Consider the following 230,686-nt stretch of genomic DNA (forward strand, 5'->3'; position numbering starts at 1 on the left):
AACCCATGCGTCACCGCCGATTTCAGTGGCAGCGTCGACAGCTTCTTGAGGCGTATCGCAGGCAATGCCCTGAGATACTGGCAGGCCATACTCAGCGAAAAGCTGCTTGCCCTGATATTCATGCAAATTCATAGTTAATGTCCCGTCTATTGATGGAGGATAACCACGTACGGAAATGAACCCGCTGGCACACCGCCCTTGGCATACCAATCGCGAATTCGTTCTGGCGGGCAAGGGATCGCCTGAACCCGCCGGTTACGCACACAGAAAGCTGCCTTTATGATGGCAGCGGGGCGCCGACATTGGCGCCCCGATTCCGGTGTTGCGTTACTTCTTCTTGCGACGGTTGGCGACGTGAATCGCACCGCCAGCAACAGCCAGGGCCGCCTCGTGCACTGACTCTGACAGAGTCGGATGCGCAAAGCAGGTCAGGGCCAGATCTTCTGCACTGGAACCGAATTCCATGGCAATGACGCCCTGGGCAACGATTTCAGACGCCTGAGGACCAACAACGTGAAAGCCCAGGATACGATCCGTCTTCGCGTCTGCGATAATCTTGACCATACCGGCGGCCGCATTCGCCGCCATGGCTCGGCCGTTGGCGGCAAACGGGAAGCTGCCTACGTTGTATTCTTCACCTTCGGCCTTCAGTTGCTCTTCGGTCTTGCCGACCCAAGCCACTTCCGGGAAGGTGTAGATCACGTTAGGGATGCAATCGTAGTTCACCTGCGGCTTATGACCGGCAATGCGTTCGGCAACCATCACGCCCTCTTCAGACGCTTTGTGTGCCAGCATCGGACCACGAACGATGTCACCTACCGCCCAGACACCCGGCGCTTCGGTTTTGCAGTTGTCGTCCACAAAAATGAAGCCGCGCTCGTCCATGGTCACGCCGGAATCCTCGGCCAGGGCGCCGTCGGTGTACGGGCGACGGCCAACGGCCACGATCAGCTTGTCGAACTTCGCTTCCTGCTTGCCTTTGGAATCTTCGTAGCTGACGTTCACCAGCTTGCGCTTGACCTCAGCACCGGTCATGCGGGCACCGGTGATGATGTTAAGCCCCTGCTTCTTGAACTGCTTGAGCGCATCCTTGGCGACCTGCTGGTCAACCGCCGGGAGGAAGCTGTCCTGAGCTTCAAGGACAGTCACCTCTGAACCCAGGCGGGCCCAAACGCTGCCAAGCTCAAGACCAATCACACCGGCACCAATAACGCCAAGGCGCTTGGGTACTTCGGTGAACTCCAGCGCGCCCTCGGAATCGACGATATACTCGCCATCAAACGGCGCAGGCGGAATCTCGATCGGCTTGGAACCCGTCGCCAGAATGACGTTGTCGGCTTCGTAGGTCTTGGTCTTGCCGTCTTTATCGGTAACTTCCACCTTACGACCAGCCAGAAGCTTGCCGTGACCGTGAATGGAGGTCACACCATTAGCCTTGAACAGGCCGGCAATACCGCCAGTCAGCTGCTGCACGATGCCGGACTTGCGTTCCATCATCTTCGCCACATCGATATCAACACCCTTGGTCATGATACCCATGGACTCATAATCGTGGCTGGCTTCCTCAAATTTGTGAGTCACCTCAAGCAGTGCTTTGGACGGAATACAGCCCACGTTCAGGCAGGTGCCGCCCAGAACCTGGCTTTTACCGTCTTTGCTTGTCCAGGACTCCACACAAGCCGTTTTCAGGCCAAGCTGGGCCGCCTTGATAGCTGCAACGTAACCGCCGGGGCCGGCACCAATGACAATAACATCGAACTTATCGGACATAATCTTTCCTGTTATCGAATTCGTTGAGTGTCAGCTTACACGTCCAGCAGGATACGGGCCGGGTCTTCCAGCATTTCCTTGATCGCAACCAGGAACTGCACCGCTTCCTTACCGTCGATCATACGGTGATCGTATGACAGCGCCAGGTACATCATCGGCAGGATCTCAACCTTGCCGTTCACCGCCATCGGGCGCTCCTGGATCTTGTGCATGCCCAGAATAGCGGTCTGCGGCGGGTTCAGGATCGGCGTGGAGATCAGTGAACCGAAGATACCGCCGTTGGTGATGGTGAAGGTGCCGCCAGTCATGTCTTCGATGGCCAGCTTGCCTTCCTTCGCCTTGGTACCGTACTCGACAATCTTCTTCTCGATATCAGCCAGGCCCATGGCGTCGGAATCGCGAAGTACCGGAACCACCAGACCACGATCCGTGGATACGGCAACACCGATATCCTGATAACCGTGGTACACCATGTCATTGCCGTCGATCGAGGCATTGACCGCCGGGAAGCGTTTGAGGGCTTCGGTGGCCGCCTTGGTGAAGAACGACATGAAGCCCAGCTTGATGCCGTGGCGCTTCACAAAGCTGTCCTGGTACTGCTTACGCAGCTCCATGATGGGCGCCATGTTCACTTCGTTGAACGTGGTCAGCATGGCCGCTGTCTGCTGGGCATCCACCAGACGCTTGGCAATACTGGCGCGCAGGCGAGTCATCGGAACACGCTTCTCCGGGCGCTCACCCTGGGCAACATTTACCTCAGGCATGGCTGCCGGCTTGGCAGCGGCACCACCGGAGGACTTGCTGCTGTCCACAAAGTTCTGCACGTCTTCTTTCGTCACACGGCCGTCTTTGCCAGTGCCCTTGACGGAGGCCGGGTCAACGTTATTTTCTTCGGCCAGCTTACGGGCAGCCGGGCTCAGGATGGCGTCGCCGGAAGTTGCAGCCGGGGCTTCTTCTTTCGGCGCCTCAGCCTTGGCTTCAGGCTTGCTCTCTGCCGGCTTGGATTCACCCGCAGCGCCTTCCTTGAATTTGCCGATCACCTCACCGCTTTCGCAGGTGTCGCCTTCGCCCTTGAGAATTTCTTCGATCACACCATCAGCAGGCGCAACCACTTCGAGCACAACCTTGTCGGTCTCGATATCGACAATCAGCTCGTCACGGGAGCATGCCTCACCGGGCTGCTTGTGCCAGGTCGCGACGGTGCCTTCGGCGACCGACTCAGGGAAAACGGGGGCTTTAATCTCTGTTGACATTACGGATCCTTAGTTCGGTAGCTCGTCAGATTTCAAACGCGTCGTTAACCAGTTTCTTTTGCTCTTCGATGTGAACAGACATGTGTCCACAGGCAGGAGCAGCAGAAGCCTCACGACCGGCATACTGAAGGTATAACTTGGGGTTCAGGCGCTGCAGCGCGTTACGCATATGATGCTGACTGCAGTACCAGGCACCCTGGTTCATCGGCTCTTCCTGACACCACACCACATGCTTGAGCTTGGGATACTGGGCCAGGAGCTCGTCCAGATCATCACCGGGGAACGGGTACAGCTGCTCAATCCGGACAATGGCGACGTCGTCTCGCTCATCCGCCTTTTTCTTCTCCAGAAGGTCATAATAGACCTTGCCGCTGCACATAATCAGTCGGGACACCTTCTTGGGATCAGAAGGCTCTTTCTCGGGTAGAACGGTCTGGAAGGTACCGGAGGTCAGATCATCGAGGCCGGAAATGGCTTCTTTATGACGCAACAGGCTCTTGGGGGTGATAGCCACAAGCGGCTTACGCAGCGGGCGCTTGACCTGCCGACGAAGCATATGGAATACCTGGGATGGCGTGGTGGGCACGCAAACCTGGATGTTGTGCTCCGCACACAGCTGCAGGAAGCGCTCCAGACGCGCCGAACTGTGCTCCGGTCCCTGGCCTTCATAACCATGGGGCAGCAGCAGCGTCAGGCCACACAGACGGCCCCACTTGTGCTCACCACTGGTCAGGAACTGATCAATGACCACCTGGGCGCCGTTGGCAAAATCACCGAACTGGGCTTCCCAGACAATCAGTGCGTCCGGCGTGGTGGTGGAATAGCCATATTCGAATGCCATAACCGCTTCTTCGGAAAGCAGCGAGTCATAGATATCGAACTTGGGCTGTTCGTCTTTCAGGTTCTGCAGGGAAATATGGGTAGACCCGTCTTTCTGGTTATGCAGAACAGCGTGGCGGTGGGAGAAAGTGCCCCGCCCCACGTCCTGACCGGTTAGGCGGATCGGGTGACCTTCATTCAGCAAGGTGGCATAAGCCATCATCTCACCGTAGCCCCAGTTCAGTGAGAGTGCGCCGGCCGTCATCTTCTCGCGATCATTGACGATCTTGGAAACCTGACGCTGAATGCTGAAGCCTTCAGGCACCTCGGTAATCTTCTTGCCCAGTTTCTGGATGGTCTTCAGAGCCACACTGGTCTTGCACTTGGCGGTCCACTCATGACCAAGGTACGGAGCCCAATCCACGTACAGTTCTTTGTTGGGCTCTTTCACCAGCGATTTGACCACGTGATCGCCCTTATCGAGCGCATCGCGGTAGTCGGTTTCCATCTGCTTGGCTTCTTCTTCAGTAATCACGCCAGCTTCAACCAGATGGTCTGCGTACAGATTGCGAGTGGTCTTGAGCTTACGGATCTTTTCATACATGAGCGGCTGGGTAGCAGCCGGCTCATCGGCTTCGTTGTGACCGCGGCGGCGGTAGCACACCAGATCAATAACCACATCCCGCTTGAATTCGTTGCGGTAATCCATGGCCATCTGGGTAACAAACATCACCGCTTCAGGATCGTCTGCGTTTACGTGCAGAATCGGCGCCTGAACCATTTTGGCGACGTCTGTGCAGTATTCAGTCGAGCGCGCATCTTCCTGCCGGCTGGTGGTAAAACCCACCTGGTTGTTGATCACAATGTGAATGGTACCACCCACACCGAAGCCCCGGGTCTGGGACATCTGGAAGGTTTCCATCACAACACCCTGACCCGCAAACGCTGCGTCACCGTGCATGACGATCGGCACAACCTTGCTGCCGTCGGTATCGCCACGGCGATCCTGACGGGCGCGTACAGAGCCCACCACTACCGGAGATACAATTTCCAGGTGCGACGGGTTAAACGCCATGGCCAGATGCACTTCGCCACCGGGTGTCATCACGTTGGAAGAGAAACCCTGGTGATATTTCACGTCACCGGAGCCTGAATCCGCGAGCTTCTTGCCCTCAAATTCATCAAACAGTTCTTTCGGGTTTTTGCCGAGAGTATTAACCAGCACGTTGAGGCGGCCACGGTGGGCCATCCCCAGAACAATTTCCTTGGCGCCGTATGAGCCTGCACGCTGGATCAGTTCATCCAGGCATGGAATCAGGCTTTCGCCACCTTCCAGACCAAAGCGTTTTACGCCCGGATAGCGGGAGCCAAGGTACTTTTCCAGGCCCTCGGCAGCTGTCAGACGCTCCAGGATATGCTTGCGGGTCTGAGCTTCGTACTCAGGGCGCGAGCGCACCGGCTCCATACGCTGCTGAAACCAACGCTTGATGCGAGTATCTACCACGTGCATGTACTCAGCACCGATGCTCTCGCAATAAGTCTGGCGCAGGCCCTGCACGATGTCGCCGAGCTTCATCGTTTCGGAACCGAAGTTCAGTGAACCGGTCTGGAATTCCAGATCAAGATCCGACTCGCCCAACTCGTGGAAAGACGGCTCGAGATCTTCAACAGACTCACGCTGCCAGACACCCAGAGGGTCAAGCTTGGATTCCTGGTGTCCGCGGAAACGGAACGCATTGATCAGCTGAAGAACACGAATCTGCTTTTTATCGGCATCTGAGGTGGCACTGGCGGGTACGCCACTGCTGGCCAGGAAACGCTGATTGCGGGAGATATGCTCAAACTGTTCGCGGATGGTTGAGTGGACAATGTCGCGGCCATGATAGCCATCAACACTGGGAAGCTTGTCGAAGTAGCTTCGCCACTCTTCAGGAACGGCGTTGGGGTCTGTCAGGTAGGTTTCAAAAAGCTGTTCAACATAGGCCAGATTGCCACCTTGCAGGTGGGAAGTCTGCCATAACTGCTCCATGATGCTTTCGTGCATTTTGAATAGCTCACCTTGGGCTGGTGCGGGGGAGCCGGTATGGTCGGCCAGGGGTAATTCACAGTCAATACGGGTTATTACGGCATGACTTTGGCCACCACACCCAGCAAGGATGTTTTCCGTCCCCAGTGATTTTTTATACTCGGCAACGCTGCCCGGCATCCTGGATAAGTCAACCGAAGCAGCGGGCCTAAGTTTGCACTCCATTAAGACCTTTGACTATAAGCCTTTGGTTGAAGGCCCCGCGTAATGCGAGGCCTTCGGGGTACTAAACTGGTGCCGAAACACCAGTATAGCTGGTGCTACAGAATTTGCGCTCAGGTAGCGCGCTGCAGCAACAGGTTCCGAATGTGGCCAATTGCCTTCGTGGGGTTCAGGCCTTTCGGACAAACACTGACACAGTTCATGATACCCCGACAGCGGAAGACGCTGAACGGGTCATCCAGATTGGCCAAACGCTCCGCCTGTGCGGTATCACGACTATCCGCGAGGAAGCGGTAGGCCTGCAGCAGGCCAGCCGGGCCGATGAACTTGTCCGGATTCCACCAGAACGATGGGCAGGACGTGGAACAGCAGGCACAGAGAATACACTCGTACAGGCCGTCCAGCTTCTCACGATCTTCCGGAGACTGCAGGCGTTCAATGGCGGGTGCCGGGGTGTCATTCACCAGGTACGGCATCACCTTTTCATATTGCTTGTAGAACAGGCTCATGTCGACCACCAGGTCCCGGATCACCGGCAAACCAGGCAGCGGGCGCAGAACCAGCTTGTTATTCTTGACCACATCCGACACCGGAGTGATACAAGCCAGGCCGTTCTTGCCATTCATGTTCATACCATCAGAGCCACAGACACCTTCCCGACAGGAACGGCGATAGCTCATGGAAGGATCCCTCTCCTTCACCAGGTTCAGAACATCAAGGACCATCAGGTCTTTACCTTCCGGAATCTCAACCTCTACATCCTGCATGTAAGGGGCATTATCGGTTTCCGGATTGTAGCGATACAGGCTTACCAACATTTTCAGGATACCCCCTTAGTAGGTCCGGACTTTCGGCTGGAAAGTCGGAACCGTTTTCGGTGCAAAGTTCACGTCACGCTTGCCAACACGCTTGTCCAGCGGGAAGTACATGGAGTGCTTGAGCCAGTTCTCGTCGTCACGCTCAGTGAAGTCGTTACGGGCGTGGGCACCGCGACTTTCCTTACGCTCGATCGCAGACTTGGCGGTGGCGTATGCAACTTCGTACAGGTTATCCAGCTCGAGCGCTTCAATACGCGCGGTGTTGAACGCCTTGCTGGTATCGGCCAACTTGGTTTTGCGTACACGCTCGCCGATTTCTTCCAACAGCTTGATACCCTTCTCCATGCTGTCGCCATCGCGGAACACGCCGAAGTAGAGCTGCATGCAGTTCTGCAGATCCTTACGGACCTTAGCCACATCTTCGCCTTCAGAAGCACTATCCAGACGCTCCAGACGGGCCATGGCGCGTTTGATGTCTTCTTCGCTGGCACCATCAACCTCGAAACCGCCGCGCAGCTGCTCTTCAATGTGCAGGCCAGCCGCACGACCGAAGACCACCAGATCCAGCAGGGAGTTACCACCCAGACGGTTGGCGCCGTGTACCGATACACAGGCAGCCTCACCGCAGGCAAACAGGCCGGGAATCGGTTTATCGTTGCCGTTTTCGTCCTGAGTCAGTGCCTGACCACCCACGTTGGTGGGAACACCACCCATCATGTAGTGACAGGTCGGAACGACCGGGATCGGCTCTTTCACCGGATCAACGTGCGCAAAGGTACGGGACAGTTCGCAAATGCCCGGCAGGCGCAGGTTCAGGGTTTCTTCGCCCAGGTGATCCAGCTTCAGCAATACGTGATCCTTCTCGGGACCACAACCACGGCCTTCCAGGATTTCCAGAACCATGGAACGCGCGACCACGTCACGGCCAGCAAGATCCTTTGCGTTCGGAGCATAACGCTCCATGAAACGCTCACCCTCAGAATTGATCAGGTAACCGCCCTCACCCCGACAACCTTCAGTAACCAGGGTGCCAGCACCGTGGATACCGGTTGGGTGGAACTGCCACATTTCCATATCCTGCACCGGGAAGCCGGCTCGCAGCGCCATGCCAATGCCGTCACCGGTATTGATCATCGCATTGGTGGTGGAGGCATAAATGCGACCAGCACCGCCAGTAGCAAGGACAGTAGCCTTGGATTTGATGTACGCCACTTCACCGGTTTCGATCTCGATGGCTACGACACCAACCACTTCATCCTTGCTGTTCTTGACCAGATCAACCGCATACCACTCATTAAGGAAGGTGGTACCGCCCTTCAGGTTGGCCTGATAAAGAGTGTGCAGCAAGGCGTGACCGGTACGGTCCGCAGCAGCACAGGTACGAGCGGCCTGGGTGGGGTTATCCGGACCCTTGGACTGTCCACCGAACGGACGCTGGTAGATACGGCCCTGCTCGGTACGGGAGAACGGAAGGCCCATGTGCTCCAGCTCGAATACTGCCTGGGGGCCCACAGAACACATGTATTCGATGGCGTCCTGGTCACCGATATAGTCGGAACCCTTGACGGTATCGTACATGTGCCAGCGCCAGTCATCGTTGGGATCGGCACTTGCGATCGCACAGGTAATCCCACCCTGGGCGGATACAGTGTGCGAGCGAGTCGGGAATACTTTCGTAATACACGCAGTTTTGACGCCGGTCTCGGTCAACTGCAGGGCGGCTCGCATACCGGCACCGCCGCCACCGATAACAATCGCGTCGTAAGACATGGTCTTGATGTTAGCCATCGATTAAAGCCCCCAAAGAATCTGAATGCCCCAGATCAGGTACACAAACATGGTCAGACCGCACAGCGCTTGCACAAGGAAACGGGGCGCCATGGATTTGAGATAATCAGTCGTCACAGTCCAGAGACCAACCCATGCATGGGCACCCAGGGAAAGCAGTGCCAACAGGGTAAAAATGCGGAACCAGGTCTGGTCGAACAGCGCGCTCCAGGTTTCATAGTTGATGTCTGTCATCACCATGAAGCCCAGAAGAAACACTGTGTAAATAGCCAGTACGTAGGCAGTGACACGCTGGATCAGCCAATCAAAAACGCCACTGCGGCCGAGGTTAGTTACGCTGCTTACCATACCCAGACTCCTGCCAGAATGATGAGAACAATGGAAACCACAACAGTGATCTTCGCGGCGAGGCGACCGCTCTCAAGCTCTTCTGCAATACCCATATCCATCAGCAGGTGTTTAATGCCCGCAACCAGGTGGTACAACAGAGCAGACAGGATGCCCCAGATAATCAGCTTCGCCAGGAAGCTGTCCAGCAGTTCGCTCACCCGGGCGAAACCATCTTCTCCGGACAGGGAGAGATCCAGGCCGTACAACAGGAAGGCAACACCAACGAAAATGATGATGCCGCTGATGCGATGCAGGATCGACGTGATGGCAGGCAGCGGGAAATGGAACTTGCCGAGATCGAGATTTACTGGTCGTTTGCTATTCACAGCGCTCTCACACTCTCTCTTGGTTCCGCAGGGCCGAAAACCGGCTGCGGATGGTTGGTATGTTGGGATCGGAGGATCGATACGAGACCGATAACCGATTGGTTCAGGAGGGCGGATGGTAACCCGGTAGCTTGCTATGCTGAAGCGTACATTGAGGTTCATCCCCGATTCCGGGCTACGGATTATAAGGAGACACCCCGGTAATTACAAACTTGCAACAACGCCCAAAGCCTTGGCCACAGGCGCCCCACACCCTCTATAAGCATTATTGACAAATTCAATTTCACCCGTTTGGCACCGTTATTCCGGATATCCCTCATTTACACGGGAAATTTAAATTGCCGCTTTTCGAGACTTGTGCATTGACAAAAAAGGCTGACGCCCTATATTTTGCCGCCAGTTTTGCGATAATACGCGCTTTCTGGCGCATCTACATATGCAGAAAAGCTGTTACAGCTAATCAAACAGGAGAGCACCATGACCGACAGGAAAGCCACGCTCTCGGTGGGAGATAAGTCCATTGAGCTACCGGTTTATTCCGGCACCGTCGGCCCTGACGTTATCGACGTACGCGGCCTAGTCCAGGAAGGCGTTTTTACCTACGATCCGGGTTTTGTATCCACTGCAGCCTGCGAATCCGCCATCACCTACATTGATGGCGCCAAAGGTGTATTGCTGCACCGCGGTTACCCGATTGACCAGCTGGCCGAGCAATCTGACTTCCTTGAAGTGTGCTACCTGCTCCTGAACGGCGAGCTGCCCAGCGAAGACGAAAACAAGCGCTTCCACGACACCATCAAAAACCACACCATGCTGCACGACCAGATGCGCAACTTCTTCAACGGCTTCCGCCGTGACGCGCATCCGATGGCTATCATGTGTGGCGTTGTTGGCGCCCTGTCTGCGTTCTACCACGACCAGATGGACGTAACCGACCCCAAACAGCGTGAAGTAACAGCTCATCGCCTGATTGCCAAGATGCCAACCATCGCGGCCTGGTGCTACAAGTATTCCGTTGGCCAACCATTCATGTATCCGCGTAACGATCTCTCTTACGCTGAAAATTTCCTGCACATGATGTTTGGCACACCGTGTGAAGAGTACAAGCCGAACCCGGTTCTTGCCAACGCCATGGACAAGATCTTCATTCTGCACGCCGATCACGAGCAGAATGCCTCTACCTCCACCGTCCGCCTGGCCGGCTCTACCGGTGCTAACCCCTATGCCTGTATCGCTTCCGGTATCGCAGCACTCTGGGGGCCCGCACACGGTGGCGCAAACGAGGCGGTTCTGGACATGCTGGCTGAAATCGGTGACGAGTCCAACATTGAGACGTTCATCGCCAAGGCCAAGGATAAAGATGATCCTTTCCGCCTGATGGGCTTTGGCCACCGGGTGTACAAGAACTTCGACCCACGCGCCAAGGTTATGGCACAAACCGCTCACGAAGTGCTGAGCGAACTGGGCCTGGAGAACGACCCACTGCTGAAGATCGCCCAGCGCCTGGAAAAGATCGCCCTGGAAGACGAGTACTTCGTAAAGCGCCAGCTTTACCCGAACGTCGACTTCTACTCCGGCATCATCCTGAAGGCCATCGGTATTCCAACGTCCATGTTTACCGTTATCTTCGCAATGTCCCGCACCATTGGCTGGTTCTCCCACTGGAACGAGATGGTCAGCGGCAACTACCGCATCGGCCGCCCGCGCCAGCTGTATACCGGCTCGCCAAAGCGCGACTATCCGAAGAAGTAATCCGTTCGGATTGCCCGGAAATGAAAAAAGCCGCTGACCCAGCGGCTTTTTTCGTATCATGGCAATACAAAACTCTCCCAATCCAACGATGACAAGGAGCAGACCATGGCAACCATCGCTTTTATCGGGCTTGGCGTAATGGGCTATCCGATGGCCGGTCACCTGGCCCGAGCCGGCCAAGACGTATCCGTATGGAACCGCAGTGGCGCAAAGGCTCAGCAATGGGCGAAACAGTACCCAGGAAAAGCCTGCAACAGTATTGCAGAAGCGGTCTACAATGCCGATGTGGTACTGACCTGCGTTGGCGCCGACAAAGACCTTGAAGAGGTCTACACGGCCCCTGAGGGGATCATCAGCAATTCGCCGAGCACCGCTATTCTGGTAGACCACACTACGGCCTCTGCCGGCATTGCCGAGACATTGGCTGAAGCCGCGCAGGCCAAGGGTCAGGGTTTCATTGATGCCCCGGTATCCGGCGGCCAGCAAGGGGCTGAAAACGGGCTTTTAACCATTATGTGCGGCGGAAATGATGAAGATTTCCGGAAGGTTCAACCGATACTCCAATGCTATGCCCGGGCACTCAACCTGATGGGCCCGGTGGGTAGCGGCCAGAAAACGAAGATGGTCAATCAAATTGCCATTGCCGGTCTGGTTCAGGGCCTGTCAGAAGCCCTGCACTTTGCCGAACAGGCAGAGCTCGATGTACGCAAAGTGGTTGACGTGATTTCCAAGGGGGCCGCGCAGTCATGGCAGATGGAAAACCGCTCCGGCACCATGATTGACGGCGAATTTGAGCACGGTTTTGCGGTGGACTGGATGCGAAAGGACCTGGCTATCTGCCTGGAAGAAGCCCGCAAAAACGGCTCCAGACTGCCGGTAACGGCGCTGGTGGACCAGTTCTACGGAGATGTGCAGGAGATGGGCGGAAACCGCTGGGATACGTCTTCGCTGATTCAGAGGCTTCGTAAGAAATAATGATTTGCCACGGACACACACGTCCGTGGCAAAAAATCACTTCTTCTTGTCCCTGGGCACCCAGCGGCCGTTTTCGTACCAGGCGGACCAACCGGTGGCTTTGCCATCCTGTTCCGACATCACGTACTGCTCTTTGGACTTCCGGCTATAACGGATCACCGTCGGGTTACCCTCGGGATCCTTCTCCGGGGCGTCCATCAGGTAATCGTATTTCGGATCGATTTCCTTCCGGTGTGGCTTGATTTCCATCACCAGCGGTGGGCGGGTTTCCCGGTTTTTCGGGAACTTGCTGGCAGCCAGGAACAGGCCGGAAGCACCATCACGGAGCACATAAGTGTCATCCACTTTCTGGCACTGAAGCTCCGGCATGGGTACCGGGTCCATTTTGGGCGGGGCCGGCTCGCCGTTCTTGAGTAATTTGCGAGTGTTCTTGCACTCGGTATTGGTGCAACCGAAATACTTGCCAAATCGACCGGTTTTCAGCTGCATTTCCGAGCCACACTTATCGCACTCGAGTGTCGGCCCGTCATAACCCTTGATGCGGAAACTGCCCTCTTCGACTTCATAGCCAGAACAATCCGGATTATTACCGCAAACGTGCAGCTTGCGTTTCTCATCAATCAGGTAGCTGTCCATGGCAGTACCACACTTCGGGCACCGGCGCTTCTTGCGCAGCAAGCGGGTTTCGCCCTCGCCTTCCACATCCTCATCAGCACTGACCACTTCGTCGCCAGAGACCAGATTGATGGTCGTCTTGCAACGCTCCTTGGGCGGCAATGAGTAACCGGAACAGCCAAGGAACACACCGGTGCTGGCCACGCGAATCTGCATATTACGGCCGCAGCTCGGGCAGGATATGTCTGTCTCTGTCGGGGTGTTGGCACGCATGCCGCCATCAGACTTCTCAGCGCTTTCGAGCTGATTGCGGAACTTGGCGTAGAAATCGTTCAGCACTTTCTTCCACTGAACATCACCCTCTGCGATTTCGTCCAGCTCACCTTCAAGACGAGCCGTAAAATCGTAATCCATCAGGTTCGGGAAGGACTCTGCCAGCCGTTCGGTAACAATTTCACCCATTTTCTCGGCATAGAAACGGCGATTCTGAAGCCGAACGTAGCCACGGTCCTGGATGGTAGAGATGATCGAAGCATAGGTGGAAGGCCGGCCAATACCCTGCTTCTCCAGCTCTTTAACCAGGCTGGCTTCGGTATACCTTGGTGAGGGCTTGGTGAAGTGCTGGGTTGGGTCCAGCTTTTTCAGATCCAGCGACTGGTCCACCTTAATATCGGGCAGAGCCACATCTTCATCTTTCTTGGCAGACTGGGGCGCAGCTTTCAGGAAGCCGTCAAACTTGACGATACGACCACGGGTTCGGAGCTCATAATCGCCATTGGCGACCACAATGGACGTACTCAGGAACTCGGCATCCGCCATCTGGCAAGCAATAAACTGACGCCAGATCAGGTCATAAAGCTTCTCAGCGTCTTTTTCCAGGCCGCTTATATCCGTAGGCCTGCGGGATACGTCAGTAGGACGAATCGCTTCGTGGGCCTCCTGAGCGCCTTCCTTGCTGCCATACAAACGGGGGCTGTCCGGCAAATAGCGATCTCCGAACTGCTTCTGGATAAATTCACGGCAGCCCGTTACCGCATCCTGACTCAGGTTGGTGGAGTCAGTACGCATATAGGTGATAAAACCGGCTTCATAAAGGCGCTGGGCCAGCATCATGGTTTTCTTGACACTGAAGCCCATGCGATTGCTCGCCGCCTGCTGGAGCGTGGATGTAATAAACGGCGCCGACGGGCGTGAGCGTGTCGGCTTGTCTTCCCGCTTTGAAACCCTGAAGCCGCCGGATTTCAGGCGATCGACGTGCTCTTTGCTCTGAGCCTCGTTTACCGGGCGATAGGGTTTGTCATTGTAACGCGTAACCTCGAACCGCACTGGGTCTGCGGAACCATCTGCGGTCAGATCCGCATGCAGCTGCCAGAACTCTTCCGGTACGAATTTCCGGATTTCCCGCTCCCGCTCAACAATCAACCGAACGGCAACAGACTGCACCCGGCCGGCAGACAGCCCCCGGGCAATCTTTGCCCACAACAGCGGAGACACCATATAACCCACGACACGATCCAGAAACCGGCGCGCCTGCTGGGCATTTACACGGTTGTTATCGAGGTTTCCAGGGTCTTTGAACGCTTCCTGAATGGCTCGCTTGGTAATTTCATTGAACACCACCCGGCGATACTTTTCGGGTTCGCCACCAATGGTCTCCTGAAGGTGCCAGGCAATGGCCTCCCCTTCTCTATCCAAATCCGTTGCGAGGTAGATGTGGTCGGCGGATTTGGCCAATCGCTTGAGCTCGCTGACAACTTTTTCCTTGCCGGGCAGTATCTCGTAGCGGGCGCTCCAGTCGTCATCAGGGTTTACGCCCATGCGGGCAACCAGCTGCTCCCGTGACTTACGCTTCTTGTGCTCGGCTTTTTCTTCCGGGCTCATCTTGCGGGTGGCGGCGGCCTGCTTTGCCCGTTCTTTCGGGTCTGACTGGCTGCCACTACCACTGACAGGCAGGTCACGAATGTGGCCAACACTGGACTTAACGATAAAATCCGAGCCCAGGTACTTGTTGATGGTCTTCGCTTTCGCTGGTGACTCGACAATAACGAGACTTTTACCCATATCGGAGATCTGTATCCTTGGCGATAATTCGGTTAATAGCTGAACAAACCGTAAACTCGCATAAAAATCAGGCAACTGGAAAACACAGAGCTGCCATTGTGTATAGGCTCACTGTTTTACAGGGTCAACAATTGCAAGACAACCCATTCTTTGATTTCAATCAGCCTTTTTTTCAAATATCAGCAGCAGACACCAGGCCCTGAAACAGGAAGGCCCGGCAAAAGCCGGGCCTCCTGATGAGCGTTACTGATTCGGATCAACCGATCAGAGGCGCTCCCACACAGTGGCAATGCCCTGACCAAGACCGATACACATGGTGGAAACACCAAGCTTACCGCCTTTGGCCTGCATAACATTCAGCAGTGTGGTGGAGATACGGGCACCAGAGCAGCCCAGCGGATGGCCCAGGGCAATCGCGCCGCCGTTCAGGTTGACCTTCTCTTCCATGACGCCCAGCAGTTTCAGATCTTTCAGAACCGGCAGGGATTGGCCAGCGAAGGCTTCGTTCAGTTCCCAGAAGTCGATGTCTTCGACTTTCAGGCCTGCACGCTTCAGCGCCTTTTTGGTAGCCGGAACCGGACCGTAGCCCATGATCGCGGGATCACAGCCGGCAACTGCCATGCTGCGAATCTTGGCGATCGGCTTCAGGCCCAGGGCTTCTGCCCGCTCGGCTGACATCAGCACCATCGCAGCGGCACCGTCGGTCAGCTGGGAGGAAGTACCGGCAGTGACCGTGCCGTTCTTCGGATCAAACGCCGGACGCAGCTGGCCGAGGGACTCAGCCGTGGTTTCCGGACGAATGGTCTCGTCTTCTTCGATCAGCTTCACAAAGCCATTTTCGTCATGACCTTCAACCGGAACGATTTCGTTCTTGAAGCGGCCTTCAACGGTAGCTTCGTGAGCCAGGCGATGGGAACGGGCACCGAACTCATCCTGTTGCTCACGGGTAATGCCGTGCATTTTCGCCAGCATTTCTGCAGTCAGGCCCATCATGTTGGAGGCCTTGGCAGTGTACTTGGACGCAGCCGGGTTGTGGTCAAAGCCAGCGGTCATGGGTACGTGGCCCATGTGCTCGACACCACCCACCATGAACACATCACCGTTGCCAGTCTGGATAGCCTGGGCAGCTGTGTGGATGGCGCTCATGGCGGAACCACACAGACGGTTAACGGTCTGGGCAGCGGACTCGTGAGGGATACGGGTCAGCAACGAAATCTGCCGTGCCACGTTAAAGCCCTGTTCCTTGGTCTGGTTTACACAGCCCCAGATCACATCTTCTACTTCTTTCGGGTCGAGCTTCGGGTTGCGCTCAAACAGTGCTTCAATCAGCGCAGCGGACAGAGTCTCGGCGCGAACGTTGCGGAAACAGCCGTTTTTGGCACGACCCATCGGAGTCCGCACGCAATCGACGACGACAACGTCTCTCGGATTAAGGCTCATAGATCTTTCTCCGTTCGGAAATCTCGTTAGGGTTAGCCAAAGAACTTCTTGCCGGTCTTGGCCATTTCACGCAGCTTCTCGGTCGGCGCGTACAGCGGGCCAAGATCTGCGTACTTGTCTGCCAATTCGACGAACTTGTCGACGCCCATGTCGTCGATGTAGCGCAGAGCACCACCACGGAACGGAGGGAAACCGATACCGTAGATCAGGCCCATGTCTGCATCGGCCGGGTCTTCAACAATGTTGTCTTCCAGGCAGCGAACGGTTTCCAGGCACAGAGGAATCATCATGCGGGCGATGATTTCTTCTTCGTCGAAGTCCTTGCTGCCGTTAACCACAGGCTCGATAAGCTTGTAGGTTTCTTCGTCGACAACTTTCTTCGGCTTGCCCTTCTTGTCTTCTTCGTACTTGTAGAAGCCCTTGTCGTTCTTCTGACCGTAACGGTTGTTCTCGAACATCACGTCAATGCCAGACTTGAAGTCGGCCTTCATGCGATCCGGGAAGCCCTCTGCCATCACCTCGTTGGCGTGCTTGGCAGTGTCCATACCCACAACGTCGAGCAAGTAAGCCGGGCCCATGGGCCAGCCGAACTTTTCCATCACCTTGTCGATCTTCTGGAAATCAGCACCGTCACGCAGCAGCGCGGCAAATCCACCGAAATACGGGAACAGAACACGGTTAACCAGGAAGCCCGGGCAATCGTTGACCACGATCGGGGTCTTGCCCATGGCCTTGGCGTAAGCAACAGTGGTCGCGATGGCGCGGTCACTGGTCTTCTCGCCACGGATAACCTCAACCAGCGGCATCATGTGCACCGGGTTGAAGAAGTGCATGCCACAGAAGTTCTCCGGACGCTTCAGGTTCTTGGCCAGAAGGTTGATGGAGATGGTAGAGGTGTTGGACGTCAGGATGGTGTCCTCGCGAACCGCGTCTTCAGTTTCACGCAGAACCGCATCTTTAACCTTCGGGTTCTCAACAACCGCTTCAACAACCAGATCTACGCTCTTGAAATCACCGTAGTTCAGGGTCGGCGTGATGTTGTTCAGAACGTCGCCCATCTGGCCGGCGTCCATCTTGCCCTTGGCAACACGCTTGGACAGCAGCTTCTTGGCTTCATTCAGGCCCAGCTTGATGCCGTCCTGATTGATGTCCTTCATGACAATCGGGGTGCCTTTCAGTGCAGACTGGAACGCTACACCGCCACCCATGATACCAGCGCCCAATACCGCAGCCAGTTTCACGTCGGAAGCTTCTTTTTCCCAGGCGCTAGCTTTCTTCTTCAGGGCCTGGTCGTTCAGGAACAGACCAACCAGACACGCGGCAACGTTGGTCTTGGCCATCTTGGCGAAGCCTTTGGCTTCCACTTCGATCGCCTTGTCACGAGTCATGCCGGCATGCTTCTGCATGGTCTTGATGGCTTCCACCGGCGCCGGGTAGTTCTTGCCAGCCTTGCCGGCCACGAACGCCTTGGAAATCTCGAACGCCATCATGCTTTCCATGGCGTTCAGCTTGATCTTGCCTTTCTTCTCTTCACGACGGGCCAGGTTATCCAGCTTGCCTTCGTTGCACTGGTTGATAATGGCAACGGCAGCGGCTACCAGCTTGTCGGCTTCAACCACGGCATCAACAGCACCAACCTTCAGAGCGGCATCGGCACGGTTTTCGGTACCACCGGCAATCCACTCAACGGCGTTGTCCACACCCACCAGACGGGACAGACGTACAGTACCGCCAAAGCCCGGGAAGATACCCAGCTTCACTTCCGGCAGACCAACCTTGGCCTTGGGAGCCATGACACGGTAGTCGGTGGCCAGACACATCTCAAAACCACCGCCCAGAGCGATACCGTTGATAGCGGTAACCGTCGGGAACGGCAGATCTTCGATGGCGTTGAAAACTTCGTTCGCCTTCAGGTTGTTAGCAACGAGGTCTTCCTCGGAACCTGCAAACAGCTCAGTGAACTCGGTGATATCCGCACCGACAATAAAGCTGTCCTTGGAGCTGGTGACTACCAGGCCCTTGAGGTTCTTCTGGGATTTGAGTGCTTCAGCTGCGGCGCCCAGCTCTTCGATGGTGAGACGGTTGAACTTGTTAACTGACTCGCCCTGCAAGTCAAAGTCCAACTGAGCGATCCCGCCTTCGATCTCTTTAACCGTGATGGCTTTACCTTCGTAAATCATCAACTGATCTCCAGTCTGTGTTTGGAACTGCTGACAACCGGCTGGCGAAACGCCGAGCCGACTGCCTGTGCAGCGAGATTTCGGTCACTGCCCGATCATTCGATCCAAAAAATTCATACAGTCGTTTGAATCGTGAGGACACACGATGAAAAAAAAAGACGCGTTTGTCAATTTGTTTCTTGATGAAACCTGAAGAAAAAAGGGAGTACAGCCTGTAAGAGCCGGAAACTACTTGATTAGCCGGCAGAGTTACTTTAACTTCGAGATGCGACTTTAGTCCACAATAATAAAACAGTATTACGGAGACTCATCCGATGAAAGACGCTCGCCTGCGCATTCAGTCACTGCTTGCCGCACTGCTACTACTATCCCTGACCGCGTTTGGCGCCCAGGCACAGGACACCGGCGCAGACTTCCTGTCAGATCTGCACGATTTCCGCATCAACAATTATCTGGCCCTGGACTCGTTCTACGCATTCAGCGCCACCGGCGACACGGAAGCCCTCAATCGTATCGTGGGCAGTATCAATGCCTCCAATAATGCGATGAACGCCGTGATCGCCAGCACCAGTGGCGTTCTGTCGCCACAGCAAGTGGAAGGGCTCAACCAGGACTTTGACCAGTTCAAGGATCTCATGCGCGGGAACATCAACGAAGTCCGGGATCGCGGCTACCCTGACCTCCGCCTGATGGCCGATCTCGCAAACAAGGCGTCAAGCATGAACGAGCGTGCTACAGAGCTTTATGGTGTTGCCCAGGAGAACAGCGGTACCCAGGCTGACGCGCGTATTGAGTCTGCTCGCTCCGCAGCCGTGGTGATGGCACAAATGATGGCAAGGTACTCCGCGCGCACCCACTCGTCCGTGTCCCAGACGTTCCAGGGCGCATCAGACGAAGCATCGCTGGACCAGCAGGCTCTGATGTTTGATAGCTTGCTGGCCCGGGTACAATCCGGCTCCGCCAGTGCCGAGCTCAAGGCCGCCATTGATGATGTCAGCTCCAAATGGCAGTTCATCCGCAGCTCCTACATCAACTACAACGAAAACAACGTCAGCTTCGTCATTGACCGCTATTCCAAAGGGATCATTCGCAGCCTGACCACCACCATCGAAATCCTCGAAAGTAACGCCTGATGTGTCTTCGGGCGGACTAACGGTCCGCCCGAAGTTTTCCTTCCTGTTGATGCCCGTCAGAATCCCGCTACACTTTCTCGTATAAACTGTTGATACTGACTATTACCCCAATTCGCAAAGGAGTGACTGAATGTCGACCTACAACAAGATGCTGGTTGCCATTGACCTGACAGAAGAAGCCCCGCAGGTTCTGAACAAAGCAAAAGCGATCTGCGACGCCTATGGTGCCGAGCTTTTTCTCGTCCATGTTGTTGAGCCGGTGGGTTACGCTTACGGTGGTGATATCCCGATGGACCTCACCGAACTTCAGGACCAGTTGGACAAAGCCGCCCGCGAGCAGCTGGCGAAGTACGGTGACCAATACGGCGTACCGAAAAGTCACCAGATCGTCACGGTTGGCCGTCCGGAATCCGAAATCCATCGTCTGGTAAAGGATCAGGGCGTTGATTTGGTGATCGTTGGCAGCCATGGCCGCAAGGGGTTTCAGTTGCTCCTGGGCTCAACTGCCAACGGCGTACTGCACGGCACCCAGTGCGATGTTCTGGCCATCCGGATTCACTAAGCCACCCCGCCCAAACGCCGATTGAGGCACCATGAAAAAGGGAGGCTTACGCCTCCCCTTTCATTCTCGCCTGCAGTTTTCTGAGTTGACTCTCCAGTGACACGCTGACACTCGATGCCATGGAGAAGAAATTCAGCAATGCCTTGAGGTTACTGTCGCCTTTGCAGACCGCATGAATCCGTTGCCAAAGCGCCTGATTGACCAATTGAAGCCTCTGATTCCTCTCTACCAGCCCTTTTAGCTCCCAATCAGCCTGCTCCTGGTTCCGCTGGGCAAACAATTGCTGCAGCAGATAGTAACCGACGCTCCGCATAACGAATTCGTCGCTGTTGGCGAATGGCAGATGATGCAGCGCCATCGGTTTGAGTTCTGACAGCACCGGGCAGCCACTGGTCGCCATCTTCAGCCCAAGTAACGAACGCAGCGCTTCCTCAAGGGTTGTCTGTTTGGCGTACGTGCGCCGTTCGTCGGTAACCTCCACGTTCACCTTCTGGTAGGCATCTTCGGCCTGAAACGCCTCAACCACCGGCAGGATTTCAACCGCCGCCGGGCAGTATTCCACCTCCCCCGCTTTCAGGGGGCAATTTGAGCACTTGCAGTGCTCAAGCCTGACCCAGGAAGGGAATCCCGAGACCGGTGGCACCGCTGGCTCACCGGTAACCTTGAATTCGATGTTTCGTCCATCATGAAATTTAAAATTATAATTGATATTCATTGACTCGCCTGTTCTTCCAGCTCCATCCACCGCTCGATGACCGACTCCAGTCGGGTTTCCGTTTCCGACAACTTTTCCAGAGTGGCTGAGACTTCGTCCGGTGGGCCTGAATAAAAGTCCGGGGCAGAAATGGATTCCTGAAGTTCTGCCACCTCACGCTCCAGTGCCTCAATCTTGCCAGGCAACTGTTCCAACTCCAGTTTAAGCTTGTAACTCAGCTTTGCGGCCTTTGGTTTTGCCGACTGTGACACAGTCTCTGGCACCGGCTGCGTATTTTTGTCCGAACTGTCGGATTTATCACGCTTGTCCTGCTTGTCGAGGCGACTTCCGGAGGTCTCCGAGGGAAACCTGCCGCCCTGTCGACGCCAGTCCGTGTAACCGCCAACGTACTCCCGTGCCGAACCGGAGCCATCCAGAAAGATGGTATCCGTCACCACATTATCGAGAAATTCCCGATCGTGACTAATGACGATGACTGTGCCGTTAAAGTTCCCTAATTGCTCTTCCAGCAATTCAAGGGTTTCGACATCCAGGTCATTGGTAGGTTCATCCAACACCAGTATATTGGCCGGCTTACTGAAAAGCTTGGCCAGCAACAAGCGCGCTCGCTCGCCACCGGAGAACACCCGGACCGGAGAACGGGCACGCTCAGGCGTAAACAGGAATTCCTGGAGATAGCCCAGAACATGCTTGCTCTGGCCGTTGATATCAATGAACTCGCGACCTTCAGCCAGGTTATCAAGGGCGTTACGGGAAAGGTCCAGCTCGCCCCGGAGCTGATCAAAGTACGCCACCTGCAGGTTGGTCCCCAAGCGGATACTACCCTCGGTAGGCTCAAGCTCACCCAGCAGCAACCTGACCAGGGTGGTTTTACCGGTACCATTCTCTCCCACCAGACCAATCTTGTCGCCCCGGATCACCGTCAGGTCCATATCACGCACAACCTGGTGACCGCCCGGGTATGAGAAGCCAGCCTGTCGTGACTCTGCCACCAGCTTGCCGGATTTCGCCGCCTCTTCCACTGAGAAGTGTGCCGTGCCTCCTCGCACCCTACGCTGTCGATGCTCCTCGCGCATGGCCTTCAAAGCCCGCACACGGCCCATGTTCCTGGTGCGGCGGGCCTTGATACCCTGGCGAATCCAGGCCTCTTCCTGTTTCAGGCGCTTATCGAACAATGCGTTCTGGCGCTCTTCATCTTCCAGCGCCTTCTCCTTCAGCTCGAGATACCGGTCATAACTGGCAGCGAAACTGATCAGCTGACCACGGTCAAGTTCGACCACCCGCGTGGCCATGCGCCGTATAAACGCCCGATCATGGCTGACAAACAGCATCGCCCCACGAAACTGGGTCAAGGCCTCCTCCAGCCAGGCAATAGCGGGCACATCTAGGTGGTTTGTTGGCTCGTCCAGCAACAGGATATCCGGCTCTGCCACCAATGCCTTTGCCAGCAAAACCCGGCGTTGCCACCCACCTGAGAGGGTGTTGAGGCGGCGGTCCGGGTCTATGCCATATTGCCCCAGAATGGTGTTCACCTTTTGATCAAGGCGCCAGCCATCCAATGACTCCAGGCGCTCCTGGACCTTCATCAAACTGTCCATGGAGGCCTCGTCAGCACTTTGGGAGAGCCGATGAAACTCCGCCAAGAGTTCGCCGGTTTCCGGAAACGCCGAGGCCACAACATCGTAAGCCGTCCGGGCATCGTCTGCCGGCAGGCTCTGAGGCAATACCGCAAGCACCGAGCCCTCCTCAAGCCGGACAACACCCGCATCCGGAGTGACGTCACCACTGACGATTTTCAGTAGCGTTGACTTGCCCTCGCCGTTACGCCCGAGAAGGCACACTCGCTCCCCGGGATCAATCATCAGGGTTGCCTCATCCAGCAATGGATGCATGCCGAAGGCCAGGGATATTTTTTCCAGTGTTAACAAAGGCACCTTGATCAAGACTCCTGTTGGGAAATGTCTACGGCATCGCCGACCGAAAGGCGCCCGCCACCCTGGTGAACGACGTTCTGGCCGAAAATCACACCATCCCCGGTTTTGCGATAACGGGAGAGCGTTCTGAGGGGCTCGGTACCCGGATCTTTCAGGCCAGTATCCGGGTCCACCGTGGTCATGACGCACCGGGAACAGGGTTTTGCGACCGCAAACCGGGTTTCACCGACGGTAATACTTTGCCAGCCATCTTCAGACCAGGCCTCAGCCCCTGAAATGACAACGTTCGGCCGGAAACGGCGCATATCCACGGCATTGGCCAGCCGGCTATTGAGCTCGTCGAGGGAAGCCTGATTGGTTATCAGCAAGGGGAACCCATCGGCAAATCCAACCCGGCGATTTTCCGGCACCCGCAACGGGTCTACACGACGAAAACTCTCATCGGGCATGTACACAAAACGAAGGGACTGGCCAAGGTAACGACTGATCGCCGCATCGGCCGGCTCAGGGCCGGTCAAGGCGTCCACGGTATCGCGCCAGACCTTGACCGCCATCCTGCCATTGCCGGGCCTCAGGACAAAGTCCCCCTGCCCCGGAACACCGATCTCAACACCCTGAGGCCCTATATGGGTCGAAACGTTTGCCAACAAAGGTAGCTGTCGCTGGGTTATAAACTGCCCCTGATCGCCCACCAGCATCCAACGCCGGTCCCCGGCGGGTCCGAATTCATCCAGTTCGAATGACGACACTTCGATGCCAGCCAGGGACTTGACCGGGTATATAAAGAGGGATTGAACGCGCATGATGACCACCCTTGCAAGTAACAGGTTTGGGATGGAAGTGAGCGAGTATAACCGACGAAACCTTGTCCATGGGGGAGAAATGCGGAACAGGAAACAAAAAACCCGGCCTTGTGGGCCGGGTTTTTCCTGAATCTGGAGCGGGAAACGAGATTCGAACTCGCGACCCCAACCTTGGCAAGGTTGTGCTCTACCAACTGAGCTATTCCCGCTTGCTGTCAGAGGGCGTTGCCTCTCAACGGCTGCGTATTCTACTGATCAGCGTTCGGCCGTCAACAATTTTTGTTAAAAATTTGTGATTGCCCTCAACCGCTCCGTTTTACTGACCAAATCGGCGACCGCCCGCCAGATAGGCCTGCTCTGCCTCCGTGGATGTTCGCCCCAGCGCCTTGTTACGATGGGGGAAGCGGCCGAATTGCAGCACGATATCCCGGTGATCTACGGCCGACTGCAGGAAGCTACCCAAAAATTCGGCGAGTAAGCCGTCGGCACTGGCAACCAACTGCTCATAACATGCCACTGACAAATCCTGGTCCTTCTTGAGCTCAGAATGCTGCATGGGCATATAAAGAAACGCCCGTTGAATGAGCGGCAACTCAAGATCCTGCCCCCTATCCATTGCCTGCCTGCTCAAATTGCGGGCCAGCCGATCACTTTCGAACGCCAGGGCACCGCCACGGAAGATGTTACGGGTAAACTGATCGAGCAGCAGTATTTCAGCCAATGCGCCTCCCGCTTCATTTCGCCAATGCTCCAAACCCTGCTCAGAGGCGAACAGCACCAGCGAAAGAAAGCGCCTTCGAATTTCCTGGTCAAACTTCCGATCGGACCGAAACCAACGGTTTCGGTGATCGGCGTTCGGCAGCCCATGCTCATCCAATTTTCCAAACCAGAAATCCAGAAGCTCTTTCCAATCGAACATTTACCGACTCCCTGTTACATTTAAATCAGCGGGTGTACAGGATCTTATTTGATTACGACCGAAGCATTCCATTTGACCACCCAGGAGCAACCATGACCCAGCCTCACCGAATCATTCTGCTGGCCCACGGCAGCAGTGACCAACGCTGGTGTGAAACCTTTGAACAACTGGCAGCACCAACACTCAAGTCGGTTGAGAACGCCGCCATCGCCTACATGGAGCTGGCCGAACCCTCGCTGGAAACCATCGTGAGCCAGGGCAAAGCCGATGGTACCGAGCACTTTACCGTGGTTCCCCTGTTCCTGGCAGCAGGCCGGCACCTGCGCAAAGATGTACCGGCAATGATCGCAGACCTGGAAAGCCAGCATGGTGTCCAGATCAAACTGGCGCCGCCCATCGGCCAGAACCCTCAGCTGGGCGATGCCATCCGGGATGTTGTGCTCCAGGAGCTGGAGAATAGCGGTTCCTGAAACCATCAGCCGACAGGAGGAGATCACCATGGAGAAAAAAATCCTGATTACCGGTGGTACCGGTTTTATCGGCACCATACTCTGCCGCGAGTTGATCAACAAAGGGTACGGGCTGACCGTTCTCAGTCGACAATCGGCAGATACGGTTCGGGCACTGTGTGGTCGGGTAGAAGCGACATCAGACCTGAAGCTTCTTGAAGGGCATCAAGGGTACCATGCCGTCATCAATCTGGCCGGCGAAGGAATCGCCGACAAGCGTTGGACGGCGTCCCGAAAACAGGCTCTGCGGGACAGTCGTATTGGCGTAACCCGGACTTTGGTTGATGTATGCAGAAGCTGGCAAAGCCCGCCTGAAGTTTTGGTATCTGGTTCTGCTGTGGGCTACTACGGAAATCAGGGGAATCATCTGGTAACAGAGGAGACCCACCCACATCCGGAGTTCACCCATGAATTGTGCCGTGACTGGGAACAGGCAGCACTGTCTATGGAAGAACTGGGCACCAGGGTTTGCCTGTGTCGCACCGGAATTGTGACTGGCAGAGGTGGCGGCTTCCTGCAGAGAATGATCCTGCCTTTCCGGCTTGGCCTTGGCGGTCGCCTCGGCAACGGGCAACAGTACATGCCCTGGGTGCACAGGGATGATGTGGTTTCAGGGCTTATCTGGATGCTTGAGAACCCCCACGCGAAGGGAGCCTACAACATGGTAAGCCCCAATCCGGCCACTAACCGGGAGTTCACCAAAACCCTTGGCAAGGTTGTTCATCGGCCCACGGTATTCCCGGCCCCCGCGCCGGTGCTCAAACTGGCACTGGGTGAGATGGCAGGGCTGTTACTCACCGGGCAGAAAGCAGTTCCGGCGAAATTGCAGCATGAGGGCTTCCGGTTCAAATACGCCGAATTGGAACCAGCATTGGCGGACAGCGTGGCGGGGTAATTTTTTCAAAAAAACCGTTGACAGGGCAAAAGGCCTTACTTAATATACGCGCCACCTCGACGAGGCAAGTTGTTGAAAACGTTGCGTCCCCTTCGTCTAGTGGCCTAGGACTCCGCCCTTTCACGGCGGCAACAGGGGTTCGAACCCCCTAGGGGACGCCAATTTTTTCAATCGGTTAGGCGATTTCTTGCCGGTTAGCCACCCTGCCCTCGATGGTGTCCTTTGTGACCTTTTCCTCCATGGGCTTTCTGGTCTTTCACTACGAAAATCCCAACCCCCACAAAAAAGCCAACCATCAGCAACACGGTTGCAATACCCGCGATAACCACTGCATCCATATACATAGCGTTAACTCCTGCTCTATCTGAAACTTGATTAAGCTCAGGTTACGCCCGGGCGACCAACCCCGTATTGATCTGTGTCAAAGGCAACTATCACCTCTTTCATTTCACAAACTGCGAAACACCGCCCGAATTATTCCGTTATTTCCTGTATTTGCAGCGCATTCGACATAAACTACTGCTATAGTCGATAACAGGATAAGCACCTACTCTGCGCATTTTATGCCTGATATCCAATGTGATAGCGAAGTTCACAACATGCCAGAATTCATGCCCCGATTGAGGCGTATTCGCACAGCCTCTCCGCTTTCTTTCAGGCTCCTGGCATGGATCCTATTGTTCAGTACTGCCTTCACGCTTCTGGCGGCGGGCGTGCAGATCTATTCTGATTACCGTAAAGACCTGTCGCTGATCGAAGAACGGATGGAAGTGATTGAATCCGGCTACGCCTCAAGCCTGGCCCGGAGCCTCTGGGCCCTCGATCAGAAATTGCTGCAAACCCAGATGGAAGGCATCCTGAGCCTGCCGGATATTACCCACCTTCGGCTTCGAATCGAGCCTGACTCCGAACTCGTCATGGGAGAAATTCCCAGGCAGGCCGATACCCTTGTCCATCGTTTCGAACTCATTCAGCGCGATGGAAATGAATTCCTGCTTGGGGAACTTGAGATTACCGCCAACCTGGAACGGGTGTATGGCGAACTCCAGCGAAAAGTCGGTGTAATTCTGGCCACACAGTTCCTGATCGTCTTTTTTGTTTCCGTGCTTATCCTGTGGATATTCCAGCACCTTGTGACCCGCCACCTCACCGCTATGGCCGACTACACCAAGGATCTATCCCTGAAAAACCTGTCCAGGCCCCTGGTGCTGGACCGTCCTGACAGTACAGCCAATGGCAAGGACGAACTGGGCATGGTGACGGACGCCATCAATCAGATGCGGGAAAGGCTGAATGAGGATGTCGCCCGGCGCGAGCGAGACGCAGCCGACATTCTGAAGTTTTCCAAGGCCATTGATCAAAGCCCCTCTTCGGTTCTGATCTGTGATCGGCAATGGCGAATCGAGTACGCCAACCGAAAGTTCAGTCAACTTACCGGCCATACTATAGACGACATCATTGGCAAACATCCGTCGCACCTGATCGAAAACAGTATGGACATTCAGGACGCCCGCCATCTTTGGCAGTCCATCCGGCTGCAGGTACAACGGGTTGGTGTTTGGCAAGGCGAAGTCAACAGCGTCCGGCGCAATGGTGAGCGCTACTGGGAGCAGCTGGTGGTCACCCCTATCCGCGATAATAACGGTGACACCACCGGCTACCTCATCCTCGGTGAAGACATCAGCATCCGTAAGCGCTATGAACAGCAACTGTTGCGCCAGGCCAATTACGACATACTGACCGGCCTACCAAACCGGATGTTGGCCCTGGATCGCCTTAAGCTGGCACTGGCCCAGGCCCGCCGAGATAATTCCCAGGTGGGGGTCATGTTCCTGGACCTCGACAATTTCAAACACATAAACGACACCCTGGGCCACGATGCCGGCGATACCCTGCTGGTGGAGGCCGCCCGTCGTATCTCCAGCTGCCTCAGGGGCACCAGTACCGTTGCCCGCCTGGGTGGGGATGAGTTTCTGGTTATTCTGCCGGGCCTCACGGGAACTGAGGCCTCATGCCAGGTCGCGGAGAGGATTCTGAAAACCTTTGCCCCCGCGTTTATGCTCAATGGCCAGGAAGTCTTTGTGACAACCAGTATCGGGATCGCCATCTTCCCTACCGACTCCGATAACAGTGGCACATTGCTTCAGCATGCAGATGCAGCCATGTATCAAGCCAAGCATAAAGGAAAGAGCTCCTATGCCCAGTTCACGCCGGAAATGACCGAAGTGTCCCATGAGCGGCTTCAGATGGAGTCGCACATGCGCAAGGCGCTGGAGCTGGGAGAATTCGAGCTGTATTACCAGCCGATAGTGGACACCGCTTCCGGCTCATTGATCGGCGCCGAGGCGCTGCTGCGCTGGAACAATCCGGCCATGGGCATGGTCATGCCCGACCGCTTCATTCCGCTGGCTGAAGAAACCGGCCTGATCATCCCGATCGGTGAATGGGTTATCGAGGAGGCCTGCAAAGCCGCTGTCGCCTGGCGAGCCATGACCGGCCTCGAATCCCTTTCGATTGCTGTCAATGTGTCGCCCCGTCAGTTCCGGGACCCCGGCTTTACCGATGCAGTCATGCGCTCCCTCAACGCCAGCGGGCTGCCACCGGAATGCCTTGAGCTGGAGATTACCGAAAGACTCATTCTTGATAACACCATTGAAACCGCCGACATCCTTCGGCAACTGGACAGGACCGGCATCCGGCTGTCAGTTGACGACTTCGGAACCGGCTATTCGGCCCTCAGCTATCTGAAGTCGTACCCGTTCGACACACTCAAGATCGACAAGTCGTTTATTCAGGATGTGTTGAACGAAAGTGGAGACGCCTCACTCGTGCGCGCTATCATCAACATGGCCCACAGTCTAGGACTGAAAGTCATCGCCGAGGGCGTCGAAGAAGAGGGGCAAACCCACTTCCTCAAGAATGAAAACTGCGACTATTCCCAAGGCTACTTCTACAGTCGCCCGATGCCCGAGCAGGATTTCATCCACTGGCTGGAAACCAATCATCGGGCCAATCTCTGAATCATCAAAACGGCACCAAGCATGGACGAAACAATACTTGTCGTGAACTGCGGCAGTTCCTCTATCAAACTCGCGCTGTTCGACAGCAACCACGAGAAACAAACCTCTGCACTGGCTGAACGGTTGAACAACCCCGACTCGATCGCAAAGATTTCCGGCGATAGCGTACCGGTGGCCTTACCCGCAAACGCTTCCCACGACCACGCCCTGCAGGCCCTGGTGAACGCTTTCTACGATCGCAACCTGATGAGCCGAGAGCCTGCCTCCATCGGTCATCGGGTGGTTCATGGTGGCGAGGCCTTTCGGGAGGCAGCACTGATCGACAAAAAGACCATAACGGCCATTGAGGATTGTGCCTCACTGGCGCCACTTCACAATCCGGTCAACCTGATCGGCATCAACGCCATGCAGCGCCTGTTTCCGGATGTACCGCAAGTGGCGGTTTTCGACACCGCTTTCCATCAGAGCCTGCCAAAGCGGGCCTTCCTGTATGCCCTGCCTGAACACTATTACCGGGAATGGGGTATCCGGCGCTATGGGTTTCACGGCACCAGCCATCAATTTATGGCCCATGAGGCATCGCGCCGCCTGGGTAAGACACCGGCGACGACGTCCATCATTTCAGCGCATCTTGGCAACGGCTGCAGCATTACTGCCATCGATAACGGCATCAGCAAAGATACCAGCATGGGGCTGACACCACTGGAGGGGCTGGTGATGGGCACCCGAAGTGGCGACGTCGACCCGGGGCTGTTTGACTACCTGGCCGGGCGCGGTATCAGTGCCAGTGAAGCCCATAGGGTTTTGAACCAGGACAGTGGATTACTCGGGCTGTCTGGACAGACCAATGATATGCGCTCGCTGTGCGAGCTGGCTGACCATGGCCACGAACCTTCACAACTGGCCATCGATGTATTCTGCTTCCGCCTGGCGAAGTACTTCGGGGCCATGATGGTGTCCCTGAGCCATCTGGATGCCCTGGTGTTCACCGGTGGCATTGGAGAGAACAGTGCGAGAGTTAGAGCCCAGACGATCGAACACCTGAAATTACTGGGCATTGCTCTCGATCCGGACCTGAACAACCATCACGGCCAGTACAGTGAAGGCCATATTGGTGACGCGGACTCCCGTTTTCCGGTACTGGTCATCCCAACCAACGAGGAACTGGTGATTGCCAGAGAAGCCAGCCGGCTCGCTAACCTAAACTGACATTCAAGGACGTAACCAGGAACCATTATGGCTAAGAGTCTGTTTATTGCCCCGACTTCCCTTGATTCGGGCCTCACTTCCGTATGCCTGGGCCTGCTGAGGGCCCTGGAACGGGAAGGAGTAAGCGTCGGTTTTTACAAGCCTTTCAGTCAATCGGTGCATCACGGTGAGGCCCGGCACAACGAAGGCAAGGACTCCTCGGTAGAGTTCGTCCGCTCCCGCAGTCACGTGCAGACACCCGACCCTCTGCCCCTCAAGCAAGCCCAACAGTTACTGAACCACGGCAAGGCGGACTTGCTGCTGGAAACCATTGTCGGGGAGTACCAGAAGGTCGCCAAAGACTTCGATGTTGTCATTATCGAGGGACTAGTGCCAGACCGAAGCGAGGCCTACATTGCCCGGCTGAATGTGGAAGTGGCTCGAAACCTGAATTCCGAAGTTATCCTCGTCAGCACCCCGAGAACCTGCACGGCTTCCGAACTGGACGACGAACTGGATTTCTCCGCCCGGATTTTTACCGCCCCGTCGGACCCTGACGTGATCGGCGTTATCCTGAACAAGGTTGGTGCCCCGGAAAAAACTGGCATTGCCCTGGACCAGCACCCCGATCACCAGCATCAGGACATCGATTATCAGACCGCCTGTTCGGTATTCAACACCGGGCGCTTTCGCCTGTTGGGTGAAATCCCCTGGCAACCGCACTTGCTGGCACCCCGTGTTTCCGACGTGGCCCGCGAGCTCGCGGTACCGGTGCTCCATGGCGGCCAGATGCACTCCCGGCGGGTACAGCGCGTTTCTGTGTGCGCCCGTACCATCCGGAACATGACCGACATCCTCAAGCCAGGCACCTTGCTGGTCACCCCCGGCGACCGGGAAGACATCATCGTGACCACAGCCGTCGCAGCACTCAACGGTGTGCCGCTCGCCGGATTGATGCTCACCGGTGGCCTGATGCCCGATGACAGGGTAATTGACCTGTGTCGCAGGGCACTCGAAACAGGGCTGCCGGTGCTCAGTTCTTCAACCAATACCTATGAAACCGCCCACATGCTTGCCAACCTGTCGGCCACCATTCCCATCGATGACCCCGACCGGATTGAACAGGCCATGGAGTCTGTCGCAACACGAATCGATACCGACTGGTTGCAGGAACACCTGAAGGTGCAGCGCCAGGGGCGCCTGTCGCCTCCGGCTTTTCGATATCAGTTGTCTGAGCGCTCCCGGGCCGCCAACAAACGCATCGTGCTGCCTGAAGGTGCGGAACCCAGAACCGTTCAGGCCGCCATCATTTGCCACCAGCGTAAACTTGCCCGCTGTGTTCTGATCGGTGATCCACGAGAAATACAATCGGTTGCCAGCTCCCAGGGCGTTGAACTGCCCGAAGACCTTGAGATACTTGACCCCCAGTCAGTCCGTAATCGCTATATCGCGCCCATGGTGGAACTGCGAAAACACAAAGGGCTAACTGAAGACATGGCGGAAGCCATGCTCGAGGACAACGTGGTACTGGGCACCATGATGGTTGCCATGGATGAAGCCGACGGTCTGGTGTCAGGGGCCATTCACACCACCGCCAATACCGTTCGACCGGCTCTGCAGCTGATCAAAACCCACGATCACGCCAAAGTGGTTTCATCGGTATTCTTCATGCTCCTGCCCCAACAGGTCCTGGTTTACGGTGACTGCGCAATCAACCCGGACCCGAACGCTGAGGAATTGGCAGATATTGCCATCCAGAGCGCCCAGTCCGCCGAAGCCTTCGGCATCGAGCCCGTGGTTGCCATGATCAGCTACAGCACCGGGGAATCCGGCACCGGCGCAGATGTGGATAAAGTCAGGGAAGCCACTCGCATTGCCAGGGAACGCCGCCCTGATCTGTTGATAGACGGCCCACTGCAGTACGACGCCGCAGCCATCGAAAGTGTCGGCAAGGCCAAGGCACCCGACAGCAAGGTGGCCGGCAAGGCAACGGTATTTGTGTTCCCGGATCTCAACACCGGCAATACCACCTACAAGGCGGTTCAGAGAAGTGCCAATGTGGTCAGTGTTGGCCCGATGTTGCAAGGCCTGAGAAAACCCGTAAACGATCTGTCGCGTGGGGCGCTGGTGGAGGATATTGTCTTCACAATTGCCCTGACAGCGGTTCAGGCCCGCCAGGTAGAGAGTGCCGGGTTGGCGTAACGCCAACCCGTTACAGAATGGGCGCGGCCCGGCAGATCAGCGCTTGACGCTCTTCTGTCGGGTTTTGCGCACACGGCGCCCCTTCTTGATGTCGTTGTCTTTCTTCACTTTCTGGCGCGGCGTCAGGCGGTCCACCTTGGTGGCGAAGGGGTTTTCACCAGACCGGAACTCAAACCGGATGGGCGAGCCCACCACCTTCAGCACCTTGCGGAAGGTATTTTCCAGGTACCGTTTATAAGCACCGGGCAACGAATCCACCTGATTGCCATGCACCACCACCACCGGCGGGTTAGAACCACCCTGGTGGGCATAGCGCAGCTTGATACGACGACCATGAACCATGGGGGGCTGATGCTGGGCCACGGCATCCTGCAGGATGGCGGTCAAGCGATTGGTTGGCCATTTGGCCATTGCGGACTCATAACAGGCCTGCACAGACTCGTACATGGTGCCAACACCGGTACCGTGCAAAGCCGAGATATAATACTTGTCGGCGTAGTCCAGGAAGTCCAGGCGGCGCCCCACCTGCTCTTTCACCTTTTCGCGGTCTTCCGGATCCATGCCATCCCATTTGTTAATGGCAATCACCAGGGAGCGGCCCGCATCCAGAACAAAGCCGATCAGGTGCATATCCTGGTCAACGAGCCCTTCCCGGGCATCAATCACCAGAATAACCACATGGGCGTCGTCTATGGCCTGAAGGGTTTTGATGATAGAGAACTTCTCCACCACTTCTTTCACGTTCTTCCGGCGCCGCACACCTGCGGTATCAATGAGCGTGTACTGGTGGCCGTGCCGCTCGTAGGGGATATACACGCTGTCCCGTGTGGTGCCGGGCATATCGTAGACAACGACTCGTTCCTCACCCAGCATCCGGTTGACCAGAGTCGATTTGCCTACGTTCGGGCGACCGACCACTCCAATTCGAATACCCGGGTACCGATCAGCCCGGTCCTGCTCTTCAACGTCCACCGGCTCAGGCAGCAGAACTTCCAGTAGCGAGCGGATCCCCCGGTTATGGGCAGCCGCAATCGGGAAGGTGGACTCAAAACCCAGGGAGTAAAAATCGGCGGAGGCAACATCCGGGTCCTGGCCATCGGTCTTGTTCACCACCAGATGCGCCTGCTTGCCAGAGCGGCGCAGGTGATCTGCAATCATCTCATCACCGGCTGTCAGCCCTGCCCTGCCGTCGACCAGAAACAGGACGATATCGGCTTCCTCAACGGCCTGCATGGACTGCCGGGCCATCTCTGCGTCCAGCCCCACCTCGTCACCGGTCAAACCACCGGTATCGATGACAATGAACTTCTGCCCCTCGTACTGACCCTCTCCGTATTTCCGGTCACGGGTCAAACCCGGAAAATCCGCCACCAGCGCGTCGCGGGAACGGGTCATCTGATTGAAAAGAGTGGACTTACCCACGTTCGGGCGTCCTACCAGGGCAATAACTGGGGTCATAATGTTCTGCTATATAAAAAGGTCAAAAGCCCGGCTCATGCCGGGCTGATCATGTGAACGGTGTTACTTTTTTGGTTTCAGGCTATAGACCGCCATTCGCCCACCGTTGCCGTAAACCAGCAGGTTACCATCTTCAATCACCTGAACCGGTACGCGGATACCGTCACTGTCGAACTTCAGCTGGCCCTGCAAGGCGCCATCCTCCCGGGACAGTGCGTGCAGGTAGCCCTCGTAATCCCCGGTGACCACGTAGTCACCACTGGCCACCGGCCGGGTGACCTGGCGCCAGGACAACCGGTCCTGAACCCAGAGTTCACGGCGGTCGCTGCCCCGATAGGCAATAATGTCGCCGTTCGCCGCCGCCAGGAAGATGCTGCCACCACCGATACTTGGCGAGTAGAAACTTGAAGCACGGCGGCTCCAGATTTCCTGCCCGGAGCGAATATCAACCAGCGCCAGTTTGCCCTGGTACCCGGCCACCATAATGGCCGATTCCAGGACCAACGGCTGGCCACCGATATCCACCAGCCGCTCCAGTTCTGTACGGCCCTGTGGTTGCCCGACCTCGTACTGCCAAACCGGCTGGCCAGCATCCGCGGTGAGCGCTATAACACGGCCGTTGGCGAAAGAAGCAATCACAATATCGCCGCCCACCAAAGGAGCCGCCGCCGTTCGCATGGACAGCACCGGTACCTGGCCGTCGTATTGCCAGAGGCGTTCGCCATTAGCAGCATCGAAACCGATAACGCGGCCATCGGTGGTTTGCGCAACCACCAGAGAGCCATTGGACTGGGGCGCAGCAAGACCTTCGGTCGGTAATGAGGCCCGCCATAACTCATCGCTGGTTTCCCGTGACAAGGCAACCAGTTCGGCATCGCGGGTGATGTAATACAACTGGTTACCGTCGCCACCGAAGCCGGCAAATATTCGGTCTTTCGACCGCCGCTGCCAGAGCGCCTTGCCATTCCCGGGCTCCACCGCCACCAGCAGGCCATCGGCAGAGGCTGCATAGATCACGTCGCCGGCGTACAACGGTGCCAGGTGCAAAAACTGGTCATCATGCCCCTTACCGACTGACATGGTCCAGATACGCTTGAACTCAACACTGGCATCAATTTCAGGAACCGGCACCGGCTGTTCAAAGGTATCCTTGGTGCTGCAGCCCACGAGCAGCACCACCAAGGATGCCAGAGAAAAACGAACGAACCTGTTGCGAGTTACCCGCATCAGGCCCCCTCCCCAACACCAAGGTCAGAGAGCTTAAGTTCCAGAATACCGCTGCGGCCCTGTTGGTTTTGCTCCCGTGCCGTAATGTAGGCATCGCGGGCGCCGTCGGTGTCACCTTGTGCGAGCAGGATGTCCCCACGCAATTCTGAGAACACGCCAGCAAAGGCGTCGGCATTGGCCGCACCATCCAGGGTTGCCAGGGCGTCATCGTACCGCTCAGCAGCAAACTGTGCCCGGGCCAGTCGGTTACGCACAACCAGGCTCAGGGCCGGGTAATCCGCTGCCTTGTCCAGGGCCCAGCTCAGCGAGTCAATGGCGGCCTCGGCGTTACCGTCCACCATCATCTGTTGGCGAGCCAGTACAAGGTTGCCATAGATGGCGTAGGCGCTCTTGCCATAGTCGTTGCGAAGGGACTCGGCAACAAATGCGACGGTTTCGCTGGCATTCTCGTCGGATTCATCGGCAAAGGCATTGAGCAGAGTGGCAAACTGGTTAGCCGCTTCCGCACGCTGCTGAGCCTGGTGGTTCTGCCAGGCCTGCCAGCCGAATACGATGGCCAGCGCAGCACCGATACCAATCAGCAGAGAACTGCCGTTCTTCTTCCACCAGTCCTTGATCGCCTGGATCTGTTCCTCTTCGGTGCGCAACTCAGCCATGTAAACTCCTGTTCATCAATAATGTTGCTGTTCTTGTGAAAATCATTGTGCAAGCCGGTTGGCGAGCGCCTGGGCCAGTTCACTGCGGGCAATGTCCTGCTGCGGCTCATCGTCGCGCAAGGGCTTCAGGCCAACATTGCCACTGGCCAGCTCATTCTCCCCCAGGATGACCGCGTAGCGGGCGCCGCTGCGGTCCGCCTTCTTCATCTGGCTCTTGAAGCTACCACCGCCACAGTGAGTGACAACCACACGACCGGGTAACGCGCTGCGAAGTTCTTCCGCAATCGCCATCGCCGGGGCGATAACCTTGTCGCCCATGGCGGTTACGTATACGTCGGCATGGTTGTTAACGTAATCAGGCACCAATTCCAGGGTTTCGAGCAACAGGATCAGTCGCTCCAGCCCCATAGCAAAGCCCACCGCCTTGGTTGGTTTGCCACCCAACTGCTCTACCAGGCCATCGTAACGGCCACCAGCACACACGGTTCCTTGTGCACCGAGGCTGTCGGTAATCCATTCGAAAACGGTTTTGCCATAGTAATCCAGACCCCGAACGAGGGCCGGGTTTACGCTGTATTTCACGCCGGCGGCGTCCAACAGCCCCTTCAATTGCTCAAAGTGGGCCCGGGATTCGTCATCCAGGTAATCGTCCAGGCTTGGCGCCCCTTCCAGGATTTTCCGGGTTCCGGCATCCTTGCTGTCCAGAATCCGTAACGGATTCGTGGTCAACCGGCGCTTACTGTCGTCATCCAGCTGATCCCGGTACTGGTCCAGATAATCAACCAGAGCCTGGCGGTAGACTTTCCGGGCTTCACTGGTGCCAATGGAGTTAATCTCAAGGCGCGTATGCCCGGCAAGACCAAGGGCCTGCCACAGCCGCGCCGTGAGTATCAGCAACTCGGCGTCTATATCCGGACCATCCATGCCAAAACACTCCACGCCAATCTGGTGGAACTGGCGGTAGCGGCCTTTCTGGGGGCGTTCGTGGCGGAACATCGGGCCGGTATACCAAAGCCGGCGGGTCTGGTTGAACAGCAGGCCATGCTCTTCGGCTGCCCTGACGCAACCGGCTGTGCCTTCCGGGCGAAGGGTCAGGCTGTCGCCATTCCTGTCGTCAAAGGTGTACATTTCTTTTTCGACGATGTCAGTGACTTCACCAATTGAGCGCTTGAACAGTTCGGTCTGTTCAACCACCGGCATGCGGATTTCCTGGTATCCGTATTGCCCAAGTACCTGACGTACCGTTGACTCTACATACTGCCAGACGGGGGTCTGCTCCGGCAGAATATCGTTCATTCCGCGGATTGCCTGAATCTTAGCCAAGTTAAAACCCTGATACTTTAATGAATGATGTCGAATTGGACGGCTCAGTCCGCAGACCGGGCAATCACGGATTCTTCCTGCTGCTGCCGCTCTGCAACTTTTTCCCGGATGATTCGCTCCAGGTCGTCCGTCAACGTCGCATTGTCCAACTTCTGATTTGGCTTTCCGTCCAAATACAGAAGGTTTTTCGGCGTACCGCCCGTCAACCCGAGGTCCGCCACCTTGGCTTCTCCGGGACCGTTCACTATGCAGCCAATAATGGCAACGTCCAGGGAGGTATTGACGTCTTCCAGGCGAGCCTCCAGATCATTCATGGTCTGGATCACATCAAAGTTCTGCCTGGAACAGCTGGGGCAAGCGATGAAGTTGATACCACGGCTGCGCAAACGCAGGCTCTTGAGAATATCGAAGCCAACCTTGATTTCCTGCACGGGGTCTGCGGCCAGTGATACCCGAATGGTGTCGCCAATACCGTCCATCAGCAACATGCCCAGGCCGATAGAGGATTTTACTGTGCCCGAACGAAAGCCACCGGCCTCGGTAATACCCAGGTGCAAAGGCTGTACAATCTGGGAGGCAATCTTCCGGTAGGCATCAACGGTCATAAATACCTCTGACGCCTTCAGGCTAACTTTGAAATCCTGGAAATCGTGTTTATCCAGAATATCGATGTGCCGCATGGCAGACTCTACCAGGGCCTCTGCGGTAGGCTCACCGTATTTACGCTGCAGGCTCTTTTCAAGAGACCCGGCATTCACGCCAATACGGATCGGGATATTGCCGTCCCGAGCGGCGCTGATGACTGCGTTGACGCGATCGTCCCGACCAATGTTACCGGGGTTGATGCGCAAACAGTCAACACCAAGCTCGGCCACTCGCAGGGCAATTTTGTAATCGAAGTGAATATCGGCAACGAGCGGCAGAGATACGCGCTTGCGAATCTGTCCGAACGCTTCAGCGGCCTCCATGGAGGGTACTGAAACACGGACGATATCGGCGCCGGCCTCCTGCAATGCTGCAATCTGGCCAACAGTCGCCTCTACATCACAGGTGTTTGTGTTGGTCATGCTCTGAACCGCAATCGGTGCATCGCCGCCAACCGGCACATTGCCCACCATGATCTGGCGGGATTTACGTCTTTTGATCGGGGATTCGTGTTTCATTTGCTGGAACCAACAGTTATTCGGGCGTTCGGATCAAAGTTCGAGCGTGAACTCCGACCGGTTGTTCACTACGCGAAAATCACCAATATTCAGGGCTTCACCCTGGAATCGAATGGACTCAACGGCGCTCACAGCACCAATAACCACAGTCAACGGTGCATCTCCGGTCACGTCCAGTTGCTCTCCGTTACGTCGCAAGCCGCTGACCAACCGGCTACCGCCGGCGTCTGTCACCTGTACCCAGCAATCTCCTGAAAAGGCAATCTGCAGCCTGGCCTCGGTTGTCGCCGCGGGAGCAAGCAGCTGCTCTTCCTGCAAGGCAGGCTCTGTCGACTGGGTGACAGCGGGCACCCGATCAGCCGGAAGCTCATCCAGCTCCGCACCGATGGGTTCAGGCTCCAGCGGCTCTGCCGGGGGTACACGTTCACTTTCCAGAACCGTCGAGCCTTCTTCAGGTAACGGCTGTTCCGCAGCGCCGAACTCGTCATTCGGCTCGGTCACCGGCTGCACGTCCTGACCATCGGCCGCCGGGCCCTGTTCCGGCGTCACTGTCTCGGCCGGGGTTTCCGCCTCTGGAGCTGCCTCGCCGTCCTCTCCCTGCTCCGCAAGATATCCTGCGATCAGGTAGGCCACCAACGCGACAACCAACAGCGCCAAGAGCACTTTTGCAACCTGACGCTTGCGGCGTTTCTTGCGTTCGATGGAAACCAGGGGGCTTGCCTGGTGTTCCTGTTCCCTTTGCTGGCGAGCCGGCTCCAGCTCCCGATTCAGGTCGGCAATAATCGCGTCTGCGTCCAGCCCCACCTGGCGGGCATAGGCACGCACATACCCTTTTAGGAAAAGCTCACTGTCTATTTTGCTGTAATCGCCGTTTTCTATAGCCTGAATCACAGACGGCCGGAGATGCTGTTCATCAGCAATGGCTGAGACGCTCAATCCGAGACGCTCACGCCCTTGCCGAAGCTGCTCCCCGACAGGCTCCGCCGTCACCTGATCTGGCTCCACGTCACCGGTCATTGGCAATCAACACCCTGTATTGTTGGTATTCCAGAGAATCTGAGTAATCATTTCGGAGCAACATCGCCAGGCTCACTTCCTGATCACGATCATTAAAATGCCGCGCTATCCGAATACCCGTATACAGGCTCTCAGCCGAGTGTGACAAGCGGGTATTGCGCTGAATCATGGTCTGGAGACGGCTGTAATAACGCGAGGCCTCGGTAAAATCTCCTTTCTCAACCAACACCCTGGACAGGGAAAGCAAGGTTCTTGCTTCACCACGGGTCAACTCCACGGCTCGACGATAGGCTCCCTCAGCGGCGTCCAGGTTGCCAAGCCGCTCCTCGGTCATGCCCAGATTATAGAATACCGCTCCGCGTTCCCGGTAACCGGTGTCTCGTGAAGCAACACTGAACTGATCCCGGGCTTCGGAAAACCGTCCGTTACTGTACAGGAAAGCACCGTAGTAAACCCGCGCCCGGGAGTAACTGGAATCCTGACTGATGGCGCGTTTGAAGTTACGCTCGGCCAGTTCCGGCTCGCCCTCAGCGTTATAGACCAAACCCATGGCAGCAAGGGCTTCAGAACTATTCGGGGAGAGTTCCAGGGCACGTTCAAGGTGGTGGCGAGCACGATCAAGATTGCCCTGACCGATGTAGGCCGTGGCCAGCTGTACGTAGTTACTGACCGCTTTGTCGCGGTCCGCTTCCCGGGAAAAGCGACTGTCGGTTGTGGTCACACAACCGGAGAGAACAAGACCGAACAATAGAACAGCCATTGTAAACAGATGCGAGCCTTGTGCTTTTCCTTTCACGAAACACCTTACCTTAGTCGCTTCCGCGTTGTTAAATCAGGGATTTACCTGCTGTACTGCAATGTATCTCTGGCTCCTGCGAGTTCGGTCCTCCACCCGCCCGACCAATTGCCCACAGGCAGCGTCTATGTCATCACCACGGGTGGTACGAATGGTGGTTACGTATCCGCCCTCGTTGAGTACCGTCTGGAATCGCCGCGTTGCGTTCATGCTGGGCCGTTTGAAATCGCTTTCCGGGAACGGGTTGAACGGGATCAGGTTAATCTTGCAAGGCAGGCCTTTCAACAGGGCCACCAGCTCCCGCGCATGTTCCGGTTTATCATTAACGCCTTCAATAACCGTATATTCAATGGTGGCCTTACGTTTATCCGGCAACCGAGCCAGATACCGCCGTGTCGCCGCCAGAAGTTCCGCTATGGGATACTTTTTATTCAATGGAACCAGCGTGTTGCGCAGCTCATCATTGGGTGCGTGGAGCGAGATGGCCAGTGAAACATCGGTAACCTCACCCAACCGGTCCAGGGCAGGCACCACGCCAGACGTGCTCAGGGTCACCCGCCGTTTGGAGATTCCATAGGCCAGATCTTCCATCATCAGGTTCATGGCATCGACGACATTGTCAAAGTTGAGCAGTGGCTCACCCATGCCCATCATCACCACGTTGGTGATCGGGCGATCAGTGGGATCAAAGGGCATGAAGGCTCTTCGGGCAACCCAGACCTGACCGATAATCTCGGCAGCCGTGAGGTTGCGGTTGAAGCCACGCTTGCCGGTGGAACAGAACGTGCAGTCAAGGCTGCAGCCAATCTGCGAAGACACGCACAGGGTGCCCCTCTCGCCATCCGGAATCAGTACGGTTTCAACACTGTTGCCGTTATCCATGCGCATCACCCACTTTCGGGTGCCATCTTTGGAGGTTTCGTCATAAACCACCTCCGGACCACGGACTTCGGCGATCTCCTTGAGCCGTTCACGCAGTACGCGGCTCATATTGGTCATTTGATCGAAGTCATCAACGCCTCGCTGATGGATCCACTGCAGCACCTGCTGCGCCCGGAAGCGCTTTTCGCCCAGGGTCTCAAAGAACGCCTCAAGCTTGGCTTTGGGCATCCCCAGGAGATTGATTTTTTCGGCAGTGCCAGTCATGCAATAACCTCGATCAGATAACCAATTCAGGGGTGGTTTTCACCACCCCTGAACCAACAACATCAACCGCGCGGGCAGATCTCGTTGTCATTGAAAAAATACGCCACTTCACGCTCAGCGGAAGCTGCTGAGTCTGAACCGTGAACGGCATTGGCATCAATGGATGATGCAAAGTCGGCACGGATAGTGCCGGCCGCCGCTTCTTTCGGGTTGGTAGCACCCATCAGATCGCGGTTCTTGAGGATGGCGCCTTCGCCTTCCAGCACCTGCACAACCACCGGGCCAGACGTCATGAAAGCAACCAGATCGTTGAAGAACGGGCGCTCCTTGTGCTCGGCGTAGAAACCTTCTGCCTGCTCCTGGGTCAGGTGCATCATCTTGGCAGCGACGATTTTCAGGTCAGCTTTCTCGAAACGGCTGTAAATTTCGCCGATAACGTTCTTGGCGACCGCGTCGGGCTTGATAATAGAGAGCGTGCGCTCGTTTGCCATGGTATTTCTCCAGTCAGGTTCATGAAAATTCAGAGGTGCGATTATACGCAGTCCGGGTGCAACTGCCTACCGCACGGCACGAAGTCGGGTAACAACATCAATAATTTGCGAACAGGCAAAATCCATTTCCTGCTCGGTGCTGAACCGGCCAAACGAAAACCGAAGGGCACGGTGCGCCAACTCATCACTCAAACCTATGCCCCGCAACACAAACGAGGGCTCTACTGTCGCTGAGGCGCAGGCGGAACCGGACGATACCGCGAGATTTCGTAGCCCGAGCATTAAAGACTCAGCCTCCACACCCTCGAATGACAGATTGACAATGCCAGGCACCCGATGTTCCCGACTGCCGTTAAAGTGCACCCCTTCGAGCCCTTCCAGCCCTGTGAGAAATCGTTCGCGCAGCGATTCAAGCCGGGACAGTTCATCATCAAACCCCGCGCCGGCCAGCTCAAACGCCCGCCCCATGCCAACTATCTGATGGGTTGGCAGGGTACCAGAACGCATCCCCCGCTCATGGCCACCGCCATGCATCTGGGCCTGAATACGCACATCGGGAGAACGGCGCACATAAAGCGCTCCCACGCCCTTCGGGCCATAGACCTTGTGCGCTGACAAAGACAGAAGATCAACGTTCAGCTCGCCCACCACCACCGGGATTTTACCCGCAGCCTGAGCGGCATCAACATGCAGCAGGATGCCTCGCTGGCGAAGCTGCTCGCCGATGGCGGCAATATCGGTCACACACCCCAGCTCATTATTCACCATCATCAGGCTGACCAGCACGGTGTTATCACGCAGGGCGGCTACCACCGCCTGGGGGTCAATCCGGCCGTCAGACTCGGGGTGCAGCCAGGTAACGTCAACACCGTTTTGCTCGAGCCATTTGCAGGTATCCACAACCGCCTTGTGCTCGATCACCGAGGTTACAATGTGAGGCGATTCGTGGCCGGCAACCGCACCCTTGATGGCCAGGTTGTCGGACTCGGTAGCGCCGGAGGTCCAGACAATCTCCCTTGGGTCGGCGTGAATCAGGTCAGCGACCTGGCGTCGAGCGTTTTCAACGGCCGCTTCCGCTTGCCACCCGTATCCATGGGAACGAGAAGCAGGATTACCAAACACTCCGTCAAGGGTCAGGTAGTTCATCATGTCTGAGGCAACAGACGGATCAACGGGCGTCGTGGCCGCGTAGTCCAGGTATACGGGCTTTTTCATAATCACAGGATGCTGTTTATCAGGCAGTGGCCTGGTCGGTCAGGCGTTGGGTATTAATCGCGTCAGAGTCATCATCCGAGTGCTTCCGGTTCTGGCGATCCGCCACCTGACGGATCTCGCGCTTCCGCATCAAATCCCCCAGACTGATTTCACTCAGGAACTGGTGGATCTGATCACTCAAATCAGACCATAAATGGTGGGTAAGACACTTCTCGCCATTCTGGCAATCGCCCTTGTTGCCGCAACGGGTGGTGTCGAGCGATTCACTGACCGCATCCACCACTTCAGCAACAAACACGTCGTCGGCAGGCCGACTCAGGCGGTAGCCACCGCCCGGACCACGCACACTCACCACCAGATGCTGGCGACGCAAACGCGAGAACAACTGTTCCAGATAAGAGAGGGAAATTTCTTGCCGGGCTGAAATATCCGCAAGACTTACCGGCCCCTGGCTTCCGTGCAGAGCCAGATCAAGCATCGCCGTCACAGCGTAGCGGCCTTTGGTGGTCAGCTTCATATTCTCAGCCCCAGTGATGGGATTGAATCTCGATTCGCAGGGCTGAGTATGAATTGACCCACCAAAACAGTCAAGTATTCAACCCCTGCCCTCGTTGTCCGCCTCGTCGCGCACACAGTCAAAGTCTTCTTCATGCAACGGCGGCAGCTCTCCGTTCTGATATTCACTGTTCACCTTACGGAGTGCTTTGCACATGGTTTCAATTCGATCATCCACCGCATGCATGTGGTCGAGGAGCGAACGCATGGCCCGGGCAACCGGGTCTGGCATCTCTTCCGTCACACCATAGGCGTCAAAGCCCATGCGCTCTTCCATCTCCTTGCGCCGCACGTCATCGTCGGAGTGGCGCTTCACAATCACCCGGCCCGGAATACCCACCACTGTAGCGCCGGCGGGGACGGCCTTGGTCACCACGGAATTGGAACCAATCTTCGCACCAGGGCCCACTTCGAACGGCCCAAGAATCTTTGCGCCTGCACCGACAACCACGCCATCACCGATGGTTGGGTGGCGTTTGCCTTTGTTCCAGCTCGTTCCGCCCAGGGTAACGCCCTGATAGAGGGTGACGTCATCGCCGATAACCGTGGTTTCCCCGATCACCACGCCCATGCCGTGGTCGATAAAAAACCGCCGACCGATGGTCGCGCCCGGATGAATCTCAATGCCAGTGAACCAGCGCGCCAACGTGGAGATGGTCCGCGCCAGCCACTTCAGCCCAAGATTCCAGAGCCAATGGGAAAACCGGTGAAACAGCAATGCATGGAGGCCCGGATAATTGGTAAGCACCTCGAAGGTGTTCCGCGCCGCCGGATCCCGGTGAAATACGCTTTTGACATCTTCCCTTAAACGCTCAAACATGGCCTTTTTCCTGCCCCTCATCCGCAGTATTTTTCTGCTTGTCGCTCCCCGGCAGGGTTCCGGCAGCCTTTTGTACGGATGTCAGAATGCCCCTAAGGATATTGATTTCCATCTGGTCAAGACGTGCGCGCTGAAACAGGCGTCGCAGGCGGGTCATCAGTTGCCTGGGGTTGTTACGACGATGGAAATCCACATCCACCAACACCTGTTCCAGATGCCCGAAGAAGCCTTCCACCTCCTGCACTTCTGCCGGCGGCACATCCCAGCCACGGTCGCCCGGTCCAACCATGGCCTCAAGATTGGGACTCGCCTCACCTTCTTCAAGGCTGCGCAGGTAATGCATGCGCAATTCGTAGCAAACCACCTGCACCGCCATGGCCAGATTCAATGAACTGTAGTCCGGATTCGACGGAATATGAATGTGGTAGTGGCAACGCTGAAGCTCATCATTGGACAAACCGTGGTTTTCACGCCCGAACACCAGCGCAACCCGACCCTGCCGGCTATATTCACCCGCCGTCGCCGCCGCCTGGGGTGGAGCAATCACCGGCCAGGGCACCTTCCGGCCGCGGGCACTGGTACCCATCACCAGAACACAATCCGCCAGTGCGTCGTCTAACGTGGCAACCACCTGGGCCCTGTCCAGAACATCTGAGGCACCGGCAGAACGCGCGTAAGAGGCCTCATCCGGGAACGAAGCCGGGTTAACCAGCCATAAGTTGCCCAGCCCCATGTTTTTCATCGCCCTTGCGACCGCACCAATATTGCCGGAATGCGAAGTTTCAACCAGGATGATCCTGACCTGATCATTGAACGTGTCAGAACCTTCCTGTGGCAATGCGGGCTTGTGCATGGTCTTCGGGCCTATGAAATGACTGTCTGTAAATAGTATTGGAGGCGAATGATAGCAGAAACCCGGCCCACCCTGCTCTCCGAAGTTGCCGAAACTCCGTGGTATCCGTGCATTTGCTGAGCCAAAAAACGTACAAGCGCGGGTTGTTTTTGCTATCATAACCGGCCTTCACACACCCGGATAACGAACACTCAGATGCAACCAGCAATTAAAATGGCCCTGCGCGTTGCCCGCCAGGGATCAGATTACCTGAAAGCACATTTCGAGCGACAGGAACCCAACGGCAAGGACGAGGCCGAGCGCTACCTCCAGCTCGAACGGGTTGAGAAATCCATTTATGACAACTTCACCGAGCAACTGGAGAAGGCCTATCGGGATCACACCATCGCACCGATGGGTGAAGCCGATGCCGCCGGCAGCGAACGCAGCTGGCATATCTTCCCGGTACTCGGCCGCGAAAACTTCATTCGCGGTATTCCGGAATTTGCCCTGGCACTGAGCCAGAAGAAAAACAACCGGACTGAGAACCTGCTGCTGGTCAACCCGATCACCGGTGAAGAGTACTCTGCCAGCCGTGGTCATGGCGCCGTCCTGAACAGCCGTCGCGTGCGCACCTCCGAAATCAAGGTGCCAGGTAAGGCCGCACTGGCGACCAATCTTCTGGATCAGGCTCGCAAAGGCGACGACCCTATGATCTGGGGTGAGATGGCTGCGGTTCTGGCTCGCGAAAGCGCCATCTTCCGTACCTCCGGCTGTGTCGTACTGGATATCGCCCGCGTTTCCGCCGGACTTCTGGACGCCGCCGTCATCTTCCGCCCGGAAGCCTCAGACCTGGACCTGGGTGTTACCCTGGCGATGGAATCCGGCGCCCTGACTGGCGACTTTTCCGGCAACCCGTCGGCTGGTAACGCTCGCCAGCTGGTGGTAGCCAACCCCAAGCTGTTCCGGGAAATCCTTAAGGTCCTGCACCCATTCCGTGGTCGCCTGCCCCGCTAAGCTCCCGGGCAATAAAAAACCGCCAATCCCTCTCGGGACTGGCGGTTTTTTTAATGCCTCAAGGAACGGGAGACAATGCCTCCCTCACCGAATCACATCCGGTTAAGCCACTCGGGTGGCTGCTCTTCTTCAGCCTCTTCGCCCGCACCCTCTTTTGACGGCACCATCAGATCTTCACGGGTAACACCCATAACCATCAGCATGTTGGCAGAAACATAGATGGAGGAGTAGGTACCCACAACCACACCGATGATCAGAGCCAGTGCGAAGTTATTGATGGCCTCACCACCAAAGAAATACAACGCCAACAACACCACCAAGGTGGTACCGGAAGTATTGATGGTACGCGTGATGGTCTGGTGAATGGACTCGTTGATGATATCCCAGGGCTCGCCTACCCGCATTTTCCGGAAGTTCTCCCGTATGCGGTCTGCCACAACAATGGTGTCGTTCAGGGAGTAACCGATCACCGCCAGCAATGCCGCCAGCACGGTCAGGTCAAAAGTCCACTGGAACAGGGCAAATACCCCCAGCACAATGATGACATCGTGGGCCAGCGGAATCACCGAGGCGATACCAAACTTGAACTGGAAGCGCATACCCACGTAGATCAGCACCACCGCCAGCGCGATCAGCAGCCCGAGCCCACTGTCTTCTTTCAGCTCATCACCAACCTGCGAGCCCACAAACTCCGAACCCACCAACTCGATCTCGGCACCGGTAGAGGCCAGCATGCCAGCAACTTCACGGGCTAACTGATCGTTCTCGGCTTCCGCCATGCGGATCAGGATGGTGGTATCAGCGCCGAAGTTCTGCACAACGAACTGCTCGTAGCCAGCTTCAGTCAGTTGTTCCCGAATGTCGTCAAGGCTCGGTGCCTCCGCGTATTCCAGCTCAACCGAGGTACCACCGGTAAAATCCATACCGAAGTTCAGACCGCGAACACCCAGTAGAGCCAGGGAGACGACCACAAGCGCGATAGAAATAACGGAAGCTATCTTCCGCAATCCCATGAAATCAAACGGTTGTTTCTGTGCATCAGCCATTAGCCAGCTTCCCCCCGATCGACAATTTCTCGACCCTACGGCCGCCGTATACAACGTTCACAATGGCGCGACTAACCACCAGGGCGCAGAACATGGAGGTCAGGATACCGATGCTCAGCGTGACAGCGAACCCTTTGACCGGGCCCGACCCCATGGCAAACAGGATCACCGCAACCAACAGCGTGGTAATGTTGGCGTCGAAGATAGAAACAAAGGCTCGACCATACCCCGCGTTAATTGCACTTTGTGGAGGCGCCCCGGATTTCAGCTCTTCCTTTATACGCTCAAAAATCAACACATTGGCGTCAACCGCCATACCCACCGTCAGCACAATACCGGCAATACCCGGCAGCGTTAGCGTTGCAGATAGAATGGACATACAGGCCAGCAGCAACATCAGGTTAAGGGTCAAGGTGACATTCGCCACAACACCGAAACCACGGTAGAACACCAGCATGTAGATCAGCACCAGAGCGAAGCCAAAGGCTACGGAGGTAACACCTGCATCGATGTTCTTCTGACCCAGGCTTGGCCCGATGGTTCGCTCCTGCACAAAGTACATGGGCGCTGCCAGGGCACCCGCCCGCAACAGAAGTGCGAGTTCCGCGGCTTCCGGTATTGAATCCAGGCCAGTGATGCGGAAGCTGCTACCCAGTGCCGACTGAACGGTTGCCAGGCTGATCAGCCCTTTTTCCACCACCCGTTTTTCAACTTCCCGTATCTCACCGTCTACTTCCTGAGCTTCGGTTTCGGTACGGAATTCAATAAAGAGCACTGCCATACGGCGGCCCACGTTGTTGCGGGTAGCGCGGTTCATCAGGTCACCACCCACCGAATCCATGGTGATGTTTACCTGTGGCTGGCCATTCTCATCGAAGGCCTGCTGGGCATTGGCCACATTATTACCCGTGGCGATAACATCCCTTTCAAGGCGAGCCGTGCGCTGAGGCGTGTCGCGAAACCCGAATTGTTCGGTTTCTGCAGCGGGCGTATCCTGGCGAGCCTCCATACGGAATTCGAGGTTGGCTGTGGCACCCAGAACCCGCTTGGCCTGAGCCGTATCCTGCACACCCGGCAACTCAACAATAATTCGGTCTGCGCCCTGGCGCTGAACCAGAGGCTCGGCCACACCCAATTCGTTGACACGATTCCGGATGGTTGTCAGGTTCTGCTCCAGTGCGTATTCCTGGATATTCCTCACCTCGCCTTCTGACAGGGTCAGGGCCAACAGGAACTCACCGTCACGGGCGCTTTCGTTGAGCAGAAACTCATTGTACTGCCGACGAATCAGGTCAAAGGCAGCGCTACGGGATTCAGAATCCCGGAAACTGAGGACGATCTCACGGTCGCCTTCCACATCTCCACCCCGGTAGCGAATACGCTCCTCTCGAAGTTCTCTTTTGATCTGCCCGGAAAACGCCTCCAGACGCTGACTCACCGCCGTCTCCATGTCTACTTCCAGCAGGAAGTGAACACCACCGCGCAGGTCAAGGCCGAGCTTCATCGGGCCTGCACCGAGGCTACGCAGCCATCCAGGAGTTGAGGGCGCCATGTTCAGTGCCACCAGGTAATCGTTACCCAAGGCGGCCTGCACTGCCGGCCGAGCCCGCAATTGAGCGTCGGAACTATTCAGGCGGATCAGTGCGTTGCGGTCTTCAAGAGAACTTTCCTTGACTTCGATTCCGCGGCTCTCGAGTGCCCCAAGGGCGCGATCCAGCACACGCTGGTCTACCTCGGTGCTACCGCGGGCGCCGGTAACCTGTATGGCGAAATCATCAGGAAAGAAATTCGGTAACGCGTAAATGAACCCGATGACCAGTGCGAACACAATGACCAGGTTCTTCCAGAGAGGATACTTGTTCAGCATGAGAATCCTTCGAGCCGGCTATGCCGCCGGCCTTGGTGTTTCAGCAAGTCAACACAAAACGGGCGACCAAAGGCCGCCCTGCGCACAACTGGCTCAGATATCTTTCAGTGTGCCCTTGGGCAGCGCCGCGGCCACCGCCACTTTCTGAATCTTGATCTCGACGTTATCAGACACTTCCAGCACGATGAAGTCGTCAGACACCTTGGTGATACGGCCGGCAACACCACCGGAAGTTACCACTTCGTCGCCCTTGTTCAGGCCAGACATCAAAGCTTTGTGCTCTTTAGCGCGCTTGGACTGCGGGCGCCAGATCAGGAAGTAGAAAATCAGGATAAAACCGGCGAAGAAGATGATTTGACCCATCACACTCATGCCTTGGGCACCGGCATCTTGTGCCATGGCAAGCGCAGGCATCAGAGACAACAGACCAACGATGAGCAGTTTGATTGATTTCATTCAGGTTCTCCGTTTATTGACTAATATTGAGGTAAAAATCGTTCAGGATTCGTCCAGTGGCGGCACAGTTTCGCCACGTAAGGCATAGAATTCGTTTATAAAGTCGGACAATGTACCTGCTTCAATGGCCCCGCGCAATCCACTCATCAGGTTCTGGTAGAACCGCAGATTATGGATAGTATTGAGCTGCGCGCCGAGCATTTCACCACACTTGTCCAGGTGATGAAGATACCCTTTTGAGAAATGCTGGCAGGTATAACAGTCGCATCGCTCATCCAACGGGCCGGTATCGTGACGATTCTTCGCGTTGCGAATCTTGACGATACCGGTTGAGGTAAACAGGTAACCGTTTCGGGCGTTTCGGGTAGGCATAACGCAGTCGAACATATCTACACCCCGGCGCACTGCTTCAACAATGTCTTCGGGCCGACCAACGCCCATCAGATACCGGGGTTTGTCTTCCGGCATTCTTGGCGGCAGATGGTTCAGAATGCGAATCATGTCTTCTTTCGGCTCACCCACCGACAACCCACCGATGGCATAGCCATCGAAGCCGATATCGGTCAGCCCCTGCAGGGACAGATCCCGCAACGACTCATACATGCCACCCTGAACAATACCGAACAGCGCCGCAGGATTGCCCTCGTGGGCCGTCTTGCTGCGCTCGGCCCAGCGCAGTGACAGTTCCATGGACTCTTTGGCCTGCTTCTCGGTAGCAGGATACGGTGTACATTCATCAAATATCATGACAATGTCAGAGCCGAGGTCACGCTGCACCTGAATGGCAATTTCCGGCGACAACTCGACCTTTGAACCGTCTACTGGCGAGCGAAAGGTTACGCCCTGCTCGGTAATCTTGCGCATCTCACCCAGGCTGAACACCTGAAAGCCGCCGGAATCCGTCAGTATTGGCCCCTGCCACTGGGTGAAATCGTGCAAATCGCCATGGGCCTTGACCACTTCCGTGCCCGGGCGCAGCATCAAGTGGAAGGTGTTGCCGAGGATAATTTCAGCACCGATTGCCTCGATGTCTCTTGGCAACATACCTTTCACGGTACCGTAAGTGCCAACCGGCATAAACGCGGGCGTTTCAACCGTTCCACGGGGGAAGGTCAGCCGGCCGCGGCGCGCCCTGCCGTCTTCACCCAGCTTCTCGAACGACATAAAACAGGAATTGCTCACAAGGATTCTCCACGGGATTCGGTCTGGTTCACCCCAGCCAGCATGCCACGGCTTGGCTCCTGGGCGGTCAGGAACATGGCGTCACCGTAACTGAAAAAACGGTAACGCTGTTCAACAGCTTCCTGATAGGCAGACATAATATTACGGTAGCCGGCAAAGGCGCTGACCAGCATGATCAGTGTGGATTCCGGCAAATGGAAATTAGTGATCATGGCGTCAACGGTCTGAAAGCGATAGCCAGGGTAGATGAAGATGTCGGTTTCACCCCTGAAGGCATTCAGGCGCCCTGCCCGACTGGCGGATTCGAGCGAACGGACAGATGTGGTGCCAACCGCCACCACCCGGCCACCCCGGGCCCTGGTGCGTTCAACCGCATCCACCGTCTCCTGGGGAACATGAGCCACTTCGCTGTGCATCAGATGGTCTTCGATCTTGTCGACCCGCACCGGCTGGAAGGTTCCCGCGCCTACGTGCAAGGTCACATAGGCAAACTCAACGCCCTGGCTCTGGATCATTTCCAGCAACGCGTCGTCAAAATGCAGGCCGGCGGTCGGGGCAGCTACCGCACCCGCCTCTTTGGCATAGACGGTTTGATAGCGCTCCCGGTCAGACTGGTCGTCATCCCGCTCCATATAGGGCGGCAATGGCATGTGCCCGATACGTTCCAGCACATCAAGGACCGGCTCACTGCCTTCGTACACAAACCGGAACAGTGCGTCGTCCCGGCCCACCATGCGCAAAGCGGAACCGTCTTCCAGGATGACTTTCTGGCCTTCTTTCACAGCCTTTGACGCGCGGGCATGGGCCAGTAATTCAAACTCGCCCAGCAAGCGCTCCACCAGAATCTCAACGCGACCACCGGTTTCTTTCTGGCCAAACAGCCGTGCAGGAATCACTCGGGTATTGTTGAATACCAGAAGATCGCCAGGCTGTAACAGGCCGGGGAGATCGGTAAAGTTCAGGTGTTGGCTTTGGCCGGTGAGGCCATCAAGGGTCAGCAGGCGGGACGCACTGCGCTGCTTGAGCGGGTAACGGGCGATGAGCTCGTCCGGCAGATCAAAATGAAAATCGGAGACGTTCATGGGCCGGCTATTCACGATGCCGCAGGTTGCGGCCAATAAGTGGTAGCGGCGGGCGGACTCGAACCGCCACGGGTTTTACCCCAACGGATTTTGAATCCGTCGTGTCTACCAATTTCACCACGCCGCCATCGGAGAGTGGGAGGATTATACTGAGCCTGAATCTGAAAGCAACCGGGCGGGGAGTAAAAATCTCCTACCGCCTCAGCCAATTACAGACGATCAAACAAAGACAGCCTGGAAATCTGTGCAAAGGACTGTTGCGCTGCCTGTAACACAAAGCTCTGGAAGCTCAGGTTGCTGATGGCCTCGGCATAATCCACGTCTTGCAGTTGGGAGCGTATTTCCTTGGTATATAGCCCGGAATCCTCAAGAAATGACGAGGTAGACTCGATGGCATTCAACCGTCCACCCAGTTCGGTTTGCTTGAGAATGATGGACTCCTGGCCGTTGTCCAGGTTGATCAACGATTCCGCAATAAGCGCATCGTACTCGGCACTGGATTTTGGTGTGGCCTTGTCGATGCTCTCCAGGCCGGCGATCAGTTTTTCGATGGTGCCAAAGATGGATTGTTTGTCGCTGATGCCCAGATTGAATTCATCACCATCGGCAGCATCATTAACGGTCATCCTAATACCAGCGACCACAAACTCCTCACCAGGCACCGCCGGCGAAGGTTGCGTCGTCAGGAGCGTACCTGTACGCGGGTCTTCCACTTCGATATTCAGGGTACCGGTCCCGTCGTCAAACACCCGTACGGTCAGATCATCGGGAACCGCCGGGCTGAACGCGTCTTTCAGATCTTTCGGTGCAATCAGCTCCAATCCGGACACATAACCCTGGGCAGCAACGCCGGTGCCCGTGCCGTCATCCGAACCTGTAACAGAAACCGCCGCCGGCACACTCACAAAAATTCCCTTGCCATGGTCACTGATGGGTACCGTCACGCCATCATCTATTTCGAGTACCCGCTGGCCTTCATCACCCTGATATTTCCAGGCGCCAAAGTCGTCCTTGGCGAATGCCGGGGTACTGCCTTGGAAGCCGCTGAAGATATATTCCCCTGAAGCGTCCCGGGTGTTGGCGATGTTCGCCAGCTGCCCCAGCCTTTCTTTCAGCTCTGCGGAAATGGACTGGCGGTCATTGGCAGACAACGAGCCGTTACCCGCCTGAACCGTCAGCTCCCTCACCCGCTGGATAATATCCACCGCACTGGCCAGGGTGCTCTCTTCCTGTTTGATGCGGTTATCGGCGAGGTTGGCGTTGCGCTCATAGGTCTCTATGCGCTTGACCTCCTGATTGAGCTTCAGGATGCGCGCGGCCGCCACCGGGTCATCAGAGGGTCTGTTAACCTTTTTGCCAGTGGAGATCTGCTCTTGGGTTTTGACCAGGTTGCTGTTCACATCCTGCATCCGGCTGATGCCGCCCGAAAAAATCTGCTGAGATGAAATCCGGATCATTTTCGTTTACCTCGCCTTACCGGAAGCTCTGCAACAAGGTGTTGAACAGATCCTGCGCTACAGACATAACCTGTGCCGATGCGTTATACGCCGCCTGATACTGAATCAGCTTGCCGGCTTCCTCATCCAGATTCACGCCGGAGATTGATTCTCGCTGGTTGTTGGATTGCTCAAGCAACGTTTTGCCGGCTTCTTTATCCAGCTGGCTCTGCCGAGTTTTAACACCAATATCCTCAACCAACCCGGCGTAGCCTTCGGTGAAACTCTGTCGACCACCATTCAACGTGTTTGCGGTACCCAAGGCCGCCAGCAGCTCCGCATTACGGTTGTCGGAGATGCCGTTGCTGTTATAGCCAATGGTGAACACATCGCCGTCCGCCGGCTCACCGGTCATTTCGAACTGGTAACCCTGGTACAGGTCGCCAGCGGTCGGGTCGTTACTGAAAATGGTGTTGATCCGCTGCGGATCATAGGCCAGGTTCGCAGGATTCAACGGGTCACCATTACCATCGAATATGGTGTAGGTAACGTCGGTGCCATCATTGCTGAATCGTATCTCCAATGGCCCGTTCGCCAGCTCGCCCCGGGTTTCAAATCCCGGCAACAGGGCATTGGTGTTCGGGTTGCGAACGTTCAGCATGTTGCCCTGATTGATCTTGGCGGTTCCTAGGTTGGCATCATCCGCGCTAGCCCGGATCGGGCTGGCGAATGCCAGATCTTCTTCCCTCAGAACGTTCAGATTAATATTTTCAGCAGCATTTCGGCTCGGCTGGATCAGGTACTTGTCGCCCGCATTGAACTGCCCGCCTTCCACCCGAATATTAAAACCGGGCATGGAAATCTCGGACTGTACCGGGTCTGGCAGTCGGCCCTGGTTGACGGTTTTGCCAGTAGCGGAATCGATCAGCTCGAAGTTGCGGCCGTCGCCACTGAACTGCAATGTCCAGGTGCCCGCTGGTAAAAGGCTGCTATCGGTAATCTCAACCGCCAGCTGGCCATTTTTGGGATCTGAATTATTAGCGTTTGGCACAACCCGGCTGCGCTGAAGCCCGATGTCGTTAACATCCGTAAAGAAGTTACCGCCCAGATCACCCTCAAGATCCATCCCGATTTCATGCTGATGGTTGATGGACGCTGAAATCGCAACGGCCAACCGCCCCAACTCATCAAACGCGGGTTTCAGGGCCTCCTGGTCAAACCGGCGCAGGCCGCCGAGCTTGCCACCGTTGATCTGCTCATCCACCTGCAAGGTGCGGCCGCTGGTGGTCAGGGTGAATTCCAGGCGGGTGGGGTCTTCTGCACTGGTCCGGGTGGCAAACTCGGAGGCGTTGGCACCGGTTACCAGCGACAAGCCATTGGCAAGCGACACATTCACCTGGCTGCCTTCCGTCTGGGTAACCCGAATGCCCACCAACTCCGACAATTCCTTGAGTTTCTGGTCCCGCTGGTCCATCAGCTCCAGGGGCATCTTGCCCTGGGCCAGGCCCGGAGACTCAGAAATAGCCAGGTTCAGATCGGCGATGCTTTTGAGCAGGGAATTGGCGTCCTTCACGCCCTGCTGCATCTGGGTTTTGACCGATTCCCGTTGCTGGATGAATTCCTCGTTAAGCGCCTGAAAGCGGTTAACCACTTGCTGGGCCTCACTCAGTACCAACTGACGCTGAGGCAGAGAGGCCGGGTCTTCCGCCGCATTCTGCAGGGCCGCAAAGAAATTGTTCAGGGCATTGTTCAACCCGGTACTTTCGCCCCCCAGCAGGTTATCCAGCCGGGTAAGTTCAGAATTCAGGGCGTTCTGCTCCCCGAACAGCGTGCTGTCTTCCCGCAACTGCTGGGTCAGGTACTCATTCGCCAGCCGTCGAATGTTGGTAATGGACACCCCGCTGCCAATAGTGCCGGCACCCGTCCGACGCCCTTCCTGGGTATCGAATTGCACTTCCTGCCGGCTGTAACCCGGAGTGTTTGCGTTGGTTATGTTATTGGCGGTGGTGTTCAGCGCTGTCTGATGACTGAGCACCCCGGTCAAACCGATTCCGATCAACCCTGCCATGATGCTTTACTCCCTCGGCACGTCGCTGTTCATGGACAGCGTCATCAGAGAATCCCTATTCATAATCCGGCGAATCTTGGAACCATACTCCGGATCAGTTGCATAGCCGGCTTCCTGAAGCTTGTCTGCAAAGACTTCAGGCTGGTCGGCTGACGACAGCACATCCCGGTACCGGGGGTTGCTGTGAAGGAAGTCCACGTAATCCCTGAAGCTCGCCTCGTAATCCGGGTAGGCCCGGAAATCGGCTCGCTCCTTCATGGGCACACCGCCACGAAACTCGGTGGTGGTGATGGTCACGGCGTCACCACCCCAACGGGTATCCGCCTTGATACCGAACAGATTGAAACTGGGCTGGTCGCCATCCCCTTTGATCATGTGGCGCCCCCAGCCGGTTTCCAGTGCCGCCTGGGCCACCATCAACCTGGGGTCGATGCCGCTTTCTTTACCGATGCGCTCGGCAAATGGCATCAACTCGGCTACAAAGTGTTCCGGTGAGTCAAAGGTCAATGGTAACTCTGCCGCCGTCACAGTTATCTCGGGCTGTTTCTGCTCCGCCGCCTGAGCCATTTCATCAATGGCCTTTAGCTGCTCCGGCAAGTTGCGGGATATCGCGGGCACACTGCGGTCATAGTCCGCCAGGGTGGCCTTGTGTCCCGCCAGCCGCTCGCCATTACTGGCCACGCCGGGTACATCGCGGCTCAGCTGCCTGACCAGCGCCTCAGCAAGACCTGTTCCACTGCCGCCAGACATGCTCAAACTGACCTGGCTGTCGAACATGTCCCGATAGAACTCGGATTCGTTGCTGTTGAGGTAGTTGCCCTCGGCAAAAGCTTCCCCGGCCTTACGCATGGATTTCAGCATTTCCGCCAGAAAAAGACTTTCGAACTGGCGCGCCACCTGCTCCAGGGCTGCCTGTTTATCCGACCTTGCCTGGCTCTTCAGGGCATTCAGGCCACTGAAGTCGGTGTAGATCTCGGCCTGTTTTACGCGATAGTCCTGCATGGCTACACCTAGATCACGATAAGCTCGGCACGCAGAGCGCCGGCCGTTTTCAGGGCTTCAAGCACCGCCATGACATCCCCGGGCGCTGCCCCCACCTGGTTAACGGCCTGGACAATCTCGTTAAGCGTGGTTGCAGGGCCAAACTGGAACATTCTGGCCGGGTCTTCCGTCACCGCAATCTGGGTGTTTTGCTGCAATGCAGTGTTACCCTGGGCAAACGGATTGGGCTGCACCACTTCCGGGTTTTCCTGAATGGTCACCGTCAGATTGCCGTGGGTGACCGCCGCCGGGCTGACCCGCACATTCTGGCCAACCACAATGGTGCCGGTGCGACTGTTGATCACCACCCTGGCCGCTTCTTCAGCCGGCTCCACTTCAATATTCTCAAGAATCGACAAGAAGCTGACCCGCTGAGACGGGTCCCGGGGCGCCCGCACGGAAATGGCTGTCGCATCGTGGGCATAGGCCATATCCGGCCCCAGCGTATCGTTAATGGCTTCCACTACCCGGCGGGCGGTGGTGAAGTCAGCCCGCATCAGGTTAAAGGTGATGGTGTCGCCCCGGGTAAACGGAGACTCGACTTCCCGCTCGATGGTGGCACCGTTGGGAATCCGGCCAACACTGGGCACGTTCACGGTGATCCGGGAACCGTCCTGCCCCTGGGCACCGAAGCCGCCTACCACAAGGCTGCCCTGGGCCATGGCATAGACCTGGCCATCAGCGCCTTTGAGCGGCGCCATCAACAACGTTCCGCCGCGCAGGCTGTCTGCGTTACCGATGGAAGACACGGTAATGTCCAGCTCCTGGCCGGCTTTGGCAAATGGCGGCAAAGTCGCGCTCACGGTAACCGCCGCCACGTTGGCAAGGTTCGGGTTAACGCCATCCGGCAAGGTGATGCCGAACTGGTTCATCATGTTGCGAAAGGTCTGATTGGTGAACGGCGCTTTATCGCCGGTACCGTCCAGACCCACTACCAGGCCGTAACCGATCAACTGGTTATTGCGAACACCTTTTACCTTGGCCAGATCCTTCAGGCGGTCAGCCATTACCGGCGATGCGCACACCGCCAGCAGCGTAAATACAGCAATCAATCGGCGCATCATAGCGGCCACCACTCACTGTTGAAGAACCGCGCCAGCCAGCCCATCTGGTTAGCCTGGTCGAAGTCACCGGTGCCGCCGTAGGCGAAGCGGGCATCCGCTACCCGGTTGGAGGCCACGGTGTTATCCGGCTTGATATCCTCCGGGCGAACCATACCGGTCAGACGAATGTATTCGTCGCCGTTGGTCAGCGACAGCCACTTTTCGCCACGAACGCGCAGGACTCCGTTGGGCAGAACCTCCGTGACGGTGACGGTTATGCTGCCAGCCAGACTGTTACTCTGGTCCGCCTCGGCAGAGCCGTTGAAATCCCGCTCAAAATTCGCCCTGGCATTCAGGCCGATGTTGGCTTTACCAAAGATGCTCGGCTCCGGAATGTTCAGTTCCTGGTCTTTGGTGATACTGGTTTCGGCGCTCTTGCTGGCACGGGTTGATTCCTGCAGGGTCACAGTCAACACATCACCGATGTTCAGGGCCTTGGTGTCACCGTACAGGTTGTAGTTACGGGCCGGCTGAAAGATAGCGCCAGAATCCGGATCGCGCTGCATCATGGCCTGAGCTCGAATCGGTGCGAACGCTGGATCATCTGGCATCGCCCTCGGGCGGCTCATCGCCGTGCAGCCCTGCAGAACAATCAGCACACCCACCAGTGCCAGGGTGGCGAACCGTTCTTTCTTGAAGGTGTGATGAATGATGTTCATAACTTACCCGATGTTATTGGTAATGAACTGGAGCATCTGATCGGTGGTAGAGACCACCTTCGAGTTCATCTCATAGGCCCGCTGCGTGGTGATCATATTGACCAGCTCTTCCACCACTTCGACGTTGGATGACTCAATGGTTCCCTGCTCGATATTTCCCAGACCGGCCAGGCCTGGCTCGCCCTCTGCCGGGTCGCCACTGGCGTTGGTTTCCTTGAACAGGTTGTTACCAATGGCCTGTAGCCCCTGAGGGTTGATGAAGTCCACCAGGGTGATCTGGCCAAGGTTGATCGGCGCGGCCTGGTCATCGGTCACCACGGTAACAGTGCCATCCTTACCAATGGTGATGTTGGTCGCGTCTTCCGGCACATTGATGTTGGGTTCCAGCGGGTAGCCATCCGGCGTGACCACATCGCCATCGGCATTCAACTGGAACTGGCCATCCCGGGTATAGGCAATCTGGCCATCCGGCAGCTCAATCTGGAAGAAGCCCCGGCCATTCACGGCCAGATCCAGCGGCTGATCGGTAATCTGCAGGTTGCCCTGGCTGAACTGCTTGGCAGTGCCAACCACCCTCACCCCGGTACCCAGTTGCAGGCCGGATGGCAGTTCTGTGTTCTCGGTACTCAGACCACCGGGCTGCCGGTTGATCTGGTACAGGAGATCCTGGAATACTGCCCGGTCACGCTTGAAGCCGGTAGTGTTCACGTTAGCCAGGTTGTTTGAGATGGTGGACATGTTGGTGTCCTGTGCGCTCAACCCGGTTTTGCTGACCCAAAGTGCTGGATGCATTGCTCTACTCCTTACCCGCCGGCGGCAGCGGCGATTCTTTGCCGCTTGTGGCCAGTGGATGATCTGTTCTCAGTGTTATCAAAGGTTCTGCAACAGTCGTGCCGCAGCTTCGGAATTCTCGTTGGCCGTGGACATTACCTTCACCTGCATCTCGTACTGACGGGATAACTGCAGGTTGGCAATCATTTCTTCCACAGCATTCACGTTGGAACTTTCCAGAAAACCAGTGGCGACGCGCATAGCGGCATCCGGCGGCTCCGGGCCATCCAGGGCCTGATCCGGCTTACGGCGGATGAATCCATCCAGCCCCTTCTCAAGGGCATTGGCGGGCGGGTTCACCAGCTTCAGGCGATCCACTTCCACCAACTGATCCGGCGGGCCTCCCACTGGCACAATAGAAATGGTGCCGTCTGCCCCCACCTGCAGGTTGTCAAAGGGCGGCAGCGCCACAGGGCCGCCATTGCCCAGCACCAGCTCACCGCTGGCGAGGCGAACCAGGCCGTTTACATCCACCTGGAGGCTGCCGCTGCGGGTAAACACTTCTTCACCCAGATCGTTCTGTACCGCCAGCCAGCCATCGCCCTCTACGGCAACATCCAGCTTGCGACCGGTGTCCATCAGGGCGCCGGCGGACAAATCGGTACCGGGGCGCTCGGTCATGGCGTAGGCGCGGGTGGGGTGGTGTTCACCAAACACAGGCATACTGCGGGCCTGGGCAAAATCCTTTTTGAAGCCGGTGGTGTTCACGTTTGCCAGGTTATTGGCATGGGCACGCTGGGCCAGCATGTTCTGCTTGGCGCCAGACATTCCAATATAAAGGGCTTTGTCCATGGGCAAACTCCTGCCGGAATTTTGACTGTTTCCAGTCATCCTGCAGGAGTCATGCCATGTTTATGGAAGGGCGTTACCGGAGGTTGATGATGGTCTGGGTGACCGCATCAGAGGTTTCAATGGTCTTGGCGTTAGCCTGGTAATTGCGCTGGGCAATGATCAGGTTCACCAGCTCTGCGGAGAGGTCCACATTGGACTCTTCCACCGAGCTCGCCTTGATGGAACCCAAGGTACCGGTGTCCGGCGCACCGATAATCGGCTGGCCGGATTCAAAGGTTTCCACCCAGGTAGTCTCACCCACCGGCGACAGCCCGTTGGTGTTGTTGAATGAGGCCAATGCTACCTGCCCCAGGGATTTGGATTGCCCGTTGGTATATCGTGCAAAGATCACACCCTGGTCAGACACGTCCAGGCCGGACAAACGGCCGGTGCTGTAGCCGTTCTGGCGCTGGTCATTGACACCAAACGCAGCGCCATATTGGGTGGTGTTCCCAAGATCTACAACAAAGGCGGACGTCGTTGGCGGCTCCGGAATGGGAGTAACCACTTCTTCGCCCGGCAATGGTGGGCCGTCTGCACCATTCGGCTCTCCGTTCGGGTCCTTCGGAACCCAGTCGGTAACCACAATCTCACCGTTCGGGTCACCGTTGATGGACTGCAAGGTGCCGTCTTCGTTGAAGCGCGCAGTGTAAGGAGAAGTATCTGTACCGGCCACCAGCTCACCATCAATCTGAAGGTAGACCGACCATTCACTGACACCCACGCCGTTACCCGGTGAAGGGTTCTTGACGAAGAACTGGGTCAGTTCGTGTGAATTACCCAGGCTGTCAAAAATGGTGGTTGAGGTGGCGTGGTTGTAGGTTCTCTGATCCAGGGGATTGAAGGAATTGGTAATCCGCAAGTCGCCACCGGCGAAGGCATCGGCAATCTCGCTGCTCGCACCAGCCGGAATAATGTCCTGAACCGTGCGATCAGACTGAATGTTCAGATCGCCCTGGAACACCTCAAGAGGCTGGTTTACCCCGGCATCGGTGCTGGCAAAACTGATACCTACATCAGAGCCACGGTTGTCAATAATCCGGATGTCGCTTCCACCATCAACCAGGGAGGCAGACAGGCTAGTGGCGCTCGACGCGTTGATGGAGTCCACCAGCCCCTGCAATGAACTGACCCCGCTGAGCGAGATAGGCACATTCTGGCCATCCAGTTCTATCCGGAATTCGGTATCGCCCGCCGCTAATGCATTTTCCAGATCAGTGATCGAGAATTCCTGGCCCAGGGTGACCGCCGTGGTGGCAGAGGCAGACAGACCACGCTGCTGGTTGATGATGCCCGCCGCATCCCGTGCGGAGGTGCCAGCGGGAATAGTGATGTCTGGCGAGTTGGTGCCATCCGAGTAGGCAACACGGAACACATCATCTACGGTGATATCCCCCATAGACACCGTCTGGAAATCCACCACTCGGCTCTCCAGCACAGATTGGCGGGAATCCAGGTTCAGATCGGATCGCAGATTGGTGGTGCGGCGTGGCGCCAGGTTATCCGTTTCAATCTGCAGATCACCCCGAATACCGGACAGGTTGCCGTCGTTATCTGCAGTAAAACCCTGAACCCGCATGTTCTGGTTATTGGTCACAAAACCGTCTTTATCGATACCAAACTGGCCAGCCCGAGAGTAGCGAATCTCGCCATTGTTATTCAGGATAAAGAAACCATCACCACTGATGGCCATGTCCAGGCCGTTATCGGTAAAGCTGATGTTGCCCTGGCCAAAGGACTGCTTGACGTCCTGAACACGCACACCATCACCGATCGGGTTAGTGCCGCCACTCAGAAAGCCGCTGGCGTACAAATCACCGAACTGTACCTTGCTGCCCTTGAAGCCTACCGTGCTGGCGTTGGCAATGTTGTTGCCGGTGACATCCAGATCGACCGAGGCTGCCCGAAGGCCGCTCAAACCTGTGTTAAATGCCATGACTTATACCTCCTGGTCTGACACCGGATCAGTTAATTTGTTTGACGTCGGACAGGGCAATGGAACCCATACCGGCAAGATTGAGGGTAATGGAACCACCCTTACCCAGGGACACACTGTCCACATTGGCGCTAACCATGGTGCCGAGTTGTTCAGGACCGGACGGATAAGAGCCCTGCGCGACAATCTGGTACGGTCCAGGCGGCAAAGGATTGCCGTTGCCGTCCTCGCCATCCCAGCGGAACGACACCACGCCGGCCTGGCTGCTGCCCATATCAATCTGGCGCACCAGCTCACCGCTCTGGTTCATCACTGACAAGCGCAGCCCACCCGTAGATGCTGGTACCTCGATGGTGCCGGTGATCTCGCCATCATTACCCAGAATACCCACGCTTGATGGGGCAAGAACGGTCTTGCCAACCATTGCAGACGCTTGTAAGGCCTGACTGGAGCGGAACTGTCCGGCCACATCCTCAACGGTACCAGACAGGTTCTGCATTTCCTCCAGGGAGCTGAACTGCGCCAGCTGGGAGATAAAGTCTCCGTTATCCTGGGGTTCCAGCGGGTTCTGGTTTTTAAGCTGGGCAAGCATCAGTTCCATGAAAGCGTCTTTGCCAAGCTCACTGCCACCACGGGCCTTGTCGTCCTGATTGATCCGATACTGGCCCAGTACTTCTGAGGCCGAAGCCGAATTCACTGCACTCATGACTCACTCCTCACTATTTACTGCTGACCCAGCGTCAGGATTCGTTGCATCATGGACTTGGCAGTGTTCATGACGTCCACATTCATCTGGAAACTGCGGGAGGAAGACATCATATCTGCCATTTCCTCAACCACATTCACATTCGGGTAGAACACGTAACCGTCTTCATTGGCAGCGGGATGGTTGGGCTCGTAGCGCATCTGCAACTCTGCATCGCTCTCCAGGATTCCCTCAACCCGTACACCGGCACCGGGGCCGTCGTCCAGGCTGGTGCCGAAGCCCTGCTTTTGATCCGGGTTCAGCATGGCCTGCTGAATAGCGGCGAAGACTGGTTTGCGTGCCCTGTAGGCATTCTCGGTGCTGGAACTGGCAGTCTCGGCGTTCGCAATGTTGGAAGCCGTGGTATTCAGCCGCAGGGATTGTGCGGTCATGCCGGAACCGGCGATGTCAAAAATGTTGCCCAGTGACATGGCAATCTCCTCAAATCGTAAATGACTGCGGCTTACTCACCCTTCAGGGCTTTGGTCAATCCGGAAAACTTGCTGCTCAGAAACTGGAAGCTGGCCTGGTAGTCCATGGCATTACGCATGAAGCGGCTCTGCTCTTCCTGGGCATCCACGGTATTACCATCGACAGACGGCTGGTGCGGATTGCGGTAAAGCAACTCGCCGTCACTGCCGGGGCTGGAGGTGTCCATGTGGCCTTGGTGAGTGGTCGCCATTTGCAGACCACTGACCGACTCCTGGGCTTTCTGCATCATCGCCCTGAAATCGATATCCCGTGCCTTGTAGCCCGGGGTATCGGCATTGGCCAGGTTGTTGGCGAGTACTTCCGCACGCTGCACCCGGGCCTGAAGTGCGTGCTCGTGAATACCCAATGCCTTATCAAATGTAATTGCCATGACTGCCTCCGGAATTCTGCACCGGCACCGCTTGAACGGCGGCTTGCCGGATTTGCGTTCTGGAAGAGTCAAAGCAAAGGTGGTGCCAGTTTTCGAGAGTGCTTGGGCGCCAGGGCTTCTGGCGGGATGCGATCAGATTTTGAGCGGCAACGGAGAAGGGTTCAGAGCAAAGGCGGCAAACCATTTCCCTTGGCGGTTAAACGGATTGCCGCTATCAAAACATCAGCGGGAAGCTCACCAACTTTCCTGGCGCCCGGGCCCACGCCAGACCTTTACAAAATCCCCGGTAGCCGGGCGTGGCACTGAAGGTTTCTCAACCGACACCGTACCGGTATACAGGAAGCCGACGACCGTTTCCCCGGGCTCTAAACCCAACCCTTCAAGCACATCGGGATGGTAGGCCACACCCCCGGTACGCCACATCACGCCAAAACCAGCATCCTGCAGGGCAAGGCCGAGAAAGCTCATGCCCGATGCGGCAGACATAAGCTGTTCGACCTCCGGCACTTTCGGGTGGGATTTGGGCGTTGCGATTCCTACGATCACCATCGGTGCCCGCAGCGGCGCCCGCCGGGCTTTCTCGATTTCCTGCTCACTGGCGCTATCAGGACATGCCTTGGCGAACAGGTCTCCCAGGGCCTGCCGGGCATCCCCTTCCACCACAAGATAGCGCCATGGCCTCAGTAAGGCATGGTCCGGTGCCCTGGCGGCACACTGAAGGGCCACATCAACTATACTCCGCGGCGGTGCCGGGTCTTCTAATCGGGGTTCGGATGCTCTTTCGAGTAAAAATCGGGTTACAGACGTCATACTGGCTCACAGTCAAGATGGCTGTATCTGTTGCCCTAAGGGCAAAGATGCCTCAGCGAATTGTGGGTTATACGTAATACTGTTAACCTTTAGTAGTAACTACACATAGAAAAATAACCACCAACAACGATAACGTGTTCGGCGGCATACAATGAGTGACCAACAAGCTTTTCGCAACTGCAGGGCCCTGTATTCCTGCCACCGGGAAGACTCGGTTCTGACATGATGAGCGCACAGGCCGATTTGCGCAATGTCGCCAGCAGCGCGGGTAAACTCGCTTCCGCGGACATCCACGACCACACCGTGGCCATTCCGCCCATGCCGGATTATAACGGCCGAATCATCGCCTACACCGCAACGGCCGCGATTATTGTCGCCGGAATCCTCCAGGGCGTGTTTCAGCAATGGTTGCTGTGGTTTGTGGCCGGCGCACTTACCTGGCCGCACATCGCCCATTTGCTGACCAGGCGTACGTTTCTTCGCCGCTCACCACGAATCCGGCAGAAGATGCTGTTTCTCGACTGCGTTATTGGTGGCACCTTCATCGGACTTATCGGCCTGATTGCCATTCCCTCGGTGTCCATATTGTTAATGCTGATGTTCAGCTGCCTGATTGTGGGCGGTATCCGCCAGTGGCTGTTCGGCACCGTACTCATGCTCGCCTCACTTGCGGCGTCTGCAGCTACCTTTGGCGTTGCCGACAGCCTGCAATCGCCGCTGCTGACCAGCATCTTGGCCCTGGCCTCTACCGGCGTCTATATCTGCGTAACCGCCTACTACTCCCACCAACAGGCCCGCACACTGTTGTTGGCAAAAACCCAGATCCAGAACCAGCGTGAACAGTCTATCGCGCTCTCCCACAAGCTATCCAAATACCTGTCGCCGCAGGTCTGGCAATCCATCTTTACCGGCGAGCGTGACGTTCGGCTGGAAACCCAGCGCAAAAAACTGGCCGTGTTCTTCTCCGACATCAAGGGCTTCACCGAACTGTCTGAGGAAATGGAACCCGAAGCCCTGACCGAACTGCTCAATCACTACTTCAATGAAATGTCGGAAGTCGCTCTCCGATACGGTGGCACCATCGACAAATTCGTCGGCGATTCCATCATGATCTTCTTTGGCGACCCTACCAGCCGTGGCCAACGGGAAGACGCCTTTGCTTGTGTGTCCATGGCCATCGACATGCGCAAGCATATGAAGATCATGCGCCAGAAATGGCGGAGCCAGGGCATCAAAACCCCGCTTGAGATCCGTATGGGTATCAGCACCGGATACACCACCGTCGGCAACTTCGGTGCCGAAAACCGGATGGACTACACCATCATCGGCAAGGAAGTGAACCTGGCCAGCCGGCTGGAAAGCCTCGCAGAACCTGGCGAGATTCTGGTGTCCTACGAGACCTTCTCTCTGATCAAAGACCGCATCATGTGCCGGGACAAAGGCGAGATCACCGTGAAGGGCTTCGGTAAGCCCGTACCCATTTACGAAGTGGTGGACTTCCGCCGGGATATGGGCCCGAACCGCAGCTTCCTGGAACATGAACACAGCGGCTTTGCCATGTACCTGGACTCCGACAAGATCACCGAAAGGGAACGCAGAGAGGTACTCGCTGCCCTTGAAGACGCAGCCGACCGGCTGCGTCAGGAAGACGACGCCGACTAACTACTGCCGGACCAACCTCGGTCCGGCATCACCCTCTGCACAGGTGCTGCGCCACGGGTTGATATCCAGCCCTCCACGCCGCGTGTAACGGGCACAAACCATCAATGCCGTTGGCTGACACCGGGCCATCAAATCCGTAAACACGGTTTCCACGCAGTGCTCATGGAAATCCTGCTTCTGGCGAAAACTGACCACATAACGCAGCAAACCAGCACGATCTATCTTCGGGCCGGTATAACGAATGAACACGCTGGCCCAGTCAGGCTGGCCGGTGACCGGGCAATTGCTTTTCAGCAAGTGGGAACACAGCTGCTCGCTTACCACTTCTTCGCCTGCGCTGAGTGAATCCGCCGAGTATTCGTAAACCACATCGTCTACCGGCTCGTCATCAATCAGCTCATAGCCCTGCGGCCGACCTTCCGCAGGGGCGGATTCGTCGACACTGAACAGCCGCACAGCCACGGCGGCGCCACAGGCGCTGGACAGGTCGGCGGTAATGGTCTCGGCAACCTGATCCGCCGATGAGAACACCGCCTGGTTCAGGGAATTCAGATAGAGCTTCAGGGATTTACTTTCGATAATCGACGGCGACGCCGCCGGAAAGCGGATCTCCCCCCAGGCAACTGCTGGCACGCCGCCCGGGCGCAACCAGGAGATCTCCCACGCCTGCCAGAGGTCCTCACCAAACCACGGCCAGCGGCCATCCTCCAGCCCGATACGGCGGCGGTTTTCCTCACGGGCAACCGGGAACAACAGAGACGGATCGTACTGATCCGGATAGTCGCTGGCCTTTCCCAGCGGCGCATTGTGCAAAGCCATAGTTTTTCCTGAAACCTGTCAGTGGCGGATACCCTTGCCCCGGGCAAGCATACGCAATGCAATGGTCGCCAAAAGGACAATGAAAACCAGAATCATACCAAGGGAGACAAACGGATTAACGTCCGAAACACCCAGTATGCCGAAGCGGAAACCATTCACCATATACAGTATAGGGTTGGCCATCGACACGCCCTGCCAGAACCCCGGCAACATATCGATGCTGTAGAACACCCCACCAAGGTACGTCAGCGGTGTCAGCACAAACGTGGGCACAATGGAAATATCATCAAACTTGGTCGCCAGCATGGCATTGATGAAGCCACCCAGGGAAAACAACGCCGATGTCAGGAATACCGTCACTACCACCATGGGCAGGCTGTGAATCGATAACCGGGTAAAAGCAAGAGACAGCAAGGTAACCACCAGGCCAATACTCAGCCCCCGGGCCATACCGCCCGCCACGTAACCGGCCAGGATGGTCCAGTTGGGAACCGGCGACACCAGAAGCTCCTCAATACTGCGCTGAAACTTCATGGAAAAAAACGACGACACCACGTTGGCGTAGGAGTTGGTGATCACCGCCATCATGATCAGCCCCGGCACAATGAACTGCATATAGTCGTACCCGCCCATTTCACCAATGCGCGAGCCGATCAGGTTGCCGAAGATAATAAAATACAGCGTCATGGTGACCGCAGGCGGCAACAGAGTCTGGGGCCATATCCGGGTAAACCGGCGAATCTCCCGGAGTACGATGGTGTAAAACGCGGTCCACAGTGCCTGTAACGTCACGCCTTCACCTCCGCCTGCCGGTTGGTCTCACGGGCGTTGTCTTCCACCATGCGCACAAACAACTCCTCCAGCCGGTTGGCTTTGGTGCGCATGCTGATTACCTTGATGCCCTGCTTTTCCAGCTCAACAAAGAGGGCGTTCAGGCCCTGCCCTTTGGCCACCTCGGCCTCCAGTGCCCCGTCGTCGTTGAGTTCGCAATGAAAGCCTTCGAGCTCCGGGGCGGCATCAACGGGCTGCTCGAGATCCAGCACGAATGTTTCCACACTCAGCTGTTTAAGCAGCTCGCGCTTGCTGGTGTGCCGGATAATCTCCCCGTGGTCAATGATCGCAATATTGCGGCAAAGCGCCTCGGCTTCTTCAAGATAATGAGTGGTCAGAATGATCGTGGTGCCCTGGCGGTTCATTTCTTCCAGGAACTGCCACATAGAACGGCGCAGTTCGATATCAACGCCGGCGGTGGGCTCATCGAGAATCAGCAGGCGTGGTTCATGCACCAGCGCACGGGCAATCATCAGCCGCCGCTTCATACCGCCAGACAGCATCCGCGACGGGGTGTCGCGCTTGTCCCACAAGCCCAGTTTCCGGAGGTACTTCTCCGCCGAGATCCTGGCCTGCTTGAGTGGAATGCCGTAGTAACCGGCCTGGGTGGTGACTATGTCGAAGACCTTTTCAAACTGGTTGAAATTGAACTCCTGTGGCACCACTCCAAGGTTCAGCTTCGCGGCGGACAGTTCGGTATCGATGTCATGGCCGAACACCTTCACCCGCCCACCGGATTTGTTCACCAACGAAGACACAATGCCCAGGGTGGTGGATTTTCCAGCACCATTCGGGCCCAGAAGTGCGAAAAAATCGCCTTCCTGTACCCGAAGATCAATCCCCTTAAGCGCCTGAAAGCCACTGCTGTAGCTTTTGACCAGCCCTTCAATTTCCAATGCGTAGGTCATAACCAAACCGTTATCTGAGAGGAACGTGTGCCGAAACCGGCAAATAGGTAGAGAGCTAGGTGATTGTGGCGATCTGACGAAAATCAAGGGGGGTGAGCACAACCAGGCAGACCACCGGCAAACGCAGAAACTGCGACAGGTTTCCCGATATACCTCTGCCGCCCTCCCTATAATGCTGTTACAACAACTTACAAAAAGCCTGACACCCGGCACCGGATGCGCCAGGCCAACGCGAAGGGATTGTACGACACACTATGAGATTCGTTCACCTCACCCGCCTGCTCTTACCTTTTTCCGCTGCATTTGTTCTGGCAGGTTGCCTGGACAGCGGTGGCAGTTCCGGCTCAGACGACACCAGTACCGGGCGTGTGCACTTCCTGGGGGTTAGTGGTCTCGTTTACCAAACCGCCAGCCAGGCCGGTACAACGGACGATCAGGGCCGTTTCCGCTACTATCCCGGCGAAACCCTGTCGTTCAATGTTGGCAATCTGCCCATTGTCTCTGACGTTCCGGCACGGGAATACGTAACCTTTCTCGAATTTCTGCCAGAGACCCGGGACGCCCTCAACACCCCCGGCGTGAATGACGAGGAACTTCGGGATCACACCATCAGCGAACAACAGCAGCTCAACAACATCACCCTGCTGAACATGACGCGGTTTCTGATGGCCCTGAACTGGACAGAGAATGTACCTGAAGGCTCAGGCATTGATATACGCACAAGAGTCGTCGACCAGTTAAACGCCGCCCTGGACAACCCGGACCTGCCCAACGCCCTGAATTTTAACGTCAACCAGGCGGAGTTCACCGCAGAAGACTCACCCGCCAATCAACTACTGGCGCAGATCTGCTTCTACCCGGAGGACGACGAGCTTTGCTCCGCCCCACCCACAGACGACGACATCAACAACGCACCGCCACGGCCGGAAAACGACGACGACATTGATCCAGATACCGACTATCGGGAAGACCTGGAAAACCTGCGTAACCGGATTCTCCAGGCCGTACGGACCCTGGAAGATGCAGACAACGAACGGGCCAGAACCTATCTACGCCGGGAGCTGAATGCCATCACCCGGGAAATCGGGCGCCGCTATTACCTGGCAGACCATAAAGCCAACCATGCCGCCAGCGACACCGAAATCAAGACGGTTGCAATCCGCAAGATCGGTGGGGAGCCAGAACTAGCTCAGTTGGAGGCAATCAGCAAACGGGAGCAGGATGTCGTTGTCCACTCCTGGAGCTGGCAAGACGCAGACGTAGACTACTTTGTGGCCGGGCCCAGTGGCGGAGAATCGGAGCTGCTGATCAACTTCAGACCAGGCAACACCTACCGCTGGGTACGCAAACAATTGCGGGTTGTTATCGATTGATCAGACTGTTCAGCGACCACCGGAATTCGCCACCGGTAACATCGTAAAGGGCTGGGTCCAATCCCTCTGTTCCGTGGGGCAGGCAGTCCCTTACAGTCACCGCTTCAGAGGCCGGACGAGATTGGTTGAATTTCGCCAGATCAATAATCCTGGCGGTTTTCAGGGGCTGGCAATCCGGGCCTTGCATCACCATCACCCGGGGCCATAGACGACGCTCTGGCGAGTGGGAAACCACCACACCCCGCTGGCCGTCGGACAGCTCCACCAGTGAACCGGTCGGGTAGATACCAATGGCCTGAATAAAGGCCTCAACCAGGTCCTCCTGGAATTCGATATTGCGCATGTCGTACAGCAGGGAAACCGCTTTAGCGGGGGTCAAGGGCTGCTGATCATCACGGGGTGCCGTCATCGATTCAAAAAACTCAGCGATGCCAGCCACCTTGGCCAGCAGCGGAATACGGTCGCCACGGATCCCCTGCGGGAAACCGGAACCGTTGTGACGTTCCCGATGCCCCTGCACCACACTCATCACCGCACGTGACAAGCCGGCGTGTTCAAGCAGTTTCACGCCCCGGGTTACGTAGCTACGATACTCCGCGTATTCTTCCGGCCCGAGTTGATGCTCGCGCATCAGCAGGTCTTTCGGCAGCTCGGTCTTGCCCACCTGAGACAGCAAACAACCGGTGCCAAGATGGTTCAGCAGGCCCTCATTCAGACCAAGCTGACGACCACAGACCAATGCCCAAACGGCGGTATTGATAGCATGGCGATAGATGTAATCGTCATACTGACGGGTGCGGCTCAGCCACAACAACGCATCCGGCTGGCGGGCAACACTTGCCACCATTTTACGGGCCACCTCGGCAGCCGGCCGAAGATCCGGCATCTGGCCAGATTGGGCTGTCGCGAATGTCTCCTTAAGCGCTTTCTCGGCATCCGCCAGCAAACGGCGGGAAGCCTTTACTTCTCTCTTGAGCGTGGTGGCGGTCTGGTAGATGACTGGCTCACGAATACTCAACGGAGCCAGTTGCAGCTCCTCCCGGCCGTTGGTACGGCTGGTGGACGCCTTACGGAAGGATTTTCCGGTCTCTTTACTCAGGGCGGCAGAATCCCGGCTCTCAGCCACATCGACCATAACCCACTTGCAGTGGGAAACCAGCGCCCGAATGTCGTTCTGGGAGCGGATATAGAAGCCCTGAATGGGGAACGGGGTCTGATGCCACGGCCGATCCAGGTCAGACACGAACATGCCGACCTCCAGATCATGAACCGCGATTTTCTTCTGCTGGACTCCCACCGCACACCTCAGAAAACTGGATTATTGGATATCAACCAGTTTGCCACTCTGGTTAAAAGACACCATTACAGTTTGGTATCCAAACACCACAGAAAGGAAACAAGGAGTAACGCAAGTTATCAAACCGCAACGAAATGTAGCATCGTGAACGGCATCACAGGCTGAATGCCACACTCGTCAGTCTTCTTTGCACTCACTTTCGTTGAACGATGGCAGGCGGGCGCTGAGCGTGCCCCTGGGAACTTTTCTGGCGTGAACGGTATAAGCAACCGGCGACGGACGCAGATAATCCATGTTTATCTCGTCATCACCCCGCTTAACCACTACAGATTCCGGCCGGCAGCTCACCAGCAGGCCGAAACTCGACCCTATATCGGCGACACCCTTCAGGGTCGCTCCCTGCTCAACCGCTACACACACATCCTTGCCCGTAGCCGGCTGGCCAGTGGCTGCGATTCGGTCTTTCCCAGGCTCACCACAGGCCCTGATCCCCTCGCCACAGGCGCCGCTGTCACTGTGGTTCTGGTCAGTGATACGCCACACCCTTTCGCTGCACTGGGTTTCCAGCCGGATAGGCGTCGCCTTGTTGCTGGCCAGCCACCAGCCGGGGTATTCGGCACTTTGCCAGGACACCCTCACCTGGCGGGTTTCGCCTGCGGAGGTCTCGGCCGGGAACATCGCATAGTGTGTGTAGTAACTGGCGCAGCCGTTCAACACAAGCAATGAACACAACACCGCCACTAACCCGGAACGCCCTGAAAAAGCGAAAGTCATCAGTAAAGCCGTCCTTTCAAAACTCAGACTCGAAGGCTTCCATTATCGGGATTGGGCGGGGACATTCCACGGACTATTCATCATTCTGGTCAAACTGCAGACCAAAACCGTCGTTGGTCTGCCGCACCACCACCATATCGAGTGTAGGTGCCGGCACCGGCAAACCCTGCACCTGCACGGTTACCTTGTCGCCTAACTGCGGCGCAAAAGGCTCGTCGTTGAGTACGATGAATACGCCTCCGTCCGAGATATCCCGGGTTGAAAACACGAATTCACCAAACTGTTCGTGTACCACCTTAACTTTCGCACTCAAAGCGGTGCGGCTGTGCACTCTGCGATCGTTGTCTACCATACCCCGGGAACCCTGCTTTTGGCCTGTTTTTTATAGTGTTATCAAGCATAACACCATTTTTACACAAATATCCCTCCGGCGTTATTGACTCAAACCGTGATAGCAATGAGAATAGTTGTCGTTTTTAACTGCCTGTGAGTTTATCTATCAGGTGAGCCAGACAAAAGGAAGGAAAACACTATGCGAATGAAACTAGCAGCCGCTGTTGCCATCGCCCTGACCGCCACACCGATGGCTGCCACCGCCGATGGCGAAGTAAACATCTATTCCTACCGCCAGGCTTATCTGCTGGAGCCGCTGTTGAATGCCTTTACCGATGAAACCGGCATCAAGACCAACGTTGTCTTCGCCAAGCAGGGTCTGGCAGAACGTCTGGAACGTGAAGGCCGTAACAGCCCGGCCGACGTGGTTATGACGGTCGATATCTCCCGCATCAACGAGCTGGTTGAAAAAAACCTGGTCGCGGAAGTAGACAGCGACACCGTTAACAAGAACATTCCGGAAAACCTGCGTCACCCGGACGGCAAGTGGTTTGCCCTGACCACCCGTGGCCGCCTGATCTTCACCTCCAAAGACCGGGTTGAAGAAGGCGAGATCAGCACCTACGAAGACCTGACCGATGCAAAATGGAAAGGCCGTATCTGCACCCGTAGCGGCAAGCACCCGTACAACGTAGCGCTGGTGTCTTCCATGATCGCCCATCATGGCGAAGAAAAGGCTCAGGAGTGGCTCCAGGGCGTTAAAGACAACCTGGCACGCAAGCCCCAGGGCGGTGATCGTGACCAGATCAGAGCTATTGCCGAAGGCGTGTGCGACCTTGCCCTGGGTAACAGCTATTACTACGGCAACATGCTGATGGACGAAAACCAGCGCCCGACCGCCGAGCAGGTCAACCTGGTGTTCCCGAACGCTAACGATCGTGGCACCCACGTGAACATCAGTGGTATTTCTCTGACCCAGAGTGCGCCCAACAAGGACAACGCCATCAAGCTGATCGAGTTCCTGTCCTCACCGAGCGCACAGCGCATCTACGCCGAGGCCAACTCTGAGTACCCGGCAAACCCGGAAGTCAAGCCAACCGGCATGGTTGCTGAGTGGGGCGAAATGAACCCGGACACCCTGTCGTTGCAGGAAATCGCCAACAACCGCAACGCAGCCGTTCGCCTGATTGATCGCGTCGACTACGACGGCTAACCAATTGGCGCCGACATCAGGCGCCTATCAGAAAGGGTACCAACGGCACGTTGGTACCCTTTTTAGTGTCTGTTTCAGAGACAGAAATGACCCCCGTCATTGCAGTGAGCCCCCTCAGTATCTAAAATCGCAATTCTTCTCATCACCACTTCCATAACGGGACAAGCATGACCGAGGTCGTTTCCAGTGCCAATCCGGGGCTTTCGCAACCACTTCTGGCCAAACGCACCTCGAAACGATGGATGATCAGTGCACTGATCACCACGGCCATTGTCGCTTTACCGGTCTTCTCTGTGCTTTACCTGGCCTTGTTCCCTGATGAGAACATCTGGCCACACCTGATGGAAACCACCCTGCCCCGCTACCTCACAACCACCATCAAACTGATGATTGGCGTGGGCATTCTCACATTGATCATCGGGCTTTCCACCGCCTGGGCGGTCACCATGTGCGAGTTCCCGGGGCGAAAATTCTTCGAGTGGGCCCTGCTGCTGCCCTTTGCGGTGCCGGCCTACGTGATTGCCTACGTTTATACCAGCCTGCTCGACTACGCGGGGCCGGTCCAGAAAGCCCTACGGGAATGGTTTGGCTGGCAAAGCGCCGCAGACTACTGGTTCCCGGAAATTCGCAGCCTGGAAGGGGCGGTCCTGATGATCGGCCTGGTGCTGTACCCTTACGTTTACCTATTGGGCCGCGCTGCCTTCATGGAGCAATCGCCGTCGCTGTTTGCGGTCAGCCGCAGCCTTGGCCATTCGGCCATCAGTACGTTTTTCCGGGTGGTATTGCCCATCGCCCGGCCCGCCATCGCGGTAGGCTTGTCACTGGTACTGATGGAAACCCTGAACGACTTCGGCACCGTCGACTTCTTTGCCGTACAAACCCTCACCCTGGGCCTGTTCGATACCTGGATGAACCTGGGCAACCTGGGCGGTGCGGCCCAGATCGCCACCACCATGCTTATGTTCGTGGTGATCCTGGTGACACTGGAACGCTACTCTCGCCGGCGCCAGCAACAATTTGCCGCCCGCGATAACCGCGACCCCATCCACCGCTTTACCATGTCTTTTCCGCGGCAGATGATTTGCCTGGCCGTATGCGCCGTCCCACTGGTATTCGGGTTCATCATTCCGGGCGCCACCCTTGGCTACTACGCCTGGGAATACTTTGATGAAAGCTGGAACCCAAACTTCATTCGCAACACCTTTAACAGCCTGTTCCTGTCTGGTACCGCAGCGCTGACCACCCTGCTGATTGGTGTTACTCTCGCCTACAGCCGCCGGCTGCACAATACCCGGGGCATGCAGGTGCTGATGCGCCTTTCCAGCCTGGGTTACGCCATGCCCGGCGCGGTGCTTGCGGTTGGGGTCATTATTCCTTTGGCCGGTTTCGACAACTGGTTCGATGGCCTGATGCGGGATTACTTTGGCTTCAGCACCGGCCTGCTGCTGAGCGGCACTGCGTTTGCCCTGGTGTTTGCCTACACGGTTCGCTTTTTGGCGGTTTCCGCTGGCAGTGTGGAAAGCGCCCTGCAAAAAATCACACCCAGCATGGACATGGCCTCGCGCTCGCTGGGTCACACACCCGGTAAAACCCTGGTGAAGGTGCACCTGCCCATGCTCAGGGGCACCTTGGTGACAGCGGCCCTGGTGGTGTTTGTAGACTGCATGAAGGAACTGCCCGCCACCCTGATACTGCGTCCATTCAACTACGAAACCCTGGCCACCTACGTGTACCAGTTTGCTTCCGATGAGCAGCTGTACCACAGTGCACTGCCCTCCCTGATCATCGTGCTGGCGGGCATCATTCCGATCATTCTGATGAGCCGGTCCATCTCCAATTCCAGGACCATGACCTGATTTCGGCTGGCTCAGTTGCGGATTCAGAAACAAGAAGGCCCGGCAATTTGCCGGGCCTTTCTGTTTTCTGCGTTGTGCCTACTGCGATTACTGCCAGATAACCGGCTGCTTCTTCGCGTACCAGCTATCCACTTTCTCCTGGTAAGCGTCTTCAACCACGTTACGCTTGAGCTTCAGCGTCGGGGTCAGGAAGCTGTTCTCGATGGACCACTCATCGCTGACCACAGTAATGAACGCCAGTTGCTCGTGGGGATCAACGGTTTTGTTCACGTCTTTGATCAGCTGAGTGAAGCTCTCTTCAATTTCCTTGCGGAAGCTTTCATCGGCCATCTTCGGGCGAATCTCCTCACCCAGCAGCACCAGGGCATGGGGCTGGGTCTGGTTGGCACCAGACACACACACCATCTCGATGGCGTCATGGGACATCAGACGATTCTCAATCGGCGCAGGGGCAATGTACTTGCCCTTGCTGGTCTTGAAGATCTCCTTGATGCGGCCCGTCAGCTTCAGGCGGCCCATCTCATCGATCTCGCCCTTGTCGCCGGTCTTCAGGAAGCCATCCTCGGTAAAGGTTTCCTTGGTTTTCTCTTCGTCCTTGTAGTAACCCATCATGGTGGCCGGGCTCTTCACCAACACTTCGCCCTGCTCGCTGATTTTCACCTCAACACCCGGCAGCGCCTCGCCCACGTAACCGGTACGGGTACGGCCCGGCTTGTTCATGTGCGAATAGGCAAAGTTCTCAGACATGCCGTAGCCTTCCAGCAGCTCCAGGCCCAGGTTGCGGTACCAGTCCAGCACATCGTTGGACAGCGGCGCGGAGCCGGAGCCAGCCAGCTTGACCTTGTCCAGGCCAAGGCCTTTGAGGACTTTCTTCTTGATCAGCTTGTTGACCAGCGGAATCTTCAGCAACCGCTCGAGCTTCTGCTTGGGCACCTTCTGCAGCACACCGTGCTGGAACTTCACCCACAGGCGCGGCACAGACAGGAACAGCGTCGGCTGCGCCCGCTGCAGATCCTGGACAAAGGTATCCAGGGACTCAGCAAAGTACAGATGGAAGCCGGCATACAGAGAGCCCAACTCTACAAAGGTACGTTCGAACACGTGGGCCAGCGGCAGATAAGACAGCATGCGCTCTTCGGGGCCCACACCCAGAGTCTCAATGCCACCAGCAGCGGCAAACGCCATGTTTTCGAAGCTGAGCATTACACCCTTGGGCCGACCAGTACTGCCAGAGGTGTACACAATGGTTGCCAGCTCTTCCGGCTCACGGTGCACCTGACCTTCCAGCGGCGGGTACTTGGCCACGATGTCGTCCCAGGTCTCGAAATCGTTGGGCGGGCTCAGGGGGTAGGAAATGCAACGCACGGAATCCGGAACGCCCGGCTTCATGCTGTCCCAGTCGTCCAGCTTGCCCACAAACAGAACCTCGCATTCGGCGTGGTTCAGGATGTAGTTGACGGTATCCGCATTCAGGGTCGGGTACAGGGGTACGGAAATATGGCCAGCCAACCAGATCGCCCAGTCGGTCATGATCCATTGCGCGCAGTTCTTCGAAATAAGACCAATACGGCTCTTTTCCGGCAGGTTAAGGGACTTCAGGTAAGACGCCATCCTGCGGGCTTCATCAATTGCCCGGCCCCAGGTGTATTCAACCACCTTGCCGTTGCCAATCGGCTGAGTCATGTAAGGGGAATCAGCTTTCGTGGCTTCCCAGTGGTACAGCATATCGAGGGGAAGTTTGTTTGTTGTGTCCATGGACCTTCCTAGTTTGTCTTTATAGTTGGGGGGTATTGTATTATTAGACTTTCGTAGCCTATTTCAACACACCCCTGCACGTCAAAACGTGACCAAACCAAAATATCTGCATTTCAGACAAATGCGCAATAGCAACTGATAAAGTATCGCCCATCCCTACCCCGAAACCTATATCCCTGTGGTAAACTTGCGCACTTTCATTTTTCCGCCCCGGCAAACGGGGACCTCAGTCACTGACTCGGAGATGGGCATATGGCCAAGAAGACCTTGCGCACCCTGATCGGCGCTTCGCTGCTGGCAGCAGCAAGCCTGGTTCAGGCTGAAGAAACCCGTGTAGTTGCCATCACGCAGATTGTTGAGCACCCGGCACTGGATGCCGCTCATGAAGGCATCAAAGATGAACTGGCCGAACGCGGCTACCGCGTGGGTGAAAACCTACGCCTGATGCACGAAAGCGCCCAGGGCAACTCAGCGATTGCTTCACAGATTGCCCGCAAGTTCGTGGGTGAAAGCCCGGACGTGATTGTTGCCATCGCTACCCCGTCTGCCCAGACAGTAGCAGCCGCAGCCCGCAACATTCCGGTTGTGTTCTCCGCAGTGACAGACCCGGTAGCGGCCAAACTGGTCCAGAGCCTTGAGGCTCCGGGCGCCAATATCACTGGCGTAAGCGACATGCTGCCTATTGAGAAGCATTTGGACATGCTGCAGCGCATCATGCCGGATGCCAAGCGCATCGGCACCGTTTACAACCCCGGTGAAGCGAATGCCGCCGCCCTGATCGATCTGCTCGAAGAGCGCCTGGCGGCCCGCGACATGCAGCTGGTTAAAGGTGCTGCCACCAAGACCTCTGAAGTGCTGGGCGCGGCCCGTTCACTGGTTGGCAAGGTAGATGCCATCTACCTGACCACCGACAACACCGTGATCAGTGCCGCCGAAGCGGTGATTTCCGTTGGCGAACGCTCCAAGATCCCGGTATTCGCGGCAGACACCGCCACTGTTGAGCGTGGTGCGGTTGCCGCTCTTGGGTTCAACTACTACAACCACGGCCGCCAGACCGGCGCCATGGTTGTGCGCATTCTGGAAGGTGCCGGCACCGCCGACATGCCCGTTGAAACCATGGAAGAGCTGGACCTTTACGTAAACCCGGCCGCCGGTGAGCGCATGGGTATTACCCTGTCCGAAGACCTCATCCAGGACGCAAAAGAAGTCGTCAAAAGCGACAAGTAACGCCTGACCAACACGGGCGGACCCCAAAAGGGCCCGCCCGTTTTCTTTCACGGTGATTAACTACCCATGCTCAGTGAAATTGCATTCTACGGTGCTCTTGAAACCGGCCTGATCTACGGCCTGGTTGCCTTTGGTATTTACCTCTCTTTCCGTGTTCTCGACTTCCCCGACCTGACAGTGGACGGCAGCTTCCCCCTGGGTGCCGCCGTAGCCGCCGTTCTGATCCTGGAAGGCTGGAACCCGTGGGTCGCCACCGGCTTCGCCGCGCTGGCAGGCATGGCGGCAGGTGCTGTAACAGCCATCCTGAACGTCAAACTCAACATCCTGAACCTGCTAGCCTCAATCCTGACCATGATTGCGCTGTACTCGGTAAACCTGCGCATCATGGGCCGGCCGAATATCGCGTTGTTGTCAGAAGAAACGGTGCTGACGCCCTGGTATTCCCTGGGCCTGGAGTTCCATCAGGTGCCGGTGATTCTGTTCCTGATCGTCGTGGCGGTATCCCTGGTGCTGTTGTGGCGCTTCATGAAATCGGAAACTGGCCTGGCCATGCGAGCCACCGGCTCCAACGCCCGCATGGCGCGGGCTCAGGGCATCGCCACGGGCGGTATGATCATTCTCGGTGTGGCGCTGTCTAACGGCCTGGTTGGCCTGGCCGGCGCCCTGTTCGCCCAGAGCCAGGGGGCCGCCGATGTCACCATGGGTGTGGGCGTGATTGTTATTGGCCTGGCTTCCCTGATTGGCGGCGAGGCGGTACTCACTCCGTCTACCGTTATGCGTGCCCTGCTGGCCTGCGTGATCGGCGCCATCATCTACCGTTTGGCCATTGCCTTCGCACTGAATGCAGACGTACTTGGCCTGCAGGCGCAGGATCTGAACCTGATTACTGCGGTACTGGTTACCCTGGCAATTGTGCTGCCCGGTGTACGAACCAATCTCACCAACCGCTTCACCCGCAAGAAAGCCTGAGGAGGCACTATGATCAGCGCAACCGATCTACGGCTTACCTTCGGCAAGGGTACGCCACTGGAAAACCCGGCACTGCGGGGCATGAGCCTGACCGTTAACCAGGGTGAGTTTGTGACCGTGATCGGCAGTAACGGTGCCGGCAAGTCCACCTTCCTGAACGCCCTGTCGGGCGAGGTGATGGTGGACAGTGGCCAGATTATCGTCGACAACCAGGACGTTACCCGCCTGCCCACCCACAAACGGGCTTCGCGAGTGGCGCGGGTGTTCCAGGACCCCCTGGCCGGCACCTGTGAAAACCTGTCCATCGAGGAAAACCTGGCACTGGCCATCAAGCGCGGCCAGCGCCGTGGCCTCACCACCGCGGTAAAAGGCAAGTACCTGCCGCAATTCCGGGACAGCCTGGCCACCCTGAAGCTGGGCCTGGAAAACCGCCTCGGCGACAAGATGGGCCTGCTCTCCGGTGGTCAGCGCCAGGCTGTCAGCCTACTGATGGCCAGCCTCACGCCGTCCAGCATCCTGTTGCTGGACGAGCACACCGCCGCCCTGGACCCGAAAACCGCCAACTTTGTTCTGGAACTCACGCAAAAGATCATTGAAGAACAGAAGCTGACCGCCCTGATGGTCACCCACAGCATGAAACAAGCGCTGGAAGTGGGAAGCCGCACAGTCATGCTGCACCAGGGCCAGGTGGTGTTCGACATTGCCGGTAAAGACCGGGAGGGACTGGAAGTGAAAGACCTGCTCGGCCTGTTCGAGAAACAGCGCGGGCTGGAAGTGGACGACGACAGCCTGTTGTTGGGCTGAGCTTACTTCCGCTAGAACCAAAACGGGGCCACGAAGGCCCCGTTTTGGTTTTCAGGCAACGCTCAAGCCATCAATGGCCGTAGATGCGCATTGAGGTATTGGTAATCGCCAGGTCGTCCAGCATAACCGACCCAATCGACGTGCCACCAATCAACACACCACCAATGCTCAGGTCGGCCCGGAAGCTGTCCATCTCAATGGCCAGAACCTCCGTGCCAGCCGCATTGGCACCCTTGAAGATATCCAGATCCACATTGGCGAACAGCCGCAAGGGCTGGGGCGCCTGCAGATCATAATCCGCCCCGGTGAGCCGGAGATCCCGGATACCCATGGCCAGGAACGGAACATCAAAGTCCAGGTCATCGATGGCGAAATCCGTTAACAGCCTCAGGGTATCCGTGGCGGTATCCACCCGGATGGTGCCAGAGCCAATCAGCATGTCCATCTGGAAGTTATCCATAATGGTGGTGCTGCCATCGGTGCCGGTCAGGTCCCAGGCCCCGGTGGTGATGCGCATATCCACAGCCCCGAAGGTCATCGGGAGAATGTTGATGATGGCATCGCCGTCATTGGCAATGTCGATATTGATCCGCACGTTGTCCAGCTTGTCGCTGGGCCCGGCTCCCGTCAGGTTAAAGCCCAGTTCCGGGAACAGGTCGATACGGTTGGCACCACCCACAGAGATATCGTTAATCACCAACGATCCCTCATCCGTGTAGATAAACCGATCAATATTCAGCCGGGTTTCCAGCTCAATAGTGACACCCGCCTGACCGGTGATGTTACCCATCGAGATTTCATCCAACGGCTGGAACGCCATGGCGGCAGGGGCTGCCCCCGCAACACACAGCGCAAGCATGGTAGGTTTCAGGCCTTTCATTATTCTTTTCCTTTTATAGTAGTTATCACTTCCTGTGGGCCACTGCGGTGTTACGACGCCACCCTCATACTCTACCGACACGTCGCATCTCGATACGTGCAGACATCACAAAAACTTGCACATCACAACAATTTTCACTGAACGCTTTTTAACCACAACATCTAGTGATTTCCCCGAAACCGCGCTGAACGCCCACACAGCAGGGATTTTGCGCGTTGCAAGTATTCTTCCATTGATTTTCTTTGCACTCAAAGCTCATTCAATAGTTGCTCTCTTATTCACAGACCACTATATCCTGTTATACTTCACGAACAAGAAGCCCATATATAGGGCAAATAACAACCACACAGCCCGCCGCGCGGGCGCCGGGAAAGCCGGCAAAAGCAACTCCGACAGCAAGATAAAGGCAATCCACCGGCTCTGAACAGGCGGCACCTTCCGCCAGGCAAATACCACATCTAGTGTTTTTGACCAAAAAATGGGCCGGCAGTAAGAACGCAACACCATTAAAAAGGGGCATGGCGCCGGGGACGGCACCATCAAAACGAGACATACTGGAAACCGAGGGTGGCAATGAACGCTAAGGCACAGGCAGTGATCACAACGATTCCCATGCAGGAAGCGTCGCTTGATATCTGGCACAGCAAATACCAGCTGAAGACCAAGACAGGCGAAGCGGTCGACAAAGACATCAACGCAACCTACGAGCGCGTTGCCAAGGCCTTGTCGGAAGTGGAGAACAAGAATGTACGCAACAAGTACATGAAGGAGTTTCTCTGGGCCCTGCAGAACGGTGCCATTCCGGCTGGCCGGATCACCTCCAACGCCGGTGCGGAAGCTCACAAGCCTGCCACCTCCACCATCAACTGCACGGTTTCCGGCAGTATCCAGGATTCGATGAACGACATCCTGGAGAAAAACCACGAAGCGGGCCTTACCCTCAAGGCCGGTTGTGGTATCGGTTATGAGTTCTCAACCCTGCGCCCCCGCGGTGCCTACGTCGCCGGCGCCGGCGCCACAACTTCCGGCCCGCTGTCGTTCATGGATATCTTCGACCGCATGTGCTTCACCGTGTCTTCTGCCGGTGGCCGCCGCGGTGCCCAGATGGCCACCTTCGATGTACACCACCCCGACGTCATCGAGTTTATCCAGGCCAAGCGTGAAGACGGCCGCCTGCGCCAGTTCAACCTGTCTCTGCTGATCACCGAAGACTTCATCGAAGCCGTACGCAACGGCGACGACTGGCACCTCTCCTTCCCTGTCACCAAAAAAGAAGCGGAAGACGAAGGCCTGGACCTGAACAACGCCGAGCAGTTCCTGTACCGCGATTTCCCGGTTCAGGACGGCTACGTGGTAAACGAAGAAGGCAAGGTTGCCTGCCGCATCTACAAGACGGTGAAAGCCCAGTTCATCTGGGACACCATCATGACCAGCACCTACGACTACGCCGAGCCAGGCTTCATCCTGATCGACAAAGTTAACCAGATGAACAACAACTGGTTCTGCGAAGATATCCGCGCCACCAACCCCTGTGGTGAACAGCCCCTGCCCCCATACGGCAGCTGCCTGCTGGGCTCCGTGAACCTGACCAAGTTTGTGGACTACCCGTTCACCGACAAAGCCAGCTTTAACTACGAGAAGTACCGCAAGGTAGTGGGCATCTTCACCCGCATGCTGGATAACGTGGTGGAAATCAACGGCCTGCCACTGGCCGAGCAGCGCCATGAGATCACCTACAAGCGCCGCCACGGCATGGGCATCCTGGGCCTGGGCTCTACCCTCGCCATGCTGCGCATGCCCTACGGCTCTGACGATTCCGTGCAGTTCACCGAAGACGTGGTACGGGAAATGGCCGTGGAAGGCTGGCGCCAGTCTCTGGCCCTGGCTGAAGAGAAAGGCCCGGCGCCCATCATGGAAGACGAGTTTGAAATCACCCCCAAGATGATGAACAAGTGCCCGGACCTGGCCAAAGACGGCTACAAAGTGGGCGACATCCTCAAAGGCAAGCTGCTGCACGCCAAGTACAGCCGCTACATGCAGCAGATTGGCGACGTTGAGCCGGAACTGGTGAAAAAGCTGGCCGAGAAAGGTGGCCGTTTTACCCACCACACATCCATCGCGCCTACTGGCACCATCAGCCTGTCGCTCGCCAACAACGCCAGTAACGGCATTGAGCCGAGCTTCTCGCACCACTACGCCCGGAACATCATCCGTGAAGGCCGTAAAACCAAAGAGAAAGTGGACGTATTCAGCTTCGAGCTGCTGGCCTACCGCCATCTGGTCAATCCCGGCGCTATGCCCTTCTCCGAAGACGAAGACAAAAAGCTGCCCAGTTACTTCACCACCTCCGATGATGTAACCCCCACGCAGCACGTGGATATTCAGGCAGCGGCACAGAAATGGGTAGATTCCTCCATTTCCAAAACAGCCAACGTGCCCACAGACTTCGCGTACCAGGACTTCAAAGGCATTTACCTGTACGCCTACGACAAGGGCCTGAAAGGCTGCACCACCTTCCGCTTCAACCCGGAAGCCTTCCAGGGCGTACTGGTTAAAGAGAAAGACCTTGAAAACACCCTGTACGAGTTCACCCTGGATGATGGCAGCAAAGTGACCCTCAAGGGCAACGAACAGGTAGAGTACGACGGCGAAACCCACACCGCCGCCAACCTGTTTGATGCGCTTAAAGAAGGCACTTACGGTAAATATTGATCCCGGGAACCGACAGACAGGACAACGAACATGACAGTGAAAATCAGCAACAAGATTGTCGGCTACCGAGTCAAGAAAGCCGACACGGAAACCCCTAACGAGCATCAGGCACCGGTAATGGCTGAAACCAAGCCGGTGGAGATGAACGAAAACATCGAACGGCCGGATTTCTTGCTGGGCACCACCTACAAGATCAAACCGCCGGTGGCCGAGCACGCGATGTACATTACCATCAATGACATCCTGCTGAACGAAGACACCGACCACGAAAGCCGGCAGCCGTATGAAGTGTTCATCAACTCCAAATCGATGGAACACTTCCAGTGGGTAATCGCCCTCACCCGCGTAATCTCAGCGGTGTTCCGCAAAGGTGGTGACGTCACCTTCCTGGTGGAAGAGCTGCGCAGCGTGTACGACCCCAACGGCGGGTACTTCAAGAAGGGCGGCGTGTTTATGCCATCACTGGTTGCCGAAATCGGCGCCGTGATCGAGAAGCACCTGAAGGCCATCGGCCTGCTGGAAAGCGACGAGCTGAGTGAAACCACCAAGCGCATCCTCGCCGAGAAACGCGCCGAGTTCGAAGCCAGCCAGAACAAAGCCACCAACGACGACAGTGGCAGCGACTACCCCGCCAACGCCACCATGTGCGGCAAGTGCAACACCAAAGCGGTGATTGTGATGGACGGGTGCGCTACCTGCCTGTCTTGCGGCGACAGCAAGTGCGGCTGAGGTGAGTGACTGCTTAGTGATGAGAAGGCCTGGTTGCGGAAGCTGCCGGGCCTTTTTGTTGGGGGCAATGTTTGTGGCGCGTCGTTATTGGTGAGAATTTGGCTGCGTTGATGTTACTAAGTTGGATCTGGCTTGTTTCTTTTTTGGGTTTGTAGTTACATGATCTTTTAGGTTTTTTTTGCATCGATGGCCCGTAAGGTAGTTTTATCGATGCGTGATAATGAGGCAGTTCAATAATCGCAATAATGAAGGCTGCGATCTAATACGCTGTTATATCCTTGCTCACCATAGACCAGGGGGAACGACTTGAAAGAAGACAATTTTGAGAACAAGCGCTCGTTTTTATTCGACGTCATGAAGAGGTATGACCACTATATCGGGACTACCAACTTTAAGGTCGGCCTGCTGATGTCGTTCATTGCTGCGATCATACTTGGTTTATCGATACGAATAATTCTCACAGAACCCTCCAAGCCTGATTGTAATTATTTGTACCACCTCGCCTCTGCATCTTCTTTACTCACAATATTTTTATCAATATTAACAGCAGTAAACCTGCTCCGGGTGGTTTTCCCAAATACCAAAACAGACAAAAATTTTACCTCCATGATCTTCTTTGATGATGTTCTTGCGACTGATAACGGAGCTGATGGATATGTTAAGAAAATCAAAGAGGCAACCCCTGAGGAAATTATAGAGGATCTATCTAATCAGACCTTTATGGTTGCAGAAGTTGTAAGTGAGAAGTTTAGAGTATTGAAAATCTCAGTGAACATTGCTATTTACGGTGTGATGCCAATGCTTGCTGTTTCGTTGTTATTATTGATATTGAATGGGGCTAGCTGAGTATGGATAGCTTTGAGAATACGTTCGATCAAATGTTCGAGGCTGTTGTAAATCGTCCCAACATAGCTGTTGCCAAGTCAGAGTCTATGGAGGCATTGGACTCGAAGCAAATAAATGAAAACTTCTCTGACCTACCTTCTGGACCGCAAGAAGAATTTCTTGTTCAATCGAAGATTAGACCAATTTTTGGCAAACCCGCAGTAAATAATTCTCCAATTGGAACTCATCCAGATTTTATATCTCTTGAGGGCACAAAGACTACGCAGAAACATTATGCCTGCACGATTTTTGTTGATATTAAGGGTTCAACAAGGCTGTCGCTTCTGTATCCATTGGAGTTTGTCTACCAATTTAAAAATGCGGTAATTCAAACATGCGTTGAAATCATTAGGTCGTTTGATGGACATATACATAGATTGATGGGTGACGCCGTTATGGCATTTTTTGGCGGCAGGTCTACAGAAAAAGAAGATGCTGTTGCAGATGCAATTAACTGTTCAATAACTTTACGGGCAATCCTAGAAGGCAGCATTAAACCTTGGATGGAAAGAAAAGGTTTGGATGCGAAAGATTTCGGCTTTAGGGTGGGCTGCGATTTCGGAGATGATGAAGAAGTCTTATGGGGAAGTTTTGGGTACAGGAATGTAGGTGAGGTTTCGGCGACTGGACTTCCGGTCGACATGGCGTCCAAGCTCCAAGGGTTGGCAGGAAAGAATCAAACAATGCTTGGCCAGGGTTTGTTGGATTTTGTCTACTGGCCAGAAAAATATTCTAAGATAAAAACTCGTAATCGTGGAGGTGAGAAAGAGAGTCTGCCAGTAGTAAGTCCAAACATTACCGATGCTGAGGGTAATCCTCTGAATTACAAAATGAGACAGTTATCTTACGATAGAAGTTTAGAGTTCTCTGCTCTTCCAAGAGGCTTTAGAGAGAATATTTGTAGTGGATCCGTAAAGGCTCATGGGGAAATAGATTACAAATGTTACTCTATAGAGAGTGGAAATAAACAGGAATATATATCTGCCTCGAGGTTTTTAGAGCCATATATTTCTTTATCTTTCGTGGTTCGTTCAAGAACAAACAACAGAATAAAGTTTCCACTTAAAGTAGTATTTAGGAAAACAAACCACGGTCCGAGAACGCCTGAGGATGAAAGGGACGTTGAGCAAGAGGGGGTTGTAAGATATCTACAAAAAGAAAAGGTAAGCAAATATAATCGGTCTTCCCCCCCCATATCCACGGTCGAGATACTGGAGTCGACACTATATCGAGGCCTCCATACGATGAAATGTGAAGTGTATGACCCCGATGGGGTGCTGTTATTTCGTGACTGGATTGGAGTAATGATTAAGTGATTGATATAAAAATCGCAAGCACGCGGAACAATTTTTTACTACGCGACAAATTTTCCGGTGTTACGAGGAAGTTAGCTCTCTTGCGTGGTGTTGAAGCATGAATGATGCAATGAAACCGGCGTTTCGAAGGCTATTTGACGCGAAGGCGCATTGGCATAAAGCGATAAACGACTATTTCGAACCCAATAACTTTCGAATGGCGGTTAATTCCTGCATCCAAGAACTGAGAAATGTCACGTTCGTGCTGCAGGCAAATAAACGGGAAATTCCAGGCTTTGATGCGTGGTACGGCCCTTGGCAGGAAAAAATGCGCGCGAATCCCTCGTTGCGCTGGCTCGTAGATGCGCGTAACTACATAGTAAAAAGGGGGGATCTAGAGCTACTCAGCAAACTGCGAATTGAAGTCATCGGATCGTACCTGGCTGGCGAAGTCGCTATTTTCGAGGAAGATTACAACCCGAACTTAACGAACGCTGAAATCTATTCAAAGACCGTTTCCCTGGGGCTCCCCGTTGAAGTCTTTGAAAACTCTTACGTCAAACTCCAGCGTCGTTGGGTCGACAAGAATTACCCCGACCATGAGTTGGGTGAATTGCTGAGCGAATGCTGGTCGGCAGTTTCCGAACTGCTGTTCGACGCACCGAATTCCGATTTTCCCCCTGGTCGGGAACAACGCAAGCCAAAGTTGCCGCCATGTATGCACGAACATCTCCAAATCCGGGTCATCTTGATGAAGGTAAGCGGGGAAACGCTAGAGCCGGCTGTGATTAGTTCAGAAAGCGTTTCAATGGATAATGATAAGCGCGCTGCGTTGCAGGAAAAATACGGTGACACGCCTCTATTTCGTTCAATGGATGCCAGTGGGAAATTTTCAGAGCGGTCGTTTAAAGGTCAATGTGAGTTCATATTTGAGCAGGCAAAAGCTGTCCTACGAAAGGATGGTTACCACGTTCACCTCGCGATGATCTTTGTCCAAAACAAAATCGCGCAGCTGATCGAAATTAGAAATGAGGATCAAGCGGATAAATACGTAACCATGAGAAACCTCGCTTCCACGATGGAAAGAATTGGAGCGGATGCTTTCATTATGGTATCTGAAGCCTGGAGTGCCCCGTTTGATCCAGATAATCCCTATCGTGGAGCCGCCGACGCGCCATCGCGACAAGAGGGTCTCATGCTTGCCGGTGCAACAATTCAAGGTGAAGCCTATTGTTTCATGACGCCGTTTTTCCGAAAGGATGGCGATATTTCGTTTGGAGATGAAGCCGTGGTTGATGCTCAAAACATGAACGCAATTCAACCAATCTTAGCGATGTGGGAGAAACAGAAGGGTGGCACTAGTGAAGACGAGAGCTAACAATACGCGTCACTCGGATGTCCTTTACGCCGCTCTGCTCTGGAAAGCCACCGGAGCGCTCTGCGTTATAGGTCATCGTAGTCAAATAGAGGTGCAGGCATGAGGGAAGAAGAGAACGAAGAAGAAACCGATCTGCTCAGCGAGGAGGAACAGGCTGAGCGAGAAGCAAAGCTGGCGAAGCTAGAAAAAGAAAAGAAAGAGCTTTTGGCATCGTTGGCCGGAGGCGACTTCTCTACGCTAAAGACAAAAGTCGCCTACATCTTGAATCTGTATCCGCAGGCCCGCAACAGCGACATTACCCTATCAATAAAATACTGGGAAACCTTTCAGCCTGATATCTATAACGAATCGGGCATTCTTCCCAAAGACCTTTTTAAACTGGAAAGGTTGCACTACATAGTGCGGGCGAGAGCGAAAATACAAAATGAATATGGGCTATTCACTTCTGACTCGCCCGTGAAAAAATTCCGCAAAAAGCGTGAAGTGGAAATGCAGGATGAGGTCCTGAAAGACGCTAGCCCTCGAAAGGTTGTCACCGTCTTTGCTGACGAAACCGGTAAGAATCAAAATTATGTCGTTGTCGCCTCAGTCTGGGTTCTTACCGGGCGAGCTGTCTATACAATAAGCAAAAGCATCTTAGACTGGCAACGCTCATCCCTATGGGCCAACAGAGAAATCCACTTCACAAAATTTGGCAGAAGAGACAGTGACACGCTTGCCGAATACCTGAACATAATCCAGGCAAATCGTGAGTTCCTAAGTTTTAAGGCGATCGCCGTAGAACGCAGTCGCACAAAGCGAAAAATTGAAGATGTGGTAGAGAAGCTCCATGAGCATATGCTCATTAACGGCGTCAAACACGAGATCGAACATCATCGCGTTAGCCCTCCTCAGACTATAAACGTCACTTTGGACGAGGAGCAATCTTTAGATGCAATTACACTCGCTGAATTGAAACGCCGGGTTAACTCTCATTTTGAAGACAGGCTTGGTAGTGAGATGGTGGTGGGCACGCTGGAATCAGTTTCTTCTCGAAAAAGCCCTATGGTTCAGCTTGCCGATCTTATCGCAGGCGCGATTAACCGAAAGCTTAACCACACTGGTGATAAAAACCACAAAGACGAGATGGCTGACAGGGTAATTCACGCGCTAGATCTCCAGCTTGGTGAAGAAGAGATAGATGGAATTGATGTCACAACCCTTTTCAAGATCTGACCGCCATAACCAATGCATCGGGGGAAGTCCAACCTGACCCAATGCCACTTTAACATTCCGAGTGCTAGTGCAAATAGACTAACAGAAGAGGATTATTGCGATGGTTGAATGGGTTCATGTTCGCTCAGAGGCAATTAGCAGAGTCGGGTATGATTCTGCGACTCAGCGTATGTATATTGACTTCCATGACAGCACTCCCCAATACACCTTTTGCAGGGTTCCGGAGCGAGTGTTCAGAGATTTCGTCGGTGCGGGCTCTGTCGGCAGCTACTACCATCGATATATCAGGGATCGTTACCAATGCTGAGAGCGTGAGATGGTTTTAATCGGGTAGCCGGGGGTACCTCCCCCCCCCCCCCCAGCCCCCACAACACCCTGCATGCGGCTCCGCACAGGGCATTTCACCGGGAATGGTGAAGCTTGATCCATCCGTCGCGCAGTGATGCCAGTCCCTCGGCTTTCAGGTACTCATTGGACAGTGCCTGCTGAATACCCGGCGTCTTCAAGCTGCGCCAGGGGCCTTTTCCGGTGATGCCACCCTATGTGTCAGTGTAGTTGGCCAGCTGAAAAGCCCCTCTAATTCCCAATCATCGGCGCAGACCACCATACTGGCTGAACCAATATTATAGGCATCAGGGCCAAAGCGATGCCCCAAAACACCACAGCCTTTGCCCTCCCCCGCTGATAGTAATATGACGCAGCCCATAACAATGCACTGACAACCAAAACAATCACGTACAAAAATACTGCGTAAACCCCGACACCCTCCCCAGCAACAATGAACCGACTGAAGATATAAAAGATCCACGGTTGCACGGTCGTAATTAGCAGTAACGCCGCCGGATACAGAGCTTTGCGCAGCATCAATGCATTCATTACCGTACTCCCACCCGATAAAGCTCCTCGGCAAGCTTGCGCCGTCGCTCATTTCCAACTTCAGAGGGATCAGCGTAATAGAAATGTCCTTCTGAATCCGGCATCTGGCTCGCAAGTAACGGCAATTCCATGAAAAGCTCGATTACGCTCATTCCGGCGCAGATTGGGCCTCCATGTTCATCGAGATCGGGTTTTCGAGCATTATGGGCTGGTGTCTCCCACTTATCACGTGCGAGTTGCCCCCATCGAGAACAAACGCCGGCCCCACGAGACTGCACAGGGAAAAATCAGTGCCATTGTTTGAAACAGAGAGATTGCTTGCAAGGAAGCTATCCCACCAAGACGTTCCGGTGCTCACCGCAATGCTCAGTGACCCGGAGGTCATGAAGTTTTCCGTTCGTGGAGTTTGCGACGAAGAAGCTACCCGAAAGTTCGTTGATTGGTGCCTTGAGTGTTACGCCTCTCATGGAATCGGGCCATGGGCTCTGTATGAGAAAGAATCAGGCGAATTTATCGGCTTCTGTGGCGTTGGGCCGGAGTTGGTTGGCGAAGTTGAAGAAATCAATCTGGATTATCGCCTGGCGCGCAGGTTCTGGCATCATGGGTATGCGACAGAGGCTGTCAAAGGTGTTCTCCGGTATGCTTTCCAGCAAAAACACTGTGAGTCGGTCATTGTTATTATCGAGCCGGAGCATACAGCCTCCGTTAGGGTAACGGAGAAGGTTGGGTTCGGAGACTACGCGCTTCAAGAGTTTCATAACCGACTGGTGCGGGTGTATCGAATGACATGCGAAGATTGGGCATTGCACAACAAATTGTTGTAGTGCGCCCATTACCACTGGTTTTGGGAGATAAGGACATCCGTAAACATTGCAGGAGGCATCGTGATAGTCATCTATGGAATCAAAGAACATCTTAATCCGATCAAGGCTCAGCTCTCCGAGGTTATTCACGGATGTATGCAGTCCGTACTCGGTATGCCGGAAGACAAGCGGGCTCATCGTTTTATCCCCATGGAACCCGAGGACTTTTATTACCCCGGGGGCCGGACGCCCGCCTACACGGCCATCGAGATTAATATGATGCAGGGCCGAACGCCCGAGACCCAGAAAGCTCTGATCAAGGAGCTCTTCAGCAAGATTGAGTCCCTGACTGGCATCTCACCCGTGGATGTTGAGATCACGATCAAGGAACAACCGCCCCACTGTTGGGGCTTTCGGGGCATGACTGGAGACGAGGTGCGTGACCTTAAGTACTCGGTCAATGTGTAACAATGTTGTCAACGTGACGTCATTGCTAGTAAGGCTTCACCGCCAGTAGTGGCGCGTGTTGACAGGCGAAAATGGGACTGCGTTGATTTTACTTATCGGAGTTTCGTCAGCCAATTTAACGGAGAGGACTGCATGACAAGGATCAGTTTAATAATCGGTATGACCTTTACCTTCCTGCAAGGTTTTGGTTTAGCTGTATCAGCTGAAGAAAACATCAAAGCTATGCCAATAATTATGGCTATAAAAGAAACCGAGTCCCCAGAGAATAGGATGGCTCGGCTAGGAAGAATTGATAATCTAGTGGAGAAATACAAATTAAACCTAAATGAAAAGTACATTTATACTGGTGAAGGCTTAGCTGGCAGTCTTCATAATCTTGGAGTGGTATATAAAATATCGGACAACGGATCTTCGAGCAATGTCATACAACTAAATTTTCGAAACGGCTTCGGCAGAAAAAAAGTCGTAGCCAATTCTAAGTTGATACCCGAGGCCAGCTTATCCAGAAATGATTACAATCAAAGAATTGCATCTCGTGTAATACTGAAAGACGAGCCAGGGTCTAAGGCCAGAAAATACTATAAAGATTGGTATGATGAATATTTTTCCTTGAGAGCTACTCTAGCTAAAAAGGTCTTGGATACTGGCAGATGTGATACGGTTGTCAGCGCAGATATGTACCTAGTCAATGGAAATTCCTTCACAGCGTTTTGCGGTAATGGTTTTCGTTATAGCCAGAACGAAAACCAAATAAGGAATGATAAACCGTTAGATAGCGAGGTAGTATATTGGACGGCAACAGGGATCACTGTGCCTGATCAAGAACCCCATCCAAATCCAGACTTATACACCCAATAAACTGGGCGCGCATCGACAACTCCACTTAATTAACAAAAAACCGGCGATAGGAAAAGGAATTCATAACAACCGATTGGTAAACCGATTGAACTTCCCCCACTTCAGTGGACACGCATAGCCTATGATGAAGGTTGAACCGTTGATGAAATTTCATACGCTTATCGCAGCTACTTTACTTACCCTGTTCACCTCAGTTGCCGCTGCTGACCAACATAACGCCCTGATTAAAACAGTCGAGAAAGTCGCTGACGACCTGGAGGCCCATGTTGGCTTTGCTGCTTATGACCTGGAGTCGGGCCAGAGGTGGGAATATCGCGCTGATCAGCGTTTTGCGATGTCCAGCACGTTTAAAACCCTGGCTTGTGCCTCCCTGCTCCATCGGGTCGATACGGGACAGGCGAACCTCGGCAGAAAGGTGCATGTTTCAGAATCCGATCTCGTGTCCTACTCGCCCATCACGGAGAAGCACGCTGGTGGTGAGGCGATGACCCTGTCAGATCTTTGCGAGGCCACACTGACAACGAGCGATAATACGGCCGCAAATCTGGTTTTACGAGAATTGGGCGGGCCAGAAGCAGTAACCTCGTTTGCGAGGCATTTGGGAGACGATGTAACGCGTCTCGACCGCTGGGAAACGGAACTGAATGAAGCGTTACCAGGCGATAACCGGGACACCACAACGCCAAATGCAATGGTCAGGAACCTTCAAACCTTGCTATTGGGTGATGCCTTATCCGAACCGTCCAGAGAGCAACTGCGTGATTGGCTCGAGGGCAACCAGGTTGCGGACGGGCTTTTTCGGGCTGCTGTACCAGAGGGCTGGACTGTCGCAGATCGAACCGGGGCGGGAGGTTTCGGGTCGAGGTCTATTACGGCCGTCATCTGGCCACCTGAGCGCCAACCTATCATTGTGGCGCTGTATCTGACTCAGACGGAGGCTTCCTTCGAAGAGCGGAATGCGGCAATTGCTGAGATAGGTGAAGCAATCGTGTTGACGGTCAACGCACGCCAGTAGAGTATCGAGTAACGTCCGTTATACCTCGTTTCTACGCGGCACCGACGTTTATTGGCACAAGAAAGGACCCATTGTGGCTACTCAGGAACCCCTGGTCAGCATCCTCACCCCCACCTTCAACCGTGAGCGCACCATCACGCAAGCGGTAGAGTCTGTGTTGGCCCAGTCATATCCCCACTGGGAGCTGATCATCGTTGATGATGGCTCCCAGGATGGCACCAGCGAGAGTCTGGCCAGTTACCTGGATGATGACCGCATCCACTACCATTTTCAGGAGAACCAGGGCCAGAGCATTGCCCGGAATCTGGCGCTTCAGTACGCCCAGGGAGAGCTAATATGTTTTCTCGATTCTGATGACCTGTGGGTTCCAGAGAAGCTGGAGCGGCAAGTGGCGCTGATGGGGGCTCACCCGGAGGTGGACGTGCTTCACAGTGATGAAATCATGATCGATGAACAGGGCCGCGAGTTGTCCCGCAAGAATATGCGCCGTTACTCCGGGCGGATTGCCCGGCAGATGCTGGTGGACAACAGCGTGAGCATCAACACGGTCATGGCGCGGCGGGAATGTTTCGATACCATGGGCGGGTTTTCCGGCCGTTACGGCGTTGCCGACGATTACGACATCTGGCTGCGTTTTTCGGCCCGGTTTACGTTCCATTATGTACCCGAGTATTGGGGCTATTACCGGGTGATGGCAGATCAAATTTCCAGCGACAAAAAACGCCGATTTGCTGCCAACGAAGCGATCATTCGTGATTTTATCGAGGAGTACGGAAGCACGCTCGAACCCGGTGACATCCGCTGGGGTCTGGCACGCTTCTATTGCCGGAAAGCCCGTCATTTTGCATCAGTAGGAGACTCTGCGACGGCCTGGGGCGCAGTTGCTCAGGCGTTGCGGTATGCTCCCCTGGATTCGGTGGTATGGCGCGCGGTTTATCGGGTGATATTTCCCCGCCGTGGTGCGAGACAAGACTGACATTGGTAGCCTCTGAGACTGGCATTCATCAAAAAAAGGAATGACCATGAAATGCCCACGAATCGCAATCACCTTCTATAGTTAAGTTTGCCACTAGCGCGGAGATTGACCACCACAAAATATCTGATCAAGGATTGATAATGGACAGCGTTATTGACCTTCTCAACGAACGAGCAACAGAACTTCTAGAAGGTGCGCGCGCATTAGACACTGAACTTAGCGACAGTGACAGCGAACCAAGCATTGAAGTAGCGGCCGAACAGTTCCGACACCTCTGTGAAACTCTGACTTTCATCGTATCCCAACTTGAACAAAGGGATTCGCCGCTCCATCGATTGGTTCGCACGATCGACGGTGTGAAACTAAGTCATTCAGTCGAGAAGCTATCAAAATATCTCGCGGATCATCACGCGACACTCATTCGCCTTCAAGTTCCGGAACATCTCGTTTCAGGAACTATTGATGCACTTTCATTCGAAGCCTCCAATGGGGAAAACGCCCTCGACCATCCGCAATCACTCGGAATTGATGATGCACTGGAGCCACTACGACAGCTCCGCAATGTGGTTTGCGAGATCGCGAACTCAGCCGAGGTGGCAACGATAGTTGCGGATCACCGTATTCTCAAACAAGTGGCTGCTGGCTGTATTGGAGCCGCAACCGTCATATTGGATATCACGGCGGCAATCACCGCCGCACCAAGCGACCCAAGCGCTTGGGTCCTATTCAAGGCTGTGAAGTCCATTTGGGGCGGCGGCAATTCCATTTATAAAGCCGTTCGAGAGTTGCGCGGAATGTTGACAACAATCCTGCAGCATTCAAGGACTGAAAGTAATCAAGAGAAGCTCAGGCGTATCAGGCCCAAAAGACTCAAGAAGGGGTGATGAAGTTAACGGTTCCGGCAGGCAGAGGAACCGTATCGATCTATGCGGATTCTGTGATGACGACGGGCTGAATGGCAGCGATTGATCATTGCACAACTCATTGGCTCGGAATAACGGTGGCGCGGTTGTCGCGCCACCGTGAGGATCAACTCGCTGACTTCGTCGCTGAACCGGTCAGGCTCAGGATTGCATCAACCATCAGGAAAACCAGCAGACTAACGCCCATTACAGGAGCAAACAGCCCCAGGGCGACTGCGATACCTGCCATGGTTACGAGCGCCAGTGGCGATGCCTTTCTGAGTTCAGCGAATACCCGCCGTGGGTTTGGCCTGGTATGGGCGGTGCGTGCGGGGCGGCGCAGCCACCACATGCGATAACCCAGTACGATCAGCACACACAAACCCAGCGCACAGGCAGCCACAAGTAATTGGTTTGGTAGTCCAAAAAGAATCCCCATGTGGGCATCAATGCCCCATCGTGTGAGTTTCGCGGCCAGCGGAAAGTTCTCGAATTTCACCTGATCAGTCACGGCCATCGATCGGGGATCAACAGCCACCATATCCACCTGGGTTGGCCAGCTACGATCAATTTCCCTGACGACCCAAGCCCGCTCCGGGGTAGTGCCCGGCCGGATTTCGAGAATGCTGGCGTCAATCCCTGCTCTTCGCGCGCGCTCCAGTACGGCATCGTAAGTGGAGGCGTTATCACCACTGCCCGGCACCGGCCCCGCCACCTCGTGCCCTGCGTGTTCACCGTGGGAGTGGCTCACCTCGCTGGAAACCGCGTCAAGCTGGGTATCCAGTCCTGGTGTGGCCCAATCCAGCTGGGTGCGTAGCTCGGCTATGTTGGCGCCGGCCCATTTCGACCAGGTAAGCCCGGTAACAGAAAAGAACAGGAATGCGACCAATAACACCAGTCCAATCCGGCTGTGCCAGTTGCGTAGGCTGCTGTTCCTGGTGATCTGTCCGTTTTTAACCACTGAACGCCTTCGCCACCACAGCGCCAGTCCGCCCAGTGCCACAAGCCACAGCCAAGACGCAGCCAGCTCACTGTAATACCTGCCGGGTTCTCCGAGGTGTAAGTGTCGGTGGACGTAGTCAATCCAGATGCGAAAAGGCAGCGTGCCGCTCGTTCCATAGACCACCAGTTCGCCATGGATACCCAGGTTGACCGGGTCAACAAACACCGCTTTGTGTTCAAAGGGCTGAAGGCCGTCAACCAGAAACATAACCCGTGTGGTCTGCCCTTCCGCAGGTGCAGGTCGAACGGCAGCCAGGGTGGCGTCGGCGCCTATATGCGCCCGGGCCGCGGTAATCTGATCGGCCAGGGGCTGAGGGTTACCGGTGGTGTTGGTGGTCAATTCAGTTTGATAAAGCCAGTTCTCTATCTGGGGTGTCATCGCAAACAACGCGCCGGAGAGCGCTGCCACAAAAATAAACGGCCCAACAAGAAGGCCCGCGTAGAAATGTAGACGCAAAAGCAAAGCATAACCCCAGCGCGGTGCGCCGGTGGAAGGGGAGTCGTTCATGGTCTTCCTCAATACAGAGTTTTAAGGGAATGTGTAACGTTCAGACCATGATCGGTGGTGCGCGTACCGGCGCGTTCAGGAAACGAGGGATTCCACGGGGAAACGAATTCAGGCGACCCAGGACAGCATGGGGACTGGCAATACTCCCGGTAGATACTGATGTACTCTGCTGAGACAGCGCAGGTAACTTGCTGAGGAGCACGCAGTAGCCACACTCTCCGTGGGCCAGATGCTGTAGCGGGTCGGAATGATCAGTTTCTTCTGACGGCGGCGAACTGTTGTGGTGGCCGTGGTGGCCGGAGTGAGCATTGGGCGCTTCGTGCTGTCCTGACTGCGCTTGAGTAAGCAGGGGACCTAAATAGATCAGCACCATGGACAATAAAGCAATCCATGCAGGCCATCGATTGTGGCGTTGTGCTGTCAAATGTCACCCGTTTACCAATGTGAATGGCTAACTATTCTAGCAAGGCTCAAAGCCGGTTCCAGCAGAACATGCATTTCCACAGTAATGGCGGCGGGTGCTATGGTAAAGGTTCATCAGGCCTACTTCCTTTCAGTGCTTGGTCGCCAGCGGGCAACCGCCAGGTTGTGGGGGCAGGCTCATCCAGCAAGAGGGACCTTAATATGCCGGACGCCAAACAACCATTACCGCCAATTGTTTCGAATGAAGAATGGGAAAAAGCGCTCAACCAACTGTTGATTAAAGAAAAAGAGGCCACTAGAGCGCGGGATGCCTTGAGCGCTGAACGCCGGAGACTGCCGATGGTTAAGGTAAAGAATGATTACCTGTTCCAGGGCGAAGAAGGCAGTGTGTCTTTTCTCGACCTGTTCGGCGGGCGCCGCCAGCTCATTGTTTATCATTTTATGTTCGCACCCGACTGGAAGGCCGGTTGCGACGGATGCTCCTGGCTCGCCGACGCCATGACCCACCCTGCCCATTTGCATGCCCGCGATACGTCGCTTGTGATGGTGTCACGCGCACCTTACGAGAAGCTTGCGCAGTACAAAAAGCGTATGGGCTGGTCGATACCCTGGTACTCGTCTTTCAAAAGTAGCTTCAACTATGATTTTGGCGTAACGACAGCAGACGGAGAAAGGCACGGCGCAAGCGTATTCCTTCGTGACGGGAATGATGTATACCGTACTTACTTTACGGGTGCCCGTGGCGTTGAGTACCTGGGTAGTCTCTGGACGTACCTGGATTTGACGCCTTATGGTCGCCAGGAAACCTGGGAGGATTCGCCGGAAGGTTGGCCACAGACAAAGCCGTATGTGTGGAATCGTCGTCACGATGAATACGACTTGTGAGGATGCACGGCAAACAGGATACCGGTGTCAGGTAATGGCCATAGTGACATTGATCGTTTTTATCCTGGGGGCTCTACCTTCCATTGGAATGGCCGAGACTGAACAGCACTTTTATTTGTGCTCGTCGTTCGTGGAAACCTCTGCAGTTGGTGAACAGACAGCTCTCGGTTGGCCGGTTTACATCAAATTGACAGCGGTTGGATCCAGGAGTTTTGAGGCTTACATGGAAGCCAATGTCGGAACCATTCTCCGCATCATGGTTGGCAGTCGTGAGTTTGCGAGGGCATCCATAAGGGCGCCAATTTCAACGGGAAGTATTCAACGGGCATTCGAATCCCGGGATGAAGCTTTAGCTTGGCAAGTAACATTGGCCGGCAAACTTCCCGAAGCCCCATGCGGTGTACGGAGCTGAAAAAGAGGTGCCATAAGCCTTCATTAAAACGGGTAGCATTACCTGAGATCATCGCTAGTGTCGAAAATCTTCAATACCGATCCCGGGCCATTTATTACCGTGTAACTCCACAACAATTGGAGGACATGGATCATGACGGCACGCGCGAATTACATCGGCCTGGCGCCGAAAGCCATGCAGATTCTGATGGATCAGGAAGCGTATTTGAGGGAGCAGTTTCGAGCGTCAGACACCCTCAGCACGGCTGCTTGGGATCTGGTAAAGCTAAGGGTGTCGCAAATCAATCAGTGCGCCTTCTGCATCGACATGCACAGCAAAGATGCCACCGCGCAGGGTGAAATCCCGGAGCGTATTATGGGCTTGAGTGCCTGGCATGACATGCCTTTCTATTCTCCCATAGAGCGAGCTGCGCTTGATTGGGCGGAGCATCTTACCTATGGCAAACCGGTAGACGACCAGAAATACCAGGATGTAGTGAAAGCTTTGGGTGAGCAGGCTCTGGTGGATTTAACCATCGCGGTTAACGCCATCAACAGTTGGAACCGGATTTCCAAAACCTTCAAGCCAGAGGTAGGCAGCTATAAACCATAATAGCCTTTCCAGACCAGCGTTCGACTTTCAGCTGTCCTGCCCATCAGGACAGCTGTCGGCGTTTGTGCAAGGGATTTGGTCAGCGTCGGTATCCGGGCTGGCAAACGAGCCGGTGGTGAAGTTACTGCATTCTGAGGCGTGCAGCAGCATCTGGTTTAGTCTGGCGGGTGACGTGAAGATCGGCGACACCCCCATTCCGGAGGGTGTCATCCTGCTACCGGTTGAGAAGGTATCAGAGAATGTTTCCCTGTTTCCCAAATCGCAGCTCGCGGGTATTCGGTTTCAACCCGCGATTGGCTATGCGGTAATCGGGCAACACTTTGACGAGCCCACGGCCCTGACCGCAGACCCAGCGCATCTACCCGGCCTTAGCCAGCTCTACTCCAACCTCAAGTCAGACCATGACAACGTAAGCCGGGTGAACACTCTGCAACGATGGCTGAGCAGGCATTTCCGTCTCACAAAGACCATCCCCGGGCCGTTGAAGCAGGCACTGGATAACTTCAACGAAAACGCAACACCGGGGGTGCTTAACGAACAAATCAGCGTCAGCCAGCGGCATGTGGAGCGGCTTTTCAAACACTGGATGGAAATGACACCCAAGCAGTACCAGCGCATCCTGCGAGTGAAACGAGCCATCGACTACATCCGCGAGCACAGCCGGGCAAACCTTGCAGAGGTTGCCCATCAGTTTGGCTTTAGTGATCAAGCTCATATGACGAGGGAGTTCCGTGCCATCGCACGCATTACGCCCGGGAAGGTGTGAGGTATAGCTAAGAGACCAGGCGACCTTGAGTTGGGATTCAAAACAGAATAACTTGGGTGTTTCTGGGTAATCACCATATGGAGTTCAATCATGCAAAGGATCGCGTCATCCGTCTTCACTCTACTTGGCCTTACCGCACTGGTACTGTTTCCCGGATTTACACATGCCGGCGGCCCAGCTCCCGAACACTTCCTAGATAGCAGTTCGATGATTTTGGAGATTCGCTATTGCGAATGCCAGGCGACAGAGCCCGATGGCAGCCCTTCGGAACTGCGCACGGAATTTCTGGAACGTTCTCACCTCTTGCGGGTAGGTCTTGCCGATGAAGGCCGGGGGTACGCGTCTTCACCGGAACTGACGATTGGCTTCAAGTTAACGCCACTGCCGGAATCCCCTGGCGCTTTCGCCTTCAGCTTTGCCGGCCGTTATGCGGCAGGAAATCAGAGCAGCACCGGTAGCGGAGAAGTGTTGCTAAGCGGCGACCAGTGGATCAACCTTTTCGGTTCACATCATGAGGGCCAGCAAGGCTCGCAACTCAGTGGTGTTGCGGTGAGATTGGTCGAAGTGGGCGATTCCTGAGGCGAAATCGATTAGCGGAAGTGAGCCCCTTCTAATCTTGTAGCGTAAAGTCGTTATCCAGCAATGATTTTCACGTTTACATCAACGAAGGGTATCCCAACGCTATGCAGAGGTTATCCAGGTGGGCTCGAACGTTTCTGATCCTCGCTATCCCCTCACTTTCCTACGCACAGCCCACAGATTGGCAAGCCGAGGTCGAGCAGGAAGCCGCACAACTTGACCGCCTGCACACCCTGATTGTTGCCCACAAGGGTGAAGAAATTCTGGCACTGGATTTACGGGGCCAGGGCCTGGATACACCCGTCAACATCAAGTCTTTGTCTAAAACGGTGTTGGCTGCGCTGGTGGGTATGGGTATCAAAAACGATGTACTCGAGGGAACCAATCAGCCTGTGGTAGAAACTCTGGGCAACCGGGTACCTGCATCGGCTACCGAGGGTATTGAGCGCATTACCCTCGGGCACCTGCTGTCTTTACAGGCAGGTCTGCAGCGTACCTCTGGGGCTAACTATGGGCCCTGGGTGGCCAGTAACAACTGGGTAAGCCATGTGCTCACCCGGCCGTTCGTGGATGAGCCAGGCGGGCGCATGCTGTATTCCTCAGGCAGCAGCCACCTGCTCTCTGCAGCTTTAACAGAAAGTGCTGGCCGCAGTACTCTTTCCCTGGCTCGGGAGTGGCTGGGGAAACCTCTGGACATAGATATCCCGCCCTGGGACCAAGACCCGCAAGGGGTTTATTTTGGCGGTAACAACATGCTGCTCTCACCTCGTGATTTGGTAAAAGTCGGCGAGCTGTATCGCAATAACGGGCGTGTGGGAGACCAAGAATTGCTCCCGGAGAACTGGGTAACTGAATCCTGGACCGGTCGCGGCGAATCTGCCTTCACCGATGATCCCTATGGCTACGGCTGGTTCCTGCGGCCCATGGCGGGTGAGATGGGGTATTACGGGCGCGGTTTTGGCGGCCAGGTGCTCTATGTAGTGCCGACCCTGGAACTGACGGTGGTAATGACCTCAGACCCTGCCCCACCTTCGCCGGGTTCCCGTTACCTGCGCCAACAGTTTCAATTAATTGAAGACCACATTATTCCGGCACTGCCTTAACGAATGACCATACCCATTGTTCACCACCCGGATTACAGCTTTCCTTTCCCGCAGAAGCACCGCTTCCCCATGGAAAAGTTCGGGCTTCTGGCGGAATATATGCGTTCCACGGGGCTGCTCACACGCAGCAACAGCTTCCGCCCTGCCCCTTGCCGCCAGGGCTGGCTAACACAGACCCATTGCCCGGACTACCTGGCCCGTTTCGCCCAGGGCCGGCTGACGGCGCGGGAGCAACGGCAAGTGAACCTGCCGTGGAGCACCGGCCTGGTGCGGCGTACATTTCTGGCGCCCTCCGGTACAGTGCTTGCCGCGCAACTTGCCTTACAACACGGCATTGCCTGCCATCTTGCCGGCGGCACCCATCACGCCCATTTCGATTACGCCTCCGGGTTCTGCATCCTCAATGACCTGGCGATTGCTGCCAACGTGCTGCTTGGGCAAGAAGGCATCAAAAGGGTGCTGGTCTTCGATGTGGATGTGCATCAAGGGGACGGCACTGCAGCCCTGCTCGCCAACACACCCGGGGCATTCACCTGTTCCATCCACTGCGAACGCAACTTTCCCTTCGAGAAGCAATTGAGCCACCTGGACGTAGCGCTGCCCGACGGCTTGGGTGATGAAGATTATCTGGCGGTTGTCCACGAAACCCTAAAACAGGCGTTGGCGCTGTCCAAGCCAGACATCGTGCTCTACGACGCCGGTGTGGATGTGTACGAGGGCGATCCGCTTGGCAAGCTCAACATATCGGAGCAAGGTATTCGTCAGCGGGACCGGCTTGTGCTGGGGGAACTCAAGCGCCGGGGTATTCCCGTGGCTACAGTGATTGGTGGGGGCTATGATGACAACCGGGCCAACCTCGCAAGACGGCACGGGATTGTGGTGGAAGAGGCCTGTCGGGTATTTACGGGCAGCTGATGAGGAAGCGATGCAGTCTCCACCCCATCCAGCGGAACTTTGGCCTATGATTAACATCAAAGTTCGTTTAACACGATAACAAGAATTCATAGCCGCAGGGAGCACCGCGTCGCATTTCCCCGGCCCCATCGGGAGCCATCACGTGCGCCACCCGTTTCAGAAAGCGTTCAACATTCGCCGCCACGAAATCGTTCCGGTGTTCCTGGCTGTGTTCTATTTTTTCTGTGTACTGACGGCGCTGATGGTATTGCGTCCTGCCCGCGAAGCGTTGGGGATGCAGGGCGGCATTGATGCAGTGCGCTGGCTGTTTGTTGGCACCGCAGTGATAACGCTGGCCGTTAACCCGGTCTTTGGCTGGCTGGTCAGCCACCTGCCTCGCCGCTTGTTTATAACCGCTACCTACCTGTTTTTCAGTTTCACCCTGCTGGTGTTCTACAGCCTGATGACGCTAACCCCGGAAGTGATCGGGGTAACCACCGGGCAGGTGTTCTATGTGTGGTTTAGCGTGTTCAACCTGTTTGTCACCATGGTGTTCTGGGCGTTGATGGCCGACCGCTTCTCGTTTGACCAGGGTAAGCGCTTCTTTGGTTTGATTGCAGTGGGGGGAACGCTGGGTGCCATATTTGGGCCGTGGTTGGCGGGGCGACTGGCAGAGCCTCTGGGCACTCCGGCTCTGCTGCTGGTCTCGGCCGGGTTTCTGGTGCTGGCGCTGATTGCGGCCTGGGTGCTCACCGGCCTGCAACCCCATAACCCGGCAGAACGCAAAGACCCGGAAGATCCGCCCGCCGTTGATGAACATGAACGCATTGGTGGCAGTGCCTGGGAAGGCTTCCGGGCCGTGTTCAAGTCCCGGTATTTGATGGGGATTGCCGCCTATGTGGTGATTCTGGCCATCATGGCGACGTTTATCTATTTCACCCGCCTGCATATGGTGGCAGCCATGGAAGACAGTACAGACCTGCGCACCACCCTTTTTGCCCGCATCGACCTGATTACCCAGGTGGCGACCCTGGTGATGCAGGCGCTGGTGGCCGGGCACCTGATGAAGCGTTTGGGGGTTTCCCTGACCCTGGCCTTGCTGCCGCTGACTGCTGCCCTGGGCTTTATCGGGCTGGCCATTGTTGGCTCCTTTGCGGCGCTGGTGGTGCTCGAAGCCTCGTTTCGGGCTGTTCAGAGAGCCTTGATGCGGCCCGCCCGGGAAACCCTGTTTACCGTGACCACACGGGAAGAAAAGTACAAGGCAAAGGCGTTTATCGACACCTTTGTTTACCGGGCCGGTGATGTGGTCGGCGCCCAGACCGAAGGCCTGCTGGCCCGGCTGGGCATGGGCCTTGCGGCCATTGCCACCGTGGCTGTGCCACTGGCCCTGGTTTGGGCCGGCCTGGCGCTCTGGCTGGGTAAGAGCCAGCGGCAGAAAGCCATTGCGGCTTCACCAATGATCCAAGGAACACGAGGAGAACCACGCCATGATATCCCGTAGAGCTTATCTGAAACTGGCCATGGCCGCCGGCGTTACACTGGCAGCCAGGCCCAGCCTGCTGTGGGCTGAGGCAGACCGCAAACTGGAGCTGATTACCCGCCCCATTCCCTCATCCGGCGAGCGTTTGCCGGGGATTGGCCTTGGCAGTTCCGCAACCTTTTCCAGCACCGCCCGTAGTGAAGACCTGGATGCACTTCGGGAAGTGCTGGGAGCCCTGGTGAAGAAAGGCGGTACCGTATTTGATACCGCCCCCAGTTATGGTGCTTCCGAAGCCGTCGCTGCGCGTATCGCCAATGAGCAGGGCATCGCCAACAAGCTGTTCTGGGCCACGAAACTGAATGTGGCGGGGCGCGGTGGTGGCAAGGCAGACCCGGATCAGGCACGGGCGCAACTGGAAACGTCATTCGAGCGGATCGGAAAAGACCCTATTGATCTTATCCAGGTGCACAACATGGCGGACATTCCCACGCAGTTGGGCATGCTTAAGGAATACCGGGCTGAAGGCCGGGTGCGTTATATCGGCGTGACCACCACCTTCCCCCAGCAGTACCAAGGCCTGGAACGGGTAATGGAGCAAGAGCCCATCGATTTTATCGGTGTCGACTACGCGATTGACAACCGCACCATGGAGGAGCGCATTCTGCCTCTGGCGCGGGACAAGGGTATTGCTGTACTGATCTACGCACCCTTTGGTCGCACTCGCCTGTGGGACAAGGTTCGGGGCAAAGAGGTGCCGGGGTGGGCGGCAGAGTTCGATGCCCATACCTGGGCCCAGTTCTTCCTCAAGTTTGTGCTGGCACACCCGGTGGTGACCGCTGCCACACCCGCTACAAGCAGAGCTCGCCACATGATCGACAACATGGGCGCAGCAATGGGCCGGCTGCCGGATGATGAGATGCGACAACGGATGATTGCGCACATGGAAAGCCTGTAACAAGGCGCTTGACTCAGGCAATTCAAAGGCTGGATTTTCCTGCGGTTGTCGGTATGCTGACTGGAGTAGCGGGTTTATGGATTATTAACCCGCGCTCCAACACAGGTACACACTGAGTCATCATGAGCACAATCACGTCGATCACTATTCGCAAGTACCGTATTCAGGATCTGAGCCCGGTGGTTCGCCTGTTTACCGATTCCGTGCATGAACTCACGGCCGGCGCCTATGACGAAACCCAGCGGTTTGCCTGGGCCTCCCGTACGCCGCACCTGGATACCTGGCGGCAAAGGCTGGAGTCACTGGAAACCCTGGTGGCGGAAGAAGGCCAGGACCTGGCCGGGTTTATCTCCTACGATGACGACGGCACCATTGATCTGGTGTTTACTGCCCCTAACTATGCCCGTCGTGGCATTGCCTCCACGCTGTATCATGAGGCGGAACAGCAACTGATTGCCAAAGGCGCAAAAGAGTTGAAAACCGAAGCCAGCGTAGTGGCCAAGCCCTTCTTTGAACGCCACGGTTTTGAGGTGGTGGATGAACAGCGGGTGACGGTTCGCGGGGCTCAGTTCCTGCGCTACAACATGCGCAAGGACCTAACGGCGTAATCCGGCGGGCAGCCATTGCGGCTGCCCCCTCAACGAATGCAAATGGTGCAATTCAGCCTTGAAGTGAGGCCGGCAACCAACGCTTCTTGGCCTTCTCCACCAGATCCCGGGCATCGTTGTCCCAGGGGTGGAAGGTCGGGCTGTAATACTTCAGGTAGGACGGGATCAGTTTCCGGAAGACCCCCGGTTTGCCCCACATGTAGTTCAGGCCCTTGGCCCAGGATTTCAGGTTGCCCAGCTGGCCATCGGCTTTCATCAGTTGTATCAGGTGAATGCTGCTGAACAACGGAAACATCACGCTGACAAACATCATTTCCGTTACGCGAATGAATTCACTGCCGCCCACGCTTTTATAGACATCAAATGCCACGGCCTTATGTTCGGATTCCTCAATGGCGTGCCAGGCCCAGACCGGTGCGATGCGGGGGTCCATCTCTTCAAGGGCATCGTATTTCAGCAGGAATTCTTCGGCCATCAGGGCGGTAAAATGCTCCACTGCCACGGTGTGGGCCAGCTGTCTCTCCGGTGTGAAGCGCTTACGCATCCAGTTCATAAACCACTGCACTTCCCGCTCCAACCGGCTGAGGTTAACCCCCCGCTCTTCGAGGAAGCCGTTCATCATTTTATGCTCTTTCGAGTGGTGAGCTTCCTGGCCGATGAACGCGCGAATCGCTTTTTTCAGTTCAGGGTCGGTAATCTGGTTCTGGTAGTGGCGAACGGTATCAATGAAGAATCTCTCTCCCGGCGGAAAGCTGGCAGACAACGCCGCCAGCAAAAGGGTTTTTGCCGGGTCGTTGTCCCACCAGTACCTTGGCAGGTCTTCCGGAAACTCGAAATCCGGGCTGCGCACTTCCGGTAGAAATCCAGGGGGCGTTGCGGTCCGGTATGCTGCATTGCTGGTTGTCTTGATCTGTGACACTGGCGCGTTCATGGCAGAACTCTCCCGAAGCCATTCGTTTTTTGCGTAGTCAACAGGCTACGCTGCTCTGGGAGTGGGCGGCAGGTGTTTGTAGGCCAAAATCCACCGCTACCCGTACACTTCAGGCCTTTGCCTGGTTCAGGCCGGTTCGGTGGCGTGGGCGGCCAAGGTGCGCACTCTCTCGAAATCTTCCTCGGTAAACACCCCGTTAACGCCGGATACAGCCGCCAGCTCCATGCCGTGTTTCAGGCCCAGTTTGTATATTTCCCGCACCTTTTCCCATTCAATGTTCCGGCCCAGGGTGAAATTCTCGAACCTTGCCTCGAGCGCCAGCACGATGGTTTCTGCCAGGCAGGCATAGGCAATGCCCTTGGGCAGGCCGATGTCTTTCATTTTCACGATGCCAGGCAGTTTGATCTCTCCAGATTCAATCACCAGCACATCGGGCCGCTTGGCCACGTCTTCCGCCGGGATATCCAGGGGCCTGGCCACGTCTGTGATCACGCAACCGGGTTTCACCTGCACGATGTCCAGAATACGTTTACCGGCGCCGGAGGTGGCAGTGACCACCATGTCCATATCACCCAAGTCACGGTTGGTGGTGGCGGCCACATGTACGATGGCGCCGGGGGTTTCCTGTTCAATGCTTTCCTTGAGAGACAACAGTTTGGCCGCTTCCGGTGCCACCAGGTAGATTTCATCCACGGCCTTGGCCAACAACCGGGCGCAGACAGAGCCGATAGCGCCGGTGGCGCCGACAACCATGGCTTTGCCGGCCATCTTACCGCTCTTGCCAATGCTGACACGGCCAATCCTCTTCGCCGCATCGTGGGCCGCCCAAAGAGCGCCCGAGGCGCTGTAGCTGTTACCGGTGGTGATGGGCAGCGGTGCCCGCTTGGCCACGGTGATCCCCGCATCGCCCACTACCTTGGTGAACGCCCCCAGCCCCATGATCTGGGCGCCCAGTTTCTTCGCCAGATTCGCCGCCGCCAGCAATCGGCTGTAGGTGAATTCCGGATCGTGGGCCATGATTTCCCTGGGTGTGCCGCCTACGGTGATCAGCCAGCCTTCCACCTCATCGCCGGTGGGCGACTGGATGCCCGAAACCTTGGAGTAAACAAACGGAGGCGTGTAGGCAATGGCCTTTTCCACAAGGTTCATCACCGCCGGTGGCGACACGCTCGCTACCCAATCCAGGGGCGGGGTTTTGGTCAGGTATTGCTGAGACAACGGGTGAATCACAAAGGCAAAGCGGTTGATCCGACGGTAGCCGTTCGGGTACAGGATGCGGGGCTCTACCCCCAACTGTTCAATCACGTCCAGGAAATCGTCCGCACCCAGTTGCTCCGGTGTGCGAGACAGAGCTGCACTGATCATCGCCTCCATCACGTTGACCCCCACGGGGCGGCCTTCCAGCCAGGGGCTGTAATCCACCACCATGGCCACGCGCCTGGAGCGGAACCAGTCCAGGGCGGATGCGGTGACTCTGGAGGTAATCACAGTTTTGCCATCCAGTTCCTTCTCGGAAAACACTTCAAGATCACCCATGGCGCCAACGATCACGTGGCAGTCTTTCAACGCATCATGCAACGAGCCGCTGATCAGCTTCTCCCCCATGCGGTAAAGGGGGCTTCGGTGCAATCGTTCTATAACCCTGACGGCGTTGGGGCTAAACATCACCGGGGCCGTGAGCTTGGTATAGGCTTCGAGCTGGTTCAGCGAATTGAGTAGCCGGGGCACGCCAAAGTCCAGGTATGGATCGGCGAAGAACAGGTTGTCGGTATGCTCAGACAAGGCCTTGGCAATGCGGAATCCGGCCTGGCCATTGAGGAACAACACCCGGGCGTTATCGAAAAAGTGGCCCAGCTCCGTCTGGGTATGGCGAACCGCCCATTCCTGGAGGATGCCCCGCAAGCCCGCCCCGGTCGTGATCGGTTTGTCTGGTACGCAGGCTTCCAGCCTGGCGGTATCAGGGTGTTCAAGCTGCTCGCGGCCCACCTGGTAGTGGTCGTGGATCATGCTCAGGCCGATGGCATCAGCCTGTGCGCGAATCGAATCGAGAACAGCCTCGGCCCGATCAAGATTGCCATCGGTGCCCACTCGCACCACGCGAAACGTATGGCCCAGAAATTCGGTTTCCAGCTCATAGTCGTACTCAGACGATCCCTGGCTGACGCTGACGACGGTTTTCATGGCGGGCTCCAGTATGATCTTGTTATACCTTAAGTCTAGAACCTGCGATGCGTTCCCGCCTTAGCCCAGATCAAATAACAGCCGGGCTTTTTGAGACTACACTGAATACATCTCGACCACTGCAGAATCAGCAACCAAGGAGGAGCCATGAGCGTTAAACAGGAGCTGTTAGCCACCATTGCCGACCTGGTCCAGCCGGGCAAAGGTATTCTCGCGGCAGATGAGAGCGCCCCAACCATTGCCAAGCGGTTCAAGGCGGTGGGCGTTGAATCCACGGAAGCCACCCGGCGCGAATACCGCAGCATCATCTTTTCCACGCCAAAGCTTGGAGCGCACGTAAGCGGCGTTATTCTGTACGAGGAAACGCTGGAGCAACTGAGCCTGGACGATGTGGCCATCCCCAAGCTGCTGGCCAGCCAGGGCATTGTTCCTGGCATAAAGGTGGACCAGGGCAAAGGCCCGCTGGTAAACGCCCCGGGCGATGAAGTCACCTACGGGCTGGATGGCCTTGGCACGCGCCTGGAGCACTACAAATCCATGGGCGCGCGCTTTGCCAAGTGGCGGGATGTGTTCCATATCTCCGACACCCTGCCCTCGTTCCAGGCGATCAAATCCAATGCCGAGGTGCTGGCCCGCTACGCCGCCGTATGCCAGTCCATGGGCATAGTGCCCATTGTGGAACCGGAGGTTCTGATAGATGGCAACCACAGCATCGAACGCGCGGCAGAAGTCAGTGAAGATGTGCTGCTGGAAGTGTTCAAGGCACTGCACCGCCACCGGGTGGACCTGGAAACCATGGTGCTGAAACCCAGTATGGTGACACCGGGCAAAGAAACGGGCAAAGCCAGCCCGGAACAGGTTGCCGAAGCCACCCTGAGCGTGTTCCGGCGGGTGGTGCCGGCGGCTGTACCGGGCATATTCTTCCTGTCCGGTGGCCAAACCCCGGAGGAATCCACCGAAAACCTGAACGCCCTGAACAGCATGGGTTACCACCCCTGGGAGCTTAGCTTTTCCTACGGCCGGGCCTTGCAGGAGCCAGCGCAGAAAGCCTGGGCCGGCAAGCTGGACAACGCAGACAAAGCCCAGGCGGCCATAGCGAGTAGGGTGAGGCGTTACCGCCTCATCCCTCTCACAGAACCGTACATACGGGCCACGTATACGGCTCATGCCATTAACTTACCCCGAACTCGGGGACAGTGATGCCGGTTTTGACCTTCGCAAGATCCATCAACTTCAGGTCATTGTGCAGGTAGGTGTTGGGCAGGGCCAGACTGGCCAGTGGGGACGCCGCGTTGCGCCAGCTTTGCATCTTGATATGCCGGAACGGGGGTTGGTAACCTAGCTGTTTCAGCCTCCGATGCAGCCGACTCGGCTTTTTCCACTGCTTGAGCTGGAGGCAGCGCAGGCGCCGCCTTAGCCAACTCATCACCTGCTTTAACACCCGCGCGCAGTTCGCCACCCGGAAGTAGCTGACAAAGCCCCGCAACACCGGATTCAGCTCACGTATAATGGCCGCGAGTCCGATGCCCCGGTTTCGCTTCGTCAGTGATTTCAGCTTCTGCTTAAGCCTGACCACCTTCTTTCCCTGTATGCGGGTGTACTTGCTATGTATCACCACGCCCAGGAACTTAACCCCTTCATCACTATGGGCGATGTGGGTTTTGGTGGTATTGACCGTCAGCTTCAACTCATTTTCCAGATAGCGCCGGGCAACCCGTAACGCATTCTCCGCGCCCGCTCGTGAGCCGCACAGGATCAGGATGTCGTCCGCGTAGCGAACGATCCGGTGCCCCCGCGCTTTCATGAACTGGTCGAAGGCGTCCAGGTAGGCGTTTGCGATCAGCGGACTGATCACGCCACCCTGAGGGCTTCCCAGTTCCGTCTCTTCGAGGTGGTATCCCACCATCACGCCACTTTCCAGGAACTGGCGCAGCAGTGACAGGACACTGCCGTCCGTGATCCGTTGGCGGAATTGGCGGATGATCAGGTCATGGTTGAGTGTGTCGAAGCATTTCGACAGGTCCATATCCACGACCCACTCACGCCGGTATCGGCGGATGAACAACTCCGCCTTGCCAATGGCATGGTGACCACTGCGTCCCGGACGATACCCGTAGCTCGACGGGTGAAAGCCCGGGTCGAAGATCGGCTCTAGGATGCTGCGCAACGCCTGCTGCACAACCCGGTCCCGAACCGTTGGAATGCCCAGTAAACGCTCACCACCATCGTCCTTGGCAATGGCGACGCGCCTGACCGGCTGCGCCCGATAGCGCTTTTCCTTCAGCTCGAGCAACAGGCACGACAGCTCCACCTCCAGATTCGCCTCAAACGCACCCAGGCTCTGCCCATCGATTCCGGCCGCGCCCTTGTTGCGTTTGATGTGTCTGAAGGCTTCATACAGGCGCTGTTTTGACAGCAATTGCCCGTACAGACTGTAGTATTTCCTCATGCCTGCTCATCTCTGTGGTGACGGCTTCGAGGATCGGTCTGGCTGCCGGTCTGTTTCAGGCGATCCGTCCGGGTACTAGCGCTCTGGCAATCTGCCGCCACGGTATCGCTCTACTCCCTTGTCCGGAGAACACCAGAGCCACTGCGTTCCCGCAGCACCCCAGTGCACGTCCCTGCCCCGTCGGGCAGCTTGTGAACACAGCGTCCACCTCTCACTCGTCGTCCGTCATTCTCGTTAATGACTTCCGCCCTTCGCATCCGATCAGAGCTTTTGACCCTGACCGGTCCGCTGAACCTCCGCCAGCGGTCATTCCGGTTTTGTCCTCCACGCTGTTACCAGGCTTCTCAGGCCGGAACTTCCTCACTACTACGGCTTCATCTGCCACCTCGCACCGACTGCGGCCTCGGCTTTCACCTTGCGCCACAGCCTCCGGCGTCGCCGGATTCGGTGTCAGGCTTCCCCGGTTACTGCACCGGCTCCCTGTTAACGATGCCACCCTCAAACACAGCCCAGGTCTGACTGAGTATCGGGCTTCGCGTTATTTCGCACGCTGACCCACCTGAACTGCCGAAGCAGGTTCACTTGCGTTGTGTACCGTTAACTTCCTATGGCTTCCTTCAGACCCCACCGTTGGCCAGTGGCGCCCTTGCCAGTCGGATTGTCTTCCCCTCAGTCGGGGTGACGCCATCTTCTTTCAGATGGCCGGGTTTGCCGGCTTCGCCGGGCAAACGAAAAAACGGGCCAGGCTTAATGGCCTGGCCCGTTCCGGCAGTTACTCTCCAGAGCTGGAGAGCTCTGACTAAAGCGCTTCAGTTACAGCCGCTGATGCAACCGGCCGCTCCATTGAATGCCATGGTGCGTCCACTGAGGGGCACATGTACGGCCGCAGACACCAGTTCGGTGAACCGGGCCGTGCGTGAGCCGGCTACCACCTTGCCGTTCTCGGTAGCGGCTTCATTGGCGTGCGAGGCGATCACCGCAGCCGGGCTGATCAGGTCGTTGATCACATAGGCCGCTTCCGTGGGCCCGGTGGTAAAGGTATCACCAATGTTAATAACCACCAGCTGCGCGCCGTAGTGCTCCTTCACTACCAGCTTCTGCTCTGCAGTAATGCCCGTGTCGCCAGACAAATATACGACGAGCCCGTTAGAGAATGTCAGCACATAGCCAGTTGGTGGCCCAACACTGGCACTGACACCGGCAGCGGCCAGGTAATCCGCCAGCGGGCCGGTCAGAAACGACGGCGAAACACCGTTGCTGTGTACGGCCGGAACGGTGGTAATGGAGACGCCACCAACGTCCCGACTCCCGCCAAAACGAACCAGAAGTGACTTACCGGGATCACCGCCGCCTTCCTTCAGCTTGGCGGCGAAGAACGCGGGCATCTCGCTGCCAGTGACGATGGTTGAATTCTTTTTCAAGGCGATATCAACGGTATTGGACTGGGGCAAGCTGGAAACCGAGGTCTCCGGATTGCCACAGCTCCCCTGATTGGTTTTGTCAATTCGCTGGTCGCCCACGTGGTCCCCGTGCATGTGGGACACCAGGATAACGTCGATATTACCCAGGCGTGGGTCGTCCGGGCCGGCGACAGTGCGGCCGGCATCGTACAGAATGCGGGTGCCGTTCGGGTCTTCAAAGATCAGTGCGCGATCGCGGCTGCAGAATTCACCATCGTGGCTGCCCAGTGGGGTAACTTTGACCACAGCGTCGTCGGCCTGGGCTGAAGCGGTCAAAGCCAACCCCGCCGCCACTACCAGGCCAAGGGGCCAATGGCGTTTCTTGGTTTTCATCGTGCCATCCCTCTCGTTTATCGGAACCGAAAAGATTTACGACAACTACACCGGTTCGTACCAGTGTAGTCGAGAGCGAAGGCACAAGGGGGGAGTCAGGCAGCGTTGGTGCTCTGGGTCGGTAAATCATCCGGCTTGCCCAGGCAAGCCAGCATGGGGGCAACGTCCCGAATTTTGCGGGCCTGGGGCCATAGGGCCTCGGCTTCGGCAAAGCCCTGGCGCAGGTAGTTAAGCCACTGTTTGATGCGACCGGTCACGTATTTGTCTTCCAGGCGGGTTTGCAGGGCTGCCGCATATTCACGCACCAGGGCAACTGCTTCCGGCCAGGTCATGGGTTCTATGGAGTCACCCTGCTGCGAGGCTTTGATCTGCGCCGCCAGGTCTGGCCGGGCAATCAGGCCACGGCCAATCATCACGTCATCGCAGCCAGAGACTTTGCGGCAGCGCCAGTAGTCTTCCACTGTCCAGATTTCGCCGTTGGCGATGACGTGACTGCTCACCGCTTCGCGCACCCTGGCGATCTCTTCCCAGTAAGCAGGTGGCTTGTAGCCGTCCACCTTGCTGCGGGCGTGAATGACAATCTCGGAGGCCCCGGCGGCTTCAAGGGCCTGGCCACAGGCCACACCCATGGAACGGTCGTCGTAGCCCAGGCGCATCTTGGCGGTTACAGGAATATTGGCAGGCACTGCTTTGCGCACGGCCGCGGTGATGTCATACATCAACTCTGGCTCCCGCATCAGCACGCAACCACCTTTGTGCTTGTTCACGGTTTTGGCGGGGCAGCCAAAATTGATATCCACCTGCCCTGCTCCCAGTTCAGCGGCCTTGGCTCCGTGGCGGCCCATCATTTCGGCGTTTGAACCCAGCAACTGCACGGCGACGGGCGTGCCCACTTCGGTCAGCGCGTTATTGTGAAGTTCCGGGGCGTACTTGTAGAAAATCCGGGGCGGCAGCATGCCGTGGGTCACGCGAATAAATTCCGTCACGCACCGGTCAATCCCGCCGACTTTGGTCAGGGTTTCACGGATGGGTGCGTCGACCAGCCCTTCCATCGGGGCAAGGATGATTCGCATGAAAGCTCCAGATACTGAGAAGAAAAGATCAAAGACGGCTGATCAAAAATCAGGCGGAGCGGATTGTAAGGAATTCGGGGGCAAATAGGTAGCCGGGCATCCCGAAACAGGATGCCCGGCTGGTTACTGCAGCTTACTTCTTCACGTCGAAGCGGTCTGCGTTCATTACCTTGGTCCAGGCGGCTACGAAGTCTTTCACGAACTTGACTTCGTTGTCGTCCTGGGCGTACAGCTCTGCGTAGGCACGCAGGATGGAGTTGGAACCGAACACCAGGTCAACACGGGTCGCCGTAAACTTGGTGTTGCCGCTCTTGCGATCCACGATGTTGTAGGAGTTCTTGCCAGTGGGCTCCCAACGGTTGGCCATGTCGGTCAGGTTCACGAAGAAGTCGTTGGTCAGTTGGCCAACGCGATCTGTGAACACGCCGTGCTTGGTGCCACCGTAGTTGGTACCCAGCACCCGCATACCGCCCAGCAGAACCGTCATCTCCGGCGCAGTCAGGCCCATCAGCTGGGCACGGTCCAGAAGCATCTCTTCCGGTTTGACCACGTAGTCTTTCTTCTGCCAGTTACGGAAGCCATCAGACAGCGGCTCCAGCGGCTCGAACGATGCCGCATCGGTCATTGCGTCGGTGGCATCGCCACGGCCTTTCAGGAACGGCACGTGCACGTCATGGCCAGCGGCCTTGGCGGCCATCTCGATACCCAGGTTACCGCCCAGCACGATGACATCAGCGATGCTCGCGCCGGTGTCGGCTGAGATTTTCTCATAAACCTTCAATACCTTGGCCAGGCGCTGCGGCTCGTTGCCTTCCCAGTCTTTCTGAGGGGCCAGGCGGATGCGGGCACCGTTGGCACCGCCGCGCATGTCTGAGCCACGGAAGGTGCGTGCGCTATCCCAGGCGGTGGTGATCAGCTCGTTCAGGCTCAGGCCAGCGTCAGCGATTTTCTCTTTGACCACTTCCTCAATGTAGTTAGTCTCGCCCTGGGGAACCGGGTCCTGCCAGATCAGGTCTTCAGCGGGAACGTCCGGGCCGATGTAACGGGACTTCGGCCCCATATCCCGGTGTGTCAGCTTGAACCAGGCACGGGCGAAGCAGTCTTTGAAGTACTCCGGATCTGCCATGAACTTCTCACAGATGGCGCGGTACTTCGGGTCCATTTTCATGGCCATGTCGGCGTCGGTCATCATCGGCTTGACGCGGGTCTTCATGTCGGTCGGGTCAACCGGCATATGCTCTTCTTTGATGTCGACCGGCTCCCACTGGTTTGCGCCAGCCGGGCTCTTGGTCAACTGCCAGTCGTAACCGAACAGCAGGTCGAAATAACCCATGTCGAATTTGGTCGGGTTGGTGGTCCAGGCGCCCTCGATGCCGGAAGTGATGGCATTGGTGGCCTTGCCCTGCATGTTGGGGTTGATCCAGCCGAAGCCCTGATTCTCTACATCTGCTGCTTCCGGCTCTGGCCCAAGCGCGTCCGCATCGCCGTTACCGTGCGCTTTACCCACGGTGTGGCCGCCGGCGGTCAGTGCAGCGGTTTCTTCGTCGTTCATGGCCATACGGGCGAAGGTTTCGCGAACCTGCTCACCGGTCTTGAGAGGATCGGGATTGCCGTTTACCCCCTCCGGGTTCACGTAAATCAAGCCCATTTGAACCGCGGCCAGCGGGTTTTCCATGGTGTTTGGCTTGTCTACGCTCTCGTAGCGGCTGTCAGAGGGCGCCAGCCACTCTTTCTCTGCGCCCCAGTAGATGTCTTTCTCGGGGTGCCAAATGTCCTGACGGCCGTAGGAGAAGCCAAAGGTTTTAAAGCCCATGGACTCATAGGCAATGTTACCGGCAAGGATAAACAGGTCGGCCCAGCTTACCTTGTTGCCATACTTCTTCTTGATTGGCCACAGCAGGCGGCGGGCCTTATCGAGGTTGCCGTTATCGGGCCAGGAATTCAGAGGAGCAAAACGCTGGTTGCCGGTGCCACCGCCACCACGGCCGTCGGCCAGCCGGTAGGTGCCTGCCGCGTGCCACGCCATACGGATCATCAGACCGCCATAGTGACCCCAATCTGCCGGCCACCAATCCTGGCTGTTGGTCATCAGCTCGTGCATGTCCTTTTCGAGCGCTTCGTAATCGAGTTTTTTGACTTCTTCGCGGTAGTCGAAGTCTTCGCCCATCGGGTTAGTCTTGCTGTCGTGCTGGTGCAGGATGTCCAGATTCAGGTTCTCCGGCCACCAGGCCGCCACATTGCCCTGCTCCTGCGTATTGGACCCGTGCATGACCGGGCACTTACCACCACTATTATTCTCAGACATCGTATTCTCCTGTTTCTGCGTCATTGGCAAAAAAACATTTCACGATCAAGGGCATCACTAAATATAGATCATTCACAGGCCGCTGCTTGAATGTTTACTACCGCCTGTATAGTGAATCCCTATAGACTTCCCGCAGCCCGGGCAAAGCGACAGAACGATCACTGGGCGATTGCGTAATCCTGATAGTAGTCCACCAGAATCCCGAGCAAGTCCTTCCATGCTACCGGTGCAAATTCGATTGACACTGACATGGCGCAACTCCTTGATTGCGAGAACACCTTCACCTTATCGCGGGGGAGCGACCAACAGACAATTAATTAAAAATAAGCTTTTGAAAGTTTTTCTTTATCGCTAAAGGAATAGGAAGGCCAGTCTTGAAGGAGGGCGTTACAAACGCTCGATGGAGGCAAACTTGCCCTGATCGTCAAACAGGATGCGGAAACTGCCCTGAATGCCGTCTTTGAGGAAGAATCGGGAAAGGATACGGGCCGGGAAACGGACATAGCGTCCGTCCCGGGCCGTGGTGCGAACATCGGTGGCAACGCCCTGGTAGAGTTTGATCCACTCGTCAGGGCTGATGCTGATGTCCACAATAATCTGCTGCATGGTCAGGGCCGGCTCAGTTAGCCAGCTCCAGCAGCAGACGGTTCAGGCGGCTGACATAGGCGCCGGGGTCTTTCAGTTGCTCGCCACTGGCCAGCGTGGCCTGGTCGAACAACATCGCAGACAACTCGCCGAAGCGCTCATCTTTGGCTTCCTGCTCCAGGCGCTGTACCAGAGGATGGTCCACATTGATTTCAAAGATCGGCTTGCTGTCTGGCACTTTCTGGCCAGCGGCTTCCATGATCTTCTTCATCTGCGCGCCCATATCAAACTGGCCCGTGACCAGGCAGGCGGGTGAATCGGTCAGGCGGTTGGTTACCCGGACTTCCTGCACCCGGTCTTCCAGCGCTTTCTGGATGCGCTCGATCAGATCCTTGTGCTCCTTGGCGGCCTCTTCCTGGTGTTTCTTGTCTTCCTCGGTTTCCACTTCACCGAGATCCAGATCACCACGGGCTACGTCCTGGAACTGCTTGCTGTCGTACTCGTTGAGGTAACCCATCATCCACTCGTCAATACGGTCAGACAGGATCAGAACCTCTATGCCCTTCTTGCGGAACACTTCCAGATGCGGGCTGCTCTTGGCCGCCATGAAGTTGTCAGCGGTGATGTAATAGATCTTGCTCTGGCCTTCCTTCATCCGGGCGATGTAGTCATCCAGGGAAACGTTCTGGGTAGACTCGCCGGTATGGGTGGAGGCAAAACGCAACAGGCCGGCAATTTTCTCACGGTTGCTGAAGTCCTCTGCCGGGCCCTCTTTCAGAACAGTGCCGAACTCGTCCCAGAAGCCCTGATATTCGTCACCGTCTTTCTTGGCCAGCTTGGACAACATATCCAGAACCCGCTTGGTCAAAGCGGTGCGAATGCTTTCTACCGTGCTGTCGTTCTGCAGAATCTCCCGGGACACGTTCAGGGACAGATCGTTGGAATCGATCACACCCTTGGTGAAGCGCAGGTACAACGGCAGGAACTGCTCGGCGTCGTCCATGATGAACACACGCTGAACGTACAGCTTCAGGCCACGGGGTGCTTCCCGGTTGTACATATCAAACGGCGCGCGCTTGGGGATATACAGCAGGCTGGTGTAGTCCAGCTTGCCTTCCACCTTGTTGTGGGACCAGGTCAATGGGTCTTCGAAGTCGTGGCCGATGTGCTTGTAGAACTCTTTGTACTCTTCGTCCTTGATCTCGTTACGGGGCAAGGTCCACAGGGCGGTGGCGTCGTTGACGGTTTCCTCTTCGCCCTTCTTGTCCTCTTCCTCAGATTCGGCCTTCATGACCACGGGGAAGGAGATGTGGTCGGAGTACTTCTTGACCAGGCTGCGCAGTTTCCAGCCGTCGGCGAATTCTTTGGCGTCGGATTTCAGGTGCAGAACAATCTCGGTTCCGCGCTGCTCACGGGTCACCGGCTCGATGGTGAACTCGCCATCGCCCTTGGATTCCCAGTGCACACCTTCTTCTGCCGGTGCGCCGGCACGGCGGGTGAATACGTCGACTTTGTCGGCAACAATAAAGGCTGAGTAAAAGCCCACACCAAACTGGCCAATCAGCTTGCTGTCTTTCTTCTCGTCACCAGACAGTTGCTTGAGAAATTCGGCGGTGCCAGAGCGGGCGATGGTGCCGAGGTTGGCGATGACGTCGTCGCGGGTCATGCCGATGCCGTTGTCGGCCAGGGTAATGGTGCCGGCTTCTTTGTCGTAATCCAGGCGGATTTTGAGGTCGGAGTCGCCTTCGTAGAGTTTGTCGTCTTTCAGGGCGGCGAAGCGCAGTTTGTCTTCGGCGTCTGAGGCGTTTGAGATAAGCTCACGAAGGAAGATTTCCTTGTTCGAGTATAGAGAGTGGATCATCAGGTGAAGCAGTTGCTTCACTTCGGTCTGGAATCCCAGGGTCTCTTTGTTTGTTTCTACCGTCATGGCTGTTTTCTTCTCCTGCTCGGGTCTTAAAGTTCGGGGGAGCGGTGTGGTCAGGTAGTCCTTTCCAAAACACGCTCCTTGCGGCACATCCATGTGGCGCTTGGGCTCCGCCATCCATGGCTCCGCACAGTTTTGGAAAGGACTACCTGACCACACCACCAGACTTCTCAGTTAGGCCGGCTTTGCACGGAGTCTGGGCGAGCGTGTGGGGGTGCCCTTCCGAAACCGTGCGGAGCCATGGATGGCGGAGCCGAGCGTACACGGACGTATTCACAGCGTGTTTCGGAAGGGCACCCCCACACGCTTGCCTGCACCGAGGCCAGATCTTGAACCAGAGATGGGGGGTCGACCGGCGCATTTCAACCCCAGTCAGAACCAATTCAGTCTTCGAGAAGGAAGTGCGCTCGGGCGGTCGCAATGGGTTGGGAACGGGACTTCTGCCAGGCCGAGATCATTACATTGGCAACCCGGTTGCCCTGGCGGGTCAGGCGGCATTCGGCGTAGGTTTCCCGGTTAAGGCCGGCGCGCAGGTAATCCAGGGAAAAGTCGACAATTCTCGGCATCCGCAGGGTGTCCTGAGACATGATCAGGTAGATCGCTGCCGACATTTCCATGAAGCCACCAATCACCCCACCGTGAATCGCCGGCAAAATCGGATTGCCCAGGTTCTCTTCTTTCTTTGGCAACCGGAAAATCAGGTCGTCCCCGAACCGGTCGCATTGCAAGCCAATCCAACTGGCGTAGGGAATGCTCTCCAGCATGCGGGAGAAGTCGCCGGTTTGCTGGGTGTATTTGAGGATTTCCGGGTCGGTCATTCCTCGCCTCCGGTGATCAGGTCTCGATAGGTTTTCGGGGTGGCTTCTTTACCGATTCGCATGAACGTGCCTACGCAGTTGGCGATGGTTTCACCGCCCTCCTGATAGGCCTCGCATCGGGTAAAGATGATGTTCTTGGTGATCTTGTAGGTCTCGGCCCGAGCAAATACCGGTTTGTGCGGCTCGGCCGGGCGCATGTAGTCCACCCGTAAATCCAGGGTCGGGCAAAGCTCGAAGTCTTCCAGAGCACAGATCATGACTGACCCTGAGGCGGTATCCATAAGAGTGGTAATGGCACCACCGTGGATAACGCCGGTGTCCGGGTTACCAATGATCTTGTCGCTGTAAGGCAGTTCCATGACCAGATAACCCTCGCCCGCTTCCTTTGCACTCAGGCCCAGCTCACGGGCCTGGTTGAGGGTGTTCACAAACCGGTTGACCCGGTTGATTCGGGTTTCATCATTCATTAAGGAAAATCCTGAAAATCAGCTTTTCGAGGTAGTTTCTGCCGTTTGTTTGCCGGGCACGGGTTCTTCGAACACTTTACCGGCCCGCAAGGCAGTCAACGCATCAGACTGGAATTCCCGGCGGTAAAGTACGATGACCACCAAGGTAGAAGCAGCAATAAACACCAGGGGATGGATAAACCACGCCACTACCGCCAGCGCGTAGTAGTAGGACCGCAACCCCAGGTTGAAGGCGTCGCCCGCCAGGTTGCAGATGTTACCAGCACTACGGGCAAAGGCCTCCCGGGCGGCGGGGCTGGTTTTGGTGTCGTCCGGTAGGGGCGCGCTGCCTATCATCACCGCCACAAAGTTGTACATGCGCATAGACCAGGTGAACTTGAAGAAGGCATACACGAACACCACCAGCAACACCACTAATCGAAGCTCCCAGATTTCCCGGGTCGGTACGGCGCTGAAAGGCATGGTGGCGAACACTTCCATGGCTTCACGGGTGTAGCCGAGTGCAGTGATGATACCAGCCAGTATCAGCAAGCAGCTGGATGCGAAGAAGGCACCATTGCGCTCAAGATTACCGACCACGGAAGCGTCCGATATCCGGTTCTCCCGCTTGAGCATTACCCGCATCCAGTCTTCACGATACATATCCAGCGTGTTTGAGAGGCAGGCGCGAGTACTTGCCCGATTTCGGGAATACCAGGTGTAGCCTACCCAGCACACCAGAAACCAGAACAAAGCAATGAGTTCCAGGTAATAGCCCATGCGTGGTTGTCGATCCGTTGTAACGTATATGGCAGAGAGGTTGCGTGACAATGATACGCGAAGGTGCATGAACCGGCCACAACCCGGGTGGTCTGACACTAAAACACCGGTCGTACTGTGCTATATAATGAATCACTCAAATCAACAATTGCGCGTCCACGGAACCGGTCGCCCAAAGGAGTCGGATGTGAACCCCGGACAAATTCTGAGACTGACGTTACTCTCGGTGATGTTTCTTGCCATTGCGGGCTGTGCCGTAAACCCGGTCACCGGCAAAAAGCAGCTGTCTTTGATCCCTGAAAGCCAGGAATTGGCGCTCGGGGCCGAGCACTACACCCCAACCCAGCAAACCCAGGGTGGGCAGTTTTATCTGGACCCGGAATTGACAGTCTATGTTCGCGAGGTCGGCATGAAGCTGGCTCGGGTTAGTGATCGCCCCGATTTGCCGTACGAGTTTGTGGTACTCAATAGCAGCGTGCCCAATGCCTGGGCTTTGCCTGGGGGCAAGATCGCCATCAACCGGGGCCTGCTGGTCAAGTTTGAGGATGAGGCCCAGTTAGCCGCTGTGATGGGGCATGAGATTGTCCACGCTGCGGCGCGGCATAGCGTGCAACGCATGCAACAGGGGATGCTGATCAGCGCTGGCGTAGCCGGCCTTGGTTTTGCGTTGTCTGATAACGAGTGGGCCGGCCTTATCATGGGGGGGGCGGCCGTGGGCGCCCAACTGGCCCTGGCGCAGTACAGCCAGGGTGATGAACTGGAATCCGACCACTACGGCATTCGTTACATGAAAGCCGCCGGTTACGACCCTCAGGCAGCGGTTGAGCTGCAAGAGCTGTTTCTGGAATTATCCCAGGGCCGGCAGACCAGTTGGCTGGACGGCATGTTCGCCACTCACCCGCCCTCCGCCCGTCGGGTTCGGGAGAACCAGGCCCTGGCAGCACAACTTGGCACCGGCGGCTTCCGGGGCCGCGATGTTTACCAGCGGCGTATTGCCAAGCTGAAAGAACTCCAGCCCGCCTATGACGCCCACGATAAAGCCATGGAACTGGCATCCAAAGGTGATATGAAAGCCGCCCTTGATTCCATCAACAAGGCGATCGAGCTGGAACCGCGCGAGGCCATGTTCTTCGCCCTCAGGGGGCGGATCTACAAAGAACAGAAGCAAACAGAGAAAGCCCAGGCGGATTTCGACAAGGCGGTGTCGCTATACCCGGAGATGTTCCAGTACCAGCTCTACAACGGCCTGAACTCACTGGCCATGAATAATCTGGACAAAGCCCGTGGGCACCTTGAGCGGGCCAATCAGGTGGTGCCTACCTCCATTGCCTATCTGCGGCTTGGCGATATTGCCAGCCGTCAGAACCGTCGGAATGACGCCATTGGCCATTACTCGAAAGCCGCCGAAGCCGGCGGCGATGTGGGCGAGGAAGCCAAAAGAAAACTAGCCGATCTGTCCCAATAGCAAACACGTGGCGGGGATAAAAACCGGGGGCTTAACGCTCCCGGTTTTTTTATGGCTAAAGCATTTGCCACGTTGACGCAAAAAAGCCGTCACAGATTGCATTGACATTTAGAGCAATAACTCTAAAAATCAGTCAAACAAACAACAATCGGATGGCGATCATGCTCGTAAAGCGACTTCAACCGATGATTTCCCACGCAAGACGGTCCTATGTGGAACTGATGTTCCAGGTAATGGGCCGGGCCCTGCAGGCAATCAGCGAAGTAGACGAACAAACCCGGAACGAAACTCGCGCCCTGCCCGAAGGATTTCTGTTCGAGATGCAGGTGATGCCCAATGGCCCCAAGCTGATCGTTGAGCACACCGGAGATGGCAAACTGCATTTCCACGGCGACAGTGCTCCCCGGCCGGTGGACCTTTCCATTCAGTTCAAGCATATGGCCCATGCGTTCCTGGTACTGTCCTTCCAGGAAAAGACCTCGGTGGCCTTTGCCAACGACCGCATGCTGGTAGATGGAGATGTCAGTTACGCCGTGCGTATGACCCGTGTGCTCAACCGCCTGGAGTCATTCATCCTTCCGAAGCTGGTCGCCCAGCGAGCAGTCAAGGAATACCCGGCCAACCTGCACCTGCCTGAAAAACTGATCAGCGGTGCCCGCATCTACCTGAAAGTCGCCACCAACTTTGTCGAGACAGTGAGAGCATAATGACCAACAAATACTACGAGTTCTTCTGCCCGGTAAAAGTGATTGCCGGCAAAGCTGCCCTGGAACACATTCCGTTTGAATTGACCGGCCTGGCCGCCAAGCGCCCGATGATTGTTACCGATAAGGGTGTTCGGGCGGCAGGCCTGCTTGACCCTGTGATTGCCGCTTGCGAAGAAAGCGGACTGGAAATCGTCTCTATTTATGACGACGTCCCCCCGGATTCTTCTACAACGGTTGTTCGCGATATCGCCACGGTTTACCGCAAGGAAAAGTGTGATTCCATTATTGCCGTGGGCGGCGGTTCCGCCATTGATACCGGCAAAGCCGTGAACATTCTGGTCTCCGAAGGTGGCGACGACATCGCCAAGTACAGTGGCGCAGGTATTCTGAAGCATCCCCTGAAGCCCTTCTTCGTAGTACCCACCACAGCCGGAACGGGCTCTGAAGTCACATCCGTTGCCGTGATTACCGATGAGAAAAAAGGCGTGAAGCTGCCGTTCACCTCATCGTTCCTGTTGCCGAATGCGGCGATCATCGACCCACGGATGACGCTGACCCTGCCTCCCCATATCACCGCCGCAACCGCCATGGATGCCATGACTCACGCGGTCGAAGCGTTTACCTGCATGGCCAAGAATCCGCTGAGCGATGCCTACGCCACGGCTGCCATCAAAAAGGTGAGCCAGTCACTTCTGGCGGTAATGGACAACCCCAAAGACGAGAACGGGCGGCTTGAACTGGCCCAGGCCTCTACCATGGCCGGCATTGCCTTCTCCAACTCCATGGTTGGGCTTGTACACTCCCTGGGCCACGCAACCGGCGCGATCTGCCACCTGCCCCATGGCCTGTGCATGAGCCTGTACCTGCCGTATGTGCTTGAATTCAACATTGAAAGCATCCGTGAACCCCTGGGCGAACTGCTGCTCTACCTGGAAGGCCCGGAAGTATTCTCGGCAACTCCTGCAGCCCGCCGTGCCGAGGCCAGCATTTCCGCCATCCGCAAGCTCAGGGACGCACTGCATAAACGCTGTGAGCTGCCCCGTACCCTGAAAGAAACCGGCAAGGTGCTGGAGAGTCAGCTGGAGGCCATCGCCGAGATGGCGCTGGACGACGGCTCCATCATGTTCAACCCGCGGGAAGTCACCAAGGAAGATGCCCTTTCGGTGCTGCGGCGCGCCTGGGCCTGATCGGAGTTATCTGGGCTGACCCATCGCCCGATGGGTTAGCCTAAAGTCAGATTCACAATGATTGATTTATAGGAGGAAGTCGTTACTATTTAGCAACGTTCTGGCAGGGAGTTGGCCGGGTAAGTTTGATCGTTATACCGCAGTGGCCTGCAACAACCTGAGTTTCTTTGAATGAAAGATCTATTGTCCAGAGCATCGCTTTTTTCACGCCGTAGCCTTGCCATTCTGACGGCGGGCCTGTGCCTGTCCATGGCGGCACACAGTGGCGAAGACCAATCCGGGACCTTCCGTTTCAACATATCCCCCAACGGCTACCCCCCATACCTGATTGTGGATGGCGAGAAGCCCTCCGGCATCATGTGGGACGTGGTCGCACTGATTGTGCCGCGCCTCGGTTACGATCTTGAGTTCATGAAAATCCCAAGAAAGCGGGTCGACCAGATGCTGGCCGACGGTTTCCTGGACGGCACCCCCCGTGCCATCGAATGGACGGAAAAGCCCGAACAGTTTCTGTTCACCAACCCGGTTGTCCATGTAGAAGAAGTGTTCTTCTTCGCAAACGGCGCCGAATTTGAGTACAACCACCCGAGCGACCTGTTCGGAAAAACCGTGGTTACTCACCTGGGCTACATGTACCCTGCCCTTGATTCCTACTTCGAAAGTGAACAAATTCGGCGTTTTGACGTCTCCCGTGACCGGGATATGTTCCGGTTTCTGCTGCACGGCGAACGGTTTGACACGGCCCTGGCTGACCGACTTGTCGGCCAGTGGATTCTGAAAACCGAAGGCATGGCAGAACATTTCAGCAGCTCCGAGACTGCCATCAGCCAGTATGGTTTCCGGATCATGGTTCGCCCGGAGTGGACGGAGTTCGTGCAGGCCTTCAACGAAGAGCTGCAGAAGATTCGCGAGAACGGCGAGCTACAGGCCATTCTCGCGAACTATCGCTGACCAACTACTCCAGCCGCCGCAACAGCAGCATGGGTGACACACTCAGAACCGGGCGCAACTGCCAGCGCCCGAACAATGCCAGCAGCGCTGCACTGATGAAAGGAATGGGCAACATCACCTGCCAGTGCCAGCGGAAAGTACCCTCAAACATTCTGACTTGAAGCGCATAGACCGCCGCCTCTGCCGCCAACACACCCATAATACCCGCGACGAACCCCAGCAGGGCAAACTCCAGCATGGTACTGCGGGCAAGCAACGACTGCTGGCCGCCCAAGGTGCGAAGCAAAGCGCCCTCCCGTTGACGATCCCGTAGCGTGGCACTGACCACCGCCGCCATGACCACCAGAGCCGCCGCCAGGATCAGCGCAAGAATGGCTTCAATGGCCTGGGTAACCTGGCGCACAATCTGCTGGATACGCTCGATGATATGATCGATCTCCAGAACCGAGACGGTCGGGAACCGGCGTGAAAACTCATTGAGCGCTACTTTGTTACGCTCATCCAGATGGAAACTGGTAATCCAGGTACCAGGCATATCCGTCAGCCCACCGCCGGGCGGGAAGGCCATGTAGAAGTTGGGCTTCATGCTGTCCCATTGCACAGTACGAATGCTGGTGACCGGTTCTGTCACCGTTTCCGAACCAATGGTGAAGGTTAGGCGATCCCCCATGACCAGCCCCATGCGTTCCGCCAGCTCTGCCTCAACCGACACACCGGTGGTGTCGCCGGGGGCAAACCACTCGCCAGCGACAATCTCATTATCTTCAGGCAGCTCTGCCATCCAGGTCAGGTTCAGTTCGCGGTTCAGGGCACCAATGCGCTCATCCTTGCTCACGGCCTCCAGAACCGGCTGATCATTCAGTTCCGTCAAGCGCCCGCGCACCATGGGGTAGACCGTATCCAATGGGGCGTCACGCTCTGCCCAGAAGGCTTCCACTTCGTCCACCGCATCCGGTGCGATGTTAATCAGGAAGTGATTGGGGGCATTATCCGGTAACTGGGCCTGCCAGTCGTCGAGCAAAGAAGTGCGCACCAGGATCAGCGTGGCCGCCAGCATCAATGTCATGGCAAACACCGCCATTTGCGCCATGCTGGCCTGTCGATGCCGGTACAGGCCCACCAGCGCCAGGCGCCAGGCGTTGCCGCCGCCACGTACACGGCGCAGAACCGCCACCATCAGGCCACCGACCAGCGCCAACACCGCCAACAGGAGTGCCAGGCCGCCCAACAAGGCAAACACCAGCGCAACCTCGCCAGCGTATAACCAGACCAGACCGAACACGGCGAGAATCGCAATCGCAATATCGGGGATCGCGTCTCGCCCACTTTCCCCGGGCTGCGCCCTCAGAACCCGCATCGCAGCCACATTGCGCAGCCGGCGAATGGGCGGATAGGCAAACGCGAACAGGGAAACCAGAGCCGTAAGCAAGGCGGGTACCAGGGCCGAAGGCGCCAGATGGAAATCGACCGGCTGCTCCAGCACGTCGCTCAACAGGCGAACCAGAATCCAGAACAGCGGCAGCGCCACCAGCAGGCCACCAATCACACCGGCGATACCCCACAGCGCCAACCGGCGCAGGTAAAGGCCGCCAATTCCCCGGCTCGACAGCCCCAGGGTTTTAAGAAGTGCCACGGTATCCCGCTGAGACAAGGCGTACTGACGGCTGGCAACCGCCACGGCCACCGCCGCCAGCAGGACCGCCAGGCTGCCACCGAGCAACAGGAAACGTTCAGCACGCTCCAGGGATCGGGAGAAGGTTTCGCCATCGCGCACACTTTCCCATTCATGGCTCGGTTCCAGCTGTGGCTCCAGCCATTGATAGTAGTCGTCAAGCAGGTTGTCAGGCCCGGCAAAAAGATACACATATTCAGCGCGGCTGCCTTCCTGTATCACGCCGGTGCCGGGCACGTCGTCCACATGAATCATCACACGCGGGGCCAGGGAAGATAGCCTGAAGCCGCCATCTGGCTCCCGTATCAGCAGGCTGGTGATCTCAAGTTCAAGATTGCCCACCTCGAGCGTTTCACCAATCTCCAGCTCCAGCAATCGCAGCAATCTGGGGTTTACCCAGATCTCACCCCTCCCGGGGCCGGCCCCTACGGTTTGGCGCGGGGCATCAGAGCCTGGCTGGATTTCGATCTCGCCACGCAGGGGATACTCATCACTGACGGCCTTGACGGAAACCAGCTGGAACCCACCTTCACCAAATACCATGGTGGAGAATTCAATCAGCTGGCCGGTCTCCAGGCCCCGATCACGGGCTTCGTCAATCCATTCACCCGGCACTGGCCGGCCATTCTCCGCCTCAAGCTGGCGATCCGCCGCCAGGAAAGAGCTGGCCGAGGAGACCAGGGTTCGCTGCAGCTGGTTGGCGAACAGGGCAATGGTAGCTACGGTTGCCACGGCAATCACCAGGGCCACCAGCACAACCCGCACATCACGCTCGCGCCAGTCCCGGCGCACCGACATCAGTTTTTTTGCAGCCGCCATCAGTCAGCCAACTCCCGGGCCGCTTCCGGCTCTGTCAGTACACCGGCTTCAATGTGAAGCTGCCGGCCGCATCGCGCTGCCAGGTGTTCATCGTGGGTGACCATGACCAAGGTGGTGCCTTGCTCCCGGTTCAGATCCATCAGCAGATCCGACACCGCCTGCCCGGTGCGGTTATCCAGGTTGCCGGTGGGCTCATCCGCAAACAGAATAACCGGGTCGGAAGCGAAAGCCCGGGCGATGGCTACCCGCTGCTGTTCACCTCCGGATAACTGCCGTGGCGTATGGCTCAGGCGCTCGCCCAGCCCTACCCGCTCAAGCAGTTCTTTGGCCCGTGCCTCCGGCGATTCCATCCCTGCCAGCTCGAGGGGCAACATCACGTTCTCCAGCGCGCTCAGCGCCGGCAACAGCTGGAATGACTGGAACACGAAGCCAACCCGGCTCGCCCGGAGCTGTGCTCGCTGGTCTTCCGTCAGGCTACTGATTTCAGCACCGTCCAGCTCTACTTTACCTTCGGTCGGGGTGTCCAGCCCGGCAAGCAATCCGAGCAAGGTGGTTTTTCCGGAACCGGAGCGGCCAACAATGGCTACGGACTCTCCCCGATTGATTTCCAGACTGACCCCCTGCAAGATCGTCAACGTATCAGTTTCCAGGCTCACCCGGTGAGTAAGGTCGGTCACCCGTAACATGGGGTTTGTGGCGGCTAGTTTGGGGTCCGTCATCTGGTTCACGGTGGCTCCGTTGTCTGGTGCTGTGTTTTATTGAATCTGTAAAGGGTATACGAATTTACTATGCATACGGTATCGGCGTTGGTCAGATCATTTGCCCTCTCAGCACTGATGTTGCTGTCGCTCTCCGCTCTGGCCAGCCAGAACACACTACTGGTAGTTGGCGACAGCCTCAGTGCCGCCTATGGCGTGCCGTCCGACACAGCCTGGGTTCAGCTGCTGAGGGACAGGCTTGATGAACAGGGCCTGAACTGGAATGTTGTGAACGCCAGCATCAGCGGCGAAACCACCGATGGCGGCCTGCGGCGGCTGCCTGAACTGCTTCAGAAAAACCAGCCAGACGTTGTGATCATCGAGCTTGGCGGGAACGACGGCCTGCGCGGCTTTCCACCGAATGTGATTGAATCCAACCTCGCCGACATGATCGAGCAAGTGCGGGATGTCGGTGCCATCCCGGTGCTGGTGGGCATGCAAATTCCACCGAACTATGGCCAGCGTTATACCCGCCTGTTTGCGGATATCTTCCCGAACCTGTCTGACCGCTACGACACGCCTCTGGTTCCCTTTTTTCTTGAGGGCATCTACAACGAGGATGGGCTAATGCAGGAGGACGGCATTCACCCCACCGAGGCTGCCCAGCCGGTACTGCTGGACAATCTATGGCCTCAACTGGAGCCGTTGATCCTGGACAGGAACCCCAGCGCCCTGCGCTCAGACCAGTAGTAACCGTCACGGGCCAGCTCGACAAATCCCACATGCCCGCCCCACTTTGGCGCCTCGACGGTAACGTAGGCGCCCAGGACCTTACGGCCTTCCGGGAAACATCGGGCTGACAGGAAGGGATCGTCTACCGCATTAACCATCAACGCCGGTACCCGTATGTCCTTCAACCGAAACAGTGCCGAGCAGCTGGCCCAGTAGTCCTGGGCATCCCGGAAGCCATGTAGGGGTGCGGTGTAGCGGTTATCAAATTCGTGAAAGTTGCGGATGTTGTCGAACCCGGTCACGTCAATCAGATCCGGAAACCGACGGGCCTTTTCCTGCATTTTGCCGTGCAGATCCCTCAGAAAGCGCTGCATGTAGATCCTGCGACTGGGCAGGGCCAGCATATCCGCGCTACCAGCCAGGTCTGCGGGCACTGAATAGGCAACGGCACCGCTGATGCGACTATCAACACGCTCGCCCTGCTCGCCGAGGTATAGCAGGGTGAGGTTGCCGCCCATGCTGAAGCCAGACAGGAACATGTTGCTGTAGTGGCCTTCCAGCGCGTGGGACACCACCGTATGCAGGTCTTCCGTGGCTCCGCTGTGATAGAACCGTGGTTGGCGATTCATCACCCCGCCGCAGGATCGGAAGTTCCAGGCCAGCACATCCCAGCCATCCGCCATTAATGCCCGCGCCAGCCCGAGCACATAGGGGCGCCGGCTGTGGCCTTCCAGGCCATGGGACACAATGGCCAGGCGGTCACTGCCCTGACGGTACCAATCCAGGTGCAGTTCATCGTTATCCGGAGTCGCCAGAACAGCGGTTTCCGGCTGTGGCATGGTCACGTTCCGGAACAGCGTTGGCCACACAGACTGGATGTGTCCGTTACGTAACCAGACCGGCGGGCGGTAGCCCGATTGACTGCGCTTGTGCAAATTTTGACCTTTCTTTTCAGGGGGTTGACGAACACTATTAAAGAACTTAATATGCCCGCCACTTGATGCTGTTCCCCGATAGCTCAGTTGGTAGAGCAACGGACTGTTAATCCGTTTGTCCCTGGTTCGAGCCCAGGTCGGGGAGCCACTTATTCCGAGAAAGCCGCTGATTCAACATCAGCGGCTTTTTCATTTCTGCCTCAGAAAACCTCTTCCCGCTGCATAAATTCCTTCAGAACCTGGTACAGGGTATAACCATCCTGACTACCGATCATTTCACGGATGGAATGCATGGCGAACTGCGGCACACCGATATCCAGCGTGGTCACGCCCAGATTACCGGCGGTCAGCGGCCCGATGGTGCTGCCACAACCCATGTCACTGCGTACCACAAATGTTTGGTGCGGCAGGCCAAGCTCATCACTGATATGCCGGTACAGAGCGGCCGACCGGCTGTTGGTGGCGTAGCGCTGGTTGTGGTTAACCTTGATGACCGGCCCCTGGTTCAGGATCGGGCCGTGGTTTTCATCGTGTTTGTCCATGAAATTGGGATGCACACCGTGGGCGTTATCCGCGGAAATCATCATGGAACGAGCAATCGCCCTGCCCTTGCCTGCGCCACACCAGCGCTCCAGAACGGCTCCCAGGAACGGCCCCTGGGCACCTTCCGCCGACATGCTACCCACTTCTTCGTGGTCATTGCACACCAGAAGCGCGGCTTCATCACCAGAAGTGTTCAACAGGGACTGCAGGCCAATGTAACAACTGAGCAGGTTATCGAGACGGGCCGACGCCAGAAACTCCTGACGCAAACCAACGAAAGACGCGCCCTGGGCATCGTAGAAACTCAGTTCATAGCCCAACACTTTACGAATCTTCAGGCCGGATTCACTGATCAACTGCTCACGCAGCAAGTCAGCAAATGACGTTGTATCGGTTTCCGGCAGTTGCATAACGACCGGAGGCAGGTCTGTCTGGGCATTCACTGAACGATTGCTGTTGGCTTCCCGGTCCAGGTGAATGGCCAGGCTGGGAATAATTGCCACCGGCTTACGGAAGTCCACCAGGGTGTCCCGGACCTTACCGTCCTCATCCAGAACCGTAACCCGGCCGGCCAACGACAGATCCCGGTCAAACCACGGGTTCAGCAACACGCCGCCGTAAACTTCCACACCCAACTGGAAAAAGCCCTTGCGGCGAATCTCGGGATTCGGCTTTACCTTCAGGCAGGGGCTGTCGGTGTGGGCACCCACCATCCGGATGCCGGAAGTCACCACGTCATTTTTGCCGGTGCGGAAGGCAATAATGGAGGAGCCATTGCGAATGGCGTAATAGCCCCGGCCCTGCTCCAGCGCCCACTCTTCCCGCTCATCCAGCTGCTGAAAACCGGCGTCATCAAGCCGGGATTTCATGGTGCTTACTGCATGCCACGGTGTTGGAGAGGCATTCAGAAATTCAATCAAGTCATTATTAAATTCAGTGTGTTCCATGATCTTCCTGATTGCATGATAATGGCTGCTACAGTATGGCATGAAGCCGGCCCCGCTCCTACCAGGCTGCCGGTTAGTCCCTATACGCACCCACTGATCAACGCCGGAGCCCACTGTGTCGATACCCCGATTCCTGGACATCGAATACTGTCAGACTGACGACGCCCTGTTTCCCGTCGCCATGGCCTGGTCGCTGGAAGACGGCCAGATGAAAACCGTGGTTATTGCCCCGGAGGAAGCCTGGCTGCCAGATGATGGCGACCTGGGGGACTTTGACCTGTTGTACCTTGAAGAACAGGGCGTGCCACTGCTTGAACTGGTTCAGGAACTCCATCAGGACCTGCCAGACCAGACCGTCTACGTGGATGGCATGGACCCGGATGAAATCCTGATCGACCTGATTTTCAGTGCCGTCAGCCAGGACGCCCCTTTCGAGATTGCTCCAATTTCCGAACTGATTACCGGCATCGACAGCGACACCCTTGAAGACCGCCGTCGGCAACTGATGTTTGACGAAGGCCTGGAACCACAACTCCCGGAGAATGGCGTTTACGCCCTGCTGATGCTTGCGCAGGCGGAAGGCCTTCTGGCTGACCTGTAAGCGGGCCGGCTGACACGGGGAAGTGTGACCGGCGTCTGCGTAACAAAGCGTTACACAAGGCAGAATCTGGCGTCAGCAACGTTACTGACAGGAAGCCAGATAATAATGAACAAGGTCGCACTACGTTTCCTCAGCTCCAGCCTGATGGCCATCAGCCTCGCCCCATTGTCGGCACAGGCACAAGACACTCCTCGTTCTGACAAGCACTACGTTGGCCTACTGGTGACCGCGCTGGAGCACCGCTCTATCGGCGAGCGCACCAAGGAGGATGCCTGGGGCCAAGCCGGCACACTGGTGATCGGTGGTCACCTGAACGACCTGATTCACGCCGAGATCCGTCTGGGTGGCGGCTTCAACGATGCCGATGTTTCCGGTGGCGACCTGACCCTGGCTGTCGATTACTTCGCCAGCTGGTACATGGGCCTGCACTACCCGATTACCGATTATGCCAACGTGTATGCGCAGGCCGGTTTTACCCACGTAAAAGGCGAGGCAACCCTGCCCAACCGTGAGGAAAGCTACAACGCGCAGTTCCGGGATCTCGAGGGCGATTACCCGGACAGCAGTTTCAGCATCAGCTGGCTGGCCGGGGTGGACTTCGAGGTGTTGAGCAACACCTTTCTGGTGTTTGAGGGTGGGCGGTTGTTCAAAGACACTGGCAGTAGTGCCAATACGTTTCAGTTTTCTACGGGGCTGCGTTATGAGTTCTGAGTTTGCCGCGTTTTTTTGGTGTTAGTTAAGAGGGCCGGGGGTTCTTTCCTGGAAACGCTACGAGCCCCCGCAAGCGGGTCCAGCCAGCAATCATAGATTGCTGTCGTTCGGCTGCGCATGAAGCTTCGCTTCATAAACACTTGCCTCACCCATGTGCGCTTCGCTCCGGCCATCCATGGCCTCCGAGATTCCAGGAAAGGATATCCGGCCCTCTTAACGCATACTTGGGCGCAGGCCGCTATTAAGCCTGCACTTAATCGGTAAGTTTGTGCTGAATATGCCAGCAGCGGTGAATCTTCTGGTTGCGCTGAAAATCCTTGTCCAGGGTGCTCGCCGTAACCTCTTTGACTTCAAACTCTGCCTCAAGATCTTCGTCCAGTTTGAACTTCCGGAAGTTGTTGGAGAATATCAACAGGCCGTCACTGGATAACCGCTCCATACACTGACGAACCATGGTGCCGTGATCCCGCTGGATATCGAGAACACCAGCCATTCTCGCTGAGTTGGAGAACGTGGGCGGGTCCATGAAGATCAGGTCGAAGGTCTGGTTGGCGGTTTTGCGGTCCGCCAGCCAGGACAGGCAATCCGCCTGCTCTACCACGTGCTTGCGCGGGTCGGCGCCGTTCAGGGCGAGGTTGTCCTGGGCCCAGCTCACGTAGGTTTTCGACATATCCAGGCTCAGGGACCGGCTGGCGCCGCCAACGGCTGCGTGTACCGTGGCTGCGCCGGTGTAGGAGAACAGGTTCAGAAAGCGTTTGCCACGGGCATGCTGCTGAATCCAGTGGCGCACCGGGCGGTGATCCAGGAACAGGCCGGTGTCGAGGTAGTCTTTCAGGTTTACCTTCAGGGTGCAGCCGTGTTCGTCCACGTTGAAGTATTCGCCGGTTGCGGCCTGTTTCTCATACTGTTTGGTGCCGGTTTGACGCTGGCGTTGTTTACACACCAGATTCTCGGGGGCAACGTCCAGCACTTCCGGTATGACCGCCAGAGCCTCGGCCAGACGTTCCCGGGCGGCTTTTTCATCGATAGACTTCGGGGCCAGGTACTCCTGCACGTGCACCCTGCCATCGTATAGGTCGATGGCCAACGCGTATTCAGGCATATCGGCATCGTAAAGCCGGTAGCAGCTGACATTCTGCTTCCGCGCCCACTGGCCGATGGCTTTCAGGTTCTTCTTCAGGCGATTGCGTAGCATGTCTGCCCGCTCGGGGTTGGCGATGCGTGGCATAACCTGCCCGGGCGCAGCCGGGTCTCGCGGTGTTCGGGCGTTTTCAGGCTGCACCTCGAACAACAACAGCTGCGCTGGCAACTTGCCATTAAACAATTTATATTGCTTGAAGCTTCGCAGGCCAATGGATTTACCGAATTCCGGTGCACCGGTGAACACGGCCAGGCGCCACCCCGGCAGTTCACGCAAGACGGTTTCACCGAGGGTTTGATAAAGCGCGGCCAGCTCTTTGCGCTCGCTCAGGCGTTCACCATAGGGAGGATTGGTCAGCACCAGGCCCTTATCCGCCCAGTCCGGCTGCCGCTCAAACGCCGATACCGGCCGGGGCTCTACGCTTACGATGTTGTCCAGACCAGCCCGGCGCAGGTTGTTGCGGGCCGTGTCGATCACCCGGTCGTCCTGATCGAAACCGGCAAACGCCGGTATGCGCTTGTTTTTGCCTTCATGTGCGCGGCGCTCGACTTCCTGGCGCAATGCCAGCCAAAGTTCCGGCTGATGGCCTGGCCATTTTTCAAAACCAAAACGCTCAATCTTCCGGCCCGGCGCAATGTCCAGCGCCATCAACGCTGCTTCAATCACCAGCGTTCCGGAGCCACACATGGGATCAACAAAGTCGCCGCCGGCGGCGGCAATTTCCGGCCATCCGGCCCGCATCAGCAACGCGGCCGCGAGGTTTTCCTTCAACGGCGCAAGGCCCTGTTCAGTGCGGTATCCCCGCATGTGCAGGCTATGCCCGCTAAGGTCCAGCCCAACCGACAGCCGCCCTCGGTTCAGACGGGCAGAGATGGTGACATCCGGATCTTTTGGTGCGACCGAGGGCCGCGGCAGGCCTGCGCCCCGAATGCTGTCTACGATACCGTCTTTGACTTTCTGGGCACCGAACTGTGTGTTCCGAATTTCTTCGTTCTGCCCCAGGAAAGTCACTCGAAAGCTGCCGTTGACGGGAATGTGCGATTGCCAGTCCAGAGACACCACGCCCTCATAAAGTTCGTCAGCACTACGGGCATCCACCTCAGCAATGTGCAGGATGACCCGATTGGCCAGCCGGGACCACAAACAGGCGCGATATCCGGCTTCCAGCTCCCCTTCTACCCAGACGCCCGCCGGCGCGTTGCGCACTTGAGCCAGGCCAAAGCTTTCCAGCTCATCGGCCAGGAGATACTCAACACCCTTGGGGCAGGTTACGAAAAAGACATGCTTGGACAAAATCAACTCCTGGTTTTCTGGATAGAGCCGGTAAGCCGCCGGAATAGCAGCAAAACCCGAATTCGGGCCGTCATCGTTATTTCACAAACCTATAAGAAAAGCTTCATATAGATGAAATAAATAGTGTACATCCGCGCAAGGTTCGTCTTACCTTGTAGTTGACGCGTCGTTCTGGAAGCCAACATAACCGTGCTTCCGTTAACAGGATCCTGACTGCTCTGGCCGGAACTGGCAATAGTGGGTTATCCCGGATGGGTGCCTTCTTTACCATGGCCACGGCAGATGTGTACACGCTTGTTCTGTTAATCCATCAGTGAGGAACGGCATGAAAAGACAGAAGAGAGACATGTACGCTCGTGCATTCAAGCGGGGTTATCTCGCTGGCGTGTCCGGCAAATCCAAAGACAGCTGCCCGTTAGACCAAGCAGAGGTACGCCAGGAATGGCTGAACGGGTGGCGAGAAGGCCGCACAGATAACTGGGAGGGCATGACCGGCGTCTCCGGCATCCACAAACTTGCCAACGTAACCGCAACGTGACCGCGGTGTTGGCATACCCCGTTTAACCTGATCTCTTTTAGTTGTAGCTACACCACAATCTGACGCAGTAACCAGAGCAACCAAAACGGGGCCTCCCGCCCCGTACCATGCGAAGAAGCGCTACGGGGTTCGTTCCCCGCAAGGGCCCGCTCAGCGGGCCCACCTTCTTTCTGGCCTCACTACTTATGCTGTTCTTTCCTGATCGCTTCTACTGCTTCGTTAATCAAAGCTGGGCCTTTGTAAATAAAGCCGGTGTAGATTTGCACCAGTTTCGCCCCTGCCCGGATTTTCTCGGCCGCACTCTCGCCATCAGTGATACCGCCAACGCCAATAATCGGTATTCTGTCCCCCAACTCGGCGTACAACCCCTGAATAACCCGTAAAGACGCCTCGCGCACCGGTGCACCACTCAAACCGCCAGCTTCCTGCTCGTGCTTGTGTCCTTGAACCGCTTCCCGGCTGATAGTGGTGTTTGTGGCAATCACACCATCCAGGCCCGCCTCGAGTAATGCCCCGGCGACAAAGCGAATGCCTGCATCATCCATATCCGGGGCAATCTTCACAGCCACCGGTACATAACGACCAATATTTTTCTCGCAGATCGCCTGTTCGTCTTTGATCGCGTGCAGTAGCTGCTTCAACGAGTCGCCGAACTGCAGATCACGCAGCCCCGGGGTATTTGGCGACGACACGTTTACCGTGATGTAGTCGGCATGGGGGTAAACTGCGGCGATACCCTTACGGTAGTCCTGTTCGGACTGCTCGTTCGGGGTATCTTTGTTCTTGCCCACGTTAATGCCCAGGATACCGCGATAACGACGCTTCTCAACATTGCTCACCAGATGACCAAGGCCTTCATTATTAAAGCCCATGCGGTTGATGATGGCCTGGTGTTCGGGCAGGCGGAACATCCGCGGCTTGGGGTTGCCCGGCTGTGCCAGGGGTGTGACGGTGCCCACTTCAATGAACCCGAAACCCAGGGTTCCCAGGGCATCCAGGTGGTCAGCATTTTTGTCCAGGCCGGCGGCCAGGCCTACCGGATTGGGGAACTCCAGCCCCATGACATTAACCGGGCACGGCTCCGGGCGCTTTGAAACAATATTTATAATGCCGGTTTTGTAGGCCAGATCCAGCCCCCTGAGGGCAGCATTATGGGCCTGTTCCGGGGGCAGCCGGAAAAGTAAATTACGTAGCATGCTGTACATCTTGGAGCTCCTTGCCGAGGGGTGGCCGGAGTATACCGGAAGTTTTCCACACCATCCTCCCGAACCTTCAATACAACGTAAAAGCCCATGCCTCAGCGGCTGGCGGGGCTTTTCCACGGAATCTGTGGATAACTCTGTTGAAAATGTCGGGGCAAGCGTCTCGACCCCTTGATAACTGCGCCAGCCTACAAATTGATCATTTTTTGATCAGTTAAATTTCAACTAAAAATCAATGACTTAAAAAGACAAAATAACCATTTGACGACTTTAGTTACAAAGTGGTAGTGGGTAACGACTTTGTCATCATGTGCATAAATCGACCTGCGTTTCCCGATTAATTCTCCCCAAATTTTCCATTCCTGCCGCTATACTGGCTACCAACAGAATGATCGGAGCCTGAGCCATGGATCAGCCCCCAAAGGCCCATCTACGGACTGACAAGGACTTGCAACAGGAAAAACACGCCGCCTCCCGGGTCACCATTATTGGCATGGTCCTGGATGCAGTCCTTGGTGTGATAAAAATTATTGGCGGCACTCTTTTTCATTCCCACGCCCTGGTGGTGGATGGCATCCACTCTTTTACCGACGTTGTCTCCGACTGGGTTGTTCTCGCAGTGATGCGACTGTCCCGTAAAGGTCCGGATGATGACCACCCCTACGGACATCAGCGCATCGAGACGCTCGGCACACTTTTGCTGGGGAGCATACTGATTGCCGTGGGCGCAGCCCTTGCCTGGGAGAACATTCTGCGCCTGGTCTCCGGAGAGGATCTCGCGGTACCGGGCTGGCCGGTTCTGGTTGCTGCGGGGATATCGGTCGCCTCCAAGGAATGGATCTACCGTTATACCCGCCATGTGGGCATCAAAATTCGATCCGACCTGCTGATCGCAAACGCCTGGCACAGCCGGACAGACGCATTTTCATCGGTCGTTGTTCTGGTTTCCACTGTCGGTGCAATGGTCGGATATGTTTGGCTGGATACCCTTGCCGCTGTGGTTATCTCCGGCATCATTATTCATATTGGCTGGAAATTCACCTGGGACAGCGTCAAGGAACTCGTCGACACCGGACTGTCTGCGGAAGATACCCGGGTGTTGCGAGCCATTGCCATGGACACAGACGGCGTGCGTAATGTTCACGAGCTACGCAGCCGGCGTATGGGTCACGACATACTACTGGATGTCCACCTGGTTGTTCGGCCTGAGATAAGCGTTTCTGAGGGACACCAGATCGGCATGAAGGTGGTTTCCGGCATGAGGGACGCCATCGATAATATCCGGGACATCAACTTTCATATCGATGCCGAGAACGACGAACACACACCGCATCAGACCGACCCACACTTACCCAGCCGCGAGGATATCCGCCACCTGCTGTCGCAGCAGCTCGGTGAGCTGCCACCACATAGCCGGCTGAGACTGCATTACCTCAAAAACCGGGTTCATATCGAAGTCTTCCTGGACGAACAGCATCCCGCACCCGCGTTGACCACCGAAAGCGTCCGGGAGGTGCTGGCACCCTATCCCTGGTTTGGTTCAGTCCGGGTTTGGGTGTCTGCAAGCTGATCAAGCGCCGGTATTACCGGCGCCGGTTTTCTTCCATGCGGGACAGGAACTCCTGCATTACCAGGGTATAAAGCTCGCCGCCCAGGAATTTGTCTTCCACACCGGAATCGATGCTGGGGTTGTCGTTTACCTCAATGACGGCCACCCGGTTGCCGGCCTGTTTGATGTCCACCCCATACAGTCCATTACCGATCAGTCGGGTGGAGTTCAGCGCCGCCTGGATGACATTCCGGGGCACCTCATAGGTGGGCATGGTTTCAAACCCGCCGCTTTCCACCGCCGCGCCACCGTGTTGGTAGATCTGCCAATGCCCCTTCACCATCATGTATTTGCAGGCATAGATGGCGCGGCCGCCCAACACACCAATGCGCCAGTCGTAATCGGTGTAGAAATACTCCTGGGCCAACACCAGTGCTGATTGCTTGAACAGCTCTTTAAGGCCCGCCCTCAGCTCTTTCTCATCCTTGGCTTTGGCCACGCCCCTTGAGAAGGCGCCGTCCGGAATCTTGATGACCACCGGGAAACCCAGCTCACTGACCACCTGATCAACCGCATCTTTCTGATCTTTGGACAGGATCAGTGTTTTTGGGGTTGGCACCTTGTTGTTCTTCAGCAGGTCCGCCAGGAACACCTTGTTGGTGCAACGCAGTATCGAGACCGGGTCATCAATAACCACCATACCTTCCGCCTCTGCCTTGCGGGCAAACCGGTAGGTGTGATGATCAATCGCGGTGGTTTCCCGAATGAACAGGCCATCGTATTCCGGCAACCGCATGTAGTCCCGACGGGTAATTCTTTCTACATTGATACCCAGCTTTCGCCCTGCCCGCTCAAATCTTTTTAGGGCGGCCTCATCACTCGGGGGCATTTCCTCTTCCGGGTTCACCAGCATGGCCAGATCAAAACGATAGCGCCGACGCGTTCTCGGCTTGCGCCAGATCATGCTACTGAAACGGTCGAGCGCCGCCGCAAACACATCCTGTTCGCGCTCATCCAGATCCGCCGGGGCGGCCGGTTTCATGGATTCGATCTGCCATTGCTTGCGGTGGCGGAACACCACTTCCAGAATTGGGCAGGGAAAGCGCTCAAACAAGGCCCGGGCTACCGGCTTGAGATCCGCATGCTCTGCCTGGCCAAAATAGGTGCGAATGCGCACTTCGTGGGTGGCATCCCGCTCATCAGTGGCCGGGTCAATTTCCCGGGCTTCCTGCTCCAGCCACTGAATGACACTGTGATCCAGCTCCTCCAGCTCCAGCGAGAACAAGCCCTTGCGGCTCAAATCGTTCAAGGTCATCACCGAGGGCACCACATGGTGGCCCCGGGCCTCTGCCAACAAAGAACAGTAATAACCCCGGCTCAGGTATTTCGCGCTCTGGCAAAGGTTGATCACACGCACCCGGCTATTGGCGGGGGCGGAAAAATTCAGATACTGATCAAAGGTCAGTACATCCTCGCTGGGGTAATAGGGTGACCAGTCTTTGGCACGGTCCACAACGATTAACAAACGGGACATTAAAGGCATTCCTCCCTGGAAGGTTCAGCCGGGTAATGGGCGCAACAATACGCCGCTGTGACGTCTGGTACAATCCAGGCTGGATGCGTGCTTTTACGCATGATCGCCTGCTATCGAAACCAACCTGTCTCTACCATAATAGCTGCGGTGGAAGTGCTCGCCAGCTTCTGCGATTTTCGCGACCGGGATTTGTTAACCATGCATGATGTTTTGCTTCGACAAGCAGTCGCCGACGATCTGACTGCCCTGGTGCAGTTGGAAAATCGTTGTTTTACCGATGACCGTATTTCCCGACGCAGTTTCCGACGGTTTTTGGAAATGCCACGGGACCGCCTGATAGTGGCGGAGCAAGGCTCCGAGCTGGTGGGCTATTGCCTGGTGTTGATGAATGCCGCCACCCGTCTGGCACGGATTTATTCAATCGCGGTATCGCCAACCGTGCGCGGCAGGGGCGTGGGCGAGCAATTGGTGCGGGAGGCAGAGAAGGAAGCCGTAGAAGCAGACCGCATCATCATGCGCCTGGAGGTTCGGGAAGATAACGCCGGTGCCATCAATCTATACAAACGATTGGGCTATCGCCAATTCGGTACCTACCGGGACTATTACGAAGACCATGGCGATGCCCTGCGCTTCGAACGGCGTATTCTTTATTACGAGCCTTCCCGGGAGTATCTCCCGGTACCCTATTACCCCCAAACCACCGAGTTTACCTGCGGCCCCTCTGCCCTGATCATGGCCATGGCTGCCCTGGACGAAGATCAGCAGCTGAACACCCTGGAAGAATTGAAGATATGGCGGGAGGCCACTACCATTTTCATGCTCGCCGGTCACGGTGGCTGCGGGCCCCATGGCCTGGCCTTGTCAGCCTGGCACCGAGGCTTTGAGGCCAGCGCCTGGATCAGTCAGGAAGGCGCCCTGTTTAAGGATACCGTGCGCAACGACGATAAAAAGCGGGTATTGGAACTGGTGCACGAAGGCTTCCTGCACGATATTGGCCAGACCGGCATCCAGCTGCACCATGACCCACTGACCCTGGAAGCCATGGAAGCCGCCCTGCACGAGGGCCGCATCCCGGTAATCCTGATCAGTACCTGGCAGCTCAACCGCAGTCGTGTACCCCACTGGGTGACCGTGTGCGCCATGGATGAAGAGTTTGTGTACCTGCACGACCCGGAGATCGATACTGACGTGGGCGAGACCGTCGCCGACAAACAATATTTGCCTGTCGACAAACGGGTATTTGGCAAGATGTCCAGCTACGGCCGCAACCAACCCTTGCAGGCGGCCGTGATCGTCGGGCCGAAACGGCCCTGATCAGCCGGTACGAATCGCCGCTTCCTTGAGTTCGGAGATCTGGTCCCGCAATCGCGCTGCAGTTTCGAAATCCAGGTCGGCGGCGGCCTTGTACATGTCATCCTCCAGGCGCGTCACTTCCTTGAGCAACTCTTCCGGAGAGCGCTTGCCTGCCTTGACCATATAGCCTTCCGCCTCTTCCGCGGCCTTCTGGCCCGGGCGTTCCGCCTTACGGCGACCGCGTCCACCGCCGGTGGCTCCCTCCATGACATCGGCGATCTTCTTGTTCAGGCCTTTCGGGGTAATACCGTGCTCTTCGTTATGGGCCGTCTGCTTCGCTCGCCGGCGTTCGGTTTCGTCAATGGCCCGCTGCATGGAACCGGTAATGCGGTCCCCGTACAAAATGGCTTTACCATTGAGGTTACGGGCGGCACGGCCAATGGTCTGGATTAACGAGCGTTCACTGCGCAGGAAGCCTTCCTTGTCTGCGTCCAGAATCGCCACCAGAGATACTTCCGGCATATCCAGGCCTTCCCGCAACAGGTTGATGCCCACCAGCACATCAAACTCGCCCCGGCGTAAATCCCGGATAATCTCAACACGCTCTACGGTGTCGATGTCTGAGTGCAGATACCGAACGCGAATGTCGTGTTCCATAAGGAAATCGGTAAGGTCTTCGGCCATGCGCTTGGTCAGGGTAGTGACCAGCACCCGCTCCTCCACCGCCACCCGTGCGTGGATTTCCGAGAGCAGGTCATCCACCTGGGTAGACGCTGGCCGCACCTCGATCACCGGGTCCAGCAGGCCGGTCGGCCGAACCACCTGCTCTACCACCTGGCCGGCGTGCTCCGCCTCATAGTTACCCGGCGTGGCCGACACGAAGATCATCTGGGGGGCAATCCGCTCCCACTCCTCAAACCGCATGGGCCGGTTATCCAGTGCCGACGGCAGCCTAAAACCATACTCAACCAGCGTTTCCTTCCGGGAACGGTCGCCCTTGTACATGGCGCCGATTTGCGGAATGGTCACGTGGGATTCGTCCACCACCAGCAAGGCGTTCGGCGGCAGATAATCAAACAGGGTGGGTGGCGGCTCACCGGGCGCCCGGCCGGACAGATAGCGGGAGTAGTTCTCGATGCCGTTGCAGTAACCCAGCTCCATCATCATTTCCATGTCGTAGCGGGTGCGCTCCTCAAGGCGCTGGGCCTCCACCAGCCGGTGGTTATCCCGCAACTGCTGCAAACGCACGTCCAGCTCCGCCCGGATATTCTCGACCGCATCCAGCACCTTCTGCCGGGGCGTCACATAGTGAGACTTCGGATAGATGGTTACCCGTGGCACACGGCGCAGTACCTCGCCGGTCAGCGGATCGAAGTAGCTGAGGTTCTCCACTTCATCGTCAAACAACTCGATACGAATGGCTTCCCGCTCCGATTCCGCCGGGAACACATCAATCACATCGCCCCGAACCCGGTAGTTGGCGCGGTGGAACTCTATGTCGTTACGGGTGTACTGGAGCTCTGCCAGTCGGCGCAGAATCGAGCGCTGGTCTATCTGATCACCCCGGTCCAGGTGCAGCATCATCTTCAGGTAGGATTCCGGGTCACCCAAACCGTAGATGGACGACACCGTCGCCACGATGATCGCATCCGGCCGTTCCAACAACGCCTTGGTGGCAGACAAACGCATTTGTTCAATGTGTTCGTTGATGGAGGCATCTTTCTCGATGAAGGTATCAGACGACGGCACATAGGCTTCCGGCTGGTAGTAATCGTAGTAAGACACGAAATACTCCACCGCGTTATCCGGAAAGAACTCCTTGAACTCGCCGTACAGCTGCGCCGCCAGGGTCTTGTTATGGGCCATGATGATGGTGGGCCGCTGCACGTCCTGGATCACATTGGCAATGGTGAACGTCTTGCCTGAGCCGGTCACCCCCAGCAACGTCTGGTGTGCCAGCCCGGAATGAATGCCATCCACCAGGCCGGCGATGGCCTTGGGCTGGTCACCGGCCGGCTGATATGGGGAATCAACTCGGAACACACCTTCACGGGAAGCGCTGGATGCTTTACTGGCCATAACTGGCGATTAACCTCCGGGTTCGGCGCCGGCCGCTATACGGCACAACCCCTACAAGAAATTTAGTGTTCTGGCTGCTTCATGATACCATCTGTGCGATCGACGGCTGGGAGAAAAACAGCCAGCACCTTTGGCTCCATAGTTGCCCGGCCGATCGCAGCCCATAAGACGCAGCTTTAAGGAGCTCAAGTTTGGACCTTCAACTTTCCAGCCGAGTACAGGCGATCAAGCCTTCCCCCACCCTCGCAGTCACCAACAAAGCCGCAGAACTCCGCGCGGCCGGCCAGGATATCATTGGCCTGGGTGCTGGCGAGCCGGACTTCGACACCCCCGAGCACATCAAACAGGCAGCCATTGAAGCCATTAACAACGGCCAGACCAAGTACACCGCCGTTGATGGTACGCCGGCCCTGAAGAAAGCGATTATTGCGAAGTTCAAACGGGACAACGGCCTGGAATATGAAGCCAACCAGATCCTGGTAAGCAGTGGTGGCAAACAGAGCTTTTTCAACCTTGCCCTGGCCACATTGAACCCGGGGGACGAAGCCATTATCCCTGCGCCTTACTGGGTTTCCTACCCGGACATGGTGCTGGTGGCTGAAGGCAAGCCGGTGATTATCGAAACCTCTGCCGAGACCCGCTTCAAGATCACCCCCGAGCAGCTGGAAAGCGCTATTACCGAGCGTACCCGCCTGTTTGTGATCAACAGCCCGTCCAACCCCAGCGGCATGGCTTACACCCTGGAAGAGCTGCAGGCGATTGGCGAGGTGCTGAAAAAGCACCCGAATATCATGATTGCCACCGACGACATGTACGAGCCGATCCTGTGGACTGGCAAACCGTTCTGCAACATCCTGAACGCCTGCCCGGAGCTGTATGACCGTACCTTCGTACTGAACGGTGTGTCCAAGGCCTACTCCATGACTGGCTGGCGCATCGGCTACGCCGCAGGCCCGGCGAAGATCATCGGCGCCATGAAGAAAATCCAGTCCCAGAGCACCTCCAACCCGGCCTCTATCTCCCAGGCCGCCGCCCAGGCAGCCCTGGACGGCCCGCAGGAGTGTGTGGGCGAGATGGTCAAGGCGTTCAAGGAACGCCACGACTGGCTGGTAGCCGCCCTGAACAAGTTGCCTGGCGTTGAATGCCTGAATGGTGACGGCACCTTCTATGTGTTCCCAAGCTTCCAGGGCGCAATCGATGCCACTGACGGCGTGAACACAGACGTTGAGTTTGCCGAGAAGCTGCTGACCGAAGCGGGCGTTGCCCTGGTTCCGGGTTCTGCCTTCGGCAGCCCGGGCCACATGCGTCTGAGCTTTGCGACCAGCATGGATAACCTGCAGAAGGCGGTTGAGCGTTTGCAGAAGGCGCTTGGCTAAAAATTTTTAGTCAGAGGGTTGACGAGGCGGTATAGCCAACTTAATATACGCGCCTCGTCACATGACGACGTTCCCCGATAGCTCAGTTGGTAGAGCAACGGACTGTTAATCCGTTTGTCCCTGGTTCGAGCCCAGGTCGGGGAGCCACTATTCCGAAAGCCCGCTAGTTCTTTGAATTAGCGGGCTTTTTCGTTTGCTCTCGCTTGTTTCTATTGCCTGCAACTTTTGGCGGTTTGCCTGACTCCTGCCCCAGCCTTTGAGTTTAGCGGGTGGGAACGGATGGATACCCCTCCCGAAAAACGCTACGAGCACATCCATGTGCGCTTCGCTCCGGCCATCCATGGCCTACGAGATTTTCGGGAGGGGTATCCATCCGTTCCTTTTTATGCTCGGTGGCATAGTCCGGTTGTTTAGTGACTGTCCAGTCGAAATCTTATGAGCTCTGACAGGCTGCATTCCACAGTGCTAGGCATCTACGTGACTATTCTTGCGCTGCCTGAACGGCAGTGTGGGACGGCCTTTCCAAAAATCTCGGAGGCCATGGATGGCCGGAGCGAAGCGCACATGGATGTGCTCGTAGCGTTTTTTGGAAAGGCCGTCCCACACTGCAGCCCCGCCAAAACAAGCAGGCTAGGGCCACAGCTCAACCACCCGAACAAGGTCAGACCGAGATCACCTCAGCGTGAATGGCCTCAAGGGCAGCCAGAGGGTCGGGCGCCTGGGTGATGGGACGGCCGATGACGAGGTAGTCAGAGCCGGCTTTGAGGGCATCGGTTGGGGTCATGATGCGCTGTTGGTCACCTTTATCGGCGGTCAACGGGCGGATTCCCGGGGTGATTAGCTGGAACTCGGCGCCCTGCTCTGTTTTCAGTCTGGGGGCCTCCTGGGCGGAGCAGACGACGCCGTCCAGGCCGCAGTTTCTGGTCAGGGTGGCCAAGCGGGAAACGTGGGCCTCTGCGGAACCGGTGATGCCGATACCGGCCAGATCCGCATCGGACATACTGGTCAGCACCGTGACGGCGATCAGCAGCGGCTTATCTGCCCCGAACGACTCCAGGCGCTCGCGGCAGGCAACCATCATTTTCTCACCACCCGAGGCATGCACATTCACCATCCACACACCCAGATCCGCCGCTGCGGCAACCGCCGCGGAAGTGGTGTTCGGGATGTCGTGGAATTTCAAATCCAGGAACACGTCAAAGCCCCTGCCCTGCAGTGATTTGACCAATTCCGGGCCGGAACGGGTGAACAACTCTTTGCCTACTTTCAACCGGCATTTGGCCGGGTCCAGCTGATCAGCCAGCGCCAGGGCCGGGTTCTGGGAGGGGAAGTCCAGGGCAACGATGATTTTCGGGTCATTAAGGTTTTGCACGGTCAGGTTCCGGTTAAAAAGGTTAAAACATTATTCGGCTTCAACGCCCTGGATGGGACGCACCGTTTCCCACTGCTTACAGCTGGGGCAAAGCCAGTGAAGCTGCTGGCCTGAGAAACCGCAACTGACGCAACGGTAAACCGGCCGGTTGGCGAGAATCAGGTGGCCAATACGGCTGACAAGGCGGCCTTCGTCTGTGGTCATGCCTTTTTCATAGCCGGCCATTTCCACAAGCCGGAGCAGGCCACGAACAGAAGGCCGAATTTCCAGCTCCTGCCGGAGCAGATCAATAGCAGCGGGGCGACCAAAGGAACGCTCCACCGACTCCACCAGCGCCAGCAACAAACTGGTACTCGGATACTGTTCATAGAGTTTGCGGAGTTTTTTGACCAGCCTGCCTACATCACCGTGTTCCCGCTCGAGCTTCATCAGGCGGTCGATGGCCTCCGGACCAAACTCCGGGTTCTGTTCAAACACCTTCAGGCTTTGATTGCCGGCTTCGCGGAAGTTGCCCTGGCGGATCTGCTGTTTCATCAGCAACAAGGTTGCGCGAACACAGGAGCGGTCGTAGTCGAGGGCTTCCTTGGCCAGTTTCTGGGCAGTCCAGCGATCGTCTTTGGCCAGGGCCGCATCGGACAACTCGCAAGTAATGTACGCCAGTGTTTTGACCATCGCAGGATCTGCGTCGCTACGGGTAAGGGTCTGTGCCACCTGGGCAGCCTTTTCCCACTCCCGCTCCTGCTGATACAGCTCGATCAAGGCCGTAGCAGCGCGGCGGCCGTACTCCCGGTCTCCCATCAACTGATGCAGCAGGGCTTCCGCCCGATCGTGCAGGCCGGCATTGAGATAATCCATTGCCAGTTCCAGGGTAACCTGGGGCGTATAGCGCGCCGGCAGTTCGGGCCGGGCCAGCAGGTTTTGGTGGATCAGAATGGCGCGATCGGTTTCGCCCTTATTGCGAAAATGGCTCCCGATGGACAGATGCAGGCTAACGGTATCTTTATTGACGGCCAGGGACTGCACAAAGTTGTCGACGGCCTGGTCAGAGTAGTTGGTAAACAGGAATTGCAGACGGTCGCGAACGGAATCTTCATCGGAAATGGCCCGGGAGCGGCGCTTGCCCTGGCTACCAAACCTGCCGACCACCCAGCCGGCAGCGACCGCTACCGTCAGAAGCAGCCACTGTAGAACTATTTCCATCAAATTGCCCGGTCGTTCTGTGCCCTGGATTTCTCTAATGCGTGCTCAGCACGCTCGAGTCTTTTCTTGAGAGTCCGCCGGGACACCGACGTACGGAATGTAGCAAGTAAGGTAATCAACACCCCCACAAGGGCGCCAATCACAAACGACATGATAATCCAGACGGCAACACCATGGGGCTGCGTTTCAAACAACAGGAAGTTGAGCGAAACGGCCATCTGATTGTTCAGAGAAAACACCAGCGCCAGGAGTATCAGAACCAGAACCAGAACGGTGATTAGGATCTTCTGCAGTCCTGCCATGTCAATATCTCTCCAGACGGGCGCCAGGCCCGATAGTGCGGTGTTCCATCAGCATTGCCTGGAACCGGGTTTAAAAACCCTTCTTCAAGCTGTCATTCACCTGCTCACGCAATTCTTTGCCGGGCTTGAAGTGCGGAACATACTTGGCAGGCAGTTGCACCGCTTCACCAGTTTTCGGATTACGCCCGGTTCGGGCTGCCCGGTGGTGCAGGGAAAAGCTGCCAAATCCCCTGATTTCAATACGCTGACCATCGGCAAGGGCCTGAGACATATGCTCGATGATGGTCTTAACCGCTAACTCCACATCCTTGACGGAGAGCTGTGTTTGCTTTGAGGCAATCAGTTCAACCAGTTCGGACTTCGTCATGAGGCGTTTCCCTCTGTCATTATTATTCCGCAGTCAATTACCGGGTCCCAGTGCCTCTAGTTTAGCCAAACCAGAAAAAAACACAAAAAAAACGGGCTCTTAGAGCCCGTTTTTTTGATGCCAACCGGAAAATTAATCCTTATTGGCGTTTTGCTGCTGCATCTGCTCTTTGATCAGATCACCGATGGTGGTCGCACCAGAGGATTCTGCAGTTTTGCTACGTACGTTTTCCAGAGCCTGCTTGTCGTCTTCAACGTCTTTGGACTTGACAGACAGGTTGATTACGCGGTTCTTGCGATCGATGCTGATGATCTTCGCTTCAACTTCTTCGCCTTCTTTCAGAACGTTACGCGCGTCTTCAACGCGGTCACGGCTGATTTCAGAAGCCTTCAGTACCGCCTCAACTTCCTCGTTCAGGGCAATGGTAGCGCCTTTGGCGTCTACTGCAGAAACAGTACCCTTAACGATGGAGCCCTTGTCGTTCAGTTGAACGAACTCGGCGAACGGATCGCTTTCCAGTTGCTTGATACCCAGGGAGATGCGCTCGCGCTCTGGATCAACAGACAGGATAACGGTTTCAACTTCGTCGCCTTTCTTGTACTCGCGAACGGCTTCTTCGCCAGTCTCGTTCCAGCTGATGTCAGACAGGTGAACCAGACCGTCGATGCCACCGTCCAGGCCGATGAAGATACCGAAGTCAGTGATTGACTTGATCTTACCGGAGATACGGTCGCCCTTGTTGAACTTGCCGGAGAAGTCTTCCCACGGGTTGGCAACGCACTGCTTGATGCCCAGGGAAATACGACGACGCTCTTCGTCGATATCCAGGATCATCACTTCAACTTCGTCGCCTACCTGAACAACCTTGGACGGATGGATGTTCTTGTTGGTCCAATCCATTTCGGATACGTGAACCAGACCTTCAACACCCTCTTCCAGCTCGGCAAAGCAGCCGTAGTCAGTCAGGTTGGTGACGCGTGCAGTAACCTTGGCACCTTCAGGGTAACGGGCCTTGATTTCTACCCACGGATCTTCACCCAGCTGCTTCAGACCCAGAGATACGCGGTTACGCTCGCGATCAAACTTCAGGACCTTAACATTGATTTCGTCGCCCACATTCACGATTTCGCTCGGATGCTTGATGCGCTTCCAGGCCATATCGGTGATGTGCAGCAGGCCGTCAACACCGCCCAGATCTACGAACGCGCCGTAGTCGGTCAGGTTCTTGACGATACCCTTGATTTCCAGACCTTCGGTCAGGGTTTCCAGCAGAGCTTCGCGCTGCTCGCTGTTTTCAGCTTCCAGAACGGCGCGGCGGGAAACAACCACGTTGTTACGCTTCTGGTCCAGCTTGATAACCTTGAATTCGAGTTCTTTGTTCTCCAGGTGCGCAGTGTCGCGAACCGGACGAACGTCTACCAGGGAACCCGGCAGGAAGGCACGGATGCCAGCCAGATCAACAGTGAAACCACCCTTGACCTTGCCATTGATAATACCCTTGACCACTTCTTCCGCTTCGAAGGACTTCTCAAGTACCTTCCAGGCTTCAGCGCGCTTGGCCTTCTCACGGGACAGACGGGTTTCACCGAAACCGTCTTCAACTGCATCGAGAGCCACATCGACAACGTCGCCGATAGCTACTTCCAACTCGCCTTTTTCGTTCAGGAACTGGGAGGCGGGGATAACGCCTTCGGACTTCAGTCCGGCGTTAACGGTGACCCAGTCGTTATCGACGTCTACAACGGTTCCCTGAACAATGGAACCTGGTTGCATATCGATTTCTTTCAAACTTTCTTCGAAAAGATCCGCAAAGCTCTCGCTCATTATGTGCCCTATATGATCAACGCAAGTGTGCTCCGTGCCGCCAGCAACACGGTCTGTTAACGATTTCCGGAATCAGCCAGCGGCTGGCAATTTAGCGCTGTTTCCGGCATTCCAACAACAAAAAGGTGTAGTCAGGCCTGACCTGCTGCGGCCATACACCTGTCTAACACCTCTTCTATACTCAAACCCGTAGAATCAATGACTTGCGCATCATCTGCAGGCTTGAGAGGGGCCGCTGACCGGTTCATATCCCGATCGTCACGCACCCGTATCTCTTCCAAAAGGGCGTCAATGTTAACATCGACCCCTGCTTGCTTCAACTGATTATAACGGCGCCGCGCCCGCTCCTCGGCACTGGCGGTCAGGAATATCTTTACCGGCGCATCGGGGAAAACCACCGTTCCCATATCCCGACCATCTGCCACCAGCCCGGGCAGCTGCCGAAAATCCCGCTGGCGTTGCAACAGCGCATCCCGCACCGGCTGTATCACCGCCACCTTTGAGGCATTGTCGCCACAGGTTTCAGTGCGGATTTCCGAGGTTACGTCCTCACCTGCCAGCACCACCTTTACCGGGTGGCCTTCGCCGGTGGGCTCGAAAGCCACATCCAGGGTGGCCGCCACCTTTACCAGACCGGCTTCGTCATTCAATGCCACGCCCTGTCGCATAGCCGCCAATGCCGTCAACCGATAAAGCGCCCCGCTGTCGAGCAGATGCCAGCCAAGCTTTCTGGCCAGCATCTGAGTGATGGTACCTTTACCGGAACCTCCGGGACCATCAACGGCGATTACCGGTGCCTTGCTTTGGGTCATTAAAACTCGCCTTCTGTACTGATTTGAATGCCAGTCTGTTTGGCCAGGTCAACAAAGCCCGGGAACGACGTAGCCACATTTGCACAATCGTTGATGCGGATAGGGCCAGTGGCTCGCAGAGAGGCAACGGCGAACGACATGGAGATCCGGTGATCTTCATGGCTTTCAACCGTGCCGCCACCAATGGTCTGGCCGCCCTCGATGACAATACCATCCGGAGTAACCGTGGTTTCAACGCCCAGAGCCGCAAGCCCGTCCGCCATGACCTGAATCCGGTCACTTTCTTTTACCCGAAGCTCTTCTGCCCCACGCAACACGGTGCGGCCCTTGGCGCAGGTTGCAGCAATAAACAGCACCGGGAATTCGTCGATCGCCAGCGGCACCTGGTCTTCCGGAATATCAATCCCGCGCAGCTCTGCGGACCGAACGCGCAGGTCAGCCACAGGCTCACCGCCAATCACCCGCTCTTCGAGTACCTCAATGTTGGCACCCATCTGGCGAAGGATATTGATCACCCCTACCCGTGTCGGGTTCATGCCAACATGGCGCAGGGTCAGGTCGGAATCCGGTGCGATACTCGCCGCCACCAGGAAGAATGCCGCCGAGGAAATATCCGCCGGCACGTCAATGGCGCAGGCAGTCAGCTTGCCACCACCGGTGACGCTGGCTGTGGCTCCATCACGGTGAACGTGGTAACCGAAGCCCTCCAGCATTCGTTCGGTATGGTCACGGGTCGGTGCGGGTTCAGTTACCGACGTCACGCCTTCGGCGTACAGGCCCGCCAGTAGCAGGCAGGACTTGACCTGGGCACTGGCAACCGGCATTTCATAGTGGATACCGGTCAACGGGTTACCGCCGCGGATCCTGAGCGGTGGGCGACCACCCTCGGCGGTATCAATCACCGCACCCATCGCACGCAGCGGGTCAGCAACCCGGCCCATTGGGCGCTTGGACAAGCTGGCATCGCCGGTTAACTCGGAGTCAAACGGCTGCGCCGCCAGCAGGCCAGAGAACAGGCGCATAGCCGTACCGGAGTTACCCAGGTACAGAGGGCCGCGCGGTGCCTGGAGCCCGTGCATACCCACGCCATGAATGCGCACGAAGCCGTCTTCCGGGCCCTCAATGGTTACGCCCATATCCCTGAATGCCTGCAAGGTGGCCAGGCTGTCCTCACCTTCCAGAAAGCCCTTCACCTCGGTAATACCTTCGGCCAGGGCACCCAGCATGATCGACCGGTGCGACATGGATTTGTCACCCGGAACCCGAATGTCACCCCGAACGGAACCGCCGGGCTGCATAGAAAAAATAACCTGCTTGTCGGTATTGTTAGTCACGTAAGCCTGTCCTGAAAGCATCTTCGAAAAATGTTCCCGCGCCGCTTTGGCGCGACTGAAAACCCGCAGCAGGGTTGCGCCATCGCCATTGGCAATGGCCGCCCTGAGCTGATCCAGGTCTTGGGTAAAATGGTCAATCACGCGCAACACGGCATCGCGGTTTGACAAAAAAATGTCATGCCACATTACCGGATCACTGGCGGCAATGCGGGTGAAGTCCCGGAAGCCACCGGCGGCGTACCGGAAAATGTCCATATTCTCGTCTTCGCCCGCCAGGGTGTCCACCAGGGAAAAAGCAATGAGATGGGGCAAATGACTGGTGGCCGCCAACACTTCGTCGTGATACGCCACCGACATGGTCAGGACCGTTGCACCGGTGCCCTCCCACAGCGCCGTAAGCCCTGAAAGCGCCGCCGCATCGGCATCGTCGGCCGGGGTCAGAATGACTTTGTGATTGGCGAACAGGTCCGGGTTGGCCGCCCGGATACCACTTTTCTCCGAGCCGGCAATCGGATGCCCAGGGATCACTCTTGGCGACAGGCTGCCGAATACGGCTTTAACATCTGCGACGAAACTGGACTTGGTGCTGCCGACATCGGTCAACACTGCGTCACTCGCCAGCCAGGGTCTTATCTGTTCAAGCACCACCCGCGTTGCCCGCACCGGCACGGCCAGGACCACCAGATCACTGCCTCGCACCGCCTGTTCCAGGGTGGTCGCTGCCTGGTCAATAACACCGAGGTCCACGCCCAGTGCCGCGTCTTCCGGTTTTTGATCAAAGCCCACGACAACCCGCGCCAGGTTGTGGCTGCGAATGGCGCTGGCGAGGGAACCACCTATCAGCCCAAGGCCAATGACAGCAACACGCTGAAAAAGAGGCTGGTTATCAGCCACCTCAGCCCCCCTGCCCGGCAGCCGCCAGGGACTGGGACAAGGCATCCAGGAATCGCTCGTTTTCCTCTGGGAGCCCCACCGACACCCGCAGGTGAAGAGGCATGCCATAGCCGGCAATCGGGCGAACAATCACACCATGAGACAGCAGCGACTGATAGATTCCCTGGGCCTGATCACCCACTTCAACGGCAATAAAATTACCCGCAGATGGGATATAAGGCAGGCCTATTAATTCAAAGGCTTCCGATAGCTGACGCAGGCCAGCCGCATTCACTTCCCGGGAACGATTCAGATAGGCTTCATCCTGCAAAACCGCCGTGGCCGCCGCAAGGGCGACCGAGTCAACATTAAACGGCTGCCGCACCCGGTTCAGGATATCAGCAATGGCGGGCGAGCTTACGGCATAGCCAACCCGTAACGCGGCCAGACCCCAGGCTTTGGAGAAGGTGCGACAGACGATCAGGTTCGGATAACGTTCAAGTAGCTTGATGCCATCCGGGTATTCCTCGCCGGTCAGGTACTCGCAGTAGGCTTCATCCAAAACCACCAGCACCCGCTCCGGGATTTTATCCAGAAACGACTCAATGGCTCTGGCGGTATGTACGGTTCCGGTAGGATTGTTGGGGTTGGCCACGAACACCAACTTGGTACGTTCGGTCACCGCCGCCGCCATGGCATCCAGATCGTGCCCCCACTCTTTGGCGGGAACCGGCACCCCTTTGGCACCAATGGCCTGGGTAACGATGGGATAAACCGCAAAGGCATATTGGGAAAACACCACTTCACTCTCGGTGTCGGCAAAACAGCGGGCAATCACCTCGAGCACATCATTAGAGCCGTTACCCAAGGTAATCTGATCCATACCCACGCCGAACCGGTTGGCCAGTGCCTGTTTCAGCTCAAAGCCATTGCCATCAGGGTACAGGCAAAGTTCTTCCAGCGCTTTACGAGCGGCCGCCAGGGCCTTCTCACTGGGCCCCAGAGGGTTCTCGTTGCTGGCCAGCTTGATGATCTCCGCGGGATTCAACCCCAGTTCCCGGGCAAGCTCCTCAATGGGCTTACCGGGCTGATACGGAGACAGAGCCTGAACACCTTTTACCGCAAGACTCTGGTAATCCACTGCCATTCAACTTTCCTCCCGTTGAGGTCTGTTCAGGAATCAAAGCACGCCGATGGGATAGGAGCCCAGGCGCTTCAGCTCCACGGCTTCCTGGTCGATTTCTGACAACACTTTCTTTACCTGCTCATCTTCCACGTGCCCCTCGAAATCGATGTAGAACACATAGGCCCAGGTACCACTGGGCGACGGCCGGGTTTCGATGCGAGTCAAGCTGATGCCATGGCGATGGAAAGGCTCCAGCACCGCATACAGGGCGCCAGGTTTGTTGCGCATGGAAACCAGTACGGATGACTTGTCCTGGCCGCTGGCCGGCACCTCTTCGCGCCCGATAGTAAGGAAGCGGGTGGTGTTGTCCGGGCGGTCCTCAATGCTGCTGGACAGCTTTTCGAGGCCGTACAGCTCGGCGGCCATATCGCCGGCAATCGCGGCGGAGCCGGGCTCTTCCGCCGCACGGCGGGCTGCTTCCGCATTGCTGGAAACGGTGATGCGCTCAATGCCGTAGCGGTGCGTATCCAGCCACTGGCGGCACTGGGCAAACGACTGCTGATGGGAATAGATGCGGGTAATGTCCTGGTCTTTGTGTTTGGGCGAGACCAGCAAATGGTGGTGTATGCGCAGCTGCACTTCACCGCAAATCTTCAACGGCGAGGAAATAAACATATCCAGCGTGTGGTTGACCATGCCTTCGGTGGAGTTCTCCACCGGCACCACACCGTATTGGGCCGCACCGGATTCCACCTCACGGAACACTGCGTCAATGGCTGGCAGTGGAACGCTGATAACCGAATGGCCAAAGTGTTTGAGCGCCGCCGCCTGGGTAAAGGTGCCCAAGGGCCCCAGGAACGCGATGTGCATCGGTTTTTCCAGCGCCAGGCAGGCAGACATGATCTCTCGGAACAATCGGGCCATCTCTTCGGCCGGCAACGGCCCCGGGTTCTGCTCCTTGATGCGGCGCAGCACCTGGGCTTCCCGTTCGGGACGGTAGAAGAACACGTTCTGGCCAGGATTGGCAGCCATCTTCACATTGGCCACTTCCTGGGCACACTTGGCGCGAGCGCTGATCAACTGCATGATCTGTTGATCAAGGCTGTCTATTTCGTCCCGCAGTTCGCCCAGGCGGGTCTTCTCATCCGTCATGATCAGCCCCGCTCCTTCGCAAATTCCGCCATATAGTCAATCAACGCATCCACGCCCTCTTCCGGCATGGCGTTGTAGATACTGGCGCGCATACCACCCACAGAGCGGTGCCCCTGCAAGTTGAGCAACCGGCGCGCTTCTGCACCTTTCAGGAACTCACCATTGAGAGTATCGTCCGCCAGGGTAAACGGTATGTTCATCCAGGAACGGAAGCGCGGCTCAATGGGGTTGGCGTAGAAATCATTGGTGTCGATAAAGTCATACAACTTCCGGGCTTTACGGGCGTTGATTTCGCCCATGGCTTTCACGCCACCCTGCTCTTTCAGCCACTTGAACACCAGGCCAGACAGATACCAGGAATAGGTGGCCGGGGTGTTGTACATGGAGCCGTTATCCGCGATGACCTGATAGTTCATCATGGTCGGCGTTTCCTTACGAGCCTTACCCAGCAAGTCTTTGCGGATAATGACCACCACCAGGCCCGACGGCCCGATGTTCTTCTGGGCGCCAGCGTAAATCAGCCCGAACTTGTTGATATCCACCGGGCGTGACAGCATGGTGGACGACATATCCGCCACCAGCGGCACCCTGCCGCTGTCCGGAACGAAGTCGTATTCCAGGCCACCGATGGTTTCATTGGGGGTGTAGTGCAGGTAAGCGGCGTCGGCACTGGCATTCCAGCTAGACTGATCTGGAATGGTGGTAAACCCGCCATCCTCGGAGCTGGCCACCACATTCACGTTACCATAGCGCTTGGCCTCAGCAATGGCCTTTTTGGACCAGATACCGGTGTTCACGTAATCGGCCGAGGACTTGTCACCCAGCAGGTTCAGCGGAATGGTGGAGAACTGACTGGAAGCTCCACCCTGCATGAAGAGTACGGCGTAATCATCTGAAATGCCTGCAAGTTCCCGAAGGTCCTTCTCAGCCGCATCGGCAATGGCCACAAACTCGTCACTACGATGGCTCATTTCCATAACCGACATACCGGTGCCACGCCAATCCAGCATCTCGTCACGAGCCTGCTTCAGCACGGCTTCCGGCAAGGTGGCCGGACCGGCACAGAAATTAAACGCCCTGCTCATTCTTCGGTTTCCTCGCCTTCTACTTCGACGTCGTCGTCATCAGATTCTGCAATACGCTCCACACCCACCAGGCGTTCATCTTCCTGAGACAAGCGAATCAGGCGCACACCCTGGGTGTTCCGGCTGAGCACCGAAACTTCATCAGTGCGGGTACGCACCAGGGTGCCCTTGTCGGAGATCAGCATCATCTCGTCGCCTTCAAACAGCTGAAGCGCCGTGACCAAATTACCGTTACGCTCGGAGCACTGCATGGCGATAACGCCCTGGCTGCCACGGCTGTATGCCGGGAACTCATCAATGGCGGTACGCTTGCCGTAGCCGTGCTCACTGGCAGTAAGAATCACACCGCCTTCCTGTGGGATGATCAGGGACACCACATGGTGGCCTTCCGGCATCTTGATACCACGTACACCACGGGCGGTCCGGCTCATCGGGCGTACCTGCTCCTCTTGGAAACGAACGGCTTTGCCCGCAGTGGAAAACAGCATCACTTCGGCGGAACCATCGGTAATGGCCGCGCCAATCAGGGTATCGCCTTCGTCCAGGTTCAAAGCAATCAGACCACTGCTGCGCGGACGGGAGAAGTTCGGCAGCGGGGTTTTCTTGACCACACCGGCAGAGGTGGCCATCAGCACAAACTGATCTTCCGGGTAATCCCGCACCGGCAGGAACGTAGTGATACGTTCATCTTCTTCCAGCGGCAGAATGTTGACCATCGGCCGACCACGGGAACCACGGCTGCCCCGGGGAATCTCGAACACCCGCAACCAATACACTTTGCCACGGTTAGAGAAACACAAAATCGTATCGTGGGAGTTGGCCACCAGCAGCTTCTCGATGAAGTCTTCGTCTTTCATCGAGGTTGCCGCCTTGCCCCGGCCTCCACGGCGCTGGGCCTGGTAATCTTCCACGGCCTGGGTCTTGGCATAACCACTGTGGGAAATGGTGACCACCAGGTCTTCTTCATCAATCAGGTCCGCAATGGTCAGGTCGCGCTGCGAGCTGGTGATCTCGGTGCGGCGTTCGTCACCGAACTCGGCTACCACGGCTTCCAGCTCTTCACGGATGACCTGCATCAGGCGGTCCGGGTCTGCCAGAATTTCCAGCAGGCCGGCGATCTTCTCGAGGATATCCTTGTACTCGTTCTGGAGTTTTTCGGTTTCCAGACCGGTCAGGCGGTGCAGACGCATATCCAGAATAGCCTGGGTCTGCTCCGGAGACAGGTAATACAGGCCATCGCGGAGGCCGTAGATCTCCGGCAGATCGTCCGGGCGGCAGGCGTCTTCACCGGCACGCTCCAGCATGGCCAGAACATCACCCGGCACCCAGCCCTTGGACATCAGCTTTTCTTTGGCTTCCACAGAGCTCGGTGATGCCTTGATCAGCTCGATCATTTCATCGATGTTGGCCAGGGCAACCGTCAGACCTTCCAGGATATGGCCGCGCTCGCGGGCCTTGCGCAGCTCATAGATGGTTCGGCGCGTCACCACTTCACGGCGATGGCGAACGAACGCATCGAGCATTTCCTTCAGGTTCAGAATCTTCGGCTCGCCGTTGATCAGCGCTACCATGTTGATACCGAACACGGTTTGCAGCTGAGTGTGGGCGAACAGATTGTTCACGATCACTTCGGGGTTTTCACCACGGCGAAGCTCGATTACCACCCGGATGCCTTCCTTGTTGGATTCATCACGCAGCTCGGTGATGCCTTCCAGGCGCTTCTCTTTAACCAGTTCAGCAATCTTTTCGATCAACCGGGCCTTGTTCAGCTGGTACGGCAGTTCGGTGATGATGATGGCGTCACGATTGGTTTTCTTGTCGTGCTCAATCTCGTGGCGGGCGCGGATGTAAATGCGGCCACGACCAGTGCGGTAGGCTTCAACGATACCGGCACGGCCGTTGATGATGCCCTGGGTCGGGAAATCCGGGCCCGGAATGAACTCCATCAGCTCGTCGATGGACAGGTCCGGGTTATCAATCAGCGCCAGACAACCATTGACCACTTCGGTCAGGTTGTGGGGCGGAATGTTGGTCGCCATACCTACGGCAATACCGGAAGAACCATTGACCAGCAGGTTCGGTACACGGGTAGGCAGGACTTCCGGAATACGCTCGGTGCCGTCGTAGTTGTCGACGAAATCCACGGTTTCCTTGTCCAGGTCCGCCAGCAGCGAATGGGCAATTTTCTCCATGCGGATTTCGGTGTAACGCATCGCGGCGGCGTTGTCGCCGTCGATGGACCCGAAGTTACCCTGACCATCCACCAGCGGGTAGCGTAAGGAGAACGGCTGGGCCATACGAACAATGGTGTCGTAAACGGCTGAGTCACCATGGGGGTGATATTTACCGATAACGTCACCCACCACACGGGCGGATTTCTTGTATGCCTTGTTCCAGTCGTTACCCAACTCGGACATGGCGAACAGCACCCGACGGTGCACCGGCTTGAGGCCGTCACGCACGTCTGGCAGAGCCCGGCCGACGATAACGCTCATGGCGTAATCTAGGTAGGACTGCTTCAATTCGTCTTCAATATTGACCGGCAGGATCTCTTTGGCTAACTCACCCATCGAGAAAGGTTCCTTTGCGTTATCTGGAAGTCGTACCGGGGCCGTTTCCGGGCCCCGTCTTTATTCTTCAACAAGCCGCCAAGCATACCACAGTCCACTGCCCCGAGGGGCGACTGTGGCACAGCCTTAATCGAACACTACGGTCTTGTTTTCGTAGGTAATCACGCGGTCTTCGATATGAGACCGAAGACCGCGGGCCAGCACGTTCTTTTCAACGTCTTTGCCCAGGCGAACCATATCTTCAATGGAATCGCTGTGGCTGATGCGAATCACGTCTTGCTCGATGATCGGGCCTTCGTCCAGGTCCTGGGTCACGTAGTGGCAGGTGGCCCCGATCAGCTTCACACCCCGGCTGTAGGCCTGGTGATATGGGCGGGCCCCGGCAAACGACGGCAGGAAGCTGTGGTGAATGTTGATCACCTTGCCAGCGTACTTTTCGCACAGCTCAGCCGGCAGAATCTGCATGTAACGGGCCAGCACCACCACGTCGGCATCGTACTTCTGGAAAAGCTCTTCAATGTGAGCAAAAGCTTCTGCCTTGTTTTCCTTACTGACCGGTATATGGTGATAGGGAATATCGTGCCATTCCACCATCCGGCGAAGGTCATCGTGGTTGGAAATAACCGCCACCATTTCGGCGTTCAGTTCCTTGCTGTGCCAGCGGTGCAGGAGGTCCGCCAGACAGTGTGATTCTTTGCTGCACATCAGGATGACGCGTTTGGGCCGGGCGGAATCGGCGATGTGCCAGCGCATGTTGAATTCGCGGGCAATCGGTTCGAACGCGGCGCGAAACTGATCAAGCCCGAAGGGGATCGACTCAGCCTTGATCTCGTGACGCATGAAAAACCAGCCAGACTGAGTGTCTGAATGGTGGCTCGCCTCGGTAATCCAGCCGTTGTAGGTGGACAGAAAATTACTCACCTTGGCAACAATCCCTACCCGGTCCGGGCAGGAAATAACAAGACGATAGGTATGCTCCATTAAGCCTTTCCTTAACTTGAATCCGGGAAAGCGGGTGCGCCGGAAAACCACAGACATCCGCCTGCGGTGGCGTGCCTGAGCGCACCGGTAAAAATGACCGGCTATGATAGCCTATCTGGCAGCCAGAAACGAGGAATCCAATGACACACAGAGTGATCCACAGCCCCCGGCCAAGAATTCCACTGAGGCGCCTGTGGGGCCTGACAGCCGCATTGATAGCGTTACTGGTACTGAATGCCGCCTACGCCAGCAATCAGGCCATCCTTGAGGGCGAGCGATTCCACCCGGTTCAGGCCACTCAGGGCATGGTAGCCACCAGTCACACCCTGGCCAGCGAGGTGGCCCTGCAGGTTCTCAAAGACGGCGGCAACGCCATGGATGCAGCAGTTGTGGCAGGTTTTGCTTTGGCGGTAACCCAGCCCCGCTCCGGCAACATCGGTGGTGGCGGCTTTCTTTTATATGCGCCCGGTGACGGCAGCGCGCCAGAAGCCATCGACTACCGGGAAACCGCCCCGGCCGGCGCCAGCGAAACCATGTTCCAGGATGACGAGGGCAACGTCATCAGCCAACGCAGCCGCTTCAGCCACCAGGCCGCTGGCGTTCCCGGCACGGTCGCCGGCCTGGCCCTGGCATTGGAACGACACGGCACTCTCTCATTAAAGGAAGCCTTGGCCCCGGCCATCCAGCTTGCGCAAGAGGGCTTCGTGGTTCCCCATCGTTTCACCGAAGGCCTGGAACAAGCCAGAGAACGCCTGCAACGCTGGCCCGCTACCAAGGCGACCTTTTATAAGGAGGACGGTTCGGCACCGCAACCAGGTGAACTATTCAGACAACCCGACCTGGCTGACACCCTTAAACGCATTGCAGAGCATGGCCCAGCGGGTTTTTACCAGGGGAAGACCGCCCAGTTGATTGTTGATGAGATGCAACGCCACGACGGCCTGATCACCCTGGATGACCTCAAAGCCTATCGGCCCGCCGTCCGGCAACCGGTGCATGGCCAATATCGTGGTTACGACATCTACTCCATGTCGCCACCCTCCTCCGGCGGCACCCATATCATCCAGATCCTCAACATCCTTGAGGGCTTCCCCATCACCGAGATGGGCCACAATTCCGCCGCGACCATTCATCACATGGCCGAGGCCATGAAACTGGCCTATGCCGACCGGGCTGAATACCTGGGCGATACCGATTTCGTGGAGGTTCCGCTTCGCGGGCTGACCAGCAGGGCCTATGCGGCAAAGCTGCGAAAAGGCATCAACCCGGACAAAGCACGGCCCGCCAGCGATATCAAACCCGGCCAGCCGGCTGCCTTTGAAAGCCCCGAGACTACTCATTTTTCCGTGGTGGACCGCTGGGGCAATGCGGTATCCAACACCTACACCATCAACTTCAGCTATGGTTCCGGCATTACCGTTGCGAGCGCTGGTTTCCTGCTCAATAACGAAATGGATGATTTCAGCGCCAAGCCGGGTGAGCCCAATGCCTACGGTCTGATCGGCGGCGAGGCCAACAAGATCGAACCGGGCAAACGCATGCTCAGCTCCATGTCCCCGACCGTGGTGCGCAAAAACAACCGCAACTTCCTGGTAACCGGCAGCCCGGGCGGCTCCCGCATCATCACCACCACCCTGCAGGTTCTGATGAATGTGATAGACCACAACATGAACATCCAGACCGCTGTTGCCGTGCCCCGCATCCACCATCAGTGGCTGCCTGATGAAATCCGCATGGAACAGGGCATCAGCCCGGACACCGTGCGCCTGCTGGAGGCCAAAGGCCATGAGGTCACCACCAGCGCCGCCATGGGCGCTATCCAGAGTATTATGATTGGAGAGGATGGCACCCTATATGGCGGTGCCGATCCACGCCGGAGCACGTCATCGGCGATGGGCTTTTAACCGGGCGGGAATTGACCCGCCTCGGACTGTTTGGGAGGCAAATCATGTATCTTTCTGTACAGCTGAGCTGTTATCCGCTTAAAGACGATTACAAGCAACCGATCTGGGATCTGATTGATCGCCTGAAACAAACCGGCCTGGAAGTCTATCCTGGGCGTATGAGCACCGAAATTTTCGGCGACTATGATGAAGTAATGAACGTGCTGTCCGATACCATGAAGTGGTCTTTCGAAACCTACGGAAAATCGGTGTTCGTGGCCAAGATCATGGAGGGCGACCGGAGGCCGAGATGACCAACCCGAACGAACCAGGCAAACCCGATAACAACGACAAGCCTCAACCAGCCATACCGAACCAGTATTCATTCCTGTGGCTGAGCGCTGCCTTTTTCCTGATGTTTTTGTGGCTACAGGACACCGGTCGCTCGCAGCAGCAGGAACTGGCCTATTCCGAGTTTAAAGAAGCGGTACTGAACGGGCAGGTGCAGGAAGTCACCCTGCGCAACGAAGAAATCCGTGGCCGGTTTACCGAGGCCGGTGCCGCCCGGTTCAGTTCCGATACCGGGCGCAGCACAGAGAATTTCCTGACGTTACGGCCACCGGTTGACGATCCGGATCTGCTGTCATTGCTGGAGCGGCAAGAGGTTGTCATTCGTGGTGCGCCATCGGGCCGGCCCTGGTGGCAGGACCTGATTCTTGGCTTCCTGCCCTGGATACTGTTGCTGGCGCTGATGTTCTGGTTCTGGGGGGCGGCACAAAAACGAATGACCCAAGGTGGCGGACCATTCGACTATGCCAAGTCCCGGGCCCGCCGGGCTCGCAAGGAAACCTCAACTACCACCCTGGATGACGTGGCAGGTATAGAATCCGCCAAGCGCGACATTGCGGAGATCATCGACTTCCTGAAATCGCCCGAGAAATACCGGCGCCTCGGGGCGGTCATGCCCAAAGGCGTGCTGCTGGTGGGGCCGCCTGGAACCGGTAAAACCCTGTTGGCGAGGGCCATTGCTGGCGAGGCGGAAGTACCCTTCTTCAGCATCAGCGCCTCGGAATTTATCGAGATGTTTGTCGGAGTGGGTGCCGCACGGGTTCGGGACATGTTCCAGAATGCCCGCAAGGAGGCACCCGCACTGATCTTCATCGACGAGCTGGATGCCATTGGCCGCTCCCGGGGCGCAGGCCTGGGCGGCGGACACGATGAACGGGAACAGACCCTGAACCAGATCCTGACCGAGATGGATGGCTTCGAAGCCCACGAGAATGTTTTGGTGCTGGCAGCCACCAACCGCCCGGACGTACTGGACAGCGCCCTGCTCCGCCCCGGCCGGTTCGACCGCAAGATCACCCTGGATCGCCCGCACAAAGAGGCCCGGGAAGCCATCCTCAAAGTGCACGTGCGCAAAGTGCCGCTGGCCGCCGATGTGGACCTTGCGCAGTTATCGGCCCGCACCACCGGTTTCTCCGGCGCAGACCTGAAAAACCTGGTCAACGAAGCGGCCCTGACCGCCGCCAGGGAAAATCTGGACGAGGTTAACGCCCACTGCTTTGAGCAGGCCCGGGACCGACTGATTCTGGGCGAGGAGCGGGATGCCCAGCTAACGCCGGAAGAACGGGAAGTGGTGGCCTACCACGAGTGCGGACACGCCATCATGGCCTATTACATGCCCAAGGCCGACCCACTCACCAAGATCACCATCATCCCCCATGGCATGGCCATGGGCGTAACCGAACAAACTCCTCGGGAAGACAAATACAACTACACCGAAAGCTACCTGCGGGATCGCATCAAAGTTATGCTGGGCGGCCGCTCCGCCGAGAAAATCATCTATGGAGAAGTCAGCACCGGTGCCCAGAACGATCTTAAAGAAGCCACAAAATTGCTGCGCCGAATGATCGGCCAGTGGGGCATGAGTGAGAAAGTGGGCCCACTGGGACTGGGTATTGGTGAGGAGCATGTATTCCTGGGACGGGAGATGGGTGCCCCCCGGGAGTACAGTGAAAAGCTGGCCGACCTGATCGATTCAGAAATCCAGTCGCAACTCATGGACCTGGAATCCTACACCGTCAACTTCCTCAAGGAACACCGCAAAGAATTGGACGCCTTGGCCAAGGCGGTGATGAAACACGAAACCCTGTCAACGGAGGAAATCACCGAGGTGTTGAGCAAAGCCGGCGACCGGAAAATCGCATGATTCTCCGCTGGCTTCAGGGTGTTACCGTCACCGGCAGGTTCATTTCAATCAGCAGGGTATCTGCACCCTCCTCACGGAACAGGCTGCACTGCCGGCTAAGCACCAGTTGCGAGGCGCCTTCCTCCCTGATCACCCGTGCAACAGCTCCGGCACTGGCCATGGGCAAGAAACTGACCCGGGCGGTAATACCCTCGCTTTCCATATAGGCCAGCAAATCCTCGGCGATACGCTCATCACGGCCGGTTTCGGTTCGCACCAGGATCGTCAACGGCTGCCGGTTACGCCTCGCCAGCTCAGCGCCAACCCTGACAGCCCGATGGTTCGCCCCTTGATCGTGATTCAGCAGCACCACAATGCGATTTCGGGACCGCATGGGCGGATCGGCCCACAACAACACATCCCCGAGCGCCTGGCTCACCAGAACCCTGGCCGTGGACCCAAGGCGAGAGCCCGGACTGCCAGACCAGCCCACGCGGCCTAACACCAGCAAATCCCCCGGCCGCGCCAGATTCAGTACTTCATCTGCCACACGGCCACGACATAAGGTGAGCGCCTGGGCAAGCCCCCGTTGCGCCATGGCACGCTCCAGCGATCTTCTCGCCTGCTCCGCCAGCGAGCGCATCCGGGCCTCAATAGCCGCAAGGTCCATTGGCCGGGCGACTCCGGAATTTCTGCCCACTTCCCTTGTGAACCCGTAACCTGCGCAGCGCAACAGGTTCACCTCTTCCACGAACACCCCCAGCACTTCGGCTTTGCGGGCATGGGCAATGTCCGCCGCGGCCTCCAGAGCCGCCAAACTTAACCTTGAACCATCCAACAGAATCAGCACCCGGCCCACTGGCTCAACCGGAAGCTGTTGCTCAGCGGTCACCGTTCTTGCCTCCGCTGTCGTTATCCTGGGCGTCTTCCTTCTTTTGCCCTACCTTTGCATACTCAGCCAAACGATCAGCCACGCGACGGTTGAAGCACCCTTCCGGATAACCGCCCTCATCATCAGGCGAGCCTGGCGCCATGCCGGTCATCAGCTCAATGGCCTGATCAATGTGGGTCATCGGGTAAATGGCAAACACGCCCTCCCTAACCGCCGTGCGCACCTCCTCATTCAACATCAGGTGCTCAACGTTACTGGCGGGTAGCAACACGCCGTGGCCATTTACCCCACCGTTTTTCTTGCAGACATTGAAGAAGCCCTCAATTTTCTCATTCACCCCTCCCACTGCCTGAACCTCACCGTGCTGGTTCATGGAGCCGGTCACCGCCAACGACTGTTTCAGCGGCACGCCGGTAATGGCAGACAACAGCACACAGGTTTCCGCTACCGAGGCTGAATCCCCTTCCACGCCACCGTAGGATTGCTCGAAGGCGAGGCTCGCAGACAGGGATAAATCACCCATGGGCGCATAGCGGCCTGCCAGAAAGCGGGACAAGATCATCACCGCCTTACTGTGAATGGGCCCGCCAAGTTTCGCCTCACGCTCAATATCCACCACCTGGCCTTTGCCGGGCCGGGCGGTGGCCGTGATGCGGGTAGGCTGACCAAAACGGGTGGCACCTATCTGCAACACAGACAAGCCGTTCACCTGCCCCGCCTGCTCACCGTCTGTGGCAATCATCACCACACCCCGGTAGATCTGCTCCAGGCTACGTTCCCGAATGCGGCTGGCGCGGAACTCCCGCTCATCAATCGCCTGTTGAATATGCCCGATGCCAATGTGCTTGCTGTCAGCACGGGCAGCCCAGTGATTTGCCTCGCTGAGCAGGTCTTTCAATACCCGGTCATGGGCGGTCAGTTTTTTCTGGTCACCAGCCAGGCGACTGGCATGCTCAATCAAACGCCCCACGGCGGGCTTGTCCATTGGCCGGGCCTTTACAGATTTGGCCATGGTGGCAAGCATTCTGGCGTAGAGCTGATAGCTCTCTCCATCCCGGTCCAGATCATCCTCGAAATCTGCCTCAACCTTGAACAGATCGAGGAAGTCCGGGTCGTAGTGTGCCAACAGGTAATACAGGGTCCGGTCGCCCACCAGCACCACTTTCACTTTCAGCGGGATCGGTTCAGGCTGCTGACTGACGGTAGTGGCAAGGCCGTACAGGCGCTCGAGGGATTCAATACGAATTTCATTGGAAAACAGGATACGCTTCAGGCTTTCCCAGGCCATGGGCTGGGTCAGAATGCGGCGGGCATCCAGGATCAGAAAACCGCCGTTGGCCCGATGCAGCGAACCGGCCCGGATCAATGTGAAGTCCGTGTACAGGTTACCCTGGTGAGCACGATGCTCAATCTGACCGGTCAGGTGCTGGTGATTGGGCAGGTCCTCATACACCACCGGGGCGCCCTGCGTTTCCGAATTATCCACCAACAGGTTCACCCGGTAACGATTGAGCAACCCGGCGGGGGCGCCGTTTTCACTATCCTGGAAGGCTTCGGCGTGTTCTACCACGTCTTCCCGAACCGCATCCAGGTAGGCAACCACCTCCGGCAGGTGCGACCACTTCTCGCGCAATTCGCCAATGGGGCCGCCCAGGGTCAGCTGAACCATCTCTTCGTTCAGAGAATGGATACGCTCCCGCACTTCCTTGCGCAGCCGCGGCACTTGCTGGATAGCCTGCTGCAGTTTCTTCTGCAGGTCTTCAACCTTGGCCTCCACCAGCGCCTTCTCATCATCAGAGAAGGTCTTGTATTCCTCCGGCTCAATCACTTCGCCGTTACGCATGGGCGCAAAGGTAAAGCCGGCCGGAGTTGTGATCATGGCAATGTTGTTGGCATTGGCTTCTTCCTGAATGGCGAACAGGCCTTTCTGCTGGCGACGGGTCACCTCTTCCTGAAGCTCCTGAATGCGGGCCTGATACTCCTCACTTTCAAAGGTAGCCGGAATAGCCGTTTTAAGTTCTGCCGCCAGGTCACTCATATCACGCTTGAACATCCTGCCTTCACCCGGCGGCAACTCAATGGCGTTCGGCTTGTCGGATTGCTGGAAGTTGAAAACATGGCACCAATCAGAAGGCACCGGCTGTCCTGAGGCGTGTTTATCGAGGAACTGCCTGACCAGTTCGTGCTTACCCGCTCCGGATGGCCCCAGTACAAACAGGTTAAAGCCATTGGCCTCCATGCTGGCGCCAAACTCCATCGCGCGCAGCAGGCGCTCCTGCCCAAAAGGAAGTTCCAGTTCCTCCAGCGTTGCCGTTGTCTCAAAGTTCAACTTGTCCAACGGGCAACGGTGGTAAATCTGGTCTTCGGTTAACGCCGCAGGTAGCGCCATTGTTCCTCCTTACTTTTCGCCGTCCAGCTTGTCCTGGGTACGCAAATCAAAGTCACTGGCATCATGCCGCTCGTGCAGCTGGGAAGACAGCTCACCCCAGGCCCGGTTTACCATGCGGCCACGTTGCACCGCGGGGCGTTTGGCCAGCTCATCTGTCCAACGCAAAATGTTCGTGTAGGTATGGGCCTCCAGGAACTCCGCCGCCTCGTACACCGTGTTCTTCACCAGCGAGCCATACCAGGGCCAGATTGCCATATCGGCAATGGTGTATTCATCACCGGCGATGTACTGGTTGTCCGCCAACTGGCGATCCAGCACATCCAGCTGCCGTTTCACCTCCATGGTGTAACGGTTGATCGGGTACTCGTATTTTTCCGGGGCATAGGCGTAAAAATGCCCGAAACCACCACCCAGAATGGGCGCACTGGCCATCTGCCAGAACAGCCAGTTCATCGTCTCTGTGCGCCGGGCCCGGTCTGTTGGTAAAAAGGCACCGAACTTTTCCGCCAGATAGAAAAGAATAGATCCGGATTCAAACACCCGCACGGCCGGATTCTCGCTGCGGTCCAGCAACGCTGGAATCTTGGAGTTCGGGTTTACCTCAACAAACCCGCTGCTGAACTGATCTCCTTCCATGATGTTGATCAGCCAGGCATCGTACTCTGCCTCCTTGATACCCTTCTCCAGCAACTCCTCAAACATCACCGTCGCTTTCACGCCATTGGGCGTAGCCAGGGAATACAGCTGGAATGGATGCTCCCCCACCGGCAACGCTTTGTCGTGGGTAGGCCCGGCAACGGGACGATTAATGTTGGCAAACCTGCCACCGTTACTGCTGTCCCATTTCCAGACCTTTGGAGGCGTATAGGTTGAATCACTCATGTTTGGTCTCCGATTGACGGTGAGTAAGCTATTGACCGACTTTACCTGATTGCCCCTGCCGTTAGCACCTGTGTTCGCATTGAGAATGCGCCGGATCAAATCCGGGAGATATCACTGGGCTATACTGGTGGGACTCAAGGAAAGCGACCGGGTTGAGCGGCACATCGGGGCATGGGCTGTATAATAGGAATGGGGTCAGGGTTCATTAAACCACTCAGAAGCCAATCAACCCTCCCCAATCACCGCCTCACGCTCCCGCTTGTACTCTTCGTATGTCTTACTGGAGCGCTCTATACATTCCTCATATTGGGCAGGAGGGGCACTGTTACATTCCTGTCGATTATTGTGCTGTATATTGTCATACACAGCCTTGTTGCTGCACCCAGTCGTCACAACAAAGACGGCAAAAACAATCCAGATTTTCTTCACGATGTATTGCTCCTTCTGTGCATAGCGCGCGGCGGAAAGCCGTCACCGCTCCGCCATTCGTTGGCATCTATGTTTTTCTAGCGACTAAGAATATCGATTCATGACTGGTTTGCCACTCTCGTTCAATAGTAAAACCTGATTTCAGTAGCTTGGAAGTAAGCTGACTCTTGGTAAGTCGGCTGACATAAGGAGCCAGACCGAACAACTGCATGCCAGAGATCAACAACCGAAAAGCCAAGTTGATTTCTGCGATTAGCGATGTGCTGGAAACAAAAACACCACCTTCTTTTAGAAGTCGACGAATGTTAACAATTGCGCCATCAACATCCTCCAAAAGATGCAACACATTGAGCCCCAAAACAGCGTCGAAGCTTTCATCCTGAAATTCGAGGGTGTCTAGCGTGCCTTGCTGAAAAGTGACATTTTCAGCACCCGCCTCGGCGGCTTTTCGTCGGGCCGCCTCTATCATCTTGTCGGATATATCCGTCGCGACAACGTGTTTCACATAAGCGGAGTGCCAAATAGCGGTCGCGCCACTGCCGCATCCGAACTCGAGTACCTTCCAGTCCGATTTCAGGAACGCTTGAGTAATGGCCAACTTCTGCTGATATGTAGCTTCATCTTTGATAGGGCTTTTTATGTATTTCTCTGCACAGTTGTCCCAAAATTTCTTTGAATCTTTCATGACGCTTGCATCCCAGTCGCGCTTCGGACCCATATGACTTGCTAAGTGTTTACGTATCGCAGCCAACGTAAATTTCACTACCATGTATTTCGCCGAACCAAAAAGGTTCGTGGTCCTCAGGACCAAAGAACCGGCCCCCTCAATGGTGACTGTAGGTTCAGGCTCTTCCTTTTTTTCGAACAGATTTTTAAAAAATTGCACTGTATTTCCTCAGTCACTTAACACCGTGGTAATTGGCGGCAACGGAGCGCAGCGGATTACTTGTCCGACCGAAGAACATTTTAGGAGTGATACTCCATGATCAGTTCAGGGTGACCAGTATGCTCGTCGACTTGCTCATCAAGGAAAATAAACCCATGTTTTTCATAGAAATTGAGACCAGGAACATTCTCTTTGTAAACGGAGAGCCGCAAGCTGTCTCGCCTATTTTTAGCGTCATCAAGCAATGCCGTTCCCATTCCCTTGCCCTGTGAATCTGGAGCCACAAAGATCGCAGCCAGAGTGTTTCCGTATAGGCTATAGAATCCGTTAATTTTCTTCTCATATTCCAGTACAAATGTCTCCGATGCAGGAATGTATACATCCCGCATCTCACTGACCTTTGACTCCCAAAATTGAGGTTCGATGAAATTATGAGCTTCGATCGAAGCAGTAAGCCAAATCGCTAAGACTTGATCGATATCAGCTTGCCTATACTCGCGAATCATCTGACTATTTCCTATTACTCACACCATCTGGCTCATTTGCGCCACTTTGCGCTCAAATGGAGCTACTTGTTAATCGCTTTCACGTAGCACGGAACGAAGTAAATCAGGAATCCACTCTGGCTTGAACTGAGACGCTTTTTCTTCTCGCATTTCAGCTAAACTCCACCATCTCCATTTTTGAATGGTACTCTTTTCCTCATCCGTCCATTTCGCTGCGAATACATCTGCACCTGAGGGCCATTTAACTAAGAAGTATTTTTCGAGCCAGCGAGCTGGTACCGACCTCGCTACTGCGTATACTTCATCACGATCTCTTAGCACCTCTCCAACGTCCTGTATTAGCCCCGTTTCCTCATACAGCTCTCGCTTAGCAGCATCGACATAGCCTTCGCCAGGCAACAGCTCTCCTCCCACTGTTGCCCAAAACGGAGACTGGTGCTCGTCATTGTATAAAAACAGCAATAACCGTCCTGATTCGTCAACGATTATGAGTCGTGATGATTTTCTTGTTTCCATTGTCTACAGCTCCATGACCGCTTCGAACGTTTAACGCCCTGCTCACGCTGTGCAGCCGATTGTTATGCTCTCTTTGAAGTGCTAGATTGTGTATAGAAATCGAACCATATACACATAGGTGCCCTATGAGAACGAACATCGTAATTGACGACCAATTGATGGCCGAAGCCCTCAAAGCCTCCGGCTACAAAACCAAAAAAGAAGCCGTTGAGCAAGGCCTGAAACTTCTGGTCCAACGTAGCAAGCAGCAGGAGATTCGAAAGCTGCGAGGCAAGATCAAGTGGGAAGGCAATCTGGATGAAATGCGGAGCGCTGGATGACAGTGGTTGATACCAGTGTCTGGATCGACTATTTCAACGGCGTCAAAAACCCGCACACTGACCTGTTGGATGCCTCAATAATTCACGGATCCGTCGCTATGGGCGACCTCATATTTCTGGAAATCCTGCAAGGCATCCGCGACGACAAACACTATCGTCAGACCAAACAAAGCTTGCTCTCGCTGGAACAGTATGAAATGTTTGGCAAAGACATGGCAGTTGTTTGCGCTGACAATTATCGGGCACTCCGCAAAAAGGGCATCACAATCCGAAAAACTGCCGACGTGATCATCGCGACCTTCTGCATAGAGAAAGAGCTACCACTGCTGTTTCTAGATCGCGACTTTATCCCTTTTGTCGATCACCTTGGACTTGAGCCTGCTCTGAGAGAAGCCTAACGCGGAACTCACCGGTGGCCTTTACAGAGCGGAGCGGCGTAAAGGCCATCCGTGTGCAGCGAATTGTTATGGCCTGTTCGCGGACTCCAATTTTTCGATTATCGGAATATTACGAAAAGGCTTCTGAAAGTACGGTATTGACTCTAGCTCTTCCCGCATACTTTCCGGCAATTGAAAATATTTTTCTTTGAGCGCCCACGTTTCTTTTCCATACATCAGCGGTTTAACGCCAGCGATTAAATCCTCCACCTCGGTGTGAGCTGTGGATGCTTCCAGCATACCGATTGTGTATGCCAAGTCAGTGAGGTGCGGCTTTTGACACTCTTCAGCCATCGCCGCACTTCGAGTGATGAGGAAAACACGAACGTCCTCATACTCATACTGTCTCAGCAAATCCAACACCTCGGAATCTGGCATGACTCGCGCCGAAGCAATTGAATCACACTCCACGATAGCGGCCTCCAGCCGCTGTATGCTTGTCTCAATGTACTGCAAAGAAACTGGCTTGCCATCCTCCGCTTGGCACGCTGCCGAAAACAAGCCCAGACAAACGACTATAGCTGTTCTCAAGATTTTCATGGCTGGCACCCCGCCTCGACGGCCCGCCAGAACTGTGTCTGCTCATAGGACAAGCCCGCCCGTAAACGCTGCATCTGAGAGATAGTTTCGATTCGTTTTTTAACCATTGGTGAGATTCGGGTCATTGCGTCGGCAAACTGTACCCAATCCGTTGAATGGATGTTGTATGCAGCCTGCGCGGAATTATTACCAAGAAAGATTGTGGTCATAACACCAGCGGGCAACATGATTTCCGGCATATTTCCGTTACGCTGGGCTTTTCGGATGGCTTCGATTGCTTCCAGATCTTCAGAGTCCAGCCGAAGTCCAGAAATGGTCGGACATTCCATACGTCCCTTTCTCCTTTCCTTGGGTTAGCTAAGAACAAAAAATACTATCTCGAATCGCGGCAATGCTCAAAAGCCATAACGCCGAAGCGCACCGGTGACTTTGACGTAGCGAAGCGGAGACAAAGGCATCCCAGTGACGCGCCTGGTTAGCTGTTCCCAAGCATGTACGCCCGAAGCTGTCGCTCCTCTCGCATGACATAGAGAATGAGAACTCGCTTATCATCCTCACGATAAAAAATGCGACACGGTGGAACCACTACCTCCCTGTATACTGAATTAGGGAGTTCTGGAGGAATCCGTCCGGATTGGGGAAAATCTTCCAAACGCTCGGTCTTATCGAAAACTTCCTGGACCAGATGACTTGCGGCAACAGGATTATCCAGAGCAATGTACTCAGCTATGGCATCCAGTTCTTGAAGGGCAGGCTCCGTCCAGATTACTTCAGCCATTTACTCATTTTCTCCCTGGCCTCACTTTGGCTGTACGTTCTTCCCTCAAGTACAGCACGCTCTCCCCGTGAGAGCCCCTCAAGCAGCTCAAGTCGGCGCTGCATAAACTCGTAATCCTGCACATCGACAAGATATGCCGATGGCTGACCATGCTCCGTGATCAGTATCGGCTCCTTAGACAAGTGCAGATCTGCCAGAATCTTTGTGGCTTGGCGCTTGAGGTTCGTAACAAGCTCAACTTTCATGGGCTCACCCTAAATCAGACTAATAGTGACACTATAGTATCACTTTTCAGGTGGGGCAATCACAGCTAACGCCCGCCAACATGCGCGGCTACGAAATGAAGGCGAAGCCGCAATGCAGTAGGCGTCGCCGTGATTGGCCTTGTTAACCCCTGAGCTCGAGGTCTTCCCGAATCACCTCCGGATGGCGAAACGCAATCTCGATGAGCGCTTTTGCCGGCCCGGAAGGTTTACGTCGCCCCTGCTCCCATTCCTGTAGCGTGCGCGGGGAAATGTGGAGCACCTCGGCAAACTCTCGTTGTGTAAGGCCAGTCTTGCCGCGCGCCTCTGCGACCTCATTTGGCTCCACACGACTGACTCGTGCGGCTTTGCCTGCTTTCATTTCTTTAACAGATTGGAGCAGCTTGTTACCAAGCTCCTCAGCACTCAGAGTCTCATTACTCATTTTCCAATACCTCACGAATCGACTTCAGGATATGCGCGGGTATGTTCTCCTTGACGGCCTTCTTGTAGATCACCAACAACCAGATCTCACCATTTGCCAATCTGGTGAAGTAGATGACTCGCACTCCACCACGCTTCCCTGAACCCGCCACCGACCAACGAACCTTTCTACATCCACCGCTCCCTGGAATGGGATCGCCAATTTCCGGATTGGCTGCCAGCCAGGCAAAGAACGCATTCCGTTCCTCCTCAGTCCAGATCTTTCTGGCATCTGATTCGAATGTAGGGGTTTCGATGATGGTAAACATGATGATCAATATACGTCATTGACGGAGTTTTGCAAGGTGGCGGGTGGAAGGGTTAACGCTTTTGTTCAGCGGCGACCTTTTTGCAGCGAAGCAGAGAAAAGGGCGTCCGGTGGAGGGCCGTCAGGCCCGGAACGAACTGGAACTATTTGTTAAGCAATCGGTGACCGCTGCATCGTAATACTACCCTCGAAACCGAACCGACGGTAAAAGGCAGCAAGCTCTCCTTGGGTCCTGTTGCTCCCTTGATCGGGAACCGGTTCTAAGTAGAGACGAACTCCCATTTTGTCTGCCAACTCACAGAGCATGTTCATCATCCCGGTTCCATAGCCCTTGCCGGGAAAATAGGAACGAAGATACATGACCCAGACCATACTCGGATTCATCTGTGGCTCAAAATGCAGGTAAATACAGCCGATATCCTCTCCATGATCTTCAACGACAAACGGATGTTCTATGCCGGAAGCCACAAGGATTTCTTTGGAATTGTCCCTTTTTCCAGAATACTTCTTCTGGATTGCCGTAATGTACTCGAGCTCTCTCATTTGATGCTTAACGCCCGCAACACCGGCAAACTGGAGCGCAGCGTAAGTTTGTCCGTGTGCTTGCGTTTGTTAGCACTTTAGAACGGCTCATTGTTGTCTTCATACATCATGTTGTGCATTTCTTCTTCTAGATCAATCTCAAAATACTCTACGGCATCATAATGATTAGTTGATACATATGTATTTCCTAAGCCGCATGCCACGAGCTTTGAATAGCCAGATATTTTTAGCCCACAAGCAGTGCAGGCAAAGTTTGCAGGGAGCATTGTTTGTTTCTCAACAATTCCGTCTTCATCAACTGTGGTTTTCGGTGCACCAACTGAACGCCCCTGTATCAAAGCCACACTACTACATGCTGGGCATTGAACCCTATGCCCATGATGCCTCGTTGACAGCAATTCAGCTTGCTCTGAAAGTTTAGCCCTTTCTTCGTCTGATTTATCATCCCAGATCGTTCTATGCGCATTAATGGTTCCTTTAACCGATTTGGCACTTTCATCCTTCAAAGCAGAAATATGGTGCTCGGCTTCCTCTGCCGCATCTTTGCCTAGTAAGGCCTCCAACGTTTCGCCAATTGATGTCACCAGAACTTTGCATACAGAGTAAAACATTGGAAGCCAAGAAGAGGAGCCTACACCATCGAAAGGTAAAGCCCCGGAATGCAATTCGCTATTTCTTTTGTTTATATGAGCGATGCTAAAATTCAACATCTCTCTCGTAAAATCCGGAAAAAGGGTCTCAGCTCGTTTTAGTAGATCAGAAATGTCTGCGGATTTAGGAGTGAATTTTTGCTGGTTCGGGTCAGTGCCAACTGCGTATAGAATATTATTCCAATCTTTTCCATCAGCAATCAAGGCGGGCGATATATTGGATATAGCTGCCCGAACCAAAATCTCAAGTGTTAGTGCAGACCAAAAACCAAACTCCCAATCCGAATGCTCCTTCTCCATCATTGTTTCAATGTATCGCTGAGATTTTGAAAACAATGCGTCTTTAGACCATTCGTGCACTGTTCTTGTAGCGTTCAAATCATCACCTCGTCAAAGTAAACTCTTTCTATTTTTCTATCAATTGACTTCGTGCTGACAGCGCTTCTGCCGTGAAGCATCCGCCAATTGTCTATGAGCAGGCACTGACCATTCCTATCAAGATTCAGGCTTATATATTTTGCGCTACTTATAGCGTATTGAATTTTCAACTTTAGCTCTTCTGCATTACTATTTGCAGGCTCTATGAATATTGAATCCCACCGAAATATCTCACCTTGCTTGACCTTTAATAGGTTCGCCGCCCTATCTAACCTCTTCCTAGGCTTAAAGTGGGACCTGCTCAAAATGCTAGCTTCAATATCACCACATATGTCTCTGCTATCGATGAGTTTCGTTTCAACATCAGGCGCAGGGACAGCGCATCTTAGAAAGAGGTATCTTGGTGGAACGTACCAATGAGCCAAATCAGTATGAAAAGGAAATTCGTCAAGCCCAAAGTTGCCACTATAGGTGTTTTCTAGTTCGTTCTCCTTTTGCCTTGGCGTCAGTGTTTGCACCAACGGCATCGTGGGAACCCTGAACACCGTTCCGATGTTCTGTGCCACTTCAAGCATCGACATTTCTGCGTCACTTGACAATGACATATACCCTTTTTCTTTCAGCTCTTTCCCCAATGCTAGATCTCTCACTTTGTGGTGCTAACGCCGCTAAGCACGCGCGGTTGCGGAAATGGAGGCGAAGCCGCAATGCAGTAACCGTCGCCGTGACTTGCCTGGTTATGTGTAGGCCTGCTTAACAGCGAAGGCATAGTCCAAACTGCTTAGAACTGCAGGCTTCAGCTTGCAAAGGAGCCACCCCAGCCTAGTACAGACAATTTCAAAATTCTTCACGTAGGGCTCATTTGCCCATATGTAGATGTTCTTCTGAACCTCTCGGTCATTGTCGGAACCAAAAGAGTCCATTAGCAAAGTGCAATAACTTTCCCGGTCTGAGGCAGCGACAAGCATAAAAGTCGCTCCACATTCGAAACTAGCCGAGTGCTTATCGTATGTGACCCTGACCTGCTCATCACTGGGGAACCCATTCAGAGCATAGATATAAAGTCCGCTCTTCGTAAGTCGAATTTGCTCGCAATGCAGCCACACGATTCGCTGAGAAAAGCCGTGTTTCTCAAGCTCTCCTCGGAATTCTTCTAAGAGACTGTCACCATTCATAAAGACACATAACGCCGTTGTTCAGCGGCAGCCTTGGCAGAGCGAAGCGGCGACAAGGCTGTCCGGTGGAGGGCCGTCCGGCCCGGAACAAACTGGAACACTTGGTTAAAAATTCCCCAGGACAAACGCCTTATAAAGCAGAATGCCGCCGACGATGAGCGGCATGAGGGTGTAGCCTAAGAAATGGACGACAAACCCACCCCTCTCACCAAATTTCTCTTTCATTGGTCCCAACTTTGCAAACTGGTGAGGCGCAAGCTGCCGAGCAACCAAGGTGTATAGGCCAAATGCGACTGCAAAAAATCCGATCATGGTGTTCAGTTCCATTTGTGAGACTCCTTAGTTTTTAACGCCGTGGTAATGGGCGCCAACGGAGCGCAGCGTAGTTGGCGTCCCGTTGACCACATTGTTATGTGTTTTACTGTTCATTCACGCCTAGGCTAAAGAAACTAAAAAAGGTAAGCACTAAAAAAGGGACACTAGTCCAGACAAAGATTTTCACTATCGATTTCATGTTGCGGAACCTTCGCCAAACCAGTGAAATCAGAACGATAGATGCCGGGATAAAGAAGGTTTTTAGAGCTAGCAATGCGAAATCAAACCCTGCGCCCACTGCAGCTTTCTCAGTTTCCAGCTGTATCGACAGCCCCAAATTTGCAGTCACCACCGCGAGCGACCAACATAAAAACACGATGCCGAATTTTCGTGGCTTGCTAGAGATATCCAACTCTCCCCCTTGGTTGTCTTGATGTATCACTCATGTCGCTCTATCACATAACGCCCGGGCTCAGCGGCCGATTTGGAGGCGCACCGCGCCGGAAAAGCGGTCCGCTGCACCCCATGGTTATGCATTTACTCTGACTACGGAGCACTAATAATCTTGGCGGCAGATGGCAAGGAGTAGAAGTCCTCTGATAGCTCCACTTGCTCAACCTTTTGTAACTGTGACGTCGAGTTTTCAGATAGCAGTGCTGAATACCCAGTAGACTGGATGCAAGCGAAAAGAGCTAAGGGATCCAAGAAATTAGCAGGCTTTGGTTTGCCATCGTTAGCCCGGATTTCTCATGACGGGATAAAAGAAAGCGGCTGAAAGTGCTATGATTTCAAGAGCCTAACCAATCCACCAAGCACCAACAGCCGCTTCCAAAATGGTACCTGAAAAACTGACCTTCTCGCCACTCTCTCGCCGTCAAATTGAAGCCGACTTCTCCGGTGGCCACATTACCTCCGATGCCGGATTGCTCCTACTTCGCGAAGTCGACAAACAACACCAGCTCACTCAGCGCCTGGCTACGGTTCTGAACGATGCCCGTAATCCGGTACTGGTTCGCCACAAGCTTCAGACCATGATCCGGCAGCGGGTCTTTGGCGTGGCCGCCGGGTACGAAGACCTGAACGATCACGAGGCGCTACGCACTGATCAGGCACTTCAGACCGCGACCGGTGAAGATGCCATTCTGGCGGGCAAATCGACCTTGTGCCGCATGGAACAGCGCGTGGACCGGCAGGCGGTGGTCAAAGCCCACGAACTGCTGTGGCATCACTTCATTGAACAGCACGAGACTCCACCCAAGGAAATTGTGCTGGATTTTGATGGCACCGATGTTCCGGTGCATGGCGACCAGCCCGGCAAGTTCTTTAACGCCTACTACGATCACCATTGTTACTTCCCACTGTACGTGTTCTGCGGTCGCCATCTGCTGGTGAGCTACCTGCGCACCAGCAACCGAAGCGACAGCCGCCACAGCTGGGCCATTCTGGCCTTGCTGGTGAAGTTCATTCGGCAGTACTGGCCGGATACCCGCATCGTGTTCCGGGGTGACAGCGGCTTTTACCGTCCCCGATTGCTGAGCTGGTGCGACCGGAACAACGTGGACTATCTGGTCGGCATCAGCAAGAACAGCCGGCTGCTCAAGGAGGTAGACGTACCCTCGATGCTGGTTCGCAAGGCTCACAACGAACTGGGTGAAAAAGTCTCCGCCACCTACCGGTTCCAGTACCAGGCCCGAACCTGGAAACACCCCCGCTGGGTGATCGCGCGTCTGGAGGAAGGCGAACTGGGTGCCAACCCCAGGTTCATTATCAGTTCCCGTTACGACGACGGCGTTAAACTCTACTACGAGCAATACTGTGCCCGGGGTGACATGGAAAACCGGATCAAGGATCAGCAGTTGTGTCTGTTCGCAGATCGCACCTCCAGCACGCGGTGGTGGACCAATCAGTGGCGGTTGCTCCTGTCGGGCTTTGCCTACACGCTGTTCGAGCGATTACGGGCCCACTTGAAGAAGACGCCCTTCGAGAGAATGAGCGCCAGTAACCTGCGGCTGAAGCTGATCAAGGTGGGCGCGGTCATCATTCGCAACACTCGGCGCATACGGGTGTTGATGAGCGATGCCTATCCTTACAAAGACGAACTCTCTGACCTGGTGCGTCAACTGGTTCCGGGATAGAAGCCCGGGCTCCCCCGGCCCGACTCAATGGGGGAAAGGGGGCCGTGTGTCCGGACAACAGGAATTGATCGATTATTGATCAGTCACGGCCGCCAATGAGCGGTAATGGCGGTAACCCGCACAGTCTGCGAGACTTGCTGGGGACCTATGAGAAATCCGGGTTAGACAGGGTAGACAGCGCGTGAAAATATGCCTTCGTGACCTTTCCAGCCAGTTCGTTTTTTGCCAATACCATTGGGTCTGGCAGCTTTTTGCTCTTTACCGTAACTGTGAAAGCAGTTCCTTCCAGTCCAGCAAATGTTTCCTGCTTTTCCTGGCTAGAGAACTTTACGCTGCCTGCGCATTCAGCATCAGCTTGAATACGATCAGAAAAATCTACAGCGAGCTTTTGACCTCCCCGAGAAGAGACCAAAAACGCGTTACCATCACTCGCAACTAAATAGCTTACAGGTTTAGAGGCTCCCTTCGGGACAAACTCTAATTTGAAATGGCGTTCATCTCTATAGTAAACATGCATTTCTGTAGGCCTTGCGGATGACTCGAAAACGCCCATTACATCAGCGTGGGCGAAAGGCAACATGAAAAGAGAAAGGCCAAAAACCAAATACTTCTTCAAATTCAAAATTTACTCTCCATTTTTTGCATAACGCTTGCGGTAACCGGCGCCGGAGCGCCAGCGGAGGGAACCAAAAGCGGAACGCTTTTGGCGTGGACTTCCCCCAATAAAATGGACACGCCCCATCAGTTAATTCCCTCGAACTCTATCGGAGTTCGGTAACCAAGGCTACTGTGCAGCCGTAGGCTGTTATAAAAGCATTCAATATAGTTACATATATGTTTCCGTAACTGCCGCATTGTCACGAAGCTGGTGGCATGCAGCAATTCTCCCTTCAACGTCTTGAAGAAGGACTCCACCTCCGCATTATCCGTGCACTGTCCAGGTCGGTTCATGCTGTGTCGTACCCGATGCTGATTCAGCAGCGCCTGGGTCTTGTGAGCGCGATATTCGATGCCACGATCCGTGTGGAACAACAGATCGGGGGCTGGCTTTCGCGATATAAAAGCTTCCCTTAGGGTTGCCTTAGTAAAGTCTGCACTCAGGTTTTCGCCCAATCGCCAACTGATGATGCGTCGTGAGTAGAGGTCCAGCACTACCGCCAGGAACACATACTTCTTTCCCAGCTTGATGTAGGTAACATCGCTGCTCCAGTGCTGATTTACAGCAACCGGCTTATCCGCATCTAGCCGATGATTTGGAAGGGCTTTTAAATCCTCTCTGAGCTTTGTCATACGGCGGTATACGCGCATGACTCGAGCTTTCATACCCCATTCCTGCATTAACCGGGCAACCCGATTCTCGCCAACCACTTCGCCTTCACGGCGCAGCGCCTGATACACCCTGGGACTGCCGTAGCGCCCCTTGCTGTCGTTGTAGACTCTACGGACCTTCAACAGCAAATCGGCATTCGCAGCGGCTCTCTGGCTGGGCTTCCGGCTTGCCCAGGCATAGTAACCAGAGCGGGAGATGCTCAGGTGGCGACACAGAGCCTTTACCCCATGTTCTCCCCGGTGTTTCCAGACGAATCTGAACGCTTCCGTCGTTCCTCGGCCTGAAAACGTTGAAACTTTTTTAGGATGTCGTTTTCCTCCTGAAGCTCCGATACTCGGCGTTTCAGGCGATTGATCTCATCCCGCTCCTTCATCAGCTCTTTGGCTCCCGCCGGAGCTTTCTTGACCCGTTTCATGGCGAACTTTCCCTCTCTGTATTCCTTTCGCCAGCGTGACAGCATGAAGGGGTGTATATCCAGCGCTTCCGCTACACCTTTCACGCTCCGGTGCGTCTGGTAGCTCCATTCAACTGCTTTGACTTTGAACTCGACGCTATAGCGTTGGGTCTTCTTCCCCGTGAGCATCTTTGGCATCGTTCTTCTCCTGTTGCGGAGTTATCGATGCGTGTCCACTGAAGTGGGGGAAGTCCAGCGTCCGGTTGACTGCCTGGTTAGTGGCTTAGGCAACTTCCACCTCCCTGATCCCTGGCTCTTGATCAAAAAGCTCTTTGAAGAATTGAAAGCAACTGTCGGAGACAGTCATCTTGTTTTGACCAAGCAACTTCTCTTTCAGGCTACGGAATTTATGAACTTGAAAGACCCATTCGATTTCTGATGTTGGATCGTCGCCTTTCTCGAAAAATGCACACGCTCCGATAAGATAGTTGTTGCCATCATATTCGAGCTCACTAAACCAGCCCCAATCCTCTGCGTCCGGCTCCGTAATATCGATCTTGCCTTCCAGCTTTCTTCTCAACCATTCCAAAAGCGATAGCCCATATATCGGGTTTATCGGATTCTCTTTTTCCTTTGAGACATCGAACATCGATGTTTTGAAATGGATTGCCTTGTTCATAGCTTTCCTTGGCCACTAACGCCGAGCTGAGCGGCGGGTTTGTAGCGAAGCGGAAAACCCGTCCGGCGCAGGCCCGGGCAGGGCCGGAGCGGACTCAAGCGACTGGTTACGCGGATTCATCGGGAGCCCTCTCGATCGGAGTTCCTTGATGAAACACCATTTGCCAGCCCTCCTCGCCTCGAATCCAAATCGATGACCTCAAACTATCCCTATGCAGCCGCCCTTCAGAATCAATATGAGCCGATCGATAGGTAACCAAGGCAACACCTGGGTCCAAGTCCATTCTCTGGAAGTTCTCAGCGTGGACCTTTGGCGGTTCCGCGTCTACTAACCGCTCCAATATGGTATGTCGAGAATACTCCCTACCAGATCGCCCGATCTCCCGAAAATCCGAGCGCAGAAGCTCCCTTAGTCTAGCTGCGGACTGTCGAGTCCCGGCGGAGTGCAACTCGCGCTCTAGCTGTTCTAGTTCATCCACTCCCGACTACCCCTTCATTCCGCGTAACGCTTAGCTTAGCGGCGCCCTTGTAATGGAGGCGAAGCCGCAATGTAAAGGGCGTCCGGCGGCCATCGGCCGCGTACTACAGCGACTGGTTATGTTTTTAGCTGCCACAGCAGATCCCCATAACCCCAAATTACAGTTCCGGCAAGGGCACCTACCACAGCCAGGTATTTTACGATTTGGACTCGTAATTGATATTGCTCAGCGAGCCTGACCTCCTGACCGCTACAAAGACCTGATGGAAAGACGTCGCCATTGATACCGAAAAGCTTGTATTCAACCCATAGGGAACAGATAACCATTATTGAGCCGCTCCGCTGAAACCAGGTTGAGATACTTTCATTTTCTGGCACCAGCACTCCATAGAAAGCAGCAACGGGAAGGCCAAGAGTCAGGAGCAGGAGTGGAATCGACCAAAAGAGTGCTCTCCTGATTCGGACTTCTGCATGCGCCAAAATTTGATCAATTGTCAGCTCTTCCATGCTTCCTCAAAACATAACGCCCACAATAAACGGCGCGAGGAACGAGCGTCCGGCGACCGTAGGGAGCGAATTTCATTGTTTGGTTAAATGCCATGATTCTCCAACGCGAAGGATAGACACTCGCCCAAACCCAACTCCGGATCGGGAACTACCTGGAACTGCTCAGCTTTAAAGCCCCAAGCTCTCTCTCCACCCACACCATTTAGCGAGACACGAGCTTCGTCCTGACGCAGCTCGATCCCATACAACCAATCTGGCCACTGAGCTATGGGAAGAAACCATTTCCCCTTACCATCCTCAATGGGAGCGATGACCAGCGCTGCATAGTCCGCCATCACGGCAACATCGCCGTCCGTCTTCTTAGCCGCTGAGAAGCAGAACATCGGACCAGAATCGCGTCCTCGCTCCATAAAGCGGAGGCCGCGCTCAAAGAGCGTCAAAATCTCATCGTCATCACTTTGCGGCTTAAAGAGTGGCGCGGCGGACACGAACAAAACGCCTTCCACCGCTTCAATAGGCGCGCCACTTTCCATCTCCACCGTGAGCTGGAAACGATACCCACCTTCTAGTAAATCAAGATCGGCCGCATTGGCTGTACCTAACAGTGGCAGCGCGACAAAGAATGCCTTAATGAGCCTCACGATCTCTCTCCATTTAACGCCAGCGCACAACGGCGCCCTTGTAATGGAGGCGCAGCCGCAATGAAAAGGGCGTCCGGCGGCCGCAGGCCGCGAATTGATGCGCCTTGTTAGATGCCGTTTACCCGGCACTTTATTGTGACACCCAAACCTGAATGCCTACTCCTGATACGTTGCACCAACTCAACCCATGGCGCTAGGAACCAGAACACCCTATGCGCAGATGATGCACGGAATTTACGCCGGATTGCCCCTCAACCTTAACACCGAGGTACCAGCCAAAACCGGTGACTGACTGGCGGCTGTGTTCTGCCCGAAAACAACTGCCAAGCCGCGGCCAAACACCAATCCCAAAACCGCCGGAGCCAGGCATTTAACGCCAATGTTAAGCGGCGACCTTTTTGGAGCGGAGCGGAGAAAAGGGCGTCCGGTGGACGGCCGTCAGGCCGGGAACGAACTTGAACGACTGGTTACAAAGCAAGTGCACCCGACTACCTCCGCTGCTCTGGCGAAAACTGATGTTCGATGACCTCATAGTGCTGTACTGAGAGGTCAGGCTCAAGCTCATAAACCGCATCTTCAGGGTACAAGCGAGCCCGAGAAATATCGTTGCCGGCAAACGCCTTGATTGACTCCATCTTATCCCAGTATGTGATGAGGGTGAGCTCAACCTTGCCGGCCAAAGTGCGGTGGAAAATCTGGGCACCGAGAAAGCCGGGAGTTGCGGATGAGTCCTTGATACCAGTCTCATACAGATAGGCCGTGAACCCAATACTGTGGATTTCAGGTACCTGACATTTCCATTCCCTGGCGATCATTCCCACTCACTCTCCCTTGATTTGTAACGCTGAATGTTAAGCGGCGCCTGCGGAGCGCAGCGTAGTAGGCGTCCGGCGGACGGCCACCAGGCCGGTAGCGAACTTGAACGATTGGTTATGCATGCCCACCATACCGCTGCATCAACTCCAACACTATAACCTCATCACTTGCACCGGAATGGTAAGCTGATGATAAAAGCTGAAACAGCTCCAAAGACTCAGCCCGATCAAATATCGATGCTGCGTTACCCTCAAATAATCCGGGCAATGTATAGCTCGCCCCGCCTAGCCCCCATCCGGAACCCTCGGTAACCACAAATGGTTTATCGCTTTCGAGGCTGACTCCGAATACTTTAGGATACTGGCCGTGATGACCACCCTCCCAATCGCCGTCAATCCTCACGAGCTCAATATAATGTTCCATGGTCATCTAGTGCATAACGCTTTTGTTTAGCGGCGCACATGTAGCGCAGCGAAATGGGCGTCCGGTGTAGGGCCGGAGGCCCGGAACGTACTACAACAATTTGTTAAGTGATTCCAGGCTCTCAGGGCCGCCCTCCAATCGAACGCACTCAGCGGATTCTTGCTCCCATGGCGCGGCGGATGCTGTGTGGAGGTGAACAGAAACCCTTGATACGGCGAGTTCATCGAGCAAACCGGCTGGAACCCAAACCATCCCGGTGCCCCGCAGGCTATTTGGAACCGGACTCCCACAACTTGAGCAAAAAGCGCTCCGGAAACCACTTGGCTTTTGGTACGACCGGATCTCGCTTTGACCTGAGACCCAACGAAAACTAGAACCCAGCACAAATGTGGCAGCGTTAGCGGCAGCCCCTGTGGCTTTGCGGCACAGCGAGCAGTGACACTGATAGAGATTCCGTATCTCCCCATCAATTTCGAATTTCACGCTTCCGCAGAGACATTCACCTTGCATCGATCAGTCCTTTGGCACTTAACGCTGAATGTTAAGCGGCGCCTGCGGAGCGCAGCGTAGTAGGCGTCCGGCGGACGGCCGCCAGGCCGGTAGCGAACTTGAACGATTGGTTATACACGACACTACCACCCCCACCAATGCCAGACCTTGGCTATACCGCGCCAGACACCCCCGAGAATTGACGGAAAAAGTCGTGGAAGCAGCAACGCCAACACAGCAAAAACCAAGATACAGGAAATGAGGTAACGACTGCTGAGAAAGCCATCCCAGTAGACGGCCAACTCCAAATTGACCCAGAGCCAGACGAATGCTGCTGTTGGGATAGAGAAAAACAGCGATGCAAAAAGGCTGATCAACCTTGTTTCAATCGGCCCACCTTGGCCGCGATTCCTTGCCATGATCTATGAACATTCCTTGTGTATAACGCCGAAGCACAGCGGCGACCTTGGAGTGGCGACGAAGGAGCCACGGAAAGGGCGTCCGGCGGCCATCGGCCGCGTACTGCTGCGACTTGTTAAAAATTGGTCCAACTCCGAGGGTAGCGCAAACGAAAGATTACCGAAGTAACTTCAGCTAACTTCAAACGGCCAAGTAAAACCAGAGACAAAAAAGCTCCCTGGACGCAAACGATTAGCGCCGCTACCAACAGCAAAACCATTGCACCTGCAAAGAACGCGGTCGGATCGCCAGGTTGGGCAGAGCCAGCAAGATCAATTCCTACCGAAGCGGCTAAGATGGGAACCAAAGCGAAGTACCAGATGCCGATGCCTATCCCTACGCCCAACCCCGTGGCTACATTTGAACATACTCTGTAGTAGGGCTTTAGCCTTGCCGCGTCATGAAAGAATTTCCGTATATGCCCCATACTCTCCCGATTTTTAACGCTGACGTTTAGCGGCGACCCGACAGGGGCGTCCGGTGGAGGCCGTAGGCCGGAACGAACTACAACAACTTGTTAAAAGATTAGCAGCCTCCACCGCCGTCTCCACCACCACCGCCACATGAATCTCCGCCACCGCCAAAAAATCCGCCAGAGGTTACTCCACCTGCGTCACCGGTTGACGAAGACCGGGACCCACTAACTTTGACAGAAAGCCACACCAGAAACGCTATCAGAACAAGGGCAAAAGCGAGGGGAGCAACAGCACTTTCCAAGACAGTATCGGCCTTTAAATCAATCGCATGCCACAAGCCGAATAACATAGCTGCATAGATCAAAAACCACTTCATACGCCTATCCTTAGAGTCTGCTTTCCATAACTTTTAACGCCGAGCACAGCGGCGACCTTGGAGTGGCGACGAAGGCGCCATGTAAAGGGCGTCCGGCGGCCACCGGCCGCGTACTGATGCGAATTGTTAGATGCCGGTTACCCGGCACTTTATTGTGGCACTCAATTCCGAATGCCCACTCCCGATACGTTGTACCAGCGCGACCCATTGCGCTAGAAACCAGAACACTGCATAGGCAGGTGACGCACAGAATTTACGCCGGATTGCCCCACAACCTGAACACCGAGACACCCGACAAAACCGATGACCAACTGGCGGCTGTGTTTTGCCAAAAACCAACTGCCAAATCGCGGTCAACCACCAAGCCCAAAAACGACGGAGCAAGGCATATAACGCTGTGCTCAGCGGCGGCCTTGTAATGGAGGCGAAGCCGCAATGAAAAGGGCGTCCGGTGGAGGCCCGTAGGGCCGGAACGAACTGGAGCTAATTGTTAGGCTTGAGGTCTATTATCTGCTCCGATGCCGCAAGAAACTCGTCTTGCAGGTTCTCAGAGATCTCCTCTCTCCCATAGTAGAGAGAGAAGTCTTCAAGCACACCTTCAAGATCACTTGAGCCCCCGATAACTCCGAAAATTTGAGAGGCTGTGTCGGAGGCTACGACTCTCAAAAAGGAAATGATCGCGTCTTGATCCTCTCCGGAAAGCTTGCGCATAGCCAGAACCGCTTCTGCATATACTCGAACTGCTTTCGAAGGATCGGTACGGGCAAGCATGTCGCGATACGACTCAATGTTGGACTTAAGAAGCTCTTTCGCGAACTGATCTGCAATGAATTCTGTGTTGTCCATATATAAGCCTAACGCCTCACATAAGCCGCGCGAGCTTGCGAGCGTCGGGCGAACGAAGTGAGCGTACTTAATGTGATTGTTAGTTGAATTTGCATAGCTATTTAAGTTCGTTATCTCTGCCGACCGGGCCCCAGCTGTAGATCCGAAGCAGCGATTTTGGCATGTAGCCCCTTAGTGCCACATACGACATAGATATTGCTAGCGCTAACGCGGTCATCGCAATCCTCCAATCCCAACCGCCACGAGTTGCCGAGAGCCACACGAACAGAAAAAATGTGCCCCAACCGAAGATGCCGATAAGTAAGGCTAATAAGCGAAAGAACATTCGAGCTTCATTCTTTTTCATATATTCCCTTACGGCCAACAGCAACTAACAGTGAATTATACGAACACGTTCGTATATCCCGCGTTCGTATAACTCCACCCAAAACGCGCCCAAAATTTCATACTTTTCCTAACAAGAACAGAAGGTTAACAGAAGTCACCACGGCTACCGCCGGAGTTATACGCCCTCTTTCGAGCCACCCCAGCCCCAACATAGGGGCGTATAACTCCACCCCTAAAAATCCTAGTTTCTAACCATATCAGAAGGTTACAAACATTTCCTATCCATTTTTCCGGAGTTTTGCGAACGCGTTCGTATAACTACGGCTCCATCAGGGATTGACAAATCCCTACACCAATATACTGTATATCCATACATAAAAAGAGAGAGTTCAGGATATGGATATCCGCATCCCTATTTCACCGCAATCTACCCGCTTTCTTGATCAACTCAGGAACTTTATCCGGCTACGGGGCCTGGCCTATAAAACCGAGATAACCTACGTTTTCTGGATTAAACGCTTTATCCGGTTCCATGGCCGAAAACACCCAGGAACGATGGGCGCTGCGGAGGTAGAGGCATTTTTGTCACATCTGGTACTGCAGGCAAATGTCAGCGTGGCTACCCAGCGAGTCGCACTGAATGCCCTGATTTTCCTGTACCGGGAGTTTCTGGGTACACCCCTGGAAGAGCTTCAGTATGAGGCAGCCAGAAAACCCAAGAAGCTGCCCGTTGTCTTCAGTCCGGACGAGGCCCGGCGGGTCATTGCCAACCTGGAAGGCGACTATAAACTGATCGCCATGCTACTTTACGGTTCTGGTTTACGGATAAGTGAAGCGCTTCGGCTCCGGATAAAAGACATTGATTTCGGGATGCAGCAGTTAATTATCCGCGAAGGCAAAGGCGGTAAAGACAGAATCACACTGCTTCCAGACCGGCTGATTGAGCCTCTCCAGAAGCAGATCCACTCAGCCCTGCTGCAGCACAAGGTAGATATCGCCCGCGGCTGTGGCTCGGTGTATATGCCGGCTGGCCTGGCAAGAAAATACCCCAGTGCCAGCCAGGAACCAGACTGGCAGTACGTATTTCCGGCACCGGATCTTTCTATTGATCCGCGTTCTGGAATACGGCGGCGCCACCACATGCTTGACCGAACGGTACAGAAGCACTTCAAGATCGCCATTCGCGCTGCGGGCATTCACAAGCCCGCCGGGAGCCACACCTTCAGGCACAGTTTTGCTACGCGGCTTCTGGAAGCAGGCTACGATTTACGCACCATCCAGAAGCTACTCGGCCATTCCGATGTCCGTACCACCGAAATCTATACCCATGTTGTCCGTAAAGGCGGCTTTGGTGTGCGCAGCCCGGTGGACGAGGCCTTTTAATAAAGCTCGTCTGTTCTGGAGGCCATTATGAAATCATTTTTGTGCAAACCGCCGATTTTGTGGGTCCACCAGCGCACGGTGGCTTTGCCCCACTCCAGAAGAATCGCGGGGTGATGGTTTTCAGCTTCGGCCAGGTCCGCCACTTTGTTGGTGAAGGCTTGTGCTTCCACAAAGTTCTTGAAGGTGAAGACCCGGCGTAGCTGCTCCTCGCCGTCTACCATCACATCTTCCCAGTCTGGGATCACGCTCAGCAGTTCCTGCTTCTCCTGGCCGGTCACTTTCGGTGCGTCTGAACGGCAGGCTTCACAGGCGTGTTGGCTCAGTTTGGTCATGGCTGTTTCTCCTCTCCTGGTTACTGTGTCCAGCGTGGGTGGCGTGAACGGTTTTATCAAGTGGGTAGTTGAAATTCCGCCCCCACAACAATACTGTATATATAAACAGTATTCAGGGATTTCCCCATGAGTGACCTTCTCAGCAGTCTTCTGCAGGATGCCCGCGTATGGCAGGGCCACAAGCACAGAAAAACTACGCAGCCAGCAGAGCCGACAGGCTATCAGGTTCTGGACAATCAACTGGGTGGCCTGGGTTGGCCCCGGGGCGCGTTGAGCGAATGCCTGCTGGATGCCCTCGGCATTGGTGAGTTGCACCTTGTTTTGCCATTAATGCAGCGCTTGTCTGAGCAGGGCAAAACCGTTTTCTGGCTGAACCCGCCACACACGCCCTATGCCCCTGCCCTGGCCCGGGAAGGCGTGAATCTGGACCATCTGGTGGTGATCAACACAGACGATCAGGGCGATTTCCTGTGGACACTTGAGAACTGCCTGCGCTCACCGGTAACCGGGCTGGTGCTCGCCTGGCCTGGCAAGCTTGCCAGCCGGGATATCCGGCGGCTACAGCTGGCATCAGAAGCCGGCGGCAATGTGTGTGTGCTGTTCCGTAGCCGCCGGCAGGCGGATCAAAACTCACCTGCGGCTTTGCGCCTGGAACTGGTGCCAGGGGATCACCAGGACCTCAAAGTAAATATCATCAAGCGCCGTGGCAGCTGGCCTGGCCAGCATTGTTCCCTGGCGTTAGGGCACCGGGCAGACATCACCACTCAGGATTCATCCCGTGTGGTTCAGGGGCCGTGGCCCCGTTCGCAAGGGTAAGCTGCATGCTCTGGCTTTACCTGCACTTCCCGCATTTGCTGCTGGACCACATCCACCGGAATCAGCCATCCACAGGAGCCCTGGCGATTGTGGACGGCGCCGGGCATACCGTGGTTCAGGCCTGCCCAAACGCCAGGGATCTTGGTATTGAAGCCGGTATGCGCCTGAAGACTGCCCTGGGCCTGGCACCAGAACTGAGCATCATGCGTACCGAAACCAGGCAGGAAGCCTGGCTGTTGGAAGACCAGGCGCGCTGGCTATACCGCTATGCAGCACACATTACCCTCTCACCGCCAGACGGTATCTGGGCAGAAGTCAGCAGCCTGCGGAAACTGTATGGCGGCTTGCCTTCTATCTGGCAAACCGTGGAGCAGGCGCTGGCCGAACGTAAACTGACCGCCTGGGTCGCCATTGGCCATACGCCCCTGGCCGCACAGTTACTGGCCCGGGCCGGCAAAGGGGAATGCACGGCAGACAAACGCCACATTCTTACATCGGTGGGAAGCCTGCCCTTGCCGGCCGCAGGGTTTGATGAAAAGTCCTGCACCCGCTTACAACGCCTGGGGCTGAACACCCTGGCAGAAGTGTTTGCCCTGCCCCCCACAGAGCTGGCCCGGCGACTGTCACCGGAACTGCTGGCCATGGTCCAGAAAATCCAGGGCACCCGGCCAGACCCAAAAGCCCCCTGGCAACCACCCCACAGTTTCCGGCAAAAAGCCGACTTCATTCACGAAGTGGAGCACACCGAGGGGCTGCTGTTCTCATTACAGCGGATTCTGTCAGAACTGGAAGAAGACCTGTGCTGGCGCCAGCAAGACACGGATACCCTGTTACTGATTCTGCAGCACCGGCATCAGCAAGCCACCCGTTTACGCATTCGCACTACCGGGCCGGAACACCGGGCCGAGATGTTTCTGAAACTGATACGCCTGAAGCTGGACCAACACCCCTTGAGCGCACCGGTCACCGGCCTGATTCTGGCAGTCAAACGCTTCACCGGCCGGGAAGCCCCGTTAGGCCGGGATCTGTTGGGCGAAACGGAAGACCTGGACGAAGCCTGGCACACGCTGATCAGCCGCCTGCAGGCACGCCTGGGCGAACAGTCCCTGAAACGGCTTGCGGCCAGGGCTGATCACCGGCCCGAATGTGCCTGGTCTGCCAACAATCCGGGCAAACCCTGTAAACTCCGGCCACAGGCTTCAGTGACACTACCCCGGCGTCCCTTGTGGCTCCTGAAGGCTCCCCGGCCTCTGGCTCAGCCCCCGGAAACCTGGCATTCCGGCCCGGAGCGCATCAGCGGTGGCTGGTGGGATGGCCAGCGGGTTCACCGAGATTACTACATCGCCCAGTTGCCGGGCGGCGAACTGGCCTGGGTGTTCCGGGACGTGCAGGATGGCTGGTTCATACACGGATGGTTTGGCTGATGGCTACCGGCTACGCAGAGTTATTCTGCTTCAGCAATTTCACCTTCCTGACCGGGGCCTCACACCCCCACGAGCTGGCCGAGCGTGCCCTGGAGCTGGGCTACAACGCTATCGCCATCACCGATGCCTGCTCCGTTGCCGGCATTCCCAGAGCCTGGTCTGCCCTGAAAGGCAGCCCGGTAAAGCTAATTACCGGTAGCTGGTTTGAACTGGAAGATGCGCCCCCCGGTGGTTCGGCTCCCCGCTTTATCCTTCTGGCCCGTAACCGCAAGGGTTATGGACAACTCTGCCAGCTGATCACAACCGGCCGGCGCCGGGCAGAGAAAGGCCAATATCAGCTGTTTACCCGGGATATCGAAACCCAAGAGCTGGATAACTGCCTCTGCCTGTGGCTACCACCGGCATCGTCGGCTGCCAGCTACGAGCAAGCCGAGGTTTGTGGCGAATGGTTGCAACGGTTGTTTGAGCAACGCCTGCGCATTGGCGCCACCCGCACCCTGGAAGCGGGCGAAGAGCAACAGCTGGCTCGTGTACGCAAGCTGGCCGATCAGCTCAAACTTGCCATTGCCGCAACCGGCGAAGTACACATGCACGCCAGGGAGCGCCAGCCCCTGCAAGATGTACTCACGGCACTGCGCCATCACTCCACGGTCGAAAACGCTGGCCACTGCCTGTTCCAGAACGGCGAGCGTTACCTGCGGCCGCTCCCGGTACTGCAACGCCTGTTCCCCCAGGCCTGGCTTCAGGAAACCGTCAACATTGCCAACAGCTGCCGTTTCGAGCCCGGCAGCCTGCGCTATGAATACCCGCCTGACCTTGTACCGAAGGGCGAAACCCCGGCGGCCTACCTAAAACGCCTGACCCGGGACGGCGAACGTCGCCGCTACCCCGGGGGCACGCCCATGAAGGTGCAGGCATTAATCCGCAAAGAGCTGGGTTTGATCTCGGAGCTCAACTACGAGCATTACTTCCTCACCATCCACGACATCGTGGCCTTTGCTCGCAGCCGCGGTATCTTGTGCCAGGGGCGAGGATCGGCCGCCAACTCGGCCGTCTGTTACTGCCTGGGCATCACCGAAGTGAACCCCGCCAAGGTGGAGCTGCTGTTCGAACGTTTCATCTCGAAAGACCGGGACGAGCCACCGGATATCGATGTGGATTTTGAGCACCAACGGCGGGAAGAAGTCATCCAGTACATCTATCAACGTTATGGCCGGGAACGGGCGGCACTGGCGGCAACGGTTATCCGCTATCGCCCCCGCAGCGCCATCCGCGATGTCGGCAAGGCCCTGGGGTTCGACGCCGCACTGGTGGAAAAGCTGCTCGATGGCATCGACTGGCGCGACAAGGCCACCAACTGGCGCCAGCAAATTCTGGATAAAGGGCTCACCCGAAACCCGAAAGTGGCAGACCAGCTCTTTACCCTGGTCAACACAATACTGGGTTTCCCCCGGCACCTGTCCCAGCATGTGGGCGGGTTTGTGATCAGTGCCGGGCCATTGGCTGAACTGGTGCCGGTAGAAAATGCTGCCATGGAAGGTCGTACCGTGATCCAGTGGGACAAAGACGACCTGGAAAGCCTGGGATTGATGAAGGTGGATGTACTGGCCCTGGGCATGCTCACCGCCATCCGCAAGGCGCTGGAATTGATCAGCGAGGAAAAGGGCCAAACCTTCACCATCCAGGATGTGCCCCAGGAAGATCCGGCCACCTACGCCATGCTGCAGAAAGGCGACAGCATCGGCGTGTTCCAGGTGGAATCCCGGGCCCAGATCAACATGCTCCCGCGTCTGAAACCGGAAACCTGGTATGACCTAGTGATTGAAGTGGCCATCGTCCGCCCCGGCCCTATTCAGGGCGACATGGTGCACCCTTACCTGCGCCGAAAACACGGCCTGGAAGCGGTGGACTACCCGAACGACGCCGTCCGCCAGGTACTGGAACGTACCCTGGGTGTGCCGATCTTCCAGGAACAGGTCATCAAACTGGCCATGGTGGCGGCAGGCTTCAGTGCCGGCGAAGCCGATAAACTGCGCCGCGCCATGGCCGCCTGGAAATCCCACGGCGACCTCACCCCGTTCCGGGACAAACTGATCAGCGGCATGCTGGAACGGGGCCACGATCCGGACTTCGCCGAACGCTTATACCAGCAAATCTGCGGTTTCGGCGGCTACGGCTTCCCGGAATCCCACGCCGCCAGCTTCGCCTTGCTGGTGTACGTCTCCGCCTGGATCAAACGCCACCACCCGGCCGCCTTCTACTGCGCCCTGCTCAACAGCCAGCCCATGGGGTTCTACTCCCCCAGCCAGTTGGTACAGGATGCCCAGCGCCACCAGGTAACCGTGCTGCCACCGGATGTGAACCACAGCGCTTGGGAACACACCCTGCAAGGCAAGGAAAAACACCTGCGCCTCGGCCTCAGAATCATACAGGGCCTGTCCTCCAGCGGTGCCGAACGCATTCAGCAGAACCGCCCCGCAAACGGCTACCAAAGCGCCACCGAACTGCGCACCCGCGCGGGCCTCAACCAACGCGACATGGAACTCCTCGCCGGCGCCAACGCCATGCCCGGCTTCACCAGCAACCGCCACCAGGCTTACTGGCAGTTACTCGAACACGAAGAACCGGCAGAACTCTTCGCCAACGAAACCATGGCCGATTACACCCCGGAGCCCTGCCACCTGCTTCCCGAACCCACCGAAGGCCAGAACGTACTGGCCGACTACAGCAGCCAGGGCCTAACACTACAAAGGCACCCCCTCGCCCTGCTCCGCGAACAAGGCCACCTGCGCTACTGCCTCACCGCCGACCAACTCAAAACCACCCGCCCCGGCATCCCCGTACAAGTCGCCGGCCTCGTCACCGGCCGCCAACGCCCCGGCACCGCCTCTGGCGTCACCTTCGTCACCCTCGAAGACGAAACCGGCAACATCAACGTCGTCGTCTGGCTAGACACCGCCCGCCGCCAACGAAAACCGTTACTCACCGCCCGGTTGTTACACGTAAAGGGGATTATCGAAAAGGAGGGAGATATCGTTCATATCATGGCCGGAAAGCTGTCTGACCTGAGCCATCTGATTAACGCGTTACCGGTCAGTTCCAGAGATTTTCACTGAACAGCTGGGAACGACCACCACAATGCAAACTTTTCCGCACTCTTAAGGCTGACAACTCGGAGCTCAGAAGCAGCAGGGTGGCGGGGCTTTCCAAAAATGTGCGGAGCCATGGATGGCGGAGCCCAAGCGCCACATGGACGTGCCGAAGGAGCGTTTTTTGGAAAGCCCTGCCACCCTGCTGCCAGCACCAAACTAGCAGGCTACAAAAAAGAAAACCCCGCCGAAGCAGGGTTCTCTCAATACAGCAGCGAACAACAATCAGCCAAGCAGCTTGATCATCACACCCGCTGCAACCGCAGAGCCGATAACACCAGCCACATTCGGGCCCATCGCGTGCATCAGCAGGAAGTTCTGCGGGTTCGCCTCCAGGCCAACCTTGTTGGACACCCGCGCCGCCATCGGCACCGCAGACACCCCGGCAGAACCAATCAACGGGTTGATCGCTTCCTTGGTCACCTTATTCATCAACTTGGCCATCAAGATACCGGCAGCGGTACCAACCGCAAAGGCCACCATGCCCAGCACCAGGATACCCAGAGTCTGGCCATCCAGGAACTTGTCCGCCACCAGCTTGGCGCCAACAGACAGCCCCAGGAAGATGGTCACAATGTTGATCAGCGCGTTCTGGGCCGTGTCGCTCAAACGCTCGACCACGCCACACTCACGCATCAGGTTACCGAAGCAGAACATACCCAGCAGCGGAGCCGCATCCGGCAGGAACAGAACCACCGCGATCAGTACCACGATCGGGAAGATGATCTTCTCTTTCTTGCTCACCGGGCGCAACTGCGACATCTTGATGGCGCGCTCTTTCTGGGTGGTCAGCGCCTTCATGATCGGCGGCTGGATCATCGGCACCAACGCCATGTAGGCGTAGGCAGAGACCGCGATAGCACCCAGCAGATGCGGAGCCAGAACGCTTGATACGTAGATCGACGTCGGGCCATCCGCACCACCGATAATACCGATGGCCGCTGCTTCACGAATGGTGAACTCAAGAACACCGGTCCAGTCCAGCAGCGCCGCACCAATCACGGTACCGAAGATACCGAACTGAGCGGCGGCACCAAGCAGCAGCGTCTTGGGGTTAGCCAGCAAGGGGCCAAAATCGGTCATCGCGCCAACGCCCATGAAGATCAGCAGCGGGCCAATGGTAGAACCGATAATCACCATGTAGAAGCTGTGCAGCATCCCGTGGCTGTAACCAAGGCTTTGAGCGATGGAATCCGCAGCACTCACCGTGCCGTAGCCAGCCGACTCATAGGCTTCCTTGAAGGCCGCCTTTACCTCAGGGGTAACTGTCTGGCCAGCCTGATAGGCTACATCTAGTGTGCTCGCCAATGCCGCATACACTTCCGGCTTCGCGAAATGGATGGCGTTCTCGGCCGCAGACAGGGCAAGCCCTGCCTCCGGAATATTCGCCAGGATGCCACCGAACCCAATGGGTACCAGAAGCAATGGCTCAAACTTCTTGTTGATCGCAAGATAGAGAAGCACAAGGCCAACGATGATCATCACCACCTGGCCCGGCTCTATGTTGAACAGGCCACTACCTGTCCACAACGTCAATAACTTTTCCATGGAATGCTGGCCCTTATGCGATTGTCAGCATTTCATCATCAACGGAGACGGCGTCCCCCTCCTTGATGAAGACTTCACCGATGGTACCGGCCTTGGGTGCGCGCACCTCGGTTTCCATTTTCATGGCTTCGAGGATAATCAGCACATCGCCCTCTTCCACGGTATCACCCGGAGAAACGTGAACCTTCCAGATGTTACCGCCCAGAGGCGCCACCACAGGCTCGCCCTCACCGGCAGCCGGAGCTGCAGCAGCGGCAGGCGCAGAGGCGCCACCCTGGCCTTCAATCTGGCTGATCTCACCACCTTCGTTAACAGCAACCACGTACTTCTTGCCGTTAACTTCCACGGTGTAAGTCTCAGGGCCAGCGGCCTTTTTGGCGGGGGCAACGTCATCAGCACTCGGTACCGGCTCAAATGCATCCGGATTACCGCGGTTTTCCAGGAACTTCAGGCCAATCTGCGGGAACAAGGCGTAGGTCAGAACGTCATCAACTTCCTGCTCGGCCAGTTTGATGCCCTTCTCTTTGGCGATGTCCTTCAGCTCAGCGGTCAGCTTGTCCATTTCCGGTTCAAGCACATCCGCCGGGCGGCAGGTCATCACTTCCTTGCCATCCAGAACACGATCCTGCAATTCTTTGTTCATGGGTGCCGGCGCTGCGCCGTACTCACCCTTCAGGATCGCAGCCGTTTCCTTGGAGATGGACTTGTAACGCTCGCCGGTCAGAACATTCAGTACCGCCTGGGTACCGACAATCTGAGAGGTTGGGGTCACCAGCGGGATGAAGCCCAGGTCTTCGCGAACCTTGGGAATCTCTTCCAGAACCTGATCAAACTTGTCGCTGGCGTTCTGCTCACGCAACTGGTTTTCCATGTTGGTCAGCATGCCGCCCGGCACCTGGGCAATCAGGATGCGGGAATCGGTTCCACGGAGGCTGCCTTCAAATTTGGCGTACTTCTTACGCACTTCGCGGAAATAAGCAGCAATTTCTTCCAGCAGGTTCAGGTCCAGGCCGGTGTCACGGTCGGTACCTTCCAGAATGGCCACGACTGCCTCAGTGGGCGAGTGGCCGTAGGTCATACTCATGGAGGAGATTGCGGTGTCCACGTTATCAATGCCGGCTTCCGCAGCCTTGATGGCGGTGGCGGTAGACATGCCGGTGGTGGCGTGGCACTGCATGTGGATAGGGATATCCAGCTCTTTCTTCAGACGACTGACCAGCTCATACGCTACGTAGGGCTTGAGAATGCCCGCCATGTCTTTGATGGCGATGGAATCGGCACCCATGTCGGCCACTTCTTTCGCAAGCTCTACCCACATGTCGACGGTATGCACGGGGCTGGTGGTGTAGGCAATGGTGCCCTGGGCGTGCTTGCCGGTCTTGCGAACGGCTTTGATGGCACGGTCCATGTTGCGAGGATCGTTCATCGCGTCGAAGATACGGAACACGTCAACGCCATTTTCGGCGGCACGCTCACAGAAACGATCAACCACATCATCCGCGTAATGGCGATAGCCCAACAGGTTCTGACCACGCAACAGCATCTGCTGTTGGGTGTTGGGCATGGCTTTTTTCAGCTCGCGGATGCGCTCCCATGGGTCTTCGCCCAGGTAACGGATACAGGAATCAAAGGTAGCACCACCCCAGGACTCCAGAGACCAGAAACCGACTTTGTCGAGTTTCTCGGCAATGGGCAGCATGTCATCAAGCCGCATACGGGTGGCAAGCAGGGATTGGTGGGCGTCACGCAGAATTACGTCCGTAATCCCCAGCGGTTTCTTGGTATCAGTCATCGTGTCAGCCTTCTGTTAAAAGGTTCTAATCGTGCAACGGGTCACTTCTTGTGGCGTGCCCGGTATTGTGCAATCGCCTTCTTGATGGCCTCGGCGGTGTCAGGATCAACCGACGCGGGCGCCTTCGGCTTGGCACGTGGCGTTTTGGCCGGGGTTGCCGGCTCTGGCGGCGCAAACCGTCCAATGAGTTTGGACATGAGCAGTGTCGCGAATACCAGAACAACCAGGAACGCGAACACAAAGCCCATACCAGCAATCATCAACTCGACGGCTTGTGACATCAGCTCATTCATATCGAATAGCTACCTGTATTGATTTGTGTGATTTCCCCGCTTCGCCGCCTTCAGCCGTCAGACCAAAGTCTAATGGCTGGAACGAACAAATCGGGAGGCAAAATCCTGCGTAATTTACCGTTTTCATTGATCAGGAGCAACCTGAAGTAAACATTTCTATAGGGACTTTCCGAGCTTCCTGGCCTGATCTGACACTCACCCGACCGGTCTTCAACAACCGGAATCAAGCATAACGAACCCTGATTTTGCGGCCTTTGACCTTTCCTTTCTCAAGCCGAGCCAAAGCTTTATCTGCCCAGGCTTCATCAACGGCCACAAAACACTGGAAATCGAACAGATCTATTTTTCCCACTGCCGTACCCGGAATACCCGCATCCCCGGTCAAAGCGCCCAACACGTCGCCAGGGCGCACTTTGTCTTTTCGACCACCGGCCAGGCACAGGGTTTTCATGGCCGGGCGAACCGGGCGTAACGTTTGCGCCAGCAGGCTTTCGGAATCGCCCCAGACAACAGACGCACCCCGGGCTGATTCAAGCCGCGAGACTTTATGGCCCTGGCTGGGCGCGCACAGCGTAATCGCGTGCCCCTGTTCACCGGCACGCCCGGTACGGCCAATGCGATGGGTGTGTACTTCCGGGTCGCGGGCAGGCTCGGCATTGATCACCAGGGGCAACGCTTTGATATCCAGGCCACGAGCAGCCACGTCGGTGGCGACCATGACCGTGCAGCTCTGATTGGCGAATTTGACCAATGTGCTATCCCTGTCTTTCTGCTCGAGATCCCCATGCAGTGACATAGCCGCAAAACCGAGTGCCTCAAGCTCCTGCGCCAGCTCGTCGCAGTCCCGCTTGGTTGTACAGAAAACCAGAGACGACACCGGCTGATAATGAGACAACAGGGCTGCAACTGCGCGAACTTTCTGGTCTGGCGATATTTCGTAGAACACCTCAGAAATACTGCTGGTAGCGTCTTCTGCCTCGATCCTGACGTCCACCGGCTCAACCTGGAAGCGCTCGCTCATGGCCCGGATCGGTTCTGGCCAGGTTGCGGAAAACAGGAGAGTTTGTCGGGCGACCGGCGTTTGCTCAAGAATGGACAACACCACCTCTTCAAACCCCATATCCAGCATTCGGTCTGCTTCGTCCAACACCAGCGTGTTCACGCGGTCCAGGGTCAGCGTACCCTTGCGCAGGTGGTCATCAACCCTGCCCGGCGTGCCTACCACGATATGGGCGCCATGACTGAGCGAGCCGATCTGGGGCCCTATGGGAACACCCCCACAAAGCGTGAGCACTTTCACGTTGTCTTGTGCCCGCGCCAGCTCTCTCAAAGCCTTGGCCACCTGGTCAGCCAGCTCCCGGGTCGGGCATAACACCAGCGCCTGCACCGCAAACTGTTTTGGTTTCAGTCGTTCCACCAGCGGAATGCCGAATGCAGCCGTCTTGCCACTGCCGGTCTGCGCCATGGCAATCACATCCTTGCCGGCCAGCGCTGGTGGCAATGCCTTGACCTGTATGCCAGTCGGCCGCTCAAAACCCAACCGCTGCAGGTTTGCCTGCATGGCCTGAGAAAGCCCCAGCTCTTTAAAAGAAGACATAGAAAAATCCACGAGATAAATGTTTGTGGGTTATTGCGGGAATAACGTCGGCGTATACTAGAGGTTCATAATATGCAGTTTATCACGAATCCACGGAGTCACTGATGGCGTCTTTGCAGGAACAACTACTCAAGGCCGGACTGGCCGACGAAAAGAAAGCCAAAAGCATACGAAACGAAAAACGCAAGCAACGCAAGCAGCAACCCAAAGGTGCAGTCCAGGTGAATGAAGCCGAGGAACGCGCTCGCCAGGCCCGCCTTGAAAAGGCCGAGCGTGACCGCCAGCTGAATCTGGAACGGCAAAAGGAGGCGGAAAAGAAAGCCATTCAGGCTCAGATTCGGCAACTGATTGAAACCAACCGACTGGACCGCAGCCGGGGCGAAACGTCTTACCAGTTTGTCGACGGAAAGAAGATCAAGAAAATTCTGGTGGATGACACCATGGTTGACCAGCTCTCCCGTGGCCGGCTTGCGATTGTGGCAATTGGCGACAACTACGAAGTGGTCCCGGACAAAGTAGCCCGCAAGATTATGGAGCGAGACGAAACCGCCGTGATTTCGATGCACGATCGCAAGCATGATGATGCCGGAGAGGACGACCCTTACGCGGGGTATGAGATTCCCGATGATCTGATGTGGTAAAGACCCGCCCTACGACTAAAGTCGGTAGCACTCTAGCCCCCGCTGCTACCGGCTTCCTCCCGCTTGTGTGACATTGTCACAGACCACCGCCTCCTGCTTTCGTAGAGTTCTGATGAATTCCCAAATATTCTATGCATAGATCATTTGGGTATATGTGGCCATGCATCATCTACCCCTGGCTAAATCAGAAGAGGCTCACCATGCCCAAAAATAGAACCCATGCTAGCGAACCGGCCGGCAAACTCAGCCGCCGACAACTGATCAAGCTCTCTGCGGCAGGCGCACTGGCAGCGGCAGTACCAACCACCGCCCTGCTCTCACCTCGCCAAGCCGCCGCCATCCAGTCGAAAGCCCGCATTGTTATCGTCGGTGCCGGCGCAGCCGGAATTTCACTGGCATCGCGCCTATCTTCCGCCATCGATTCGCCAAACATCACCATTATCGACAGCCGTGAAGCCCATTATTACCAGCCTGGCCTGACTCTGGTTGCGGTCGGTGCCTGGAAGGATGTCAACAAAGTCATCGACCGGAACGACCGTTACCTGCCCCGGTCCGTCAAGTGGGTCAAAGATACCGTTGCGGCATTCGATCCAGACAACAACCGGGTGATGACCAGCGGCGGGCAGCAAGTTGACTATGACTACCTGATGGTGGCCACCGGTGTAGAGGTGCGTTACGACCTGATCGAGGGAATGAGTACAGACCTGATCGGCCAGAACGGCATTGCCTGCGTCTACGATAATCCCATTCACGGTGCAGCCACAGCCAGGGCCGTTGACGAACTGGTAGAGAAAGGCGGCAAAGCGCTGATGACCCGCCCGATCACTGCCATCAAATGCGCCGGCGCGCCTTTGAAAGTGACCTTGCTGACTGAACACCGCATGCGCGAAGCCGGCACCCGGAATCGCACCGAGATGCACTATATCTCAGGGGAAGCCGGCCTGTTCTCGCAGCCAGACATCAATAAATTCCTATACAGCCATATGCCCGCAAGGGGTATTCCGATTCGCAATCGGCATGAACTGATTGCCATTGAACCGGGGCGCAAAGAAGCTACCTTCAGAACCCCGGATGGCAATATCACGGAAGACTACGACTTCATTCACGTAGTGCCCCCGATGACCGCTCCAGCGCCGGTTCGCGAAGGCCCCCTGGCCTGGCGGGAAGGTCCATTCACAGGCTGGCTTGAAGTTGATCGTCACACCCTTCAGCACCGTCGATATCCGAATATTTTCGGGGTGGGTGACGTGGTTGGCACACCGGTTGGCAAAACAGCTGCCAGCGTAAAAGCCCAGGCACCCATCGCCGTTGCCAACCTGCTGGCGACGATTCAAGGCAAAAGCGAACTGCCGGGCCGCTACAACGGGTACACCTCCTGCCCCCTGATCACAGAGAAAGGCAAGGCGATTCTGGTGGAGTTCGACTACGAACTGAAAATGGTGCCTTCGTTCGGCTTCATCAACCCCTACGAAGAACATTGGGTACCCTGGATTCTGAAAGACAAAATGCTACAGGCGGCCTACCAGGCCATGCTCAGAGGCCGGGTATAAGGAGGCAATCACATGGTATTTTCACTGTTCGGTGTTCTGTCGGTACTGCTAGAGGCTTTGCGCCCGGTCCTGCCACTTATCGCCACAGCCCTGCTGATTGAGGCGGTGCTGGTTGTTGGCGCACTCCTCAAGCATCGCAAAGGGCCTCTGGACTGGCGGGGGGCCTGCAATATCAGCGCAATCGTAGGAATAATCTTCTTCGTTGGCGCTCTGGCTCACGCTCCGTGGGTTACGGGCGCAAGCCACAGCCAGCTTGCGGGCCTGCTGGACTACACGGCCCTGGCAGCAGCAAGCCTGGGTGCCGGCGTTGCCGCGTTCGTGGCATGCATGCCCTTGCTCCTCTGCCTGCGGCCAACGCACCACTCATCCTTTGAATGAGTGTTATCGAACAAGCTGGTTCCAGTCGAACCTCTATCGGTTCAAATCCTTTTAGACTCCGAGATCTACAAATAAAAAACCCCGCTCAAGGCGGGGTTTTTTATTTAATATGGCGCGGCTGGGAGGATTCGAACCTCCGACCGCCTGGTTCGTAGCCAGGTACTCTATCCAGCTGAGCTACAGCCGCTTAAAACGGGTTTGCGATAGTGGCGCGGCTGGGAGGATTCGAACCTCCGACCGCCTGGTTCGTAGCCAGGTACTCTATCCAGCTGAGCTACAGCCGCGCATCTTTCGCATTGGTTGAATGCTGCTTCAACCTGTTCTCGTTTCCCCAAAAGGAAATGGCGGAGAGGGAGGGATTCGAACCCTCGGTACGATTGCTCGTACGGTTCCTTAGCAGGGAACTGGTTTCAGCCACTCACCCACCTCTCCTTGAGAACGGGGCGTATACTACCATAATTTTTCTGTTTTCATAGGGTTGACACGAGTTTTTTCTACTCGATTTTCCCCACCATCAAAAAAGCCGCTCAGGTTTCCCGTGAGCGGCTTTTTATCGATCAACGATTGCCCGGTTCCGGCTCGTCTGAGCCTTTTTCGGACTGAATCCGCTGATAGATTTCTTCACGGTGAACCGCGACGTCTTTGGGCGCGTTAACACCGATACGTACCTGGTTCCCCTTCACTCCCAGAACGGTAACGGTAATCTCGTCGCCGATCATCAGAGTTTCGCCAACACGGCGGGTCAAAATCAACATATCCCTTTCTCCCTATTCCAAACCAACCTGTTCCGACAACAGAATGTTGTACTTATAGCTTTTATAAAGAGATCACCGATCATACTAAAGACGCAATAATACTTATACCCCTTCGCATCTCGATAGCTATTATCAATGACTCAAAAAGGCGCGCTTGCGAGCATCCTGCTGTTAAGCGCCCTCGTCCACCCCGGCCTGATCCAGCTCAAATGCACTGTGTAGTGCACGAACCGCCAGCTCGAGATACTTCTCATCGATCACCACCGAAATCTTGATTTCCGAGGTGGAGATCATCTGAATATTAATACCTTCTTTGGACAGCGCCTCAAACATTTTAGTTGCCACGCCAGCGTGCGAGCGCATGCCTACGCCCACAATGCTCACTTTTGCAATCTTGCTGTCGCCACCCACTTCGCCAGCGCCAATTTCGCTGGAGATACCACGCAGAACTTCCTGGGCCCGTTTGAAGTCGTTACGGTGAACAGTGAAGGTGAACGCGGTTTTATTATCTTCGCCCACGTTCTGCACAATCATGTCCACTTCAATATTGGCATCGCTGACCGGCTTCAGAATCCGCAGGGCGCTGCCCGGGGTATCGGGCACACCTGAAATGGTCAGTTTGGCTTCGTCACGATTGAAAGCAATGCCGGAAACAACCGGTTGTTCCATGGCGTTCTCATCCTCAAAAGTAATCAGGGTGCCTTCACCTTCCTGGAAGCTGGAAAGCACTCTTAATGGAACATTGTATTTACCTGCAAATTCGACGGCGCGAATCTGGAGCACTTTCGAGCCCAGGCTGGCCATCTCGAGCATTTCTTCAAATGTAATTCGATCGAGCCGGCGAGCACTGTCTACCACCCGCGGGTCGGTTGTATAAACACCGTCCACATCCGTGTAGATCTGACACTCGTCAGCCTTCAGGGCAGCCGCCAGTGCCACCGCGGTGGTGTCTGAACCCCCGCGACCGAGCGTAGTGATGTTGCCGTGCTCATCAATACCCTGGAAGCCCGCAACAACCACTACCCGGCCGGCTTCCAGATCTTCGCGCATGCGCTGCTCATCAATCTGCTTGATCCGCGCCTTGGTGTGACTGCTATCCGTCAGGATGCGCACCTGTGAGCCGGTGTAAGACCGGGCATCACAGCCACGCTTCTGCAGCGCCATAGACAACAACGCGATGGTCACCTGCTCACCGGTAGACACCAGTACGTCCATTTCCCGGGGTACCGGATCTTCCATAATGTCGTTGGCCAGGGCGATCAGCCGGTTGGTTTCTCCGCTCATGGCCGAGACCACAACCACCACATCGTGCCCGTCTTTACGGAACTGACACACTTTGTCAGCCACTGCCTCAATCCGCTCGGTTGTACCAACGGACGTACCACCAAATTTCTGAACCAACAGAGCCATGTTTTGCCAAACTCCGAACCGGGGACTCAAAGCGGAACACCGATTGCCCGCCCATCAAATAAAGCGGGCGGAATTATAAACCTCCGCCCGCGTCCAAAAACAGTTGCTTAACCGATATTTTGTTCAACCCAGGCCGGAACACCTGCCAGGGCATCCGCCAGCTTGGACGGATCGTTACCGCCACCCTGGGCCATATCCGGGCGGCCACCACCTTTACCGTCCACTTGCGCCGCCAGATGCTTCATCAGATCGCCAGCTTTAATACGACCAGTGGCAGACTTGGTAACCCCGGCAACCAGGGTAACCTTGCCGTCGTCTACAGTGGCCAGAACCACCACACCTTCGCCCAGCTTATTCTTCAACTGGTCGGCGGTTTCCATCAGCGCCTTGCGGTCAGCACCTTCCAGCTCTGCCGCGACGACTTTTAGCCCGGCCACCTCTACAGCATTTCCGGCAAGATCACTGCCTGCGGAACTGGCGAGCTTGGCTTTCAGTGCATCCACGTCTTTTTCAAGCTGGCGGTTGCGGTCGAGGACCTGCTGAACCTTGTCCACGACGGTCTCACGGGTGCCTTTAACCAGGCGCGCCGTTTCGCGCAGGGTTCGTTCAGTGGCGTCCAGCCATTCCAGCGCACCAAACCCGGTCACCGCCTCAATACGGCGAACACCGGAGGAGATACCGCTTTCCGAGGTTATCCTGAACAGACCAATATCACCGGTGCGAGACACGTGAGTACCACCACAAAGCTCCACGGAATAACTATCGGTGCCCATGCTCAACACACGCACCACATCACCGTACTTCTCACCGAACAGGGCCATGGCGCCTTTCTCTTTGGCAGACTCCATGTCGGTCACGTCCACCTGAACCGGGGTATTCTCCAGAACCTGTTCGTTTACCTGACGCTCGATCTCTTTCAACTGTTCCGGGGTGACCGCTTCAAAATGGGAGAAATCGAAGCGCAGTTTGTCCGGATCTACCAGCGAGCCTTTCTGGGTGACATGCTCGCCCAGAACCTTGCGCAGTGCTGCGTGCAGCAGGTGCGTGGCGGAATGGTTGCGCTTGGTACGCTCACGGCGGGCGTGATCAATCCGGGCATCCACTTCCAGGCCTGGGAACAACTCGCCTTCAACCAATGTGCCCACGTGCAGGTGGTTGTCGCCTTCCTTGCGGGTATCGGTTACCTGGAAGCGACCACCGCTCCAGGTCAGCAGGCCGGTATCACCCACCTGGCCGCCGGATTCCGCATAGAACGGCGTGCGCTCCAGCACCACCACACACTCGTCCCCAGCCTCGGCGGTTTTCTCTTCACCGTTGACCAGAACCGTCCGGATGCGCTCATGGCCGTCAATATGATCGTAGCCGGTGAACTCGGTCTTGCCGTCAATGGTGATGCCGGCGGCGTTGTAATCGATGCCGAACTTGCTGGCCGCACGGGCACGGTCACGCTGGGCGTCCATGGCCTTTTCGTAGCCTTCGTAGTCCAGGGTCAGGCCACGCTCACGGGCGATGTCGTTGGTCAGGTCTACCGGGAAGCCGTAGGTGTCGTACAGGGTAAATACGGTTTCACCAGGAATTTCCGTACCCTTCAGTTCGGCGATGTCCTGCTCCAGCAGGCGCAAACCCTTGTCCAGGGTCTTGGCGAATTGCTCTTCTTCCTGCAACAGCACCTTTTCGATCTGTTTGCGGCTGCTGACCAGTTGTGGGTAGGCCTCGCCCATCAATTCCACCAGGGCGCCGGTCAGTTTGTAGAAGAACGGCTGGGTTGCGCCCAGCTTGTTACCGTGACGGGCTGCACGGCGGATGATCCGGCGCAGTACAAAGCCGCGGCCTTCGTTTGACGGCATCACACCATCGGCAATCAGGAAAGCGCAGGAGCGAATGTGGTCTGCCACCACCCGCAGAGATGCCTCGGTGGTCGCCGCACCGCCCAGAATTTCGGATGCGGCCTTCAGCAGATCCTGGAACAGGTCAATTTCATAGTTGCTGTGAACGCCCTGCAGCACAGCCGCAATCCGCTCCAGCCCCATGCCGGTATCCACGGAAGGCTTGGGCAGGTTCAGCATCTCGCCATCGGCGGTGCGGTTATACTGCATGAACACCACGTTCCAGATCTCGATGTAGCGGTCGCCGTCTTCTTCCGGGCTGCCGGGAGGTCCGCCAGCCACATCCGGGCCGTGGTCGTAGAAAATCTCGGTACAGGGGCCGCAGGGGCCGGTGTCGCCCATCTGCCAGAAGTTATCGGAAGCGTAGCGGCCGCCTTTGTTGTCGCCGATGCGAATAATCCGTTCAGCCGGAACGCCAACCTCTTTGTTCCAGATATCAAAGGCTTCGTCGTCTTCCGCGTACACGGTTACCCAGAGCTTTTCCTCGGGCAGGTTCAGGTGCTGCTCACCGGTCAGGAAGGTCCAGGCAAAATTAATGGCTTCACGCTTGAAGTAATCGCCAAAGCTGAAGTTACCCAGCATTTCGAAGAACGTGTGGTGGCGGGCGGTGTAGCCAACGTTTTCCAGGTCGTTGTGTTTACCACCGGCGCGCACGCACTTCTGGGAAGATGTCGCCCGGGTGTAGTCGCGTTCTTCCCGGCCAAGGAAAGCATCCTTGAACTGGTTCATACCAGCGTTGGTAAACAGCAGTGTGGGATCGTCTGCCGGCACCAGCGAACTGCTCGGCACAATGGTGTGACCCTGCTGCTTGAAATATTCCAGAAACGCCTGTCGCAACTCTGCGGTTTTCATAGACCTTTGATACCTTTCGACCTTTAACACCTTGCCTGAAACCCGCCGGAATAGCCGGCAAGTCCGCGATTGAAATACGAATACTTACATGCGTGTGCAAATCCGCTACTCTAGCACACGCCGAGAACAGGAAAAACGTGAAACCTCACAGGAGACTCCATGCCCCGACGCTTTCATAACGCCGAGGAACTTTTACCGCCAGCCACCGCACTGAAGCGCGCCCTGGCCATTATCTACGATGGATTGATCAGTATTGCCGTGCTGCTGGTAGCCACCTGGGCTTACACCATGATTGCAGGCTGGATTACCGGCTGGGAACAGTACGAACAGATGGCGGAAGCCGGCGAACTCGAGGGCGGCCCGGGCCTCACCTTCACCCTGTTCCTGGTGCTCTACCTGTTCTTCGCCTATTTCTGGACCCGTATCGGCCAAACCCTGGGCATGCAGGTATGGCGCATTCGAATCGAGAACCTGGATGGCACGTCCGTCAGTTGGACCCAGGCCCTGCTCCGCTATGGCAGCGCAGCGGCAGTCATCGTGTTGACCATGATTGCCGCCGACTACGTCGGCTCCCTGACGCTCCTGCTCACCGTGCCCGCTGTGATCGCCCTGTTCTACCCGATCAACGGCTTGTCGCTGACCGATCGCGCATCCAACAGCGTGGTTGTAGCCGTGCCCGCACCGGACAAATCAAAAACCGCCAAAACCAAAAAGTAATGCGCCCGGGCCGGCCATCTCAGCCGGCCCGCCGCATCAACACGGCGCCCACCGCAGCATTCACCAGAATCGGCACCAGTACCGCCAATAGTGGGTTAAAGCCGTATACCATACTCATGGGCCCCAACAAATCCTGCATGTACTTGAACAACAGGCCCACCAGCAGGCCGGTGAACACGCGGAACCCCATGGTTACAGAGCGCAACGGGCCAAAGATGAAGGAAATGGCCACCAAGACCATCACCGCCGTACCCAACGGCATCAACGCCTTTTTCCAGAATGCGAGCCAATAACGGGCCGCCGTCAGCCCCTGTTCGCCCAAATAGGTGGCGTAGGTGTAGAGGCCGGCCATGGAAAGGTTTTCTGGTTTAACGATCAACACACTCAGCACTTCCGGTGACAGCCCGGTCTCCCAGCGCAAGGCAGCATGCTCATTGCGCAGGGTGCGTTCGTCCTCAATGCGAGTGGACACCACCTTCTCCAGCAGCCAGTGATCACCCTGGAAAATCGCTCTTTCAGCAAAGCTGGACACCTCCAGCTGCCGGTCGCCTCCAAAACGGAACAAAGATACGCCATGCAATACGCCGTTTGGCTGAACGGCATTCAGATGCATGAACGTGTTCCCCTCCCGGTGCCAGACACCGTGGGCCGACGCAACATTCCTGCTCGCCCCCAGGGCCACCGCTTTGTCGCTCTGCGCCATGCGCTCCGTGGTCGGCGCAACGTATTCACCGATGGCCAGCCCCAACAAAACAACCACCAGGGCCGGCTTCATCGCCGACCAGACAATCCGGCGAATGGAAACACCGGCAGCCCGGATAACCGTCAGCTCCGAAGAGCTGGCCATGGCACCTAGCCCTACCAGGCACCCCATGAAAGCACCCAGCGGCAGATAATCGTATATTCGCCTTGGCAAGGTCAGAAATACATACCAGAGCGCCTGCAGGGTCTGGTAATCGTTGCGGGTGTCGTCCAGTTCGGCAATAAAGGCGAAAATCACATCCAGTGACAGCACCACCATCATCACCAGGAACATCGCGCCGCCCACCGTGCGCATGACGTAACCATCGATTCTACGCATGGGCACGGGCCTCCTTTTCCAGGCGCCGCTTATAAAGCCAGGCAGGGCCAAACTGCAACCAAAGCCCCAACGCCAGGAAAATCACATGCACCCACAACATGCCTATCCACTCCGGCACCTTGCCATCCGCCAGGGCATCCCGCGCTACAATCAGCAACCCGAGGTAGGTGATGTAAACCAGCATCGCCGGTAGTAGATGGAAGAAACGGCCCTGGCGCGGGTTAACCCGACTAAGACGGACCGCCAGCAGGGTCACGATCGGCACAATCAACGGTAGCGAGAAACGCCAATGTAGCAGAGCCCGGTCCTCCGGCTTATCCGATTGCCAGAGCGCCTTGGTGCTGATGCCCTCCTCGAGCTCCCGGTTACCTGCTTCTCCACCCATGATCTTAAGGCCATAGGCTTCGAACCGGGTAACATTGTAATCAAGCCTGCCAGGTTGCCCCTGAAACCGCCCACCGTTCTCCAGAATCAGGAACCGGCTACCGGTTTCCTGATCGATCAACTGGGAACCAGACTCGGCGGTGATCAGGGTCACGCCTTGCCCGTTACGATCATACTCGGCGATGAATACTCCCTGGAGCTGCCGCTTATCTTCGCTCAGGGCCTCGGTGTAGGTAACCCGGCTACCAGACGTAAAATCCTGAAATCGCCCCGGCGCCAGCATCTCGAACTCTGTGGCGGTGCGCGCTTCGTTGAAGATAGCCTCCACCTGCTTCATACCCCACGGCGACACATACAGGCTCATGCTGGCCACAACCAGCATCACCGGTACACAGCCAATCAGAGTTTTCGCCAGCAACTGCCTGTCGCTGACACCACAGGCGAACAACACCGTCATTTCGCTTTCAAGGTACATCCGCCCGTAGGCCAGCAGGATGCCGATAAACAGCCCCAGAGGCAGAATCAGCTCCAGGAATCCCGGAAAGCGGTAGGCCATGATGGAAAACAGAACGCCGGCGGGAATCTCGCCTTCTGCGGCATTGCCCAGGTACTTGATAAAGCGACCACTCATAAACACCAGCAACAGGATGCCTGAAACGGCAACCATGCTGACCATGATCTGGCGAATGAGGTAACGGAAAACGATGTTCAAATCAGTCTCTCTGGCAGCGCCGAAGCGTGAGATGGTCGATAACGGAAACTGCGGGTATTCTATGTAACCTTGGCGATGAATGACAGTATAAGCCTGATACGATAAAGCCATCGTAACGATACAAGCCTGCCGCTTGATTAATCGAGCTTTTGCCCCAATCCTATGGGCATCGGATGAACAACGCCTACCACATTCAACAAAGCACAACCTGACAACGGGAGTTGCCATGAATTTCAGCCTGAGCAGCAAAGCCATCACCGCCACCAAAACCGATTGCCTGGTTATCGCGGTGCCTGAGAAGGGCGAGTGGCCGGAAACCACAAAAGCAGCAGACGAAGCACTGGGAGGGCTGGTCAAGCAACTTGAAAAAGCGGGCGACCTGACTGGCAAGAACGCGTCTGTAAACACCCTGCCCCTGGTCGATCAACCATGGCAGCGCGTGGTTGTGGTCGGCACCGGCAAAGACAGCGACCGCACGCCAGCCAACTTTCGCAAGGCACTGATCGCCATGATGGGCGCCCTGAAAGACGGCCCCTCCAAGAGCGCACTGATCTGCCTGGCCGACACCAGCCTGCAGGGCGAGGACGCCGTCAGCTCCGAAGAAGCCCGCCTGAACCTGATCGGGCGTGTTCTGGAAGACCAGCTCTACACCTTCACCGAATTCAAGAGTGAAAAGCCAGCTGCACGCAAACTCAAGAAAGTGGTGGTGCAGGCCTCCGGTTCCGCCAAAGCCTTGAAAGATGCCTTTAACCAGGGCCTGGCTACCGGGCGCGGCATGAATTACACCAAAGATCTGGGCAACACCCCGCCCAACATCTGCCACCCGGTCTGGCTCGCCGAGCAGGCCAAGAACATGGCCAAGGAATACGACTGCATCAAGACCGAAGTGCTTGATGAAAAGCAGATGGAAAAGCTGGGCATGAACACCATCCTTGCGGTGGGCAAAGGCTCCAAACAGCCCCCGCGCCTGATCGTAATGGAATACCGGGGTGGCAAAGCCAAAGACAAACCCTACGTATTGGTGGGTAAAGGCATCACCTTCGATACCGGCGGCATCAGCCTTAAGCCCGGCGAAGGCATGGATGAAATGAAATACGACATGGGCGGCTCCGCCAGCGTGTTCGGCACCATGAAAGTGCTGGCCGAAACCAAACCCAAAATCAACGTGGTTGCCGTAATCGCCGCTGCCGAAAACATGCCTGACGGCGGCGCCTCCCGCCCCGGCGACATTGTCACCACCCTGAGCGGCATGACCGTTGAAATCCTCAACACCGACGCCGAAGGCCGCCTGGTGCTGTGCGACGCCCTCACCTACGTGAAAAAATTCGACCCGGAAGCCGTGGTCGACATGGCCACCCTCACCGGCGCCTGTATCATTGCTTTGGGTAACCAGGCCACCGGCCTGCTGTCCAATAACGACGAACTGGCACACGAACTGCTGGCCGCTGGCGAACGCACCGGCGACCGCGCCTGGCGCCTGCCGCTGTGGGACGAATACCAGAGCCAACTCGACAGCAACTTCGCCGACATGGCTAACATCGGTGGCCGCCCCGCTGGAACCATCACCGCGGCCTGCTTCCTGAGCCGCTTCGCCAAAGACTACCGCTGGGCCCACCTGGACATCGCCGGCACCGCCTGGAACTCTGGCAAAGCCAAAGGCGCCACCGGCCGCCCGGTCCCCCTGCTTGTCGACTACCTGATGACCCATGCAGGATAACCAGCCAAACCCACCGGAACCCGGCAGCCCAGCTGCCGGCCCCTCCGGCCGGGACGACCAGAACCAGCGCTACTGGTTCCACATCCTCGCCCAGAACACCCCAGCCGCCCGCAACCTCCACGCAGCCAAACTCGTGGACAAAGCCTGGCAGCAGGGCGACCGCGTGTGCATCCTCTGCGACACCGAAGAACAGGCCCAAGAACTCGACGACCTGCTGTGGAACATCGCCCCCGATGCCTTCATCCCTCACAGCATCGCCCAAGACCCAACCACCCCCTGCCCCGACCCCGTCGGCATCCTCCTCTACCCGCCGGCCGCTGTAGACTGGGATACCGTTATCGTCCTGTCCTCAACACTGCCCGACGACGCCGACCAGTACGGCCGACTGGCCCTGGTCGCCCACAACGACCCGGCCGTACTGAACCAGGCTCGGGGACACTACAAGCAACTGCGGGCGATGGGGATTGAAGCGCGGGTGCACGACATGCGAAAGCGTTAATTGTTCTTTTAGCCACAGACACTCACGGACAAGAAGCAGATTTGGCAACTGATGGAAGCAAAGAGTTGAGAGGCGGACAGCACAAGGTCATATCTGTGGGGTTGGGGACAGGCTTTCCAAAAATCTCGTAGGCCATGGATGGCCGGAGACAAGCGCCACAGGGATGTGCCGCAAGGAGCGCTTTTTGGAAAGCCTGTCCCCAACCCCGCACCGCACCGATCTAGCAGGCTACCGAAACCGAAGCCCCGACGAGCGTCGAAGGTTCGCCGCAATCAAGGCGACCATGTATAATCGCCCAATTCAGAATTTCCCTATGTGAATCAACCAAAACGGTCACTGCATAATCCCATGGAAAAAACCTACCAGCCAGAAAACATCGAGCGCCAGTGGTACGAAAACTGGGAATCCAAAGGCTATTTCCGCCCCAGCGGCGAAGGCGATTCCTACAGCATCGCCATCCCGCCACCCAACGTGACCGGCAGCCTGCACATGGGCCATGCGTTCCAGCACACCATCATGGACACCCTCACCCGCTTCAAGCGCATGCAGGGCCGTAACGCACTGTGGACCGTCGGCACCGACCACGCCGGCATCGCCACCCAGATGGTGGTCGAGCGCAAACTGGCCGCAGAAGAAGACAAAACCCGCCACGACCTGGGCCGGGAAGAATTCATCAAGCGCATCTGGGACTGGAAAGAACACTCCGGCGGCACCATCACCCGCCAGATCCGCCGCCTCGGCAACTCCGTCGACTGGGACAACGAACGCTTCACCATGGACGACGGCTTCTACAAAGCCGTACAGGAAGTGTTTATCCGCCTGTACGACGAAGGCCTGGTGTACCGCGGCAAACGGCTGGTGAACTGGGATCCGAAACTACACACTGCCATCTCCGACCTTGAAGTCGAGAACAAGGAAGAGAAAGGCTACTTCTGGCACCTGCGCTACCCGCTGGCAGACGGCCAGAAAACCCAGGACGGCAAAGACTACGTCATCGTAGCCACCACCCGCCCGGAAACCATGCTCGGCGACACCGCCGTCGCCGTCCACCCGGACGACGAACGCTACCAGCACCTGATTGGCCAGCACGTACTACTGCCGTTGGTAAACCGCCGCATTCCCATTGTGGCCGACCACCACGCGGACCCGGAAAAAGGCTCCGGCTGCGTGAAGATCACCCCAGCCCACGACTTCAACGACTACGCCGTGGGCAAGCGCAACAACCTGCCCATGATCAACGTCATGACGCAAGACGCCAACATTCGCGAGGTGGCCGAAGTCTTCAATGCCGACGGCGCCGAGAATTCCGAGATCAACAGCGCCCTGCCGGCCGCCTATGCTGGCTTGAGCCGGGAAGCGGCCCGCAAGCAGATTATCGCCGACATGGAACTGGCCGGCCTGGTCGAGAAAATCGAAGATCACGTGCTGAGCGTGCCCCGCGGTGATCGCTCCGGCCTGATCATCGAACCGATGCTGACCGACCAGTGGTTTGCCGATGCCAAAACCCTTGCCAAACCGGCTATTGAAGCGGTGGAAGACGGCCGCATCCAGTTCGTACCCAAACAGTACGAAAACATGTACTTCGCCTGGATGCGCGACATCCAGGACTGGTGTATCTCCCGTCAGCTCTGGTGGGGCCACCGGATTCCGGCCTGGTATGACGCCGATGGCAATATTTACGTAGGCCGGAGCGAGGCGGAGGTGCGCAGCAAACACCAGCTTTCAGACACACTGGAACTCAAGCAGGACGACGATGTACTGGACACCTGGTTCAGCTCCGCCCTGTGGACCTTCGGCACCCTGGGCTGGCCGGAAATCACCGAACGCCTGAAAACCTTCCACCCCACCGACGTGCTGGTGACCGGTTTCGACATCATCTTCTTCTGGGTTGCCCGGATGATCATGATGACCATGCACTTCATGAAGAACGAAGACGGCACCCCACAGGTACCCTTCCATACCGTGTATGTAACCGGCCTGATCCGGGACGAGCACGGCGACAAGATGTCCAAGTCCAAGGGCAACGTGATCGACCCGCTGGATATGATCGACGGCATCAGCCTGCCCGAGCTGCTGGAGAAGCGCACCGGCAACCTGATGCAGCCGAAGCTGGCCGAGAAAATCGGCAAGCGCACCGAGAAAGAATTCCCAGAAGGCATCGCCGCCCACGGTACCGATGCCCTGCGCTTCACCCTGGCGGCCATGGCCACCACCGGCCGTGACATCAACTGGGACATGAAGCGCCTGGAAGGCTACCGCAACTTCTGTAACAAGCTGTGGAACGCCGCCCGCTACGTGCTGATGAACACCGAAGGCGAAGACTGCGGCGTGAACGACGAGCCGGTGGAGCTGTCCCTGGCTGACCGCTGGATCATCAGCGAGCTACAGCACTGCGAGCAGGAGGTCATCCGCCACCTGGACCAGTACCGCTTTGACCTGGCCGCCTACGCCCTGTACGAGTTCATCTGGAACGAGTACTGCGACTGGTACCTGGAGCTGTCCAAGCCGGCCCTGAGCGACGACAACGCCAGTGCCGAGGCCAAACGCGGCACCCGCCGCACCCTGGTGCGCGTGCTGGAAGCCGTGCTGCGGCTGGCACATCCGATGATGCCGTTCATCACCGAAGAAATCTGGCAGCGCATTGCGCCGCTCGCTGGCAAACAGGGCGACAGCATCATGCTGCAACCCTACCCGCAGCCAGATGCCAGCAAGCAGGATGCGGAAGTCGCTGCCGATATCGAATGGCTCAAGGGCGTGATTCTGGCCGTGCGCAACATCCGTGGCGAAATGAACATCTCTCCGGCCAAACAGGTTCCGGTATTGCTGAAAGGCGGCAATGCTGATGATGAGCGCCGCCTCAATGCCAACCGCCAGTTCCTGATGTCCCTGGCCAAGCTGGAGAAACTGGAATGGTTCGAGGGCGACAAGGCTCCCATGAGCGCCACCCAGTTGGTGGGCGAAATGGAAGTACTGGTGCCCATGGCCGGCCTGATCGACAAAGATGCCGAGCTCAAGCGCCTGGACAAGGAACTGGAGCGCCTGAATAAAGAAATCGGCCGCCTGGAAGGCAAGCTGAACAACGAGAAGTTTACCGCCAAGGCCCCGGCGGAAGTGGTCGAGAAAGAGCAGGAGAAGCTGAAGGATGCGCAAGGCAGCCTGCAGCGGCTCAGCGCACAACGGGCTGAAATCGAGGCCATGTAAGGCCATGATTGCCATCCTCGGCGCCGGCTCCATGGGCCGGCTCTGGGCCGCAACGCTACCTGCCGGGCAGGTAGCGTTTGTGCCCCGCCCGGGCCAGGCGCCCGACCCCGCCTGTTACCGTTTTCAACCCCTTGAAGGCGAATCCTTCAGCGTCACTGTTCCCTGGCTACAACGCGGTCAGTCACCTGAATTGTTGTTGGTGACCACCAAAGCCGGCGATACCCTCGAAGCCCTCAAAGATGCCCTGCCCTCGATTGCCAGTTCGACTCCCATTGTGCTGTTCCAGAATGGGCTGGGCAGCCAACAGCAGGTTTCAGAAACCTGGCCGCAACGCCCGGTACTAGCCGCTTCTACCACCGAAGGGGCCAACCGGCCCGCGCCGGGCCTGACGGTTCACGCGGGCCGTGGCGCCACTTGGGTAGGTGCTTTAAACCCTACCGGGCAGCCTCTGGTGGGCCGGGTTGCGCAGCAACTTGCCGAAAGCGGCCTTGAGGTTCACCCTGAACAGGACATAATTGGCCGTCTCTGGCAGAAACTGGTGATCAACGCCGGCATCAACGCCTTTACCGCCGTACTGGATTGCCCCAACGGCGAGATACTGGAGCAACCGTTTTACCAACAGTGGATTAACCCCTTGTGCAGGGAAATCAGCCACCTGTTGGCTGCCGCCGGGCAACCGGAACATACGCCGGAAGCTCTGAGCGAAAGCATTGAGGCGGTGGCCCGCAGAACCGCCGCCAACACCTCCTCTATGCGCGCGGATGCGCTCGCAGGGCGCCCCACGGAAATCGACTTCATTAACGGTTATCTGGCCAGGCTTGGCCAGCAGCACGGCATTGCAACACCGGTGAACCAAATGCTCACCGAACAGGTACAACAACTGAACTGATCATTTATCAACGGGAGTGCAATTCATGGGCAACCGCCTGTCTAAGATCTACACCCGCACCGGTGACGACGGCTCTACCGGCCTGGCCGATGGCAACCGCATCGCCAAGAATGCCCAGCGCGTGGAAGCCATGGGCATGGCGGATGAACTCAACTGCCACATCGGAGTGTTGATTGAAACGCTACCAGCCGGTGACAGCCTGATCGAGACGTTCCGGCGGATTCAGCACCACCTGTTTGATCTTGGCGGCGAGTTCGCCATCCCTGGCAGCAAGGTCATCAGCGACGACCATATTGATTGGCTGGAACAGACCCTGGATGAGCATAATGCCGGCTTGCCGCCATTGAAGAACTTCATTCTGCCCGGAGGTTGTCCTGCCGCCGCACAATGCCATCTGGCCCGGGCCGTTTGCCGTCGTGCGGAGCGGGTGGTGGTAGCGCTGGGCCACGAAGATTCCATCAATACCGCGTCCCGTCACTACCTGAACCGGCTGTCTGACCTACTGTTTGTCATTGCCCGCGTTCTGGCCCGCCGGGATGGCAGCCAGGAAATTCTCTGGGAACAAAAAAAATCCGGCCTCTGAGGGCCGGATTTTTCTGATCATAGGCAACTGCCTTATACCTTGAACGCCTCTACCAGCCGCTGAAGCGATGCCGTCAACTCCGACATCTGGCGGGAAGACGCCAGCGTCTCTTCGGCGTTGGAAGCGGTGCTCTGCCCCAATTCGCCGATACGCTCCACGTTGGCATTCACATTCTTGGCCACCGCAGACTGCTCTTCTGCGGCCTGAGCAATCTGGTGGCTCATGTCGACAATCTCGGAGATACCCGAAGCAATGCGGTCCAGGGCTTCTGTCACCTCGCCGGATTTCTGAACCGTTTGCTCCGTGGCATCGTGGCTGGAGGTCATGGCAGAAACCGCCTCTTTAACACCACCCTGCAGCCGCGAGATCATACCCTCAATCTCTTCAGTCGATTTGTGGGTGCGCTGAGACAGTGAACGCACCTCATCAGCCACCACCGCAAAACCCCGACCCTGTTCACCGGCCCGGGCCGCTTCAATGGCCGCGTTCAGAGCCAAGAGGTTGGTCTGCTCGGCTATGGCCTTGATCTCGACCAATACCTGGCTGATGTTGTCGCTGTCTGAACTGACCCTGTTTATCACCGCTACCGCACCAGCGATTTCTTCCGCAAGACGGTTAATAGTTTGCACGGTAGCCGCCACAACCTGTCGGCCCGTCTCGGTATCACGCTCTGCGCTACCGGCGCTGTCCGCTACCCGATGGGCACTCTCAGTCACCTCGTTGACCGCCTCCACCATCTGCCCCATGGCTTCGTTTATCTGGCCGGTCTCTTCCATCTGGCGGGCAACCGCTTCACTGTTGGCTGCTGCAGTCTCGTTAACCCTCACCGCCTGACTGTCAACATCATTCGTGGTCCCGCTGACAGAGCGGATCAGTTCGGCAATCCGGTCCGTCATATTATTGAATTCGGTGGTCAGCTCGCCCAGCTCATCACGATTGTTAAGCTGGATGTGCGCCGTCATATCACCAGCGGCGACGCTGCGAGCCGCCTCACTAAACCGGTTGATGGCGGTTCTTACTGACATAAAGAAGCCGATGTAGAGGTACACCACAAGAAGCATCACGCCGATCAGAGCCCCTACAATCAACCTGCGCTGGCCGGTCTCCCGCTGCAGTCGCTGTTCAAGGTTGCCAGAAACCACATTGAAAATGCTGTCATTAAGTGAATCGTAGTAGTCCAGCTGGGAGGATACGGTGGCGTCAAATTCCTGCCAGGGCTGTTCCAGGCGCATCGGGGTGATGATGTTCAGGTCCAGTTGCTCGCGCAGCGCCATCAGGCTTTCATCGACCCGCGTCACAGCGCCGCCGGCCCTGCTTGACAGCTTGGGAGAGGTTTCAACCGCAACCGACAAGGCAGGCGACAACAGGGAGCTGCGGTTGGTCAGCTGGTCATAGATTTCATTCAAAATCTCGCTCAGGTTATAACCCACCTGGCCATCCACCAGGGCAAAGATACCGTAAGATCGGGCCCTGCCAACAACGGTCCTCGCCTCAGGCAGCGCATTACGCACCAGCCCAAGCAGCAACAGATTTTCCCGCGAGGCGTCTTGTCCAAGTCCCGAAATTTCAATCGTAGCCGGCAACAGGGCCAGCACCTTCTGAACAAACTCGTGGTAATACTTGAACTGTGGGTCTATGTTGCCCTGGTAGTTGTCGTCCTGCTTCAGTTGCTCCCACTCCGCCTGCAAGGCCAGAACCTGATCCTTCCAGGAACCAGAGGAATCGAACGAGCGGTTGTGCCCAGCAAGGTCTGAAAGCAGGCCATCAATCTTCTCGGCAGCCTCACCTGCCCTGCCCAGGAGTTCGTCTTCATCCTTGAGCACACCCGGCGCCTGGTAGTCGCGGTAAGCCATAGATGAAGACAACAGCTGGTCTACCTTGCGAAGTTCGGCAAGGCCCTCGATACCGCGAGTCATGGTTTGAACGGATTGATTGAGGCTGGAAATAACCAACCACGACAGGACAATGATCGGGCCCAGGAACAAGATGCTGATTAGGCTGAACTTGTAGACCATGGGCAGCCGATTCATCAGGCTAACAGCTGGATTGATCAAATATTTCACGGTGCCCTCTCGCTGATTCTAATAACTGAATCTTTATTCTTTGTTTGATTATCGCCCAAGGTCGGAAAAACTTAATCACCTTTAAGTGTTATTCTGTAATGTTTTATGACACTCCTCAGACCACCCCGGCAATGACCAGCAACGCGGCAACGCAGATCCACACCAGCATGCTTCGGTTCAACAATCCCCGTATGGCCGCCAGGCTACGCCCGCCAAAACTTGTCCACTCGTCCGGGTGCAACCGCGCGAACTGGGCGGGATCAAGCGCATAACCGGTTAACGACCCGTTTGCGGAAATCATGAGGACTTCCGAGGTTTTTCTTCCAAAACCGGGCAGGACTTTCTTCGCTTCCCTCGACCAGCCCGCGAGATCACCGGCCAGCCCCAGCGTGCAGGACAGCAGGCGTGCAGGAATCCAGCTGGCCAGATTGGCCAGGGTGCGGAATCGGGCGCGGGCCGCTTGCTGCGGCCATTGCTCAGACAACGCCACCAGGCCACGGGCAACCAGGGCTGCACCTATTCCACCCACCACATACCAGAAAGCCACCAGGAAGAACCGCTCGAAAACCCCGATCACCAGAGCCTTGGATAACGACAGATGCATGGCCTCTGGTGACAGCGCAGCGCCCCGCTCTTCCGGTGGCAACCGGTTCTGGATATGTCGCCAGGCAGCCTGCATGTCGCCCCGGCTCCAGGCTTCCGAATAGTCACGTAACTGGTGCCGCCAACCCGGCGCTCCCATCAGCAACACCAGCACGATCAGCTCCAGCGGATAGGCCGCCAGCCTGAACCCATACCATTCCAGCAGACACACAACGCCCACCAACGCCAGGCCGGGCAGCAGAACCCAGATCAGCCCGGAGGTAATGGCATCCTCCTTTCCGGCCTGGATTTTCGCGCCCCGGTGAAACCAGGCACGCCAAAGCACGTCGCCATCAAGCCGGTTCCGGCTATCCAGCTGACGCCGAATAAGGTAGGCCAAAAGAAACACGACAAACACCATTCAGGCGATCTCCTCATGGGCCAACAGCTGGGAAAAATGCCGCCAGTCGAACGCTGGACCAGGGTCGGTCTTCCGGCCAGGCGCAATATCGCTGTGGCCGGTAATGCGCTCGGCGCTGATTTTGGGCCAGGCCATCATGGTCAACCGCGCCATGTCTGCGAGTGTCCGGTACTGTTCGGGCGTATAGGGAATATCGTCTGCCCCCTCCAGTTCGATACCGATAGAGAAATCGTTGCACTCTTCCTGGCCGTCGAAACAGGACCGGCCGGCATGCCACGCCCGGTCCAAACAACTGACAAACTGCACAACGGAACCATCACGACGTACCAGGGCATGAGCGGAGACCTGCATGGCGGCGATGGTTTCAAAATAGGGATGGGCGGCTGGGTCAAGCCGGTTACAGAAAAAGTCTTCAATCTCCGTTCCCCCGAATTGCCCGGGAGGCAGGCTGATGTTGTGAACCACCAGCAGGGAAATGGCAGAACCCTCAGGCCTTGCGCCAAAATTCGGCGAGGGCACCCATCGGCTGCCAGGGTAACGGCCGGTCAGTCTTAACTGTTCAGCCTGGCTGGAGAGGGGGTCGTTGTTATGTTTGCAGTCTTGATTGAAAGGGTCAGAGATTGGCAAGGCGTATCCACTGTCGCTTTATGATGTTCAATCGATTGAATCACAAAGCGACGGTGGATGCTATGGATGGAACGGTGCGGATTCGCGCCTTCAATCCTTTCGACTATGGCGGAGGTTATCGATGATGGATTCCAGCGCCCGGTCAAAAATCAGGCCGTCGTCGAGAAGCGTAATAACACCTTCCTGCAGCGCCACCGCCAGATCATCCCGATGGTACTCTGCCACCTTGGCGCCGCTGCGATTGACAAAAATGTACTTGCCGGTTGCCTTGATGAAGGCCGCCAGTTTGCAGCGCACACGGGTATCATCGCGCACCATCTCGATCCACGAGCCAACCCGGAGCTGATCCGCCCGGGCCAGCCATTCCGCCGCAACAACCGGAGCAGACGGCGTTTCTTCAGCAGCCACCGGCGCTTCCGTTGCCGGCTGCGCGTCACTCTGAACGCTCTCCGCCACGACCGGTTCGATTTCAGGCTGCGCGACTTGCTCTGGGGCACCGGCATCCACCTGAGGTTCCGGAGACGCCAGCATTTGCTCCGGCTGATCCAGCTCCTCTTCGGCCATGGCATGGTCTTCTGGCACCTTCTGGGCGTCGCTGACCGGTGCCGTTACCAGTTTCTGGAAAACATCAACGTGAGCCAGTTCCAGGTCACGAATGGCAGCGTCGGTTGAGAACGGGTCCCAGGAAATTTCCTGCAAAGCACTGCGAAGGTCCTCGACCACCTCCGGTATTGCCCGAAGCAGCTCAGAGCGGGTTTCATCCGATACCGGCCTTGGGTCCACACTCCAGATCAGGCGCTCGGTGACCGCGCAGGCGGATTGCCACTGCTCGCTTTCTTCGCCCTGACGCAGTACCACCCATTGCAGGTAACGAGTCCAGGGCTCGCTGAGAATCTGCATCACCGCAGCTGGTATATCACGGCCGGCTGTTTCTTCCTGAATGAGCTTGGTGGCCGCCTGGCTTGCACGTTCCTGGCGAGCCCGACCTTCCTCAGCGTCCCGAAGACGCTGCTCAACCAGCTCACGACGGCGCCGGTCCAGATCCATAAAGTGGCCGAAATCCTTAAGCAACTCCTCGAACAATTCGACATTGTCGGTGAACTCATTCAGGACACGATCAACCACTTCTTCAATTTTTTCCCGGAGCGGGTCCCGCATGCCCTGGCGCTTTTCGGACCAGCCTATCGCCGACAGTGCGAGTTCATTCAACAATTTGCGAACCGGATGACCGCCCCGATTGAAGAAATTACGATCGCTCAGGGCAACCTTCAGGACCGGAATCTGCAAACGCCCGATCAGCGCCTTCATCACCGGATGCAATTGCCGATCTTCCAGTATGAAATCGAACAGCATTGATACGAGATTGACCACATCGCCGTCAACCTGGCCCAACGTCGCTTTCTTGCCGCCGGGCTCCTGCAGGACCGAGACAATCTGCTGGCGCAATGGCACCACTTCTACCCCGGATACCTGGGTGAGAGAACCTTGCAGATCACTGAGCCGGGCCATCAACCCGCCAGTATCAAGTGTCACGCCACTCGCGGACAGACTGCCTGTGGCGGAAGATGTCTCTCCCTGATGCAGCAACGCACTCAATTCCGAAAACGTGGGAAAACTGGCAGCACCACTCCCCCCCTGCTCGGCACCTGCCTGTCCTGGCGACAAAGCCGGGGCTCCAGCCTGTGGCACCGGCCTCTTTGGCTGGGGCGACGAACCGCCGACAGGTGCCCGGCGCATATCGGGCAACACGCCTTCGGCTATCAGAGTTTTATTGGCCTGGTCATACAGGGCTGCGAGTTTGTCCACCAGCAGGCGCTCAAAAAGCTTGAGCACAACCAGCTTGGCACGAATATCGATATCCAGGTCAGAACAGGCCTCGGCGATTCCGCCACAGATAACCTCGGGGCTCAGGGGCATCTGATCATCAGACATCTGAATCTCGGGCATCAGGTGGCGCACCCGAGCGGCCAGCATCCGAACCGGCTCCTGGTAGCGATTGCGCAGCTTGGTCACCAGATTATCAATGGCGACCTGTTGCTCCAGTTCTGAGTGATCCAGAAGGCTCAGGGAATCCTGATCGACTTCCTCAAGGGCAGAGCCGGAGTGCGAGGGTTTGAAGCGCCCAAATTCATTGAAGGCCTGGCTGACATACTGAAGCATCGAGACCGCCATGGATTTGCGGCGCAGTCTGAGCTCCCGCATGGCATCGAAGTACGCTGTCTGGTCCTGATTAGAACCAGCCCGATCCGCAAGGGCGAACAGACTGTCGTCTGCCTGCTCGAAGAAAGACCCCAGCACAGATTTCAGAGACTGACCGGATGCGTCACGTAACCGTATAAGAGCAGGCGGAAGCGAAAACCGGCCCACCGGTTTCTGGCCGGATAAATGGACAACCTTGTTATCGTGCGCCATGGAGATGCTCCGGTGTTGATCGGCAATACCGCTAGGAATTTCTATTAATGACATGATACGGCCGATCATCGTCACCTTGTGTCAGAATTTGTCACCTTTTGTGTAACAACGACCTGCGTCACATTTTAGCAGTTATTGGCCAGGGCATTTTGCGAAACGGCAGGCTGGCAGTAGAATTGCCGGGCTCGCAGATTTCAACTCATCCAGACCGCCGGAAACCCGACATGATTGCCCCTGAACTGCTCCGCCAGGCCCGAATTGAATCCGTTGCCCAAAGCCTTCGCGAGGACATTGGTGATGGCGACATTACCGCCATGCTGATTCCGGCGGATAAAACCGCAACCGGCCGGGTGATCACTCGCGAACCGGCACGCCTGTCCGGACGAGCCTGGGTTGAAGAAGTATTCCGGCAGGTGGACCCGGCAGTTGAACTGACCTGGTTTTTCAAAGACGGCGATGATCTGGCGGCCGATGACGTTATCTTCCGGATGGCGGGCCGGGCCCGATCACTCCTGACCGCAGAGCGAGCCGCCCTTAACTGGCTACAAACACTGTCTGGCGTTGCCACCACCTGCGCAGCCTACGCGGCGAAGGTCGCCCATACCGGAGTGCGATTACTGGATACCCGGAAAACCCTGCCGGGCATGCGACTGGCGCAAAAGTACGCGGTCACATGCGGGGATTGCCACAATCACCGCCTGGGCCTGTGGGATGCCTTTCTGATCAAGGAAAACCACATTGCCGCCTGCGGCTCAATTGCCAACGCCATCAGTGAAGCCCGGCGCATTGCACCGGGCCGCCCGGTGGAGGTAGAAACGGAATCGATGGACGAGCTGAATCAGGCCCTGAGCGCGGGCGCCGACATCATCATGCTGGATGAATTCTCGCTTGAGGACATGGTTGAAGCCGTGCGAATTACCGCCAGCAAGGCAAAACTGGAAGCTTCCGGCGGCATCAATGCCCAGACACTGGTACCAGTGGCGGAAACCGGGGTGGATTACATCTCCATCGGCGCCCTGACCAAAGACGTCAGGGCGATCGACCTCTCCATGCGGCTGGACTGATTCCACCGCCTGGAGTCGAACTCAACGACCAGACAACAACCGGTCCATCTCTTCCAGCGCCTCAACAAGGCGCTGGCCTGACTGCGCCCGCCCCCGGAAATGCTCTTCCGCCATGGGCGCAATGCCAGACACCGTGGGTAACGGTTGCCCCGCCTCCACCAGCGCCTTCATCTTCTGCAAGAAGACAAACTGCAGCCACTGGGTGAACTCCATAGTGTCGAGGCAAAACGGCTGGGTACTTTGGAATGCATGCTCCGGTGGTGGGCTCGCTTCCCAGACGTCCATCCGCCGGAGCTCAATCTCGATTCTCAACAGGCTATCGGTTACCTGATCCACTCGATTACTCATGGTCACCTGATCAGTCGGCCAAGGGCTCAAGTTCAACCGACTCACCATGCAATACCCGGTACAGGTCTTCAAACTGGCGGGTCAAGGCGTGCTTGGGCGCCATGTGAATGAGCGGCTGCCGGCTTTGATGGGATTCTTTCATTTTTACCGAGCTGGATAGCCGCACCGGCAACACTGGCAACCCCTCCTCCGTGAGTTCTTTCACCAGCTGCTTGGGCAGGCTGGCACGCGGCTGGAACTGGTTGGCAATGATACCCTCCACCACCAACTCCTGATTGTGATCTTCCTGCAGCTCTTTGATTTCATGCAGAATGTTGTACAACGCCTGACGTGAGAAATCATCACAGTCGAAAGGAATCAAACACCGCTGAGCCGCAATCAAAGCCGAGCGGGTGTAGAAATTCAGGGCGGGCGCGGTATCGATGTAGATCTCATCGAAAGATTCGCTGAGCTTTTTCAGAAATTCACGAAGCTTGTAGATCTTGTGCTTGGCTTCGAGTTTGCGCTCCAGGAAGTCCAGCTCCGGGCTGGACGGCAGAACAAACAGATTATTGAAAGATGAGGCATGCACAAACTCATCCGGGCGGCGGGTGAACATACTGAAGGCAACGGTCTGCTCCAGAAGGTCCGCTGCGGTATCTTTCAGTTCAGACGCCGGCTTGCCCAGCAGATAGTGTGTTGAGTTACCTTGCGGATCCAGATCCACCACCAGGGTGCGCTTGCCCCGGGCCGCGCTGATCGCCGCCAGATTACAGGTGATGCTGGACTTACCCACACCGCCTTTCTGATTGAATACAACCCGTCTCATGTCGTCTCTCCAATGGCCTTTATCGTTATAAATCCGTCACTACCATCCCATTACCGACTTCACAAACGGAATGGTCAATCTCCGCTGGGCCTGCAGGGAGTTCTCATCCAGTGTGTCCAGAATCCCAAGCAGTTGACCAAGGCGGCGCGGAGCCCGGCGCATGATAAATCCGGCCACATCATCGCTCATCACCAGACCACGCTGCTCGGCCCTGGCCATCAAAATTCTTGACCGGTCTTCATCCCGGTAAACACCAAGCTGAACCAATAAGCCGTGTGCCAGCCGGGAACCAAGGTCAGCGAGACCAAACGGCAACGCCGCCGGCACCTCCGACAGGGTCACCATCAACAGCCCCTGGCGGTCCAGAATCCGGTTGTACAGATGGAAAACGGCCTCCTCCCAGTGAGCATCACCCGCGATCAGGTCAAGATCATCCAGGCAGACCACATCATGCCCTTCCAATCCCGCAAGCGCCTCCGGCCCAAACGGCATCAACTCACCGATACTGATGCACACAGCGCTCTGGCCCCGCTGCTCGGCAAAATGACAGACCGCTTGCAACAAATGGCTTTTGCCAGTGTCGGAGTCACCACAGATCACCACAACAGGTGCTCCGGCCGGCTGCGTGCAAACCGCCTCCAGCCGGAGCGCCGCATCTTGATTGCGATCGCCATGGAAGTTATCAAACCGGGCGTCGTCACGGAGCTTCACCCCGAGAACCATCTGTGACGTGGTCATGAGCGTTTGGCTCTCCAAGCGCGTGCACCCCAAATCAGAATGTAATGGCAGCCGCTGAATATGGCCGACAAGGCAACCAGCCATATACCAACGTCCATTACCCAGGGCTGCATTGGCAGGTCCGCCATCAGAATGATAATCGCCAACGCCACGAGAATCTGAATAAAGGTATTGATCTTGCCCGGAATACTCGGCTCCATCTCAAAACGGCCAACACCATAGTGATACATCAATGCACCGCCGACAATGACCAGATCGCGGCCAAGTACCAGTGCGAAGAGCCAAAGCGGAATAATTCCGGTGATGGTCAGCATCAGGTAAGCGGTGATCAGCAATGCCTTATCAGCCAGCGGATCGGCAATTGCTCCGAGCCGGGAACGCCAATTAAACTGCCGCGCCAGAAAGCCGTCCAAAGCATCAGTTGCGGCAGCAAGAAAGAAAATCAACAGCGACTGGCGATAATTCCCCTCCAGCAATGCCCACGCGAACGGAATAATGAGCAGTATCCGCAGGAATGTCAGGGCATTGGGAATCCATCGCCAACGCTGCAAAGTCACGCGCAGACCTCCGCCGTCGCCTAGCTGCCGCCACCACGGACAACCGGAGCCGGCTGCCAGCGATAGTAAAGCACCTGGTACAGGGATTCGAACGCCTGCTCGGCATCCTGTTCGTCGCCGTCATCGAGTGGCTGGTAAACGAACATGGCACCCTCCGGGTACTGGTCGCCGGCCTCGCCCGGTTCCTCAGCACCGTTCGGTTCGGCAACTGGCGCTACTGAGGTCGCACTACGCGGTGCAGGTGCAGTTTCCTCTGGCTGCCCCTCCATGACCACAAAGCGGGGATCAAGCGCAATGTACTCTTTCAACTGGTCCAGTTCGCCTGTAAAGGTCACCTGAACGGTCATACGCTCGTTACGCACTCGGGAGGCGCCGACAGACACCACTGGCGTAAAGCTGTTCAGCGCTTTTCCGACATTGCCGTAGTCGGCTAGGGAATTCACCCCCTCCAGAACGATATCCACACGCGGCGCCTCACCTACCTCGCCGGCAGCAACCGCGTAGCGGCTGGCATATGCATCGGCCCAGCGACCAACAGCACGCCGGGCGAGTTCTTCCGGGTCTGCCGCGGTCACCGACTGTTCAGAGGCATCCATGCTCATACCGTCGAAGACCCAGCCTGCGCGCCATTGACCACCAGAGCGACTAACACGCATCAATGCCAGGGCATCATGAGACAGATCCGACGATGCTTCCTTAATGCGGCCCACAAACTGGCCCCAGAGATCCGACAGCAGCGCCCGGTCTCCCTGGACACTCTGCGGCGGGAAGGCCAGGGGCAAGCCGCGCTCTTCCGCTGCCGCCTGGAATGCCCTGCGCCAATCCGCAACGGCGCTGTCACCCTGTGCGCCGTCATCCGCTGCTGCCGTCAGCAGCTTGCGTTCACCGCGGTCTTCAATCGCAGCCCAAACCAGTGTGAGCGGGCGATTGGCGCCCCAGACCGGGGCATTAATCGAAGCCAGGGCGCGATTGACGCCAACCGCCCCGAAGCTCATCTGCAACCGGGACTCGCCACGCTCACGACGTACCTGGTAGGACAGCAGCAGGGATTCTGCGTCTTTGAGCACATCGTCTACGCCCTCAAGTTGCAGTACGTCCCGCGTGCCCGAAACCCTGACCATAACCCGCCGCAAACCCTCGGCATAACCTGCCTGAAGATCATTTGGGCCAGTACCGTCGACCGCCACCTCAATATTATACAATCCCGACACCGTGACTGCCGACGCAGTCCCGGCCAACAGCATTGACAATGCCCCGGCCATTACCAGCCACAGAGTCATTGCCCGGAAAGTCCGAACGTCATTTTTTTCCGTTCCAGTCATGTAACACCCTGCCGTTCCCATGATTGGCGCACAGGATACACCATCACCACATGCGAGAGTAGCAAGGCCCCGTTGCAGGTTGGCAATGATGTACCCTGAATATTTGCACGCATTGCCGAATTCCGGTTGGAGCGCCCGTGCGCACCTGTTAAAATCCGCCGCCTGACCCACAGGCCAACGGTTACATTTCCATGAGCGAACAGAAGCCTTCCCTCACCTATCGCGATGCCGGCGTTGATATCGACGCAGGTAACGATCTGGTCAACCGCATCAAGAACACGGCAGCCCGTACCCGCCGCCCCGAAGTCCTCGGCGGGCTTGGCGGCTTCGGCGCCATGGTTTCCATCCCGGCCGGTTACCGGGAGCCGGTACTGGTCTCGGGCACCGACGGCGTTGGCACCAAACTGCGCCTGGCCATGCAACTCGAAAAGCACGACAGCATCGGCATTGATCTGGTCGCCATGTGCGTGAATGATCTGATCGTAGGCGGCGCAGAGCCCCTGTTTTTCCTCGATTACTACGCTACCGGCAAGCTGAACGTGGATATTGCCGCCCAGGTCGTGGATGGCATCGGCAAGGGCTGCGAGTTATCTGGCTGTGCACTGGTGGGTGGCGAAACCGCCGAAATGCCCGGCATGTACGAAGGCGAAGACTATGACCTGGCCGGTTTCTGTGTGGGCATTGTGGAGCGCAGCGAAGTCATCGATGGTAGCCGCACCCAGCCGGGTGATGTGATGCTGGCCCTGGGCTCTTCCGGCCCTCATTCCAACGGCTACTCACTGATTCGCAAGATCATTGAAGTCAGCGGTGCCGACCTGAGCCAGCCCATGGGCGACAGCACCCTGGCTGACGCGCTGATGGCGCCCACCCGCATTTACGTGAAGAACATACTGCAACTGATTCGTGAAGTGGACGTGCGGGCCCTGTCTCACATCACCGGCGGTGGCCTGCCTGAAAATATCCCCAGAGTGCTGCCGGCTGGCACCGTTGCAGCCATCGACACCCAGAGCTGGGAACTGCCACCGGTATTCCAGTGGCTGCAAAACTCCGGCGGTGTCGCCAGTGAGGAAATGTACCGCACCTTTAACTGCGGTATTGGCATGATTGTCTGCGTTCCCGCCGACCAGAAAGAGCTGGCCATGGATGCCCTTAACGCCATGGGCGAGAAAGTATGGCAGGTAGGCGTCATTGAAGCGGCCGGCTCAGCCGATGATGAGCCTAAAGTGCGCTACGCACCGGGATTACTCACGGCATGAAGGCTGATCCCGCGCCACTCCCGACCATCCTGGTACTGGCCTCCGGCAGCGGCACCAACCTGCAGGCGTTGATTGACGCCTCGCGGAACAGGGACTTCCCGGGCGACATTGTGGCCGTAGGCTGCAACAAACCCGGTGCCTTTGCCCTGGAACGGGCAGCCCAGGCGAACATCAAAACCTTTGTGATCAATCACAAGGACTACGGCAGCCGTGAGGAATTCGACGGTGCCCTGATGGCCGAGATCCGCCGCCACAACCCGGATCTGATTGTGCTGGCAGGCTTCATGCGGATTCTGACCAAAGACTTTGTTCGGGCCTTCCGCGGCAAGATGCTGAACATTCACCCATCCCTGCTGCCAGCTTATACCGGCCTGAACACGCACCAGAGGGTACTGGAGGCTGGCGACAGGGTGCATGGCGTGTCCATCCACTTCGTAACCGAAGAACTGGACGGCGGGCCGGTGATTGCCCAGGCCGAGGTAGCCGTGCTGGAAAACGATACGCCTGACTCACTGGCGGAGCGGGTTCAGCAACAGGAGCACGTGCTATACCCGATCGTGGTTCGCTGGTTCTGTGAAGGCCGGATTCAACTGGCGAGTGACGGCGCGCTCTTTGATGGCGCCCCCCTGTCACAACCCATGCGCTTACCCGCCAGCTGAACAGATTGTCATCCCCCTCGGGCTTTTGAAAAGCTACACTGTCGCAAACACCTACAGTGAAAGAGGCTCCGGATGAAGACACTCAGAGCATCCTCGCGCATCGTTACCTGGCTGGCCGGACTCTGGTTCGGCTTGGCCTCGTTAACGGTTGCCGCAGCCGATACTCAAGACACGACCCCAGCCCTCTTCCCCCACGAGGCCACCTACTCTGCGTCCATGTCAAAAGGCATCAGCCTCAGCGGTGCTGGTACGCGCACCCTGACCGATCAGGGCAATAATGTCTGGCTGTATCGCACACAGGTAAGGTCGTTTATTGCAGATATAGACGAATCGGTGGTCCTTCTCTGGGAAGATGACCGCGTGGTTCCGCTTCGCTACCGCTACAGCCTCAAAGGCCTGATGATTCGGAATCGGGAACAGTCCATAGATTTCGACTGGCAGACAGGTATTGCAACAGGGAAGTACCGAGGCAAATCCTTTGAGCTGGAGCTCAAGGACGGGGCCCTGGACCCACTGGGCTTCCAGCTGCAGATGCACCAGGATCTGAAAGCCGGTGAACGGGACCTGACTTACAACATCATTGATAAAGGCCGTTATAACGAGGATCGTTTTGCGGTTGTTGACGACGACAGCACCATCAACACCAATGGCCAGACAACACAAACCCTGAAGGTGGAAAAGGTGCGAGGCGAGGACTCCAAGCGCCAGACGCTGATGTGGATAGATCCGAACCAGGGCCACCTGCTGCTCAGATTACTGCAGGTGGAGCCGGATGGCAGCGAATACGAGCTGAAGCTGAAAGACGCGACCATTCGGGACTGATTACCCCTCGGGCGGCTCCGGCCCTAGCGGCCGGCTTCCGCCCAGACCGCTTTTACCTCATCTGCGATAATCCTCAGCCCTTCTGCCACCTGTGCGTCGTCCTGAGAGTAGGTTACGCGCAGGCATTCGTGACGGTGGCGCCAGTCATCTTCCGGCAAGCCCGGGAAGAAATAGTGGCCAGACACCACCAGCACCCCTCTCTGCTTCAGCCGCTGATACAGCTCCAGGCTGGAAATCGGCAGATCAGGAAACCACAGCCACAGGAACATCGCGCCTTCTGGCTTATGGATGTACCAGCGGCAACTGTCCTCACCCATGGCGTCACGAAAAACCTCCACAGCCCGCTCCATCTTGGCTTTATAGAACGGACAAACCACATCACGGCTCAGTGACAGGATCTCACCGGACCGCACCAATGGCTCCGCCAGCATGGCACCAAAACTTCCGGTCGCCAGGTTCATGATGGCGTTGATGCCAGACAGCGCCTTGATGATCGGCTCCGCCGCGATCACGATACCCGTGCGAGCCGCCGGCAGACCCAGCTTGGACAAACTCAGGCAAAGAATGATCTGCTCGTTCCAGGTGGGCTGGGCGTCCACAAAAAGCAGGCTGGGGAACGGTGTGCCGTAGGCGCCGTCGACAATCAACGGAATATCGTGCTGCCGGGCCAGGCCTTCGAGCCTTGCCAGCTCTTCATCAGTGACCACATTGCCGGTCGGGTTGGTGGGCCGGGATACGCAGATAGCCCCGGTTTCACCGGTGACTTCCACGGCATCGAAATCGACCCTGTATTTGAACTCATGGGCGTCGGTGAAGGAAATGTCGGGCCTGACCGCCTGAAACAGACCGGGCTCGATACCAGCATCGGCATAGCCAATATATTCCGGCGCCAGGGGCAGCAGGATGTGTTTGCGCTGCCCATCGCCATAGTCGCCGCCAAACATATTGAACAGCATGAAGAACGCCGCCTGACTGCCATTGGTCAGCGCTATGTTCTCGGGCTTCAGCCCCCAGTTGTATTCCTTGTTCAGCAACTCCGCCAGCGAGGCGATAAACTGCTTCTCACCCTGGGGGGGATCATAAATCCCTACCAGCCGGCGCATCTGCCCCTCCTCTGCCGCGATGCCCGCCAGTATTTC

At 56.3% G+C, this 230,686-nt stretch carries 211 protein-coding genes and 8 tRNA genes (2 of these 219 cut by a window edge); 77 read left to right on the plus strand and 142 right to left on the minus strand.

Annotated features, from left to right (window positions below):
* The 8 genes from sucC to sdhC form a co-directional block, all read right to left on the minus strand.
* Positions 1–132 carry the start of an ADP-forming succinate--CoA ligase subunit beta gene (sucC, locus tag ACNSOI_RS10705; RefSeq protein ID WP_061332180.1) on the minus strand. The gene continues 1,035 nt to the left of window position 1, outside the view, so only the first 132 of its 1,167 coding nucleotides appear in the window; it begins with the start codon at positions 130–132; the stop codon falls past the left edge of the window.
* A gap of 195 nt (positions 133–327) precedes the next feature.
* Positions 328–1,770 (minus strand): dihydrolipoyl dehydrogenase, encoded by a 1,443-nt coding sequence (gene lpdA / locus ACNSOI_RS10710; RefSeq protein WP_106695876.1) that lies wholly within the window; start codon positions 1,768–1,770, stop codon positions 328–330.
* A gap of 35 nt (positions 1,771–1,805) precedes the next feature.
* On the minus strand, positions 1,806–3,023 hold the full coding sequence (odhB, locus tag ACNSOI_RS10715; protein ID WP_072677188.1) for a 2-oxoglutarate dehydrogenase complex dihydrolipoyllysine-residue succinyltransferase: 1,218 nt from the start codon (positions 3,021–3,023) through the stop codon (positions 1,806–1,808).
* A gap of 25 nt (positions 3,024–3,048) precedes the next feature.
* On the minus strand, positions 3,049–5,886 hold the full coding sequence (locus tag ACNSOI_RS10720) for a 2-oxoglutarate dehydrogenase E1 component (RefSeq protein WP_061332177.1): 2,838 nt from the start codon (positions 5,884–5,886) through the stop codon (positions 3,049–3,051).
* A gap of 317 nt (positions 5,887–6,203) precedes the next feature.
* Complete coding sequence (locus ACNSOI_RS10725) at positions 6,204–6,908, minus strand: succinate dehydrogenase iron-sulfur subunit (protein WP_058091183.1); 705 nt, start codon at positions 6,906–6,908, stop codon at positions 6,204–6,206.
* A 15-nt stretch (positions 6,909–6,923) separates the two neighbouring features.
* A complete protein-coding gene (gene sdhA / locus ACNSOI_RS10730) occupies positions 6,924–8,696 on the minus strand; it encodes a succinate dehydrogenase flavoprotein subunit (protein ID WP_058091184.1) in 1,773 nt (590 codons plus the stop codon).
* Positions 8,697–8,699: 3 nt separating this feature from the next.
* Positions 8,700–9,044: a succinate dehydrogenase, hydrophobic membrane anchor protein gene (sdhD, locus tag ACNSOI_RS10735; RefSeq protein WP_061332176.1), complete on the minus strand. Its 345-nt coding sequence runs from the start codon at positions 9,042–9,044 to the stop codon at positions 8,700–8,702.
* Entirely contained in the window at positions 9,038–9,412 is a 375-nt protein-coding gene (gene sdhC / locus ACNSOI_RS10740; protein ID WP_058091197.1) for a succinate dehydrogenase, cytochrome b556 subunit, read from the minus strand. The genes sdhD and sdhC overlap by 7 nt, the downstream gene beginning before the upstream one ends.
* Before the next feature lie 477 nt (positions 9,413–9,889).
* On the opposite strand from sdhC, the gene gltA reads away from it, so the two are divergent.
* Together gltA and ACNSOI_RS10750 are read left to right on the plus strand one after the other, a co-directional pair.
* Entirely contained in the window at positions 9,890–11,164 is a 1,275-nt protein-coding gene (gene gltA, locus ACNSOI_RS10745; protein WP_061332175.1) for a citrate synthase, read from the plus strand.
* 105 nt (positions 11,165–11,269) lie between these two features.
* The gene (locus ACNSOI_RS10750; RefSeq protein WP_286250075.1) at positions 11,270–12,139 is read left to right on the plus strand and encodes an NAD(P)-dependent oxidoreductase; all 870 of its coding nucleotides are present in this window, start codon (positions 11,270–11,272) and stop codon (positions 12,137–12,139) included.
* 36 nt (positions 12,140–12,175) lie between these two features.
* On the opposite strand, the gene topA is transcribed toward ACNSOI_RS10750, so the two are convergent.
* The 3 genes from topA to fadB form a co-directional block, all read right to left on the minus strand.
* A complete protein-coding gene (topA, locus tag ACNSOI_RS10755) occupies positions 12,176–14,815 on the minus strand; it encodes a type I DNA topoisomerase (protein ID WP_106695879.1) in 2,640 nt (879 codons plus the stop codon).
* A gap of 264 nt (positions 14,816–15,079) precedes the next feature.
* Positions 15,080–16,255 carry an acetyl-CoA C-acyltransferase FadA gene (fadA, locus tag ACNSOI_RS10760; protein ID WP_106695880.1) on the minus strand — a complete coding sequence of 392 codons (1,176 nt, stop codon included), beginning with the start codon at positions 16,253–16,255 and terminating at the stop codon, positions 15,080–15,082.
* 32 nt (positions 16,256–16,287) lie between these two features.
* Positions 16,288–18,435 carry a fatty acid oxidation complex subunit alpha FadB gene (gene fadB / locus ACNSOI_RS10765; protein ID WP_061332171.1) on the minus strand — a complete coding sequence of 716 codons (2,148 nt, stop codon included), beginning with the start codon at positions 18,433–18,435 and terminating at the stop codon, positions 16,288–16,290.
* A gap of 314 nt (positions 18,436–18,749) precedes the next feature.
* On the opposite strand from fadB, the gene ACNSOI_RS10770 reads away from it, so the two are divergent.
* Positions 18,750–19,568 (plus strand): hypothetical protein, encoded by an 819-nt coding sequence (locus ACNSOI_RS10770; protein ID WP_420194002.1) that lies wholly within the window; start codon positions 18,750–18,752, stop codon positions 19,566–19,568.
* 130 nt (positions 19,569–19,698) lie between these two features.
* The gene (locus tag ACNSOI_RS10775; RefSeq protein ID WP_072677182.1) at positions 19,699–20,130 is read left to right on the plus strand and encodes a universal stress protein; all 432 of its coding nucleotides are present in this window, start codon (positions 19,699–19,701) and stop codon (positions 20,128–20,130) included.
* Between the two features lie 46 nt (positions 20,131–20,176).
* On the opposite strand, the gene ACNSOI_RS10780 is transcribed toward ACNSOI_RS10775, so the two are convergent.
* The 5 genes from ACNSOI_RS10780 to ACNSOI_RS10800 all read right to left on the minus strand — a co-directional run bounded on the left by ACNSOI_RS10780 (position 20,177) and on the right by ACNSOI_RS10800 (position 24,501).
* A complete protein-coding gene (locus ACNSOI_RS10780) occupies positions 20,177–20,845 on the minus strand; it encodes a DUF6901 family protein (RefSeq protein WP_106695881.1) in 669 nt (222 codons plus the stop codon).
* Entirely contained in the window at positions 20,842–22,779 is a 1,938-nt protein-coding gene (locus tag ACNSOI_RS10785; protein ID WP_420194003.1) for an ATP-binding cassette domain-containing protein, read from the minus strand. Before ACNSOI_RS10785 ends, ACNSOI_RS10780 begins: the two co-directional genes overlap by 4 nt.
* Before the next feature lie 5 nt (positions 22,780–22,784).
* A complete protein-coding gene (locus ACNSOI_RS10790; protein ID WP_138437530.1) occupies positions 22,785–23,582 on the minus strand; it encodes an MOSC domain-containing protein in 798 nt (265 codons plus the stop codon).
* A 133-nt stretch (positions 23,583–23,715) separates the two neighbouring features.
* Positions 23,716–23,791, minus strand: a tRNA-Gly gene (locus ACNSOI_RS10795).
* A gap of 107 nt (positions 23,792–23,898) precedes the next feature.
* A complete protein-coding gene (locus ACNSOI_RS10800) occupies positions 23,899–24,501 on the minus strand; it encodes a DUF924 family protein (protein WP_420194004.1) in 603 nt (200 codons plus the stop codon).
* A gap of 92 nt (positions 24,502–24,593) precedes the next feature.
* Between ACNSOI_RS10800 and ACNSOI_RS10805 the strand changes: the two genes are divergently transcribed.
* The 3 genes from ACNSOI_RS10805 (at position 24,594) to ACNSOI_RS10815 (ending at position 26,066) form a co-directional block, all read left to right on the plus strand.
* A complete protein-coding gene (locus ACNSOI_RS10805; RefSeq protein WP_061332166.1) occupies positions 24,594–24,971 on the plus strand; it encodes a sirohydrochlorin chelatase in 378 nt (125 codons plus the stop codon).
* 28 nt (positions 24,972–24,999) lie between these two features.
* Positions 25,000–25,905, plus strand: a complete 906-nt coding sequence (locus tag ACNSOI_RS10810) for a TIGR01777 family oxidoreductase (protein ID WP_420194005.1) — start codon at positions 25,000–25,002, stop codon at positions 25,903–25,905.
* Positions 25,906–25,990: 85 nt separating this feature from the next.
* A tRNA-Glu gene (locus tag ACNSOI_RS10815) sits at positions 25,991–26,066 on the plus strand.
* A gap of 33 nt (positions 26,067–26,099) precedes the next feature.
* Here the strand turns inward: ACNSOI_RS10815 and ccoM are convergent.
* Positions 26,100–26,249, minus strand: a complete 150-nt coding sequence (gene ccoM, locus ACNSOI_RS10820) for a cytochrome c oxidase subunit CcoM (protein WP_167392920.1) — start codon at positions 26,247–26,249, stop codon at positions 26,100–26,102.
* Positions 26,250–26,504: 255 nt separating this feature from the next.
* Here ccoM and ACNSOI_RS10825 point away from each other — a divergent pair, with 255 nt between their 5' ends.
* From ACNSOI_RS10825 to pta, 3 genes are read left to right on the plus strand one after another with little or no spacing between them, the layout of a single operon-like run.
* Positions 26,505–28,925, plus strand: a complete 2,421-nt coding sequence (locus tag ACNSOI_RS10825) for an EAL domain-containing protein (RefSeq protein WP_106696042.1) — start codon at positions 26,505–26,507, stop codon at positions 28,923–28,925.
* A gap of 21 nt (positions 28,926–28,946) precedes the next feature.
* On the plus strand, positions 28,947–30,134 hold the full coding sequence (locus ACNSOI_RS10830; protein WP_106695885.1) for an acetate/propionate family kinase: 1,188 nt from the start codon (positions 28,947–28,949) through the stop codon (positions 30,132–30,134).
* Between the two features lie 27 nt (positions 30,135–30,161).
* The gene (gene pta / locus ACNSOI_RS10835; protein ID WP_286250098.1) at positions 30,162–32,315 is read left to right on the plus strand and encodes a phosphate acetyltransferase; all 2,154 of its coding nucleotides are present in this window, start codon (positions 30,162–30,164) and stop codon (positions 32,313–32,315) included.
* Between the two features lie 36 nt (positions 32,316–32,351).
* On the opposite strand, the gene der is transcribed toward pta, so the two are convergent.
* From der to trmJ, 13 genes are all read right to left on the minus strand, one after another.
* Positions 32,352–33,773 carry a ribosome biogenesis GTPase Der gene (der, locus tag ACNSOI_RS10840; protein ID WP_106695887.1) on the minus strand — a complete coding sequence of 474 codons (1,422 nt, stop codon included), beginning with the start codon at positions 33,771–33,773 and terminating at the stop codon, positions 32,352–32,354.
* 63 nt (positions 33,774–33,836) lie between these two features.
* Complete coding sequence (gene bamB, locus ACNSOI_RS10845) at positions 33,837–35,000, minus strand: outer membrane protein assembly factor BamB (protein WP_286250103.1); 1,164 nt, start codon at positions 34,998–35,000, stop codon at positions 33,837–33,839.
* Positions 35,000–35,656, minus strand: coding sequence for a YfgM family protein (locus ACNSOI_RS10850; RefSeq protein WP_420194006.1), 657 nt, complete (start codon positions 35,654–35,656; stop codon positions 35,000–35,002). Before ACNSOI_RS10850 ends, bamB begins: the two co-directional genes overlap by 1 nt.
* Before the next feature lie 42 nt (positions 35,657–35,698).
* The gene (gene hisS, locus ACNSOI_RS10855; RefSeq protein WP_374814228.1) at positions 35,699–36,979 is read right to left on the minus strand and encodes a histidine--tRNA ligase; all 1,281 of its coding nucleotides are present in this window, start codon (positions 36,977–36,979) and stop codon (positions 35,699–35,701) included.
* 44 nt (positions 36,980–37,023) lie between these two features.
* On the minus strand, positions 37,024–38,142 hold the full coding sequence (gene ispG / locus ACNSOI_RS10860; RefSeq protein WP_061332158.1) for a flavodoxin-dependent (E)-4-hydroxy-3-methylbut-2-enyl-diphosphate synthase: 1,119 nt from the start codon (positions 38,140–38,142) through the stop codon (positions 37,024–37,026).
* 33 nt (positions 38,143–38,175) lie between these two features.
* Complete coding sequence (locus ACNSOI_RS10865; RefSeq protein ID WP_420194007.1) at positions 38,176–39,159, minus strand: RodZ domain-containing protein; 984 nt, start codon at positions 39,157–39,159, stop codon at positions 38,176–38,178.
* Complete coding sequence (pilW, locus tag ACNSOI_RS10870; protein WP_286250113.1) at positions 39,149–39,919, minus strand: type IV pilus biogenesis/stability protein PilW; 771 nt, start codon at positions 39,917–39,919, stop codon at positions 39,149–39,151. The genes ACNSOI_RS10865 and pilW overlap by 11 nt, the downstream gene beginning before the upstream one ends.
* Before the next feature lie 72 nt (positions 39,920–39,991).
* Positions 39,992–41,101 (minus strand): 23S rRNA (adenine(2503)-C(2))-methyltransferase RlmN, encoded by a 1,110-nt coding sequence (gene rlmN, locus ACNSOI_RS10875; RefSeq protein ID WP_106695891.1) that lies wholly within the window; start codon positions 41,099–41,101, stop codon positions 39,992–39,994.
* A gap of 62 nt (positions 41,102–41,163) precedes the next feature.
* On the minus strand, positions 41,164–41,592 hold the full coding sequence (gene ndk, locus ACNSOI_RS10880; protein WP_058091092.1) for a nucleoside-diphosphate kinase: 429 nt from the start codon (positions 41,590–41,592) through the stop codon (positions 41,164–41,166).
* A 66-nt stretch (positions 41,593–41,658) separates the two neighbouring features.
* On the minus strand, positions 41,659–42,807 hold the full coding sequence (locus tag ACNSOI_RS10885; RefSeq protein ID WP_420194008.1) for an IscS subfamily cysteine desulfurase: 1,149 nt from the start codon (positions 42,805–42,807) through the stop codon (positions 41,659–41,661).
* Positions 42,808–42,826: 19 nt separating this feature from the next.
* Complete coding sequence (gene iscR / locus ACNSOI_RS10890) at positions 42,827–43,324, minus strand: Fe-S cluster assembly transcriptional regulator IscR (protein ID WP_061332149.1); 498 nt, start codon at positions 43,322–43,324, stop codon at positions 42,827–42,829.
* Positions 43,325–43,402: 78 nt separating this feature from the next.
* Positions 43,403–44,182: a serine O-acetyltransferase gene (cysE, locus tag ACNSOI_RS10895; protein WP_058091095.1), complete on the minus strand. Its 780-nt coding sequence runs from the start codon at positions 44,180–44,182 to the stop codon at positions 43,403–43,405.
* The gene (trmJ, locus tag ACNSOI_RS10900; protein WP_420194009.1) at positions 44,175–45,035 is read right to left on the minus strand and encodes a tRNA (cytosine(32)/uridine(32)-2'-O)-methyltransferase TrmJ; all 861 of its coding nucleotides are present in this window, start codon (positions 45,033–45,035) and stop codon (positions 44,175–44,177) included. Before trmJ ends, cysE begins: the two co-directional genes overlap by 8 nt.
* A gap of 195 nt (positions 45,036–45,230) precedes the next feature.
* Here trmJ and ACNSOI_RS10905 point away from each other — a divergent pair, with 195 nt between their 5' ends.
* Positions 45,231–46,031 carry an inositol monophosphatase family protein gene (locus ACNSOI_RS10905; RefSeq protein WP_420194010.1) on the plus strand — a complete coding sequence of 267 codons (801 nt, stop codon included), beginning with the start codon at positions 45,231–45,233 and terminating at the stop codon, positions 46,029–46,031.
* Positions 46,032–46,123: 92 nt separating this feature from the next.
* Here the strand turns inward: ACNSOI_RS10905 and secF are convergent, their stop codons facing one another.
* The 18 genes from secF to ACNSOI_RS10995 all read right to left on the minus strand — a co-directional run bounded on the left by secF (position 46,124) and on the right by ACNSOI_RS10995 (position 63,986).
* On the minus strand, positions 46,124–47,077 hold the full coding sequence (secF, locus tag ACNSOI_RS10910; RefSeq protein WP_420194011.1) for a protein translocase subunit SecF: 954 nt from the start codon (positions 47,075–47,077) through the stop codon (positions 46,124–46,126).
* The gene (gene secD, locus ACNSOI_RS10915) at positions 47,070–48,944 is read right to left on the minus strand and encodes a protein translocase subunit SecD (protein ID WP_420194012.1); all 1,875 of its coding nucleotides are present in this window, start codon (positions 48,942–48,944) and stop codon (positions 47,070–47,072) included. The genes secF and secD overlap by 8 nt, the downstream gene beginning before the upstream one ends.
* Before the next feature lie 93 nt (positions 48,945–49,037).
* On the minus strand, positions 49,038–49,400 hold the full coding sequence (gene yajC / locus ACNSOI_RS10920; protein WP_058091100.1) for a preprotein translocase subunit YajC: 363 nt from the start codon (positions 49,398–49,400) through the stop codon (positions 49,038–49,040).
* A 42-nt stretch (positions 49,401–49,442) separates the two neighbouring features.
* Positions 49,443–50,564 carry a tRNA guanosine(34) transglycosylase Tgt gene (gene tgt / locus ACNSOI_RS10925; RefSeq protein WP_420195718.1) on the minus strand — a complete coding sequence of 374 codons (1,122 nt, stop codon included), beginning with the start codon at positions 50,562–50,564 and terminating at the stop codon, positions 49,443–49,445.
* Between the two features lie 14 nt (positions 50,565–50,578).
* Positions 50,579–51,664, minus strand: coding sequence for a tRNA preQ1(34) S-adenosylmethionine ribosyltransferase-isomerase QueA (queA, locus tag ACNSOI_RS10930; RefSeq protein WP_420194013.1), 1,086 nt, complete (start codon positions 51,662–51,664; stop codon positions 50,579–50,581).
* A gap of 40 nt (positions 51,665–51,704) precedes the next feature.
* Positions 51,705–51,791: transfer RNA gene (locus ACNSOI_RS10935), tRNA-Leu, on the minus strand.
* Between the two features lie 82 nt (positions 51,792–51,873).
* Positions 51,874–53,121, minus strand: a complete 1,248-nt coding sequence (flgL, locus tag ACNSOI_RS10940) for a flagellar hook-associated protein FlgL (RefSeq protein WP_420194014.1) — start codon at positions 53,119–53,121, stop codon at positions 51,874–51,876.
* A gap of 16 nt (positions 53,122–53,137) precedes the next feature.
* On the minus strand, positions 53,138–55,168 hold the full coding sequence (flgK, locus tag ACNSOI_RS10945; RefSeq protein ID WP_420194015.1) for a flagellar hook-associated protein FlgK: 2,031 nt from the start codon (positions 55,166–55,168) through the stop codon (positions 53,138–53,140).
* Positions 55,169–55,174: 6 nt separating this feature from the next.
* Entirely contained in the window at positions 55,175–56,170 is a 996-nt protein-coding gene (flgJ, locus tag ACNSOI_RS10950) for a flagellar assembly peptidoglycan hydrolase FlgJ (RefSeq protein WP_420194016.1), read from the minus strand.
* Positions 56,171–56,178: 8 nt separating this feature from the next.
* Positions 56,179–57,273 carry a flagellar basal body P-ring protein FlgI gene (locus tag ACNSOI_RS10955; protein ID WP_420194017.1) on the minus strand — a complete coding sequence of 365 codons (1,095 nt, stop codon included), beginning with the start codon at positions 57,271–57,273 and terminating at the stop codon, positions 56,179–56,181.
* A complete protein-coding gene (flgH, locus tag ACNSOI_RS10960; RefSeq protein ID WP_420194018.1) occupies positions 57,270–57,971 on the minus strand; it encodes a flagellar basal body L-ring protein FlgH in 702 nt (233 codons plus the stop codon). Before flgH ends, ACNSOI_RS10955 begins: the two co-directional genes overlap by 4 nt.
* 3 nt (positions 57,972–57,974) lie before the next feature.
* Complete coding sequence (gene flgG, locus ACNSOI_RS10965) at positions 57,975–58,763, minus strand: flagellar basal-body rod protein FlgG (RefSeq protein WP_058091106.1); 789 nt, start codon at positions 58,761–58,763, stop codon at positions 57,975–57,977.
* Positions 58,764–58,841: 78 nt separating this feature from the next.
* On the minus strand, positions 58,842–59,594 hold the full coding sequence (locus ACNSOI_RS10970) for a flagellar basal body rod protein FlgF (protein WP_420194019.1): 753 nt from the start codon (positions 59,592–59,594) through the stop codon (positions 58,842–58,844).
* 73 nt (positions 59,595–59,667) lie between these two features.
* On the minus strand, positions 59,668–61,569 hold the full coding sequence (locus ACNSOI_RS10975; RefSeq protein ID WP_420194020.1) for a flagellar hook protein FlgE: 1,902 nt from the start codon (positions 61,567–61,569) through the stop codon (positions 59,668–59,670).
* Positions 61,570–61,597: 28 nt separating this feature from the next.
* The gene (locus ACNSOI_RS10980) at positions 61,598–62,275 is read right to left on the minus strand and encodes a flagellar hook assembly protein FlgD (RefSeq protein WP_420194021.1); all 678 of its coding nucleotides are present in this window, start codon (positions 62,273–62,275) and stop codon (positions 61,598–61,600) included.
* A gap of 17 nt (positions 62,276–62,292) precedes the next feature.
* Positions 62,293–62,745 carry a flagellar basal body rod protein FlgC gene (gene flgC, locus ACNSOI_RS10985; protein ID WP_286250144.1) on the minus strand — a complete coding sequence of 151 codons (453 nt, stop codon included), beginning with the start codon at positions 62,743–62,745 and terminating at the stop codon, positions 62,293–62,295.
* A gap of 32 nt (positions 62,746–62,777) precedes the next feature.
* Entirely contained in the window at positions 62,778–63,176 is a 399-nt protein-coding gene (gene flgB, locus ACNSOI_RS10990; RefSeq protein WP_058091111.1) for a flagellar basal body rod protein FlgB, read from the minus strand.
* 234 nt (positions 63,177–63,410) lie between these two features.
* Positions 63,411–63,986: a nitroreductase family protein gene (locus tag ACNSOI_RS10995; RefSeq protein ID WP_058091112.1), complete on the minus strand. Its 576-nt coding sequence runs from the start codon at positions 63,984–63,986 to the stop codon at positions 63,411–63,413.
* 222 nt (positions 63,987–64,208) lie between these two features.
* On the opposite strand from ACNSOI_RS10995, the gene ACNSOI_RS11000 reads away from it, so the two are divergent.
* Complete coding sequence (locus ACNSOI_RS11000; protein WP_152438292.1) at positions 64,209–65,648, plus strand: adenylate/guanylate cyclase domain-containing protein; 1,440 nt, start codon at positions 64,209–64,211, stop codon at positions 65,646–65,648.
* Here ACNSOI_RS11000 and queF read toward each other — a convergent pair whose 3' ends face one another.
* The 3 genes from queF to ACNSOI_RS11015 are packed head-to-tail and all read right to left on the minus strand — an operon-like array spanning position 65,649 to position 68,206.
* Positions 65,649–66,467 (minus strand): NADPH-dependent 7-cyano-7-deazaguanine reductase QueF, encoded by an 819-nt coding sequence (queF, locus tag ACNSOI_RS11005; protein WP_342630552.1) that lies wholly within the window; start codon positions 66,465–66,467, stop codon positions 65,649–65,651. It abuts the gene before it with no gap.
* A gap of 18 nt (positions 66,468–66,485) precedes the next feature.
* The gene (locus ACNSOI_RS11010; protein WP_342630553.1) at positions 66,486–67,259 is read right to left on the minus strand and encodes an ABC transporter permease; all 774 of its coding nucleotides are present in this window, start codon (positions 67,257–67,259) and stop codon (positions 66,486–66,488) included.
* Positions 67,256–68,206 carry an ABC transporter ATP-binding protein gene (locus tag ACNSOI_RS11015; protein ID WP_420194022.1) on the minus strand — a complete coding sequence of 317 codons (951 nt, stop codon included), beginning with the start codon at positions 68,204–68,206 and terminating at the stop codon, positions 67,256–67,258. Before ACNSOI_RS11015 ends, ACNSOI_RS11010 begins: the two co-directional genes overlap by 4 nt.
* A 254-nt stretch (positions 68,207–68,460) precedes the next feature.
* On the opposite strand from ACNSOI_RS11015, the gene ACNSOI_RS11020 reads away from it, so the two are divergent.
* Positions 68,461–69,579: an organic solvent ABC transporter permease gene (locus tag ACNSOI_RS11020; RefSeq protein ID WP_286250158.1), complete on the plus strand. Its 1,119-nt coding sequence runs from the start codon at positions 68,461–68,463 to the stop codon at positions 69,577–69,579.
* Here ACNSOI_RS11020 and ACNSOI_RS11025 read toward each other — a convergent pair.
* The 3 genes from ACNSOI_RS11025 to ACNSOI_RS11035 form a co-directional block, all read right to left on the minus strand.
* Positions 69,569–70,876: an HD-GYP domain-containing protein gene (locus tag ACNSOI_RS11025; protein ID WP_058091118.1), complete on the minus strand. Its 1,308-nt coding sequence runs from the start codon at positions 70,874–70,876 to the stop codon at positions 69,569–69,571. The genes ACNSOI_RS11020 and ACNSOI_RS11025 overlap by 11 nt on opposite strands.
* 177 nt (positions 70,877–71,053) lie before the next feature.
* Complete coding sequence (locus ACNSOI_RS11030; protein ID WP_420194023.1) at positions 71,054–71,650, minus strand: hypothetical protein; 597 nt, start codon at positions 71,648–71,650, stop codon at positions 71,054–71,056.
* A gap of 73 nt (positions 71,651–71,723) precedes the next feature.
* A complete protein-coding gene (locus ACNSOI_RS11035) occupies positions 71,724–72,002 on the minus strand; it encodes a PilZ domain-containing protein (protein WP_058091120.1) in 279 nt (92 codons plus the stop codon).
* A 180-nt stretch (positions 72,003–72,182) separates the two neighbouring features.
* On the opposite strand from ACNSOI_RS11035, the gene ACNSOI_RS11040 reads away from it, so the two are divergent.
* Both ACNSOI_RS11040 and ACNSOI_RS11045 read left to right on the plus strand, forming a co-directional pair.
* On the plus strand, positions 72,183–73,196 hold the full coding sequence (locus tag ACNSOI_RS11040; protein WP_138437558.1) for a Fe(3+) ABC transporter substrate-binding protein: 1,014 nt from the start codon (positions 72,183–72,185) through the stop codon (positions 73,194–73,196).
* Positions 73,197–73,363: 167 nt separating this feature from the next.
* Positions 73,364–75,052, plus strand: coding sequence for an ABC transporter permease (locus tag ACNSOI_RS11045; protein ID WP_061332109.1), 1,689 nt, complete (start codon positions 73,364–73,366; stop codon positions 75,050–75,052).
* A gap of 87 nt (positions 75,053–75,139) precedes the next feature.
* Here ACNSOI_RS11045 and ACNSOI_RS11050 read toward each other — a convergent pair whose 3' ends face one another.
* Positions 75,140–76,807, minus strand: coding sequence for an AMP-binding protein (locus ACNSOI_RS11050; protein ID WP_061332107.1), 1,668 nt, complete (start codon positions 76,805–76,807; stop codon positions 75,140–75,142).
* A 252-nt stretch (positions 76,808–77,059) separates the two neighbouring features.
* Here ACNSOI_RS11050 and ACNSOI_RS11055 point away from each other — a divergent pair, with 252 nt between their 5' ends.
* The 3 genes from ACNSOI_RS11055 (at position 77,060) to ACNSOI_RS11065 (ending at position 79,807) form a co-directional block, all read left to right on the plus strand.
* Complete coding sequence (locus ACNSOI_RS11055; RefSeq protein WP_138437560.1) at positions 77,060–78,034, plus strand: ABC transporter substrate-binding protein; 975 nt, start codon at positions 77,060–77,062, stop codon at positions 78,032–78,034.
* Positions 78,035–78,100: 66 nt separating this feature from the next.
* Entirely contained in the window at positions 78,101–79,003 is a 903-nt protein-coding gene (locus tag ACNSOI_RS11060) for an ABC transporter permease (protein WP_072677142.1), read from the plus strand.
* A gap of 9 nt (positions 79,004–79,012) precedes the next feature.
* Entirely contained in the window at positions 79,013–79,807 is a 795-nt protein-coding gene (locus ACNSOI_RS11065; protein ID WP_061332101.1) for an ABC transporter ATP-binding protein, read from the plus strand.
* A gap of 70 nt (positions 79,808–79,877) precedes the next feature.
* On the opposite strand, the gene ACNSOI_RS11070 is transcribed toward ACNSOI_RS11065, so the two are convergent.
* The gene (locus ACNSOI_RS11070) at positions 79,878–80,687 is read right to left on the minus strand and encodes a DUF6160 family protein (RefSeq protein ID WP_420194024.1); all 810 of its coding nucleotides are present in this window, start codon (positions 80,685–80,687) and stop codon (positions 79,878–79,880) included.
* Between the two features lie 298 nt (positions 80,688–80,985).
* Positions 80,986–81,240, minus strand: a complete 255-nt coding sequence (locus ACNSOI_RS11075) for a hypothetical protein (RefSeq protein ID WP_420194025.1) — start codon at positions 81,238–81,240, stop codon at positions 80,986–80,988.
* Positions 81,241–81,260: 20 nt separating this feature from the next.
* On the opposite strand from ACNSOI_RS11075, the gene ACNSOI_RS11080 reads away from it, so the two are divergent.
* The 7 genes from ACNSOI_RS11080 to ACNSOI_RS11110 all read left to right on the plus strand — a co-directional run bounded on the left by ACNSOI_RS11080 (position 81,261) and on the right by ACNSOI_RS11110 (position 89,208).
* Positions 81,261–83,399 carry an adenosylcobalamin-dependent ribonucleoside-diphosphate reductase gene (locus ACNSOI_RS11080; RefSeq protein ID WP_286255672.1) on the plus strand — a complete coding sequence of 713 codons (2,139 nt, stop codon included), beginning with the start codon at positions 81,261–81,263 and terminating at the stop codon, positions 83,397–83,399.
* 30 nt (positions 83,400–83,429) lie between these two features.
* On the plus strand, positions 83,430–84,128 hold the full coding sequence (locus tag ACNSOI_RS11085) for an NrdJb (protein ID WP_061332095.1): 699 nt from the start codon (positions 83,430–83,432) through the stop codon (positions 84,126–84,128).
* A gap of 306 nt (positions 84,129–84,434) precedes the next feature.
* Positions 84,435–84,974, plus strand: a complete 540-nt coding sequence (locus ACNSOI_RS11090; protein WP_420194026.1) for a Pycsar system effector family protein — start codon at positions 84,435–84,437, stop codon at positions 84,972–84,974.
* 2 nt (positions 84,975–84,976) lie between these two features.
* Positions 84,977–86,329, plus strand: coding sequence for a nucleotide-binding domain-containing protein (locus ACNSOI_RS11095; RefSeq protein WP_420194027.1), 1,353 nt, complete (start codon positions 84,977–84,979; stop codon positions 86,327–86,329).
* 97 nt (positions 86,330–86,426) lie between these two features.
* Positions 86,427–87,686 carry a hypothetical protein gene (locus tag ACNSOI_RS11100; RefSeq protein WP_420194028.1) on the plus strand — a complete coding sequence of 420 codons (1,260 nt, stop codon included), beginning with the start codon at positions 86,427–86,429 and terminating at the stop codon, positions 87,684–87,686.
* Positions 87,687–87,785: 99 nt separating this feature from the next.
* Positions 87,786–88,901 (plus strand): DUF3800 domain-containing protein, encoded by a 1,116-nt coding sequence (locus ACNSOI_RS11105; RefSeq protein WP_420194029.1) that lies wholly within the window; start codon positions 87,786–87,788, stop codon positions 88,899–88,901.
* A gap of 100 nt (positions 88,902–89,001) precedes the next feature.
* On the plus strand, positions 89,002–89,208 hold the full coding sequence (locus ACNSOI_RS11110; protein ID WP_420194030.1) for a KTSC domain-containing protein: 207 nt from the start codon (positions 89,002–89,004) through the stop codon (positions 89,206–89,208).
* Positions 89,209–89,477: 269 nt separating this feature from the next.
* Here ACNSOI_RS11110 and ACNSOI_RS11115 read toward each other — a convergent pair whose 3' ends face one another.
* Entirely contained in the window at positions 89,478–89,777 is a 300-nt protein-coding gene (locus ACNSOI_RS11115) for a hypothetical protein (RefSeq protein WP_420194031.1), read from the minus strand.
* 290 nt (positions 89,778–90,067) lie between these two features.
* Between ACNSOI_RS11115 and ACNSOI_RS11120 the strand changes: the two genes are divergently transcribed.
* From ACNSOI_RS11120 to ACNSOI_RS11145, 6 genes are all read left to right on the plus strand, one after another.
* Positions 90,068–90,601, plus strand: a complete 534-nt coding sequence (locus ACNSOI_RS11120) for a GNAT family N-acetyltransferase (protein WP_420194032.1) — start codon at positions 90,068–90,070, stop codon at positions 90,599–90,601.
* Positions 90,602–90,661: 60 nt separating this feature from the next.
* A complete protein-coding gene (locus ACNSOI_RS11125; protein ID WP_286921814.1) occupies positions 90,662–91,048 on the plus strand; it encodes a tautomerase family protein in 387 nt (128 codons plus the stop codon).
* Positions 91,049–91,180: 132 nt separating this feature from the next.
* Positions 91,181–91,906, plus strand: a complete 726-nt coding sequence (locus ACNSOI_RS11130; RefSeq protein ID WP_286921813.1) for a hypothetical protein — start codon at positions 91,181–91,183, stop codon at positions 91,904–91,906.
* A gap of 121 nt (positions 91,907–92,027) precedes the next feature.
* Positions 92,028–92,921: a class A beta-lactamase gene (gene bla, locus ACNSOI_RS11135; RefSeq protein WP_420194033.1), complete on the plus strand. Its 894-nt coding sequence runs from the start codon at positions 92,028–92,030 to the stop codon at positions 92,919–92,921.
* A 73-nt stretch (positions 92,922–92,994) separates the two neighbouring features.
* A complete protein-coding gene (locus ACNSOI_RS11140) occupies positions 92,995–93,897 on the plus strand; it encodes a glycosyltransferase (RefSeq protein WP_420194034.1) in 903 nt (300 codons plus the stop codon).
* Between the two features lie 140 nt (positions 93,898–94,037).
* Positions 94,038–94,781 (plus strand): hypothetical protein, encoded by a 744-nt coding sequence (locus ACNSOI_RS11145; RefSeq protein WP_420194035.1) that lies wholly within the window; start codon positions 94,038–94,040, stop codon positions 94,779–94,781.
* Positions 94,782–94,926: 145 nt separating this feature from the next.
* Here the strand turns inward: ACNSOI_RS11145 and ACNSOI_RS11150 are convergent, their stop codons facing one another.
* Positions 94,927–96,309: a PepSY-associated TM helix domain-containing protein gene (locus ACNSOI_RS11150; protein WP_420194036.1), complete on the minus strand. Its 1,383-nt coding sequence runs from the start codon at positions 96,307–96,309 to the stop codon at positions 94,927–94,929.
* Positions 96,310–96,349: 40 nt separating this feature from the next.
* Positions 96,350–96,733 carry a DUF2946 domain-containing protein gene (locus tag ACNSOI_RS11155; RefSeq protein WP_413772207.1) on the minus strand — a complete coding sequence of 128 codons (384 nt, stop codon included), beginning with the start codon at positions 96,731–96,733 and terminating at the stop codon, positions 96,350–96,352.
* Between the two features lie 200 nt (positions 96,734–96,933).
* Here ACNSOI_RS11155 and ACNSOI_RS11160 point away from each other — a divergent pair, with 200 nt between their 5' ends.
* The 9 genes from ACNSOI_RS11160 to ACNSOI_RS11200 all read left to right on the plus strand — a co-directional run bounded on the left by ACNSOI_RS11160 (position 96,934) and on the right by ACNSOI_RS11200 (position 105,005).
* Positions 96,934–97,617: a DUF899 domain-containing protein gene (locus ACNSOI_RS11160; RefSeq protein WP_420194037.1), complete on the plus strand. Its 684-nt coding sequence runs from the start codon at positions 96,934–96,936 to the stop codon at positions 97,615–97,617.
* Positions 97,618–98,161: 544 nt separating this feature from the next.
* On the plus strand, positions 98,162–98,620 hold the full coding sequence (locus ACNSOI_RS11165) for a carboxymuconolactone decarboxylase family protein (protein WP_420194038.1): 459 nt from the start codon (positions 98,162–98,164) through the stop codon (positions 98,618–98,620).
* Positions 98,621–98,735: 115 nt separating this feature from the next.
* A complete protein-coding gene (locus tag ACNSOI_RS11170; protein ID WP_420194039.1) occupies positions 98,736–99,386 on the plus strand; it encodes a helix-turn-helix domain-containing protein in 651 nt (216 codons plus the stop codon).
* 207 nt (positions 99,387–99,593) lie between these two features.
* A complete protein-coding gene (locus ACNSOI_RS11175; protein WP_420194040.1) occupies positions 99,594–99,965 on the plus strand; it encodes a hypothetical protein in 372 nt (123 codons plus the stop codon).
* A gap of 104 nt (positions 99,966–100,069) precedes the next feature.
* A complete protein-coding gene (locus ACNSOI_RS11180) occupies positions 100,070–101,068 on the plus strand; it encodes a serine hydrolase domain-containing protein (RefSeq protein ID WP_420194041.1) in 999 nt (332 codons plus the stop codon).
* Between the two features lie 3 nt (positions 101,069–101,071).
* Entirely contained in the window at positions 101,072–101,983 is a 912-nt protein-coding gene (locus tag ACNSOI_RS11185) for a histone deacetylase (protein ID WP_420194042.1), read from the plus strand.
* 142 nt (positions 101,984–102,125) lie between these two features.
* Positions 102,126–103,463: an NTP/NDP exchange transporter gene (locus ACNSOI_RS11190; protein WP_319634365.1), complete on the plus strand. Its 1,338-nt coding sequence runs from the start codon at positions 102,126–102,128 to the stop codon at positions 103,461–103,463.
* A complete protein-coding gene (locus ACNSOI_RS11195; protein WP_420194043.1) occupies positions 103,450–104,397 on the plus strand; it encodes an aldo/keto reductase in 948 nt (315 codons plus the stop codon). The genes ACNSOI_RS11190 and ACNSOI_RS11195 overlap by 14 nt, the downstream gene beginning before the upstream one ends.
* 122 nt (positions 104,398–104,519) lie before the next feature.
* The gene (locus tag ACNSOI_RS11200; RefSeq protein WP_058090570.1) at positions 104,520–105,005 is read left to right on the plus strand and encodes a GNAT family N-acetyltransferase; all 486 of its coding nucleotides are present in this window, start codon (positions 104,520–104,522) and stop codon (positions 105,003–105,005) included.
* Positions 105,006–105,057: 52 nt separating this feature from the next.
* On the opposite strand, the gene ACNSOI_RS11205 is transcribed toward ACNSOI_RS11200, so the two are convergent.
* Both ACNSOI_RS11205 and ACNSOI_RS11210 read right to left on the minus strand, forming a co-directional pair.
* Positions 105,058–105,936 carry a metal-dependent hydrolase gene (locus ACNSOI_RS11205; RefSeq protein WP_420194044.1) on the minus strand — a complete coding sequence of 293 codons (879 nt, stop codon included), beginning with the start codon at positions 105,934–105,936 and terminating at the stop codon, positions 105,058–105,060.
* Positions 105,937–106,062: 126 nt separating this feature from the next.
* Positions 106,063–108,117 carry a dehydrogenase gene (locus ACNSOI_RS11210; protein WP_420194045.1) on the minus strand — a complete coding sequence of 685 codons (2,055 nt, stop codon included), beginning with the start codon at positions 108,115–108,117 and terminating at the stop codon, positions 106,063–106,065.
* Positions 108,118–108,264: 147 nt separating this feature from the next.
* On the opposite strand from ACNSOI_RS11210, the gene ACNSOI_RS11215 reads away from it, so the two are divergent.
* Positions 108,265–109,317, plus strand: a complete 1,053-nt coding sequence (locus ACNSOI_RS11215; RefSeq protein ID WP_420194046.1) for a class I fructose-bisphosphate aldolase — start codon at positions 108,265–108,267, stop codon at positions 109,315–109,317.
* On the opposite strand, the gene ltrA is transcribed toward ACNSOI_RS11215, so the two are convergent.
* The 9 genes from ltrA to ACNSOI_RS11260 form a co-directional block, all read right to left on the minus strand.
* On the minus strand, positions 109,289–110,566 hold the full coding sequence (gene ltrA / locus ACNSOI_RS11220) for a group II intron reverse transcriptase/maturase (protein WP_420194047.1): 1,278 nt from the start codon (positions 110,564–110,566) through the stop codon (positions 109,289–109,291). The genes ACNSOI_RS11215 and ltrA overlap by 29 nt on opposite strands.
* Before the next feature lie 809 nt (positions 110,567–111,375).
* Positions 111,376–112,359, minus strand: a complete 984-nt coding sequence (locus ACNSOI_RS11225; RefSeq protein ID WP_420194048.1) for an MBL fold metallo-hydrolase — start codon at positions 112,357–112,359, stop codon at positions 111,376–111,378.
* Between the two features lie 95 nt (positions 112,360–112,454).
* Positions 112,455–113,432 (minus strand): tRNA dihydrouridine synthase, encoded by a 978-nt coding sequence (locus ACNSOI_RS11230; protein WP_420194049.1) that lies wholly within the window; start codon positions 113,430–113,432, stop codon positions 112,455–112,457.
* 133 nt (positions 113,433–113,565) lie between these two features.
* Positions 113,566–115,737, minus strand: coding sequence for a catalase/peroxidase HPI (gene katG, locus ACNSOI_RS11235; protein WP_420194050.1), 2,172 nt, complete (start codon positions 115,735–115,737; stop codon positions 113,566–113,568).
* 387 nt (positions 115,738–116,124) lie between these two features.
* Entirely contained in the window at positions 116,125–116,343 is a 219-nt protein-coding gene (locus ACNSOI_RS11240; RefSeq protein ID WP_420194051.1) for a DUF2835 domain-containing protein, read from the minus strand.
* A 13-nt stretch (positions 116,344–116,356) separates the two neighbouring features.
* A complete protein-coding gene (gene htpG, locus ACNSOI_RS11245; RefSeq protein WP_420194052.1) occupies positions 116,357–118,249 on the minus strand; it encodes a molecular chaperone HtpG in 1,893 nt (630 codons plus the stop codon).
* Positions 118,250–118,629: 380 nt separating this feature from the next.
* A complete protein-coding gene (locus tag ACNSOI_RS11250; RefSeq protein ID WP_420194053.1) occupies positions 118,630–119,064 on the minus strand; it encodes a PaaI family thioesterase in 435 nt (144 codons plus the stop codon).
* Complete coding sequence (locus ACNSOI_RS11255; protein WP_420194054.1) at positions 119,061–119,531, minus strand: PaaI family thioesterase; 471 nt, start codon at positions 119,529–119,531, stop codon at positions 119,061–119,063. Before ACNSOI_RS11255 ends, ACNSOI_RS11250 begins: the two co-directional genes overlap by 4 nt.
* A gap of 18 nt (positions 119,532–119,549) precedes the next feature.
* Complete coding sequence (locus ACNSOI_RS11260; protein WP_420195719.1) at positions 119,550–120,290, minus strand: DUF599 domain-containing protein; 741 nt, start codon at positions 120,288–120,290, stop codon at positions 119,550–119,552.
* Positions 120,291–120,519: 229 nt separating this feature from the next.
* Here ACNSOI_RS11260 and ACNSOI_RS11265 point away from each other — a divergent pair, with 229 nt between their 5' ends.
* The 4 genes from ACNSOI_RS11265 (at position 120,520) to ACNSOI_RS11280 (ending at position 124,600) form a co-directional block, all read left to right on the plus strand.
* Positions 120,520–121,755, plus strand: a complete 1,236-nt coding sequence (locus ACNSOI_RS11265; RefSeq protein WP_420195720.1) for a M48 family metalloprotease — start codon at positions 120,520–120,522, stop codon at positions 121,753–121,755.
* A 161-nt stretch (positions 121,756–121,916) separates the two neighbouring features.
* Positions 121,917–122,462 (plus strand): hypothetical protein, encoded by a 546-nt coding sequence (locus ACNSOI_RS11270; RefSeq protein WP_058090560.1) that lies wholly within the window; start codon positions 121,917–121,919, stop codon positions 122,460–122,462.
* Complete coding sequence (locus tag ACNSOI_RS11275) at positions 122,462–123,649, plus strand: iron-containing alcohol dehydrogenase (protein WP_420194055.1); 1,188 nt, start codon at positions 122,462–122,464, stop codon at positions 123,647–123,649. The genes ACNSOI_RS11270 and ACNSOI_RS11275 overlap by 1 nt, the downstream gene beginning before the upstream one ends.
* A gap of 171 nt (positions 123,650–123,820) precedes the next feature.
* Positions 123,821–124,600 carry a substrate-binding periplasmic protein gene (locus ACNSOI_RS11280; protein ID WP_420194056.1) on the plus strand — a complete coding sequence of 260 codons (780 nt, stop codon included), beginning with the start codon at positions 123,821–123,823 and terminating at the stop codon, positions 124,598–124,600.
* 4 nt (positions 124,601–124,604) lie between these two features.
* Here the strand turns inward: ACNSOI_RS11280 and ACNSOI_RS11285 are convergent, their stop codons facing one another.
* Positions 124,605–127,091 (minus strand): ABC transporter permease, encoded by a 2,487-nt coding sequence (locus ACNSOI_RS11285; protein ID WP_420194057.1) that lies wholly within the window; start codon positions 127,089–127,091, stop codon positions 124,605–124,607.
* Entirely contained in the window at positions 127,091–127,810 is a 720-nt protein-coding gene (locus ACNSOI_RS11290; protein WP_061332812.1) for an ABC transporter ATP-binding protein, read from the minus strand. The genes ACNSOI_RS11285 and ACNSOI_RS11290 overlap by 1 nt, the downstream gene beginning before the upstream one ends.
* 69 nt (positions 127,811–127,879) lie before the next feature.
* Between ACNSOI_RS11290 and ACNSOI_RS11295 the strand changes: the two genes are divergently transcribed.
* Entirely contained in the window at positions 127,880–128,539 is a 660-nt protein-coding gene (locus ACNSOI_RS11295) for an arylesterase (protein WP_286250234.1), read from the plus strand.
* Here the strand turns inward: ACNSOI_RS11295 and ACNSOI_RS11300 are convergent.
* Positions 128,482–129,360, minus strand: coding sequence for a YheT family hydrolase (locus ACNSOI_RS11300; protein WP_420194058.1), 879 nt, complete (start codon positions 129,358–129,360; stop codon positions 128,482–128,484). The genes ACNSOI_RS11295 and ACNSOI_RS11300 overlap by 58 nt on opposite strands.
* A 168-nt stretch (positions 129,361–129,528) precedes the next feature.
* On the opposite strand from ACNSOI_RS11300, the gene ACNSOI_RS11305 reads away from it, so the two are divergent.
* Positions 129,529–129,604 (plus strand) — tRNA-Asn (locus ACNSOI_RS11305).
* 52 nt (positions 129,605–129,656) lie between these two features.
* Here the strand turns inward: ACNSOI_RS11305 and ACNSOI_RS11310 are convergent.
* Positions 129,657–130,946, minus strand: coding sequence for a M18 family aminopeptidase (locus ACNSOI_RS11310; protein WP_420194059.1), 1,290 nt, complete (start codon positions 130,944–130,946; stop codon positions 129,657–129,659).
* A gap of 115 nt (positions 130,947–131,061) precedes the next feature.
* Between ACNSOI_RS11310 and ACNSOI_RS11315 the strand changes: the two genes are divergently transcribed.
* Positions 131,062–131,547 carry a hypothetical protein gene (locus ACNSOI_RS11315; protein ID WP_420194060.1) on the plus strand — a complete coding sequence of 162 codons (486 nt, stop codon included), beginning with the start codon at positions 131,062–131,064 and terminating at the stop codon, positions 131,545–131,547.
* Between the two features lie 105 nt (positions 131,548–131,652).
* Positions 131,653–132,258, plus strand: a complete 606-nt coding sequence (locus ACNSOI_RS11320) for an outer membrane beta-barrel protein (protein ID WP_061332753.1) — start codon at positions 131,653–131,655, stop codon at positions 132,256–132,258.
* A 253-nt stretch (positions 132,259–132,511) separates the two neighbouring features.
* Here the strand turns inward: ACNSOI_RS11320 and rlmKL are convergent, their stop codons facing one another.
* A complete protein-coding gene (gene rlmKL, locus ACNSOI_RS11325; protein WP_420194061.1) occupies positions 132,512–134,692 on the minus strand; it encodes a bifunctional 23S rRNA (guanine(2069)-N(7))-methyltransferase RlmK/23S rRNA (guanine(2445)-N(2))-methyltransferase RlmL in 2,181 nt (726 codons plus the stop codon).
* Positions 134,693–135,017: 325 nt separating this feature from the next.
* On the opposite strand from rlmKL, the gene rmf reads away from it, so the two are divergent.
* Positions 135,018–135,230: a ribosome modulation factor gene (rmf, locus tag ACNSOI_RS11330; protein WP_058090550.1), complete on the plus strand. Its 213-nt coding sequence runs from the start codon at positions 135,018–135,020 to the stop codon at positions 135,228–135,230.
* 179 nt (positions 135,231–135,409) lie between these two features.
* On the opposite strand, the gene ACNSOI_RS11335 is transcribed toward rmf, so the two are convergent.
* The gene (locus tag ACNSOI_RS11335; RefSeq protein WP_354448650.1) at positions 135,410–136,435 is read right to left on the minus strand and encodes a quinone-dependent dihydroorotate dehydrogenase; all 1,026 of its coding nucleotides are present in this window, start codon (positions 136,433–136,435) and stop codon (positions 135,410–135,412) included.
* Between the two features lie 403 nt (positions 136,436–136,838).
* Between ACNSOI_RS11335 and ACNSOI_RS11340 the strand changes: the two genes are divergently transcribed.
* Complete coding sequence (locus tag ACNSOI_RS11340; RefSeq protein ID WP_286922091.1) at positions 136,839–138,002, plus strand: cation diffusion facilitator family transporter; 1,164 nt, start codon at positions 136,839–136,841, stop codon at positions 138,000–138,002.
* 13 nt (positions 138,003–138,015) lie between these two features.
* Here ACNSOI_RS11340 and ACNSOI_RS11345 read toward each other — a convergent pair whose 3' ends face one another.
* Positions 138,016–139,515, minus strand: coding sequence for a RimK family protein (locus ACNSOI_RS11345; RefSeq protein WP_138437592.1), 1,500 nt, complete (start codon positions 139,513–139,515; stop codon positions 138,016–138,018).
* Between the two features lie 198 nt (positions 139,516–139,713).
* Here ACNSOI_RS11345 and rimI point away from each other — a divergent pair, with 198 nt between their 5' ends.
* Complete coding sequence (gene rimI, locus ACNSOI_RS11350; protein ID WP_286250254.1) at positions 139,714–140,829, plus strand: ribosomal protein S18-alanine N-acetyltransferase; 1,116 nt, start codon at positions 139,714–139,716, stop codon at positions 140,827–140,829.
* On the opposite strand, the gene uvrB is transcribed toward rimI, so the two are convergent.
* Complete coding sequence (uvrB, locus tag ACNSOI_RS11355) at positions 140,830–142,887, minus strand: excinuclease ABC subunit UvrB (RefSeq protein ID WP_058090546.1); 2,058 nt, start codon at positions 142,885–142,887, stop codon at positions 140,830–140,832.
* Positions 142,888–143,078: 191 nt separating this feature from the next.
* On the opposite strand from uvrB, the gene ACNSOI_RS11360 reads away from it, so the two are divergent.
* Positions 143,079–144,263, plus strand: a complete 1,185-nt coding sequence (locus ACNSOI_RS11360) for a pyridoxal phosphate-dependent aminotransferase (protein WP_286250257.1) — start codon at positions 143,079–143,081, stop codon at positions 144,261–144,263.
* Positions 144,264–144,334: 71 nt separating this feature from the next.
* Positions 144,335–144,410 (plus strand) — tRNA-Asn (locus ACNSOI_RS11365).
* A 514-nt stretch (positions 144,411–144,924) separates the two neighbouring features.
* Here the strand turns inward: ACNSOI_RS11365 and pyrF are convergent.
* From pyrF to purU, 12 genes are all read right to left on the minus strand, one after another.
* Positions 144,925–145,635, minus strand: a complete 711-nt coding sequence (gene pyrF / locus ACNSOI_RS11370; protein ID WP_354448654.1) for an orotidine-5'-phosphate decarboxylase — start codon at positions 145,633–145,635, stop codon at positions 144,925–144,927.
* Between the two features lie 30 nt (positions 145,636–145,665).
* A complete protein-coding gene (gene lapB / locus ACNSOI_RS11375) occupies positions 145,666–146,835 on the minus strand; it encodes a lipopolysaccharide assembly protein LapB (protein WP_061332744.1) in 1,170 nt (389 codons plus the stop codon).
* Positions 146,835–147,137, minus strand: a complete 303-nt coding sequence (locus ACNSOI_RS11380; protein WP_061332743.1) for a LapA family protein — start codon at positions 147,135–147,137, stop codon at positions 146,835–146,837. The genes lapB and ACNSOI_RS11380 overlap by 1 nt, the downstream gene beginning before the upstream one ends.
* A gap of 70 nt (positions 147,138–147,207) precedes the next feature.
* Complete coding sequence (locus ACNSOI_RS11385; protein ID WP_058090541.1) at positions 147,208–147,504, minus strand: integration host factor subunit beta; 297 nt, start codon at positions 147,502–147,504, stop codon at positions 147,208–147,210.
* A 132-nt stretch (positions 147,505–147,636) separates the two neighbouring features.
* The gene (rpsA, locus tag ACNSOI_RS11390) at positions 147,637–149,328 is read right to left on the minus strand and encodes a 30S ribosomal protein S1 (protein WP_058090540.1); all 1,692 of its coding nucleotides are present in this window, start codon (positions 149,326–149,328) and stop codon (positions 147,637–147,639) included.
* Between the two features lie 131 nt (positions 149,329–149,459).
* Entirely contained in the window at positions 149,460–150,140 is a 681-nt protein-coding gene (gene cmk / locus ACNSOI_RS11395) for a (d)CMP kinase (RefSeq protein ID WP_061332741.1), read from the minus strand.
* Complete coding sequence (locus ACNSOI_RS11400; protein WP_286250267.1) at positions 150,140–152,368, minus strand: bifunctional prephenate dehydrogenase/3-phosphoshikimate 1-carboxyvinyltransferase; 2,229 nt, start codon at positions 152,366–152,368, stop codon at positions 150,140–150,142. The genes cmk and ACNSOI_RS11400 overlap by 1 nt, the downstream gene beginning before the upstream one ends.
* A 1-nt stretch (position 152,369) precedes the next feature.
* The gene (gene hisC / locus ACNSOI_RS11405; protein WP_286250269.1) at positions 152,370–153,494 is read right to left on the minus strand and encodes a histidinol-phosphate transaminase; all 1,125 of its coding nucleotides are present in this window, start codon (positions 153,492–153,494) and stop codon (positions 152,370–152,372) included.
* A gap of 33 nt (positions 153,495–153,527) precedes the next feature.
* Positions 153,528–154,625: a prephenate dehydratase gene (gene pheA / locus ACNSOI_RS11410; protein ID WP_354448658.1), complete on the minus strand. Its 1,098-nt coding sequence runs from the start codon at positions 154,623–154,625 to the stop codon at positions 153,528–153,530.
* A 2-nt stretch (positions 154,626–154,627) separates the two neighbouring features.
* A complete protein-coding gene (serC, locus tag ACNSOI_RS11415; protein WP_354448660.1) occupies positions 154,628–155,710 on the minus strand; it encodes a 3-phosphoserine/phosphohydroxythreonine transaminase in 1,083 nt (360 codons plus the stop codon).
* The gene (gyrA, locus tag ACNSOI_RS11420; protein ID WP_138437600.1) at positions 155,707–158,280 is read right to left on the minus strand and encodes a DNA gyrase subunit A; all 2,574 of its coding nucleotides are present in this window, start codon (positions 158,278–158,280) and stop codon (positions 155,707–155,709) included. The genes serC and gyrA overlap by 4 nt, the downstream gene beginning before the upstream one ends.
* Positions 158,281–158,406: 126 nt before the next feature.
* On the minus strand, positions 158,407–159,261 hold the full coding sequence (gene purU, locus ACNSOI_RS11425; RefSeq protein WP_058090533.1) for a formyltetrahydrofolate deformylase: 855 nt from the start codon (positions 159,259–159,261) through the stop codon (positions 158,407–158,409).
* Positions 159,262–159,401: 140 nt separating this feature from the next.
* Between purU and ggt the strand changes: the two genes are divergently transcribed.
* The 3 genes from ggt to ftsH are packed head-to-tail and all read left to right on the plus strand — an operon-like array spanning position 159,402 to position 163,356.
* Positions 159,402–161,165 carry a gamma-glutamyltransferase gene (gene ggt / locus ACNSOI_RS11430; RefSeq protein WP_420194062.1) on the plus strand — a complete coding sequence of 588 codons (1,764 nt, stop codon included), beginning with the start codon at positions 159,402–159,404 and terminating at the stop codon, positions 161,163–161,165.
* Between the two features lie 44 nt (positions 161,166–161,209).
* On the plus strand, positions 161,210–161,458 hold the full coding sequence (locus tag ACNSOI_RS11435) for a YkoF family thiamine/hydroxymethylpyrimidine-binding protein (protein WP_058090531.1): 249 nt from the start codon (positions 161,210–161,212) through the stop codon (positions 161,456–161,458).
* Positions 161,455–163,356 carry an ATP-dependent zinc metalloprotease FtsH gene (gene ftsH, locus ACNSOI_RS11440; protein ID WP_061332733.1) on the plus strand — a complete coding sequence of 634 codons (1,902 nt, stop codon included), beginning with the start codon at positions 161,455–161,457 and terminating at the stop codon, positions 163,354–163,356. Before ACNSOI_RS11435 ends, ftsH begins: the two co-directional genes overlap by 4 nt.
* 13 nt (positions 163,357–163,369) lie before the next feature.
* Here ftsH and ACNSOI_RS11445 read toward each other — a convergent pair whose 3' ends face one another.
* The 6 genes from ACNSOI_RS11445 to ACNSOI_RS11470 all read right to left on the minus strand — a co-directional run bounded on the left by ACNSOI_RS11445 (position 163,370) and on the right by ACNSOI_RS11470 (position 169,835).
* Complete coding sequence (locus tag ACNSOI_RS11445; RefSeq protein ID WP_420194063.1) at positions 163,370–164,227, minus strand: universal stress protein; 858 nt, start codon at positions 164,225–164,227, stop codon at positions 163,370–163,372.
* Positions 164,217–166,616, minus strand: coding sequence for a Lon protease family protein (locus ACNSOI_RS11450; RefSeq protein ID WP_420194064.1), 2,400 nt, complete (start codon positions 166,614–166,616; stop codon positions 164,217–164,219). The genes ACNSOI_RS11445 and ACNSOI_RS11450 overlap by 11 nt, the downstream gene beginning before the upstream one ends.
* Positions 166,617–166,625: 9 nt before the next feature.
* Entirely contained in the window at positions 166,626–167,498 is an 873-nt protein-coding gene (gene yghU, locus ACNSOI_RS11455; RefSeq protein WP_061332729.1) for a glutathione-dependent disulfide-bond oxidoreductase, read from the minus strand.
* A gap of 496 nt (positions 167,499–167,994) precedes the next feature.
* Positions 167,995–168,813, minus strand: coding sequence for a class I SAM-dependent methyltransferase (locus tag ACNSOI_RS11460; protein WP_420194065.1), 819 nt, complete (start codon positions 168,811–168,813; stop codon positions 167,995–167,997).
* 80 nt (positions 168,814–168,893) lie between these two features.
* The gene (locus ACNSOI_RS11465) at positions 168,894–169,319 is read right to left on the minus strand and encodes an N-acetyltransferase (protein WP_286922075.1); all 426 of its coding nucleotides are present in this window, start codon (positions 169,317–169,319) and stop codon (positions 168,894–168,896) included.
* A gap of 69 nt (positions 169,320–169,388) precedes the next feature.
* Positions 169,389–169,835: an NUDIX hydrolase gene (locus ACNSOI_RS11470; protein WP_286922074.1), complete on the minus strand. Its 447-nt coding sequence runs from the start codon at positions 169,833–169,835 to the stop codon at positions 169,389–169,391.
* Between the two features lie 125 nt (positions 169,836–169,960).
* On the opposite strand from ACNSOI_RS11470, the gene ACNSOI_RS11475 reads away from it, so the two are divergent.
* Both ACNSOI_RS11475 and vapC read left to right on the plus strand, forming a co-directional pair.
* A complete protein-coding gene (locus ACNSOI_RS11475; protein ID WP_138437612.1) occupies positions 169,961–170,155 on the plus strand; it encodes a type II toxin-antitoxin system VapB family antitoxin in 195 nt (64 codons plus the stop codon).
* Complete coding sequence (gene vapC / locus ACNSOI_RS11480; protein ID WP_420194066.1) at positions 170,152–170,553, plus strand: type II toxin-antitoxin system VapC family toxin; 402 nt, start codon at positions 170,152–170,154, stop codon at positions 170,551–170,553. Before ACNSOI_RS11475 ends, vapC begins: the two co-directional genes overlap by 4 nt.
* A gap of 66 nt (positions 170,554–170,619) precedes the next feature.
* Here vapC and ACNSOI_RS11485 read toward each other — a convergent pair whose 3' ends face one another.
* From ACNSOI_RS11485 to ACNSOI_RS11535, 11 genes are all read right to left on the minus strand, one after another.
* Entirely contained in the window at positions 170,620–171,132 is a 513-nt protein-coding gene (locus tag ACNSOI_RS11485; protein WP_138437614.1) for a hypothetical protein, read from the minus strand.
* Entirely contained in the window at positions 171,129–171,461 is a 333-nt protein-coding gene (locus ACNSOI_RS11490) for a hypothetical protein (protein ID WP_420194067.1), read from the minus strand. The genes ACNSOI_RS11485 and ACNSOI_RS11490 overlap by 4 nt, the downstream gene beginning before the upstream one ends.
* Positions 171,462–171,607: 146 nt before the next feature.
* The gene (locus tag ACNSOI_RS11495) at positions 171,608–171,910 is read right to left on the minus strand and encodes a type II toxin-antitoxin system RelE/ParE family toxin (protein ID WP_106695975.1); all 303 of its coding nucleotides are present in this window, start codon (positions 171,908–171,910) and stop codon (positions 171,608–171,610) included.
* Positions 171,898–172,155 carry a type II toxin-antitoxin system Phd/YefM family antitoxin gene (locus ACNSOI_RS11500; protein ID WP_022992576.1) on the minus strand — a complete coding sequence of 86 codons (258 nt, stop codon included), beginning with the start codon at positions 172,153–172,155 and terminating at the stop codon, positions 171,898–171,900. The genes ACNSOI_RS11495 and ACNSOI_RS11500 overlap by 13 nt, the downstream gene beginning before the upstream one ends.
* Before the next feature lie 142 nt (positions 172,156–172,297).
* Positions 172,298–172,597 (minus strand): helix-turn-helix domain-containing protein, encoded by a 300-nt coding sequence (locus ACNSOI_RS11505; RefSeq protein ID WP_016914159.1) that lies wholly within the window; start codon positions 172,595–172,597, stop codon positions 172,298–172,300.
* Entirely contained in the window at positions 172,590–172,904 is a 315-nt protein-coding gene (locus tag ACNSOI_RS11510) for a transcriptional regulator (protein ID WP_286250317.1), read from the minus strand. The genes ACNSOI_RS11505 and ACNSOI_RS11510 overlap by 8 nt, the downstream gene beginning before the upstream one ends.
* A 149-nt stretch (positions 172,905–173,053) precedes the next feature.
* A complete protein-coding gene (locus tag ACNSOI_RS11515; protein ID WP_420194068.1) occupies positions 173,054–173,446 on the minus strand; it encodes a GNAT family N-acetyltransferase in 393 nt (130 codons plus the stop codon).
* A gap of 77 nt (positions 173,447–173,523) precedes the next feature.
* Positions 173,524–174,474, minus strand: a complete 951-nt coding sequence (locus tag ACNSOI_RS11520) for a hypothetical protein (RefSeq protein ID WP_420194069.1) — start codon at positions 174,472–174,474, stop codon at positions 173,524–173,526.
* On the minus strand, positions 174,471–175,109 hold the full coding sequence (locus ACNSOI_RS11525; protein WP_420194070.1) for a hypothetical protein: 639 nt from the start codon (positions 175,107–175,109) through the stop codon (positions 174,471–174,473). The genes ACNSOI_RS11520 and ACNSOI_RS11525 overlap by 4 nt, the downstream gene beginning before the upstream one ends.
* Positions 175,110–175,754: 645 nt before the next feature.
* Positions 175,755–175,976 carry a hypothetical protein gene (locus tag ACNSOI_RS11530; RefSeq protein WP_420194071.1) on the minus strand — a complete coding sequence of 74 codons (222 nt, stop codon included), beginning with the start codon at positions 175,974–175,976 and terminating at the stop codon, positions 175,755–175,757.
* Positions 175,977–176,067: 91 nt separating this feature from the next.
* On the minus strand, positions 176,068–176,406 hold the full coding sequence (locus ACNSOI_RS11535) for a hypothetical protein (RefSeq protein WP_420194072.1): 339 nt from the start codon (positions 176,404–176,406) through the stop codon (positions 176,068–176,070).
* Between the two features lie 391 nt (positions 176,407–176,797).
* Here ACNSOI_RS11535 and ACNSOI_RS11540 point away from each other — a divergent pair, with 391 nt between their 5' ends.
* Positions 176,798–178,099, plus strand: a complete 1,302-nt coding sequence (locus ACNSOI_RS11540) for an IS1380 family transposase (protein WP_420194073.1) — start codon at positions 176,798–176,800, stop codon at positions 178,097–178,099.
* A 145-nt stretch (positions 178,100–178,244) separates the two neighbouring features.
* Here ACNSOI_RS11540 and ACNSOI_RS11545 read toward each other — a convergent pair whose 3' ends face one another.
* The 11 genes from ACNSOI_RS11545 to ACNSOI_RS11595 form a co-directional block, all read right to left on the minus strand.
* Positions 178,245–178,721 carry a hypothetical protein gene (locus ACNSOI_RS11545; protein ID WP_420194074.1) on the minus strand — a complete coding sequence of 159 codons (477 nt, stop codon included), beginning with the start codon at positions 178,719–178,721 and terminating at the stop codon, positions 178,245–178,247.
* Between the two features lie 119 nt (positions 178,722–178,840).
* Positions 178,841–180,021, minus strand: a protein-coding gene (locus ACNSOI_RS11550) for an IS3 family transposase (RefSeq protein WP_420194075.1) whose coding sequence is annotated in 2 segments (ribosomal slippage) — positions 178,841–179,722 and positions 179,725–180,021 — 1,179 coding nt in all. Because the reading frame shifts where the segments join, the coding sequence is not laid out codon by codon here.
* Between the two features lie 85 nt (positions 180,022–180,106).
* Positions 180,107–180,502 carry a hypothetical protein gene (locus ACNSOI_RS11555; RefSeq protein ID WP_420194076.1) on the minus strand — a complete coding sequence of 132 codons (396 nt, stop codon included), beginning with the start codon at positions 180,500–180,502 and terminating at the stop codon, positions 180,107–180,109.
* A gap of 106 nt (positions 180,503–180,608) precedes the next feature.
* Positions 180,609–180,980 carry a DUF4440 domain-containing protein gene (locus tag ACNSOI_RS11560; protein WP_420194077.1) on the minus strand — a complete coding sequence of 124 codons (372 nt, stop codon included), beginning with the start codon at positions 180,978–180,980 and terminating at the stop codon, positions 180,609–180,611.
* Between the two features lie 116 nt (positions 180,981–181,096).
* Entirely contained in the window at positions 181,097–181,486 is a 390-nt protein-coding gene (locus ACNSOI_RS11565; protein ID WP_420194078.1) for a hypothetical protein, read from the minus strand.
* 83 nt (positions 181,487–181,569) lie between these two features.
* Positions 181,570–182,127 (minus strand): hypothetical protein, encoded by a 558-nt coding sequence (locus tag ACNSOI_RS11570; protein ID WP_420194079.1) that lies wholly within the window; start codon positions 182,125–182,127, stop codon positions 181,570–181,572.
* A gap of 488 nt (positions 182,128–182,615) precedes the next feature.
* Positions 182,616–182,942 (minus strand): antibiotic biosynthesis monooxygenase, encoded by a 327-nt coding sequence (locus ACNSOI_RS11575; protein WP_420194080.1) that lies wholly within the window; start codon positions 182,940–182,942, stop codon positions 182,616–182,618.
* 514 nt (positions 182,943–183,456) lie between these two features.
* Positions 183,457–183,876 (minus strand): GFA family protein, encoded by a 420-nt coding sequence (locus ACNSOI_RS11580; RefSeq protein ID WP_420194081.1) that lies wholly within the window; start codon positions 183,874–183,876, stop codon positions 183,457–183,459.
* Positions 183,877–183,998: 122 nt separating this feature from the next.
* On the minus strand, positions 183,999–184,274 hold the full coding sequence (locus ACNSOI_RS11585) for a hypothetical protein (RefSeq protein WP_041656223.1): 276 nt from the start codon (positions 184,272–184,274) through the stop codon (positions 183,999–184,001).
* A gap of 565 nt (positions 184,275–184,839) precedes the next feature.
* Positions 184,840–185,106, minus strand: coding sequence for a hypothetical protein (locus ACNSOI_RS11590; RefSeq protein ID WP_420194082.1), 267 nt, complete (start codon positions 185,104–185,106; stop codon positions 184,840–184,842).
* Positions 185,107–185,589: 483 nt separating this feature from the next.
* Positions 185,590–185,952, minus strand: coding sequence for a hypothetical protein (locus ACNSOI_RS11595; protein WP_342631457.1), 363 nt, complete (start codon positions 185,950–185,952; stop codon positions 185,590–185,592).
* A 723-nt stretch (positions 185,953–186,675) separates the two neighbouring features.
* On the opposite strand from ACNSOI_RS11595, the gene ACNSOI_RS11600 reads away from it, so the two are divergent.
* Positions 186,676–187,662, plus strand: a complete 987-nt coding sequence (locus tag ACNSOI_RS11600; RefSeq protein ID WP_354447980.1) for an integron integrase — start codon at positions 186,676–186,678, stop codon at positions 187,660–187,662.
* On the opposite strand, the gene ACNSOI_RS11605 is transcribed toward ACNSOI_RS11600, so the two are convergent.
* The gene (locus ACNSOI_RS11605) at positions 187,659–187,994 is read right to left on the minus strand and encodes a 4a-hydroxytetrahydrobiopterin dehydratase (protein ID WP_420194083.1); all 336 of its coding nucleotides are present in this window, start codon (positions 187,992–187,994) and stop codon (positions 187,659–187,661) included. The two genes, ACNSOI_RS11600 and ACNSOI_RS11605, sit on opposite strands and share 4 nt — an antisense overlap.
* A 126-nt stretch (positions 187,995–188,120) precedes the next feature.
* Between ACNSOI_RS11605 and imuA the strand changes: the two genes are divergently transcribed.
* Genes imuA through ACNSOI_RS11620 form a run of 3 tightly spaced genes read left to right on the plus strand, consistent with a single transcriptional unit; the run spans position 188,121 to position 193,350 of the window.
* Positions 188,121–188,810 carry a translesion DNA synthesis-associated protein ImuA gene (imuA, locus tag ACNSOI_RS11610; protein ID WP_420194084.1) on the plus strand — a complete coding sequence of 230 codons (690 nt, stop codon included), beginning with the start codon at positions 188,121–188,123 and terminating at the stop codon, positions 188,808–188,810.
* Between the two features lie 5 nt (positions 188,811–188,815).
* Positions 188,816–190,234, plus strand: coding sequence for a Y-family DNA polymerase (locus tag ACNSOI_RS11615; protein ID WP_420194085.1), 1,419 nt, complete (start codon positions 188,816–188,818; stop codon positions 190,232–190,234).
* On the plus strand, positions 190,234–193,350 hold the full coding sequence (locus tag ACNSOI_RS11620) for an error-prone DNA polymerase (RefSeq protein WP_420194086.1): 3,117 nt from the start codon (positions 190,234–190,236) through the stop codon (positions 193,348–193,350). Before ACNSOI_RS11615 ends, ACNSOI_RS11620 begins: the two co-directional genes overlap by 1 nt.
* Before the next feature lie 258 nt (positions 193,351–193,608).
* Here the strand turns inward: ACNSOI_RS11620 and ACNSOI_RS11625 are convergent, their stop codons facing one another.
* The 4 genes from ACNSOI_RS11625 to dbpA all read right to left on the minus strand — a co-directional run bounded on the left by ACNSOI_RS11625 (position 193,609) and on the right by dbpA (position 198,613).
* Complete coding sequence (locus ACNSOI_RS11625; protein WP_061332704.1) at positions 193,609–194,931, minus strand: sodium ion-translocating decarboxylase subunit beta; 1,323 nt, start codon at positions 194,929–194,931, stop codon at positions 193,609–193,611.
* 13 nt (positions 194,932–194,944) lie between these two features.
* Complete coding sequence (oadA, locus tag ACNSOI_RS11630) at positions 194,945–196,723, minus strand: sodium-extruding oxaloacetate decarboxylase subunit alpha (RefSeq protein WP_061332703.1); 1,779 nt, start codon at positions 196,721–196,723, stop codon at positions 194,945–194,947.
* A gap of 41 nt (positions 196,724–196,764) precedes the next feature.
* Positions 196,765–197,016 carry an OadG family protein gene (locus tag ACNSOI_RS11635; RefSeq protein WP_061332702.1) on the minus strand — a complete coding sequence of 84 codons (252 nt, stop codon included), beginning with the start codon at positions 197,014–197,016 and terminating at the stop codon, positions 196,765–196,767.
* 223 nt (positions 197,017–197,239) lie between these two features.
* On the minus strand, positions 197,240–198,613 hold the full coding sequence (dbpA, locus tag ACNSOI_RS11640) for an ATP-dependent RNA helicase DbpA (protein ID WP_420194087.1): 1,374 nt from the start codon (positions 198,611–198,613) through the stop codon (positions 197,240–197,242).
* Between the two features lie 104 nt (positions 198,614–198,717).
* Here dbpA and ACNSOI_RS11645 point away from each other — a divergent pair, with 104 nt between their 5' ends.
* The 3 genes from ACNSOI_RS11645 (at position 198,718) to ACNSOI_RS11655 (ending at position 201,182) form a co-directional block, all read left to right on the plus strand.
* The gene (locus ACNSOI_RS11645) at positions 198,718–199,254 is read left to right on the plus strand and encodes a DUF2058 domain-containing protein (RefSeq protein ID WP_420194088.1); all 537 of its coding nucleotides are present in this window, start codon (positions 198,718–198,720) and stop codon (positions 199,252–199,254) included.
* A 200-nt stretch (positions 199,255–199,454) separates the two neighbouring features.
* Positions 199,455–200,804 (plus strand): NAD(P)/FAD-dependent oxidoreductase, encoded by a 1,350-nt coding sequence (locus tag ACNSOI_RS11650; RefSeq protein WP_286250347.1) that lies wholly within the window; start codon positions 199,455–199,457, stop codon positions 200,802–200,804.
* A 12-nt stretch (positions 200,805–200,816) separates the two neighbouring features.
* The gene (locus ACNSOI_RS11655) at positions 200,817–201,182 is read left to right on the plus strand and encodes a hypothetical protein (protein ID WP_420194089.1); all 366 of its coding nucleotides are present in this window, start codon (positions 200,817–200,819) and stop codon (positions 201,180–201,182) included.
* A gap of 110 nt (positions 201,183–201,292) precedes the next feature.
* Here ACNSOI_RS11655 and ACNSOI_RS11660 read toward each other — a convergent pair.
* From ACNSOI_RS11660 to alaS, 6 genes are all read right to left on the minus strand, one after another.
* Positions 201,293–201,369, minus strand: a tRNA-Arg gene (locus ACNSOI_RS11660).
* A 20-nt stretch (positions 201,370–201,389) separates the two neighbouring features.
* Positions 201,390–201,466: transfer RNA gene (locus ACNSOI_RS11665), tRNA-Arg, on the minus strand.
* A 58-nt stretch (positions 201,467–201,524) separates the two neighbouring features.
* Positions 201,525–201,614: transfer RNA gene (locus ACNSOI_RS11670), tRNA-Ser, on the minus strand.
* Positions 201,615–201,739: 125 nt separating this feature from the next.
* Entirely contained in the window at positions 201,740–201,937 is a 198-nt protein-coding gene (gene csrA, locus ACNSOI_RS11675; RefSeq protein ID WP_022989559.1) for a carbon storage regulator CsrA, read from the minus strand.
* A 171-nt stretch (positions 201,938–202,108) separates the two neighbouring features.
* Entirely contained in the window at positions 202,109–203,347 is a 1,239-nt protein-coding gene (locus ACNSOI_RS11680; protein WP_152438384.1) for an aspartate kinase, read from the minus strand.
* A 107-nt stretch (positions 203,348–203,454) separates the two neighbouring features.
* Positions 203,455–206,085: an alanine--tRNA ligase gene (gene alaS, locus ACNSOI_RS11685; protein ID WP_286250349.1), complete on the minus strand. Its 2,631-nt coding sequence runs from the start codon at positions 206,083–206,085 to the stop codon at positions 203,455–203,457.
* A gap of 159 nt (positions 206,086–206,244) precedes the next feature.
* On the opposite strand from alaS, the gene ACNSOI_RS11690 reads away from it, so the two are divergent.
* The gene (locus ACNSOI_RS11690) at positions 206,245–206,802 is read left to right on the plus strand and encodes an RDD family protein (protein ID WP_420194090.1); all 558 of its coding nucleotides are present in this window, start codon (positions 206,245–206,247) and stop codon (positions 206,800–206,802) included.
* 19 nt (positions 206,803–206,821) lie between these two features.
* Here the strand turns inward: ACNSOI_RS11690 and lptG are convergent, their stop codons facing one another.
* Positions 206,822–207,883: an LPS export ABC transporter permease LptG gene (gene lptG / locus ACNSOI_RS11695; protein WP_420194091.1), complete on the minus strand. Its 1,062-nt coding sequence runs from the start codon at positions 207,881–207,883 to the stop codon at positions 206,822–206,824.
* Positions 207,876–208,979 carry an LPS export ABC transporter permease LptF gene (gene lptF / locus ACNSOI_RS11700; RefSeq protein WP_171039975.1) on the minus strand — a complete coding sequence of 368 codons (1,104 nt, stop codon included), beginning with the start codon at positions 208,977–208,979 and terminating at the stop codon, positions 207,876–207,878. Before lptF ends, lptG begins: the two co-directional genes overlap by 8 nt.
* A 226-nt stretch (positions 208,980–209,205) precedes the next feature.
* Here lptF and ACNSOI_RS11705 point away from each other — a divergent pair, with 226 nt between their 5' ends.
* The 5 genes from ACNSOI_RS11705 to ACNSOI_RS11725 all read left to right on the plus strand — a co-directional run bounded on the left by ACNSOI_RS11705 (position 209,206) and on the right by ACNSOI_RS11725 (position 215,868).
* Positions 209,206–210,696, plus strand: coding sequence for a leucyl aminopeptidase (locus tag ACNSOI_RS11705; protein ID WP_420194092.1), 1,491 nt, complete (start codon positions 209,206–209,208; stop codon positions 210,694–210,696).
* Complete coding sequence (locus tag ACNSOI_RS11710; RefSeq protein ID WP_286250356.1) at positions 210,686–211,195, plus strand: DNA polymerase III subunit chi; 510 nt, start codon at positions 210,686–210,688, stop codon at positions 211,193–211,195. The genes ACNSOI_RS11705 and ACNSOI_RS11710 overlap by 11 nt, the downstream gene beginning before the upstream one ends.
* Before the next feature lie 348 nt (positions 211,196–211,543).
* Positions 211,544–214,396, plus strand: coding sequence for a valine--tRNA ligase (locus tag ACNSOI_RS11715; protein ID WP_420194093.1), 2,853 nt, complete (start codon positions 211,544–211,546; stop codon positions 214,394–214,396).
* 4 nt (positions 214,397–214,400) lie between these two features.
* Positions 214,401–215,285 (plus strand): ketopantoate reductase family protein, encoded by an 885-nt coding sequence (locus ACNSOI_RS11720; protein ID WP_420194094.1) that lies wholly within the window; start codon positions 214,401–214,403, stop codon positions 215,283–215,285.
* A 25-nt stretch (positions 215,286–215,310) separates the two neighbouring features.
* Positions 215,311–215,868, plus strand: coding sequence for a cob(I)yrinic acid a,c-diamide adenosyltransferase (locus ACNSOI_RS11725; RefSeq protein WP_138435524.1), 558 nt, complete (start codon positions 215,311–215,313; stop codon positions 215,866–215,868).
* Between the two features lie 32 nt (positions 215,869–215,900).
* Here the strand turns inward: ACNSOI_RS11725 and ACNSOI_RS11730 are convergent, their stop codons facing one another.
* The 4 genes from ACNSOI_RS11730 to ACNSOI_RS11745 all read right to left on the minus strand — a co-directional run bounded on the left by ACNSOI_RS11730 (position 215,901) and on the right by ACNSOI_RS11745 (position 221,973).
* On the minus strand, positions 215,901–217,931 hold the full coding sequence (locus ACNSOI_RS11730; RefSeq protein ID WP_286250364.1) for a methyl-accepting chemotaxis protein: 2,031 nt from the start codon (positions 217,929–217,931) through the stop codon (positions 215,901–215,903).
* Between the two features lie 115 nt (positions 217,932–218,046).
* On the minus strand, positions 218,047–218,934 hold the full coding sequence (ampE, locus tag ACNSOI_RS11735) for a regulatory signaling modulator protein AmpE (protein ID WP_342630621.1): 888 nt from the start codon (positions 218,932–218,934) through the stop codon (positions 218,047–218,049).
* On the minus strand, positions 218,935–219,483 hold the full coding sequence (gene ampD / locus ACNSOI_RS11740; RefSeq protein WP_420195721.1) for a 1,6-anhydro-N-acetylmuramyl-L-alanine amidase AmpD: 549 nt from the start codon (positions 219,481–219,483) through the stop codon (positions 218,935–218,937). It abuts the gene before it with no gap.
* 168 nt (positions 219,484–219,651) lie between these two features.
* Positions 219,652–221,973, minus strand: a complete 2,322-nt coding sequence (locus tag ACNSOI_RS11745) for a DUF1631 domain-containing protein (protein ID WP_420194095.1) — start codon at positions 221,971–221,973, stop codon at positions 219,652–219,654.
* Between the two features lie 224 nt (positions 221,974–222,197).
* Between ACNSOI_RS11745 and nadC the strand changes: the two genes are divergently transcribed.
* Positions 222,198–223,037 carry a carboxylating nicotinate-nucleotide diphosphorylase gene (nadC, locus tag ACNSOI_RS11750; RefSeq protein ID WP_420194096.1) on the plus strand — a complete coding sequence of 280 codons (840 nt, stop codon included), beginning with the start codon at positions 222,198–222,200 and terminating at the stop codon, positions 223,035–223,037.
* 21 nt (positions 223,038–223,058) lie between these two features.
* Here nadC and ACNSOI_RS11755 read toward each other — a convergent pair whose 3' ends face one another.
* From ACNSOI_RS11755 to ACNSOI_RS11775, 5 genes are read right to left on the minus strand one after another with little or no spacing between them, the layout of a single operon-like run.
* Positions 223,059–223,385: a YqcC family protein gene (locus tag ACNSOI_RS11755; RefSeq protein ID WP_420194097.1), complete on the minus strand. Its 327-nt coding sequence runs from the start codon at positions 223,383–223,385 to the stop codon at positions 223,059–223,061.
* A 10-nt stretch (positions 223,386–223,395) separates the two neighbouring features.
* Positions 223,396–224,193 carry a ParA family protein gene (locus ACNSOI_RS11760; protein ID WP_152438396.1) on the minus strand — a complete coding sequence of 266 codons (798 nt, stop codon included), beginning with the start codon at positions 224,191–224,193 and terminating at the stop codon, positions 223,396–223,398.
* A 39-nt stretch (positions 224,194–224,232) separates the two neighbouring features.
* Positions 224,233–224,931 carry a DnaA regulatory inactivator Hda gene (gene hda / locus ACNSOI_RS11765; protein WP_420194098.1) on the minus strand — a complete coding sequence of 233 codons (699 nt, stop codon included), beginning with the start codon at positions 224,929–224,931 and terminating at the stop codon, positions 224,233–224,235.
* Positions 224,928–225,482, minus strand: a complete 555-nt coding sequence (locus ACNSOI_RS11770) for a CDP-alcohol phosphatidyltransferase family protein (RefSeq protein ID WP_152439649.1) — start codon at positions 225,480–225,482, stop codon at positions 224,928–224,930. The genes hda and ACNSOI_RS11770 overlap by 4 nt, the downstream gene beginning before the upstream one ends.
* Positions 225,483–225,508: 26 nt before the next feature.
* Positions 225,509–226,768, minus strand: a complete 1,260-nt coding sequence (locus tag ACNSOI_RS11775) for a DUF2066 domain-containing protein (protein WP_420194099.1) — start codon at positions 226,766–226,768, stop codon at positions 225,509–225,511.
* Positions 226,769–227,001: 233 nt separating this feature from the next.
* Here ACNSOI_RS11775 and purM point away from each other — a divergent pair, with 233 nt between their 5' ends.
* The 3 genes from purM (at position 227,002) to ACNSOI_RS11790 (ending at position 229,547) form a co-directional block, all read left to right on the plus strand.
* On the plus strand, positions 227,002–228,066 hold the full coding sequence (gene purM, locus ACNSOI_RS11780; RefSeq protein WP_072677039.1) for a phosphoribosylformylglycinamidine cyclo-ligase: 1,065 nt from the start codon (positions 227,002–227,004) through the stop codon (positions 228,064–228,066).
* Positions 228,063–228,725: a phosphoribosylglycinamide formyltransferase gene (gene purN / locus ACNSOI_RS11785; RefSeq protein WP_420194100.1), complete on the plus strand. Its 663-nt coding sequence runs from the start codon at positions 228,063–228,065 to the stop codon at positions 228,723–228,725. Before purM ends, purN begins: the two co-directional genes overlap by 4 nt.
* Positions 228,726–228,797: 72 nt before the next feature.
* Positions 228,798–229,547 (plus strand): DUF3108 domain-containing protein, encoded by a 750-nt coding sequence (locus ACNSOI_RS11790; RefSeq protein ID WP_152438400.1) that lies wholly within the window; start codon positions 228,798–228,800, stop codon positions 229,545–229,547.
* Positions 229,548–229,570: 23 nt separating this feature from the next.
* Here ACNSOI_RS11790 and ACNSOI_RS11795 read toward each other — a convergent pair whose 3' ends face one another.
* Positions 229,571–230,686: the 3' portion of a valine--pyruvate transaminase gene (locus ACNSOI_RS11795; RefSeq protein ID WP_420194101.1), read on the minus strand. Its footprint extends 156 nt past the window's final position; only the last 1,116 of its 1,272 coding nucleotides appear in the window; the start codon falls outside the window, past its right edge; it ends in the stop codon at positions 229,571–229,573.

This window comes from Marinobacter sp. GH_1 (genome assembly GCF_048595985.1).
GTDB classification, from domain to species: Bacteria; Pseudomonadota; Gammaproteobacteria; order Pseudomonadales; family Oleiphilaceae; genus Marinobacter; species Marinobacter shengliensis.

Coding starts and splice junctions, on each gene's coding strand:
- lpdA (WP_106695876.1), bottom strand. CDS start 1,770: ATGTCCGATAAGTTCGATGTTATTGTCATTGGTGCCGGCCCCGGCGGT.
- odhB (WP_072677188.1), bottom strand. CDS start 3,023: ATGTCAACAGAGATTAAAGCCCCCGTTTTCCCTGAGTCGGTCGCCGAA.
- ACNSOI_RS10720 (WP_061332177.1), bottom strand. CDS start 5,886: ATGCACGAAAGCATCATGGAGCAGTTATGGCAGACTTCCCACCTGCAA.
- ACNSOI_RS10725 (WP_058091183.1), bottom strand. CDS start 6,908: ATGTTGGTAAGCCTGTATCGCTACAATCCGGAAACCGATAATGCCCCT.
- sdhA (WP_058091184.1), bottom strand. CDS start 8,696: ATGGCTAACATCAAGACCATGTCTTACGACGCGATTGTTATCGGTGGC.
- sdhD (WP_061332176.1), bottom strand. CDS start 9,044: ATGGTAAGCAGCGTAACTAACCTCGGCCGCAGTGGCGTTTTTGATTGG.
- gltA (WP_061332175.1), top strand. CDS start 9,890: ATGACCGACAGGAAAGCCACGCTCTCGGTGGGAGATAAGTCCATTGAG.
- ACNSOI_RS10750 (WP_286250075.1), top strand. CDS start 11,270: ATGGCAACCATCGCTTTTATCGGGCTTGGCGTAATGGGCTATCCGATG.
- topA (WP_106695879.1), bottom strand. CDS start 14,815: ATGGGTAAAAGTCTCGTTATTGTCGAGTCACCAGCGAAAGCGAAGACC.
- fadA (WP_106695880.1), bottom strand. CDS start 16,255: ATGAGCCTTAATCCGAGAGACGTTGTCGTCGTCGATTGCGTGCGGACT.
- fadB (WP_061332171.1), bottom strand. CDS start 18,435: ATGATTTACGAAGGTAAAGCCATCACGGTTAAAGAGATCGAAGGCGGG.
- ACNSOI_RS10770 (WP_420194002.1), top strand. CDS start 18,750: ATGAAAGACGCTCGCCTGCGCATTCAGTCACTGCTTGCCGCACTGCTA.
- ACNSOI_RS10775 (WP_072677182.1), top strand. CDS start 19,699: ATGTCGACCTACAACAAGATGCTGGTTGCCATTGACCTGACAGAAGAA.
- ACNSOI_RS10780 (WP_106695881.1), bottom strand. CDS start 20,845: ATGAATATCAATTATAATTTTAAATTTCATGATGGACGAAACATCGAA.
- ACNSOI_RS10790 (WP_138437530.1), bottom strand. CDS start 23,582: ATGCGCGTTCAATCCCTCTTTATATACCCGGTCAAGTCCCTGGCTGGC.
- ACNSOI_RS10800 (WP_420194004.1), bottom strand. CDS start 24,501: ATGTTCGATTGGAAAGAGCTTCTGGATTTCTGGTTTGGAAAATTGGAT.
- ACNSOI_RS10805 (WP_061332166.1), top strand. CDS start 24,594: ATGACCCAGCCTCACCGAATCATTCTGCTGGCCCACGGCAGCAGTGAC.
- ACNSOI_RS10810 (WP_420194005.1), top strand. CDS start 25,000: ATGGAGAAAAAAATCCTGATTACCGGTGGTACCGGTTTTATCGGCACC.
- ccoM (WP_167392920.1), bottom strand. CDS start 26,249: ATGTATATGGATGCAGTGGTTATCGCGGGTATTGCAACCGTGTTGCTG.
- ACNSOI_RS10825 (WP_106696042.1), top strand. CDS start 26,505: ATGCCAGAATTCATGCCCCGATTGAGGCGTATTCGCACAGCCTCTCCG.
- ACNSOI_RS10830 (WP_106695885.1), top strand. CDS start 28,947: ATGGACGAAACAATACTTGTCGTGAACTGCGGCAGTTCCTCTATCAAA.
- pta (WP_286250098.1), top strand. CDS start 30,162: ATGGCTAAGAGTCTGTTTATTGCCCCGACTTCCCTTGATTCGGGCCTC.
- der (WP_106695887.1), bottom strand. CDS start 33,773: ATGACCCCAGTTATTGCCCTGGTAGGACGCCCGAACGTGGGTAAGTCC.
- bamB (WP_286250103.1), bottom strand. CDS start 35,000: ATGCGGGTAACTCGCAACAGGTTCGTTCGTTTTTCTCTGGCATCCTTG.
- ACNSOI_RS10850 (WP_420194006.1), bottom strand. CDS start 35,656: ATGGCTGAGTTGCGCACCGAAGAGGAACAGATCCAGGCGATCAAGGAC.
- ispG (WP_061332158.1), bottom strand. CDS start 38,142: ATGAAACACGAATCCCCGATCAAAAGACGTAAATCCCGCCAGATCATG.
- ACNSOI_RS10865 (WP_420194007.1), bottom strand. CDS start 39,159: ATGACCGGTGACGTGGAGCCAGATCAGGTGACGGCGGAGCCTGTCGGG.
- pilW (WP_286250113.1), bottom strand. CDS start 39,919: ATGGCTGTTCTATTGTTCGGTCTTGTTCTCTCCGGTTGTGTGACCACA.
- rlmN (WP_106695891.1), bottom strand. CDS start 41,101: ATGACTGGCACTGCCGAAAAAATCAATCTCCTGGGGATGCCCAAAGCC.
- ndk (WP_058091092.1), bottom strand. CDS start 41,592: ATGGCAAACGAGCGCACGCTCTCTATTATCAAGCCCGACGCGGTCGCC.
- ACNSOI_RS10885 (WP_420194008.1), bottom strand. CDS start 42,807: ATGAAAAAGCCCGTATACCTGGACTACGCGGCCACGACGCCCGTTGAT.
- iscR (WP_061332149.1), bottom strand. CDS start 43,324: ATGAAGCTGACCACCAAAGGCCGCTACGCTGTGACGGCGATGCTTGAT.
- cysE (WP_058091095.1), bottom strand. CDS start 44,182: ATGTTTGAGCGTTTAAGGGAAGATGTCAAAAGCGTATTTCACCGGGAT.
- trmJ (WP_420194009.1), bottom strand. CDS start 45,035: ATGCACAAGCCCGCATTGCCACAGGAAGGTTCTGACACGTTCAATGAT.
- ACNSOI_RS10905 (WP_420194010.1), top strand. CDS start 45,231: ATGCAACCAGCAATTAAAATGGCCCTGCGCGTTGCCCGCCAGGGATCA.
- secF (WP_420194011.1), bottom strand. CDS start 47,077: ATGGCTGATGCACAGAAACAACCGTTTGATTTCATGGGATTGCGGAAG.
- secD (WP_420194012.1), bottom strand. CDS start 48,944: ATGCTGAACAAGTATCCTCTCTGGAAGAACCTGGTCATTGTGTTCGCA.
- yajC (WP_058091100.1), bottom strand. CDS start 49,400: ATGAAATCAATCAAACTGCTCATCGTTGGTCTGTTGTCTCTGATGCCT.
- tgt (WP_420195718.1), bottom strand. CDS start 50,564: ATGTCGTTCGAGAAGCTGGGTGAAGACGGCAGGGCGCGCCGCGGCCGG.
- queA (WP_420194013.1), bottom strand. CDS start 51,664: ATGAACGTCTCCGATTTTCATTTTGATCTGCCGGACGAGCTCATCGCC.
- flgL (WP_420194014.1), bottom strand. CDS start 53,121: ATGATCCGGATTTCATCTCAGCAGATTTTTTCGGGCGGCATCAGCCGG.
- flgK (WP_420194015.1), bottom strand. CDS start 55,168: ATGGCAGGGTTGATCGGAATCGGTTTGACCGGGGTGCTCAGTCATCAG.
- flgJ (WP_420194016.1), bottom strand. CDS start 56,170: ATGCAGGACTATCGCGTAAAACAGGCCGAGATCTACACCGACTTCAGT.
- ACNSOI_RS10955 (WP_420194017.1), bottom strand. CDS start 57,273: ATGATGCGCCGATTGATTGCTGTATTTACGCTGCTGGCGGTGTGCGCA.
- flgH (WP_420194018.1), bottom strand. CDS start 57,971: ATGAACATCATTCATCACACCTTCAAGAAAGAACGGTTCGCCACCCTG.
- flgG (WP_058091106.1), bottom strand. CDS start 58,763: ATGCATCCAGCACTTTGGGTCAGCAAAACCGGGTTGAGCGCACAGGAC.
- ACNSOI_RS10970 (WP_420194019.1), bottom strand. CDS start 59,594: ATGGACAAAGCCCTTTATATTGGAATGTCTGGCGCCAAGCAGAACATG.
- ACNSOI_RS10975 (WP_420194020.1), bottom strand. CDS start 61,569: ATGGCATTTAACACAGGTTTGAGCGGCCTTCGGGCAGCCTCGGTCGAT.
- ACNSOI_RS10980 (WP_420194021.1), bottom strand. CDS start 62,275: ATGAGTGCAGTGAATTCGGCTTCGGCCTCAGAAGTACTGGGCCAGTAT.
- flgC (WP_286250144.1), bottom strand. CDS start 62,745: ATGTCACTGGGCAACATTTTTGACATCGCCGGTTCCGGCATGACCGCA.
- flgB (WP_058091111.1), bottom strand. CDS start 63,176: ATGGCAATTACATTTGATAAGGCATTGGGTATTCACGAGCACGCACTT.
- ACNSOI_RS10995 (WP_058091112.1), bottom strand. CDS start 63,986: ATGACGTCTGTAACCCGATTTTTACTCGAAAGAGCATCCGAACCCCGA.
- ACNSOI_RS11000 (WP_152438292.1), top strand. CDS start 64,209: ATGATGAGCGCACAGGCCGATTTGCGCAATGTCGCCAGCAGCGCGGGT.
- queF (WP_342630552.1), bottom strand. CDS start 66,467: ATGGCTTTGCACAATGCGCCGCTGGGAAAGGCCAGCGACTATCCGGAT.
- ACNSOI_RS11015 (WP_420194022.1), bottom strand. CDS start 68,206: ATGACCTACGCATTGGAAATTGAAGGGCTGGTCAAAAGCTACAGCAGT.
- ACNSOI_RS11020 (WP_286250158.1), top strand. CDS start 68,461: ATGAGATTCGTTCACCTCACCCGCCTGCTCTTACCTTTTTCCGCTGCA.
- ACNSOI_RS11030 (WP_420194023.1), bottom strand. CDS start 71,650: ATGACTTTCGCTTTTTCAGGGCGTTCCGGGTTAGTGGCGGTGTTGTGT.
- ACNSOI_RS11035 (WP_058091120.1), bottom strand. CDS start 72,002: ATGGTAGACAACGATCGCAGAGTGCACAGCCGCACCGCTTTGAGTGCG.
- ACNSOI_RS11040 (WP_138437558.1), top strand. CDS start 72,183: ATGCGAATGAAACTAGCAGCCGCTGTTGCCATCGCCCTGACCGCCACA.
- ACNSOI_RS11045 (WP_061332109.1), top strand. CDS start 73,364: ATGACCGAGGTCGTTTCCAGTGCCAATCCGGGGCTTTCGCAACCACTT.
- ACNSOI_RS11050 (WP_061332107.1), bottom strand. CDS start 76,807: ATGGACACAACAAACAAACTTCCCCTCGATATGCTGTACCACTGGGAA.
- ACNSOI_RS11055 (WP_138437560.1), top strand. CDS start 77,060: ATGGCCAAGAAGACCTTGCGCACCCTGATCGGCGCTTCGCTGCTGGCA.
- ACNSOI_RS11060 (WP_072677142.1), top strand. CDS start 78,101: ATGCTCAGTGAAATTGCATTCTACGGTGCTCTTGAAACCGGCCTGATC.
- ACNSOI_RS11065 (WP_061332101.1), top strand. CDS start 79,013: ATGATCAGCGCAACCGATCTACGGCTTACCTTCGGCAAGGGTACGCCA.
- ACNSOI_RS11070 (WP_420194024.1), bottom strand. CDS start 80,687: ATGAAAGGCCTGAAACCTACCATGCTTGCGCTGTGTGTTGCGGGGGCA.
- ACNSOI_RS11075 (WP_420194025.1), bottom strand. CDS start 81,240: ATGTCTCGTTTTGATGGTGCCGTCCCCGGCGCCATGCCCCTTTTTAAT.
- ACNSOI_RS11080 (WP_286255672.1), top strand. CDS start 81,261: ATGAACGCTAAGGCACAGGCAGTGATCACAACGATTCCCATGCAGGAA.
- ACNSOI_RS11085 (WP_061332095.1), top strand. CDS start 83,430: ATGACAGTGAAAATCAGCAACAAGATTGTCGGCTACCGAGTCAAGAAA.
- ACNSOI_RS11095 (WP_420194027.1), top strand. CDS start 84,977: ATGGATAGCTTTGAGAATACGTTCGATCAAATGTTCGAGGCTGTTGTA.
- ACNSOI_RS11100 (WP_420194028.1), top strand. CDS start 86,427: ATGAATGATGCAATGAAACCGGCGTTTCGAAGGCTATTTGACGCGAAG.
- ACNSOI_RS11105 (WP_420194029.1), top strand. CDS start 87,786: ATGAGGGAAGAAGAGAACGAAGAAGAAACCGATCTGCTCAGCGAGGAG.
- ACNSOI_RS11110 (WP_420194030.1), top strand. CDS start 89,002: ATGGTTGAATGGGTTCATGTTCGCTCAGAGGCAATTAGCAGAGTCGGG.
- ACNSOI_RS11115 (WP_420194031.1), bottom strand. CDS start 89,777: ATGAATGCATTGATGCTGCGCAAAGCTCTGTATCCGGCGGCGTTACTG.
- ACNSOI_RS11130 (WP_286921813.1), top strand. CDS start 91,181: ATGACAAGGATCAGTTTAATAATCGGTATGACCTTTACCTTCCTGCAA.
- bla (WP_420194033.1), top strand. CDS start 92,028: ATGATGAAGGTTGAACCGTTGATGAAATTTCATACGCTTATCGCAGCT.
- ACNSOI_RS11145 (WP_420194035.1), top strand. CDS start 94,038: ATGGACAGCGTTATTGACCTTCTCAACGAACGAGCAACAGAACTTCTA.
- ACNSOI_RS11150 (WP_420194036.1), bottom strand. CDS start 96,309: ATGAACGACTCCCCTTCCACCGGCGCACCGCGCTGGGGTTATGCTTTG.
- ACNSOI_RS11160 (WP_420194037.1), top strand. CDS start 96,934: ATGCCGGACGCCAAACAACCATTACCGCCAATTGTTTCGAATGAAGAA.
- ACNSOI_RS11165 (WP_420194038.1), top strand. CDS start 98,162: ATGACGGCACGCGCGAATTACATCGGCCTGGCGCCGAAAGCCATGCAG.
- ACNSOI_RS11175 (WP_420194040.1), top strand. CDS start 99,594: ATGATTTTGGAGATTCGCTATTGCGAATGCCAGGCGACAGAGCCCGAT.
- ACNSOI_RS11180 (WP_420194041.1), top strand. CDS start 100,070: ATGCAGAGGTTATCCAGGTGGGCTCGAACGTTTCTGATCCTCGCTATC.
- ACNSOI_RS11185 (WP_420194042.1), top strand. CDS start 101,072: ATGACCATACCCATTGTTCACCACCCGGATTACAGCTTTCCTTTCCCG.
- ACNSOI_RS11195 (WP_420194043.1), top strand. CDS start 103,450: ATGATATCCCGTAGAGCTTATCTGAAACTGGCCATGGCCGCCGGCGTT.
- ACNSOI_RS11200 (WP_058090570.1), top strand. CDS start 104,520: ATGAGCACAATCACGTCGATCACTATTCGCAAGTACCGTATTCAGGAT.
- ACNSOI_RS11205 (WP_420194044.1), bottom strand. CDS start 105,936: ATGAACGCGCCAGTGTCACAGATCAAGACAACCAGCAATGCAGCATAC.
- ACNSOI_RS11210 (WP_420194045.1), bottom strand. CDS start 108,117: ATGAAAACCGTCGTCAGCGTCAGCCAGGGATCGTCTGAGTACGACTAT.
- ACNSOI_RS11215 (WP_420194046.1), top strand. CDS start 108,265: ATGAGCGTTAAACAGGAGCTGTTAGCCACCATTGCCGACCTGGTCCAG.
- ltrA (WP_420194047.1), bottom strand. CDS start 110,566: ATGAGGAAATACTACAGTCTGTACGGGCAATTGCTGTCAAAACAGCGC.
- ACNSOI_RS11225 (WP_420194048.1), bottom strand. CDS start 112,359: ATGAAAACCAAGAAACGCCATTGGCCCCTTGGCCTGGTAGTGGCGGCG.
- ACNSOI_RS11230 (WP_420194049.1), bottom strand. CDS start 113,432: ATGCGAATCATCCTTGCCCCGATGGAAGGGCTGGTCGACGCACCCATC.
- katG (WP_420194050.1), bottom strand. CDS start 115,737: ATGTCTGAGAATAATAGTGGTGGTAAGTGCCCGGTCATGCACGGGTCC.
- ACNSOI_RS11240 (WP_420194051.1), bottom strand. CDS start 116,343: ATGCAGCAGATTATTGTGGACATCAGCATCAGCCCTGACGAGTGGATC.
- htpG (WP_420194052.1), bottom strand. CDS start 118,249: ATGACGGTAGAAACAAACAAAGAGACCCTGGGATTCCAGACCGAAGTG.
- ACNSOI_RS11250 (WP_420194053.1), bottom strand. CDS start 119,064: ATGACCGACCCGGAAATCCTCAAATACACCCAGCAAACCGGCGACTTC.
- ACNSOI_RS11255 (WP_420194054.1), bottom strand. CDS start 119,531: ATGAATGATGAAACCCGAATCAACCGGGTCAACCGGTTTGTGAACACC.
- ACNSOI_RS11260 (WP_420195719.1), bottom strand. CDS start 120,290: ATGGGCTATTACCTGGAACTCATTGCTTTGTTCTGGTTTCTGGTGTGC.
- ACNSOI_RS11265 (WP_420195720.1), top strand. CDS start 120,520: ATGTTTCTTGCCATTGCGGGCTGTGCCGTAAACCCGGTCACCGGCAAA.
- ACNSOI_RS11270 (WP_058090560.1), top strand. CDS start 121,917: ATGCTCGTAAAGCGACTTCAACCGATGATTTCCCACGCAAGACGGTCC.
- ACNSOI_RS11275 (WP_420194055.1), top strand. CDS start 122,462: ATGACCAACAAATACTACGAGTTCTTCTGCCCGGTAAAAGTGATTGCC.
- ACNSOI_RS11280 (WP_420194056.1), top strand. CDS start 123,821: ATGAAAGATCTATTGTCCAGAGCATCGCTTTTTTCACGCCGTAGCCTT.
- ACNSOI_RS11285 (WP_420194057.1), bottom strand. CDS start 127,091: ATGGCGGCTGCAAAAAAACTGATGTCGGTGCGCCGGGACTGGCGCGAG.
- ACNSOI_RS11290 (WP_061332812.1), bottom strand. CDS start 127,810: ATGACGGACCCCAAACTAGCCGCCACAAACCCCATGTTACGGGTGACC.
- ACNSOI_RS11295 (WP_286250234.1), top strand. CDS start 127,880: ATGCATACGGTATCGGCGTTGGTCAGATCATTTGCCCTCTCAGCACTG.
- ACNSOI_RS11300 (WP_420194058.1), bottom strand. CDS start 129,360: ATGCCACAGCCGGAAACCGCTGTTCTGGCGACTCCGGATAACGATGAA.
- ACNSOI_RS11310 (WP_420194059.1), bottom strand. CDS start 130,946: ATGGAACACACTGAATTTAATAATGACTTGATTGAATTTCTGAATGCC.
- ACNSOI_RS11320 (WP_061332753.1), top strand. CDS start 131,653: ATGAACAAGGTCGCACTACGTTTCCTCAGCTCCAGCCTGATGGCCATC.
- rmf (WP_058090550.1), top strand. CDS start 135,018: ATGAAAAGACAGAAGAGAGACATGTACGCTCGTGCATTCAAGCGGGGT.
- ACNSOI_RS11335 (WP_354448650.1), bottom strand. CDS start 136,435: ATGTACAGCATGCTACGTAATTTACTTTTCCGGCTGCCCCCGGAACAG.
- ACNSOI_RS11340 (WP_286922091.1), top strand. CDS start 136,839: ATGGATCAGCCCCCAAAGGCCCATCTACGGACTGACAAGGACTTGCAA.
- ACNSOI_RS11345 (WP_138437592.1), bottom strand. CDS start 139,515: ATGTCCCGTTTGTTAATCGTTGTGGACCGTGCCAAAGACTGGTCACCC.
- rimI (WP_286250254.1), top strand. CDS start 139,714: ATGCATGATGTTTTGCTTCGACAAGCAGTCGCCGACGATCTGACTGCC.
- uvrB (WP_058090546.1), bottom strand. CDS start 142,887: ATGGCCAGTAAAGCATCCAGCGCTTCCCGTGAAGGTGTGTTCCGAGTT.
- lapB (WP_061332744.1), bottom strand. CDS start 146,835: ATGGAAATAGTTCTACAGTGGCTGCTTCTGACGGTAGCGGTCGCTGCC.
- ACNSOI_RS11380 (WP_061332743.1), bottom strand. CDS start 147,137: ATGGCAGGACTGCAGAAGATCCTAATCACCGTTCTGGTTCTGGTTCTG.
- ACNSOI_RS11385 (WP_058090541.1), bottom strand. CDS start 147,504: ATGACGAAGTCCGAACTGGTTGAACTGATTGCCTCAAAGCAAACACAG.
- rpsA (WP_058090540.1), bottom strand. CDS start 149,328: ATGAGCGAGAGCTTTGCGGATCTTTTCGAAGAAAGTTTGAAAGAAATC.
- cmk (WP_061332741.1), bottom strand. CDS start 150,140: ATGACCCAAAGCAAGGCACCGGTAATCGCCGTTGATGGTCCCGGAGGT.
- hisC (WP_286250269.1), bottom strand. CDS start 153,494: ATGGCAGTGGATTACCAGAGTCTTGCGGTAAAAGGTGTTCAGGCTCTG.
- pheA (WP_354448658.1), bottom strand. CDS start 154,625: ATGACGGATGAGAAGACCCGCCTGGGCGAACTGCGGGACGAAATAGAC.
- serC (WP_354448660.1), bottom strand. CDS start 155,710: ATGAGCAGGGCGTTTAATTTCTGTGCCGGTCCGGCCACCTTGCCGGAA.
- gyrA (WP_138437600.1), bottom strand. CDS start 158,280: ATGGGTGAGTTAGCCAAAGAGATCCTGCCGGTCAATATTGAAGACGAA.
- purU (WP_058090533.1), bottom strand. CDS start 159,261: ATGGAGCATACCTATCGTCTTGTTATTTCCTGCCCGGACCGGGTAGGG.
- ggt (WP_420194062.1), top strand. CDS start 159,402: ATGACACACAGAGTGATCCACAGCCCCCGGCCAAGAATTCCACTGAGG.
- ACNSOI_RS11435 (WP_058090531.1), top strand. CDS start 161,210: ATGTATCTTTCTGTACAGCTGAGCTGTTATCCGCTTAAAGACGATTAC.
- ftsH (WP_061332733.1), top strand. CDS start 161,455: ATGACCAACCCGAACGAACCAGGCAAACCCGATAACAACGACAAGCCT.
- ACNSOI_RS11450 (WP_420194064.1), bottom strand. CDS start 166,616: ATGGCGCTACCTGCGGCGTTAACCGAAGACCAGATTTACCACCGTTGC.
- yghU (WP_061332729.1), bottom strand. CDS start 167,498: ATGAGTGATTCAACCTATACGCCTCCAAAGGTCTGGAAATGGGACAGC.
- ACNSOI_RS11465 (WP_286922075.1), bottom strand. CDS start 169,319: ATGATTCGCGAGTATAGGCAAGCTGATATCGATCAAGTCTTAGCGATT.
- ACNSOI_RS11470 (WP_286922074.1), bottom strand. CDS start 169,835: ATGGAAACAAGAAAATCATCACGACTCATAATCGTTGACGAATCAGGA.
- ACNSOI_RS11475 (WP_138437612.1), top strand. CDS start 169,961: ATGAGAACGAACATCGTAATTGACGACCAATTGATGGCCGAAGCCCTC.
- vapC (WP_420194066.1), top strand. CDS start 170,152: ATGACAGTGGTTGATACCAGTGTCTGGATCGACTATTTCAACGGCGTC.
- ACNSOI_RS11485 (WP_138437614.1), bottom strand. CDS start 171,132: ATGAAAATCTTGAGAACAGCTATAGTCGTTTGTCTGGGCTTGTTTTCG.
- ACNSOI_RS11490 (WP_420194067.1), bottom strand. CDS start 171,461: ATGGAATGTCCGACCATTTCTGGACTTCGGCTGGACTCTGAAGATCTG.
- ACNSOI_RS11495 (WP_106695975.1), bottom strand. CDS start 171,910: ATGGCTGAAGTAATCTGGACGGAGCCTGCCCTTCAAGAACTGGATGCC.
- ACNSOI_RS11500 (WP_022992576.1), bottom strand. CDS start 172,155: ATGAAAGTTGAGCTTGTTACGAACCTCAAGCGCCAAGCCACAAAGATT.
- ACNSOI_RS11505 (WP_016914159.1), bottom strand. CDS start 172,597: ATGAGTAATGAGACTCTGAGTGCTGAGGAGCTTGGTAACAAGCTGCTC.
- ACNSOI_RS11510 (WP_286250317.1), bottom strand. CDS start 172,904: ATGTTTACCATCATCGAAACCCCTACATTCGAATCAGATGCCAGAAAG.
- ACNSOI_RS11515 (WP_420194068.1), bottom strand. CDS start 173,446: ATGAGAGAGCTCGAGTACATTACGGCAATCCAGAAGAAGTATTCTGGA.
- ACNSOI_RS11530 (WP_420194071.1), bottom strand. CDS start 175,976: ATGGAACTGAACACCATGATCGGATTTTTTGCAGTCGCATTTGGCCTA.
- ACNSOI_RS11540 (WP_420194073.1), top strand. CDS start 176,798: ATGGTACCTGAAAAACTGACCTTCTCGCCACTCTCTCGCCGTCAAATT.
- ACNSOI_RS11555 (WP_420194076.1), bottom strand. CDS start 180,502: ATGAACAAGGCAATCCATTTCAAAACATCGATGTTCGATGTCTCAAAG.
- ACNSOI_RS11565 (WP_420194078.1), bottom strand. CDS start 181,486: ATGGAAGAGCTGACAATTGATCAAATTTTGGCGCATGCAGAAGTCCGA.
- ACNSOI_RS11575 (WP_420194080.1), bottom strand. CDS start 182,942: ATGATCGCCAGGGAATGGAAATGTCAGGTACCTGAAATCCACAGTATT.
- ACNSOI_RS11580 (WP_420194081.1), bottom strand. CDS start 183,876: ATGCAAGGTGAATGTCTCTGCGGAAGCGTGAAATTCGAAATTGATGGG.
- ACNSOI_RS11585 (WP_041656223.1), bottom strand. CDS start 184,274: ATGGCAAGGAATCGCGGCCAAGGTGGGCCGATTGAAACAAGGTTGATC.
- ACNSOI_RS11590 (WP_420194082.1), bottom strand. CDS start 185,106: ATGAAGTGGTTTTTGATCTATGCAGCTATGTTATTCGGCTTGTGGCAT.
- ACNSOI_RS11595 (WP_342631457.1), bottom strand. CDS start 185,952: ATGGACAACACAGAATTCATTGCAGATCAGTTCGCGAAAGAGCTTCTT.
- ACNSOI_RS11600 (WP_354447980.1), top strand. CDS start 186,676: ATGGATATCCGCATCCCTATTTCACCGCAATCTACCCGCTTTCTTGAT.
- ACNSOI_RS11605 (WP_420194083.1), bottom strand. CDS start 187,994: ATGACCAAACTGAGCCAACACGCCTGTGAAGCCTGCCGTTCAGACGCA.
- imuA (WP_420194084.1), top strand. CDS start 188,121: ATGAGTGACCTTCTCAGCAGTCTTCTGCAGGATGCCCGCGTATGGCAG.
- ACNSOI_RS11615 (WP_420194085.1), top strand. CDS start 188,816: ATGCTCTGGCTTTACCTGCACTTCCCGCATTTGCTGCTGGACCACATC.
- ACNSOI_RS11620 (WP_420194086.1), top strand. CDS start 190,234: ATGGCTACCGGCTACGCAGAGTTATTCTGCTTCAGCAATTTCACCTTC.
- ACNSOI_RS11625 (WP_061332704.1), bottom strand. CDS start 194,931: ATGGAAAAGTTATTGACGTTGTGGACAGGTAGTGGCCTGTTCAACATA.
- oadA (WP_061332703.1), bottom strand. CDS start 196,723: ATGACTGATACCAAGAAACCGCTGGGGATTACGGACGTAATTCTGCGT.
- ACNSOI_RS11635 (WP_061332702.1), bottom strand. CDS start 197,016: ATGAATGAGCTGATGTCACAAGCCGTCGAGTTGATGATTGCTGGTATG.
- dbpA (WP_420194087.1), bottom strand. CDS start 198,613: ATGTCTTCTTTTAAAGAGCTGGGGCTTTCTCAGGCCATGCAGGCAAAC.
- ACNSOI_RS11645 (WP_420194088.1), top strand. CDS start 198,718: ATGGCGTCTTTGCAGGAACAACTACTCAAGGCCGGACTGGCCGACGAA.
- ACNSOI_RS11650 (WP_286250347.1), top strand. CDS start 199,455: ATGCCCAAAAATAGAACCCATGCTAGCGAACCGGCCGGCAAACTCAGC.
- ACNSOI_RS11655 (WP_420194089.1), top strand. CDS start 200,817: ATGGTATTTTCACTGTTCGGTGTTCTGTCGGTACTGCTAGAGGCTTTG.
- csrA (WP_022989559.1), bottom strand. CDS start 201,937: ATGTTGATTTTGACCCGCCGTGTTGGCGAAACTCTGATGATCGGCGAC.
- ACNSOI_RS11680 (WP_152438384.1), bottom strand. CDS start 203,347: ATGGCTCTGTTGGTTCAGAAATTTGGTGGTACGTCCGTTGGTACAACC.
- alaS (WP_286250349.1), bottom strand. CDS start 206,085: ATGAAAACCGCAGAGTTGCGACAGGCGTTTCTGGAATATTTCAAGCAG.
- ACNSOI_RS11690 (WP_420194090.1), top strand. CDS start 206,245: ATGCCCCGACGCTTTCATAACGCCGAGGAACTTTTACCGCCAGCCACC.
- lptG (WP_420194091.1), bottom strand. CDS start 207,883: ATGCGTAGAATCGATGGTTACGTCATGCGCACGGTGGGCGGCGCGATG.
- ACNSOI_RS11705 (WP_420194092.1), top strand. CDS start 209,206: ATGAATTTCAGCCTGAGCAGCAAAGCCATCACCGCCACCAAAACCGAT.
- ACNSOI_RS11710 (WP_286250356.1), top strand. CDS start 210,686: ATGCAGGATAACCAGCCAAACCCACCGGAACCCGGCAGCCCAGCTGCC.
- ACNSOI_RS11715 (WP_420194093.1), top strand. CDS start 211,544: ATGGAAAAAACCTACCAGCCAGAAAACATCGAGCGCCAGTGGTACGAA.
- ACNSOI_RS11720 (WP_420194094.1), top strand. CDS start 214,401: ATGATTGCCATCCTCGGCGCCGGCTCCATGGGCCGGCTCTGGGCCGCA.
- ACNSOI_RS11725 (WP_138435524.1), top strand. CDS start 215,311: ATGGGCAACCGCCTGTCTAAGATCTACACCCGCACCGGTGACGACGGC.
- ampE (WP_342630621.1), bottom strand. CDS start 218,934: ATGGTGTTTGTCGTGTTTCTTTTGGCCTACCTTATTCGGCGTCAGCTG.
- ACNSOI_RS11745 (WP_420194095.1), bottom strand. CDS start 221,973: ATGGCGCACGATAACAAGGTTGTCCATTTATCCGGCCAGAAACCGGTG.
- nadC (WP_420194096.1), top strand. CDS start 222,198: ATGATTGCCCCTGAACTGCTCCGCCAGGCCCGAATTGAATCCGTTGCC.
- ACNSOI_RS11755 (WP_420194097.1), bottom strand. CDS start 223,385: ATGAGTAATCGAGTGGATCAGGTAACCGATAGCCTGTTGAGAATCGAG.
- ACNSOI_RS11760 (WP_152438396.1), bottom strand. CDS start 224,193: ATGAGACGGGTTGTATTCAATCAGAAAGGCGGTGTGGGTAAGTCCAGC.
- hda (WP_420194098.1), bottom strand. CDS start 224,931: ATGACCACGTCACAGATGGTTCTCGGGGTGAAGCTCCGTGACGACGCC.
- ACNSOI_RS11775 (WP_420194099.1), bottom strand. CDS start 226,768: ATGACTCTGTGGCTGGTAATGGCCGGGGCATTGTCAATGCTGTTGGCC.
- purM (WP_072677039.1), top strand. CDS start 227,002: ATGAGCGAACAGAAGCCTTCCCTCACCTATCGCGATGCCGGCGTTGAT.
- purN (WP_420194100.1), top strand. CDS start 228,063: ATGAAGGCTGATCCCGCGCCACTCCCGACCATCCTGGTACTGGCCTCC.
- ACNSOI_RS11790 (WP_152438400.1), top strand. CDS start 228,798: ATGAAGACACTCAGAGCATCCTCGCGCATCGTTACCTGGCTGGCCGGA.